The sequence below is a fragment of the Streptococcus sanguinis SK355 genome (assembly GCF_000212855.1).
Classification (GTDB): domain Bacteria; phylum Bacillota; class Bacilli; order Lactobacillales; family Streptococcaceae; genus Streptococcus; species Streptococcus sanguinis_A.
In genome coordinates, this window is the sequence record NZ_GL890993.1 from 1,038,376 (window position 1) to 1,200,742 (window position 162,367).

Below are 162,367 nucleotides of genomic sequence, written 5' to 3' on the forward strand. Positions count from 1 at the left end.
TTGCAGCAGACTTTTATGGTTAGCAATTCTTCGACGGATAAACAGCAGACTCTGCTGGGACTCGAAGGAATCACACCAGAAACCAAGCTGCCTTATTTTACTACCCTCCTCGTGAAAAAGAAGATTTTTTAATATCAGAGCCCATGTTCGTGGATAAACATTTATCCTTTTGAGCTTAGGTTCTTAGTAAAGGAAAAAAACATGAAACTATTGAAAAATAAAAAAGTAACTTTTGTGGCCTTGCTGGCTATTTTGGCGGTACTGAGTACCCAGTCTGTGTCAGCTATGCATATCATGGAAGGCTATCTTCCACTCTTTTGGTGTATCTTCTGGTTCGCCGTATTCCTGCCTTTCTTTGTCGTAGGCTTGATGCGCATCAAGAAAATCGTTGCAGAGGATCCAAATTCCAAGACCATGCTGGCCTTGTCCGGTGCCTTTATCTTTATCCTGTCTTCTTTGAAGATTCCATCTGTGACAGGATCTAGCTCTCATCCGACAGGGGTTGGTCTGGGAACTGCTATGTTTGGTCCATCCGTTATCAGCGTTTTGGGAACCATCTGCTTGCTCTTCCAAGCTCTTCTTTTGGCTCATGGTGGCTTGACAACTCTGGGTGCCAATGCCTTCTCAATGGCAGTGGTTGGTCCATTCGTTGGTTATTTCGTTTACAAGTTTGCTAAATCGCTTAAGCTGTCTACACCGGTTTCTATCTTTATCTGTGCTGTGATTGCTGACTTGGCGACCTATGCGACAACTTCTATCCAGCTCGGTTTGGTCTTCCCAGATGCTAACAGCGGTTTTGTTGGTTCTGCGTTGAAGTTCATGGGTGTCTTCTTGACCACTCAAATCCCGATCGCTATCGTAGAAGGATTGCTGACAGTTGTCCTCTATAACTTGATCTCAGAAAATATCAAAGAAAGAGCAGGTCTGTTCAAATGAAAAAATATAAGAATCTCATCTTGATCTTGGCTGCAGTAGCCATCACTCTTACTGCCTTTGTCTTTGCCCCTAAGGGTGTTGAATATAGCGGAACAGATGACGCTGCTGAGCAGGCCATCAGCTCTATCCAAAAGGACTACGAGCCTTGGTTTTCACCGATTTTTGAGCCAGCTGGTCCAGAAGTAGAAAGTCTGCTCTTCACCCTGCAAGGCAGTATCGGAGCGGGTATCATCTTCTATGTCATTGGCTACCACAAAGGAAAAAAACAGGGCCAACAAAAGGAAAACTCTGAACATAAATAAAAGTATTCAACAGTAAGAGCGAGCTCTGGTTCTTGATAGCGATTAAGTTGTCTGGAACCGGAGTTGCTCTCTACTGTGGTATTGCAAAACATAGCTAGAAAGGAGAGTCTCCTCTTGTTTGCGATTGATAAATACGCCTATCAAAATCGGCTGAAAAATCTGCCGGTTGCTTATAAATTTGTCATTTATGTGCTCTTGTTAGCTGTTAGTTTTTCTGGTGTCAGGAGTCTGCAGCTAGGGCTTATCGTCTTGGTGGCGCCTTTGACCTGTTATGTGGCACGACTTCCTTGGCTGCGCTATCTCAAGTGGCATCTGCACGCCAGTATCTTTATCCTGATTAGTCTCTTGACCTTTGTCTTGACTTATCAGAATAGTCAGGAGCAGCTCTTGCTGGCCTTGCCTTTGGGTCAGGGCTATCTAGGCATCAGCCAATCCTCTGTTCAGCAGACCATTTTTATCCTCCTGCGCATCTATTCATCCCTGGTTTCGACTTATTTCTTTGTTCTGACGGTACCTTTTGCTCAGATGCTGCGGCTTTTTAAAGCCATGCACGTGCCACGGGTACTACTAGACTTAATCGTCCTCATGTATCGCTTTATTTTCCTGGTCTTCTATGAGTTTGTGACCATTCGGGATACCTTGGACTTGAAATTCTCCTTTTACAATAAAAGGAAGCAACACCAGGCTTGGGGCAGATTAGCCAATACTCTCTTTGTCAAACTGCTGGATGATAATGAACGTTTGAATGAGGTACTGACGCTAAGATTTGATGCAGAGCATAGTGAATAATGAAAGCGCATTTACAATAAGACTGCTTTTATATTATAATGGAAAGTAGATAGGAAACTTAGATGTTACAAGTGAAGAATATTTCTTTTTCGTATGACGAAAATCCAACGCTGCACGATATTTCTATGGACTTCGAAGAAGGCCGGATTACCGGCATTCTAGGAGTTAACGGTTCAGGTAAGTCTACCATCATGAAAATCATCACCCGACTGCTCAAACCGCAGAAGGGCAGCATTTTATATGATGGTCAGCCTGTAGGCGACTCTAAGAAGGCTTTGTTCCAGTATCGGCAGCATGTCAATATGGTCTTTCAGAATCCAGAGCAGCAGCTCTTTTATACCATTGTGAAGGACGATATTGGCATGGCCTTGGAAAATTTAGGCTATGAAGAAGACGAGATAGCAAGCAGAGTAGCGACGGCTTTAGAGATGATGGACATCTCTCATCTGCAGGACAGACCCTTGCAGTATCTGAGCTATGGCCAGAAAAAACGGGTGGCCATTGCAGGTATGCTGGCCCTGCAGCCCAAGTATCTGCTGCTTGATGAGCCGACAGCTGGACTGGATCCAAAAGGGCGGGACCAGATGGCCGCGACCATGAAAAAGCTAGTCCAGGCTGGAACCAACATCATCGTATCCAGCCATGATATGGATCTGATGTATGACTGCTGCGACTATGCCTATCTGCTACAGAAGGGGCATTTGATTGCGGAGGGCAACAAGTTTGATTTCTTCCAGCAGGGAGATCTGCTAGTAAATGCAGGCTTGGCTGTACCTTGGATTGTCAAGCTTCATCAGACTATTCAGACGCCACTGGCAGAAAATGAAGCTGCTTTCTTTGAGCAGCTAGGAGGAAATGGAACATGGTCAAATCATTGATGGTACAGGGAACTGCCTCAGATGCTGGAAAAAGCATTATTGCGGCGGGTCTCTGCCGGATTTTCAAGCAGGACGGCCTAGAAGTGGTGCCTTTTAAGTCGCAGAATATGGCGCTCAATTCCTTTATCACCAAAAAAGGAGATGAAATGGGCCGGGCTCAGGTCGTTCAGGCTGAGGCAGCAGGTAAAGAACCTGATGTCCGCATGAATCCAGTCCTGCTCAAACCCACCTCTGACCGCAAGTCCCAGGTCGTTTTTCTAGGACGGGTGCTGCGGGATATGGATGCTGTCGAATACCATGAATACAAGCAGCAGCTCCTGCCTAAGATTAAGGAAGTCTATGAGGAGCTGGGCGCTGAGAATGATATCATCGTCATTGAGGGCGCAGGCAGTCCAGCTGAAATCAATCTCAATGACCGAGACATTGTCAATATGGGCATGGCCAAGCTGGTAGATGCGCCAGTGATTTTAGTGGCGGATATTGATAAGGGAGGTGTCTTTGCCTCTATCTATGGAACGATTGAGCTCATGCCACCTGAGGATCGCAAGCGGATTAAGGGTGTTATTATCAATAAATTCCGCGGCGATGTAGCCCTGCTGCAGTCTGGTATTGACATGATTGAGGAGCTGACCCAGGTGCCGGTTATCGGAGTCGTGCCTTATGCCCAGCTGGATATTGACAGCGAAGACAGTGTGGCATTGGTGCAGAAAAGCCGGCGCTTTGATAGCAGAAAGAGTCTGGACATCGCAGTTGTCAGCCTCAAGCGCCTGTCTAACTTTACGGATTTTCATAGTTTAGAAATCCAGCCGGATGTTTCTGTCCGCTATGTCCAGCCTGGTGATGCGATTGGTCGGCCGGATCTCTTGATTCTGCCGGGCAGTAAAAATACCATCGAAGACATGAACTACCTGCGAGAGTCTGGTCTTGAAGCCGAGATTCTCGAGTGTCTGGAGCAGGGCGTGCGAATCTTTGGTATCTGTGGCGGCTATCAGCTGCTTGGACAGAAGATTAGCGACCCGCTGCACCTAGAGTCTGACTTAGAAGAGATTAGCGGTCTAGGGATTTTAGAGACAGAGACGGTGCTTCAGCCGGTCAAACGGACGACTCAGGTCAGAGCCCTGCATGAGGGGCAAGAACTAGAGGGCTACGAGATTCACATGGGAGAAACCCAGCTAGCGGATAGTCTGAAGCCATTCTCCATCATCAAGGAGCAAAATGGTGAGGCAACCGAGCGTCCAGATGGGGCAATGGCTTATGATGGCCAGGTCCAAGGGACCTACCTACATGGGGTCTTTGACAATCTAGAATGGACTCGTCGGTACCTGAATGAACTTCGTCTGGCTAAGGGCTTAGAGCCGCTAGAGGACGAGCTTGTCAGTATCAAAGACTTTAAAGACAGAGAGTATGATAAGTTGGCAGACGTCCTGCGCCAGTCTTTGGACATGGAGCAGATTTATCAAATCATCAACAGAGAAGAAAAATGAGAATTTATACGAAATACGGAGACAAGGGCTTCACACGGCTCTACGGTGGGGACCGAGTATCCAAGACCCATATTCGGGTCGAAGCTTATGGAACAATGGATGAGCTATGCTCGCATCTAGGCTATGTCGTATCTGAGATGCGTGACTATCCTATCTTGGATGACCTGCGTCTGGAATGCGAGGAAATCCAGCAGCATCTCTTTGACTGTGGCAGCGACTTGGCTACACCGAGGGAACTGCGTCCCTACAAGCAAGAGCCAGCCAATGTCAGCTGGCTGGAGGAGCGGATGGATGAGTATATGCATATTCCTCCGAAAATCGACCGCTTTATCATTCCGGGTGGCCATAGGATTGCGAGTCTTCTACATGTAGCCCGCACCATGACCAGACGTCTGGAGCGCCGTATGGTAGCTGTTATAGAGGCAGAAGAAGCAGTCAATGAGATCAGCTTGATCTATATCAACCGTCTGTCGGATTACTTTTTTGTACTGGCTCGATTGGTCAATGATCGTCTAGAGGAGCCAGATACAGTCTACAAACGCAGCGCGAAAATCTTTCGGGAAAAGAAATAGGAGAAGCTAGCATGTATCCAGTCATGATTAATATCAGAGAGAAGAAAGTTGTGGTAGTGGGAGGCGGCAAGGTCGCAGCACGGAAGATTAAGACCCTGCTGGCTGAGCAGGCTGCTGTGACAGTGGTCAGTCCGACCCTGCATGCTGATATTCCGCAGGCGGAGATCCAGTGGCTAGCTAGACCCTACCAGACAGGTGATTTGGAAGGCGCGAAACTGGTCTTTGCCTGTACAGATCAGGCAGAAGTTAACTGTCAGATTATGGAGGATGCGGCACCTAGCCAGCTGGTAAACAATACGGGCGACAAGACCTTTTCTGATTTCTATAATGTAGCTATTGCGCGAAAGAAGGACGTATCTGTCATGATCTCGACCAATGGCTTCTCGCCCAGCCGTTCCAAGGAGATTCGCAAGAAGATAGAAGCAATTTTAGACCAACTTTAAAAGAAAGAAAGAAGCATGCACCTATTATATGTGGGTTTGACCCATCGGGAAACACCGCTGACAATTTTGGAAAAAGCGCATTTTTCAGATCAGGAGGGGCTCAAAGCTCTAAAGCTCCTGAAAAGAGAAAAAAGTATCTTGGAAAATATCATCCTGTCTACCTGCAATCGGACCGAGCTCTATCTGGTGGTGGACCAGCTGCACACTGGCCGCTACTATTCCAAGCATTTTTTGGCGGACTGGTTTCAAATTCCTGTCAAGGAGCTGGAAGAGTATTTAGTCTTTCGTGAGGGGGATGAGGCCTTGCGGCATCTGCTGCGGGTTTCCATCGGCCTGGAATCCAAGATTGTCGGTGAAAGTCAGGTCTTGGGCCAGCTCAAGCAGGCTTTCCTGACAGCACAAGATGCTGGTACGACTGGAATTGTCCTCAATCAGGCTTTCAAGCAGGCGCTGACCTTTGCCAAGCGCATGCACGATGTTTATCGAATCAATGATCGCCCCATTTCTATCGGACTGACAGCCATCCAAGAATTGGACCGACTGGGGCTGGATTGCAGCACTAAAAAGGTAGCTGTTATCGGTCTGGGAGAGATTGGTCAGCTAGTGACCAAGTATGCTCTGCAGCGGCCATTCGAATCCGTCATGCTGCTCAATCGGACGGTCAGCAAGGCCCAGCCTTTTCTGACAGAAGACAGGGTATCTGCCCATGGCTGGGATGAATTGGAAGCGGTGCTGGCGGATGCGGATGTGGTCTTTTCAGCTGTTAAAACGGAAGAATACATTATCTTTCCCTCCATGCTTAAGGCGGATGCGGTCGTGTTTGACCTCTGTCTGCCTCGTTCCTGCCATCCGAGCTCGTCTCTGAAGCTCTATAATATTGAAAATCTAACCAATCAACTGGAGCAATACAAAGCGGAGCGGCAGGAGATTGCCGGTCGGATTGCTTTGGAGATTGATGAGGAGCTGGTCAAGTTTGCTGACTGGCGTCAGCAGTTGGGCATTATTCCTCTGATTCAGGAAATCAGGGATAAGGCTTTGGAAGCTCAAGCTTCGGCCATGGAAAGCCTTAATCGCAAGATTCCGGATTTGACCGAGCGGGAGCAAAAGCAGATTTCCAAGCACATGAAGAGTATTATCAACCAAGTCTTGAAGGAGCCAATCTTGCAGCTCAAAGAGCTGTCAGTCGGTGAGCATTCAGACTATGACATTGCCTTGATTGCCAAGATATTTGGCTTGCACAGAGAAAGGGGAAAAGATGAAGGTCATTAAGGTAGGAACCCGCAAGAGTAAGCTGGCCATGACCCAGACCCAACAGTTAGTGGACCAGCTCAAGGCGCTCCATCCAGAGCGGGATTTTGTCCTCGTTCCCTATACCACAAAAGGAGATCGCTTGACCCATGTCAGCCTCCAGGAAATTGGCGGCAAGGGAGTCTTTGTCAAGGAAATTGAGCGGGCTCTCTTGGCTGGTGAGATTGATATGGCGGTTCACAGTCTCAAGGACATGCCGGCTAAGCTAGCTGAAGGCTGTGCGCTCGGTGCGATTAGTCAGCGAGAAGATGTTCGGGATTGCTTGATTTTCCGTCAATCTGGCCAGACGCTAGCTGACCTGCCTGAGGGCGCTCTTATAGGAACCAGCAGCATTCGCCGACAGGTTCAGCTGCAGGCTCAGAGACCGGATTTGGCTTTCAAGCCACTTCGGGGCAATATCGATACCCGCATCAAGAAGCTGGAAGAAGGCGAATACGATGCAATTGTCTTGGCTATGGCCGGTCTTAAACGTTTGGGCTGGCTGGACCAAAGCCGTCTTCACATTCAGCCTTTAGAGACCAGTCTTTGCCTGCCGGCTATTTCTCAGGGAGCTTTGGCGGTGGAATGCCGGGAAGAGGATGAGGAGCTACGGAGTCTCTTGGCGGCTGTTCAGGATGAGAAGACAGCTGCTGAAGTGGCAGTTGAACGGGCAGTTTTGGCTCAGATGAATGCAGACTGCACCTTCCCTATCGCTGCTTTTGCCCAGAAAAACGGTCAAAACTACCAACTAGAGGCCATGCTGGCCAAGGAGGACGGCCAATGCATCTTTGTCAGCCTTCAAGGGCAGGATGGTCAGGAATTAGCAGAGCAGGCTGTGCGTCAGTTAGCCGATAAGGGAGCAGTAGGAATGCCATGGTTAAAAAAATAATCTTTACCAGAGAGCAGGCGCCAGACTCTGCCTGGCTAGAAAAGATCAGACAGTCTGGATTTGAGACGCACCATGTCCCTCTCATTCGCTGCCAGTCTCTGCCCTTGCCAGAAGCTGTCCAAGCAATTCTGTCAGAAGCTGACTGGGTCTTTTTTACCAGTGCTGTCGCAGTGGAGGCTTTCAGTTCCTATCTGAAAGCTGACCACCAGATTGCGACCATTGGGCCTCAGACCAGTCAGGCGCTGGACAAGCTAGGCCGAGCCTGTGATTTTGAGTCTAGCAGCCACTATGGTCTTGACTTTATTCAGGAGTGGCTGGATTTGGCTCTGCCGACGCAGAAGATCTTGCTGCCCCAGAGCAGCCTGTCCAATCCCAGTCTGGCCGAGAAATTAAAAGAAGCAGGTCATGAGGTCTGGGCTTGGCCTATGTACGAAACGACCTCAAATCCTGCTGGTCAAGACCAGCTCGAGACCTATCTGTCCCAGAAGGATGTGATTTGGACCTTTGCCAGTCCGTCGGCTTGGCAGAGTTTTTGTGCTATTAAGCCCCATCTAGCGACCAGCCATCAGATTGCAGTCATTGGCCAGACAACGGCTCAGGCGGTTAAGGGGTCCGGCTATAGGGTAGACTACCAGCCCCAGAGTCCTTCTGTTGAGGAAATGGTAAAGGAAATAATCAAGAAAGAAGAGAAGAAGCATGGAATTTTATAGACATCGCAGGCTGAGAAGAAGCAGCGGTTTGCGGCAGCTGGTTCGAGAAACCAAGCTGTCTGTGGATGACTTTATCCAGCCCTTATTTGTCAAGGAAGGCTTGACTGAAAAGCAAGAAGTTGCCTCCATGCCGGGAGTTTATCAGTTCTCCCTCGAGGATTTGCTGCCAGAAGTTCAGGAATGTGTGGACTTGGGCATTCGGGCTTTTATCGTCTTTGGCATTCCGTCAGAAAAGGACGAAAGAGGCAGTCAGGCTTCAGCTGAAAATGGCATTGTCCAGGGAGCTATCCGTCTGATCAAGAAGCATTTCCCTGAGACGGTCGTCATTGCAGACACCTGTCTCTGTGAGTTTACCAGTCACGGCCATTGCGGTATTTTGCGAGGGGAGGAAGTGGACAATGATCTGTCTCTGACTAGACTGACAGAAGTCGCTGTCAGCCAAGCCAGGGCTGGAGCAGATGTCATTGCGCCTTCCAATGCCATGGACGGTTTTGTGACAGCTATCCGTCAGGGGCTTGATGCGGCTGGCTTTGAAGACATTCCCATCATATCCTATGCGATTAAGTTTGCCTCTAGCTTTTATGGACCTTTCCGAGATGCAGGTGAGAGTGCTCCGGCTTTTGGCGACCGCAAGACCTATCAGATGGATCCGGCCAATCGCTTGGAGGCTCTAAGAGAAGCCAAGAGCGATGAGGAGCAGGGAGCAGACTTTCTCATGGTTAAGCCGGCTCTGGCCTTTCTGGATATCCTCAGAGAGCTGCGCCAGGAAACCCGGCTGCCTCTGGTGACCTATAATGTCAGTGGAGAATACGCCATGGTTAAGGCAGCCGCTCAGCAGGGCTGGATCAATGAAAAAGCTATTGTTATGGAAACTTTGACCAGTATGAAGCGGGCTGGTGCAGACTTGATTATCACCTATTTTGCCAAGGATGCGGCTGGCTATCTGAGAGAAGGATAGAGACTGCGGAAAATCAGCAGTTTTCTAGATAAGGAGGACGAACTTGAAGAGAGAACATTCCAACCAATATTTCGCAGAGGCTCAAAAGCTCTTTCCAGGCGGAGTCAATAGTCCTGTCCGGGCTTTTAAGGCTGTGGGCGGTCATCCGCTTTTTATCGAAAAAGCCAGCGGAGCCTATTTGCATGATGTTGATGGTAACCGCTATATTGACTACGTCCTGTCTTGGGGGCCTATGATTTTGGGACATGCTCCTAAGGATGTTTTGCCGGCAGTTGAGGAAGCTATTTGGGAGGGAACCAGCTTTGGTGCTCCGAGCCCCAGAGAGATTGCCCTCGGCCAGCTGGTGCAGGAGCGTCTGCCTTTCATGGAAAGAATGAGGATGGTCAATTCGGGAACGGAAGCGACCATGAGCGCCATTCGGGTAGCGCGTGGGGTGACCAAGCGTTCTAAAATTGTCAAATTTATCGGCTGCTATCACGGCCACAGCGATTCCTTTTTGGTTCAGGCTGGTTCAGGCTTGGCCAGCTTTGGGATTGCAGATTCTGCTGGAGTCATTGCTCAGGTAGCTGGAGAAACTCTGGCCTTGCCTTACAATGATACAGATGCTCTCAAGGCTTGCTTTGAAAAGCATGGAGACGACATTGCCTGTGTCATTTTAGAAGCAGTTGCTGGCAATATGGGCTTGATACCCGCGGATGCGGATTTCATCAGTACTATTCGCTCCCTCACTCAGGAATACGCCTCTCTCTTCATCGTGGACGAGGTCATGAGTGGTTTCCGAGCTCATTATCAGGGGGCCGTCGGCCTCTATCAGACAGAGCCAGACCTTGTCTGCTTGGGCAAGGTTATCGGTGGCGGCTTCCCAGTCGCAGCCTTTGGCGGCAAGGCCGTCTATATGGATCAGGTAGCGCCTCTAGGCAGCATCTACCAGGCTGGTACCTTGTCGGGCAATCCAGTCGCTATGACGGCTGGTTATGAAACCCTGAAACAGCTAACACCGGAGCTCTTTGCTGAGATTGAAGAGAAAACAAGCTACCTCTGTGATGGCTTGCGAAATCTAGCAGACAAGTACAGTATTGATTTGCAAGTCGTATCAAAAGGGACCATGTTTGGCTTCTTCTTCAGTCAGAAGCCAGTCCGTAACTTTGAGGATTCTAAGGCGGCTGACCATGCTCAGTTTGCAAGACTGCACGGTCTCTTGCTGGAAGAGGGCATTTATCTGGCGCCATCTCAGTATGAAACCAACTTTATGTCCAGTGCCCATACTAGAGCGGATTTAGACCAGACCTTGGCAGCCTTTGAGCGGGCATTTCAAGAAATGAAAGAAGAAGCAAATGGCTAAGATTGTGTTAGTGACAGGCGGGGCCAGAAGCGGTAAGTCGGCATTTGCGGAGGAGCGACTAGCGGACCAAGAGCGAGTTTGCTATATTGCGACCGGCCTGCCCCGAGGAGAAGATCCAGAATGGCAGGAGCGGATTCGGCTGCACCAAGAACGCCGGCCGGCTTCCTGGACGACTCAGGAGCAGTACGCTGGATTGGCAGACTGGCTGCGAGAGCAATCGCATCCAGTTTATCTGCTGGATTGTGCCACCCTTCTGACCAGCAATCGCCTCTTTGATTTAATTGCCCAGCATTATCCAGACAAGCTGGAGCTGACCGAGGAACATTTTCTCAGTCGGCAGGAGCAGTCTTTCCTGCTGCAGCTCCTGGAAGAAGAATGGCAAGAGCTCCTATCTGCAATCCGTCAGACTGATGCTGAGTGCTGGATTGTAACGGACGAGGTTGGCCTGGGTATTGTCCCAGAGACCAGACTAGGACGCTTCTTCCGTGATGTGCAGGGCAAGATCAACCAACTGATTGCAAAGGAGGCGAGTGAGGCCTATTTAGTCATCTGCGGCCTCGCTCAGCAGTTGAAATGATAAAGGCATTGATTATCTATACTCAATTTTTTAGCCGGATTGTGATTCCAAAGGCAGTGGATATTTCCTATCTGCGACGGGGGCTTCCTTTTCTGACCCTCTTTGGCCTCTTGCTGGGGCTGATTTCAGGTGGATTTTATTTCCTGACGAGCCTAGTTCTGCCAGGGATGGTCGCTTGGGTTCTGACCCTTGCTTTCGATGTTCTGCTGACGGGCGGCTTTCACTTAGATGCCCTAGCGGATACGGCAGACGGTCTCTTCTCCTCTCGTAAGAAGGAGCGGATGCTAGAGATTATGAAGGACAGTCGGATTGGCAGCAATGGCGTTCTGGCGCTCATTCTCTACTATGCTCTGATGCTGGTTCTCTACCCTTATTTGCCAGAGCCTCGCTGGTTTATCGTGGCTAGTCTGACCATGATTGGCAAGGCTGGTCTGAGCCTACAGCTTTACCGGATGACCTATGCTAGAGAAGGCGGCGGCTCGGGGAATTTCTTCAGCGGCAGCAAGACTGGTCATATCCTGCTTGCCCAGCTTTTACCTTTGCTCCTATCTCTGCTGGTTTTCAGCTGGAGAGGCCTTCTGGCTTACGGTTTGGTATTTCTGGGAGCAATCGGCTATCGCCGGTTCGTTTATAATAAAATTGACGGTCACACAGGCGATACGCTGGGAGCCTATGTCGAAATTGCCCAGCTCCTCTATCTCTTAGGATTGGTGGTGCTAGGATGAAAAGATGGTATCTGATGCGGCATGGTCAGACAGACTACAACCGCAGGCGCTGTTTCTACGGTAGCCATGATGTCTCTATCAACGGGCAAGGCCAAAAAGATGCCAAGCAGCTGGCGCTACTGATGCAGGAGCACCCAGTTGATGTGATTTACACCAGTTGTCTCAAGCGGACGCAGGAAACAGCTCAGCTGGCTTTTCTAGACAGGCAAATAAAGTTGATAAGTGATTTTGACGAGCGAGGCTTTGGGCAATGGGAAGGCTTGACAGCTGATGAGATTGAAGCGGCGTTTCCAGAAGTCTGGCAGGCTTGGCTGGAGGCCCCCTTTGAGGTCACGCCTCCTGAGGCAGAAGTTTTCGCAGACTTTCAGACCAGAGTCTGGACAGCAACAGACCGCCTGCTAGATAGTACTGATGAGTCAATCGCTCTAGTCGCTCATTTGGGAGTGCTGCGCCTGATTTACCAACATTTGGTTGACCTAAAGGCGGTTTTTTGGAACATTGATGTCCCCCAAGGACGAGTGCTGCTCTTGGAAGAGCGCGACCAGAATTGGCAGGCTACTTTACTCTAAGGATTTATTATTTAAAAACAAACAACAGGATTTATCTTGGGAGAGAGGTGACCAGATGAATACACAGATTCAGGATAAATTTACTTTTAAAAATGGTCAGACCATGCGCAATCGCGTTGTCTTGGCGCCTATGACCATCTGCGCTAGTGAGCCCGGTGGCTATGTATCTCAGGCAGATATTGACTTTTTTGCCCGCCGGTCGAGGTCGGTTGGCATGGTCATTACTGGCAGTACCTATGTCCATCCTCTAGGCAAGTCCTTTGCGGAGAGCTTCAGCGGCGCTGAGGACGATAAGATTGAGGGGCTTAGCCGTCTAGCCAAGGCCATCAAGGATCAAGGTGCTCTGGCTATTGTCCAGCTCTATCATGGTGGTCGTATGGTTCTGCCTGATTTGATTGACGGTCAGCCAGTAGCACCCAGCGCTGTCAAGGCTCCGCGCGACTATCTGGCAGAGCCAAGGGCGCTCAAGAACGCTGAAGTGGAGCAGGTGATAGAGGACTTTCTATCAGCTATCAGACGGGCGATTCAGGCTGGCTTTGACGGAGTCGAGCTTCATGGCGCCAATACCTACCTGATCCAGCAGTTTGTCTCTCCTCATTCAAATATCCGTCAGGACAAGTGGGGCGGCAGCCTTAACAACCGCCTGCGCTTTCCAAAGACCTTGCTGAAAAGAGCCAAGCAACTAGTCAAAGAAGAGGCCGACCGCCCCTTCCTGATTGGCTACCGCTTTTCTCCGGAAGAGATTGAAGAGCCAGGTATCCAGCTTTATGATACCCTGCAGTTACTGGAGCAGCTTATCTATCATCAGGTGGACTATCTGCATATTTCGACCTCAGATGTCTGGCGCTCGTCTATAAGAGATTCTCAGGACTCGGAGCCAGTGATTCAGAAAATTATCAGAAAAATTAATGATAGAGTGCCTCTCATTGGTGTCGGTCAGATAGAGACCAAGCAGGATGCCCAGCGAGTATTGGATGCGGGGATTCCGCTCTTTGCTCTCGGAAAGGCCCTGCTCCTAGACCCAGACTGGGCTGAAAAAGTTGTCTCCGGCCGAGAGGCAGAAGTTATCCGAGCTTATCGCGATGAGTTGCAGGCTGATTTGGCTCTGCCAACTGCCTTTGTCGAAGATGCCCGAAGCTATCTGGAAGGAAAAGATTAAGACATACCAGCCAGAAGGAGGAAAAATAATGAGCAATCATTTGTTTTTCACTCGTTTGCTCTCTCATCTTCAGGACATAGAACCACCTTAGACAGAGAGCGAAGCGTATTTAGATTTGACTAGGACAGACCGTCTTAAAGTAGTTTACAAAATAGAAAAGGAATTTGAATACTTTATGAAACATTTAAAAAAAATAATGGTTTTAGCCTTGGCAGGCCTAGCCCTAGCCTCCTGTGTAAACCCTAGCAAAACCAGCGAGCCTGCTGGTGAGACAGACAGTAAGACTGTAACCATCGGTTATACGCAATTTCCAGCAAATGTGGATCCAGCAGCGGAATACAATGGCTGGTTCACGGTCCGTTACGGAGTGGGAGAAACCCTCTTTAAGATGGACGACAAACTTGAAGTAAAACCTTGGCTGGCTGAGAAAATCGAAGCAGTCTCAGACCTAGAGTGGAAAATTACCCTCAAGGATAAGGTGACTTTCCAAAATGGTGAAAAAATGACCGGTGAAAAGGTCAAAGCTTCTCTGGAACGCTTGATTAAGACCAGCGAACGGGCAGCATCAGATATGGGCATTGACAGTATCTCTGCGGAGGGTCAAACCGTGACCATCAAGACAAAGGCTGTGCAACCTATCATGGCGAATCTCTTGGCAGAGCCATACTCCGCCATTGTCGATACGACTGGCAAGAGTGCATCTGACAAGGCTCCTGTCGGAACTGGCCCTTACATGGTGACCAAGTACACTCCTGAGAGCGGAGCAGAGCTCAAGGCTTATGATGACTACTGGGATGGCAAGCCAAAAGTTGCTAATCTGAAGATTAAATACTTCTCTGATCCGACAGCTATTTCTGCAGCCCTCAAGTCTAAGGAAGTGGATGCCGTCTATGGTCTGCCTTACGCAAATCTAAGTACCTATGCTTCCGATAAGAACTACAAAATCTCTGAGGTAGAAGGTTCCCGCTACCTAGCTTATTACTATAACTTTGAAAATCCTTATGTAGCAGATGATAAGTTCCGTCAGGCTTTGGATACCTTGGTAGACAAGAAAACCTACTCAGAATCCCTCTTTAAAGGATCAGCTGTGCCAGCCGTTGGACCTTTCCCTACAGGTTTCGCCTTTGCCCTGCAAAAGAGCGTTCATGAATTTAACGTAGAAAAAGCTAAGAAACTCTTGGACGAAGCGGGTTACAAGGATACTGACGGCGATGGCTACCGTGAAAAAGACGGTCAAAAAGTCAGCATTGAGCTGCTGTCCTTTACCCGTCTGCCTGAAATACCGCTGGCTGTAGAAGCAAGCCAACAACAGCTCAAGGAAGTTGGAATCGAAGCGACCATTAAGAAAGTTGAAGTCAGTGCCGTTGCCAGTGAAAAGGACTATGCCTTCACACCTTACGCGGTGGTGGCAGCTCCTATCGGTGATCCATATGCCTTCTTCAACAGTGCCGTTAAGACCAATGGTACAGCCAATATCGGTCACTACAGCAACCCAGAAGCAGACAAGAAAATCGAAGAGTTAGCGACTGAAACTGATCCAGCTAAGCGCAATCAGCTCAGCAAGGAAATCCAAGAAATCATGGATAAGGACTACGGCTTTACCATCATCGGCTTCTTCAAGGTCGCTCTGGTAATGGACAAGTCCGTCTCTGGTTTGGAATCCCATCCAACAGACTACTATCACGTCAGCAACAAACTTTCAAAGGAATAAAACATGCTGGAAATGAAAGATCTGCTGGTGCAGTCAGCAGATAAAGTCATTCTCGATCGGGTCTCCCTCTCTCTTGCTGAGGGGGAGTCCCTTTCGATTGTGGGCGAGAGTGGCAGTGGCAAGTCTACCCTGCTCAAGATGCTGCTAGGTCTCCCTCTTAGGGGGCTGACAGTAACAGAGGGCAGTATTACCTTTGAGGGGCAGGAAATTCAGCCCCAGGACCACCGTATTTATCTGCCTTTTGTGGGCCGAGAAGTGGCCTGGATTAGCCAGCATGCCAGTCTCAGCTTTAACAACCGCCGTAAGATCAAAAAGCATTATCAGGACTTGGTGAAGAATCAGGGCCAGCAAGCAGCAAATTTCCGCCCCTTGGAAGAATGCCTAGAGATGGTGGGACTGCTGCCTGAAAAAGTCGTCAATAAGTATCCTTTCGAGCTCAGCGGTGGTATGATGCAGCTAGTCGGCGTGGCGCTGGCTCTAGCCAGCAGGCCCAAACTATTGCTGGCTGATGAGCCGACCAGCGCTCTGGATGTCCTGTCTAAAATGAAGCTGCTTGATCTCTTGAGCAAGCTTCATCAAGAGGAAAACATGGCTATTCTCTTTGTCACACATGATATCAGCGTAGCTGAGCATCTAGCGCAAAAAGTAGTTGTCATGAAAGAAGGGCAGATTGTCGAAAGTGGTCCAGCCCATCAAGTTCTCCGCCATCCTGAGCAGGCCTATACCCAGAAATTGCTGAAGGCTGTGCCTAAGCTGGCAGAGTTTAGAGAAGGGGAGCAGCTATGAATCAAGTATTGATCGGTCGCCAGTTGACCTACGAGTACAGTCAGATAGGCGAGCGGAGAATCGGTGTCTTTGATATTGACATTAGCTTGGAAAAGGGACAGGCTTTGGGTCTGGTCGGTGAATCAGGTTCAGGTAAGAGTACCATTGCCAAACTCATCTGCCGCTTTTTAAAGCCAGACCAAGGGGAGCTGACTCTACTGGGCCAGCCAGTCTCTGCCTACAAGGATAGGGACTACTATGCTCGGGTCCAGTATATCGCCCAGCAGCCCCAGTCGACCTTTCATCCTAAGCGCAGCATTCAGCAGAGCCTAGAAGAGGTCTGTCGAAACTTCTCTCTCTATCAGCAGCCGTCAGATAGAAAGCAGGCCATCCATGACTTGCTGAGATCGGTTGGTCTGACACCTGAGCTTGCTCGGCGGCTGCCGCACCAGCTGAGCGGAGGAGAATGCCAGCGGGCGGCTATTGCCCGTGCCCTGCTGATTAATCCCGATGTGCTCATCTGCGATGAAATCACCAGTGCTCTGGATGTGACCGTTCAGTATGAGGTCATGCAGCTGCTGGCAGATATCAAGGAGCGCTCGCAGACCTCCTTTCTCTTCATCTCTCATGACATCGCTCTGGTCAGCAATTTTGCGGAAGATTTGGTCGTCCTCAAGGACGGAATCGTGCAAGAAAAGGGCAGCATGCGAGAGGTCGTCTCTGCTCCCAAGAGTGACTATACCAAGCTCTTGCTCAGTCAGTACAGGGAGGATGAAGATGAGGATTAAGCAACAACTAGCTTCTATGGCTCCATGCAGCAGCTATCAAGGAAGTCTGCCTATCACGGATGAGCTGGCTATCCAGTACACTCTGCTTAAAGGACAGGCCTCCCAGCCCTTGCTGACCATCAGTGCTGCAGTCCATGGCTGCGAGTATGTCGGTGTCAAGGCGCTGATGGACTTGGCGCATGAGTGGGACTTTAGCTTTCAAGGCTCTGTCCTCCTCCTGCATGCAGTCAATGTCAGCGGCTTCTGGGCTCGGGAGACGACGCTTGTACCTGAGGACGGTCTCAATCTAAACAGGATCTTTCAAGACCAAGGGCCAGCTTCCAGTCTTAGCTATCAGATTCGGTCTGTGATTGAGAGCCAGGTCTTTAGCGTCAGTGATTTCTTGATTGACCTGCATAGTGGCAATCGGGAAGAACTGCTGACACCGCATGGTTACTACTCTCTGCGGGCGAATCCAGAGGTGGTCGAAAAATCCTATCAGATGCTGCAGGCTTCTGGGACACCGATTATCTATCAATCTCAGGACCGCGGCAACCTTTATCACGCTGCCTCGGTGGACTATGGTTTGCCTAGCATCCTGCTGGAGCAGGGAGAAAATGGTACCTGTCTGCCAGAAGATGTATTGGCTATGAAGGAGTCAGTCAAGCAAGTCGCCCGCTATCTTTTTGAAGGGGTTATGCCCTATTATAAGCAGGCGCCACTGATCTTTGATGACAGCTACTATCTGACCTGTCAGAGGTCGGGCTGCTGGATGTGCTTTGTCCGTCCTAATCAAACAGTACAGGCTGGTCAGGTCATCGGCGAAATCTGTGATATTTATGGCAATATTTTAGAAAAGGTGACTGCCAAGGAAGACGGTCTGGTCCTCTACCAGAAAGCGACCTTGGTCGTCCACCAAGGCGAAGTGCTGTTGGCTGTAGCTAGCAAGAAGCCTGGAAGCTACCAGACATCTGAAAGGGAGGCGCATGATTAAATTTATTATCAAAACTATTCTGCAATTCGTCCTCATCCTGCTCTGCGTCAGCTTTATCTCCTTTTTACTGGTTTATCTAGCACCGGGAGATCCGGCTGAGAGCATCCTCAACGCTCAGGGTATTCCTTATACCAAGGAACTGTTGGAAATCAAACGAGCAGAGATGGGCCTGAATGGCAGCTTTATGGAGCAATATCTGGCCTGGCTGGGCAGGATTGTCCATGGCGACTTTGGTGTGACCTATAATTCTGGAGCTTCGGTCTGGGAGCAGCTGATTTTCTATTTTCCCAACTCAGTCTATCTAGCTTTCTATACCCTGCTAGCGACTCTGGGGATTTCCCTGCCGACAGCTCTCTACACGTCCTACCATGCTGGGAAGCCAGTTGACCGCTTCCTGATGGCTGGTCTGGCTTTCCTGAATGCCATTCCTAGCTTTGTTATGGGCATTATCCTGATTCTGATCTTTTCCGTTCAGCTGCACTGGTTTCCCATTCAGGCAACGGCCAATGAGCTGGGCCTAGTCTTGCCAGTTCTGACACTGGCCATGATTATGTCTACTCGCTATATCCCGCAGTTGCGGACAGCTTTGATAGAAGTCCTGCATTCGCCAGAAGTCGAAGGTGCGCGAGGTCGAGGGATTCGAGAAGGACATATCCTATTGCACGATGTGATTTACAATGTCCTGCCCTTTCTCCTGACCCTAGTCAGCCTTTCTCTGGGCTCGCTCTTAGGCGGTGTGGCTATTATCGAGCACCTCTTTTCCTGGCCGGGCGTTGGTAAGATGCTGATTGGAGTCGTCGCCAATCGGGATTATCCTCTTGTTCAGGGGGCGGTCCTCTTTATCACAGCTGGGGTCTTGACTGTAAATTTAGTCTTTCAACTGCTCATGGTTTGGCTCAATCCTCGCGTCCGACTGGCTCAGGGAAATCCCAAACTGCTGCCGCGCCTGAAGAAACTAAAAGCAAGCAAGGAGGGTTCGTATGGATAAAAAAATCAATCGAAAACTCTTGGTTTTGGGCGGTCTTATCGTCCTGGCCCTGCTCCTATCTTCCTTGGCCCCTCGTCTCTTGGGTGACAGTTTGACCAAGGTCAATCTGGGACAAGCCCTGCAAGGACCGAGCAGCAGTGAGTGGTTCGGAACGGACGCTCTGGGTCGGTCTGTCTTTGCGCGTGCAGTAAGCGGAGGTGCGGAAACAGCCCTACCAGCCCTGATGATTCTAATGCTGATTGCGGCGGTGGGCTCCTTTATCGGGGTGACTAGCGCCTTCATCGGCGGGAAATTCGACCAGTTCATCTTGCTGGTTATCACGGCCTTTCAGGCTTTTCCATCCATCATTCTGGTCATTGCCATCGTCAGTATCTTGGGCATCGGCCTCCAGCAAACCCTCATCGCTATCTGCTTGACAGCCTGGACCAAGTATGCCTATCTGATGCGCTCTATGACCCTGCAGCTGAAAAATGAACCCTATATCCAGTCCTCTAAAATGTATGGCAATAGTTTTTGGACAACTCTGAAAAACTATTATTTCCCCAGCCTTTTTCCTCAGATTCTGACAACCATGAGCTTTGACATCAGCACCATTATCATGGAAATCGCTGGTCTCAGCTTTGTCGGACTAGGAGCTCAGGCGCCGTCGCCTGAGTGGGGAGCCATGATTAATGACGGCCGGATTTATATCCAGGAAGCCCCTTGGATTGTGGTCTTCCCTTGTATCTTGCTGATTTTGACCATTCTCCTCTTCACCAAGTTCGGAGATGCGCTCAACAGCAAGTACAATCGCATGAGTTAATCATCAAAAATCACCAGCTAAACTGTAGCTCCTATCTCTTGGGACTGCAAACAAAAAAATATGAATACAAGAAAGTGATTCAATAAAAATGAGAAAAAAATTATTTTTATTAGTTGTCCTCTTGCTGCCTTTATTCTTGGTAGCCTGCCAGCAAAACTCAAACTCTTCCCAACAGGTCAATGAGAAAGACAAACTCACCATGGTTTGGGGCGAAGACTTTGGGGATGTCAACCCTCACCGCTACAATCCAGACCAATTTGTCATTCAGGATATGGTCTATGAAGGCCTGGTCCGCTACGGTGACAATGGTAAAATCGAGCCAGCCTTGGCAGAAAGCTGGGATATCAGCGAAGATGGTAAAACCTATACCTTCAAGCTGAGAAAGGCAAAATTCTCAGACGACTCTGACTTTAACGCGGAGAATGTCAAACGGAATTTCGATACCGTCTTTTCAGAGGAAAATAAGAAAAACCACACTTGGTTTGACTTCACCAACCAACTGGAAAGCTACCGGGTTGTTGACGAGCATACCTTTGAGATTAAACTCAAACAAGCCTACAGCGCGACACTCTATGATCTCTCCATGATTCGTCCGATCCGTTTCGTAGCTGATGCTGCCTTCCCTGACGGAGATGACACGACTAAGGACAACCTCAAAAAACCAATCGGAACCGGTCAATGGGTTGTTAAAGACAAGAAGCCAAACGAGTACATCACCTTTACCCGTAACGAAAATTACTGGGGTGAAAAACCTAAACTGAAAGAAGTGACTGTCAAGATTATTCCAGATCCGCAAACCCGTGCTCTTGAGTTTGAGTCTGGTAATGTTGACTTGATCTATGGAAATGGCGTTATCGGTCTGGATAACTTTGCTAAATATGCCAAAGATGACAAGTACACGACAGACGTATCTCAGCCAATGTCTAGCCGCCTCATGCTCTTGAATGCCAAGCAAGAAATCTTCAAAGACAAGACTGTCCGTCAGGCGATGAACCATGCGGTTGATAAGAAGTCTATCGCGAAAGACATTTTCCGCGGAACAGAAACACCAGCTGATACTATCTTCTCTAAGTCTACCCCTCACTCTGATGCCAATCTGACTCCCTATGAATACGATATCGAGCTGGCTGAAAAGATGCTGGATCAAGCAGGCTGGAAGAAAGGAGCTGACGGTATCCGCGAAAAAGATGGCAAGAAAATGAGTCTGAATGTTCCTTATATTTCTTCTAAGGCGACAGACAAGGACTTGGTTGAGTACTTCCAAGGAGAATGGAAGAAAATCGGAATCGATGTTCAGCTCAAAGCTATGGAAGAAGATGACTACTGGGAAAATGCCAAGACAGGAAACTTTGACCTGATGTTGACTTATTCTTGGGGAGCACCGTGGGATCCGCATGCTTGGATGACTGCCTTGACTTCACCAGCAGACCATGGTCACCCAGAAAATGTTTCCCTAGAAGCTCTGCCATCTAAGCCAGAAATTGATAAAATTATCAAGGCGACTCTGGTCGAACCAGACGAAGCAAAAGTTGATGAAGGTTATAAGAAAGTTCTCACTATGCTCCATGATGAAGCTATCTATATCCCAATCACTTACCAATCCGTTGTTTCTGTCTACCGCAAGGGAGAACTTGATGGCATGCGCTTTGCTCCAGAAGAAAATGCCTTCCCACTGCGCTATATTGAGAAAAAATAAAAGCTAACTTCATACATAAAAATTTGCATATAAAGGGAGTAGTGCTGCCAAGGTTAAAAGCTTATCAGCCGCCCCTTTTCTTTTAAGAAATATGAAAAAAGATTTATTTAAAACAATAGTTTCTCTCTTTGCTGCCCTCTTGATGATTTCAGTCTTGACCTTTCTCTTGGCCAAGCTGTCCTCGGCGGATCAAGCAGAAAACTATTTAAGAATATCGAAGATTCAAGTGACTCCTCAATCCTTGGAAAAAGCCAGAGAATATCTGGGACTCAATCAACCCTGGCCCCAGCAGTATCTAGGCTGGCTGACTAAAGCTCTTCGTGGGGATTTTGGGACATCTTATCTATTAAAGGTTCCTGTCCTGCCCTTGGTGCTGGAGCGTTTCCAGTCAACCCTTTCTCTGGGCTTGACTTCCTTTGCCCTCATTTTGCTTACGTCTATTCCTTTGGGAATTTTTAGTGCAGTCTACAAGGGTTCTCTCTTTGATAAGGTCACTCGCTTTCTATCCTTTTCCAGCGTTTCCATGCCCAGCTTTTGGTTAGGCTACATGCTGATTGTGATTTTTGCTGTTCAGCTCAGATGGCTGCCAGTTTCGGGCAAGCAGGACCTTAGCAGCTTGATTCTTCCTAGTCTGACCCTTAGTATGTCTTTGATTGGCCAATATACCGCTTTGATCCGCAAGGCCGTGATTGAGCAGATGAACAGTGTCCATGTCGAAAATGCCCTCTTGCGTGGAGTCAGCAAGTTCTTCCTAGTCAAGAATCATCTCTTGAGAAATTCCCTGCCAGCCATTGCGACAGGCCTGAGTCTGACCTTGGTCTATCTCCTGACAGGCTCCTTGATTGTCGAGGAAGTCTTCTCTTGGAACGGTGTCGGCTCTCTCTTTGTAGATGCGCTGCAGGCTGTGGATCTGCCCATCATCCAGTGCTGCATGCTTTTATTTGGCCTATTATTCTTGGGAAATAATATTCTAACCCAGCAGTTGCCGCTCTGGATAGACCCTAGAGTCAGAAAAAGGAGGAGCAATGTCTAAACGATTTATTTTTTCAAGTGTCATTTTACTGGCCCTCCTCATCTGTGCTCTCTTTGCTCCCTATCTATCCTCTTTTGATCCCCAGCATGTGGAGATCTCAAATAAACTAATGCCGCCTGATGCAGTTCATCTGCTGGGAACGGATCAGCTAGGCAGAGACGTCTTGTCTCGTCTGCTGCATGGGGCTCGTTACTCCCTCTTTTTATCCTTGACCATCAGTCTACTGGAGGTGGTCATCGGTGTGACAGTCGGCTTACTGATTGGATGGTACCAAGGCAAGGCTGAAGCGACCTTTTTATGGTTTGTAAATGTTATTTCTGCCTTTCCAAGCTTCCTGCTATCGCTAGCTACCGTTGGGATATTGGGACAGGGAATGACCAATATGATTTTAGCCATTGTCATCATAGAGTGGGTCTACTATGCTCGGGTGACGGCCAATCTGGTCAAGAGTGCCAAGGAGGAAGCCTATGTCATTTCTGCCCAGACCATGGGACTCTCCCAGTTCCATATCCTCAAAACCCATATCCTGCCCTTTATCTACAAGCCCATTTTGATTATTGTGCTCATGAATATCGGGAATATCATTCTCATGATTTCTGGCTTTTCCTTCTTGGGAATCGGTGTCCAGCCCAACATTACCGAGTGGGGCATGATGCTGCATGATGCTAGAAGCCATTTTCAAACGGCAACTTGGATGATGCTGGCGCCTGGACTAGCTATCTTTCTGACAGTGGTCGCCTTTAATCTATTTGCCGAATGCTTTGAAGAGAAAGGCTGGAAACAGATATGGAAAAAATAGCAGTAAAGAAACTGACAGCCCAAATCGAGCAAAAGACCATTCTGCAGAACATCAGCTTTGAAGTGGAGGCAGGGCAGTCGCTGCTCATTATCGGGGAAAGTGGGTCTGGCAAAACCCTCTTAACCAAGATATTGATTGGTCAGCTGCCTTCATCCTTGAGCATGCAAGGAGAAGTTCACTACGGATCCCTGGCTTTGGAGCGAAATTCTCTCAAAGCTTGGCAGCAGCTACGAGGCAGTCAAGTAGCCTATATGTCTCAAAATCCGATGGCTATGTTCAATCCCTTTCAGACCATTCAAAGCCATTTTTGGGAAACTCTACGCAGCCATAGCAAGATTTCAAAAAGCGCTTGTCTGGCTAAGGCAGTAGCTTCCATGAAAGAGGTGCGACTGGGAGAGCCGGAAGAGCTTTTGAAGAAATATCCTTTTGAGCTCAGCGGCGGTATGCTGCAGCGGGTCATGTTGGCTATCTTGCTCTGCCTAGAGCCAGAAACCATCATTTTGGATGAGCCAACTTCAGCTCTAGATATCCACAATCGCGAGCAGATTATTCTCATCTTAAAGGAGCAGCTGGCTAAGGGAAAGACTCTCATCACAGTGACCCATGATTATCATTTAGCGCGAGAGCTAGGAGGCAAGATGCTTGTCATGTATCAGGGGGCTATCATGGAGGAAGGGCCAGTGTCCAAGCTCCTCGAAAGTCCTTCGCAATCCTATAGTCAAGACCTTATCTTAGGAAATCCATACGAACGGTTGGTGAGACAAGATGCTGGAATGTAGACATGTTTTTAAAAAATTCGATGGGAAAATGGTTGTCAAAGACTGTAACTTCTCCGTCCATAAGGGTGAAATGATCGGCCTGATGGGCGAGAGCGGCAGTGGTAAGAGCACGCTGGCTAAATTGCTACTTGGTTTAGAAAAGCCCAGTCAGGGTGAGATCCTGCTGGATGGCCAGCCCTACTCAGTCAAAAAATCTGGGGTGAGAATCCTGCTGGTTTTTCAGGACTCGCTTCACTCAGTCAATCCGAACTTTACAGTCGAGCAGGTCTTGACAGAGGCGCTGCCAAAAGATGTGGCTAGAGAAGAGATAGAAGCCATTCTAGAAGACGTCGGTCTAGATAAAAGCTATCTGAATCAGCCAGCGCGCCAGCTCAGTGGCGGTCAGCTCCAGAGGATTTGCATCGCCCGCGGCCTGCTCTTAAAGCCAGATATTCTTATCTTTGATGAGGCTCTGAGCGGTCTGGATCCCATTGTTCAAGGCAGGTTGTTACGCCTCCTATATGATTTGTGGGAGAAATACCAGCTGACCTATGTCTTCATCTCTCATGACTTCAAGCTGAGCTACGCTCTCTGCCATCGGATTTTAGTCATGGCAGATGGGGAAATCGTTGACGAGATAAAGGACTTTGAACTTCCTATTCAGGCTCATCACCCTGTGACAAAAAAATTGATAGGCGACAAGGGACATTTCAGTTGATGCATGCCCCAGCTAGCTAATCTATTTTAAAATTAAAAATAAAGGAACATATATGAAACGTACTTTTGAAACGAGAAAACTTTACTTCGGCTTTCCAGTCTTCTTTTTAGGCTATAAGGACGATGTGCACGGCTATAATATTTCGACTTCTAGCTCAGTTTATTCCTTGGGCAGCATGATGGTTATTGCCATGCGTACCAAGGGGAATGCCATTACAGAGATTACTAAGCACCAGCAATTCACAGTCAATGTCCCAGAGAAGGATTTGACCAAAGAGTCTGAAATTGCCGGCTTCAACAGCCGCAAGGACAAGTTTGCCCTGACCGGTCTTAGCTACACAATCGGAGAGACGGTGGATGCTCCGCTGGTAGACCAATGCCCTGTTTCCATTGAGTGTCAGGTGCTGGATATGGTCGAATGCGGTGCCCTGACCAATGTCATCGCCCGTGTTACTCGGCGCGTGGTGGATGAGGATTTGATTGATGAGAATGACGCTTTCCGCAGCGACCGCTTTTCTCCTATCAGCTATATGGGAGACGGCGATGGACGGCTTTACCGCTATTTCAGCGACGAGTCAGTCAAGATGGGCTCCATTATCAAAGAAATCCGCAAACAAGAAGAAAAATAAAGAAACCGCTGAGATATTTAAGTCTCAGCGGTTTAGTTTTTTATTATAAGTCTTTCTTCTAGGCCAAATTTCTCTAGGAAACGGCCTTGCTCTTCTTGGATTTGCGGTGTCGGATTTTTGACACTCATGACTAGCTCCACCATCTCTGGATGGACTTCACGTACCAGCTGACTCAGAGCCCAGATAGCTGTAGCGACATGAATCGGATTTTGCCCCTTGTCGATAATTTCCAGCAGTTTGGGAATGGCAGAGCGGTCGTTGGCATTTGCCAGAGCGATAATGGCATTGCGCTGCAGGATATTTTTCCCCCGCCAGCTGCCGGCCACATGACCGAATTTCTCCTTAAACTGACCGTTGGAAAGCTCCAAGAAAGGCAGGAGCTCCGGATGAGAAAGGTCGGGGTCAATTTCTGTCGCCAGAGGATTGTCCAAGCCTTTATTATAGGGACAGCAGATTTGGCAGATATCGCAGCCATAGATGACAGTCTTAATCTTCTTGCGAAATTCCAGATCCATGACGCCCTTGTCCTGAGTCTGAAAGGACAGACAGCGCTTGGCATTCATAGTACCGTCGCCAATCAGGCAGGAAGTAGGGCAGGCTGTTACACAGCGGTTGCAGTCTCCACAGCCGTAGTCGACGGGCTGATCAGGCTCGATGTCCAGATTGGTGATGAGTTCGCCCAGAAACATATAGGAGCCAAATTCCTTGGAGATGACCAAGCCGTTCTTGCCGATAAAGCCGATTCCTGCTCTCTGGGCTACAGCAGTATCGACCAAGGCGCCCGTGTCCACCATGCCCTTGTATTCAAAGTCAGCGGTCAGCTCTTCGATTCCCTTGGCAAGCCGGTCCAGCTTGTCTTGCAGGACATAGTGGTAGTCCAATCCCCAGCTGTTGGGGGTAAATTTCCCCCGCTTGTAGGCCGTTTTCTGAGGCTGCTGCTTGAGCTTGTGGGGGTAGGCGACTGCGATAGAGATAATGGTCTTGGCTGAGGATAGACTCAGTTTAGGCTTGATCCGCTCCTCGATGTTCTTGTGCTCAAATCCTGAATTTCGCCCTTCTTCTACAGCCAAGCGCAGCGATTTCTCCAGATAGTCAAAATCATCCGCTGTCGTAAAGCCAATCTTAGAAATCCCAATGTCTTTTGCTAAGTTAATAATTTCTTCTTTGATGTTCATTGTTTCTATTATAGCGGAAAAATGCCAACTTGGCGAATGATTGAGAAAGGGCCGCCTCCTATATAGATATACCAATATTTTATAAGACTTCCTAATCCTATAGCCTATATGATATAATGAAATGTAGAACTTTTTTATAGAAAATTCTGCAAAGTTTAGGGAATTTTTTTAATAAATGGGAGTTATAATATGAAAAAGAGATATTATGAGTTTTTGAATGTTCTTGTTACGGATTGTAATCCAATCAGAAACTTAGATTTTTATAAGGCTGGTTTAATTGAGTTATTTTTTATCTCACTGGTATCTATAGTTTCTATTTTCTTACGCGGTGAGATGCATCACCTGAGCATGATGGTCATGAATTTTACTATCGTTCACGCGCTTATTTTGTTCCTGGCCTTTTTACTCTTCCAAAAGTTTTTTGATACCAAAGCCCTGCAGCTCATTCCGACCAGCTCTTACCTATTTCTTCATTTTGAATTGCTTTTTTGGGGCTCCATCTTTTTTGGTGAGAACTACTTGGCATTTTTTATGATTTTTATCATACTCAGCTTGTCTTATCAGCTGATCAATTTGCTCTATCAGATGGTGATCGTTTCAAAATTGAGATATTTTGAACAGAAGCAAAAGATTAATATTTTGCAGATTCATGCCATCGTTTTGTGCTGCCTGTCAGCAGGAGTAGCAGTCATCACTCGCTTGTTTATGCTGTCAGGAATCTATATGATTATTGCCTTGGTAGGCTTGAGTATCGCATTGACGCCCTTGTATCTACTGGGCTATGCACAAGTTTTCACAGGCTGGAGAAATCAAGTGCCTGAAAAATGGTAGAATTGAAGGGGGATTGTCTGTCTAGTCTTGAATACGTTTGGTTTCCTCTAACACGTTGATTGAGAAGATTAGAGTAAATGCATTTTAATCAGTAAGGTAGAGAAATAATTTTTCTCTGCCTTTATTTTTTCACAAATTTGAAAGCGCTTCATTGACAAAGTCAATCAGATAGTTTATAATATAATAACAGTATAGAAAATGGCAAGGAAGCCTGATTTGATCGCAATGAAGCGAGTGTTTCAGAATCAAAGGGTTTTTCTATGCCATTTTTTTGCGCACTATTATTTTTTATGGAGGATTGTTTCTATGCGGACAAAAGGAATTGTGCTGCTTTGTGGCTTGGCTTTGCTTCTGGGAGCCTGTCAAGCGGGGAATAATAAGACGACGACTGAGTCATCCTCGGCTAAGACGGAGACAACAGATAAGGACAAGGCTAAGACTTTGGATAAAGGTGTCTGGGAAGACAAGCTTTATGCCCGTCTGACCAAGCTCATCAAGGAGAATGGGAACACTAGTTCTACCTACGATAAAAATAAAAAACCTTATGCCGTCTTTGACTGGGACAATACGACAGTCATTAATGACATTGGCGAAGCAACCTTTACCTATCAAATTGAAAATCTGGCCTTTAAGATGACGCCGGAAGAATTTGACCAAGCAGTGCGGACCAATATACCGAGCGACGATTTTGTTGAGGATTACCATAACAAAGATGGTGAGCCAGTGAATATTGACAAGATTGCGGCTGACTTGCTTTCTGACTACACAGCTATTTACAATAGCTATAAGGGAATGCAAGGGGACAAGTCTCTGGAAGAAGTCAAAAAGACTGATGAATATCAAGACTTTGCTGCTAAACTCCGGTATCTTTACGAAGCGATTGGTGACACCTTCAGCTCAGACATCAGCTATCCATGGGTGACCTACCTCTACGCAGGTATGACTTCTGAAGAAGTTCAAGCCCTATCTGAAAAGTCTATTGACCAGGCTCTTGAGGACAAGCTGACTTCTGAAACCTGGGAAAGTCCGGAAGGCTTGAAAGGCGAGTCAGGCCAAATCAGTGTAACTTTCAAGCGGGGGGTTCGCTCCGTTAAGGAAATGCAAAATCTCTACAAGACTCTGATGGCTAACGGCATTGATGTCTATATCTGTTCAGCGTCTTATATTGATGTGATTATCCCTTATGCTAGCAATTCTAAGTATAGCTACAATATTCCTAAAGAAAATGTCACTGCTATGCGCCTGAAAAAGGATGACAAGGGTGTGATTCAGCCGGAATACGATACCAACTATGCTCAGACTCAGGGTGAGGGCAAGACAGAGACTATCAAGAAGCTGATTGCTGTCAATCATGACAATCAAGAACCAATCCTGATTGCCGGCGATAGTAATGGTGACTATGCTATGCTCAAGGACTTCCCTAAAATGCAAATGGGTATCATCTTCAATCTTTTGAGAGATCCTAGCAAGGGAATCGGTCTTTTGCAAACAAAGGCAATTGAAACTTACGGCCAGAAAGATGCCCTTTACTACCTGCAAGGCCGCGATGAAAATAAAGGTGTACTGCTCAATGGCAGGGAAACTATCAAACTAGATAGTAAGGAAGCCCAGCTCAGCAAATAGCGGGCAGTCCCCTGTCATAGAGAGGAATGGATGCAATATATGAAAAAAATCATGTTTGTCGGTCCGGTCGGAGTGGGTAAGACCACTCTGACCCAGCGACTAAAGGGTTTGGAGCTGACCTACTATAAGACTCAGGCGGTTGAGTTTCATGATACCATCATTGATACTCCGGGAGAATTTCTCCAACATCGTAGGTATTATAATGCCTTGAACGTGACGGGTGCAGAGGCTGATGTGATCGGTCTCTTGGTAGCAGCTTCCAATCAGATGCAGACCTTTCCTCAGGGCTTTTCCTCCCTTTTCAATCAAGAAGTGATTGGTATTGTCACCAAGATCGATATGGCTGATAAGGAAGAGCAGATCGAAAAAGCACGGCGGCAGCTGAAAGCGGCTGGAGCCAAGGAAATTTTTGAAATATCAGCGACGGAAAACGAAGGAATTGACCGTCTTCAGGCTTATCTGGAGTCAGACTAGGGACGAGAAGTCGAATATGGTATACTAGATTCTAACAAGGAAACGAGGAAGGAATGTCTATTTATGAAAGTAGAGCACGGGGGAAATGCAGCAGCTTTGGCTGAGGAATTGGGTTTTTCTCTAGAAGACTGTCTGGATTTCAGTGCCAATATCAATCCTCTGGGGATTTCTCAAAAGCTGAGGGCTTGTCTGACCGAGTCCATTGATTGGCTGGTTCATTATCCAGACATCAGCTACAGTCACTCCAGAGAGCTTTTGGCCCGGCATCATGGGCTGGACAAGGACAATGTCCTGCTGGCAAATGGTGCGGTAGAAGTCTTCTATGAGCTGGCCCGCTTCCTGCGTCCAAAGACAGTCCTGACTCTGAGCCCTACTTTCATGGAATATGAAAAAGCTTTCTCGCAAGTGCAGGCCAAGGTGGAGCGCTTTAGCCTCCCTTCCCCATCCTATGAGTGGAATCTAGCTGACATGATGCCAGCCTTGGATTCACTGACTGCAGGGGACGCTGTACTCATCTGCAATCCTAATAATCCGACGGGTAGCTTGATTCGGCGTACTGAGCTAGAAAAGCTAGCTGAGGACCTGCAGGAGCGGCAAATCTTTTTGATACTGGATGAGGCTTTTATGGACTTTCTGGACGATGAGGAGGACTATAGTTTCGTCTCACGTCTGGCCACCTATCCAAATGCAGTAGTGGTACGGTCTCTGACCAAGTTTTATGCTATTCCTGGTCTGAGATTGGGCTATGCTCTTAGCTGCCATCCAACTTGCTTTGATGAGATAGAGGGGAGTCGCGCTCCTTGGTCGGTCAATGCTATGGCTGATCACGCCCTGCCTGTCCTTTTGGAAGATCAGGCCTATCAGGAAGCTACCAAGCAGTGGCTTCGAGTAGAAAGAGATTTCCTTTTTCAAGGGCTGGCTGCATTTTCACAGATTCGGCCGATCAAGCCTAGTGTCAACTATATCTTCTTTGAATATTTAGGTCGGCTGGATCTGCGTCAGGAGCTTCGGCAGAGAAAGATTTTTATCCGTTCCTGTCAAAATTATCATGATCTGACAGAACGTCATTACCGCATAGCCATTCGCAGCCATCAGGAGAATGAACAGCTTCTGACTTGTCTGACAGAGGTCTTGGCGAAAGAGGGTCCTTATGACTAAGACAATCGTTTCCTGTCCAGGTTCCTGCGGTGAATTATTTCAAGGTTTAGTAGGAGAGCAGGAAGTCCTGCTCTCCTATGGGATTGAGAAGCGAAGTCAAGTTAGATTGGACGGGGCTTCGTCTCTCGCAAGTCAACCCCAAGGTGAAAAGGTAAGGCGAGCTTTGGAGCTCCTGCCTGAGTCCAATGTTTTCTCTTTTGTTCATAAGTCAGACCTGCCTATCAGCAAGGGCTATTCTAGCAGCACAGCTGATATGATTAGCTGCCTGCAGGCAGTTAATCTGGGACAAAAGCAGCCTCTAACAGCAGCAGATTTGACGCGTCTCTGTGCCAAGATTGAGCCTACTGACTCTGTGGCTTTTGCGGACTGGACGGTCATTGAGCCCCTAACTGGTCAAGTGGTCTGGCAGACAGACTGGCGACCGGAGCTCTATGTCTATATCTTGGAGCCTGTGGAGATGGTGACTACTCTTGACTTGGTTCGGATGAAGGACAGTCCTAGCTATCCAGCTGAGGAGTCTAAGTGTTTGCTTCCTCTCTTTCAGGAGGCTTGTCAGGAGAAGAGTTTGGAAAAACTTGGTCATTTAGCGAGCTATAGTGCTTTGTTGAACAACCAACGGCTACCCAAACCCTATCTGAAAGAATTACTGAATTTGGTAAAAGAACACCAGTGTTTAGGCCTCAATGTTGCCCATAGTGGTACATTGGTTGGTCTGTTGCTGAGCAGGGAGCAGCTAGAAGTCTTGCCTAAGCTAGAGGCTGAACTAGCTCGCTCAGCCAGTGGGGCTTATTATCAGACTCGGACCTTGAGCAGGATTATTTTTGAAGGGGTGCAGCCGGTCAGGGAGGAGATAGACTAGTTTGAAAGACTTAGAAAAAATTATTGAGCAGATTCTTCCGATAGATAAAGACAAGCTTCAAGAAGGCCAGCGCTATTGTGATCAATTAGGTAAACCCCCGGGCTCCTTGGGAAAGCTCGAGACTATCTATGCGCGCTTGCATGCCATGTTTTCTGGACCTATTGACCTAGAGAAGAAGATTGTCCTCGTCTATGTAGCCGATAATGGCATTGTGGCTGAAGGCGTTTCTGCCAACCCTCAAGAAACGACCTATACTGTTGCTTGTAATATTCTAGCAGGGAAATCAGGCTTGTGTGCTATTTCCAAACATGCAGGTTCAGACATCTGCCTGGTAGACATTGGCTGCAAGAAGGATATCTTTGAGGAGAGTGAGGACAAGGTCTGTCATGGGACGCGTAATATGCTCAAGGAGCCGGCCATGACTCGTGAGCAGGCTATAGCGGCAATTCTAGTCGGCTACAAGAAGACAGAGGTCTTGATTAAAGATGGATATCGTCTCTTTGGAACAGGAGAAATGGGGATTGGCAACACCACCACCTCGGCTGCTGTCATTGCTGCAGTTCTCGGTCTCAAAGCAGAGGACGTCACAGGCTATGGAGCTGGTCTGACTCAGAATATGAAGGCTCATAAAACTGCCGTTATCCAGCGGTGTTTGGATCGTCATGCTCCTTATGGAGATATTCTGGATCTGACCGCTAAGCTTGGTGGGCTAGATATGCTGGCGATGGCAGGCACTCATCTCGCCTGTGCCCGCTATCAGCTGCCATGTGTAGTGGACGGTCTTATCTCTCTAACGGGGCTTCTGCTTGCCCATCAGCTGACTCCTCATGTCTTGGACTATGCCTTTGCTTCCCATGCTTCGACGGAGCCTGCTTACAGACTGGTCAGTGACTTTCTAGGACTGGAGCCCATGCTTTTGCTGGACATGCGACTGGGTGAAGGCTCAGGCTGTCCTTTGGCTTTCTTTCTGTTGGAAAATGCTGTTTATACCATGGAGCACATGCCGACCTTTGCTGAAGGCAGCTTGAAAGAAGAAGATTATGTTGATATTCGCAAAAATGTGACTTAAAGGAGGAAAAATATGCAACTCTATACAAAAACAGGTGACAAGGGCTTGACCAAGCTAGTTGGCGGCCAAAGTGTCGCCAAGGATGCAGAACGAGTGAATGCTTACGGAACCATTGATGAGCTGAACTCTTGGATTGGTTATACCATTACCAAGTTGGACAAGGGTGATAAGCTGAGAGATGAGCTACTCCAGCTGCAGCATTATCTCTTTGACTGTGGTTCAGACCTCTCTACTCCTCAGGGAGTTTACCCTTATAAGGTCGATCAGCAGCTGATTGACTGGATTGAGGAGAGGATTGATACCTACGCAGAAATTCCACCAGCTTTGGAAAGGTTTATCCTGCCGGGTGGTGACGAGATTGCTTCCATGATTCATGTAGCTCGGACCATTGCAAGACGGGCAGAGCGTCACATCGTAGGAACGATGTGGACTACAGAAATTAACAATAATGTCCTGATTTTTGTCAACCGTCTGTCAGATTACTTCTTTGCCTTGGCTCGAGTAATCAACTTTACCAAACATCAAGAAGACGTGGCCTATGAAAGAGGTGCCAAGGTCTTCCACAATATCACCAAGGCGGATGTTGAGCGTTGGGCAAGCAAGCGCCAGTGATAAAAAGAAACAGAAAAAGTTCTGTCTTTCCAAATTGACTTTTACCAAGTCTTGGAAGGACAGAACTTATTTTGATATTCTAAAAAAGAAAGCCGCCTATACATCATTGTATCTTCATGCTAAGCTTCGTTGATTAGCACTAGCTTTCCAATTATTGACTCTGCTCCTTTGCAGAAAGACAAGTGAAACCTCATCTTTAGAAAATTAACGTACTTAAACGTAGAGTCAATAATGGAAACTAAGCTAAAATGTTTGTTCCAAACTGACATCACTACCTTACATCGAGGCATGAAATCTACTAAAATTTAAGAATAAAGACCTGACTTAAAGCTGAAAAGCTTATCACAGTGGCGGGACCGCGCTGGATTTGCACCAGACTTCCATACCCTTAAAAGTACTAAAATCAATTTCCTAGTAACTAGATTGTAACACCTTTCACAGGGAATTACAAGGAAAATGAACTAAATTTTAATAAAAATTTAATCCTTCAAATAAGCTTGGCTTTGCAAGGAGAAGCGGCACTAAAAATTTCTTATATTAACGACTTTTTCATTGCCATGAAAGCGCTTTTGTGTTATAATTCAATATAGTACAAAGGGGTACTGAAGATAAATAAGCAATGAAGCTATATGAAAATGCTGTGACGTGTGTAGGGGAGCAGTCTTATTTTCATATAGTTTCTTTTTGTTTAAAAACAGATACAACAGAAAGGAGAAAAGATGTATAAGATTTCCTATAAGACTGAATTGCATGTGGGCAAGGGCGCTCTGCAGCAATTAAGCCATTATAAAAACGAGCATATTTTAGTCGTTGCCGATCCTTTTTTGAAGACATCTGGCACGCTGGATGCTATTTTAGCCAACTTTGATGACAGCAATGATATTGTTGTTTTCACAGATATTGTGCCTGATCCGCCAATCGAAACTGTTGTGGCTGGTATCAAGAGTGCAGGAGACAAGCCAATCAGCATTGTGCTTTCTATTGGCGGAGGCTCTGCCATTGATGCTTCCAAGGCTATGTATTATTTTGCCAAGAAGCAGGGTGCCTTCTCAGAAGCCATTCTCATTGCCATTCCGACGACCAGCGGAACTGGATCTGAAGTGACCGACTTTTCTGTTATCACAGATGCAGACAAAGGCACCAAGTATCCTTTGGTGACCAGTGAAATTCTGCCAGATGTTGCTATCTTGGATGCGGATTTAGTTCTATCTCTTCCTAGCAACATCACAGCAGATACAGGAATGGATGTGCTGACACATGCTATTGAAGCCTATGTATCCACTGAGGCGACCGACTTCTCCGATGCCTTGGCTGAAAAGGCAATTAAGCTAGTCTTTGAATATCTGCCTAAAGCCTACAAAAATGGTCAGGATGTAGAAGCGCGTGAAAAAATGCACGCAGCATCCACTCTGGCAGGGATGGCCTTCAATACGGCTTACTTGGGTATCAACCACAGTCTGGCTCATGCGGCAGGTGCCAAGTTCCATGTTCCTCATGGTCGTTTAAACAGTATTTTAATGCCCCATGTCATTCAGTATAATGCTGGTATCGATCTCAATAATAGGGGCCGGCAGGCAGCGGACAAGACTGTAGCCAGCCGCTATCAGGATATTGCTAAACTACTGGGATGCAGTGCTTCAAGCCCTGTGTCAGGAGTAAGACAGCTGGTTGAAGCTATCAAGAGGCTGCAGAGAAAGCTGGAGATGCCAACTTCTCTGAGAGAATATGGTGTGAAGGCAGATGTCTTTGCCCAGTACAAGGTAGAAATTTCAGAAGCTGCCCTGCATGATGGCTGTACTCCGACTAACCCTCGTGTCCCTACGGCAGAAGAACTGCTTAAAGTATTAGAGAAAGCGTTTTAATCCTCTGAATTGCTGTTATGCCAAAATTATTGTATAATGATTAAGAGCATGCAGTACACTTCTGAACGTTTAAAATCATGAAGAAGGTTTACTAAATTGGAAGAAAAACAAAGAATGATACAGGAATACGTTCCTGGGAAACAAGTGACCTTGGCGCACCTTATCGCCAATCCTGATGAAGTCATTTTTGAAAAATTAGGGTTGCAGGCAGAAATCAAGGATGCGATTGGAATCTTGACGATCACTCCGAGTGAAGCGGCTATCATTGCAGTTGATATTGCGACCAAGGCTGCGGATGTTCAAGTTGGTTTTGTGGATCGTTTCAGCGGCTCTGTCGTGATGACAGGTGATGTTTCTTCTGTTGAGGCAGCTCTCATTGCCGTTTTACAAGGTCTGGAAGAGATTTTGGGCTTCTCCAGCACTGTCGTAACACGGACATAAAAAATCAAACTGTCGAGGGGAAGTATGAAGGGCAGAATACTAATTGTTGATGATGATCCAATTGTAAGATTAGATATCCGAAATATATTAGAAGCAGCTGATTATGAAGTGGTGGCTGAGGCATCCGATGGCTTTGAGGCTATTGATTTGTGTCAGAAATATCGTTGTGACTTGGTCATAATGGACATCAAGCTTCCGCTTTTGGATGGCCTGACAGCGGGTAAGAAAATACTCGAAGATGCTTTAGCTTACAGTGTGATTCTACTGTCAGCCTACAGTGATGAACACTATGTTCAAAAAGCTAAAACCAATGGGATTAGTGCTTACTTGGTTAAACCTTTGGATGCCAAGTCCTTGATTCCAATGGTAGAGGTCTGCATTGAGAAAGGCCGCCAGCTTCAGCAGATGTCCAATGAAATGGTCAAGCTGTCGAAAAAGATAGACGATCGGATTGTGATTGAAAAGGCCAAAGGCTTACTGATGGCTCGTGATCATTTGTCAGAGCCAGAGGCTTTCAAGCGCATTCGGACAATTAGTATGCAAAAGAGAGTGCCGATGATTGAGATTGCTAAATTGCTGGTGCTCCAAGATGATGTGTAATGATGTATAAAGATAAGATAAAGCAGCTTTGTCAGGAACAGACAAATTTGGATGCGGCTGATATCGAGCATCTTGTCCAACAGGCTGACGAATTATTGAAAAACTCAGCTTATGCCAATGAAGATGTCTTCATTGACGTAAAGAATATCTTTTCGGAACATGCCATTGTCATCTTTCACAAAAAACCGGAAAGCAAGCTCAGCTTGTACGAAAACTCGGTTGTAGGTGCTATGGCCTACCTGGAAAATGAGCCAGGTGTTATCCGCACCTTGGAGACGGGCGCTCCCTCGATTGGGCTTTCGGCCAGATCGCAGGAGGGCTTAGCCATCCATCAGACAGTCTTTCCGATAGTGAGAGAAGAGCGCGTCATTGGAACGCTGATTATCGAAAGAAATGCTCCCCAGACTTTACCGGACCACTTTTCTTTAGATAAAGAGAACGACGGTTTTGAATTACGGAGCAGTCCTGAGATTTCAGCCCAAGAGCAGTTTGTTTTATTTGATTATATAGATGAAGCTTGTCTGGTCTTTGACCGGCAGGGCTATCTCAAGTACTTCAATCAGGCAGCCGCTGACTCTTATCGTCATAAGCTAGGCTATATGGACTCGATTGAGGGAATGCACTATAGCAATCTGGTCTTAGACAGTCTGCCTTTTGAAGAAATACAGCAACTGGGACCGCAAGCCCCTCAAGAAAAACCTCACCAAGTTGAGGTACATTATGGCACTTATTGCTTTTTGGTCAAGCGCTACCTGCTGGCTGAGAGTGAAAATGTGGTCATGATTTGTAAGGATATTACAGACATCAAGGAAAAGGAAGCGCAGCTCTTAACCCATACAACTACCATTCGTGAAATGAATCATCGGGTAAAGAATCACTTGCAAACCGTTGTTTCCTTGCTGCGACTACAAGCTCAGCAAAGTCCAGGAGCAGACACCAAAAAAGCTCTTAATGACAGTATGAATCGTGTGCTCTCCATAGCAGCGACTCACGAACTCTTGTCTTCTCAGCAGGATGACAGCATTCAGATTGAGCATCTGCTGAAGGAAGTTATCGAAAATGTCCAGCACTGTTTTTCTGGGCATAGGGAAATAGCCCTGACCTACAGCTTGGAACCGGAACTCTGTCTTGACAGCAGCCGGGCTACTTCACTGGCGCTAATCGTCAATGAATTACTGCAGAACAGCTATGAACATGCTTTTAAGGACAAAAAATATCCAGAAAAGCCGCAAATCCATTTGCAGGTTGGACTTAAAAATGATATAATAACTTTAAAAGCACTGGATAATGGTAGCGGTTACAATCAAGAGCATTCCTTTGAGAATCATCTGGGTCTACTCTTGGTGGAGCGCTTTGTCCAAGGAAAATTGTTTGGAACCTTGTCTATCCACTCAGACCATGAGGGAACGACAACGACCATTCGTTTTAAAAAATAAATACTACCAAGACTAACAATGATGTCAGTCGAAAAAAGCAATGACGCTTGAAGAATGTAAATGAACTCTGTTTGTTTGCATTGCTTTGAGCGTCTTTTTTTGGAGGTTTTTAGTATGTCAGATAAAATTTTGAGTGTGGGGCTTGATATCGGGACAGCCACTACACAGCTGATCCTTTCAGAGCTTACCATCGAGAATATTGCTTCTGTGTTTACTATTCCTCGTGTCTATATTACAGATAAAAAAGTTCTTTATAAAAGTGAAATTATCTTCACACCAATTTCGGATCAACTTTTGATCGAGGTGGATAAGATTAAAAACTTTGTTCTGAATGAGTATGCGAAAGCAGGCATTCAGAAAAAAGATATTCAGATGGGGGCAGTCATCATTACTGGTGAGACGGCTCGCAAGGAAAATGCCAGTCAGGTGCTCCAAGCACTGAGTGGCTACGCTGGTGACTTTGTCGTTGCGACGGCCGGTCCAGACCTTGAGAGTATCATCGCTGGTAAAGGGGCCTGCAGCCATCAGTATTCTCAAGAGCATCATACATCAGTCGTCAATATTGATATTGGTGGGGGGACTTCCAATCTGGCAGTCTTCCGAGAAGGAGATGTTATTGATACAGGGTGTTTTGATATCGGAGGTCGGCTGATAAAGATGGATCCGCAGACCCAGCGGATTAGCTATATTGCTCCAAAACTGCAGACTATCATTGCAGAGCAGGGGCTTCAGCTGGCAGTTGGTGAAACGGTCCATCGGGCTGATTTGGATCGGCTGATTCAAGAAATGGTCTCCGTATTAGAACAGTCTGTAGGAATTGACAATCACAGTCCTTACTATGAGCTCTTACAGACCAACCACGGTCTCAAGTTGAACTATGATCTCCACTGTGTATCTTTCTCTGGTGGTGTAGCTGATGGAATATACTTGGAAACGACCTCGGCGGATGATTTCCGCTATGGGGATATCGGTATCCTGCTTGGCAGGGCGTTGAGCAAATCCAAGATTTTTGATCAAAAGAAAGTCATCCAGTCAGCTGAGACCATTCGGGCAACCGTTGTTGGAGCGGGCAGCCATACGACCGATGTCAGTGGCAGTACCATTACCTACATCTCTGATATCCTCCCTATTAAGAACATTCCAGTTCTCAAACTGGCAGCTTCTGATGAGCATGAGGATAAGGAGGGACTGCAGCAGATTATCAGGGACAAGGTAGCCTGGTTCACACTGGAAAATGAAGTCCAGCAGGTGGCTTTGGCAATCAATGGAGAAAAAAGCCCAAGCTTCGCCCGAGTTTTGGAATACGCAGAGGCTATTGTCAGCGGAATGAGCGAAAGTATTGAAAAGAAAATTCCGCTGCTAGTGGTAGTCAGAGAAGATATGGCCAAGGTTTTAGGTCAATGTCTCTTTGCTCAGTTGCCAAAGGATTATCCATTTGTCTGTATTGACTCAGTGGATGTTCAAAATGGCGACTATATCGATATTGGTAATCCAGTTATTGAAGGCTCGGTCTTACCGATTGTTGTGAAAACATTGGTGTTTAATTAAACTTTTATTTACACAAAGGAGGAAGTAATCCATGATTTTGAAAACAAAATTGTTTGGTCGGCTTTACGAATTTAAATCCGTAAAAGAAGTGCTGGCCAAAGCCAATGAGTACAAATCCGGAGATCAGCTAGCCGGAGTAGCAGCAGAATCTGCTGAAGAGCGTGTCGCTGCTAAGGTTGTACTAGCCCAGCTGAAACTGTCTGATTTGTTCAATAATCCAGTAGTGCCTTATGAAGAAGATGAGGTAACACGGATTATCATTGACGACGTCAATCTTCGTACTTACGAAAAGATTAAGAACTGGACAGTAGAAGAGCTGCGTGAATGGATCTTGGATAACAAGACTAAGAACGTGGACATTCAATGGCTGTCTCGTGGGTTGACTTCTGAAATGGTAGCAGCGGTTGCTAAGTTGATGACCAACTTGGACTTGATTGTAGCTGCCAATAAGATTGTCATTACCAAACATGCGAATACAACGATTGGTATGCCGGGAACATTCTCTTCTCGTCTTCAACCAAACCATACCACAGACGATCCAGACGGTATCATGGCTTCTACTATGGAAGGTTTTGCTTATGGATGTGGGGATGCTCTTTTGGGATTGAACCCAGTAGACGATTCTGTGGAAAGTACCAAACGCATCTTGCATAAATTTAACGACTTCATCGAGGAGTACAAGATTCCGACTCAGCACTGTGTACTGGCTCACGTTACTACTCAGATTGAAGCCATGAATCAAGGTGCTCCGACAGGATTAGTCTTCCAGTCTATCGCTGGATCTGAAAAAGGAAATGAAGCCTTTGGTTTTGATGCTAAAATCATTCAAGAAGCTTGGGATACAGCTCTGAAAGTGGGAACAGCTGCTGGACCGAATGTCATGTACTTTGAAACAGGTCAAGGTTCTGAACTTTCATCTGATGCTCACCATGGAGCAGACCAAGTGACTATGGAAGCACGTTGTTATGGTTTCGCTAAACGCTTCGATCCATTCTTGGTAAATACCGTTGTTGGATTTATCGGGCCTGAGTATCTTTACGATTCTAAGCAGGTTATCCGTGCTGGTTTGGAAGACCACTTCATGGGCAAACTGACTGGTATCTCAATGGGTTGTGATATCTGCTACACTAACCACATGAAAGCTGACCAAAACGATGCTGAAAATCTCTTGGTTCTTCTCGGAGCAGCTAATGTTAACTACATTATGGCGATTCCTCATGGTGACGATATCATGCTTAACTATCAAACAACTGGTTACCATGAAACAGCAACCATGCGTTCACTTCTCAATAAACGTCCGATTAAGGAATTTGAAGAGTGGATGGAAAAAATGGGCTTGATGGAAGATGGCCACCTGACAGAAATCGGCGGAGACGGCTCCATCTTTATGAAATCAAATTAGCAAGGAGGAAATCATTGTGGATGAATTGCAATTAAAAGAAATGATTCGCTCATTGTTAAATGAGATGGGCGGCGACTCAGCTGTTAAAGAAACAGCAGCGACTGACCAGAACAAAGCTGACAAACCTGCGGTTTCTCTGCAGGAAGAAGTCAAACAAGACACTTCGGTGATTGAAGATGGCATTATTCCGGATATAACAGAAGTAGATATCCAGGAACAGTTCTTGGTGCCTAATGCCATCAATGAAGAAGCCTACCGGAAGATTAAGAAATTTACTCCGGCACGTCTGGGCTTGTGGCGGGCAGGTGATCGCTACAAGACACAAACTGTTCTGCGTTTCCGAGCAGACCATGCGGCAGCTCAGGATGCGGTCTTCTCCTATGTTTCAGATGACTTTATCAAGGAAATGGGCTTCATTCCTGTACAGACAAAGGCAGTTACTAAGGATGAGTACCTGACACGTCCAGATTTTGGCCGCATCTTCCCAGAAGATCAGCAGGCGATTATCAAGGAAAAATGCAAACCTAATGCCAAAGTTCAGATTGTCGTTGGTGATGGTCTTAGCTCATCAGCTATCGAGGCTAACGTCAAAGACTTCCTGCCAGCTCTGAAGCAAGGTCTGAAAATGTTCGGACTGGACTTTGGCGAAGTACTCTTTATCAAGCATGCTCGGGTTGCAGCTATGGACCAAATCGCAGAACTGACTGGTGCAGAAGTTATCTGTATGCTGGTTGGTGAGCGTCCAGGTCTGGTAACAGCTGAGTCCATGAGTGCTTATCTGGCTTACAAGCCAACAGTTGGTATGCCAGAAGCGAAACGGACCGTTGTTTCCAATATTCATAAAGGCGGAACACCAGCCGTTGAAGCTGGAGCCTATGTAGCAGAAATCATTAAGAAGATTCTTGATAATAAGAAATCAGGAATTGATTTGAAATAATAGGAGGTAGTGGCTTTGAAAAATGATCGATTAGGTGCAAATGTATTAAGTGCCCTTCTGATTTCAAACGTGGATGCAGGTTTGGCAGCTTCTTTGGAGCTTAAACCACATCACAGAAGCCTAGGCATTATCACTTCTGACTGTGATGATGTCACTTATGTGGCCTTGGATGAAGCAACCAAGGCAGCAGATGTAGAAGTAGTCTATGCTCGCAGTATGTACGCTGGTGCAGGCAACGCTTCAACTAAGCTGGCTGGTGAAGTCATCGGTATCTTGGCTGGTCCAAACCCAGAAGAAGTTCGCAGCGGTCTGGATGTAGCAGTCTATGAAATCGAAAATGGGGCTAGCTTCTACAGTGCCAATGATGATGACAGCATTCCTTATTTTGCACATTGTATCTCTCGTGCGGGTTCTTACTTGTCAGAGGGAGCTAATGCAGAAGAGGGAACAGCGATTGCTTACTTGATTGCTCCACCGGGTGAAGCTATGGTGGCACTGGATGCAGCTTTGAAAGCGGCAGATGTGCAAGTTGGGGCCTTCTATGGACCGCCGAGCGAAACCAACTTTGCCGGCGGACTTCTGGTCGGATCACAGTCAGCCTGCCGAGCTGCCTGCGACGCATTTGCGAATGCAGTCATCGCAGTAGCAAATGATCCTAAAAGTTATTGATTAGGAGTTGATTAAATGGCAGATAGAGCACTAGGTTTAATTGAAGTAAAAGGTTATCTAGGTGCTGTAGTTGCGGCAGATGCGGCTTTGAAGGCTGCCAATGTATCATTGCTTAATATTGAAACGGTCAAAGCTGGTTTGAACACAGTTCAATTAATAGGCGATGTCAGTGCAGTCCGCTCAGCGGTTGATGCGGCAGTTGAGTTGGTACAGGATAAACCTTACTATCTGGCCAGCCATGTAATTTCTAGGTTGGATAACCAGACAGATATTCTCTTTGTACCAAAGAGAAACAGTAAAACAGCTAAAAAAGAGATTGCTTCTACGGCGGAAACAATCCCTTCAGAAAAAATCGAAGAAAAGCCTCAGCCTGTAAAGGAAACTAAGGCTAAGCCAGCAGAGAAGCTTGAAGGAGAGACAAGGATCTACACCAGAGAAGAACTGGAAAAACTAAAAGTCGTCGAACTACGCAGCCTTGCCTATCATCAAGAAGGTATCCGTCTCAGCAAGAAAGAAATCAAATTTGCTAACAAAAAACTTCTCGTTGAGACTTTGATGGAAACAATAGGAGAGGAGTAATTGCGGATGTTTTTAGAAGATAAAGATTTGGTATCGATTCAGGAAGTAAGGAATTTGATTCGGGATGCAAAGAAAGCCCAACAAGAACTTGCTAAAATGAGCCAGGAGCAAATTGATACCATTGTAAAAGTAGTAGCGAAAGCTTGTTATGATGAGCGTGAACGCCTAGCAAAAATGGCGGCTCAGGAAACTGGCTTTGGCCGCTGGGAAGACAAGGTATTGAAAAATGCTCTTGCTTCCAAAGGTATTCTTGAAGAAATCAAGGATATGAAAACTGTTGGGGTTCTCCGCGAAGACAAGGAAAAGAAAGTCTTGGAAGTTGGAGTTCCAGTCGGTGTCATTGCTGGCTTGATTCCATCAACCAACCCGACATCAACAGTTATGTATAAGGCTTTGATCGCTTTGAAGGCAGGAAACAGTATCGTCTTCTCTCCTCACCCAAATGCTCTTAAGAGTATTGAGGAAACGGTGGAAATCATCAAGAAAGCTGCTAAATCAGCTGGCTGTCCAGATGGAGCCATCAGTGCGATTCATCGGGTATCCATCGCAGCTACCAATGAGTTGATGCGACACAAGGATACAAATCTCATTTTGGCGACTGGCGGAAATGCCATGGTCAAAGCAGCATACTCATCTGGTACACCAGCAATCGGTGTAGGTCCTGGTAATGGTCCAGCCTTCATCGAAAGAACAGCAGATGTGCCAAAAGCAGTTCGTCAGATTTTGGATTCTAAAACCTTTGACAATGGTGTAATTTGTGCATCTGAACAGTCTATCATCGTCGAAGAAGATATGAAGGAAAAGGTTGTAGCAGAGTTCAAGAAACAAGGTGCTTACTTTGTTCCAGCAGATGATGCTAAGAAACTGGGTGCCTTCATTATCCAGCCGAGTGGTGCGATGAATCCGAAGATGGTTGGTAAAACACCTCAGGTGATTGCTGAGTTAGCTGGTATTTCAGTTCCAGCAGATGCTCGGGTCTTGATTGCAGAAGAAACAGGTGTCGGCAAGCAGTATCCATATTCTATGGAAAAACTGGCTCCAGTCTTAGGCTTCTACACTGTCAAGGACTGGTTGGAAGCTTGTGAGCTGAGCATTAAGATCTTGCATCACGAAGGTGCTGGCCACACTCTTGCTATCCACAGTCAAAACGAAGAAATTATTCGTGAATTTGCACTGAAAAAACCAGTATCTCGCCTGCTGATCAATACGCCAGCAGCTCTGGGTGGTGTCGGTGCAACGACTGGTCTCTTCCCAGCCTTTACTTTGGGTTGTGGAGCAGTGGGTGGCAGCGCGACATCTGATAATGTCAGCCCGCTCAATCTCTTCAATATCCGTCGTGTAGCTTACGGAACAGCTGAACTGTCAGACCTGCGACAAGCAGAAAATATGGCAGTGGAAGAACCAAAAGCAGTAGCAGTTGACGGATCAAACGAAGAAGAACTGGTAACCTTGTTGGTTCAACGCGTATTGGAAAAACTAAAATAGTCAATATTAAACATTAAAATTGGAGGATACAATCATGGCAATCACAAATGCATTAGGAATGGTAGAAACAAAAGGACTCGTCGGCGCAATCGAAGCAGCTGATGCAATGGTCAAAGCCGCTAACGTAACTTTGATTGGTAAAGAACAAGTCGGTGCTGGATTGGTAACTGTAATGGTTCGTGGTGATGTCGGCGCAGTCAAAGCAGCGACAGATGCTGGAGCAGCTGCAGCTGAAAACGTTGGTGAATTGATTTCAGTTCATGTAATCCCACGTCCACACGCAGAAGTAGAAGTAATCTTGCCTCATCAAGAATAAGATTACAGACTTTCGGATAAAATTAAAAACAAGAAAATAATTGGAGGAAATAAACATGGCAAACGCAAATGCATTAGGAATGGTAGAAACAAAAGGACTCGTCGGCGCAATTGAAGCAGCTGATGCAATGGTCAAAGCCGCTAACGTAACTTTGATTGGTAAAGAACAAGTCGGCGCTGGATTGGTAACAGTTTTAGTTCGTGGTGATGTAGGCGCAGTCAAAGCAGCGACAGATGCTGGAGCAGCTGCAGCTGAAAACGTTGGTGAATTGATTTCAGTTCACGTAATTCCACGTCCACATGCTGAAGTGGAAGTTATTCTGCCCAAATAATCTGGGACAGATAAATATTTGCTGAAAGAGCCTGTATTGTAGCGTTTAGGCCAGATACAGGCCCCTGAGGCAAATAGAATACTCAGTGAAAATGAAGCTTATGGGCAGTAGCTCTATACTTAAAAGGAAATATTGGTTTTCGAAGAGTATCAGATTGATTTTCACAGAGTATCAACGGAGTAGAAGGATGTGAATACATGTCAGTTTTTACAGAAGCTAAGATCAGAAAGCTTTATAGAGAATCCGTTCTCGCTGATAACGGTGTCTTTGAATTAAACAAAGATGAAAAACTGACGCCAGCAGCCAGAGGTTTTCTCAATGATCACCATATTCGAATTATCTGTTCAGGTCAGACCAAAGGGAAAACAGACTCAGCTGCTGATGCTATCAGGGTGCCGATTGCAAACCTTGAGGACTCTGCTGTGTATCCACGACTATTTAGACTGACTAAACTTTATACTTGCTTTTTGAAGAACCAGAGAGAATTGCATCAGGCTTTTCAGGATGAAAAGTGTGAGCAAGTTGGCCAACTATTGAATATAGTAGAACAAATCGTTGGCCAGCATATTCTGGATGATATTTCTGATTACCAGACAGACCTGCCTAGCAATGCAGAATTGCAGGCTATTCGGGTCAGTCGACAGCTAGATCAAGAAACGGTTATGATGAGTTATCAAGAACCGGCTTGGCAGCTGAATTGCTATGAAACATATATCGAAACGACCCTCCTGCGCAAAGAATTGGAGCAGGCTGCTGATGGTGACAGAGATCAATTTGCTTGTAAGGTTTCTCAATTATTAAAATCAATTGAAGTCTTGCTCTGGTTGATAGCAAGCTAATAACAAGAGAAAGAAGAACAGCAATGACTTTAGAAAATTTGGTAAATAAAGTAATTGATAAAGTTCAGGAAGAATTGCAGGGGTCATTTGAGGTAGAAGCGAGCGGACGTCATGTCCATTTGAGTCAGAAAGATTTGGAAGCCTTGTTTGGTCCCAACTATCAATTAACAAAAGCAAAAGACCTATCACAGCCAGGCCAGTTCGCTAGTCAAGAAAGGCTGACGGTTGTCGGTCCAAAAGGCGCTTTTCACAATGTAGTTATTCTGGGACCTGTTCGCAAACATTCTCAGGTAGAAGTTTCCCTGACAGACTGTTTGCAGCTAGGCACCAAGGCTCCTATTCGCGAAAGTGGCGATATCGAAGGAACACCAGGTGTCATCTTGGCTCATGGAGACAAGGCAGTTTGTCTGGATAAGGGCCTGATTGTAGCTAAGCGTCATGTTCATATGACACCGGAAGATGCCGAACGTCTGAATGTAAAAAATCACGAGATTGTACAAGTCAGAGTAGAAGGAGCTCGTCCGCTGATATTTGATGATGTGGTTATCCGTGTTAGTCCTAAATTTGCAACCTATATGCATATTGACTACGATGAAGCCAATGCTTGTGGTTTCAAAAAAGGAACACGCGGACGGATTATTAAAAAATAAGTCCTATGAGCAAATAAAAGGTAGGTAAAGAATGGAAAATCTAGATCATTTGGTAGATTTGATTACAGACCGCCTGATGGAAAAGTTGAAGAAAAAGCCTCAGAAACCCTCAGTATACGTCATTGGAGGCGATAAGATTCCTGACTTATTAGAAGGGGAAGGCTTTCAAGTCGTAAAAGATTCTTGCACAGCAGAGATTGTTGTTGTTGAGTCGCTTGGTTTTGATGCTTTTCTAAGACTCTCATCCCTTTGCCCTTTAGCGGTGGAGGAAGCAGTCATTTTAAAGAGTCTTTTGAAAGGCAAAAAAGTCCTCGTATCAGACAGCGCCTTTGCTATTCAGCAGTACAAGCAATCTTCTAAAGTGTACTTGTATCAGGAACTGCAGGGACAGCGAGAAAAGCTGATTCGCTACGGTCTGCAATTTTATAAAGAAGGCCAACTCTTAGCACTCCTAGAAAGCGATCAGGCTGAAGAGCCTCGCCCGGAAGTGAAACGGGCGGTGGCAGAAGAAGTCAGCCAGAAGATTAAGGCTCCGAGCAAGCCGGTTTTGCTTACAGAGAAGAGGCTGAGAGAAATGGGCTTACCTGAAAATGGAAACTTTAAAATAGAAAAAGGAATGATTGTGACAGCCTTGGCGAGAGATTATCTAAAACGTCAAAAAATAGAAATCATAGAATAAAGGAGTGGGTAGAGATGTTTGTTGGTAAAGTAAAAGGAAGCCTTTGGGCGACTAGAAAAGACGAAAATTTAAATGGTTTGAAATTTTTAGTGGTCGAACGGCAGCTAAATGAACATCAAAGTGACCCAGCTCTGCTTATTGTGGCCGACTGCATCGGTGCAGGCGAAGGAGACCAAGTAATGGTAACCACTGGCAGTTCTGCCCGGATGAGCCTAAATAAGACGAATATCCCTGTGGATATGGTCGTTGTGGCTATCATTGACAAGGTTGACTATCACAGTGATGAAGAATATTAGAAACTAAGGTAATGTTATGAGTATCAATGAAATTATCATTTATATCATGGTTCTATTCATGCTGATCGGTGCAGTGGATAAATGTATCGGTGGCAAACTAGGACTAAGTGAAAAATTTGAAGAAGGTATCATGGCTATGGGAGCTTTGGCTCTGTCTATGGCTGGGATTATGGTAATCGCGCCCCTCTTGGCGGATGTCTTGAAACCGATTGTCGTGCCTTTGTATGGCTTGGTGGGCGCTGACCCGTCAATCTTTGCGACAACCTTCATTGCCAATGATATGGGAGGAGCTCCTCTGGCTCTCAGTCTGGCTCAGGATCCAGCAGTAGGAAATTTCGCTGCCTTTGTACTGGGCTCTATGATGGGGCCAACCATCGTCTTTACGATTCCAGTTGCCTTGGGTATTATCGAAAAAGATGATCGTCCGTTTTTGGCTCGCGGAATCTTATACGGTTTGGTAACTGTTCCGATTGGCTGTCTTCTCGGAGGATTTTTCGTACCAGGTCTGCCTTTTGGAACCTTGATTGTCAATCTTATTCCGATTATCATTGTATCTGCTCTGATTTTCGTAGGATTGCTTTTGGCACCTAATGCCATGATCAAAGGTTTTGAAGTGTTTGGTCAGATTATTGTTATCTTGGCAACGCTTGGCTTGGCCTTTGGTGCAGCTCAGCTTCTGACTGGCAATGAGTGGCTTATTAGCATCTATCCAAAAGGTGCTGAAACACTGAAGGAAGCCTTTGAAGTTGTCGGAACGATTGCTGTAACCTTGGCTGGAGCCTTTGGTCTGGTAGCTGTCTTTACCAAGGTAGCCAACAAACCGCTTTCTGCTATCGGAAAATCCCTAGGAATGAACGAAGTTGGTGCAGCTGGTTTGGTAGCTTCTCTGGCTAATAACATTGCCATGTTCCAAATGATGAAGGATATGGACAAACGCGGTAAGATTATCAACGTAGCCTTTGCCGTATCTGCTTCCTTTGTTATCGGAGATCACCTAGGCTTCACAGCTGGTCAAAAACCGGAAATGATTGTGCCGATGATGATTGGTAAATTTGTCGGCGGTATCACAGCGGTATTACTGGCTTTCTTCTTAACCAAGAAGGAAGCTTAGACTTGGAGGTATGAAGTATGGCAGATATTAATCGTTCTGACCTAGAAACATTGGTTCGTAAGATTTTATTGGAAGAATTAGCCACTAAAGATGGTGGCAAAAAAGTCAGCAAGGCAGGTGTAGCTTCTATTGCCCTGCCTGGTCTGGATGTTCGTCCAGAAGATCGCTTGGATACAGGTGATGCGAGCCATCAAGTTTATACACGAGACTTGCTGACTTTAGATGAAAGCCCAAGATTGGGCTTGGGTCTGATGACCATGGAAAAGACAACTTTCCCTTGGCATCTGGACTATGATGAAGTGGACTATGTTATTGAAGGGCGTCTTGATATTATCGTTGGTGACGAAGTCATGACAGCTGGCCCTGGCGAAGTACTCTTTATCCCTAAAGGCAGCGACATTCAGTTCTCTGTCAGAGATAAGGCCCGCTTTATCTATGTGACCTATCCGGCTGACTGGCAAGGCTAGTTTGTTGGAGATTTGAACTATCGGATTTACTAGAATGGCAGGACAGCGGCCTGCTGTCCTGCCATTCTGTAATGATGGAAAATAAAAAACAGATAAAAGATGAGCAACCCTGCGAAAAGTTTATCATCTGTTATCTGTCTCTGCGATTGTTATTTTTGAAGGGAAAGGCCTGTCAAGTATATTTCTTGTAGGCTTAGCTTGGCATTCTTAAAAAAGTTGGTTAGGCTCTTTTTGAGAATGCAGAATTTTTTCCTTTTTAAAAACAACCATACTCATTTTAACAGAAAACCTTAGAATAATCTATTCTTTTGACCCCAAAAAAGTAAAAAAAAAGAAATCAGAAAGATGCGTATGCCTACAGTGCTCCTCTTATCTGATTTTCCTATCCCTTAAAATTGTAAGCGCTTCAAAATATATATCAGCGAAAGGAGCTGTCTTATGGAAAACAAATGCAATATTACAGAATTTGTCGGTGTTAATCCGATAGGCGATACAATTGGACTTGTCATTGCCAATGTGGATCAGCAGGTGCTGGATGCTATGAAGCTAGAAAAGAGCTATCGCTCAATTGGTGTAGTCGGTGCTCGTACCGGTGCGGGTCCTCATATCATGGCTGCTGATGAAGCGGTTAAAGCAACCAATACAGAAATTGTTAAAATCGAACTGCCTCGTGATACTAAGGGTGGTGCTGGGCACGGAAGTTTGATTATCTTCGGTGGTGAAGATGTATCAGATGTCAGACGAGCTGTGGAAGTAACCTTGAAGGAAGTGGATCGAACCTTCGGTGATGTTTATGCTAATGATGCAGGCCATATTGAACTCCAGTATACTGCGCGTGCTAGCTATGCTTGTCAGACTGCCTTTGGTGCTGAATACGGTCGTGCATTTGGCTTGATTGTCGGAGCACCTGCAGCTATTGGTGTTGTTATGGCGGATACAGCTGTTAAGGCTGCTAATGTTACTGTTGTCGGCTATGCTTCTCCAGGAAATGGTGGTACCAGCCACTCAAACGAAGCCATTCTCTTTATCAGTGGAGATTCTGGAGCAGTTAGACAATCAGTTATCTCAGCGCGTGAAGTTGGACTGGCACTTTTAGGCAGTATGGGTGACGAGCCAACCAACTCACAGCCATCTTACATTTAAGAGTGAGAGGGAGGAAACGGTATGAGATCCAAACGTTTTGAAGTATTAAGCGAACGCCCTATCAACCAAGATGGATTTGTAAAAGAATGGGTTGAAGAAGGTTTAGTGGCTATGGAAAGCCCCAATGATCCTAAACCCAGTATCAAGATTCAAAATGGGAAAGTGGTTGAGTTAGACGGCAAACCAAAAGAAGAATTTGACCTGATTGACCAGTTCATTGCCAACTACGGGATTGATCTGAGCCGAGCTGAAGAAGTTATTCAGATGGACTCAAGAGAGATTGCCAATAAAATATTGACACCGAATGTACCTCGTACAGAAATTATCAAGCTGACCAAGGCCATGACTCCAGCTAAAATCATTGAAGTAGTCAATCAGATGAATGTCGTGGAAATCATGATGTGTCTGCAAAAGATGCGGACCCGTAAGCAAACAGCTACTCAAGCCCACGTCACTAATGTCAATGATAATCCAGTGCAGATTGCAGCAGATGCAGCTGAAGGAGCTCTGCGTGGTTTTGCAGAGCAGGAAACAACGGTTGCCGTAGTGCGTTACGCTCCATTCAATGCCCTATCTTTGATGATTGGTTCCCAAGTGGGCCGTCCTGGGGTACTGACTCAGTGCTCTTTGGAAGAAGCGACAGAACTAGAATTTGGTATGCGTGGCTTTACAGCCTATGCTGAGACCATCTCTGTTTATGGTACAGAAGATGTCTTCACCGATGGAGATGATACACCTTGGTCCAAGGCCTTTCTGGCTTCCGCCTATGCCTCTCGTGGACTCAAGATGCGCTTCACTTCCGGTACAGGGTCTGAAGTGCAGATGGGACAAGCCGAAGGCAAGTCCATGCTCTATCTGGAAGCTCGCTGTCTCTATGTCACGAAAGCGGCTGGAGTTCAAGGAACTCAGAATGGATCAGTTAGCTGTATCGGTATTCCAGCAGCTGTTCCGAGTGGTATTCGGGCAGTCGTTGCTGAAAACTTGATTGCCAGCATGCTGGACTTGGAATGTGCTTCATCAAACGACCAAACCTTTACTCACTCAGACTTACGTCGCTCTGTTCGGACTTTGATGCAGTTTGCACCAGGTACAGACTTTATCAACTCTGGCTACTCTGCTACGCCAAACTATGACAATATGTTTGCCGGCTCTAACTGGGATGCGGAAGACTTTGATGACTACAATGTCCTACAACGTGACCTGCGGGTAGACGGTGGTCTTCGTCCTGTACGTGAAGAAGAAGTTGTGAAGGTTCGGAACAAGGCAGCACGCGTTATGCAAGCTCTTTTCAAAGGCTTAGGCCTGCCGCCGATTACCGACGAAGAAGTCGAAGCAGCGACCTATGCTCATGGCTCTAAAGATATGCCAGAGCGGGATAAGGTTGAAGACATCAAGGCTGCTCAGGGTATTCTGGAACGCGGAGTTCAAGGGGCTGATTTGATCAAAGCCTTGGCTAATAATGGCTTCCCTGAAGTTGCCAATGAGCTGCTCAATTTGTTCAAGCAACGTGTAGCAGGGGATTTCCTACAAACATCTGCTATCTTTGATCGGGATTGGAATGTTATTTCAGCGGTGAATTCACCGAATGACTATGTTGGTGTCGGTACAGGCCATCGTCTGGTCGGCGAAGAATGGGAAAAAGTCAAAGACATTCCTAAAGCGATTGACCCGCGTGATGTATAGGAGGAGCTAAGATGACAGAGATAAATGAAACTTTACTGCGCTCCATTATTGCAGAAGTGATGAAAGAGATGAGCGCCAATACCAACGAAACAGCTGCTGAAACAAACGAAAAGCCTGTGTCCAATGAAAAAGCTGTCATCCGTACAGTTGGTGTGGCTAAGCCTAGCCAGTCAACGGATGAAGTCGTTATTGCAGTTGGACCTGCCTTTGGGGAGCAGCAAGTGAAGACAATGGTGGACATTCCTCATACGGAGGTGCTGCGTCAGCTGGTAGCTGGTATCGAAGAAGAGGGGCTCAAGGCTCGCATTGTCAAGGTCTATCGTTCTTCTGACGTTGCCTTTGTAGCGGTAGAAGGAGACCACTTGTCTGGTTCTGGCATTTCTATCGGTGTTCAGTCTAAGGGAACAACGGTTATTCACCAACGTGATTTGCCACCGCTCAGTAATCTGGAACTTTTCCCGCAGGCACCTTTGTTAACTCCTGAAACCTATCGTTTGATTGGTAAAAATGCTGCTAAGTATGCCAAGGGTGAAACACCAAATCCGGTGCCAACCCTTAATGACCAAATGGCTCGTCCTAAGTACCAGGCCTACTCAGCCTTGCTGCATATCAAGGAAACGAAACTGGTTAAAAGAGGAAAACCAGCTGATGAATGTCAGGTGATTTAATGCATATGATGTCTACAAGGAGAAATCAGAATGAGTGAATCAGTAGAAACATTAGTAAAACAAATATTAGCCGAGCTAAGCGACAGCGGCTCAACTAATCAAGGAGCAGCCAATCGTCCTGTCAGTTCTGATGAAGCGACAGCGGCTGATTATCCTATTTCTAAAAAACACCCAGACTGGATAAAGGTTGGTCAGGATAAGAAATTCGAAGATATTACACTGGAAAATATCTTGTCTGGCTATGTAAAAGCAGAGGATTTGCGGATTAAGCCGGAGATTTTGATCAAACAAGGTGAAATTGCTAAGAATGCCGGCCGCGAAGCAATCCAGTATAACTTTTCTCGGGCTGCGGAACTGACCAAGGTTCCGGATGCGCGTGTGCTGGAAATCTACAATGCCCTGCGCCCTTACCGGTCTTCCAAACAGGAATTATTGGACATTGCCAATGAATTGGAAAACCAATATGGAGCTGTTATCTGTGCGGGCTTTGTCAGAGAAGCCGCTGAAAATTATGAGCGCCGCAAGAAGTTGAAAGGCGACAACTAATCCGGTTTTATCGAGGCTATTTTGGGTTTGAAAAAAGATTATTGTCGCTACTTTTATAAATGCTACTCAAAATAGCCTAATCTTGGTGGAGGTGAAAATGTGAAACGAATCATTGGAGTAGACATAGGAAATTCTTCGACCGAGTCTGCCTTAGCTGAAGTGCAAGATGATGGAAGCATTCACTTTCTTGCCTCAGCCATTGCGGATACAACAGGTATCAAAGGAACCAAGGAAAATGTCCACGGGATTTATCAATCTCTGAGAAAATTGATGGATCAAACATCCTTTGAACTGGGACATGTTGATTTGATTCGGATCAATGAAGCGACGCCTGTTATCGGTGATGTTGCCATGGAAACCATCACAGAGACAGTCATTACTGAGTCTACTATGATTGGTCATAATCCTCGTACCCCAGGCGGTCTGGGTCTGGGGATTGGACTGACAGTGGATATTCTCGACTTGGTTCATCATCCGATTGACGGTAAATACATCGTGGTAGTGCCGAAGATCATTGATTTTGACTTGGTTGCCCAGCTGATTAATGCCTATCTAGCCAAGGGCTATCAGATTACCGCTGCCATTTTGCAGGCGGATGATGGGGTTCTGGTCAATAACCGCATTAGCCAGAAGATTCCAATCGTGGATGAGATTCTCTTTATTGACAAGGTTCCTTTGGGAATGCAAGCTGCTGTTGAAGTGGTAGAGCAAGGGAAGGTGATTTCTCAATTATCCAATCCCTATGGTATTGCGACGGTCTTCGGCTTGAGTGCAGAAGAGACGAAAAGCATTGTCCCCATTGCCCGTGCCCTCATTGGCAACCGCTCGGCTGTCGTGATTAAGACACCGGCAGGTGACGTTCAGGCTCGGACGATTCCAGCAGGTAGTATCCAAATTATCGGCAAGGAGCATACCTTAAAGGTGGATATTTCCAAGGGTGCCGATGAGATTATGGAGAAAATCGTCTATGCTGGCGAGATTAGCAATGTTGTCGGAGAAGCGGGAACCAATGTTGGAGGCATGCTGGAGAAGGTGCGCCAAACCATGGCTGACTTGACCGAGAAAGAGCCTTCCGACATTTATATCCGTGACTTACTGGCCGTCAATACTTTTGCTCCGATTTCTGTGCGCGGTGGTGTGGCTGGAGAATTTTCTATGGAGCAGGCTGTCGGCATTGCCTCTATGGTAAATTCTGACAAGCTGCAAATGTCCATCATTGCCCAAGAAGTCGAACGTGAGCTGGGGATTAGCGTGGAAATCGGTGGAGCAGAAGCTGAATCAGCTATCCTCGGAGCCCTGACTACACCAGGGACGGATCGCCCCTTGGCTATTTTGGACTTAGGAGCAGGCTCGACAGATGCTTCCATTATTGATAGCAGAGGGGAAATCCTGGCTGTCCATCTAGCCGGTGCCGGTGATATGGTAACCATGCTGATCAATTCGGAGTTGGGACTGGAAAATCATCATCTGGCAGAGGACATCAAACGATATCCTCTGGCCAAGGTGGAAAGTCTTTTCCATATCCGGCATGAAGACGGCACTGTTCAGTTTTTTGACAAGCCGCTGTCTGGAGATTTGTTTGCCAGAGTCGTCATCGTCAAGGAAAATGATGAATTTGTTCCTATTGATGACGGAGACTACTCTATTGAGAAAATCAAACTCGTTCGGCAGTCTGCCAAGGAAAGAGTCTTTGTTACCAATGCAATGCGGGCTCTCAAGCGTGTCAGTCCTACTCAGAATATTCGAGACATTCCTTTCGTTGTCATCGTAGGTGGCTCAGCTTTGGACTTCGAAATACCTCAGCTAGTGACCGAAGCCCTTTCTCAGCATGCCATTGTAGCTGGTCGAGGCAATGTGCGTGGATTGGTGGGACCTCGAAATGCAGTAGCGACCGGACTGATTTTGACCTATGTCAGAGAGAAATGGGGGGCCGGCTATGGAATTAGCTTATACTAGAAAGCCTACCATTAGGCTGATAGCTACGGACAATGCTCCTGCGGATAAGGTGGCACAAATCGGCTACGGTATCGAAGAGGAAGGTATCCCTTTTAGTCTGGTCAGCCCAGATGAAGTTAGCGATCCTGTATCACTAGCGCATGTGGCTGCAACTCAATCCCAGCTTTTAGTCGGGATTGCCTGTGATGAGCGAGATGCAGTCCTCCATTATCGTAACTTGCCGCTTGAACAATTTATCTATCGTATCAAAGATTATTCCGCTATACCGGACCATGTCTTGCGCCTATTTGGTTCAAATGCAGCGCGTTTGGTTAAGGGTATCCCGTTTAAAAAATCTGACCTGTTAGAAGCATCTTTTTGACTTGTTCCGATCGATTCAAAAAGATGTCCGTATCAACTACTGAAAAGAGGTGAAATGGATGGCTAGAGATAGAGAGAAAGACGAGCTCAGCAGTCCAGAACTATCAAGCTGGGGAGGAAACTCAGAATTGCAGGACAGCATTATCCAAAAAGTCCTTGCCAGATGCCAAACCTTACTGGATAAAGAGCCTGTTCTTTTCACAAATATCTATCAGGATGCCTGGGAATTGGTAACAAGGGCCAGACGCAAGGCTGAAGAGCTGGGACTAGCTGTCGTGATAACGGTGGTTGATCCAGCAGCACAAGTTGTGATGACCTATCGTATGGAAAATGCCTTGTTAGTGAGTAACGATATGGCTTATAAGAAAGCTTATACAGCTGTTGGCATGAGGATGCAGTCCAAGAATTTAGCACCTTTAACTCAGCCTGGCCAGTGGCTCTACCAGCTGGAAACGATGACTGACAATAAGGTCGTTAGTTTGGCAGGCGGTATTCCTATTTATTGCCAGTCAGAGATGATTGGTGGTATCGGCGTCAGCGGAGGAAGTTCTGAAGAAGACCAGTCCATTGCTGAGTATGCTGTGGGACTGTAGAGAAGCAAGCTAGCTAACTAAATAATATCAGAGGAGAGAATACCACTTGCAATCCATGCTTTGGAGCTAGGGATTTTCTCCTATTTTACGAGCACATTTCTCTTATGCTTTCTTATAATCTATATTGCGCCTTAGAAGCAATATAGAGGAGAGAGTATAAAGTATTTCGAAATGAAGGAGTATGGAGTATGGAAAAATATCTAGGTGAATTTTTAGGCACCATGGTTCTGATGGTTTTTGGGAATGGAATCGGAGCGTCTATCAGTCTTAATAAGAGTCTCGCAAAAGGTTTCTCTCCCAACTGGTTTACCGTTGTATTTGGCTGGGGCTTGGCAGTAACCTTGGGTGTCTATACGGCAGGATTTTATAATACTGGCGGTCACCTTAACCCAGCTGTCACTATTGCCTTTGCGGTGGGTGGCATCTTCCCTTGGGAGCAAGTGGTGGGCTATATCATCGCTCAGATTCTAGGGGCCTTTGTCGGAGCCGCTATTGTGGTGCTCTTCTATTATCCCCATTTCAAAGAAACCAAGGCAGAAGAAGGCAACTCAGTTGGCGTATTTGCTACTGGACCAGCCATCCAGAATCCAGCATTTAATCTGCTCAGCGAAATCGTTGCGACTTTCTTCTTCATCTTTGCACTTTTGATGATAACGTACGGTGAAATCACGCCCGGACTCACTCCACTCTTAGTTGGCTTCCTCATTATGGCGGTCGGCTTGTCTTTGGGTTCGACGACAGGTTTTGCCCTCAACCCAGCTCGGGACTTCGGTCCGCGCCTTGCTTATGCTCTCTTGCCAGTTCCGAATAAAGGAGATGCAAACTGGGCTTATGCTTGGGTGCCAATTGTAGGACCGACTATCGGCGCTGTCTTGGCTGTCTTGGCAGTCAATGCTATGTAATATATAAAATAGTAAATAAGCTAGCCGACCATTTGAAGCTAGCTTATTTATCTAACAAGTAGCAATGGAAAGTTTCAGTTTTCAAAAAAACGTTATTTAGAAAAATCACTGTTTTCATTGCTCAGGAGAAAAATATGTCTAAAAAAATTTTTGCGATTAATGCGGGCAGTTCGTCATTAAAATTTCAACTGCTCAGTATGCCCGATGAAAGCCTTTTGGTGAAAGGAATTTTTGAAAAGATTGGCTTAAAGGAAGGTATTTTTAAGATTGAATTTGAAGGTCAAAAAGAGAAGGAGCTGTTGGCTATTCCTTCGCATCAATTTGCTGTGGATTATCTGCTGAACTTTCTTTTGGAGCGGAAGTTGATTGCTTCTCTGGACGAGATAGATGGAATCGGTCATCGCGTAGCCCATGGCGGAGAATCCTTTGATGATTCTGCTTTGATAGACGAGCAAGTGCTATCCACCATTGAGAAGCTGTCCTTCCTAGCTCCTAGCCATAACCCTGTCAACTTGGTAGGGATTCGAGCTTTCCAAAAGGCGCTGCCAGAAACAGGACAAGTGGCTGTGTTTGATACATCCTTCCATCAAAGCCTTTCAGAAGCCTATTATCTCTATCCTCTTTCCTGGGATTACTATCATAAATACGGTTTGAGAAAGTATGGTTTCCATGGAACGAGTCACAAGTATATTGCTCAAAAGGTAAAGGAGATTTGGGAGGGGCAAGGAGAAGCTGCGGAGCATTTGAAGATTATCAACTGCCATTTAGGCAATGGTGCTAGTATCTGCGCCATTAAAAATGGTCAGTCTGTCAATACTTCGATGGGATTCACCCCTTTAGCTGGCCTGATGATGGGCTCCCGCTCAGGTGATATTGACCCTATGATTCTTCCTTTTTTGCTGGAACAGGAAAAATTATCAGCCCAGCAATTAAGCGATGTCCTCAATAAAGAATCCGGTCTGCTGGCTATCTCCCAGCTCAGCAATGATTTAAGAGATGTTCTGGAAGCTTGTGACAGAGGCGATGAAAAAGCTAGTCTAGCAGTCAATATGTTTGTCAACCGTATCGCTCAGACAATTGCAAGCTACATCACAGATTTAGATGGTCTGGATGCCTTGGTTTTCACTGCTGGAATCGGTGAGAATTCAGCCTTGGTCCGCAGCTTAGTTGTTCAAAAGCTCAATTGCTTAGGACTTTCTTTGAATCAGGCAGCTAACGAGCAAGGACAGCTCTTTATCCAAAATTCCCAGTCTCAGGCTAAAATTCTCATTCTTCCAACCAATGAAGAATTGATGATTGCCCAAGATACCATGCGTTTGCTGGATTTTAAGTAGCCAAAAGAGAGGTAGAGTGTTCAAGGAGTGCAGGAATAACTTTATTAATGAGAAAAAACCAGTTTATCCTTGTGTTGTTTAGACTCGAAAAGACAGAGCAAGACCTCTGCCTTTTCTTTTTTAGCTTAGATATCTTGCCATCTTCCAGTTCTGTAAGCACAGTCTGATGGAGCTTTTTTGCTTTTTTCATTCTTGAAAGATATAGGAAAACATGCTATAATGAAAAGAACATTCTAAAAATCAGAAAGATTATTATATAGTAAGGAAAAAAATGGCGAATATTTTAAAGACTATCATTGAAAATGATAAAGGTGAATTAAGAAAATTAGAAAAAATGGCTGACAAGGTCTTGGCTTATGAAGACGAAATGGCGGCCTTATCTGATGAAGAACTTCAGGCAAAAACAGAAGAATTCAAGAAACGCTATGCTGATGGCGAAACTTTAGATCAGCTCTTATTTGAAGCTTTTGCGGTTGTCCGTGAGGGAGCTAAGCGGGTGTTGGGACTCTTCCCTTATAAGGTACAGGTTATGGGAGGGATCGTTCTCCATCATGGTGACGTTCCAGAGATGCGTACCGGTGAAGGAAAAACCTTGACAGCGACAATGCCAGTTTACTTAAATGCCCTTGCAGGCAAAGGTGTGCACGTTGTCACAGTCAATGAATACCTGACTGAGCGTGACGCGACCGAAATGGGTGAACTCTACTCTTGGCTGGGCCTCTCTGTCGGTATCAATCTGGCAGCTAAGTCTCCATCTGAGAAGAAAGAAGCATACGCTTGCGACATTACCTATTCAACCAATGCTGAAATCGGCTTTGACTACCTGCGTGATAACATGGTAGTCCGCGCTGAAAACATGGTACAGCGTCCACTCAACTATGCCTTGGTCGATGAGGTGGATTCAATCCTGATTGACGAAGCTCGGACACCATTGATTGTATCCGGACCAGTTTCTTCAGATACCAACCAGCTTTATCATATGGCTGACCACTATGTCAAATCTCTGGATAAGGACGACTACATCATCGATGTTCAGTCTAAGACGATTGGTCTGTCTGACTCAGGGATTGATAAGGCAGAAAGTTACTTCAAGCTGGACAATCTCTACGATATTGAAAATGTTGCCCTGACTCACTTTATCGACAATGCTCTGCGAGCTAACTACATCATGCTCCTTGACATTGACTATGTGGTCAGTGAAGATCAGGAAATTCTGATTGTCGATCAGTTTACTGGTCGGACAATGGAAGGACGTCGTTACTCTGACGGTCTCCACCAAGCGATTGAAGCCAAAGAAGGTGTGCCGATTCAGGAAGAAACAAAGACCTCTGCTTCTATTACTTATCAGAACCTCTTCCGTATGTATAAGAAGCTGTCCGGCATGACAGGTACAGCCAAGACAGAGGAAGAAGAGTTCCGCGAAACATACAACATTCGTGTTATTCCGATTCCAACCAACCGTCCGGTAGCACGTATTGACCATTCTGACCTGCTCTACCCAAGTATTGATTCTAAGTTCAAGGCAGTTGTTCAGGATGTTAAAGAGCGTCATGAAAAAGGCCAGCCAGTTCTGGTCGGTACCGTTGCGGTTGAAACCAGTGATTATATTTCTAAGAAATTGGTGGAAGCTGAGGTTCCTCATGAAGTTCTTAATGCGAAAAACCACTATAAAGAAGCACAAATTATCATGAACGCCGGCCAACGTGGTGCGGTTACTATTGCGACCAATATGGCCGGACGGGGAACCGACATCAAGTTGGGTGAAGGTGTTCGCGAACTGGGCGGTCTCTGCGTTATCGGTACAGAGCGCCATGAAAGCCGCCGGATTGACAATCAGCTGCGCGGACGTTCAGGCCGTCAGGGTGATCCAGGTGAGTCACAGTTCTACCTGTCACTGGAAGATGAGCTTATGCGCCGCTTTGGCTCAGAGCGCATTAAAGCCCTCTTGGATCGAATGAACCTTAGTGACGAAGATTCTGTTATCAAGTCTGGCATGCTGACCCGTCAGGTAGAGGCGGCTCAGAAGCGTGTCGAAGGAAATAACTACGATACGCGGAAACAAGTCTTGCAGTATGACGATGTGATGCGTGAGCAACGGGAAATTATCTATGCCGAGCGCCACGATGTCATTACTGCTGACCGTGACCTCAGTCCTGAAATCCAGGCTATGATTAAACGGACTATCAACCGCATCGTTGATGGCAGCAGCCACTCTGATCAGGATGATAAGATTGAAGCGATTTTAAACTTTGCTAAGTATAACTTGGTTTCAGAAGATTCTATTTCAGATAGCGATTTGGAAGGCAAATCTGACCAAGAAATCAAAGATTATCTGTTTGAACGTGCACTGGAAGTCTATGACAGTCAGATTGCTAAGCTGCGAGACGAAGAAGCAGTGCGTGAATTCCAGAAGGTCTTGATCCTGCGCGTAGTGGACAGCAAGTGGACTGACCATATCGACGCCCTTGACCAGCTGCGCAATGCTGTTGGACTGCGTGGTTATGCACAAAATAACCCAGTTGTCGAATACCAAGCAGAGAGTTTCCGTATGTTCAACGACATGATTGGCTCCATTGAATTTGATGTGACTCGTCTGATGATGAAAGCGCAGATTCATGAGCAAGAGCGTCCGCGGACAGAGCGTGCTATCAGTACGACTGCTACCCGCAATATCTCTGCTAAGGCGCCAAATATACCTGATAATATAGACCTGTCTAACGTAAAGAGAAACGACCCTTGTCCATGTGGCTCTGGCAAGAAGTTCAAGAACTGTCACGGCCGTAAAAAGTAAGCGTAAAAGAAGGAGAATAGATGACCTTTAAAGCAACCAGTCAACCCATTGATGTGGCAGAAGTTCGCCAACTTGCTAAGTTAGAAGGCGACATGCTCGCTCGCAAGGAAAAGCGTGACCGAGAGTTAGAAGCAATTCTGCGTGGTCAGGATGACCGCATTCTCTTGGTCATTGGTCCCTGCTCTTCAGATAATGAAGAAGCGGTGCTGGAGTATGCCAAGCGTCTATCTGCTCTCCAAGAAGAAGTAAAAGACCGTATTTTCATGGTCATGCGTGTTTATACTGCCAAGCCTCGGACGAATGGAGATGGCTACAAAGGGCTTATTCATCAGCCTAATGCGACGGCCGCTCCAAGTCTGATTAACGGCATCAAGGCAGTCCGCAATCTGCACTATCGGGTTATTTCTGAGACAGGTATGACCACGGCTGATGAGATGCTCTATCCAGAAAATCTGCCTCTGGTAGATGATTTGATTTCTTACATGGCTGTAGGAGCTCGCTCGGTCGAAGACCAGCAGCACCGCTTTGTAGCTAGTGGAGCAGATCTGCCGACTGGCTTGAAAAATCCGACTTCTGGCAATCTCAATGTCATGTTTAACGGAATCTATGCAGCCCAGAACAAGCAGAGTTTCCTATTCGCGGGTAAGGAAGTCGAAACATCTGGCAATCCTTTGGCGCATGCCATCTTGCGCGGTGCCCTGAACGAATACGGCAAGAATATTCCTAACTACTATTATGATAACCTGCTGGATACCATTGCCCAGTATGAAAAAATGGGCTTAGAAAATCCCTTTATCATCATTGATACCAATCATGATAACTCTGGTAAGCAGTATCTGGAGCAGGTTCGTATCGTTCGCCAGACTCTGATTAACCGGGACTGGAATGAAAAGATTAAGGCTACAGTACGGGGCTTTATGATCGAGTCTTATCTGGAAGACGGCCGTCAGGACGAACCAGAAGTCTTTGGCAAGTCCATTACAGACCCTTGTCTGGGCTGGGCAAATACAGAACAGCTGGTTCGTGAAATTTATGATACATTAGGAAAATAGTATGGCATTTATTGAAAAAGGTCAGAAGATTGACATTGAGCAGATTAAGTCCAGAACCAGACTGACTGGTCAGGCCTTGGCTCATAAAAACAAGCGAGATCAAGAACTAGCTGAGATTCTCAGTGGCGAAGACGAGCGCATTCTCTTGGTGATTGGCCCTTGCTCATCGGACAATGAAGAGGCTGTGCTGGAGTATGCCCACCGTTTGTCAGAGCTGCAGAAGAAGGTCGCAGATAAGATTTTTATCGTCATGCGGGTCTATACTGCTAAGCCGCGGACCAATGGGGATGGCTATAAGGGCTTAGTTCACCAGCCAGATACTTCTAAAGCACCTAGTCTTATCAATGGTTTGCAGGCAGTTCGTCAGTTGCACTATCGTGTCATTACAGAGACTGGTCTGACGACGGCTGATGAGATGCTCTATCCGTCCAATCTTGTGCTGGTAGACGACTTGGTCAGCTATCATGCTGTGGGTGCCCGCTCAGTTGAAGACCAGGAGCACCGCTTTGTGGCGTCAGGGATTGACGCTCCGGTCGGCATGAAAAATCCAACTTCTGGCAATCTGGGGGTTATGTTTAACGCTGTCTATGCGGCACAAAATAAGCAGACTTTCCTTTTTCATGGCCAGGAAGTAGAAACATCTGGGAATCCTTTGGCTCATGTTATTCTGCGTGGGGCAACCAATGAATATGGTAAAAATATCCCAAATTTCTACTATGAGAATATGCTGGATGCCATTTCCTACTACGAAAAGATGGGCTTGGAGAATCCTTTCATCGTCATTGATACCAATCACGATAACTCTGGCAAGCAGTATCTGGAACAGATTAGGATTGTGCGTCAGACCTTGCTGAATCGGGATTGGAACGAAAAGATTAAGAGAGCGGTTCGTGGTTTTATGATTGAGTCTTATCTGGAGGATGGCCGGCAAAATGAGCCGGAAGTCTTTGGTAAATCCATTACAGACCCTTGTCTAGGCTGGGACAATACTGTTCAGCTCATTGAAGAAATTTACAACACTTTAGATAAATAAGGAAAATTGAAAGGGACAGTCTTGACCTGTAAAGAGGACTAACTGTCGGGTGAAGATGAACTCAGCTGGCGGCCCAGCTGAGTTTTGTCGCCTTTCCAGAGAATGATATGATAAAAGGACACGGAATTGACATAGAAGAGTTAGCTGCCATTGAGCGAGCCTATCTGAAAAATGCCCGCTTTGCAAAGAAGGTCTTGACCGAGGCGGAACTTACTCGTTTTGAGGAGTTATCCGGCAAACGGAAAATCGAATTTCTGGCTGGCCGTTGGGCTGCCAAGGAGGCATTTTCTAAAGCTTGGGGAACCGGTATTGGTAAGCTCAGGTTTCAGGACTTGGAGATTTTAAATGATCGCCAGGGAGCGCCTTATTTCAGCCGGTCACCTTTTACTGGCAAGGTTTGGATTTCGCTCAGCCATGCTGCTGGCCTAGTTACAGCCAGCGTTATTTTGGAGGAAAATGATGAAAGCTAGTCTGCATAGACCCAGCAAGGCAGTGATTGATTTAGCTGCTATTGCTTTTAATATTAGACAACTGAGTGCCCATCTGCCTCAGACGACAGAGAAGTGGGCTGTCGTTAAAGCCAATGCTTATGGTCATGGAGCTATTGAGGTTTCTAAGCATATTGAGCCCCTCGTAGATGGTTTTTGTGTGTCTAATATCGATGAAGCCTTGGAGCTGCGCTCAGCTGGTATTGGCAAAAGAATTCTGGTGCTAGGAGTGTCAGATCTGGCTGCGCTTCCGCTGGCTAGAAAGGGAAAGGTGTCTCTGACCGTAGCCAGTCTGGAGTGGTTGGACCTAGCTTTAGCTGCGGAAAAAGACTTAACAGGATTGAATTTTCATATCAAGATTGACTCTGGTATGGGGCGGATTGGATTTCGAGATAGTCAGGAAGCTCAGGAGGCAATCCATCGCTTGCAGGCTGCTGGGGCTGTCGCGGAGGGAATTTTTACCCACTTTGCAACGGCAGATGAAGCGGAGCACCATAAGTTTGAAGCCCAGCTGGCTCGTTTTCATCAGATCTTATCTGAGCTGGACAGTGTTCCCCCTCTCGTTCACGCTAGTAATTCCGCCACATCTCTCTGGCACAGCGAGACCGTTCTAAATGCAGTTCGGCTGGGGGATATCATCTATGGTCTCAACCCTAGCGGAAGAGTCTTGGAACTTCCTTATGAATTCAAGCCTGCCTTGACTCTGGTCTCAGAATTGGTGCATGTCAAGGAAGTAGATGCTGGAGCAGATGTTGGCTATGGAGCCACCTACACCAGCGAGTCTCAAGAGTGGATTGGCACCATTCCTTTGGGTTATGCGGATGGCTGGACACGCGATATGCAGGGGTTTGATGTCTTGATTGATGGTAAGCGCTGCCCGCTTGTCGGCCGGGTTTCCATGGACCAGATTACAGTGCGCCTGCCTCAGGCTTATCCCCTTGGCACGCCGGTTGTGTTGATTGGAAATAGCGGAGCGGAGACCATTACGGCGACAGATGTGGCAGAAAAGCGTGGCACCATTAACTATGAGGTGGTTTGCTTGATTAGCGACCGTGTACCGAGGGTCTATAAAGACTAGGAAGATTAATGCAGGGAACCGCTTGAAGTATTTGATAATGTTCTAGCTTGGCCCCCTGTCTGTGGTTTTAGATCCGCAGCAGTATCAGAACTGAAAGAGGAATTATGAATTTACACCAACCTTTGACGGTTCTGCCTGGTGTGGGACCGAAATCAGCAGAAAAATTTGCTAAGCTGGGTCTAGAGACCTTGCAGGATTTACTGCTTTATTTTCCTTTTCGTTATGAGGATTTTAAGAGTAAGAACGTCCTAGACTTGGAGGATGGAGAAAAGGCGGTTATTTCTGGTCAGGTCGTGACCCCAGCCAATGTCCAGTATTATGGCTACAAACGCAATCGCCTGCGCTTCACTATCAAGCAGGGAGAAGTCGCTCTAGCAGTTAATTTCTTTAACCAGCCTTATCTAGCGGACAAGATTGAAGTGGGAGCTAATATAGCTGTCTTTGGCAAGTGGGACAAAGCCAAGGCTAGTCTTACTGGAATGAAACTGTTGGCTCAGGTAGAGGACGACTTGCAGCCTGTCTATCGGCTGGCTCAGGGAATTAGTCAGGCCAGTCTGGTCAAGCTGATTAAGACTGCCTTTGACCAAGGTTTGGACTTGCTCTTAGAGGAAAATCTACCCCATCCCCTGCTGGAACTCTACCAACTAGTGAGCAGAGTTGAGGCTGTGCGGGCTATGCATTTTCCAAAGGACTTTGCGGACTACAAGCAGGCTCTTCGGCGGGTCAAGTTTGAAGAACTCTTTTATTTTCAAATGCAACTGCAGGTGCTAAAGAGAGAAACCAAGGCTGTCAGCAATGGATTAAAGATTGATTGGCGGTCGGATACTGTAGCCGAGAAAAAGCAGAGCTTGCCTTTTGAGCTGACTTCAGCTCAGGAGCGCAGTCTGACAGAGATTTTGCAGGATTTGCGGTCGCCTGGACACATGAATCGCCTGCTACAGGGCGATGTGGGAAGCGGAAAGACAGTAGTCGCTGGTCTGGCTATGTATGCTGTTTATACAGCTGGCTTTCAGTCAGCTCTGATGGTTCCAACAGAAATTTTGGCTGAGCAGCATTTTGACAGCCTAGCTCAGCTATTTCCAGAACTGAAATTGGCCCTACTTACTGGGGGAATGAAAGCAGCTGAACGCCGAAAGACCTTGGAAGCGATTGAAAAAGGTCAGATGGACATGATTGTCGGAACCCATGCCCTGATTCAGGAAGGAGTCCGTTACCATGCATTGGGTTTGGTCATTATTGACGAGCAGCATCGCTTTGGGGTGGAGCAGCGCCGGATTTTACGGGAAAAGGGAGACAATCCTGATGTCCTCATGATGACGGCGACGCCTATCCCCAGAACCCTTGCTATCACAGCATTTGGTGATATGGATGTGTCCATTATTGACCAGATGCCGGCGGGACGCAAACCTATCATCACCCGCTGGGTCAAGCATGAGCAGCTGGAAGTCGTCCTCGACTGGCTGAAAAAAGAGCTCCACAAGGGGGCTCAGGTCTACTTTATTTCTCCCTTGATTGAGGAATCTGAGGCGCTGGATCTTAAGAATGCCATTGCCTTAGAAGAAGAACTGACAGCCTATTTTGGTCAGCAGGCCCAAGTGGCTCTGCTTCATGGCAAGATGAAGAGCGAGGAAAAAGATGCGATTATGCAGGACTTCAAGGAAGGACGGACTGATATTCTGGTCTCTACCACGGTCATTGAGGTCGGAGTCAACGTCCCCAATGCTACAGTGATGGTCATCATGGATGCGGATCGCTTCGGACTCAGCCAGCTTCATCAGCTGAGAGGCCGCGTTGGCCGGGGGAGCAAGCAGTCTTATGCCGTCCTTGTTGCCAATCCTAAGACGGAGTCGGGCAAGCGCCGCATGAAAATCATGACTGAGACGATTGATGGATTCCTGCTAGCTGAAGAGGATTTGAAAATGCGAGGTTCCGGAGAAATCTTTGGCACTCGGCAGTCTGGTATTCCTGAGTTTCAAGTGGCAGACATCGTAGAAGATTATCCGATTTTAGAAGAAGCCAGAAAGGTTGCCAGCCAGATTACAGCTGATCCGAACTGGCGGACAGATCCTAATTGGCACTTGATTGCTCTTCATTTGGACAAGCGAGATTACCTAGATTAAGAGTTCTTTGGATTAAGTTTCCTGCAAGTTATTTATAAGTAGGCTTTAAGTTTGAGGGATTATACTATTGTCAAATCAAAGAAAGAGGTAGGACCAATGACAATGTAAACATCCCTTAAAATCCTGTAACCAAAGCTTGAAGACTAGAAGACTTGCGAGGTATGAGCCACTCAAAGAAATAGAATAATTTAGAATTTTTTCATCAACAATCTCCTAATAAATCACAAGCTTCATCCAATCGGTGAAGTTTTTTTTGTATATAATTGAAAAGACTTGTTCATTTCAATTAGTAGATAGAGATTGCTGGACTTCTTTGACTATAAGCTTTCCCTAAGAAATCTATAAGAGATTCTTAAGTTTAGGGCTGTATCCTTATATCCAAGTAAGAACAAAAAGATTAGGGATCAAACTTGAGGTCAAACGCCCCAAGAGTTTCGTTTTTGCTCTTAAAGAATTCATGATAAGCGAGGTAAAAGCTATGAAAGTTACAATCAAAGTCCACTATCCGAAGACATTTAAGCAAGCTCAGAAAATGGAGATGACCTATGGTAAGTGATTATATTTTTGAAATTCTAGAGTCTCTGTTTGAGGTTATCTTCTAAGACCAGCGATTCAATGAAGTTTTCCCAGTGTTAGAATATGAAAGAGTCAAAAAAGTGCTAAGCAAACTTAGCACTTCTTGATTTAAAGAAAATAAATAGGGGCTTTTTCTCTCAGCCTTCCATATAATTCCGGAGTTCTTGGTCTTTGAGTCCAGCATTCAGGGCGATGAGCAGTTTGATTCTGGCTTTTTGGGCATTGAGCTCTTTGACGAAGAAGATACCAGCCTGGTGCAGCTGAACGCCGCCACCTTCATAAGCATAGACTGGCTCAGCGATCCCGTTAAAGCAGCGAGAGACCAGAGCAATTGGCAGTCCGGCTGCTATCATATCAGCTAGCTTGTCAGCTACTTCCTTGGGGAGGTTGCCAGCACCGAATGCCTCTATGATGAGGCCGTCTATCTTGTCTAAATCCAGCATATCCAGAAGTTCTGTCTTCATACCCGCATAAGCTGGAATAATGGGCACCAGACCAGAGATGCTGTTCAAGTCAAAGCGGACTCGAGGCTCCGCTGTCTTAAAATAGAGAATCTCCTGTTTCATAATCAAGCCAAGCGGTCCGTGAGTCGGTGTCTGGAAGGTGCTGACATTGGTCGTATGGGTCTTGGTTACATACTTGGCAGCATGTGCCTCGTCATTCATAACGACAAGAACGCCTTTATCGCTGGCTTTTTCATCACTAGCCACCCGCAGGGCTGTCAGGTAGTTATAGACTCCATCGCTCCCCAGCTCATTGGAACTGCGCATAGCTCCGGTCAGAACGACTGGAATCTTTGGCAACTGCATAGTATCCAGAAAGTAAGCCGTCTCTTCTAAAGTGTCCGTTCCATGAGTAATGACCACTCCGTCAAATTGGTCAGCGCTGGCTTTGATTTTCTGATAAAGTTTGAGCATATGCTGGGGTGTGATATGAGGACTGGGAATATTAAAAAAGTCAATGACTTCCGTCTCAATCCCTTCAAGCGGAACTGTCACATGGTTCATAGGGTTATCAGCATTGGTAACGACAGCCCCAGAGCCGTCAGCCTGCATGGAAATGGTTCCTCCTGTGTGCAGGACCAAGATTTTCTTTGTCATAAATTCTTTCTCTCCTTGTAGTCATGATGCAGATTCAAAAACTTACATTCTGTTTTCATAGAGTTTTCAATCCTGTTGCATAGATATTACTCCAGCTTTTCTTTTCTGCAATTCATGTGATTGTATGCCATTTTTGTGTTATAATTTATTGTATCATAAAAGGAAAGAATGAGAAAATCAATGGAAGTAAAGGCCGTCTTTTTTGATATTGATGGGACACTGGTCAATGACAGTCGAACGGTTTTGAAATCTACAGAAAAGGCTATTCAGAGTTTAAAGGAGCAAGGAATATTGGTCGGTTTGGCAACTGGCCGCGGTCCTTTCTTTGTCAAACCTTTTATGGAGCAATTGGACTTAGACTTTGCTGTGACCTATAATGGCCAGTATATTTTTTCAAGAGACAGGGTGATTTCTGCCAGTCCCATTGACAAGCAGAGTTTGCGGGATTTAATCGCCTATGCTAAGAAACACCGAAAAGAAATTTCCTTGGGAACGGCTGAAGCTATGCTGGGCTCAAAGATTATGTCCTTTGGCATGAGCCCGTTCTCCCAGTGGACTAGCCGCTTCATCCCTAAGCGAATGGCGCGAACGGTCAGTCACGGTTTTAATAAAGTCATCAGCAAGGCCCTGCCCCAGCATGAAAAGGATCTCCTGCAGCTGATTCAGGAGCCGATTTATCAAGCTTTGATTTTGGCCAGCCCAGAAGAAAGCCGTAAGATTGAAGCAGACTTCCCTGATTTGAAATTTACCCGTAGCAGCCCCTATGCGGTCGATATTATCAATAAAGACACATCTAAGCTAGAGGGGATTCGCCGAGTCGGCAAGGAATATGGTTTTGACATTCATCAGGTCATGGCCTTCGGTGACTCTGACAATGACTTGGAAATGCTATCGGGAGTTGGCCTGTCCATTGCTATGGGAAATGGAACTAGCTCGGTCAAGGAAGTGGCCAAGCACACAACCACCAGCAATAGTCAGGATGGGATCCACAAGGCTCTGGAGCATTTTGGTATCCTAGCTAGGGAAAAGGTCTTTACCAGCAGCGACCATCACTTTAATAAGGTTAAAGAGTTTCATAGTGTCATGGATGAAAGCACTCAGGAAGAACCGATTGCTTGGTCGCCTGAGGACGCTCGCTATCGGGCAGGCTTCAAACTGGAAGAGCTGGTCGAGTTTCTGCGAGCAGCTAGTAAGTCTGAGGAAGACTTTGACAGCTCTGTAGCCTATCTCCATCAAGCGCTTGACAAGGCTGCCGACAAGGTTCGCTCCAAGAGTCAGGCTGAGGTTTCTCTAGTCGGTCAGGTAGATGCCTTGATTGATACTCTATACTTCACTTATGGCAGTTTTGTCCTGATGGGAGTGGATCCAGAGCAGCTGTTCGATATTGTCCATCGGGCTAATATGGGCAAAATTTTCCCAGACGGGAAGGCTCACTTTGACCCCATCACTCATAAAATCCTCAAACCAGATGACTGGGAAGAAAAATACGCTCCCGAAGGAGCTATCAAAGAAGAACTGGAACGACAGATTCAGGCCTACCAACGTACCATAGAGCAGAAAGAAGAAAACAAAGAATAAATGTTTGAAGAGCAGAAAATTTTTGCTCTTTTTTTATTTTATGGTACAATAAGAAAAAAATGTAAAGGAGAGGACTGATGGATCAATACCAAGTTAAGAGCGACCTATCAACAGCAGCCCGTCATGCAACAGCAATCGGGGATGCAAACTTCCTACAGATGATGGCTATTACTCGTGATTCGCAGACAACTGTTGCTGGAAATTCTAATGCAAATGCAGGGATTTCACATGTTGAAAGCTTACAAGGGCAGCTCGGGGCACACATTACAAGTATTATTCAGAATGTTCATAGTGTAGCAGCAGAGTTTGAGGATAAGGATGCTATGATTCGTCAAAGTCTGACTACTAACTATTTACCGCCTAAAAAGGAACCGACAGTCACTAAAAAAGATTTAGGTCTGAATACCTTGACTGCTTTGGAGGAATAATCCATGCAGGAAGATAAGCGGTGGACTGCCTTGTTGGCCAAGGAGCGGAGGCTTGCTGATCATGAATGGGAACTCTATCAAAAGTTGGGACAGGCAAAAGCTCAAGAAGAAGATGTATTATGTCAGTTGGATTCTATGGGGGCATGGTTTCGTGATCTGTCTTATGATTTCGAAGGAAGCCGATATTACAGTAAGATAGCAGACTGTCAGCTAGATTTTTCTCATCAAAGCAGACAGCTAAAGCTTGATATAGAGGATCAGATACAAAAATTGCGGAAAGACCATCAAAATGCAGAAAATCAGCTAGAGGAAGTCTACAAAGAGAAGCGTGCCTTAGCTGTCGAGGAGTAAAGATGAGTATTGATATGTATTTAGAAGCTGCTCGAACGCAGGCAGAAAGCCTTGGGCGAGCGGTTGAACAATGTTTGGGGCAGAATCTTAAATTAATAAGCGTTTTATCAGCTTTTCATAATGAGGATGAACTAACAGGTAAAGCCTATGATTCTGCCAAAAATCATGTTGTTGGAACTGTCATCCCGATTGTTCAGGGAGTCATTCTCTATCAGGAAGCGATAGCCTTAGCTTGTCAAAATTTTGTTAGTAATTACACAGCAGAAGTAGATGGTAAGAGCTGGCGCCAATCAGAACTGGAAGAGAAAATTCGTTTTGCAGAACAGCAACTGGCAGAGTTGGAACGCAAATCGCAACTCTATTCAAATAATAAGGGTATGTCTATTGTGGATTTCAGTGCTTCCATCACTGTTGCAGAAAGTGCTAAGGAAGTCTTCCAAGAAATTTTGGACAATTTGCTTGCCTTCAATGACAGTTCACCAACTATCTTCGCGGAGGCTGAGTCTTACTTGGCAGCCGCATCTACGGGTCTATCTCAGGCAGGTCAGAGCTGGGATGCGTCGACTCAGACTTATCTCTCTCCGCGCCGAGATGCTGATCTCAGCTGGAAAGGTACCATCAATACTGGATGGACTAAGCGGCAGGAGATGATTGAGGAAGTAAAAAGACAAAATGCCTCAATGACGTTAGAGGAGAAGATAGCCAGCCTTTCGCGAGAACAGATTGAAAAAGAGTATCCTAGGATTGTAGAGGCATATTGGAATAATGAGATTTTTGACTATCGCTGGCGTGGGAAATTCACTCAAAAGGAGATAAAAGAAGTAGACCTGGTTATTGAGCGCTATAAAAAATCCTTGGAAGAAAATCCGGGCTTAAGAAAAGATATTTTAGCCAAGGTAGATCCCTTTTTCAAAGCAAAGATTGACCGAATGAACCAGAAGGAGCTGGAAGAATATTATCCTGGATTAAAATTTAGTCCTATAGCTCCGCTTCTAGATCATAACTATTATTCATCTGAAACAGATCAAGCAAATGATATATATTTGGTTGCTCGCTATCAAGAATTGGATAGCCAAAATCCTATCAGCAAACACGATCCTAACTTCGAGCAAAAACGTTTTGAATATATCTCTAGAACGGGCCTTGATCCAGTCACAGGCAAAGAGGCTGATAAGGAGCTCCTGAATTATGCCACAAACTATACCAAGTACGCACCTGGTATAAAAGCGGGTTATGACTTCCTAATGGTAGGGGCAGCAGCTTGGAGTACTCGGGCTTATAATAAGGATTTACAAACACAAAGGGCTGACACCCAGATTAATAAGTATTATCAGATTAAGGATGCGGTAAGGACTCAGAGCGTGGGGAGTCAGCCAGTGGTTGAGATTAAAACCTACAGTATGGATGATTTAGCGAATCTTAAACACACAGAGAACTTTACTGAGAAGTCTAAGATTCACATTTTTGAAGGTGATATAAATAAAAAAGGTCAATCAGGAGGTTATCATTATGATATGGTTGAAGGGACGTCTGGAAATATTATCGAGGGTACGAAAGGCTCTGTTTTAAATGATGCTGGGGTTTATGAAGCGAAAGTTGAAGTAAATGGCATTCCTAAAAAAGCAAATGGAGGCTATTCAACTTTCTTTCCTGACCATATGAGCCCGCAGGAGGTTGTGGATGCTATTAATGAGGCGTATTCTAATAAAGTTTTAGCTCATGGTAATAAGTACATTGGAAAAAGTAGTAATGGATTAAAGATTGGAATGTATATAAGAGAATCTGATGGAAAGATTATCTCAGCATTCCCAATGGAATAAAATGAATTTAGAGGTAAGGTTAATGGAGAGAACATATTCAGTTTTGGTTTTTGGAAATGAAGAAAATGACATAATGTTAGTTTTGAAGTTTACAGATCAAAAATTTCAATCGTTGTCAGACTTTTTAAATTCTGAGGTTCATAATTTTTACCCTCATATTTATAAAGAATTGAAAGCAGTTGTTACTGGTCAAAAAGAAGAATCAGACTTTGGCGGTAATATGCTAAATATTGATATAGGTAAAGAAGAAACAGAAGTATACTATCAAATGGATGATGAGAGCCTTGGGGAACCTTGCTTTATTTCAACTGATCAACTATATAAATTAGTTATTGAGTGGAAAGAAATGGAAGAAAAAATGTACAGAGGGGAAGATATTTTTCCAGTGATCTTAGAAGATTGATATAGTATAAAGAATTTAGGGTAGGATGCTTTCCTTGCCCTTTTCGTATCATAGATTTTTTAAGCAAACACGATCCTAACTTTGAGCAAAAACGTTTTGACTATATCGCTGAAATGGGCCTTGATCCAGTCACAAACAAAGAGGCTGATAAGGAACTCCTGAATTATGCAACAAACTATACCAAGTATGCACCGAGTATAAAAGCGGGTTATGACTTCCTAATGGTAGGAACAGCAGCTTGGAGTACTCGGGCTTATAATAAGGATATACAAATACAAAGGGCCGATGCCCAGATTAATGAGTATTATAAGATTAAGGATGAGGTGAGAAATTCGAGTGTGGGGAGTCAGCCGGTGGTTGGTCCTCAACTTCCATCAAAGAATTGGACACTAGAATTGCCGGAAGTTGAAACTAAGACAATTATGGGAAGTCAGTCGATGGTGTCGGAGATTAATCTAGGAGGGAATACTGATGCTCCTGCTATAAACACTGGAGGCGTAGAAGTTTCCAATAATTTGAAGTTTAATTTGAATGATATAGATAGCTTTGATAACGCGAATATTAAAAGTGTTGAGGCTTTTTTAGACAATGAACTTCAAGGTTATAGGAAAGCGCCTTTGAAAAGGGGCGATGGAGCGAGATATTATGACGGTAAAGGAAATTCATGGCAATTAAATTATGGATATGAGAATGCGACAGATAATATACATGGAAAGCCATATTTGAAGACTACCTATAATGGGGAAATTGTTAGAATTCCATTACAAAAATAAAGGAAATTAAGATGGATAAAATAGATTTAATTGAATTACTACAATCATTTTTAGAAGAAGATGCAATAGTGAGTAGAATATTTTCATACTTTTGCCTAAAGAAAAATTATAACATTACTTTATTGAATGATATTATCTCAATTGGATTGAGAGAGAATATACTTATTATTATTAATTCTAGCGATGAGCAAATTGAATACGACCGTATTGAATGGAAAAAAGATAATACTTATCAGGAAGTGGTTTTTAGAAATCCAGAAAAATATGTTCCAGTTTTGTTTTCAGAAGCTATTTTAATTCCTGAGCCTTTCTCACAATTTTTAAAGTCTTGTTGAGTGAATTGTATTTATGAAAGATAAGGGTGTCTTAGATACTTACTAATAAAGAGGTAAATTATGAACAAAACAGAATTTAAAAAGATTGTTGGCGAAATTTTGAAATCACAAGTTTTTGCTTATGAAAATAAATATTATACATTTGAAAATACTGATTTAAAGGTATTTGTTGGCTTTCAAAAATCTAACTTTGAGAACTCTTTTTATATCAATTACGGCTTTTTGATCAAAGGCATTTATGATGGGAAATTACCTCCATATAAACAAGGTTTGGAAGACTTTGGTGGCAGATTTATTTATCAGGACCTAGATAGCTATAATCTAGAGAAGATAACCTCAGAAAGTTTGGTGGCTTCTATTAATAGTAATATCAAAATGTTGATTCAGCCTGCTTTTGATGATGGATTAGCAAATTATTTTGAGTTGTACCCTCACTTCAAGTTTCTTTGTAAAAAACGTGTGAAAGAATATCTAGGCTTCTAATTTTTAATGAATAATACAGAATTCAAAAAAATTGTTGGCGAAACTTTGAAATCACAATGTTTTGCTTATGAAAATAAATATTATACATTTGAAAATACTGATTTAGAGGGGAAGATATTTTTCCCGTAATCTTAGAAGATTGAACTAGTATAAAGAAATTGGGGTAAGAGTGATTTCCTTGCCCTTTTCGCATCATAAATTTGTTAAGCAAACACGATCCTAACTTCGAGTAAAAACGTTTTGACTATATCGCTGAAACGGGTCTTGATCCAGTCACAGGCAAAGAGGCTGATGAGGAACTCCTGAATTATGCCACAAACTATACTAAGTACGCACCAAGTATAAAAGCGGGTTATGACTTCCTCATGGTAGGGACAGCAGCTTGGAGTACTCGGGCTTATAATAAGGATATACAAACACAAAGAGCTGATGCCCAGATTAATGAGTATTATCAGATTAAGGATGCGGTGAGGAATTCAAGTGTGGGGAGTCAGCCGGTGGTTGGTCCTCAACTTCTATCAAAGAATTGGACTCCAAATTACCTAAAATTAATGTTGGTGGCTTAGATAACCCTATTGTAGATGAGATGTCAACTGTAGGACGCTGGATGTCAAGGGAAGAATATACAAAGAAGATTGATTCTGGTAAAGTTCAAATGTCACCGAATGGAAATACAACATATGTTGCTACTCCTTCTAATATTGAAGCATTTCCAGCTGCTAAACCAGGAAGCGTTTTTACAGAATTTGATGTTAATTCCCAAAGTCTTTATCCAGCTGGAAAAGAAGGATGGGGACAAATCCCAGGTCCAGGCTCTCTAATTGATAGGTTAAATCAAAAGAAGAGCTTGCCAGCCATAACAGACATGCCGGATGCTCGTAATATAAATATCAGAGGAGAAAAGTAATGAGTCGACTTCAAGAAGTAAAAAAAGTGACTAAAGAGTGGCTATCAGAAAACATTAATATTCTAAAACAAAAAAATATTAGTCTAGAAATTTTAATTGATAATGAAAATTGCTTGAGAATATTATTAGAAACAAAAGATAAAATGGGAGAAATACTAGTTGAAGAGCCAAGCTTTGCTCCTTATAAAAATTTCAAATTTGAAATTGCTCAAATAATTGATAATCAAGCTCAGATAGTAAATGCATGGTACGACAATGAAAATACAAATATTGAAGACTATAAAGTTATATTAGATAATGGAATGATTCTTATGTAAGAACTGTTGTCACAGAATATGTTGATATTTAAATTATATAGATTACGATATATTTAGACTCTGAGAAAAAGATTATTTCAGCTTTTCCTAGTAGTAAATAATAGGATGTAACAAATGTTAAAAAGACAATATCTCGCATAAACAAAAAACTAGAGCAGTCAGTGAACTGCTCTAGTTTTTATAAAGTTTTTTCTGGGTCTCTGACCACCAGCAAGTCAACCTTGGCGTGGCGCAGGATATATTCAGATGAAGAACCGACTAGCAGCCGTTCAAAGGCATTGAGGCCGGTAGCACCGACCATAATCAGATCTACCTTGTGCTCTTCTGGGATATCTGTAGCCAAGAGAGTTTTGGGATTGCCCATCTCAATGACAATATCAACATACTTGATACCAGATTTTTGAGCCTTTTCTTTCAGCTCTGCTGTCAGCTTTTTGGCATCTTCCTGTAAGTCCTCGTAGACATCTGCATCAAAGGTTGAGACACTTTGCAAAGCCCGGGTGTCAATGACGTGGGCGATGGTGAGACGAGAGCCGTTTCGGAGAGCCACGTTAACACCTTTTTCAAAGGCTAGTTCGGATTCGTGAGAACCGTCCACAGCAACCATAATGTTTTCATATTTCTGAGTCATAGAGCTACCTCCTCTAAAATGGTCAGCAAAGGACGTCGCATCATTCACAGAATGATTGGGCTGACCAAAAATCAATCAGTCCATAACGTCCGAGTGATTTGCAACTATTTTCTTGTTTCTATTGTAACCCTTTTCAGAAAAAAAGTAAAGATAAAATGGAAATGCTGTCAGAAAATTGCAAGCTGAGAAAAAGTCCTTTACTTTGAGGAATTAGAAGAAGAATAGCGTTTTGTATCCTATGATTCTCTTTTTAATTACATGAAAAGCGAGTTTATTTTTTGTTGTCAATCGCTTTTTCTGGTGGTATAATGATAACATTCTGATGAATAGAGGAAAAATAAGAATGAAAGAATTTGACAAGTCCAGCAAGCTGGAACATGTTGCCTATGATATTCGCGGTCCGGTTTTGGATGAAGCTATGCGCATGCGGGCCAATGGCGAAAAGATTCTCCGCCTTAATACTGGGAATCCGGCTGAATTTGGTTTTACCGCTCCGGATGAGGTCATTCATGATTTGATTATGAATGCGCGTGACAGTGAAGGTTACTCTGACTCCAAGGGAATTTTTTCAGCCCGCAAGGCCATTATGCAATATTGCCAGCTTAAGAATTTTCCTAATGTAGATATTGATGACATTTATCTGGGAAATGGTGTCAGCGAGCTGATTGTCATGTCCATGCAGGGATTGCTGGATGACGGGGATGAGGTGCTGGTGCCAATGCCAGACTACCCACTCTGGACGGCTGCAGTCAGTCTGGCTGGTGGGAATGCTGTTCACTATGTCTGTGATGAGCAGGCAGAATGGTATCCAGATATTGACGACATCAAGTCAAAAATTACCTCTAATACCAAGGCTATCATTATCATCAACCCTAACAATCCAACGGGAGCACTTTATCCTAAGGAACTTCTGCTGGAAATTGTGGAAATTGCTCGCCAGAACAATCTCATTATCTTTGCGGATGAAATTTATGACCGCATGGTGATGGACGGCAATGTCCATACCTCTGTGGCTAGTCTAGCACCCGACCTTTTCTGCGTCAGCATGAATGGTCTTTCCAAGTCGCACCGCATTGCAGGCTTCCGGGTTGGCTGGATGGTGCTATCTGGGCCTAAGCATCATGTTAAGGGCTATATTGAAGGATTAAATATGCTCTCCAACATGCGCCTGTGCTCCAATGTCTTGGCTCAGCAGGTTGTTCAAACCTCGCTCGGAGGGCATCAATCCGTAGATGAACTGCTCTTGCCAGGTGGCCGTATCTATGAGCAGCGTAATTTCATCTATCAGGCTATTCAGGATATTCCGGGGCTATCAGCTGTAAAACCTAAAGCCGGTCTCTATATTTTCCCGAAAATTGACCGTAACATGTATCGCATCGACGATGATGAGCAGTTTGTGCTCAATTTTCTCAAACAGGAGAAAGTCCTTCTCGTCCATGGACGAGGCTTTAACTGGCAGGAACCAGATCATTTCCGAATTGTTTATCTGCCTCGAGTAGATGAACTAGCTCAAATCCAAGAAAAAATGACGCGCTTCTTGCGCCAATATCGCCGTTAATAAGCGGATGTTATAAAAAGGCTGGAAAATATTCCGGTCTTTTTCTTATCTATCTTACATATTTTTTAGTTTGATGGCTATCTTTGAATTGCAAAAATAAAAAAATTAAGATGCTCTGAAAACCGAATTTGAGATCGATTGGTAAAAATTATAGGCGGTTTTACCGACATTTTTTAGGATTTTGTCCAACATTTTTTATGCATCTGTCCAAAAATGCTTAAAAAAATGTGTTAGCGTCTTCCTTCTTGAAGACAAACGTGATAGAATGTGTTTGTCAATGTTTTAAACAATGATGAAAAAGTGGAGGAGATTATATTGACAATGAAAAAGACACTTAGTGCTTTTTCTGTCAGTGCAGCGGCATTGTCTTTGGTGCTCGCAGAAGGAGTTCAGGCTGATCAATTAGTTGATAATCAGTCTTATTCTGATGCGCCCGTTAGTCAAAGCCAACCACAGGCAGAAAACACACAGAAGGATGAATCTGTTTCGAAAGAACAGGTAGACGCTGCTCAGGCTCTTGTACAAGAAGCCGACAGCAATGTTGCACAAGGGAAAGCTGATTTGGCTCAAGCTCAGGCAAATACTGCTGCGGCTCAAAGTCAGGTCGAGCAAGCACAAGCTGAAGCTAACTGGGCACAGGAGGCAGCTGATAAAGCTGGTCCGGAAGCTATTGAAACAGCTAAGCAAGAAGAGAGCAATCAAAAAGCTCAAGTGGACAGCAACAAGTCAGAACTGGCTAAAGCTGACCAAGCAACCAAGACGGCTCAAGCTGAGCGCGATGCTCAGGCAGCTAAGACTAAAGAAGCTCAAGAGCAAGCGAAAACTCAAGAAGGACGCCTTGCTAAAGCTCAAAATGACGTGAAGGAAGCTCAGGCTAACCTAAGCGGTGAAGCTACAGCTAAGGCAGAAAAGAATGTGAAAGCAGCCCAAGATAAGGTGGCAGCTGACCAGTCTGCTGTTGAAACAGCTCAATCAAAAGTAGCTACAGCTCGCCAGACTGACAGTCAGAAGCAGGCTGAGGTAACAAAATCTCAGACTAACCAGACTCAGGCTAAGACGGCTCGTGATGCTGCTCAGAAGAACTTGCAGGATAAAACTGCTGCAGCTGAGAAGACCCAGTCAGACTTGAATCAAGCTCAACAAGCTTTGAAAAAGGCTCAAGCTGGAACGATTACTACTGAAGCTTCTAGCAATAAAAACCGTGTGTCTATGACTCCGGAATACATTGCAGCCTTGAGAGAGCTAATTGCACCAAATTTATCAGAGCAAAAAACTAAAGAGATTCAAAATAGACTGGCTGCACTTAATGCCAGTGCTAAGGCTCTCAACCGTTATGTAGCTGATCCTACAGATAGCAAAGCTTTGATTGATACCAACAATATTCCACAGAATGTTCGTCAGGAACTTTCACAGTTTGCTTCAGAACTCATCAACCAGTTGCGTGCTCAGATGGGAACAGGTGAAGTAGTTGTGACACCATCTTCGGTTGATTTCGCTGATAAAGTGGCAACAGAATACCGCAAAGACAACTGGAACTGGGACTTGATGGAGAAATACCATCACGACGCTCGAGGAATTAACCGCGTAGCGCGTGAATATGGTTTGATGACCACAAGTGCTGAGCAGGAGAGTAAAGGTCTCCAGTACTATGAAAACGCCTACATCTGGAGAGAAAATGCTAATCAGATGAGTGTGGCTGAAATGAAGCGACGGGTCTATGATTCTGTTGTTGAATTCATGTTCAATGGCTACGAATGGCTGCATGCTACATCAATCTCTGGTCTCAATACTGGTCGCCAGAAAAACTATCTAGGAGTTGATTTCTCAATGGAAGGCGACATCACTATGGCTCATTTCACCATGGTGTCAGAAGATCAAGTCAAATATGCTAGCAAAAAGAACTTCAATGCCAGCCCTATTACAGGAAAAGCTCCAACAGCAAAAGTAGATCCGCAGGAAGTAGCCAAGGCTCAAACAGCCTATGATGCCGCCTTCAAGGCCAATCAACTGGCTCTGGCATCTAAGGGAGTTGCCCAGTCTACTTATAATCGGAGAGCTGCAGCTTTAGAGCAAGCCAACCAGCAACTGGCTCAGGCGCAAGCTCAAGCAGGTGAGTCAGCAACTGCTCAGGCTCAAGCAGCTCTTGCCGCAGCTCAAGAGAAGTTGGCCGCTGATCAAGCAGCTTTGGCAGCAGCACAGGAGGCTCTGAAAAACTCAAACTTGGATGACAAGACTAAAGCGGAAAAATTAACTCAGGCTCAAGCAGCTCTGACTGCTGTTCAAGCAACAGTTGCTGCAGCTCAAGCAGCTCTAAAAACTGAATCAGATAAGTTGGCTCAGCTAGAAGCAGCTTTGAATGCAGCAAAAGAAAGAAAGACTAACCTTGAAAAAGCTGTTACAGATGCTGAAGCAGCCTTGCAAACAGCTAAAGAGTCATTGTCAAATCTTGAAAATGCAGAAGAAAACTTGGAACAAGCTAAAAGCAAGCTAGCCGCAGCTCAGGCAGCTTACCAAACAGCTCTTACAGCTCAAACAGATCAAGAAGCAAAAGTAGCAGTTTTAACTGCAGTTCAAGCACAAGCTAAGGCTACATACGACTTGCTAGCTCAAACTTATGCTGAACAAAATAAGGAAGAAGATATTCGCTATTACCAGTCTGTTTTGGCTCATACAGAGGAGCACTTCGCTCGCTCATCGCTTACTGGACAAGCAAGAGCTCCTCAGCATACAGCTCTTGGAACTACTGGTGCTGCTGGAAGTGCTAGCCCTGTAAACCATAAACAGGCGGCCGCTTCAGGTCATGTCTTACCTAAGACAGGAGAAAACTCTTCTTGGCTTCTTCTAGCAGGCCAAATGCTTCTCCTCATGGCTATGAAATTATTCTACAAGAAACGTTCTCTTGATTAGAAAGAACAAAATCAATCAAAAACAGTCAAAATTTTGACTGTTTTTTGTTTAATATGGCTTGATATATCAAGTCATATACTTGAAAAATTCTTTATTTTATCGAATTGTATGTAATTGTTTTTCAATAAAAAATTTTCAGATAATTATTGAAATTTCACTGCTTTTATGTTACAATGAAGCTAATAAATATGAGGTAAAAACATGGCCAATTTACTAGAAAAAACACGAAAAATTACGTCAATTTTGAAGCGCTCAGAGGAGCAGATGCAGGAAGAGCTACCCTACAATGCTATTACGCGCCAGTTGGCTGATATTATCCACTGCAATGCCTGCATTATCAATAGCAAGGGCCGTCTTTTAGGTTATTTCATGCGCTACAAGACCAATAATGACCGAGTGGAAGCTTTTTTCCAGGATAAGAATTTCCCAGAGGAATACGTTCACGAAGCCAATCTGGTCTATGAAACAGAGGCTAATCTGCCAGTTGCACATGATTTGACGATTTTCCCAGTGGAGACCAAGGATGAGTTTCCGGATGGGTTGACAACCATTGCCCCTATCCATGTTTCAGGGATTCGTCTAGGCTCACTGATTATCTGGCGCAATGACAAGGAATTTGCGGACGATGATCTGATTTTGATTGAGATTGCCAGCACAGTGGTTGGTATCCAGCTGCTTAACTTCCAGCGGGAAGAGGATGAGAAAAATATCCGCCGCCGGACGGCAGTGACCATGGCAGTCAATACCCTGTCTTATTCAGAACTGAGGGCTGTTTCAGCTATTCTGGGCGAGCTCAATGGCAATGAAGGCCAGCTGACAGCGTCTGTCATTGCTGATCGCATTGGGATTACCCGCTCAGTGATTGTCAATGCCTTGCGTAAGTTGGAAAGTGCTGGGATTATTGAAAGCCGTTCGCTGGGGATGAAAGGAACTTATCTAAAAGTCCTGATTCCCGATGTCTTTGATGAAATTAAAAAGAGGGACTACTAATGCCAAAAGCACTGATTTCCATTGATTATACAGTTGATTTTGTCGCAGATGAGGGCAAGTTGACAGCTGGAGAGCCAGCTCAGGCGATTTCTGAAGCCATTGCTCAAGTGACGGAGGCAGCTTTTGACCGAGGAGATTATATCTTCTTTGCTATTGATGCCCATGATGAGAATGATGCCTTTCATCCTGAAAGCAAGCTGTTCCCGCCTCACAATATCAAAGGGACCAGCGGTCGCAACCTTTACGGCCCTTTGGCTGATTTTTATGACAAGCATAAAGCGGATTCTCAGGTCTTTTGGATGGATAAGCGCCATTATTCTGCTTTTTCCGGCACGGATTTAGATATCCGCCTGCGAGAAAGAAAGATAGATACAGTCATTTTGACTGGAGTCTTGACGGATATTTGCGTCTTGCATACAGCGATTGATGCCTATAATCTTGGTTATCAGATTCAGGTGGTAGAGCCGGCAGTGGCTTCTCTGTCAGAGGAAAATCACAAATTTGCCTTAAACCACTTGCAAAATGTCCTGGGTTCGACTATAATAGATACAATTTAAGAGTAAAAGAGAAGCAGAGTAGGCTTGCTGACTTGCACAGAGAGTGCTGATAGCTGAGAGCAGCACCAAGAAAGCAAAAACCGAAGAACATGTTTCGTAATCTTTTGTGTGATTAAGCACAAACGTCGCTCACGTTACGAGCTCAGAGGCTGCCTTTTAGGGCGGCGAATAACAGTGGTACCACGGCTTTCGTCTGTTTTAGAGACGGAAGCTTTTTATTTTGTAGTAGATCCAGTGAAGATGATAAAAGAATGCTTCAAATATCCTTGACAGCAGGGCGGGGCTACAAATTGATTTGAGAGGGAAAGAACATGAAAGAAATCTTTATCGGAAACTATGGTTTAGAGCAAGTCGGACAGACCATGACCGCGACTGGCTGGGTGGCCAATATCCGCAATCACGGCAAACTAGCCTTTATTGAGTTGCGGGACCGCGAGGGCTTGCTTCAGGTCTTCGTTGGCGGTGAGATTGAAGATTTTGCTAAGCTGGAAGACATTGGCAAAGAGGATATCATTGCAGTGACGGGGCAAGTGGTTCAGCGGGAAGAGCGTTTTGTCAATAAGTCCATCAAGTCTGGTCAGATTGAGCTGAGGGCAGAGAAGATTGAGGTTATTGCTAGCAGCAAGGCCCTGCCTTTTGAGCTGGACCAGCATGCCCATACAGGGGAAGACCTGCGTCAGAAATACCGCTACCTGGACTTGCGCCGTGAGAAGATGACACAGAACCTCAAACTTCGTCATCAGGTCACCTCAACCATTCGGGAATATTTAAACGGTTTGGACTTTTTGGAAGTGGAGACGCCTTATCTGACCAAGTCGACTCCTGAAGGGGCTAGAGATTTCTTGGTTCCTAGTCGGATTTTTAAAAACCAATTCTACGCGCTGCCGCAGAGCCCGCAGATGCTCAAGCAGTTACTGATGGGGGCTGGACTCGAGCGCTATTATCAGATTGTTCGTTGTTTCCGTGACGAAGACTTGCGAGGCGATCGTCAGCCAGAGTTTACCCAGGTGGACTTAGAGCTGAGTTTTGCCAGCGAGGAAGAAATCCGAGCTCTGGTTGAAGCTATGCTCAAGGCTGTTGTCAAGAAAACTCATGGTTTAGAGCTGACGGAAGATTTTCCAACTATCAGCTATGAAGAGGCTATGAGCCGCTTCGGCTCTGATAAGCCAGATACACGCTTTGGTTTAGAGCTAAAGAGTTTGACGGATTTGTGTCAGTCCAATGATTCTCTTCTCATCAAGAAAGCCTTGGATAACCAAGAGGAAGTGATGGGAATCTGTGTGCCAGGTGCGACTAGTGCTTTTAGCAAGAAACAGCTGAGTCACTACTATCAGGAAATGAAGGAATTTGGCTGCAGTCGTTTTGCCAGTCTCAAGGTTGAAGGTGGCCAGTTGATTGGTGATTTGGCTAGTACCCTTGAAGCTGAAAGTCAGGATTTACTAGCACGTTTTGAGGCCAAGGATGGAGACCTCATCCTGCTAGTCATGGCCAAGAAGCGTCGGGCTCAGGAAGCTTTGGGACATCTGCGTATAGAACTCGCAAAAGCTTTGGATTTGATTGACCCGAGTCTGCTTCATTTCCTTTGGGTTGTGGATTGGCCTCTGCTGGAGTGGAATGAAGACCAAAACCGCTATCAAGCCATGCACCATCCTTTCACACAGGGAATCTTTGAAGATGGACAGGAGCCAGGCCAATTCCGCAGCCACGCTTACGACATCGCCTTAAACGGCTATGAGATTGGCGGAGGGAGCCTGCGGATTCATGAACGGAAGGCTCAGGAAGCGATGTTTGAGCTATTGGGCATGAGCCGAGAAGACTATGAGCGGGACTTTGGTTTCTTCCTAGAGGCCTTAGAGTACGGCTTCCCACCGCACGGTGGCTTGGCTCTAGGCTTAGATCGCTTGGTTATGATTTTGGCTGGGGAAGAAAATATCCGCCAAGTCATCGCTTTTCCGAAAAATGGTACTGGCTTTGATCCTATGCTGGAAAGTCCAAGTTTGGTGGACCAAAGACAGCTCAAAGAACTGCATTTGGAATTGAAGAATTAGCCTGAAATATGGTAAAATGAAATGATGCGAATTCCTGAAGAATAGCAGGAAGAAGCTAAAGAAAAGAGCTAGCGGATGGCAAATAAATCAGCATCCCTAGCTTGTCAAAGTAAAGGTGAGCTGAAGCTTGGAAATAAAGATGTCATCTAGAAATTGTTATTTTCAGTCGCTAAAGTTCACATATCTTATGAAAGGAATCAGAGATGAAGATTACTCAAGAAGAAGTAAGTCACGTTGCTAAGCTGTCAAAACTGGCTTTTTCACCAGAAGAAACAGCTGAGTTTGCGACGACCTTAACCAAGATTGTCGACATGGTCGAATTGCTCAATGAAGTGGACACGGAAGGGGTGCCTTTCACTTCTAATGTAGCTGCCAATATCAACTATATGCGAGAAGATGTGGCTCAGCCTGGCTGGAATCGGGAAGAGCTTTTCCAAAATGTACCTGAAAAAGAGCGGGGCTACATCAAAGTGCCTGCCATCCTAGATGACGGAGGAGATGCCTAATGACTTTTAATCACAAGACTATTGAAGAGCTGCACGATTTGCTGGTCAAGAAAGAAATTTCTGCGGTAGAGTTAACTCAGGCAACTTTGGCAGACATCAAAGAACGTGAAGCGGCTGTGGACAGCTTCATTACTGTCAGCGAAGAGGAGGCTTTGGCTCAGGCTGCGGCTCTGGATGCCAAGGGCATTGATGCTGACAATCTTATGAGCGGAATTCCGCTGGCAGTCAAGGACAATATCTCCACCAAGGGAATTTTGACGACGGCTGCTTCCAAAATACTCTACAATTACAAGCCGATTTTCGATGCTACCAGCGTGGAGAAGCTCTACGGTAAGGACATGATTATCGTCGGGAAGACCAACATGGACGAGTTTGCCATGGGGGGATCCAGCGAAAACTCTTACTTTAAGACGACTAAGAATGCTTGGGACAGCAGCAAGGTTCCAGGTGGATCATCTGGTGGATCAGCGACAGCTGTTGCCTCTGGTCAGGTTCGTCTGTCACTGGGGTCAGATACGGGTGGTTCTATTCGTCAGCCGGCTTCCTTTAACGGTGTAGTCGGCCTCAAGCCAACCTACGGACGGGTTTCTCGTTTTGGTCTCATTGCTTTTGGTTCTTCTTTAGACCAGATAGGGCCTTTCTCACAGACTGTTAAAGAAAATGCTCAGCTCTTGAATGTTATTTCTGGTAATGATCCTAAGGACTCTACATCATCACAAGAGGCAGTGCCAGACTTTACCAGCAAGATTGGCCAAGACATTAAGGGTATGAAGATTGCCTTGCCTAAGGAATACATGGGTGAGGGAATTGACAGCAAGGTTAAGGAAACGATTTTAGCAGCAGCGAAGCATTTGGAAAGCCTAGGTGCTATCGTTGAAGAAGTCAGCCTGCCTCACAGCAAGTACGGTGTAGCTGTTTACTATATCATTGCTTCCTCTGAGGCTAGCTCTAACCTGCAGCGTTTTGACGGTATTCGCTATGGCTACCGCGCAGAAGGCATTGAAAATCTAGAAGATGTCTATGTCAAATCTCGCAGCGAAGGCTTTGGTGAAGAAGTGAAACGCCGCATCATGCTGGGAACTTTCAGCCTGTCATCTGGTTACTACGATGCCTACTTCAAGAAAGCTGGTCAGGTTCGGACCTTGATTATGCAAGATTTTGCTAAGGTTTTTGAAAAATATGATTTGATCTTAGGTCCAACTGCACCGACGGTAGCTTATGACTTGGGCAGCCAAAACCAAGATCCTGTGGCCATGTATTTGGCTGACCTTTTGACCATTCCAGTCAATCTGGCTGGCCTGCCGGGCATTTCAATCCCAGCTGGCTTTGCAGATGGTCTTCCTGTCGGCTTGCAGCTGATTGGGAACCACTTTGATGAAGCAACCATCTATCAGGCAGCCGCAGCATTTGAAGCGACGACTGACTACCACAAACAGCAGCCAGTTATCTTTGGAGGTGAAAAATAATGAACTTTGAAACAGTTATCGGACTGGAAGTCCATGTTGAATTGAAGACCAATTCAAAAATTTTCTCACCGGCTCCAGCTCACTTCGGTGAGGATCCCAATGCCAACACCAATATCATTGACTGGTCCTTCCCAGGTGTCCTGCCTGTTATGAACAAGGGTGTCATTGACTATGGTATCAAGGCTGCTCTGGCCTTGAACATGGATATTCACCAGAAGATGCACTTTGACCGCAAGAACTACTTCTATCCGGACAATCCAAAAGCCTATCAAATTTCTCAGTTTGATGAGCCGATTGGCTACAATGGCTGGATTGAGATTGAGCTAGAAGATGGCACGACCAAGAAAATCCGTATCGAGCGGGCCCACTTGGAAGAAGATGCTGGAAAGAATACCCACGGCAGCGATGGCTACTCTTATGTGGACCTCAACCGCCAAGGTGTGCCACTGATTGAGATTGTATCGGAAGCAGATATGCGCAGTCCAGAAGAAGCTTATGCCTATCTGACTGCCCTCAAGGAAATCATCCAGTACACGGGCATTTCTGATGTCAAGATGGAAGAGGGCTCCATGCGTGTTGACGCCAATATTTCTATCCGTCCTTACGGTCAGGAAGAATTTGGTACCAAGACTGAGCTGAAAAACCTTAACTCTTTCAACTTTGTCCGTAAGGGTCTGGCGTTTGAGGAAAAACGCCAAGCAGAAATCCTACGCAGTGGTGGCCAAATCCGTCAGGAAACCCGTCGTTACGATGAAGCAACTGGCGAAACCCTGCTCATGCGGGTTAAGGAAGGTTCAGCGGATTACCGTTACTTCCCAGAGCCTGATCTGCCGATCTTTGAGATTGAAGATACTTGGATTGAGCAAATTCGCAGTAGCCTGCCAGCCTTTCCAAAAGAACGTCGAGCTAAGTATGTGGGCGACTACGGTCTGTCTGACTACGATGCCAAGCAGTTGACAGCTACGAAGGCTGTGTCAGACTTCTTTGAAGCAGCTGTTGCGGCAGGCGCTGACGCCAAGGCTGTCTCTAACTGGCTCCAAGGAGAAGTAGCTCAATACCTCAATGCCGAAGGCAAGACTATCTCTGAGATTGAGCTGACACCTGAGAATCTGACTGAGATGATTGCTCTGATTGCAGACGGAACGATTTCCTCTAAGATTGCTAAGAAGGTCTTTGTCTATCTAGCCAAAAATGGAGGCTCTGCTAAAGAGTATGTGCAGAAAGCAGGCCTGATTCAAATCTCAGACCCTGACCAACTTCTTCCTATTATCCAGCAAGTCTTTGCGGATAATGAAAAAGCTATCAATGATTATAAAGCCGGCAACAAGAATGCAGCTAAATCCCTGATCGGTCAATTGATGAAGGCCACCAAGGGGCAAGCCAACCCGCAAGTAGCACAAAAACTGCTCAATGAAGAGTTGGAGAAATTGTAGAAATAAGTAGAAAACCAGTCGTGAGGCTGGTTTTTGTTGTGGATAATAAAATATGTAAAAAGCATAGGAGCTATAGATATGAAACGACCCTCAAAAATAATTATTCTCCTACTAGGTGGATTATTAATAATGATAGGATTGAGTGCCTGCGGAGAGAAAATACCAGAAAATCGCACAAAAGAACAGTACGAGTTGGAGAAAGAGTTTCAGCCACTTTTTGACTTTTTAGCAGAAGAAGAAAAAGATTTGTCAAATGTGAAATTATATAGCAGTAAAATTTTTATGATGGATGAAAATGCTAATAGTAAGATATCAAGCAGTGTTTATTTAAAACCTGATAATACAGGAGAATATGCAATTGAGCAAGGGGGACAAACTACGGAGTTTCTTGTTCATTATAATAACAGAAAATTACAATATAATAAGGAGGTTCCTCAAGAGTATGATTTAGAAGTTTTTAATCTGAAATTAGAGCCTAAATTTTTCCAAGAATTATCTATTTTTGATTACATGACTAAATATTCTGGTACAGGTATGAAACGGATTGATTATAATATTGTAGATGCAAGTAAATATTTTAATAATTTAAAAGAAAAGTATGGATTAAAAAAAGATTGCTCAACCTCTGTTGATGTGATAATTAATAGCGAGGGTCATTTTGAGCTTATACTAGAATTCTCTGACGAAGAACGATTACTTGTAATTACGAATTCAATTGTGATAGATATGGAGTGATTAGTGAATAAAAAAGTAATTATAGACGGGTGTGAGAATGTTTCAGCAAATATTCCTTATTATGTTTATATATTTGAAAATAGTAAAAGTCATATATCAAGCAGTCAAATTAAGAGATAAGGAATAAAGGCGACCATATGTTTCTTATGTTATAGACAACTAATAGCCTAGTTTTTTAATATAACAGCCTTTTATTTAGCCATTAGTTATGTTAAAATAATTAAAAAAACAAAGGAGTCTTTTATGTCGGAAATCAAAGTGAAACGTGGGACAGGTTTTGTTGGAATTATTGGAAAGTTTCCAATCTTTATTAATGATCAGAAAGTGGGCGCAATTAAGAATGGTGATGAGGCTGTCTTCCCTATTGAGGGGGAAGAAGCTGTTGTTCGTGTAGGAGCAGCTCCTATGAAAACCAAGCCAGTGACAGTTAAAGCAGGACAAACCTTGCTGATTGAAACAAATTTTACTAATGTTTCTATTTGTTTAGGAACTTTAGTGATTGCTTTTCTATTTGGCGGATTGCTCCGTGCGATTCTCTTGATTCTTTATATTGTTTTAATGTTTCTTTTTCCGTTTTACTCGGCTAGAATTGCAGAATAAGTCTAAGACCAGCTGATGCTGGTTTTTTGTATGCTATTTTTTGAAAATGTAGCTAATCTTTTGACAAGATTTCTGAAAGGGTTTACAATAAAACTAACAAATTATAAAGCGAGGTATGTTTATGGCAAAAATGAATGCTGCGCGTTGGTATGGCGCTAAAGATGTCCGTATTGAAGAAGTGGATGTACCGGAAGTCCAACCGCATCAGGTCAAAATTGCGGTCAAGTATACAGGAATCTGTGGAACTGACTTGCATGAATATCTGGATGGACCGATTTTTATTCCGACAGAAACAGAGCATGTCTACTCTGGTCAGAAAGCGCCTGTAACTTTAGGACATGAGTTTGCTGGGGAAATTGTTGAGGTCGGCAGTGCTGTGACACGGGTCAAAGTTGGCGATCGAGTGACAGTTGAACCTATTTTAGCTAAGCATAATCTTGTCGGTGATTATAATCTGGATCCTAATCTAAACTTTGTCGGTTTGGCGGCTGACGGTGGTTTTGCCAAATACTGTGTTTTGGATGGAGACATTGTTCACAAAGTTCCAGACAGCCTTAGCTATGAGCAGGCAGCCTTGACAGAACCTGCTGCTGTGGCTGTTTACGCAGTCCGTCAGTCAGCTCTTAAGACGGGCGATACAGCGGTTGTCTTCGGTTTGGGGCCAATCGGGCTCTTGATTATTGAGGCTTTGCGGGCAGCCGGTGCCTCTAAGATTTATGGAGTTGAATTATCTCCAGAACGCCAAGCCAAGGCAGAGGAGCTTGGGGCCATCATTGTGCGACCAGAAGAAGGAGAAGATGTGGTAGCTGCTATTCAGCGTTTAACTGGTGGTGGGGCAGATGTGTCTTATGAAGTGACTGGGGTGCCGGTTGTGCTGGGACAAGCTTTAGCTGCTGTCCACAAGGCCGGAGAATGTATGGTGGTTTCTATCTGGGAACGAGAAGCTAGCATCAACCCTAATGAATTTGCCATTCAAGAAAAATCGCTTAAGGGTATTATCGCCTATCGGCATATTTTCCCTAAGGTGCTGGAACTGATGGAGCAGGGCTATTTCTCTGCTGACAAGCTTGTGACCAAGAAGATTAAGCTAGAGGATATTGTGCAAGAAGGCTTTATCGAGCTGACTCAGGACAAGGCGCAGATCAAGATTTTGGTATCGCCAGAATAAAATCTTTGCTTAATCATGAGACGAAAATCAGTCAAAACTGGCTGATTTTTCTTTATGGTTTGTGCTGTAATAAGTAAAGATTTAGAAAGAGGTTGGATGTCAAAAGTTTTGAAAGGTTCATTTCATATTTTTCTGAAAGTCGCTTTAAGCTGATTCCTTGTTTTCTTAGTTCATAGATTCGAACTTTATCCTCATAAGTTAGTTTCATTTAAAAACACCCCAAAAGTTAGATTTTTTCTGTCTAACTTTTGGGGTGCGGTTCAATTCAACTTCTTTTTTATTTGGAGACCATTTTCCAGAAAAAATCAATGATATAAGTCAGTCCGTAGGTATAGATGACGAGAGTGATGGGCTTGCAGAGAAGGATAATCAGCATGTACTTTTTGAAAGTCATCTTGGTCAGGGCCGCCAGCATGCAGAGAAAATCTGCTGGACTGATGGGCCAAATCATCATGAAGATAAAGAAGCGCTCAAAGCGATTACCCTTATCCAGCCATCCGATATATTTATCATAGGTGCGCTTGCTGACGACAGACTGGACAAAGGCCGGACCATAGGTGCGCGCCAGATAAAATATCAGGGCGCAGCCAATGACAATGCCGATATAGTTATAAATGGTGCCAACGATATGGCCGTAGATGAAAACACCAGCGACAGAGGTCAGGGCGCCAGGGATAATGGGCACGACCGTCTGTAGAATCTGCAGGAAGATAAAGAGAGGTGGTCCCCAGATGCCAGCCTGCTGGATAAAGGCTGAGAGAGTTTCCTTGGAATGGAGGATGCCAGCGAAATAGGCCCAAAGACAAAAGGCCACCGTTCCTAGAGCGCCAATGGCGGACGACCAGTTGATAATCTTTTGCAAAAGAGGGGAAACAGCCTGCATCTGTCTGTTTTTTTCTGCCATACAAACCTCCAGGACATTTATACTATCACCACTATAATATCATCTTTTGTCCTTTTTGTAACCTTTGAGACTGAAGGTGCCAAAAAGCCCATTTTATGCTATAATAATGAAAATACGAATTTTTGGAGAGAGATGTGGCGATTGAAGATTATATGCCAGACTTTGCGGTCGAGGCAGTTTACGATTTGACAGTAGAGAGTTTGAAAAAACAGGGGATCAAAGCGGTTTTGGTGGATTTGGACAACACCCTGATTGCTTGGAATAATCCTGACGGAACCCCAGAGATGAAGAAGTGGCTTCATGATTTGCGGGACGCAGGCATTCGGATTATCCTGGTGTCCAATAATAACCAAAAACGGGTCAAGCGGGCTGTTGAAAAGTTTGAAATTGACTATATCTACTGGGCCATGAAACCCTTCACTTGGGGAATTGATCGGGCGCTCAAGCTTTTTCATTTTGAAAAAAAGGAAGTGGTCATGGTGGGCGACCAGCTTATGACGGATATTCGGGCTGCTCATCGGGCCGGGATTCGTTCCATTTTGGTTAAGCCACTGGTTGAGCACGACTCTATCAAGACTCAGATCAATCGGGCGCGTGAACGCCGTGTGCTCAAAAAAATAACTGAAAAATACGGCCCAATTCAATACAAAAAAGGAATTTAAGCATGGAAGAACTTCTCTGTATCGGCTGCGGAGCCACTATTCAGACAGAAGATAAGGGTAAGCTGGGCTACACGCCCCAATCAGCTCTAGAAAAAGGCTTGGAGACAGGTGAACTCTATTGTCAGCGCTGTTTCCGCCTGCGCCATTATAATGAAATCAGCGATGTCCAGCTGACGGATGATGACTTTCTGCGGCTTCTGCATGAGGTTGGAGATAGTGACGCCTTGGTCGTCAATGTTGTTGATATTTTTGACTTTAATGGATCGGTTATTCCTGGTCTGCCTCGTTTTATCGCAGGAAATGATGTTCTCTTGGTCGGGAATAAAAAGGACATTCTGCCTAAGTCGGTCAAGGATAGCAAGGTGACCCAATGGCTGACGGAGCGGGCTCATGAGGAAGGTTTGCGACCAGTCGATGTGGTCCTGACCTCTGCTCAGAACAAGCAGGCAATAAAGGACTTGATTGACAAGATTGAGCATTGCCGCAAGGGACGTGACGTTTATGTGGTCGGCGTGACCAATGTCGGCAAATCCACTTTGATTAACGCCATTATTCAGGAAATCACGGGTGATAAGGATATTATTACGACTTCGCGTTTCCCGGGTACAACTCTGGACAAAATCGAGATTCCTTTAGCGGACGGCAGTCATATCTATGATACGCCGGGCATTATCCATCGTCACCAGATGGCTCACTATCTTTCTGCTAATAATCTCAAATACATCAGTCCCAAAAAGGAAATCAAACCCAAAACCTACCAGCTCAATCCTGAGCAAACCCTCTTTTTGGGTGGCCTAGGCCGCTTTGACTTTGTGGCAGGTGACAAGCAGGGCTTCACGGCTTATTTTGACAATGAGCTCAAGCTCCACCGGACCAAGTTGGAAGGCGCCAGCGGCTTTTATGACAAGCATGTCGGTAGTCTCTTAGTGCCACCGGTTGGCAAGGAAAAGGAAGAGTTTCCAGCCTTGGTCAAGCATGAATTTACCATCAAGGACAAGACAGATATCGTCTTCTCGGGTCTGGGTTGGATTCGCGTCAGTGGTCCTGCTCGAGTAGCTGGCTGGGCGCCAGAGGGTGTGACGGTTGTCACTCGGAAAGCTATTATATAATACTCAAGAAACCAAGGGGAATAAATCTCCTTAAAATAAGGAAGGAAAAGGCTATGAGCAGTGGGAAAAGCAGGTCCCAACTGTCTCAAGCCTTATAGAAGAACATGACACTAACATCAAAACAACGCGCCTTTCTCAACAGTCAGGCACATAGTCTCAAACCTATCATTCAGATTGGGAAAAATGGACTCAACGACCAAATCAAAACCAGTGTCCGTCAGGCACTAGATGCGCGAGAACTGATCAAGGTTACGCTCTTGCAGAATACAGATGAGAATATCCATGAAGTTGCTGAGATTTTGGAAGAAGAAATCGGAGTGGATACAGTGCAGAAGATTGGCCGGATCTTGATTCTCTACAAGCAGTCCAGCAAGAAGGAAAATCGCAAACTCTCTGTCAAAGTCAAGCAAATTTAAGGAAAGATTTCTGTGGAGATATCAGCCTATGGCTATTGAATTACTGACCCCCTTTACCAAGGTGGAATTAGAACCAGAAGTTAAAGATAAAAAACGCAAGCAGATTGGCATTTTAGGTGGGAATTTCAACCCTGTCCACAATGCTCATTTGGTCGTGGCGGATCAGGTCCGTCAACAGTTGGGCTTGGATCAGGTCCTGCTCATGCCAGAGTACGAGCCGCCGCATGTGGATAAGAAAGAGACCATCGATGAACAGCATCGGCTGAAAATGCTGGAGCTGGCTATTGAGGGTATTGAAGGCTTAGGAATTGAAACCATTGAGCTGGAACGCAAGGGAATTTCCTATACATATGACACTATGAAGCTGCTGACAGAGCAACATCCAGATACGGACTATTACTTTATCATCGGTGCTGATATGGTGGACTACCTGCCTAAATGGTACCGGATTGATGAACTGGTTGAGCTGGTTCAGTTTGTAGGAGTTCAGCGGCCGCGTTACAAGGCGGGGACTTCTTACCCTGTCATCTGGGTGGATGTGCCGCTTATGGATATTTCCTCCAGTATAGTGCGGGATTTTCTGGCTCAGGGACGGACTCCTAATTTCCTGTTGCCGCAGCCAGTGCTAGACTATATCAAGAAAGAAGGGCTTTATCTATGACCTATGAAAGTTATATCAGTATGGGCCGTGAGGCCTTGCTGGCTAAGATGGAAACAGTCATGTCTGAGAAACGCTTGCGGCATTGCCTAGGCGTGGAAAAGGCTGCCCGTGAATTAGCGGAGCGCTTTGGTCTTGACGTCGAAAAAGCGGGTCTTGCAGGCCTTCTACACGATTATGCCAAAAAGGTCTCGGATGAGGATTTCCTATCCTTGATTGACAAATACAAACTGAATCCTGACCTGAAAAACTGGGGCAATAATGTCTGGCATGGTATGGTGGGCATTTACAAGATTCAGGAAGATTTAGGCATCAAAGATGCTGAGATTCTGCGAGCCATCGAGGTTCATACAGTGGGGAGTAGCACCATGTCTGAGCTGGACAAGGTCGTCTATGTCGCCGACTACATTGAGCATAATCGGAACTTTCCAGGAGTGGACAAGGCTAGAGAGCTGGCCCAGCAGTCGCTCAACCAAGCTGTGGCCTATGAAACAGCAAGGACGGTGGAGCATTTGGCTCACAAAGGAATGCCCATCTATCCGCGGACCTTGGAGACTTACAATGCCTTTGTAGGATATTTAAAGGAAATAGAAGAATGAAAACAGCTTTAATCATTATAGATGTACAAAATATCTTAGTGGAGACAGGTTTTCAGTTTGCTAAAATGATGGATAAAATTTCCTTTCTGCAACATCAGGCTAGGAGTAAAGGTGTCGAAATTATCTATATTCAGCATATTGAAAATCCAGAAGATAGTGAATTGGAAGATTGGCAGCTGTCTCCTCTCTTGAATCGAAAATCAGACGAAAAGGTCTTTCAGAAGAAGTATAATAGTATATTTAAAGAGACTGGTTTAAAAGATTACTTGGATAAAGAAGATATTGGTCGTCTAGTTTTATGTGGAATGCAGACGGAATATTGTGTAGATGCATCGGTTAAAGTTGGATTTGAATTTGATTATAAACTTGTCATTCCAGAGGGTGCTTTTACAACTTTTGATGGGGAAGATGCTTCGGCAGAAAAAATAAATACTTTTTATCAAAAAATTTGGGACGGACGTTTTGCGGATGTTCGAGATTACAAAAACATTTTTAATTAAAGAGGAACTATGAAAGAACAAGAATTATTGGAACTGGTCGTGAAGGCGGCCGATGAAAAACGTGCAGAAGATATTGTGGCATTGGACTTGCAGGGTCTGACTACTGTGACAGATTACTTTGTCATCGTCAGCTCTATGAACAGCCGTCAGCTGGATGCAGTAGCTGAAAATATCCGTGAGAAAGCTGCTGAGGCTGGTGTTTCTGCTGGCCATGTTGAGGGAGACGCAGCTGGTGGCTGGGTGCTCTTAGACTTGGGCGGCATCGTTGTCCATGTCTTTTCTGAGGAAATGCGGGCGCACTACAATCTGGAAAAGTTGTGGCACGAAGCAACCGGTGTGGATGTTGCAGCCCTATTGGAAGAAAAGAATAAGTGATTTTTTGCCTTTAGGCAAGAAATCAGAATTCGGCTCAGTCAGCCTGCTGGTTGGGCTATTTTTGAAAGGAAAAGTATGGCAACTTATGAAACCTTCGCGTCGGTTTACGATGCGATTATGGATGATTCTTTGTATGAGAAGTGGACGGATTTCAGCCTGCGTCATTTTCCCAAGGATAAGAAAAAGCTGCTGGAGCTTGCTTGTGGTACGGGGATTCAGTCTATTTATTTTAAGCAGGCTGGTTTTGATGTGACGGGGTTGGATCTTAGTCAGGAAATGCTGGATTTGGCAGAAAAGCGTAGCAGAGAGGCCGGTTTGGACATACCCTTTATACAAGGTAATATGCTGGATTTGAGTGGCATCGGTCAGTTTGATTTGGTGACTTGTTATTCAGACTCGGTTTGCTATATGGAGGACGAAGTCGATGTCGGTCAGGTTTTCACTCAAGTCTACCAGCATCTAAATGACGGCGGTCGCTTTATCTTTGATGTGCACTCGATTTACCAGATTGATGAGGTTTTTCCAGGCTATTCTTATCATGAAAATGCTGAAACTTTTGCCATGGTGTGGGATTCTTATGCGGACGAACCGCCTTATTCTATCGTACATGAGTTGACCTTCTTTGTCCAAGATGAGGATGGGCGTTTCACGCGCCATGATGAGGTGCATGAGGAGCGGACCTATGAGATTCTGACCTATGATATCTTGCTGGAGCAGGCTGGCTTTAAGAATGTCAAGGTCTACGCGGACTTTGAGGACAAGGAGCCAACTGACAAGAGCGCTCGCTGGTTTTTTGTGGCGGAGAAATGAGATGACAGTTACCGGTATTATCGCAGAGTTTAATCCTTTTCATAATGGACACAAATATCTGCTGGAGCAGGCTTCTGGTCTGAAAATTATCGCTATGAGCGGCAATTTTGTTCAGCGAGGAGAGCCGGCTATCGTGGACAAGTGGACTCGTGCACAGATGGCTTTGGAAGCTGGAGCGGATTTGGTCCTTGAGTTGCCTTTCTTGGTCAGCGTTCAGGCGGCAGACTTTTTCGCTAAGGGGGCAGTAGACATCTTAGAGAGACTGGGCATTGAGCATCTGACTTTTGGGACCGAGGAAGTGCTGGATTATGAGAGTATTTCTAGGGTCTATGGTCAAAAGGCAGAGCAGATGGAGGCTTATCTGGCTGGCCTGCCTGATTCCCTATCCTATCCCCAGAAGACTCAGGCCATGTGGCAGGAGTTTGCTGGGCTCAACTTCTCAGGCTCTACTCCCAATCATATTCTAGGATTGGCTTATGCCAAGGCCGTGGCGGGAAAAGATATAAAGCTGTGCCCGATTCAACGTCAGGGGGCTGGCTACCATTCCTTATCAGCTAATCAGGAATTCGCCTCTGCAACTGCCCTCCGTCAGAAGTTGGATCAGCTAGACTTTCTCAAAAAATATACTCCAGCCTATCACTTGCTTGAAACGGCTCCCAAGGTGACCTGGTCGGACCTCTTTCCTTATCTCCGTTACCAGATAGTGACCTGTCCGGATTTAACAGACTTTTATCAGGTCAATCAGGAGTTGGCCGTCAGGATTAGAGTGGCCTTGAAAAGCAGTGAGACCATAGAAGAGCTAGTTGAACAGGTGGCGACCAAACGCTATACCAAGGCTCGGGTCCGGCGTCTGCTGACCTATATCCTAGTCGGAGCTAGGCAAGAAGAGCTTCCGTCAGGTGTTCATATTTTAGGCTTTTCCGAGCAGGGGCGCCAGCATTTGTCCAGCCTTAAAGGTAAGGTCGAATTGGTCAGCCGAATCGGCAAGGAACCCTGGGATAGTCTCACCCAGCAGGCTGATAAGGTCTATCAGCTAGGCGATCTCGCACTGACGGAACAGAATTTTGGACGGGTTCCGATTATGAAAGACAAGCAAGGCTGAATGTTCAGCCTTTTTGCTTTATTTGTGGTGGAAAATAAAAAATGGTATAATAAATGAATAAACTTGTTTTAACTAAGGAGCATGATTTGCTTTTTAGCGGTTTGACTGTTGGTATGAAAGCTAATATTCGGTCAATAAAACTTTGCTAGGCTTGATTGGATGATAATCTTTCATATCCATGTCTCAAAGGAGGAAGACTCATGAAAATTCAAAAGATTACCTTTATGGCACTTACAGCCTTGCTTACGCTTAGTTTAGGTGCTTGTAGCTTGATTGGGCAGAAGCATTCTCAAAAGAATCATGGTGGGACTGAGAATAGCTCCCGTGAGAGCCAAAAGAATACTTCTTCTGACGATATTGAAGAACTCTTGGAGAAAGCAGAAACTGCGAATGAAGATCTAACTTCAATGAAAATGAAGGTGAAATTATCTATCACTGTAGATGGTTCCAATAAAACTCAAACGATGAGCGGAGATCTTCTGTATGATAAAAGCACAGATGAGCTGGCCAAGGGGCATTTAGTCATAGATGGAAAAGAGAGCGGTCAGGAGAGTTATCAAGAAGCGATTATGCCAGGCGGAGAGGATAAACTTTTGTATACTCGTTCTTCTAAAAATGGAACATGGTCTAAGCAAGAAATGGAAAGCGGGGCAGATTATTATGTTCAGCCCGATTATTTCAAACTCATGGATGGCTTTTATCAAATGGCTGATGATGTCACTGTAAAGGAAAGCGGAGATGAATATGTCTTTAAATTAAGCAGTAAAAATGCTGATTTGCTAGGGCTTTTTGGTGAAGAATTCAAACTAGAGCTGTCAGGTGTTACTCAGGCAGATATGGATAAGAAGTTAGAAGTACGCTTGGATAAAAAGACCTTATTCTTAAAAGACTTTAAGCTAGGTTTATCTTATAAAGGTGAAAAAGGTAGTATGGATGTTCAAACAGATACTCATTATTCTGACTGGAACACTATAGATGAAGATGAGTTTAAGGCACCTCAGTAAAGCATTGACAGAATAGCTTCAAAACTATTAGCTGAGAAAGAAAGGAAAAGTCATGCCTTTATTGTTTGCTTTTCGCTACCGTAGAGGACTCTATTTGACCATAGTAATCTTAGCCTCTGTCTTTTTAGTCTCAGGCATCATTTTCGGCGCTTTAGCTTGCCTGCTCTTGTTTTCAATTGATAAAGCTATGCCTGGAGCAGGAATTATTTCATTCGGTTTGCCTTCTTTCCTTACCTTTCTCTTAGCTAGTCTACTTGAAATTTTTATAATAGTCCATGCGGGACGCAAGCTGAGTAAAAAGTGCTTTGTTCTCGCGGGAACAGAATGGGGCTTGACCGTGAGAGGAGCTTTTTTGAAAGAGCATAGCTTTGCTTGGAATCAGCTGGAAAGTGTCTTTTACCGGCCGGCTTGGGGAAGAACTTCTGATGGGCAGGCTTCTTTTCGACTGGGAGTCAGGTACTATCGGAGAGACTACCTATATGTCAAGCCTTATCATGGCAAGTCCGTTCGAGTAGATGTCACTTTTTTAGATGGCAGAATAGAGGATGTTTTTGCCTACTTAAGCAGATGCAAACCGGATTTGCCTATTGTGAAAAATTATCAGTGAACTTTTTTGATGAATTTCGGTAAAGGTCCGTTATGACAGACCCGCCGGTTTCGGGAAATAGAATGTATCGTCCAGTTGCTCTTTTAGCGACTGGATTTTTTATGGAATTGAAAACAGAAATCAAATTTGTCTCGATTTCAGCCCAGCAGAAGTTGAAGAATACAACCAGAATCTTCTAGAAGCTATCATTTTTTCTTAGTGATTTTTCTGATTCCCTGTGTTATAATAAGAAAGATTAAAAATGTAATTTATCAAAAGGAGAATCTCCAATGGGACGTAAATGGGCCAATATTGTGGCAAAGAAAACGGCCAAAGACGGCGCGAACTCAAAAGTATATGCTAAGTTTGGTGTGGAAATCTATGTAGCAGCTAAAAAGGGTGATCCAGATCCAGAGTCTAACACAGCTTTGAAATTCGTTATCGACCGAGCTAAACAAGCTCAGGTGCCGAAGCATGTCATTGACAAGGCTATCGATAAGGCAAAAGGAAACACTGACGAAACATTTACTGAAGGCCGCTATGAAGGATTTGGGCCAAGCGGTTCTATGCTGATTGTCGATACCCTGACTTCAAATGTCAATCGGACTGCAGCCAATGTCCGTGCTGCTTTTGGTAAAAATGGCGGCAATATGGGAGCTAGCGGCTCGGTATCTTATCTTTTTGATAATAAAGGTGTGATTGTCTTTGCGGGTGACGACGCTGACAGCGTCTTTGAACAGCTGCTGGAAGCAGATGTAGATGTAGATGATGTTGAAGCAGAAGAAGGCAGCATCACTGTCTATACAGCGCCAACGGACCTTCACAAGGCCATCGTGGCTCTGCGCGAGTCTGGCATCCAAGAGTTCCAAGTAACTGAGCTTGAAATGATTCCTCAGTCTGAAGTAGAGTTGACCGGCGAAGACCTCGCAACCTTTGAAAAACTTTATAGTGTTTTAGAAGACGACGAAGATGTTCAAAAAATCTATACGAATGTAGATGGATTCTAAAGATACTTGACCTGTAGTTGGAGCTACAGGTTTTTCTGTAATGAGAAGTATCAAACTGTATTTACCAGTGCAGCCAAGTATGGTAAAGTACAAAAGTCATAGTATTAACTTATTAAAGAGAAGCACTTGGCTTCCTGTGCCTTGCTTCCAAACCAGAACGAGATTATCAGTTGAAATTTGTCAAAACTGATGGCAAATGGGTCTTGGAGCGTGATTTTTCTTATGAATCTATTGTCATCTCTTTTGAAGGCGATATCTCATAATTGCAAAATTAGAGGGCTGATTATTGATTATTAGCTTTCTATTTTTGTGCCCTCGTCCAGCTTTGTGCTATACTGGATGGTAGATAGGTGTATTCGAGTAAAGGAGTCTGCCATGAAAAAATTTTATGATAAACTGATGCAAATGCGGCATTATCTTCATCAGCATCCAGAGCTGTCTGGGCAGGAATTTGAAACCACGGCTTTTCTAAAAGGCTATTTGGAAGATTTGGAGATTAGGATTTTAGAATCCGGTCTGACAACTGGCCTAGTTGCCGAGGTTGGCTCTGGCAAGCCGGTTATTGCCCTGAGGGCTGATATTGATGCTCTGCCCATTTTGGAGCAGACAGGTCTGCCGTACGCCAGTCAGAATTCAGGCGTCATGCACGCTTGCGGCCATGATTTTCATCAGACCAGCCTTTTGGGGGCAGCGGAGCTGCTCAAGGCTATGGAAGGTGATTTGAGAGGAACGGTTCGTTTGATTTTTCAGCCAGCTGAGGAAACTTCTCAGGGAGCCAGCCAGGTTCTTGCGACTGGCCTGTTGGACGATGTGTCTGCTATTATCGGCTTTCACAATATGCCCCAGCTTAAGGCGGGACAGCTAGCACTTAAAGCGGGAACCATGATGGCTGGGGTTGAGAAATTCAAAGTGGAGGTAGAAGGAGTCAGCAGCCATGCGGCTAGACCGGATTTGGGTGTTGATACAGTATTGACCTTAACTAGTATGATTCAAAATCTGCAGCCTCTAGTGGCCCGCACAGTGTCTCCTTTTGAAGCAGCTGTCTTGTCTGTAACTCATATAGAAGCGGGGGCAACTTGGAATGTACTGCCGCAGTCGGGCTTTTTTGAAGGAACGATTCGTAGCTTCAATCCGACCTTGCAGCAGCGTCTTAGGGAAGACTTTATCCGAATTGTAGAGAATACAGCGGAGAATTTTGGAGCTCAGGTCAGGATTTCTTGGGACCATACACCGCCAGTGACCTATAATGATCCTGAATTGGCCGATCTGCTTTATGAGCACTCCCAGAATCTGGCTGAGGTCCTGCCTGTCAGTCCATCCTCGGCTGGAGAAGATTTTGCCTTTTATCAGGAGAAGCTTCCAGGAGTCTTTGCCTTTATCGGTTCAAATGGTGCGGAAAATGCTCCTGACCTCCATCATGACAGCATGGTCATTGACGACGAAGCCTTCAAAGTTTCTGTTCCTTACTATGTGGAAAGTGCTCTCTTTCTCCTGCAGCACTACAGGCAGAAAGTCGAGTAAATGACTGTCTCAGAGCTGATAAAGAAAAGCTATCACCTCCATAAAAAATATATAATGGTCAAGCTTCTTCTTATTTGATATGATAAAGAAAGATTTTTTAGGAGGAATTCGAAATATGAACCTGAAGAAAACCTTGAAATACTTCTCTCTGGCAGCCGTCAGTGTCTTGGCCATTGGTGCCTTGGTGGCTTGCTCATCATCAAGTGAGAAGAAAACAGAGAAAACAAAGGTAGAAGTCGGAACAGTGGGAACTACCAAACCATTTTCATACGAGGATAAAGACGGTAAACTGACTGGTTACGATATCGAAGTCCTTCGTGCTATCTTTAAGGATTCAGACAAGTATGAAGTCAATTTCAATAAGACCAAGTGGGCTTCTATATTCTCAGGTCTGGACAGTGATCGCTACCAGATCGGTGCCAATAATATCAGCTATTCCGAAGAGCGGGCTAACAAATATCTCTATGCTAGTCCATATGCGAAAAATCCAACAGTTTTAGTTGTCCGTAAGGGTGAGGGCATCAAATCGCTGGATGACATTGGTGGCAAGTCTACTGAGGTTGTTCAGGGGACTTCAACAGCTCAGCAGCTAGAGGACTACAACAAGGAACATAGCGATAAACCGACAAAAATCAATTATACGGACGGAACCATTCAGCAAATCTTGGCCAATCTGAATGACGGCCGTACGGACTATAAGATTTTTGAGCGCATAACTGTAGAGTCTATTATCAAGGACCAAGGCTTGGATAATCTGGAAGTAATTGAGCTTCCAAGCGACCAGCAGCCTTATGTTTATCCGATTATTGCAAGCGGTCAGGAAGAACTGCAAAAATTTGTCAACAAGCGAATCAAAGAACTCTATGAGGATGGTACGCTTGAAAAACTGTCACAAGAATTCTTTGGCGGCTCTTACCTGCCAGATGCAAAAGATATCAAGTAAGAAATCCCATCAAGTCTGAACTGCAATTTGGCTGACTAGACTTTGATACAAGAAATACGATAAGGGCGGGGAAGCTTATTTCCCCAGCCCTTTATCTGCTGTTAATAGGAGTAACTCATGCCTTTCTCAACTGAGACTGAACAAATCAAAAAATTTGAAAACGACGAGGTAGCCCAGCACTATTTTGAAGTGCTGCGGACCTTGATCTCTAAAAAATCGATCTTTGCCCAGCAGGTTGGCCTGCAGGAAGTAGCCAACTATTTGGGAGAGATTTTTACAGCTGCAGGTGCCAAGGTCATGATTGACGACAGCTATACTGCTCCATTTCTTTTGGCGGAGTTTCCGTCTTCAAATCCTGCTGCTAAGACCATTATTTTCTACAACCACTACGATACAGTGCCGGCAGACGATGACCAGCCCTGGACCAATGATCCTTTTACACTATCAGTTCATTACGGGGTTATGTATGGGCGAGGAGTGGATGATGACAAGGGGCATATTACTGCTCGTCTGACGGCTGTTCGCAAGTATATTCGAGAGCACGGTGATTTGCCAGTCAATATCATCTTTATGATGGAAGGGGCAGAAGAGTCCGCTTCGACAGACTTAGATAAATATCTGACCAAGCATCGCAAACGCCTGCGAGGAGCGGATTTGCTGGTCTGGGAGCAAGGCAGCCGCAACAATCTAGGGCAGCTGGAAATCTCAGGCGGTAACAAGGGAATTGTTACCTTTGACGTGACGGTCAAAAGTGCAGATGTTGACATTCATTCCAGCTTCGGTGGCGTTATCAATTCCGCTTCCTGGTATTTGCTCAATGCTTTATCCAGCTTGCGCAGTCCAGACGGCCGCATCTTAGTTGAAGGAATCTATGAGCAGGTTCAAGAGCCCAATGAACGGGAGCTGACTCTGATTGAGGAATATGCCCTGCGGACTCCTGCAGAGCTGAGTCAAGTCTATGGCTTGAAATTACCAGTTTTGCTGGACGAGCGGAAGGAATTTCTCCGTCGCTTTTACTTTGAACCTTCGCTGAATATTGAAGGCTTCGGATCAGGCTATCAAGGCCAAGGGGTTAAAACCATTTTACCTTCAGATGCCCAGGCCAAGATGGAGGTTCGTCTGGTGCCGGGTCTGGAACCTCAGGATGTCTTGGACAAGATTCGTCAGCAGCTGGATAAAAATGGCTATCCAGCGGTTGAGCTGGCCTATACCTTGGGAGAGATGAGTTATCGCAGCGACATGAGTGCGCCTTCCATTCTCAATCTTATCGAGCTGGCTAAAGATTACTACCAAGAGGGCATCTCTGTTCTGCCGACCTCAGCTGGAACTGGTCCGATGCACACGGTCTATGAAGCCTTGGAGGTTCCTATGGCGGCTTTTGGACTTGGCAATGCTAATAGCCGAGATCATGGCGGAGATGAGAATGTGAAAATTGCTGACTACTATACGCATATTGAGCTCATTCAGGAGCTGATTGGCAGTTACAGTAAAGCTGACTAGCGGGAAAGGAAGTCTTATGCTATACTCTATAAGAAAAGACAAACTGAAGCAGGCTGGCTTCTTTTACCTCTTTTATTTCCTAGCCATGCTCTTAGGCGTCTTGGTTGGGCTTCTATTTGACCGCTCAGGCAATATGTTTTACGCTCCAGCTTTTACAGCTTTCTTTGGCGGAGTTCTGTTCATCTTCTATACAGAGAAAATAAAGACCTTCGGTCTAATCAGCGGCCTAGGCTGTCTGCTAGGTCTCTTCTTTCTGCTTAGTCGACATGGTTTTGGAGCTTTTCTACCAGGTTTGATTAGCGGTGTTTTAGCGGATCTTATAGCTCGGTCAGGCAGCTATCAAAGGACTGTTAGAAGCTTGCTGTCTTTTATGGTTTTCAGCTTTAGCACAGCGGGTCCTATTTTCCTAATGTGGCTGGCACCCAAGCAGTATGAAGCTAGTCTTCTTGCCAGAGGAAAGACTCAGGCTTATATCGAGCAAGTCATGCTTAAGCCAGAACCCAGCTTAGTCCTTTGGTTTGTAGCCAGCATTTTACTGGGCGCTTTACTTGGAGCCCTGTTAGGGAGGAAAATCCTTAAAGCGAGACTTTCCAAGTCAGCTTCGGTCTAAATACCATTGAAAATATAACTAAGGAGAAAATATGAACAATTTACTCGTACTCCAGTCGGACTTTGGTCTGGTAGATGGAGCTGTGTCAGCCATGATCGGAGTGGCGCTAGAAGAGTCGCCCACTCTGAAAATTCATCATCTGACTCACGATATCACCCCTTACAACATCTTTGAGGGAAGCTATCGTCTCTTTCAGACAGTTAATTACTGGCCAGCAGGAACGACTTTTGTGTCGGTAGTGGATCCGGGCGTTGGCTCCAAGCGGAAGAGTGTGGTGGCTAAGACGAAAAAGGGCCAGTATATCGTTACGCCTGATAACGGCACCCTGTCTTTCATCAAGAAGCATGTCGGCATTGAGGCTATTCGGGAAATTTCTGAGGTGGAAAATCGTCGCAAGGATACGGAGCATTCCTACACTTTCCACGGTCGTGATGTCTATGCCTATACGGGTGCTAAGCTGGCCAGCGGCCATATCAGCTTTGAAGAGGTTGGGCCAGAGCTCAAGGTCGAAGACATTGTCGAAATTCAGGTAGTAGAGACCACGCTTGCGGATAATTATGTTAGCGGAGCTATTGATATCCTGGATGTCCGCTTCGGCTCTCTCTGGACCTCTATCACCCGCGAGGAATTCTGTACCTTAAAACCAGAATTTGGCGACCGCTTTGAAGTTACTATTTACAATAATGACATGCTGGTTTATCAAAACCAAGTAACCTATGGCAAGTCCTTTGCGGATGTCCGCATCGGTCAGCCTATCCTCTATATTAACTCCCTCTATCGGGTCGGCTTAGCGATTAACCAAGGTTCCTTTGCTAAGGCCTACAATGTTGGCGTCGGTGCCCAATGGCATATTGAAATCAAGAGAATTGAAAATTAAGGAAGAAGAAAATGAAAAATAATACAATCAGAAACGTAGTCGCAACAGGAATTGGAGCAGCCCTATTCGTGGTCATCGGAATGATCAATATTCCAACGCCTGTACCCAATACCAGCATCCAGCTCCAATACCCCCTGCAAGCTCTTTTTAGCGTCATCTTTGGTCCAATCGTCGGTTTCCTGATGGGCTTCATTGGCCACGCCATTAAAGACGCTATGAGCGGTGGAGGACTCTGGTGGTTCTGGATTGCCGGCAGTGGAGTCTTCGGTCTATTAGTTGGCTTCTTTAGAAAATTCTTCCAAGTGGAAGAAGGAAAATTTGAAGTCAAGGACATTATCCGCTTTAACTTGATTCAGTTTGGAGCCAATGCCATCGCTTGGTTAATCGGCCCGATTGGTGATGTGATTGTATCTGGTGAGCCGGTCAATAAGGTTATTGCTCAAAGTATTGTAGCAATTCTGGTGAATTCTGCGACAGTAGCTGTCATCGGAACTGTCTTGCTGACTGCTTACGCTCGCACCCGCACCCGCGCAGGAAGCCTTAAAAAAGATTAATCATAGTAGTTTCTATCTAAGAATAGCTGCCTTTATGTACTGGGCGGCTTTTTTTGCTAGTGGCGAATCATACAGTTGTCCATTAGAAACTGGAAAATTTAAGTAATTCACGACTTCCTAAAACTACTTACAATCTAAGACGATATATTTAGACGAGCTAAAAAACAAGAGCAAATTTTAGAACAGCTCTTGCTGATTTGAATTTTGTAGATTTTTCTAGTCTTTTTTTGAAAACGCTTTAAAATTGTACTATAATAGGGAATAGGAGTCGGTAAGTTCGTTGCCAACGAATTAAGATCAACCAAAGATTTGAATAGTTAAAAGTCTCTTTGGTTCTTATGTGACTCAGCTAGTTCCAACGTGTTATTGATGATTGTGCCTACATTGTTTTAGCAGCAGAATCAGGTGCCCTGACGGCTGTATGTCTAAACCTCTAAGACATAGAGATATGGTTTGGGTAGAAAGTGTTTCAGTTGAGTTGGCTGTGACTTGCATTTTTTCACTTTTTGATTCGTAAAAGAGAGCCCTTTTAATCTTTAAGCTCAGGGATTATCGAATTTCAATGTATATTTTAGGTTAAATTGGTCAGTTTGGCTGGATGGCCTTCATGATGACCATTGTTGTATTTGTTCTACTTGTTGTAATGACAAGTGCTATTTGTAATAAAGGCTTAAATGAAGAAGCCTAGGAGGACATGAGGTATGAAATTTTTCTTAGATACAGCTGATGCGGCGGCTATCAAAGCGATTAATGAATTAGGTGTTGTGGATGGCGTAACAACTAACCCAACAATTATTTCACGTGAAGGACGCGATTTTAAAACGGTTATTCAAGAAATCTGTGAGATTGTAAGTGGTCCTGTTAGTGCAGAGGTTACTGGCTTGACAGCACCTGAAATGATTGCGGAAGCACGGGATATTGCTAAGTGGGCTGATAACGTTGTTGTCAAAATTCCAATGACAACGGAAGGCTTAAAAGCTGTCTCTGTCCTTTCAAAAGAGGGAATTAAAACGAATGTTACTTTGATTTTTACAGTTTCTCAAGGACTCATGGCTATGAAAGCCGGAGCTACCTTCATCAGTCCTTTTGTTGGACGTTTGGAAGATATTGGAACAGATGCCTATCAACTGATTGCAGATTTGCGCACGATTATTGATATTTATGATTTTGAAGCTGAAATCATCGCAGCTAGTATTCGTAATTCAGCGCATGTTGAAGCTGTTGCAAAACTTGGTGCTCACATTGCGACCATTCCGGATAATTTATTTGAAAAAATGACGCAGCATCCACTTACTACCAATGGGATAGCCCAATTTATGAAGGATTGGGAAGCATTTAAAAAATAAGTTTTAGGGTAGGTATGGGAAATAGAAGTCTCTGCCTCTGACTATATTTTAAGCAGGCCATAGCGACTTAGAAGACTTTGACTCTTTGTCAACAGATCTAGGTTGCGGGTAAGATAAGATTTGGAGAGTGGGACAGAAATCGGTAATTCGTTAGAATTCGATTTCGTCGTCCCACCTCTGCACAGTTGAGTAGGGCTGTAAAAGCTGATGAAATCAGCGTAGTAGAGTCCACTCAACCACTGCGTCTTGCTCGACAATCCAAAGACAATTGAGAGGCTAGGACTTTTGTCCCAGCCTCTTTTTGATGTTTAGATTTGTGGAAATTGCTTCTGAAATAATGTAAAAAATAAAAGATAAAATGTAAATTATATATTGCATTATAGAGATTTATAAAGTGAAAGGGGAATCTGTAAGAGAATGGCAGAAAAAGCGCTTTGAGAAGTATTTGGATCAATTGGAAGAAGAGCGATAAGTTGTCCTTCTCGCTTAAACTTTCCAGCTCTGCTATTTTTCAAACAAATATTTTGCTCAGCTTTTCTTCTCGCGTTATAATAAATAGATGAATTAAAAAATTCAGAAAATTTTATAGAGAAAAGAGAGTTGAAATCTTATGGCAAAAGATATTCGCGTCCTACTTTACTACAAATATGTTCCGATTGAGAATGCTGAGAAATTTGCAGCTGATCATCTAGCTTTCTGTAAATCTATTGGTCTTAAAGGCCGTATCTTGGTGGCAGATGAGGGAATCAATGGAACGGTTTCTGGTGATTATGAAACCACTCAAAAATACATGGATTATGTGCACAGCCTTCCGGGCATGGAAGACCTTTGGTTCAAGATTGACGAAGAAAACGAGCAAGCTTTCAAGAAAATGTTTGTTCGCTACAAGAAAGAAATTGTTCACTTGGGCTTGGAAGACAATGATTTTGATAATGACATCAACCCGCTGGAGACGACAGGAGCTTACCTATCACCTAAGGAATTTAAGGAAGCTCTCTTGGACGAAGACACTGTTGTCTTAGACACTCGTAACGACTATGAGTACGATCTGGGTCACTTCCGCGGAGCCATCCGTCCAGACATCCGCAACTTCCGCGAATTGCCGCAATGGGTCCGTGATAACAAAGAGAAGTTCATGGACAAGCGCGTGGTTGTTTACTGTACAGGTGGTGTTCGCTGTGAGAAATTCTCAGGCTGGATGGTGCGTGAAGGATACAAGGATGTCGGTCAGCTTCATGGCGGTATCGCGACTTACGGCAAGGATCCAGAAGTTCAAGGTGAGCTTTGGGACGGCAAGATGTATGTCTTTGATGAGCGTATCTCGGTTGATATCAACCATGTTGATCCAGTTGTGATTGGGAAAGACTGGTTTGACGGTACTCCTTGCGAGCGCTATGTCAACTGTGGCAATCCAGAGTGTAACCGCCGTATCTTGACTTCAGAAGAAAATGAAGACAAGTACCTCCGTGGCTGTTCTCATGAATGCCGTGTTCACCCTCGCAATCGCTATGTGGCTGAAAACGGCTTGAGCCAGGCAGAAGTGGTGGAGCGTTTGGCTGCGATTGGGGAAAGCTTGGAAACACTAGTGGCTCAGTAATTTAATCGTGAAGATAAAAAACTTTAGATGTTTCAAGTGTCTAAAGTTTTTTCATTATTTATTTGCAGCTTAGCTTTTCTTTATTCAGGTTTCGATGTTTTGTCCTTTCTTTTTGATGTGATATAATGAGCTTAAATAAATGGGAAAGGAGCAAGTCTATGTCTAAAGCTATCATGGAAGAAGTGGCAGCCTATCTGCGTCAGCATGCAGATGAAGAGCTGAGTCTGACCGATTTGGCTCAGCATTTCCATTATAGTCCTTCCCATCTATCCAGAACTTTCAAGAAAAAGATGGGCTTTTCTATCAAGCAATATATGGAAGCTCTTAAGATGGAAAAAGGAATTCAGGAGATTGTGGAAGGTCGGCAAAATGTGACCGAGACCTCTATGGAAGCTGGTTATGATAGTCTAGGCAGTTTTTCCAATACTTTTAAGCGACATACTGGACTTTCGCCTAAAAAATATTATCAGGAATCAACCAAGGCTTATGATTTTATGGTCAAACAACTGGATGAGAAGGGAGCTTTGTTGCATCAGGATCCCGACTGTAAAAGTGGCAATCGGCTGACAGTGGCGCTATCTTATCCCGAGGGGTATGAACCACGCATTAGCTGTGTCGGGCTTTTTAAAACCCGCATACCCAAAGAAGAGCCGATTATCGGAGTAGCACTGAGTCAGGAGAGACGGTTTACTTTTGAACATGTACCCGATGGTCGCTACTATCTTTTGGCCTGTGAATTGCTGGAGGATTTACGCCTAACTAAAAACTATGTCTTGAAGCATAACTTTCGCTGGGGCAGCGATGAGCCTCTCACTTTTTCAGGCGATAGCATCTATCAAGAGGAAATCAGCATGCGCAGGCCCTTGCCCAGCGATCCCCCTATTACAGTTAATCTTCCAGCTTTAATCATGCGTTCCCTAGCCAAACAAGCGCAATTGAGAATAAGAAAATTTTTATCCTAATTGATAAACTGATACTAGAGAGCTATTCTCAGATATAAAAAATTGGAGGAACAATAATGAAATTAGATGTGTTTTTAAGTTTTAATGGTCAGGCCGAAGAAGCTTTTCATTTTTATGCGGACCTTTTTCAGACAGAGATAAAGGGACTTGTTAGAGCTAGTGATATGATGGATCCAGCTGACCTTCCTGCAGAAAAACGGGATAAGATTGCCTGGATTGCTTTGGATACTGAAAATCTAACCCTCCATGGTGAGGATGTAGGCATTTTTAACGACCTATCTATTCCTAGCAATTACCAACCCAATCAATGGTTAGTTCTGAGCCCAGACAGTAGAGAAGAAGCCGATGAGCTCTTTGCCAAGCTTGCTGAAGGTGGGCAAATTCTCTATCCTTTAGAGGAACAAGCCTTCGCAGAGTTTTATGGCCGCTTGATTGACCGTTTTGGTATCGGCTGGGATGTGATGAAATGAGGTAGAAGGATGGCTTATAGTGAATCTTTAGCTCAACAGATTCGTACCATTTTAGCTACTGAACTTCCCCCTCATGTTTTTGAAGAAGAGGTAGAAGAGAAGAAGATGTTTGGTGGTTTGGCCTTTATGGTCCGAGGTAAGATGACCGTTACTGTGAGTTCGAGAAGTCAAGAGCTTGTCATGGTACGCATCGGTAAGGAAATGGAAAAGCAGGCCCTGCCTAAAAATGGTGCTAGTGTGACGTTAATGAAGGGCAGGCTTTATCATGGCTATATTGATTTAGATGCCGAAGGACAAAAAGAACTGTCTTACTGGATCCAGCTAGCCTTGTCCTACAATCAGGAGCTGACGCAGCAGGATAAAAAGTAAGAAGTGCTCAGAATGAGTTTTGCTTTCTTAGAAGTTTATTTCTTGCTTTTTTATGAAGTTTAAATATATTCTTAGAATCTGTATTGATGAAGTTTTCAGTCGGAAAGTCTCTTCATGGATACAGGTTTTTTCGTCTTTTTCTTCCAAAAATGTTATACTAATATCGGAGTTCGTTTTAAGAATGGAGTTTATCCCTAAAAGCCTTGGAGAAAAGTGAGTTTGTACTAGTAGTGAGTGTTGATTTTGCGTTTTCTCGCTTTCAGAAAGGCTTTTGTCGTTAGAAAGGAGCATGGTATGAGTATTTCTTTTTACATTCAGAACCGAAAGGGCTTGTTTAGCTATAAGGCGGTCGAAACACCCCTGTCTTTGGTTTCCTTGGTAGAAGGGCTGGAGGTCGTAGGCCTCGAGGGCGATAAGGCTTATCAATCCTTGGATCAGATCGGAACTTTTCTTGCTGTCTATTGGGAAGGGGCCGGCCGAGGGTTTGAAGTTTATTATCTGCCAGACCGGGAAACCTATCAGGTTCGTGTCTTGACACCATCGACGGTTGGCGACTGGAAAGGGGCTATTCTCTTTATGAGTCGTTTGGCTCAGAAGATGAAGCAGGATATCGTCGATGAATACGGCACCACTTACACCGCTGACGGGATTTTTAATATTGATTTTGAAGCGGATATTCTCTATGGCCTCAACGATGCCAGAGTTGCAGCTGCGCCTATGCATGTTTTCGAAGGCTATGCTCATGATTTGTATATGTCGCAGGAAAAACTTCTGGAACTATTCAAAGCTGAAGATCCTGTGGAGGAGTTTGGCAGGCAGATGGCCGAGATGCAGCAGGTTCAGAGTCAATTTTCTACCCCTAAGTATTATAGGGATCAGGGTGGGAAATACCTGGGCTCGTATGTCCTGGCAGAAGGAGTGGATACAGTACTTCCGACTCAGCCCATGCCCAAGGGCTACTTGGTTAAAGAGATGATTGAGAGCGGTGCTAGTCAAGACATTGAATGGCATCTTCATATCCTGATAGAGGATGCCAGCAGTCCGCAGGGCTATAAATATCTGACAACAAAGGATTTAAAAGCTTTTTTGGAGAAGATTCCAGAGACTCACCGTAGCTATCTGGATTCCAGTCAGATCCGGATTCAGCCACTCAATCGGCTGGAACTGGAAGCCATTTTGGATCAACTTCCCGATGGAGAACCGAAGTTTTAGCGCTAGGAAAATTTACTTTTTGAATCTTAACAGAGCTGCCAAAAGGCGGCTTTTTAAGGTCTGTCAGCAGTTCTCACAATTTTGTGACTCTTTTCGTTTTGATAACATTATTGAAAATATCTTGAAAATTTCAAGAAGAAGCTATAGAATAGAGGTCAGTTTTATAAAAAGGAGAACGAAATGAAAGAAAAACACATGCTAATCTTGGGCTGGGTGGCCACGTTTATGTCTGTTATGATGTATGTTTCCTATATCCCACAGATTATGAATAATCTAGCTGGAAACAAGGGTGACTTTATCCAGCCTTCAGTAGCTGCTCTAAACTGTACTCTCTGGGTCATTTATGGTCTATTTAAAGAGAAGCGGGACATTCCTTTGGCAGCGGCTAATATGCCGGGTATCGTATTTGGCTTGATTACTGCTGCTACAGCCCTTATGTAAGATAAGATTGGGAGTTGTTCCCAGTCTTTTTTTGTTGGAAAAACATTGGACAAAGTGCTCACTTCACTTGAGCTATAGAGCCTGCCTATGGCTTTTGCTATGTAGAAAATATGCAGGCAGCGTTCAGCAGACCGTCTTTTTATGATACAATGGTAAGATGAAGTCAGCAGAGTTGTGCTGGCTGTTTCATCAGGAAGAAAGGGATAAGAGAGCAAGCCTATGATACTTGAAGAATTTGACCAAAGTCGCAAGGCCATCATCAACCCAGAAGACTTGAATAAATCTATAGAAGGCTTTCCGGAGACGGCTGTTTCCTGCTTTGCTAGAGAGACCTTTGCGCGGATGCTAGCGGATTTTGATCATGAACTGATTACGACGACTAGCATGGCAAATATTGAAATTCCTATCTATCGTGTTTTCGCAGATGGACGGGAACTGGCTCTCTTTAATGCACCGGTTGGAGCTTCGGCCTGTGTGGCTATTCTGGAAGACCTGATTGCTTTTGGCATGAAGAAGTTGGTGCTTTTCGGTACTTGTGGCATCTTGGATGAGGAGATTAAGGAAACGTCCGTCATTATCCCGACGGAGGCCCTGCGAGATGAGGGGACTAGCTATCACTACCAGCCAACTAGCCGTGAGCAGGAAGTCAATCTTGGCCTGAAAGATTTTTTGACGGCTTTTCTGGATGAGCGCGGTATTTCCCATCGCAAGGGCAAGGTCTGGACGACAGACGGCATTTACCGTGAGACGGTAGCTAAACTCCGCCAGAGAAAGGCTGAGGGAGCTATCTGTGTGGATATGGAATGCTCAGCTGTAGCGGCTTTAGCAGCTTTTCGAGAGATAACCGTCTGCCAGTTCTTCTATGCAGCTGACCACTTATCTGAGGAAGCTTGGGATATGCGTAACCTAGCCAATCATGCAGACTTGGACGAAAAAGATAAGATTGCCAATCTAGCGATTCAGATCGCTCTGGCACTATAGAGAAATAAGATGAAAAAACCAATTATCCAATTTGAAGACTTTAGCTTTCAATATCAGGCCCAGTCTGAGCCGACCCTGAAGCAGATTAATCTGACTATTTACGAGGGGGAGAAGGTTCTGATTGTCGGGCCGTCTGGCTCTGGAAAGTCAACGCTGGGCCAGTGCCTCAATGGGATTATCCCCAACATTTATAAAGGAGAGACCAGCGGTCAACTCTTGATTAAGGGGCAGCCAGCTTTTGAGGCCAGCATTTATGATAAGTCCAATCTTGTCAGCACGGTCTTGCAGGACACGGATGGCCAGTTTATCGGGCTTAGCGTAGCAGAAGATTTGGCCTTTGCGCTGGAAAATGATGTCATGGGGCTGTCGCTTATGCGCGAAAAAGTCCAAGCCTGGTCAGAGAAGCTGGATTTATCAGAGCTTTTACAGCATCGGCCCCAGGATCTATCAGGCGGTCAAAAGCAGCGCGTCAGTCTGGCTGGAGTTTTGATTGACGAGAGTCCTATTCTGCTTTTTGACGAGCCCTTGGCCAATCTGGATCCAAAGTCGGGTCAGGATACCATTGATTTGATTGACCAGCTTCATCGGGAGACGGAAACGACAACTCTGATTATCGAGCATCGTTTGGAAGATGTCCTCTACAGACCGGTAGACCGCTTAGTGCTTGTCAATGACGGATGCATTCTCTTTAATGGACAGCCGGATGACCTGCTCAGAACCCAACTGCTAGCTGAAAATGGCATCCGCGAACCGCTCTACATTACCACCTTGCGCCAGCTAGGAGTTGAAGTGGAAAAGACTGAGGGATTGTCCCGCTTGGATCAGCTGCAGCTGGCAGATGTGACCTTTGAGGGAATAGACTGGTCTGACTCTGCCAAAGAGCCTCAGGAGCCCTTACTGGAACTGGAGCATGTGTCCTTTGCCTACCAGAGCGGTGGCAAGCCTATTTTGCAGGATATTAGTCTGAAGATTTTCAAAGGTGAGCGGATAGCCATCGTTGGTAAAAATGGAGCTGGCAAATCCACTTTGGCTAAGGCTCTCTGTCAATTCATCGAGACGGAGGGAAGTTATCGCTGGCAAGGCCAGGACATCAAGGGAGATTCTATCAAGGAGCGGGCTGAGCGGATTGGCTATGTCCTGCAGAATCCCAATCAGATGATTTCGGCAGCCATGATTTTTGATGAAGTGGCTTTAGGCTTGCGCTTGCGCGGACTGGAAGAATCTGAAATCGAAGAGCGAGTCCATGCGGCTCTCAAGACCTGTGGACTCTATGAATTCCGTAGTTGGCCGATTTCGGCCCTGTCTTTCGGCCAGAAGAAGCGGGTGACCATTGCTTCTATCTTAGTGCTGAATCCGGAGATTATCCTCTTGGATGAACCGACAGCTGGTCAGGACCAGCGCCATTATACAGAGATGATGGACTTTCTGGATGAGCTTAATCAGCAGGGACATACGATTATCATGATTACGCACGATATGCAGCTGATGCTGGATTACTCAGATCGGGCAGTGGTTGTGGTGGATGGTCAGATTTTAGCCGATAAGGCGCCTGCGCAGGTGCTGACAGATCAAGAGTTGATTGCAGCAGCTCATCTAAAGGAAACGTCAATCTTTGCTCTGGCTGAGAAGATTGGTGCCGACCCTCTGGCTTTGACCGAGTTTTATATGAGAGAAAAGGAGGACAAGCATGCTTAATCAGCGAAAATTAATCGGCTACCATGCGGGCGAGACGTTTCTTCATGGCCTGTCCGGTGCCAGCAAGATGCTCTTCTTCGTTCTGGTATCAGTAGCAGCCATGATCAGCTATGATACTCGCTTTTTGCTGGGGCTAGCCCTGCTGTCCCTCTGCCTCTTTCGGCTGTCCCACATCCGCATCCGAGACATTTCATTTGTTTTAGTCTTTGCGGCATCCTTTGCTGCTCTTAATTTAGTGATGGTCTATCTTTTCGCCCCTCAGTATGGTGTCGATATCTACGGAGCCAAAGATGTCCTCTGGACTGGATGGGGAGCCTATAATCTAACAGCTCAGGAGCTGTTCTACCTCTTTAATCTCCTGCTCAAGTATGTTTCGACCATACCTCTGGCAGTGATTTTCCTCATGACAACCCATCCCAGTCAGTTTGCTTCCAGCCTACATCAGCTTGGTATTTCCTATAAAATTGCTTACGCGGTCAGTCTGACGCTCCGCTATATTCCAGATTTGCAGGAAGAATTTTTCCTGATTAGGATGTCCCAGGAAGCGCGTGGGCAGGAATTATCCAAGAAAGCTAAACTGTCTCAGCGCGTAAAGGGAAATCTGCAGATTATCATTCCGTTGATTTTCAGCTCACTAGAGCGTATCAACATCATTGCCACCGCCATGGAACTGCGCCGATTTGGGAAAAATAAAAAACGAACCTGGTACACCTATCAGGCTCTAAGCAGGAGAGATATGCTGGTGCTGACACTGGCAGTAGTCTTTCTATTCCTCTGCTTTGCTCTCTTCGCAGTCAATCACGGCCGCTTTTATAATCCGTGGAGGTAGGATAAAGTGTGTGGACTTCGTTTAATATATATTAGGAGGATAACTACTAGATGGAAGAAAGAATAAAGAGTAGATTCCGTAAGGACTTATTATTTCCTGTTTTATATGGTTTAGGAGGTATAATTTTTCTCTTCTATATGCCACATGCGGACGAATTTGGCTTTTGGGCATCCTTGATTTTTGCTGCTTTGCTACTACTGATGAGTGCACTCTTTACCTGGCTTGCTTGGATTACTAGGCAAAAGAGCTTGCAGAGCTATCAGAAGCTTTATTCTCATTATCCGGAGCTGGAGAAGAAGTTTTACAAGATTTATAGCCAGTCCCGCTATTCACGTGAAAAACTATCTCTTTATCTTTATAAGGATGCAATCATACGAGATGATACCTATTTTCAGTTTCTTATGCTTTCTGATTTAACTGATTTGACTATTAAGATTGAGAAAGTTCAAGAGAACAAGTACGTTAAGTATCCTCATCTATATTTGTATTATAGTCCCATGAGTGCTAACAAAGATATTCGTCTGCATCTGGGACGCTATACTAATCAAAATTATATTGAACTATTACAGTTTTTAGATGTGGTTAATCAAGTCGCCCCTCAGATTAGAATCTATAATGAAGCAAATAAAAAATAATATTCTCTAATGGCGAAGAAAAATCAGGCAATTTTTGACTGATTTTTTTCTTATAACGGTCTTTTGTTTGGCATGCCGGCTTTGCGGGGGTATTTATTGGGGGTTTCTTTCTTCTTTTCCACCACCGTAATAAAGCGAGGGTCACCGTTTGGTAGGGCATAGCTGAGGTTGTCTTGGACCTTGCTAAAGAGTAAGTTGAGGGCATTTTTGGCTTCTTCCAACTCTTCTGGAGCATTAGAAGCCTTGAGCGCTAGGAGCTTGCCACCCACTTTTAGATAGGGAATGGTCAGTTCAGATAGGACCTGCATGCGAGCAACCGCGCGGGCGGTGACGAGGTCAAATTGAGCTCGAAAGGCCTTGTCCTGAGCAAAGTCTTCTGCGCGGCCGTGGTAGAAGTGAACCTTGTCCAGCTCCAGCTCCTCTGCCAGCAGTTTGAGGAAGTTGATTCGTTTGTTGAGCGAGTCAATGATAGTCACATCCAGCTGAGGACAGATGATTTTCATAGGGAGACTGGGAAAGCCAGCACCGGCTCCGATATCTAGCAGCTTAAGCTCTTGATTATCAATCAGGCCTTGCAAAACGGGCGCTATTGAATCATAGAAATGTTTGAGATAGACTTCATTTTTCTCGGTGATAGCTGTCAGATTGATTTTTTCATTCCATGCGACCAGAAGTTCAAAATAACGCTCAAACTGCTCTTTCTGACGGTCGGTCAGTTCGATTCCCTGCTGGCTCAATAGCTGGTAAAATTCTTGCGGTGTCATAATTTTATCCTTGTTTATCAGTATTTATCCTATTATATCACAAAAAGAAGTCCCCGGCATTCTGCCAAAGGGCTTCTTTTTTATATGCCAATCTGATTGAGCTCCGCCAAGAGCAGCCGGCGACGCTCATTTTGATGGGCAGTTGGGTCAAAGAGAACTTCTTTTTTGATCTTGCCATCTAAAATGAGTAGGACCTTGTCGGCGTAGGTAGCCACACTGACATCGTGGGTTACCAGAAGGATACTTGCGCCCTGCTGGTGGAAGTGCTGCATGAGCTCCATAGCCTGACGGCCGGCTTGAGAGTTGAGCGCTCCTGTCGGCTCGTCAGCAAAAATGATTCGAGGCTGGTTCATGAGAGCCCGGCAGATGCCAGCTCGCTGGAGTTGGCCACCTGATACCTGATGGATGCTGCGGTGGGCGATATCCTCGATTCCAGTCAGGGCCATTAGTTCCCTCGCTCGCTCATAGGCTCCCTTTCGCTCGTTTCCTTTCTTGCCAATGAGACTCGGCAAGCAAATATTGTCTAGGATATTGAGATTTTTCAGGAAGGTGGCCTGCTGGAAGACGAAGCCAAAAGCCTCTCTGCGAAGGCGGTCTAAGTCTTTATCTTTCATGGCCAGCAAGTCCTGTTCCTCATAAAGAATCTGTCCTTGGTCAGGTTTGTCAATGGTGGATAGAAGATTGAGCAGGGTGGATTTCCCGCAGCCAGAAGGCCCCATGATGGCGATGAATTGACAGCTTTCAATCTCCAGCGACAAATCACGGAGAATGGGCTCCTGATTTTCCTGATAGCTTTTGCTGAGGTTATGTGCTTCTAATAACATAGGCTTCTCCTCGGATGTAGAATAAATGCTAATTGCTCAGAAGTTGTCTGCTTAAGGTCAATGTTCCTTGAGATAGCGACCAATTTCCAGCTTGTTCAGCGCTCGGAGACTAATGTGTGCTGCTGTGAGTCCGCTGAGAAGCAGAGCCAGCGGTGTCCATAGAAAAGTAAGGGACTTATTGATGATGAGCTGGAGTTTGCTGATACCGAAGCTGCTGAGCAGCAGACTGCAGACTTCTTGCCCCAGACTAAGGAGTAGCAGGTCGGCTATTGCCAAAGCTAGCATCAAGATGAAGCAGACAGCGAGCAGGTAGTGGCTCCTGAGTCGTTCACTGCCAAATCCCAGCATCCGATAAAGTGCCAAGTCAGCTTGGTCCTTGGTGAAAATCATATAGACAAAGAGAGTCATTAGGATGAAGACAATGATGAGTCCTGTCCAGAAAACGCTGGTCTGAATCAGGCGGAGCATGGCTAGAGTGTCATCAAAGGTCTGATGGAAAAAGTCTTCTACGTCGGTTAATTTATAGTTGGAATAGTGTTTTTTCCAATCGTTGATTTTTTTAGCTTTGTTGCTAGCATCTTTAAGACGGATGGTCGTCAGACTATTGAGCGTTTGGGCTTGCTTTGTCACAAAGACAGCCTTGGCAGTCTTGCCGCCGTAGGTCAGATCCGAGTAGATACCGACTACTTTTAGTTTTCTGGATTGACCGTCTACCGTCAAGGTCAAGCTGTCTCCTACTTTTAGCTTGAGTTCTTCTGCCTGCAGCTTAGAGAGGGCAATTTCATGCTCGTTTTTAGGATAGCGGCCTTGGCTGTATTTGACTGGAAATCCTGCGTGGTTTCCCAGAGTTACCCGCAATTTCTGTGTCTGACCTTGCTGGTCTTGATAGTAGAAATTCTGGTTCTGGTACTGATTAATTTCTGCGATATCCTTGTCTGCCTGCAGTTCTTTCAGAAGCTGGGCAGCCTTGGTATCGATATCTTCAGTCTGAGAAATATCAACCAACACATCTGCCTGACCAGCTCCCAGATACTGAATGAAGTTCTTGTCCATCACAGTACTGTAGAGACTGGCTGGCAGCAGGATAAGCAGACTAATCAAACTGACAATGAACAAGATAGTCAAATAGAGTTTTTTATGATTGAGAATTATTTTCAGAGCGAAATAGGATCTGTCTAAGAAGGGGATAGTCGGTAAGCCCATTTTCGAAGTAAACCTAGTTTGAGTTAGATTATTGGAAGAAGCTAATCTTAAAGCTTGGCCGGGAGTCAGTTTCTTAAAAGAGCTGAGAGGCCGGGCAGTCAGCCAGAAGACTAAGAGACAGAGCAACAGAGCTACTAGCATTTCCAAAAGATAGCTATAGAATGGCGTCGAGTTTTGCCCCATAGACAGTGCCATCTGCTTTTTAAAAGGAGTACTCAGGAGAAAGGATAGTCCCCATCCTATGATGGTTGCCAGAGCTAGACAGAAATAATATTTGGTCAGGTAGACTCTGCTGATAAAGCTTTGGGGCAGTCCCATCACCTTCATAACGGCAATCTGCTGCAGTTCTTCTTGAATCTTGGTCAAGAGGGCAAAGCGCATGCAGAGAAAGGTGATGCCAATGATAGCCAAAACCAGCAGCCCCATGACTAGGATGACTAGAGCATCATTGAAGCCGTTAATCATCTTGATGGTCGGATAGGTAATCATTGGCGGTCCATTGGACTCAAGCTCTGCATTTTTATAGGCTTGCTCGATAGTAGAGATCTGGCTAAGCTTATGCACTCGAAAGGCAATCAGATTTTCATTAGATGCAACTGCTTCTTTTTTCAGAGTTTGCAAATCAGTCTGTGAGATGAGGAAGCGCTTGGAGGAGACTAGACCCGCATTCATCTGGGCATCGCGGATAAAGCCCTGAACAGTTAGCTGGAGACTGCCGACTCTTATTATGTCGCTGATTTTGATTTTACCGCTGTTGTAGTAGTAGAGGGGAATGTAGACTTGCCCAGGCTGAGGCTGGGCTGGCTGGTTATATTGATCCAGTAAGAAGTCGAAGTTTTGGTTTTGACTGGAAAAGCCATTATCCTGAGAGCTGTCCTGAAGCGAGTCTTGCCCATTGATGCGGATGGCTGACCCTTCCACGTTGACAAAGTCAGTCAGCTGCCAAGAGGCAATTTCTGGATGCTGCTGGACAAAGTTTTGCAGTCGTTCTCGGTTAATGCTTCCGCTGTGCATTTGTAAGAGATGAGGGCTTTTGGCTGTCTCTACAAAGCGCTCAATCGAGTTGCTAAGACTGACGGTCAAGCGCGTGGCTGCAAAGCTTAGGGTCAGAGTCAGAAGCAGGAAAAGCCCGATGACCAGCATACTGACTTTATTTCTTTTAAATCATTTTTTATCAAGCGTTGAAACATATTCCAGCTCCTTTACTGAACGTGCTCGGGAGAGCAGATAAGCACCGATGCTGATAGAGATACCGGATAGGATAAAGAGCAGACCGTAGCCTCTGCCTCCTCCAACACCGATGATTTTTCCGACAGAATTTGCCAGCCAGCCAAAGTAAGTCAGTGAGGGCTTGAAAAGAGTGTCTGCGACCCAACCCATGCCAGCATAAGCTAGCACATAGCCCAGCTGAGAAATAATGCCGATGGTCCCCCAGACCTTGCCTTGATCGGCTTTGTTAATATTGATGCGGACCAGATAGTCAATGGCTGTATTGGCGAAAGGCAGGGCAGCAAAGAGGAGGAAGCCAAAGCTGCAAATCCAGATGAAGCTTTCCTTCATTCCTAGCCCAACCATGAAGAGTCCCAGTAGAAATAGTGAGAGACAGAGCATACGATGGAAGTGTCTTTTAATAGCAAATATCCCCAGAACCAAGCCTCCTATCAGCATGCCACTGCTGGAGATGGTCATGACCCAACCGGCTGTTTTGGCGTCTGCAAAAGCCAGTACCAAGGGAGAAAGCAGGATTTGGACTGTTCCTAGAAAGAAGGAAAAGCCTGTTCCAGCTAAGACTAAAATCCAGATGCCTTTTTTTCCATAGACGATTTGAAAACCTTTAAGGAAATCAGTCCAGAAACGACTGTCGCTGCTATAAACTTGTGTGTGAATGGCCCTACGAGCGAGCAAGGTGCAGGCTACTGTCACGAAAATAGTTGAAAAATCCAGCAACAGAATCGTGCTGATGTGTCCACTCGCCAAAATCATTCCAGCCAAGGCTGGTGAAATCAGATAGCGGGCAATGCCATTAATCTGGGACAAACCGGTTGCTTTTGATAACTGTTCCTCAGGCAGCAAGTCGGAAATCGTAGCTCGAAAGGCTGGATTGACCAAGGCTGAAAAGAGCGAACTAATGGCAGCTCCGATACAGATAAAAATCAAAGCAGGATTCTTCAGACTAAAGTAAATCCAGAGAACGCCTAAGCCTGACAGGCCATCTCCCAGGGCCATCAGCAATCTTCGGTCATAGCGATCTGCCAGAATTCCAGCAAGAGGAGTAACCAAAAGACCAGGCAGAAATGCACAAAGCGTAACAAAAGAAGAGACAGAAACCAAACCGGTCAGCTGGAAGATATAAACACCTAAAGCGAAAGAAGTCATACCAGAGCCGATTTCCGAGATGAGACTCCCAATCCAAATCAATAAAAATAGTCTAAAGCCTGATTGTTTCATAGTTACCTCCTTATGCTTGTAATGGCAAGTAAGTGTAAATAGTAAATCTAATGCTTAGCTGTCTAGCTGCTTTGAGTCTGAATCAAAGATAGAAAGGTATTGAAGTAGCCTTGCCGGCTGTGGAAAAGAGTTTCTAAAAGATAGAGAAAAGCCTGAAGTTTTTGCTGCTGTTTTTCTGGGGGTAGAGCTTGAAAGCTGCTGCCAAAAACTTGAAGCGAATAAGTAAGAATCATTTCCAGGCTTTCGTAGGGATAGTCGGTCCTCATATCTCCAGCAGTGATACCGTCTTGGATGATGGGAAGTAGAATCTGGGGTGCTCGTTCAAGAAGAATTTGATTGGTCTTTTCGTGCAGGAGCGCATTTTGTGGCTGATTGAGATGCAGCAGTACTCCCTCTCCCTCTTGGTGATTGAGATTCAGAGCAGCCATACTGCCAACCAAGCGCTCTATGATAGTCAGTCCACGATTATCAGCAAAGGCTTGGGAAGCTGTAAATGCTCTTTCAATGGTTCGCTCAATGATGGCATCCATTATCTCTTCCTTAGAAGAAAAGTAATAGTAGAGAGTACCGCGGGCAATTTGAGTCGCTTCTAAAATCTGGGAGATAGAGGTTTGGTCAAAGCCTTGCTCCATAAAAAGCTTCTGAGCAGTATCTAAGATAAAGTCTTTTTTATTGGCCATATTTGCATCCTTTTTGGTAGTAAAATTTTATTCGACCGACGGTCGGTCTATTCTTTCCTTTATCGTACATCTTTTCTAAATCCATGTCAAGAATAAAGACAGTTCCACTATTTTTTGATATAATAAGTCTAATCAAAATTGAAGGAGTATATCATGACTTTTATTATTATTCTTATTATTGTCGCGGTTTTAGCGTTCTTTGTCGTTGGTGCATACAATACCTTGGTTAAAAGCCGCATGCAGACTCAGGAAGCTTGGAGTCAGATCGATGTGCAGCTCAAACGCCGTAATGACTTGATTCCTAACCTCTTGGAAACTGTCAAAGGCTATGGCAAGTATGAGCAGGCAACCTTGGAAAAGGTAACCCAACTGCGCAACCAGGTAGCTTCAGCTGCTTCACCAGCCGAAGCTATGCAAGCCAGCGACGCCCTTTCTCGTCAGATTTCTGGAATCTTTGCAGTAGCTGAAAGCTATCCAGATCTGAAAGCAAATACCAACTACTTGAAGTTGCAGGAAGAGCTGACCAATACTGAAAATAAAATTGCTTATTCTCGTCAGCTTTATAATTCAGTTACTAGCAACTACAATGTCAAGCTGGAAACTTTCCCAAGCAATATTGTTGCAGGAATCTTTGGCTTTAAAGCTGCGGACTTCCTCAAGACACCAGAAGAAGAAAAGGCTGTGCCAAAAGTTGACTTTGGCAGCACTGGACTAGGTGACTAAGATGTTATTTGATCAAATTGCCAGCAATAAAAGGAGGACTTGGCTCCTCCTTATCGCTTTTTTCGGACTCTTGGCTCTTGTTGGAGCAGCTATTGGCTATCTCTGGCTGCGGTCTGCTGTTGGTGGTATCTTGTTAGCTTTAATTATCGGCGCGATTTATTCCGGAGTGATGATTTTTCAGTCTACAGAGGTTGTCATGGCGATGAACGGAGCTCGCGAGGTCTCTGAGCAGGAGGCGCCTGAGCTTTATCATATTGTTCAAGATATGGCCATGGTCGCACAGATTCCTATGCCACGTGTCTATATCGTAGAAGATCCCTCTCCCAATGCTTTTGCGACCGGCTCTAAGCCTGAAAATGCAGCTGTTGCAGCAACGACAGGTATCTTGCAAATCATGAATCGTGAGGAGCTTGAGGGAGTGATTGGCCATGAAGTCAGCCATATTCGCAATTACGATATCCGAATTTCAACGATTGCTGTGGCTTTGGCCAGTGCTATTACCATGTTGTCTAGCCTAGCTGGCCGGATGATGTGGTTTGGTGGCGGACGTCGGAGTAGTAATGATCGAGATAACGATAGTGGATTAGGAATTATTCTACTTATCGTATCATTGATTGCTATCGTTTTAGCTCCTCTGGCAGCTACCTTGGTGCAGTTGGCCATTTCTCGTCAGCGGGAGTTTCTGGCTGATGCTTCCAGTGTAGAGCTGACCCGCAATCCGCAAGGGATGATCAATGCTCTACTTAAGCTGGATCGCAGCGAGCCTATGGAGCATCATGTCGATGATGCCAGTGCAGCTCTCTATATCAGCGATCCTAAAAAAGAAGGCGGTCTGAAGAAACTTTTCTATACGCACCCTCCTATCTCAGAGCGGGTGGAGCGCTTGAGACAGATGTAAAACCAGGGAAACTTAAATTATTCCCAAAAGTTAGATAAACAACTAGTAAAAGGATTTAGTTCTGCATTGGACAGGACTAAGTCCTTTTCATTTTACTTCCTTTCATTCATGTCTAAAAAATATTCGTTTAGATTTTGTTACAGTTTTATTTCAGTCATCTATAAACCTTGGATTATCCAAGTTTATTTTTGTATAAGTAAGGAGGCTAGATTTAAAAAAGCCAGTGTTTTCAAGTTGTCAGGTTGAACCCTCCTGACTTTCTTATAAAATTAGCATTTTCTTGAAAACCATAAAATTTTCAGAAAAAATCACTATATTGAGTTATTTTATTGTTCAAGTTAATCTATTTGTATCATTTAGAAATACAAAGTAGTTTTTTTTGTAACAAAACAGAAATATATTACTAGTATATTAAATTTAGTAAAAAATTTTATTGCATATATGAAACCGGGGGTTCGGTATGTTGAAAACATTTGGAAAAATTTTCAAAGTCATTAGAGAATCAAAAAACATGCCTCTTAAAGAAGCGGCAGCCGGAGATATTTCAGTGGCGCAATTGTCCCGTTTTGAGCGGGGAGTCAGCGGTATCACGCTTGATTCTTTCTATTGCTGCTTGAAGAATATGGCTGTTTCTCTAGACGAGTTCCAGTATGTTTACCATAACTATATTGAAGCAGATGATGCGCTTTTCTCAAAAAAAGTGGCTGATGCTTATCAGGAAAACAATGTCGTCAAGCTCCAAAGTATTTTGGCTAGCTCAGAAGCTTTGGCTGAAAAGTTCCCTGAGAAGAAGAACTATAGGCTCAATACAATTGTTGTCAGGGCGGTTCTGTCTTCCTGCAGTCCAGATTTTCAGATTAGCAAGAAGGATATAGAATTTCTGACCGATTATCTCTTTTCTGTTGAGGAGTGGGGACGCTACGAGCTTTGGCTCTTTACTAATAGTGTGGATCTCTTGACCTTGGAAACACTGGAAACCTTTGCTAGTGAGATGATTAATCGCACCCAGTTTTATAATGACCTACCAGAGAACCGCCGGCGTATTATTAAGATGCTGCTTAATGTTATCAGCGTCTGCATAGAGGGAAACCATTTGCAGGTTGCTATGAGATTCCTAAATTATCTTGATCATTCTAAAATCCCTGAGACAGATCTCTATGAACGGATGCTGATTAAGTATCATAGGGCCCTTTATTCCTACAAGGTTGGGAATAGCCATGCTCTAAGCGATATTGAGCAATGCCTATCTTTTTTGGAATTCTTAGATTCCTTCGGTGTTGCTCAGAAGCTCAAAGCCCAGTTTGAAAGAATTTGCCTTTCGCAGTTGCAGATGTGCAAATAAAATAGGCCCTCCTCTGGAAAAAGGATAAAATAAAGGTAAAACTTTATACCAATTTCAGAAGGAGGGTTTATGATGGAGAAAAAAATTCATTATAAAATGCATAAAGTTAAGAAAAACTGGGTAGCCATCGGTGTGACTACCTTAGCGCTTATTGTAGCACCAAAAGTACTTGGTCTCGAAGCAGGTCTTGTCCATGCCGATGATGTTAAGCAGGTGGCAGTTCAAGAGTCAACTACAGTCCAGACTGGTAGCCCGGATCAAGCTACCCAAGCACAAGCTAGCTCAGCTTCTCAACTAGAAGCAGAAAAACCAACTTCTGCAGACAAGGAGACTGATGCTAAAACGGATGCTCAAGAGCCAGCTAAGCCGGCAGTAGCAGAAGCAGCAGCTACAGAAAAGGCAGCCGTTGCTGAAGAAGCAAAAGCAGCTAACGCAGCATCAGAAACTGCTAAAACGGAAGCAGCTAATCAGGATAGACAAGCAAGTCCAGCAACTGTTCAAAAGCAGGCTGTTGACAAACAAGCAAAAAAGACTGTTTCAGACAAGATTGTTGCAAATCCAAAGGTTGCAAAGAAAGATCGCTTGCCAGAACCGGCTCAAAGACAGGGAGCGATAGCTGAAAGAATGCGTGCTGCTCAAGCTCAAGCGGCGCCGGTTAATACTGAGCATGATGATGATGTGCTAGCTCACATCAAGACTATTGATGGCAAGAAATACTATGTTCAGGATGACGGCACAGTTAAAAAGAATTTTGCAGTTGAACTCAATGGAAAAATTCTTTATTTCGATGCAGAGACCGGAGCTTTGGTTGATTCAGCTGAGTATCAATTCCAGCAAGGTACTAGCAGCCTCAACAATGAATTTACCAGAATGAATGCCTTCCATGGTACAACGGACAAGGACATCGAAACAGTTGATGGCTATTTGACAGCAGATAGCTGGTATCGTCCAAAAGCTATCCTCAAGGATGGAAAAACATGGACTCAGTCTACAGAGACTGACTTGCGTCCGCTTTTAATGGCTTGGTGGCCTGATAAGCAAACGCAGGTTAGCTATCTCAACTATATGAACCAGCAAGGTTTGGGAGCAGGAGCTTTTGAAAACAAAGTGGAACAAGCTATCCTGACAGGTGCTTCTCAGCAGGTTCAGCGCAAAATTGAAGAAAGAATCGGTAAAGAAGGCGATACTAAATGGCTGAGAACACTGATGGGCGCATTTGTCAAAACTCAGCCAAACTGGAACATCAAGACTGAGTCTGAAACAACCGGTACTAATAAGGACCACTTGCAAGGTGGAGCTCTGCTTTATACCAATAATGAGAAGACCTCTTATGCTAATTCTAAGTACCGCATCCTGAACCGCACACCAACCAACCAAACTGGTACACCTAAGTACTTCATTGACAAGTCAACCGGTGGTTATGAGTTCCTCCTAGCTAACGACTTTGACAACTCTAATCCAGCTGTTCAGGCTGAGCAACTCAACTGGCTGCACTTTATGATGAACTTCGGTAGCATTGTAGCCAATGATCCGACTGCTAACTTTGACGGGGTTCGTGTCGATGCGGTAGATAATGTCAATGCGGACTTGCTCCAGATTGCCTCTGACTACTTCAAGTCTCGCTACAAGGTTGGAGAAAGTGAAGAGCAGGCTATTAAGCACCTGTCTATCTTGGAAGCTTGGTCTGACAACGACCCTGACTACAACAAGGACACCAAGGGTGCTCAATTGCCGATTGATAACAAGCTTCGTCTGTCCTTGCTTTATTCGTTCATGCGTAAGCTTTCTGTCCGTAGCGGAGTAGAGCCAACGATTACGAATAGTCTGAATGACCGCTCTGCTGAAAAGAAAAATGGCGAACGGATGGCCAACTATATCTTTGTCCGGGCTCATGACAGTGAGGTACAAACTGTTATTGCTGACATCATTCGGGAAAATATCAATCCAAATACTGATGGTTTGACCTTTACCATGGATGAGCTCAAGCAAGCCTTCAAGATTTACAACGAAGATATGCGCAAGGCGGACAAGAAGTATACGCAGTTCAATATCCCAACTGCTCATGCTCTCATGCTCTCCAACAAAGACTCCATCACTCGGGTCTACTATGGGGATCTCTATACTGATGATGGCCAATATATGGAGACGAAATCTCCTTACCACGACGCTATCGATGCCTTGTTGCGGGCTCGGATTAAGTATGTAGCTGGTGGTCAGGACATGAAAGTCACCTATATGGGTGTGCCTCGTGAGGCGGATAAATGGTCTTACAATGGTATTTTGACCTCTGTTCGTTACGGTACTGGTGCCAATGAAGCAACGGATGAAGGAACAGCAGAGACCCGTACTCAAGGGATGGCAGTTATTGCTTCTAACAACCCGAATCTCAAGCTGAACGAATGGGATAAACTGCAAGTCAATATGGGAGCAGCCCATAAGAATCAATACTACCGTCCTGTGCTCTTGACGACCAAAGATGGTATTTCCCGCTATCTAACTGACGAAGAAGTGCCGCAATCGCTCTGGAAGAAGACAGATGCTAATGGTATTTTGACCTTTGATATGAATGATATCACAGGCTACAGCAATGTCCAAGTTTCTGGTTATCTGGCTGTTTGGGTACCAGTTGGTGCTAAGGCAGATCAGGATGCTCGTGTAGCAGCCAGCAAGAAGAAAAATGCTAGCGGTCAGGTTTACGAGTCTAGCGCAGCCCTTGATTCTCAGCTGATTTATGAAGGTTTCTCTAACTTCCAAGACTTTGCAACCCGTGATGATCAGTATACTAATAAAGTCATTGCTAAAAATGTCAACCTCTTCAAAGAATGGGGAGTGACTTCATTTGAGCTGCCGCCGCAGTATGTATCTAGCCAGGACGGGACTTTCCTAGACTCTATCATCCAGAATGGTTATGCCTTTGAAGACCGCTATGATATGGCAATGAGCAAAAACAATAAATATGGTTCTTTAAATGACCTGCTTAATGCTCTCCGTGCACTTCACAGTGTCAATATCCAAGCCATTGCGGACTGGGTGCCAGACCAAATCTATAACCTGCCAGGCAAGGAAGTGGTAACAGCAACTCGTGTCAACAACTACGGAACCTACCGTGAAGGCGCAGAAATCAAGGAAAAACTTTACGTTGCCAATACTAGAACGAATGGTACAGACTATCAAGGCAAGTATGGTGGAGCCTTCTTGGATGAACTCAAAGCTAAATACCCAGAAATCTTTGAACGAGTACAGATTTCCAACGGTCAAAAGATGACGACTGATGAGAAGATTACCAAGTGGTCAGCCAAATACTTCAACGGTACCAATATCTTGGGTCGTGGTGCTTACTATGTTCTTAAAGACTGGGCTAGCAACGAATATCTCAACAACAAGAATGGTGAGATGGTACTGCCTAAGCAATTAGTTAATAAGGATGCTTATACAGGATTTGTCAAAGATACTACTGGATTCAAGTACTATTCAACTAGTGGCTATCAAGCTAGAAATTCCTTTATCCAAGATGAAAATGGAAATTGGTATTACTTCGATAAACGAGGTTATCTAGCAACAGGTGCTCAAGAAATTGATGGCAAGCAAGTTTATTTCCTCAAGAATGGTATTCAGCTGCGAAACTCTCTCCGTGAAGATGAAAACGGCAATCAGTACTACTATGATAAGACTGGTGCCCAAGTTCTCAACCGTTACTACACTACTGATGGCCAAAACTGGCGTTACTTTGATGCCAAGGGTGTCATGGCTAGAGGTCTGGTAACCATGGGCGGCAATCAGCAATTCTTCGACCAAAACGGCTACCAAGTCAAGGGCAAGATTGCGCGTGCCAAGGATGGTAAACTTCGTTACTTTGACAAGGATTCAGGTAACGCTGCTACTAATCGCTTTGCCCAAGGAGATAATCCAAGTGACTGGTACTATTTCGGAGCAGATGGCGTTGCTGTAACAGGTCTTCAAAAGCTTGGTCAGCAAACCCTTTACTTCGATCAAGATGGCAAGCAAGTCAAAGGTAAAATCGTGACACTTGCAGACAAGAGTATCCGTTACTTCGATGCTAACTCTGGAGAAATGGCAGTCAGCAAGTTTGCAGAAGGATCTAAGAACGAATGGTATTACTTCGATCAGACTGGTAAAGCAGTGACAGGTCTTCAAAAACTTGGCCAGCAAACCCTTTACTTCGACCAAGATGGCAAGCAAGTCAAAGGTAAAATCGTGACACTTGCAGACAAGAGTATCCGTTACTTTGATGCTAACTCCGGAGAAATGGCAGTCGGCAAGTTTGCAGAAGGTGCCAAGAATGAATGGTATTACTTCGATCAGACTGGTAAAGCAGTAACAGGTCTTCAAAAGATTGGTCAACAAACACTTTACTTTGACCAGGATGGCAAGCAAGTCAAAGGTAAATTAGTAACTCTGGCTGATAAAACGATCCGTTACTTCGATGCTAACTCTGGTGAAATGGCGGTTAATAAATTTGTTGAAGGTGCTAAGAACGAATGGTATTACTTCGATCAGACTGGTAAAGCAGTGACTGGTTTGCAGCAGATTGGTCAACAAACCCTTTACTTCGACCAAAATGGCAAGCAAGTCAAAGGTAAGATTGTCTATGTCAATGGTGCTAACCGTTACTTTGATGCCAATTCAGGTGAAATGGCGCGCAATAAATGGATTCAGCTGGAAGATGGAAGCTGGATGTACTTTGACCGCAATGGTAGAGGCAGACGCTTCGGCTGGAACTAATAGTAATAGAGTAGGCTAAATGAAACTTAATCTTTAGCTTTCTAATACACAAAAAACGATAACTTCTTATTTGGAAGTTATCGTTTTTTGCTGTCTTCTGGGAGAATAAACATAAAAACAAAATTAAATCTATCAAATTTCTTTAATATCTTTCTTTTTTTCAATAGATAGGAGCAGAGCAATTACACCGATAATGCTGAAGATGAGCCAGCTAGCGTTCATATTCCAGAGGGCTAGGCTGCTGAAGACCATAGTACCAAAGGGAACAGAGAAAGAAAAGAGCAGACTCAGAAAGCTGGAAGTCTGAGCGAGAACATCAGAAGGCAATTTGCTCAGTAAGAGGGTGTTGATTTTGGGATTGATCTTGCCGGAGATATAAGCTAGTAAAAATCCAAAAACAATGCCGACGAAAACAGGCAAATGCAAGAAGTTGCTGACAGCAAGCAGAATCATGGTAAGAGCAGCCCAGAGGGTTAGTTGATTTAGAGAGAGACGGCTAAAGTAATCGTTGGGAGTCAGGCTGGCGATGACCATGGCTAGGACAAGAGTCGTCTGAAGAACCAAGAGCGACTGGCTAAAGGATAGCTGGAAGATGGGATTGTCCAGCAAGTAGAGATTATAAAGAGCTATAAGAGAGCCTGCCATAGCGTTGACGACTAGGATTTGAGCCAGCAGTTTGAGAAAATTGTTAGAACCTTCCTGTTCGAAGATGAGCTTGGACGATGTGTACATTTTCTTCAACTCTTCCTTCAGAGGAGCTTTTTTCTCAGAAATTGCGACGGGATCATGGGTCAATCGGCGGCGGACTAGGTAGAGGATGGTGGAGGATAGAAGAAAGGTCAAAGCGTTAACCAAAGCAACTAGGAAAAAGTCTTTCTGGCTGACGGTTAGGAGCCAAACTCCCAAAGCTTGTCCGGCCAGGCTGCAAAGAAAGCTGATAAGCTGGGTAAAAGAGAAAGCTTCCATAAGGTCTTTCTCTGAAACATTCTTTTTTAAAATCGGCATTTGGAGACCGCTCCGATAATCGCTGATGATATCTGAAAGAATATTCATCAAGCAGACGGCTGAAAAGGCTAGATAAGAGCTGGAGCGAGTCATGAAGGCAACAAGGACAAAGAGCAGGGCTTGAAGATAACCCAAATAAATCAGCCAGCGAGCCTTATGGACGGTCTTGTCAGCTTTGATGCCGGCAAAGATAGTAAAGAAAGTCGGAACTAGGACGATAAAATTAGCCACAGCAATGGCAAACTTGGGATTGGGCATGCTAGAAGCAAATACCACAAAAACAATATTGAAAATAGAAGCTCCCAAGGTGTTGAAGATCCGGGAAAGACTGAGTGAGGCATAGACCCCATTTTTAAAGAATAATTTCATCGTTGACTCCTTTTTCTAAACTGCAAGATTGTATAAAAGGTGATTGGGCACATCTGTAATCTAGCTTTTGTTTTTTCTCTTTCTGATGACCATTATAGACCGTTTAAAGCCAAAAACAAGGGCTTTTCGGCAACTGGTTAGGTCTCATAAGTAAGTGGTAAAATTCTGAAAGTGACTTGCGATAGCTCTTTCTGTTTTTAGTATAAAAGAAAAAATTCAAGCAGCAGAAAACGTTGCATATATTCGACGGATTTTTGAGTGAAAGTGTTAAACTTAGTGAGTTAGAGCGTATTTTGCATCAAAAAACTCCACTTCCCAACTCAAAATCGCTGAGCTTAAAAGTGGAGATTTACATTATTTACTATATTTTTGAAAAGCATTATCAAGGGCTTCTTGATAGTAGTTGGCGCTATATTGGCATTTCAAGATTCGGAAAATGTCGACAGCTTGCTTCATTTGAGTGAGTCCCTCTTCTGTTTGCCCTTTCAAACAGATCAACTCTCCCTGAGCAAAGAGATAGACAATTCGGAAGTAAGTCTCATTTTCTTCGTAAAAGTGTCGCTCAATGACTTGTTGGAAATAGTCTGCCTGGGTGATATTTTCCTGACCGATGGCCAGAAGATAGCCATTAAGAAAGATGGTGTGCAGGGTGTTGCGATTGTTGGCAAATAAGGCTACGAAATCCTTTCTTGAGAGGATTTCTTTCGTATACTGAGAAAACAAATCTAGAGATAAAACTGGAGTGCAGATAGAGAAGAGATTGAGCTCGTAGCGGCCCCAAATATCAACTGAAAAGAGGTAATCATGTAGGTAATCGAGTTCTTTTGGGCTGGCCTTTTCAGACTCTTTGAGGGCACAGAGATAGGCCTTTATAATCAGGCGCTCAACCCAATCGTTAGCGCTCTTACTTTTTCGCGTGATTTTTTCTTTTTCCAGATAAAGTTCCTCTAAGAGGTTAAGCTGATTGGCTTGCAACAGGTCTTGGATTTGGCTTAAGAGTTCCTTGTGAGAGTGATGGTTCTGGATGCCGGCTGCAACAGTAAATTCTTCCGTTTCCGTGTGGATAGCACTGAGTGCGCTAAAAAGTTTCTGTGCCGAAAGTTCGCTCTGCCCATTTTCAAAGCGAGAGAGCATAGATTTTGAAAATTCTCCACCGGTCGCCTCGGATAAAGAGATGTGCCTAGCCTCTCGAAAAAATCTAAAAACCTGTCCCAGATGTTCCATTGTCTTCCCTCCTTGCTATTTATTATAACAAAATAATTTTCAATAACAGCGGAGCGCCCAAACATGATATAATAAAAGAAAAAAACAAAGAGGAACTTATGTTGCATATTCAAGAAATTCGGAAGAATCCAGATGGACTAGCCTTTGAGAAAAAGCTGGACTTGGCAGAGGAGTTAAAAGAGCGCAATCCTGAAATTTTAGATGTTCAGGATATTGTAGCCAGTGGAAAGGTTCAATATGAAGACGGCCTTTATTTTCTAGATTATGACTTGTCTTATACCATTACTCTGACGTCCAGTCGTAGCATGGAGCCAGTGGAACTCAAGGAGTCTTATCTAGTCAACGAAATTTTCATGGAAGAAGGACAGGCTGCATCGCAGGATATGATTGATCAGGATTTGGTGCTGCCGATTGAAAATGGCGAGATTAATGTATCCGAGAGTGTGGCTGATAATATCTTGCTGAATATCCCGTTGAAAATCCTGACAGCTGAGGAAGAAGCCGGCCAAGGCTTTCTGTCAGGCCAAGACTGGCAGGTTATGACGGAAGAGGAATTCGCCGCTGCTCAAGAAGCTCAAAAAGAGAAGAACAATCCTTTCGCCGGTTTGCAAGGACTTTTTGATGAATGATTCTTGTAAAAATCTTGAAAATAATTTGAGAATTTGAAATAATTTGTTATACTAAGTATAAAAAGAAAATAGACAATGAAAATTGTCTTATAGAAGGAGATTTAATGGATACATTTTTCTTTCCAACCTGGTTGATTCCAGTAATTATTGGTTTGGTTGTCCTTGTTGTACTTTTAGTGAAAGGCTATGTTAACGCACGCCCTAACGAAGTAGTTGTAATTACGGGACTACGTAAACAGCGTCACCTTCGTGGTAAGGCTGGCTTTATGATTCCTTTTGTAGAGCAGCGCTCTTATTTGGATATTGAGCAGTTCTCGACAGATGTTCGCACTTCTGAAGCGGTACCGACTCTGGACTTTATCAATGTTCGTGCCGATGCAGCTGTTAAGCTAAAAATCGGAACGACTGATGAAATGATTGCCCGTGCAGCAGAAAACTTTCTTAATTGGAATACAACAGATATTTCCAACTCTGTTCAAGATGTCTTGGAAGGAAATCTCCGGGAAGTGATTGGTCAGATGGAACTTCGTAAGATGGTCAATGACCGTCAGGAATTTGCCTCAAAAGTGCAGGACAACGTAGCTCCTGATCTGGCTAAAATGGGATTGGAAGTCATTGCCTTTACCGTTCAGTCTTTCTCTGATGAAGGTGGTGTGATTGATAATCTCGGTATCGAAAATGTCGAAACCATCAAAAAAGATGCCTTAATTGCAAAGGCTAAAGCTGAACGTGAGCGCAAGGAAGTAGAAGCTGAGCAGGACAAGTTGGCAAACGACAAGCGCGTAGCTGCTGACTTAGAAATCGCTCAAAAGCAAAATGAACTGAAACTGAAGCAAGCAGCCCTCAAGCAGGAAGCGGATATTGCGCAAGCTAAGGCAGATGCAGCTAAAGGGATTGAGGCGGAAGTGCAGCGTCGGGAGCAAGAACGTGTGGCTGCCGAAGCTAATATCATGAAGCAAGAGAAAGAAGCTGAAGTCAAGGAACGCGAAGTTAAGGTTCGGGAGCAAGAACTGGATGCTAACATCCGCAAACAGGCTGAAGCGGAGAAATACTCTCGTCAACAAGCAGCAGAAGCGCAATTGATTGAGCGTCAACGTCAAGCCGAGGCGGAACTCTTTGAAACACAAAAAGAAGCCGAAGCTCGCAAGGCTCAAGCCGAGGCTGAGAAATTTGCGCAACTGCAAGAAGCTGAAGCCATTGAAGCCAAGGGACGTGCTGAAGCCGAGGCTATTCGTCTTAAGCTAGAAGCCGAAGCTGAAGGTTTGGATAAAAAAGCCGAAGCCATGAAGAAGATGCAGGAAGCTGCGATTACTGAGATGATTGTAGACAAACTGCCAGAAATTGCCCGTGCTGTAGCAGAGCCGCTTACTAAAGTGGACAAAATTACTATGTATGGTGAAGGCAATGCTTCTAAGATGGTTGGTGATATCATGCAGAGTATTGACCAAGTGTCGCAAGGTGCAGGCTTCGACATCCGCCAACTCCTAGCAGGAGCTCTTGGTGTTAATATGACTGTTAACAAGCTAAAACAAGATGAGCAGCCAGTTATTGAAGCTGCAAATCTTGACACCGACAAAAAATAAAATAAAAGATAAATCGCTATGACTTGCACCCCAAAAGTTAGACAGAAAATCTAACGATTGGGGTGTTTTTAATCTGAAATTAGGTTATACAAATAAACTAGGTATATAACCTAAAAGTAATGACGTTTCTCGGGTTCAGATATAGCTGGCTCAAATCTTTAATATTATTCCCTGGTTTAAAGCAAGAAAAAATTGAGAAGATTCTAGTAGATGTCCAACTCCATACAACAAGCTCCCAGACTTAGTTTGGGAGCTTATTGCTTTATATCTTCTGTTTGGCCTTGATAGTGGTAAATGCAGAGTCGGTTTGCTTGGTCTGGGCGACTGACGGTAAAGTGGAAGTAATGGTCCTTCTTGTCCAAACTTTTGGTCTTGGAAAGTTTGAAATAAGTGACCCGGCGGCTGGCCATGTGGAGTAGGATGTCATCTTCCATGACCATCAGAGGCTGGGGAAGATTGGAAAATTGATAAAAATCCTCTTGAAATTGATAGTAATTCTGGGAAAAATAGTCAAATTGAAGTTCCTCATGTAGATTCTGAGTAGTCATCTGCACCTCCTGAAGCTTGTATCGAAAGAATCTGATGGATAGCAAGGACTTTGTAATGGTCACCTTCCTGCAAGAGGACCTGCTTGCAGTCCAGATGGAAGACGGTAGCAGTAATGTCGGTCAGCTTTCCCTGATTAAGAAAGGTGATTCGGATGGGAACTTGCTGACTGTAGGCTTGACTGAGCAAGTGGAATTTTTCCTGTCTGTCAAGCTGGGTCAGACGACTGATATCTAGTTCTGTCTTGGCCAGAGCAGTGCTGTGCTCAGAGAGGAAAAAGCCAGCCCACTTAGCCATGCCCCGATCCTGAAAGTCACGTGCTGACTGATAGGGGAGATAAGAGCGGTCGGTCATGATAAGCCCTCCAAACCTCCAGCAGAATGGCCACCAGTTAACTTGCTTCGAGCAATAGCACGGGAGGAGTCCAGCAAGGCATTTCCCTTAAGCAGAGAGGTAAAGCCGAAGCGATCTCTGATGAGGTCAATCGTCAGCTGGAGCTCCTCTTCTTTTTGAATTTGCAGGGGATCATCAAAGAGAGAAATCTGACCATAGCCTTGATCGACAAAGTCACTGTAAAAAACACCAATCTGTCGGATAGCCCCGCCCTGATATTTGGAACGAAAAAGCTGAACTACGATTTGAGCCAGTCGATCGCTGTTATTGATAGGCTCAATTTTTTTCTGTGTATGAATGGAAGGAAGGCGCTCCTGTTTAGAATAGCGGGCATAGATGGAGACACGCTGGCATTTCTTACCAGAACGTCTGAGCCGAATGGCGACCTGCTCAGCCATTTCTCGGAAAACCAGCTCAATCTCTGCCTGTCGTCTATAATCTCGGGGGAGAATTTGCGAATTCCCTAGGCCATGTGACTTGACCTGATAAGGCTTGTGAACATTGCTTTCATCAATGCCATGAGCGTGAAACCAAAGCTGCAGGCCCATGACCCCCATTTCTTTTTTGAGAATATCGGGGTTAAAGTGAACCAAATCATAAATGGAGTGGATACCTAGCTTCTTAAGACGGATGGCCGTTCGGTGGCCGATACCCCAAAAATCTGTCATTGTCGGAATAGTCCAGACCTTGTTGGGAACATCCTCGTAGGACCAGTTGACCCGCATCTTTTTTGTATGTTTTGCTTCAATGTCCAAGGCCAGCTTAGCGAGAAGAGGATTGGCATTGCTCAGGCCGATAGAGGCATAAATCCCAGTCTTCTTCCAGATAGCCTGTTGAATGCGGGCAGCCAGCAGGTCTAGTTTAGTCCTGCGGTCCAGCGTCTGATCGGGAATGAAGTAGTTGATAGAGCTTGTCAAATCTAAGAAGCCCTCATCGATTGAGTAGGGGAAAATATCATCGGGAGCCGCAAAATCCTGGAAAATCTTTTGGATTTCCATATTTTTCTGGATATAGTAGTTCATCCGGGGTGGGATCAATAAGGTCTTTTGGGCCGCGTCTTCGATAAAGCGCACATAATCTGCTGTAATTGGCAGTCCCTGCTTGCGGGCAGCAGCAAAGTTGAACTTACGGGTGTGGACATCAAAAGGAAGATTATAGCTTCGGCTGACATTTTGGCTGCCGAAATTCTTTTTAAAGAGAGGGGTGGCAGCTAGGATTAGTCCGGCAGAATTTTCAATTCGGCTCATGACACAGAGCGAGGTTTTTAAAGGGTCAAGACCAAGAGCGATGCATTCACAAGAGGCGTAAAAACTTTTCATATCCACAAAAGCAATGTCTGAATGGGGCTCGCGTGAATAATCAAATAGGACCATAACTTACACCTCAATCGGCAGAAAATGTCCGACTACGATACCAACAATGCTAGGCTGATCTTCATAGGGAGCAAAGAGATCCCCGTAGTCAGGATTGATAGACTCTAGGCGTAGACCTTCAGCTTCACGGTAGACTTTTTTGATATAGGTCTTGCCATTCCACATGAGAGCATAGACCGCCCCATCGTAGTCAAATCCTGTCTGTTTCATAAGGGCAACAGAGCCATTGGGATACTTGGGCTCCATAGAATCCCCAGAGACCCAGGATGCAAAGTCGTGCTGGATATCTTGATCAAAGTAGACAGTTTCGTAGTCTGTTTCATTGTCATAGTAACTGTGACCGCGACCTGCAGCCAGCTCAACGGATAGAACCTTATAGGCTGTAAGGGAGCTAACCTTGCGCTGTCTCTCTAAGAGCCGACTAGCGAGCTTGTCTACTTCTTTTTTATGCGGTGGGGTTAGTAAAGGGTAGGTGTAGAGCGCACTGGTCTCATCCACAAAGTAGTTCTCTTGGACTTTGAGACAGGTGGCCAACCTCCTGAGGTTTTTTGCGTGGGGTTCTGCTAGGCCATTTTCCCAAGCAGAGTAAGTCTTTCGAGAGATTCCCAGCTCTTGGTAAATAGAGGATTGAGTCAAATTAAGCTCCAGCCGACGTTTTTTTAATTTTTCATGAGAAAACATACTACACCTCCTATGTAACGTTTTAAAAGTTACATATAGTATACCAGATGAAATTGAGAAAAGCAAGTTCTTTATTGAATATTGTTATTTCCAGCAAGAATGTGGTAAACTGTAGAAAGAATCTAGCTTGGAGGTAGAGAGATGTTTCCTATGACAGCAAAGACGATCATGACAGAAGAAGCTTACCGCCGTTTCGCTTGGGCCAACTTTTGGTATAAAAAGAATGGCATCTTCTCACTGATTCTCCCTGAGATAGTGGTGCTGATATGCGGTGCAATCTGTTTTTTTATCGGAGAACCTTTGGCAGGCGTAGCTTTTCTTGTTATTGTGGCTATACTTCCTTTTCTTTACTACCTGTCTATGAATCGACATATTAAAAAGTTTTATAGAGGCAACCCTCTCTGGCATGATTTGGAGCAGGAATTTAACTTTTACGAGACGGATTTTCAGGTCTTTAATCGTAATCATACCTCTCGATATGACTATCAAGATATTGTGGCGATTATAGACAAGCCAGAAACTTTTTATATCATGGTTGGCCGGTCATTGGGACTGATCTTGGATAAGGCAGACTGTCAGCCTGAATTAATTGATTTTTTACTAAAACTAAAAGAAAGCAGAAGTCTCTAATTTGGGGCACTTCTGTTTTTTGTCTGTCAAGTTTTCAAAAAATTGGCCTCCTGTGCGATGTGTGTTATAATGTTTTTTATGAGAGTTGTGGCAGGTAAATACGGAGGCAGGCCCCTCAAGACTTTGGACGGCAAGACGACCAGGCCTACGACCGATAAGGTCAAGGGGGCAATTTTTAATATGATTGGTCCCTATTTTGACGGCGGTCGGGTGCTGGATCTTTATGCTGGGAGCGGGAGTTTGGCCATTGAAGCTATTTCGCGAGGTATGGAGACAGCTGTCTTAGTCGAAAAGGATCGCAGAGCTCAGGCTATTATTTCAGAAAATATTCAGATGACCAAGGAGCCGGAACGTTTTGACTTGCTCAAGATGGAGTCTGGTCGAGCCTTGGAAATGTTGACAGGGTCTTTTGACTTAGTTCTCTTGGATCCGCCTTATGCCAAGGAGCAGATTGTGGAGGACATTGAGAAGCTGGAGGAGCGTCGGCTCTTGAGTCAAGATGTCCTAGTAGTCTGTGAGACAGATAAGGACGTTGAATTGCCAGAAGAAATTGCAGGGCTGGGCATTTGGAAGCAGAAGATATATGGAATTTCAAAGGTGACGGTATATGTCAGATAAGATAGGATTATTCACAGGGTCTTTTGACCCGATGACCACAGGGCATGTGGACCTGATTGAGCGGGCTAGCAGGCTTTTTGATAAGCTTTATGTAGGGATTTTCTATAATCGGGAAAAGTCTGGCTTTTTCACAATTGAAGCCAGAGAGCGCATGGTCAAAGAAGCTCTGCAGCATTTGGATAATGTCGAGGTCATCACTTCTCAGAATGAGCTAGCAGTGACAGTGGCCAGAAGACTGGGGGCCAAGGCCTTTGTACGTGGTCTCCGAAATAGTCAAGATCTAGACTATGAAGCCAATATGAACTTTTTCAATCAGGAATTGGCAGGAGAGTTGGAGACGATTTTCTTGCTCAGCAAGCCAGTCTATCAGCATATCAGTTCATCACGTATTCGTGAGCTGATTGCTTTTCAGCAGGATATCGCAGCCTATGTGCCCCAAAGTGTAATCAAAGAATTAGAAAGAATCAACAATGAAAAGAATTAAGAAGTTTATATTGCCGACGGTCATTGGCGTCACTATTGCCTTTTTTATAGCAGCTCTTTGGGTTCGTCTGCCTTATTATATAGAAGTTCCTGGTGGTGCCGAGGATGTTCGTCAGGTCCTGCTGGTTGATAATAAGGCTGACAAGGAAGCGGGCTCCTATAACTTTGTGACGGTCGGAGTAGAGCAGGCAACCTTTGCGCATTTGGTCTATGCTTGGCTAACCCCTTTTACAGATATTTATTCCGCCAAGGATATGACAGGTGGCTCCACGGACGATGAGTTTAATCGGATCAACCAATTTTACATGGAAACTTCGCAAAATATGGCCAAATATCAGGGGTTGACGACGGCTGGTAAAGAGATCAAGATGGATTATCTGGGAGTTTATGTCCTGCAGGTAGCTGATAACTCAACCTTCAAAGGAGTTCTCAATATTGCTGATACGGTAACTGGTGTCAATGACAAGACATTTGAAAGCTCTGAGGAGCTGGTCAAGTATGTCAACTCGCAGAAGCTTGGGGATAAGGTCAAGGTGACTTTCCAAGAGGATGGTCAGGAGAAATCAGCAACCGGAAAGATTATCAAGCTAGAGAACGGTAAGAATGGGATTGGGATCAGTCTGATAGACCGGACGGAAGTCAGCAGTAATATTCCGATTACATTTTCAACTGAGGGTATCGGCGGTCCTAGTGCTGGCCTTATGTTCAGTCTAGCCATTTATACCCAGTTGGCTGATCCGACCCTTCGTGATGGCCGCGATATTGCAGGGACCGGTAGCATCAGCCGTGAAGGCGAAGTTGGAGAAATCGGCGGAATTGATAAGAAAGTTGTTTCAGCAGCCCAAAGCGGAGCAGATATCTTCTTTGCGCCGAACAATGAACTTACAGAGGAAGAGAAGAAGCTTTCTCCTAATGGGAAAAACAACTACCAAACGGCTCTGGAGACAGCCAAGAAGATTAAAACGGATATGAAAATTGTTCCAGTTAAAACACTGCAGGACGCTATTGACTATCTGAAAAAGAACAAGTAAGGAGTCTGGGCAAAAAGTCCAGACTTTTGAGTCTAAATTAGAAAAAATAGATGACGCAGTGGTTGATTGGCATCTTACTTCGCTTTTTAAGCTCCAAAGATGACCTAATCAACTGTGCGGGGGTGGGAAGACGAACTTTTTAACTTGTTTGAAGTTCTTTCCCACTCCCTTTTCTTGTGAGACAGACAAAATCAGTTGGTCTTCTTTGCTTTAAATCGTCTGACTTTTTTCAGAAAGATATTTTTGATGAAAAGTCCGCGAAATACTGGCTGATTTATGATAGAATAAAGTATTGTAGATAAACTATCCAAGATCGTTAAAGGAAGAGTATGCGTAAAGATATTTCACCTGAATTGTATAATTATAATAAATTCCCAGGACCGGAGTTTAAACAGATTGACAGCAAGATTGTTGCAGAAAAATTCGAGTTTGAATTGATTGAGAACTATAAGGAAGGCTTTGACTTGACGGCCTTTCATCAGCGTTTTTCAGAAATTCTCACCAAGTTTGACTATATTGTCGGTGACTGGGGCAATGAGCAGCTGCGCCTGCGTGGTTTTTACAAGGACGAGCGGGCTAATGAAAGCGATGAGAAGATTAGCCGTTTAGAAGACTATTTGCTGGAGTACTGCAGCTACGGCTGTGCTTATTTTGTCTTGGAAAATCCAAATCCCCAGCGCGCTTCCTTTGATAAGAAATCGCATGGCAAGAAAGAGTCAGAAGGTCGGTCGAAACGTTCTCGCAATAGTCGCTCAGGCGGTGGCCGCAATCGCAGAAGCGAGCGAGACCGAGACAGTCGTTCTAAAAGGGACAATAAGCGCTCCCGCAACAATTCCCAGCAAGATAGGCAGAAAAAGCAAAAAGACAGCAATCGCCATTTTGTGATTCGCCAGAATAAAGGAGAAAAATGAAACCATCTATTTATAGCTTAACGCGTCAGGAAATGATTGAATGGGCGGAAGCTCAGGGAGAAAAGAAATTCCGTGCTGCCCAGATTTGGGAGTGGCTCTATCGCAAGCGGGTCCAGTCTTTTGAGGAAATGACCAATCTATCCAAGGACTTAATTGCCAAACTAAATGATCAGTTTGTCGTCAATCCGCTTGAGCAGCGCATTGTTCAGGAGTCGGCTGATGGTACGGTCAAGTACCTCTTTGAACTGCCGGATGGTATGCTGATTGAGACGGTACTCATGCGCCAGCACTATGGACTTTCTGTCTGTGTGACCACCCAAGTTGGCTGTAATATCGGCTGTACCTTCTGTGCTTCTGGCTTAATTAAAAAGCAACGCGATCTCAATAACGGTGAGATTGTTGCTCAGATTATGCTGGTTCAGAAGTATTTTGACGAGCGTGGTCAGGATGAGCGGGTCAGTCACATCGTGGTTATGGGAATCGGTGAGCCTTTTGACAACTATGACAATGTGCTCAAGTTTGTCCGGACGGTCAATGATGACAAAGGTTTGGCTATCGGTGCCCGCCATATCACGGTTTCAACTTCAGGGCTGGCTCATAAGATTCGTGACTTTGCCAATGAAGGTGTGCAGGTCAATCTAGCTGTATCCCTCCATGCCCCAAATAATGATCTGCGGACCAGTATCATGCGGATTAACCGGTCCTTCCCTATCGAAAAGCTTTTTGCAGCTATTGAATACTATATTGAGACGACGAATCGCCGGGTGACCTTTGAGTACATCATGCTCAATGAAGTCAATGACGGGGTAGAGCAGGCCAAGGAGTTGGCTGAGCTGCTCAAGAACATTAAGAAGCTGTCTTATGTCAATCTCATTCCTTACAACCCAGTTAGCGAGCACGATCAATACAGCCGCAGTCCCAAAGAGCGCGTGATGGCTTTCTACGATACCCTCAAGAAAAATGGAGTCAACTGTGTGGTTCGTCAGGAACATGGTACAGATATTGATGCAGCCTGCGGTCAGCTGCGTTCTAATACTATGAAGCGTGATCGCGAGAAAGCATTGGTAGAAAATGTTCAGCCTTAAGAACTACCTGACTTCAGACGGTGAACTGACTGCTAAGGGGCGGAAATTGCTGGTAGGGGGAAGCTGGCTCTATTTCTTGATGCTTTGCATTCTCTGCTTTATTCCTCAGGTTCCAGAGCCGGGAATGGAGACGCCGGGAATCCAGTACTTTGGCCGAATAGTGGTTTTGTTAATCCCTTTTAATTCCTTTGTCAATATTGGCGAGATTACTTCTTGGATCCAGCTGGTCAAGGTCTTTATCCAAAATTTAGCTAATATCTTTCTGCTGTCCCCCTTAATCTTTCAATTGCTTTGTCTCTTTCCGAAATTGCGGAAGACAAAGAAGGTTGTATGGCTGAGCTTTGGGATGAGTCTGTCTATCGAAATGACTCAAATTCTGCTGGACCTTCTTATCAATGCTAATCGAGTTTTTGAGATTGATGATCTCTGGACCAATACTTTGGGTGGTTATCTGGCTTGGCGGGCATTTCAGCTTGGTCAGAAAATCTGGAAAAATCGTTAAGACGACGCTTTCAAAAGAGATTAGCGAGAGAAAGGTTCGGATTTAGGAGAAAAAATTTAATTTTTTCTTGACAAGAAAAAGGGAAAGGCCTATAATAAAATAAATCATCAGAAAAGTAATAATTTTTTCTACTTTCAGGGAGCCTGTGGTTGGTGGAAACAGGCAGTGGAGGATTATGAAGTGGGCTGATGCAAAAGATGAATTTGAAGCAATAAAAATTCGGTGAGCACACCTTACAGTGCAGCTTGTTGTTAGACAAGACAGAGATATGGAGGCAGTCTATACTTTGCTCCATAATTGAGGTGGCACCGCGATTTTACGCCCTCACACAGAGTTTTTTCTGTGTGTGGGCTTTTGTTTTGTTTGAAAATAAAGAAAAGAGGCAATTAAGATGACAGAAACTAAAGGATATTTTGGACAATTCGGCGGCTCCTTTGTACCGGAGCCTATCCAGGCCTTGCTGGATGAATTGGAAGTGACTTTTGAGAAGTATAAGGATGATCCAGAATTTTTAAATGAATACCGACATTATTTGGCGGATTATTCAGGTCGGGAAACCCCGCTCTACTTTGCAGAAAGTCTGACCCAGCATCTGGGCGGAGCTAAGATTTATCTGAAGCGGGAAGATCTCAATCATCTGGGCTCTCATAAGCTCAATAATGTTTTGGGGCAGATTTTACTAGCTAAGCGCATGGGCAAGACCCGAGTCATCGCTGAAACTGGAGCTGGTCAGCATGGTGTGGCAACTGCGGCAGCCGCAGCTAAGTTTGGTATGAAGTGCGATGTCTACATGGGTGCAGAGGATGTAGAGCGCCAGCGCCTCAATGTCTTCCGCATGGAAATGATGGGAGCGACTGTTCACGCTGTGGAAACAGGAACCAAAACCCTCAAAGATGCTGTAGATGCAGCTTTTGGAGCTTGGATGAGCGATTTGGAAGCCTTCTATGTTTTGGGTTCGGCTGTCGGACCTCACCCCTATCCGACCATTGTCCATGAATTCCAAAAGGTGATCAGTGAAGAATCACGCCGTCAGATTTTGGACAAAGAAGGCCGCTTGCCGGACTATGTTATTGCCTGTGTAGGCGGTGGTTCCAATGCTATCGGCGCCTTCTCCCAATATGTGGCGGATGAAGAAGTCAAGTTAGTGGGAGTTGAAGCAGCTGGACGGGGTCTTGACACAGACCAGCATGCAGCGACTATGACCAAGGGAAGTGTCGGAGTAGTGGACGGTATGAAGACCTACGCTGTCTTTGCAGAAGATGGTCAGGTGGCACCTGTTTACTCAATTTCAGCAGGTTTGGACTATCCTGGAGTTGGTCCCGAACATGCTTTCTTTAAAGATTCTGGTCGAGTAGAATACGTAGCCGCGACAGATGATGAAGCTGTGGATGCCTTGCTTCTCTTGACACAAAAGGAAGGAATTTTGCCGGCAATCGAAAGCTCCCATGCCATTGCTGAAGCTATCAAGCGAGCTCCGCAACTGTCATCTGACCAAATCATCATTATCAATGTATCTGGTCGTGGAGACAAGGATGTGGCAGCCATTGCCGACTATCTAGAAAAACGAAAATAAAATACCCAGCAGAAGAGTAGTAACATTCCTCCTTTAAGAGAGTCTGTGGTTGCTGTAAACAGGCAGGAGAAGTTATGAAATGGGCTGTTGGAGTCAAAATTTAGTCCTTTAGTTGATCTTTTATCGTTTTGTTAGCATACTTTGACATGACTCGGTATGCTGCCTTCTACTAAAAGGGATCTAAAAGGCTGCAAATAGGTAAATGAGATGTGGAGCCCGAAAACTCCATAACTGAGGTGGCACCGCGATCACACGCCCTCACAGGATGAACTGTGCGGGCGTTTTTCTGTAGTTCTGGAGCAAGTTATGACAATGAATAGGTGCTATCTGTTCTTGCGAATGCAGTCATAACTAGCAGATTGCTCCTCCTTAAACGCTTCTGATTAAATAGAAAGAAACATTATGCAAAAGATTTTACCAGCTGATATTTTATCACCGATTCTGGCTTATATGCGGATTAAAGGCGACCACAAGGTGATTTTGGAAAGTATTCCAAGAGATAGCGAGACAGCTCGCTTTTCTATCCTAGCTTATAAGCCAGTCTTTGAAGTTCGCTATGAAAACGGCCAGTTAACAAAGAACGGGCAAGCAATCGAGGCAGATCCCTTGGACTATCTGCATGAGTTGGCAGTGAAAAAAATCATCATTCAGACCTGCCTTTTGGTGGTGGAGCCATCGGCTTTGTCGGCTATGATATGATTTCCCTCTATGAGGAGATTGGCCAGATTCCAGCTGATGTGATTGGAACGCCGGATATGCACTTTTTCGTCTATGAGAGTTACATGGTTTTTGACCATAAAAAAGACAAGGTTTATATCGTTGAGGAGGCGCTCTACAGTGATAGAAGCGAAGCTGATTTGGCTGCTAGTCTGGAGCTTATCATGACTGAGCTGGCGCAGCCTGCGACAGATGAATTTTCACCACTGGAACTGTCCAGTTTGAACTTCCAGAGTCACATCGAGCAGACAGCTTTTGAAAAAATGGTGGAAGAAGCGCGCAGCTTGATTCGGCAGGGAGATATGTTCCAATGTGTGCTCAGTCAGCGGTTTTCAGCAGAGTATTCTGGTAAGCCACTGGATTACTATCGCAATCTGCGTGTGACCAACCCTTCCAACTATCTCTACTTTTATGACTTCGGGAATTATCAGATTATCGGAGCCAGCCCAGAAAGTCTGGTGTCTGTCAAGCAAGATCAGGTTACGACCAATCCTATTGCTGGAACCAGGCCGCGCGGGAAGGGTGAGAGAGAGGATAAAGCCTTGGCGAAGGAGCTGCTGGCTGATGAGAAGGAAGTGGCGGAGCACCGCATGTTAGTTGATTTGGGGCGTAATGATATTGGTAAAATTGCTCAGAATAACAGCGTGGAAGTCACTAAGTACATGGAAGTAGAGTATTTCCGCTATGTCATGCATCTGACCAGTGTGGTTCGTGGTCAGCTTTTGCCCCAACTGACAGCTATGGATGCACTCAAGTCCACCCTACCGGCTGGCACCGTCTCGGGTGCGCCTAAGATTCGAGCTATGAAGCGAATTTATGAGCTGGAGCAGGAAAAACGTGGTGTTTATGCGGGGGCTATCGGCTATCTATCTGCGACAGGGGATATGGATGTTGCCATTGCTATTCGGACCATGATTTTGAAAAATGGCAGAGCTTACGTTCAAGCTGGAGCGGGTATTGTTTATGACTCGATCCCTACTAATGAATACCAAGAAACCATCAACAAGGCCAAATCAATGACCAAGATAGGAGAGATGCAATGATTTTATTGATTGATAATTATGATTCTTTTACTTACAATCTAGCCCAGTATATCGGCAATTTCGCAGAAGTTAGGGTCTTGCGAAATGATGATGCAGGCCTTTATCAAGCAGCAGAAGAAGCTGATGCTGTGGTCCTGTCTCCTGGCCCAGGCTGGCCGGCAGATGCAGGACGGATGGAAGAACTTATCCGCGATTTTGCTGGCAAAAAGCCGATTTTAGGGATTTGCTTGGGACATCAAGCCATTGCAGAGGTATTTGGCGGAAAGCTAGGATTGGCTCCCAAAGTCATGCATGGCAAGCAAAGTATTCTGCGCTTTGAGGGGGAATCTCCTATCTATCAGGGAATAGAGGATGGGCAGCCGGTCATGCGCTATCATTCGATTTTGATTGAGGAGATGCCAGAGGACTTTGAAGTGACAGCTCGAGCGGTTGATGACAACTCTATCATGGCTATCCAGCACAAGAGTCTGCCCATTTATGGTTTTCAGTATCATCCAGAAAGCATCGGCACGCCGGACGGCTTGTCGTCTATCAAGAACTTCATCGACTTAGTAAAGTAAAGGAGAATGTATGAAAGAGATTATTGCAAAACTAGCTGATTTTAAGGATTTAAGCAGCGCTGAGATGACAGATGTGATTGAGCGAATTGTCACCGGACGGGTGACAGAGTCTCAAATTGTAGCCTTCTTGCTGGGGCTTAAGATGAAGGGGGAGACGATTGAGGAACGAACGGCTTTGGCTCAGGTAATGCGAGGCCATGCTAAGCAGATTTCGACCACTATTCGCACTGCTATGGACAATTGCGGTACGGGCGGAGACAAGTCTTTCAGCTTCAATGTTTCGACTACAGCAGCTTTTGTACTGGCAGGTGGCGGGATTAAGATGGCCAAGCACGGCAATCGCTCCATTTCTTCTAAGTCAGGCTCAGCTGATGTGTTAGAAGCTCTGGGGATCAATCTAGACTTGGATGCTGCTAGCTTGGGTAAGGTTTTTGAGCAGACAGGTATCGTCTTTCTCTTTGCGAAAAATATGCATCCGGCTATGAAATACATCATGCCAGCCCGGCTTAGCCTCGGCATTCCCACAATCATGAATCTAACTGGTCCGCTCATCCATCCTATGTCGCTAGAAACCCAGCTTTTAGGAACCAGTCGGCCGGATATGTTAGAGAGCACGGCAGAAGTTTTGAAAAATATGGGCCGCAAACGTGCAGTAGTTGTGTCGGGTCCAGATGGTTTGGACGAGGCTGGTCTTCATGGTCGTACCCAGTATGCTCTGCTGGAAGATGGACAAATCAGCCTGCACAGCTTTCTGCCGTCAGATATTGGCATGGAAGAGATACCTCTTGAAGCGATTCGTGGAGGCAATGCCAAAGAAAATGCAGAAATTCTGCTATCTGTCCTGCAAAATCAAACCAGTCCCTATCTAGAAACGACAGTTCTAAATGCGGGATTGGGCTTCTATGCTAATGGAAAATCAGACAGCATAGAAGAAGGAATAGCTTTGGCCCGTCAAGTGATTGCCAGCGGTGCAGCCTATGAAAAACTCAAGCAACTACAGGAGTATCAAAAATGAGTAAAGAATTTCTCCCGACCATTCTAAAGCAAAAAGAGCAGGAAGTGGCGGCCATGTCCTATGAAGAGCTGCAACCTCTGCGTTCGACCTATTCCCTCTATGAGTATCTCAAGAGCCATCCTCAAGAGCTGCAGCTGATTGCTGAGGTTAAAAAAGCCAGTCCAAGTCTGGGAGATATTAATCTCGGTGTGGATATTGTGGAGCAGGCTTGCGCCTATGAACAATGCGGTGCAGCTATGATTTCGGTCCTGACAGATGAGATTTTCTTCAAAGGACATCTGGATTACCTGAGAGAGATTTCCAGTCAAGTGACCATTCCAACCCTCAATAAGGACTTTATCATTGATGAAAAACAGATTGTTCGCGCCCGCAATGCCGGAGCGACAGTTATTCTCCTGATTGTGGCTGCCTTGCCTGAAAAGCGTCTGCAAGAACTCTATGATTTTGCGACGGGTTTAGGCTTGGAAGTTCTGGTCGAAACCCATAATCTGGCGGAGCTGGAAATTGCCCATAGAATAGGAGCTCGGATTATCGGTGTTAATAACCGCAATCTAGTGACTTTTGAGACAGATATCAATACCAGTCTCCAGCTGTCTGCCCATTTCAAAGATGACAGGGTTTACGTATCAGAATCCGCTATTTTCAGCAAGGAAGATGCTGAGCTAGTAGCTCCTTATTTCCATGCGGTTTTAGTCGGAACAGCCCTGATGCAGGCTGAGGATGTGGCAGAAAAAATCAAGGAGCTAAAAATTGACAAAGGTTAAGATTTGCGGCTTATCAACGGCCAGTGCTGTGGAGACGGCATGCCGAGCTGGTGCTGACTACATTGGATTTGTCTTTGCTGAGAGCCGTCGGAGGGTTAGTTTGGAGCAAGCTCAGAAGCTAACTGCCTTGGTGCCGCCTACTGTCCGAAAGGTAGGAGTTTTCGTCTCTCCGAGCTTGTCGGAGCTACAGGAAGCTATTTCGGTGGCAAATCTGGATTTGGTGCAGATTCATGGCGATTTTGATGAAGAGCTCCTGACTCAGATTGGCCGGCCGGTTATTCGAGCTTATCAGGTCAAGGGAGCGTTAAAAGGAGTCAGCCAACAAGCGGACTACCTGCTCTTTGATGCCCCTCTTGCCGGTAGTGGTCAGACCTTTGACTGGCAAGCTTTTGATAAGAGTCAAATCCACCAGCCCTTCTTTATCGCCGGTGGTTTGAATGCAGGAAATGTCCGAGAAGCTATTCAGCACTTCGCTCCTTACGCAGTTGATGTATCCAGCGGGGTCGAGACTGACGGACAGAAGGATTTAGAAAAGATAACAGAATTTATAGAAAGAGTGAAAGATGGCATATAATCAACCCAATCAAGAAGGATTTTACGGTGAGTTTGGCGGGCGATTTGTTCCGGAAACGCTGATGACAGCAGTTTTGGAGCTGGACAAAGCCTACCGTGAGAGTAAAAAAGACCCAGCCTTTCAGGCTGAGCTGGACGAGTTGCTGAAGCAGTATGTAGGGCGGGAAAATCCTCTCTATTTTGCAAAAAATCTGACAGCCTATGCTGGCGGTGCTAAGATTTATCTGAAGCGGGAAGACCTCAATCATACCGGGGCCCATAAAATTAATAATGCCCTAGGCCAGGTCCTGCTAGCCAAGCGAATGGGCAAGAAGAAAATCATTGCAGAGACTGGTGCAGGTCAGCATGGAGTAGCTACAGCCACAGCTGCAGCCCTTTTCAACATGGACTGTACTATCTACATGGGCGAAGAAGATGTCAAGCGCCAAGCCCTCAATGTCTTTCGGATGGAACTTTTAGGAGCCAAGGTAGAGTCTGTGACCGATGGCTCTCGAGTCCTCAAGGATGCAGTCAACGCTGCCTTGCGAGCTTGGGTGGCTCAGGTCGATGATACTCACTATATTATGGGCTCAGCCTTGGGACCCCATCCTTTCCCGGAGATTGTCCGCGACTATCAGAGCGTGATTGGGCGTGAGGCTAAGCGCCAGTTTGCTGAGCAAAATGCAGGTGCCTTACCCGATGCTTTAGTGGCCTGCGTTGGCGGTGGCTCCAATGCTATTGGGCTCTTTTATCCCTTTGTAGACGATAGCTCAGTTGCTATGTATGGAACAGAAGCGGCTGGGCGAGGCGTGGATACAGATGAACATGCTGCGACCTTAACCAAAGGCCGGCCAGGTGTTTTGCACGGTGCCTTGATGGATGTCTTGCAGGATGAGCAAGGTCAGATTCTGGAAGCTTTCTCTATCTCTGCTGGGCTGGACTATCCAGGCATCGGTCCTGAACATTCTCATTTTAATGCTATCCAGCGCGCAACTTATGTTCCAGTCACGGATGAAGAAGCCTTGGAAGCCTTCCAGCTCCTGTCTCGTATCGAAGGGATTATTCCTGCTCTAGAGTCTAGTCACGCTATTGCTTACGCAGTTAAGCTGGCTAAGGAGTTGGGACCAGATAAATCAATGATCGTCTGCCTATCCGGTCGTGGTGACAAGGATGTCGTTCAGGTAAAGGAACGCTTGGAAAGTGAAGCTGCTCAAAAAGGAGGTGCCCATGACTAAAACACTCACTCAGCATTTAGAGGCCATCAAAAAAGCAGGTAAGGGAATTTTCCTTCCTTATATCATGGCTGGTGATCACGAGAAAGGTTTAGCAGGATTACCAGAAACCATCTCATTTTTGGAAAACTTGGGTGTATCAGCCATTGAAATCGGTCTGCCATTTTCAGATCCTGTTGCAGATGGACCTGTTATTGAAGAAGCCGGTCTGAGAAGTCTTGGCCACCATACTTCAACCAAGTCTTTAGTCGCAAGCTTGCAGAATTTGGACACTCAGCTGCCTCTCATTATCATGACCTACTTCAATCCTATTTTCCAATACGGTCTCAAAGATTTTGTCAAGGACTTAGCTACAACACCGGTTAAAGGATTGATTATTCCGGATCTGCCCTACGAGCACAGGAATTTTATTCTGCCCCTGCTGGAAGATTCAGATATCGCTCTAGTTCCTTTAGTGAGCCTGACAACTGGTCTAGAACGTCAGCAGGAGCTGATCAAGGAAGCTGAAGGTTTTATCTACGCTGTAGCCATCAACGGTGTGACGGGTAAGAGCGGAAGCTACCGCGATGATTTGGACCAGCATCTGAGCAAGCTTCGTGATATTGCAGAGATTCCAGTACTGACGGGCTTTGGCGTTTCGACTTTAGAGGATATTGACCGCTTCAATCAAGTCTCAGATGGAGTCATTGTCGGATCTAAGATTGTCAAAGCTCTTCATGAAAAGGATACTGGTATAGCAGCCTTTATCAAAGAAGCAGCAGCTTATAAGAAATAAAGAAAATGAGGTTCTATAGAAAGAACCTCATTTTCTTTATTTGATATCAATAATTGTACCGTCTCCTATGTTAATTCCTTTAGAAGTAAAGGTTTTTAAAGCATTTTTCGCAATGATTTGAGTTGATGCGGTATCCACAACTCCGCCTATAAGAGCGCCAGCAATAGGAACCATTTTTCCTAAATTCACAGCTCCTTTAGTCCCAAATTTGGTTACCAATCTAAAACCAACCGCCTGATTAATTTTTGTTAGTACTTTCCCAGGGATTTTTTTAATTACTCCAGTTGCCATTTTATTTGCAATAATAATTCCAGCTTTCTTTGCAATATCAGCAACAGATGTTCCAGTTAATGAAGCATAAACAAACGTTTGAACTTGATCACTCTTTAAATCGTATCCTCTCATATAAGCTATAGTAGCAATCATCCTCATTTGAACTAAAATAACAGAAGTTATATTAGCTGGAATAGTTACCGGCATTGTTAATATTCCCCCAAATCCAGTAACGAAACCAGATATTCCGGCTTTTGAAGTTTGATAAGTAATCATCTTTGAAATTGCAGTTTCTATATCATCATGCTTCAAATAATCAGCAGCTAGTTCTTCTATAGTCTTTTGACCAGGGATACCATTAATTGTAGTTTCATAAGTCCAGTCAAGAACTTTTAACATCGATTTTTCATCAATGTTAGGCATTTTTAATTTTGATTTTGGTAATTCTAATTTCATAATAAAATCCTCTTAATAAATAATCTGATTTCATTATATAGTACTTTTACGAATTACACAATACATTTAAAAATTAAAACAGCAAATACACCAAACAGAAGACAGGGTACAAATGCTAGCCTGTCTTTTTTCTTTTTAAAGCAAAAACAGGCGAGACCGGAGAAGCTAGCGATTTGGATAAGAATGAGAATTTCTGTTAGGCTGAAAATGGCTGAGCAGGACGCCAGGAAGAGAAAGTCTCCAGCGCCAATACGAAGATTATAAAAGAAGGCTAGAAGTCCTAGGGCTAAAAAGAAGAGCATGAGAAGATTGACGCCTGCTGTCATCATCAGCAAGAACTGAAAAACCAGCCAGACCATCAGGGGATATTGCTGCTCTCTTTGATCGTAGATGGCTAGGTTTAAGCCCATGGTGAGTAGTAGGAGTTGACTGAGGGAAATCGTGCCAAGTGAGGTTGCCAGAAAAAGACCGCCCAAGATACATTCAAAAAATAAATAGCGTAAGGGAATCTTGTCTCCACAGAAGCGGCAACGAAGAAGATTTAAGATTTGAGAAAAAATAGGAATCAAATCACGCGGTGCCAATCTTTTCCCGCAGGTATTGCAATGACTAGCTGGAGTGATGATAGAATGCTCTGGGAAGCGGTCGATGACCAAGCCTAGGAAGGAGGCAAAGACGGTGCCAAGGAGAAAAAAGTATAGATGAATCATACTTATTTATTCGTAATTTTAAACAGAAAAATTCTGAAATTTTGCAACTTTTCTAATAAAGTCTTTTTTTGAATCTTTTGTCTTGACTTTCTTATTTAGAAGCATTATAATTAAACCATAATCTAAAAAGATTAGAATCATTATAAATAAAAACGAGGTAAATACAATGACACAAGTAAAAAATGGTGCAGCAACTGACGTAGCAACTTTCAGCAATCAAAAGTCTTTGCCAAAGACTAAGGCTATTCTTAATCAAGTAGTGGCAGACCTTTATACAGCTCATATCGCTCTTCACCAAGTTCACTGGTATATGCGTGGAGCAGGCTTCATGGTTTGGCATCCAAAAATGGATGAATACATGGAAACTTTGGATACAACTTTGGATGAAGTTAGCGAGCGCTTGATTACATTGGGAGGCAAGCCTTATTCTACCTTGACCGAGTTTATCCAACACAGCAAGATTGAAGAAAAAGCTGGTGAATTCAGCAAGGATGTAGAAGAAAGTCTGGCGCGTGTGATTGAGATTTTCCGTTATCTGACAGGTCTTTACCAAGAAGCTTTGGATGTAACAGACGAAGAAGGGGACGATGTAACCAATGATATCTTTGTCGGCGCTAAGGCTGAACTTGAAAAGACAATCTGGATGTTGACAGCTGAAATCGGTCAAGCACCAGGTTTGTAAAAAGTTATCCATGCCAAGCAGAAAGGAAACAGGCTTTCCTTTCTGCTTTTTTCATCTTGAAAAGCGCTGGAAAATCTGATAAAATATAGCTCATGAAAAACCTGTATGATGTTCAGCAATTTCTTAAAAGTTTCGGAATCATTATCTATATGGGCAAACGCCTTTACGATATTGAGATGATGAAAATTGAGCTGAAGAGAATTTACGATGCCGGCCTAATGGATAAGCTAGCTTATTTTGAGGCAGAGGCTGTCTTGCACCGAGAACATCGATTAGAGTTAGAATATTTAGAAAAGAAAAAGGAGACTTGAGATGACAATTTGGATTTTATGGGCGGTACTTTTGGGAATACTTGGCTGGATGGGCTTTAATTATCTGCGCCTTCGTCAGGCAGCAAAAATCGTGGATAACGGGGAATTTGAAGACTTGATTCGCCAAGGGCAGTTGGTTGATCTGCGGGATCCATCTGATTTTCACCGGAAGCATATCTTAGGTGCTCGCAATATTCCATCTCAGCAGCTCAAGGATAGTGTCGGTGCACTTCGTAAGGACAAGGCTGTTCTCCTCTATGAAAATAGTCGTGGTCAGCGCGTAACCAATGCGGCTCTGTATCTGAAAAAACAAGGATTTAAAGAAATCTATATTCTTTCTTATGGGTTGGATTCTTGGAATGGCAAGGTGAAGGCTAGCTGATAAAACGATTCATGAACGGATTGGTGAAATAACAAAAAAGCTTTATTTTTTAAAGCTTTTTTGTTTTACCAACTTTTCTCCAAATATTTTTTAATAATCGCTAATTCTTCTTGGTTCAAAGGACGGTAATCACCTGTTGCTAATTCTGGGTCTAATGTAAAATCCCCAAACTGAATTCTCTTGAGATAAGTAACCTTAACACCAACTGCCAGAAACATCTTTTTGATCTGGTGGAATTTCCCCTCGGAAATCTTGACGGTAGCACAGCTCAGACTGGAGCTGGTAGAGAGGATAGAGAGCTGGGCAGGTTGGCAGGTGGTGCCGTCTAAAAAGCGAATGCCTTCCTGAAAGGAAGATTTGTCCTTAGGAGTTAAAGGTCCATTGACTTCTACATAGTAAGTTTTTTCGACATGATATTGAGGGTGCAGCAGCTGAAATCCCAAAGGACCATTGTCGGTAATTAGAAGGAGTCCTTCGGTATCTCTATCCAGGCGTCCGATAGAGTAAAGATTTTCTTTCTCTACCTCCTCGTCCAGTAAATCCAGAACAGTCAATTTTTCAGCGTCGCGATTGGCAGTGACTGCACCTGCGGGTTTATTCAGCATGTAGTAACGGTGTGCAGGGCCGCTGACATGTTTGCCTTGAAAAGTAATCTGCTGCAGGCTGGTATCAACATTTTGGCTGAGTTTGCAGGCGGGCTTATCGTCCACTAAAATCTGTTTTTGTAAAAGGCTTTGTTTCATCTTTTTTCGGCTGATATGATTGGCAGCCAGCAGTTGGTCGAGGCGCATCTGTTTTCCTTGTTTTTTCTAAATCATATCATAAATTTTCAGGATGGGAAATGCAAATCCTCATGCAGCTCCCATATTTTTCAATGAAAACATTTACACTTATCAAAGCCGTGTTTTTTGCCTGCGTCTGTGGTATAATTGTTCAGTTAGAAATAAAATTTAAAAATTCAGAGGAAATCATGACAAAATTAAGAGAAGATATTCGCAATATCGCCATTATTGCTCACGTTGACCACGGGAAAACAACCTTGGTCGATGAGTTGCTGAAGCAATCTCATACATTAGATGAGCGTAAAGAGCTGCAAGAGCGGGCAATGGACTCAAACGATATTGAAAAGGAGCGCGGTATCACCATCTTGGCTAAAAATACAGCCGTGGCTTACGAAGGTACTCGTATCAATATCATGGATACACCAGGGCACGCGGACTTCGGTGGTGAAGTAGAGCGGATTATGAAGATGGTGGACGGGGTTGTTCTGGTTGTGGACGCCTACGAAGGAACTATGCCTCAGACTCGCTTTGTATTGAAAAAAGCCTTGGAGCAAGACCTTGTTCCTATCGTAGTTGTGAACAAAATCGACAAGCCGTCTGCTCGTCCAGCAGAAGTAGTGGATGAAGTATTGGAACTCTTTATTGAGCTTGGAGCGGATGATGACCAGCTGGACTTCCCAGTGGTTTATGCTTCCGCTATCAATGGAACCTCATCTATGTCTGATGATCCAGCTGATCAAGAGCACACCATGGCACCGATTTTTGATACCATCATTGACCATATCCCAGCACCAGTGGATAATTCTGACGAACCTTTCCAATTCCAAGTGTCACTCTTGGACTACAATGACTTCGTTGGCCGGATCGGTATCGGCCGTGTCTTCCGTGGTACTGTTAAGGTTGGTGATCAAGTAACCCTTTCTAAACTAGACGGAACAACGAAAAACTTCCGTGTTACAAAACTATTTGGTTTCTTTGGTTTGGAGCGTCGTGAAATCAACGAAGCAAAAGCAGGTGACCTGATTGCCGTTTCAGGTATGGAAGATATCTTTGTCGGAGAGACGATTACACCGACAGATGCCGTTGAAGCCCTGCCAATTTTGCATATCGATGAGCCGACTCTGCAGATGACCTTCTTGGTTAACAACTCACCTTTTGCTGGCCGCGAAGGGAAATGGGTAACTTCTCGTAAGGTTGAAGAACGTCTGCAGGCTGAACTGCAAACAGATGTATCTCTACGTGTTGAACCAACTGATTCACCAGACAAGTGGATCGTTTCAGGTCGTGGTGAATTGCACTTGTCAATCCTGATTGAAACAATGCGTCGTGAAGGTTATGAGCTGCAAGTATCTCGTCCAGAAGTTATCGTGAAAGAAATCGATGGTGTCAAATGTGAGCCATTTGAGCGCGTCCAAATCGATACACCTGAAGAATATCAAGGCTCGGTCATCCAAAGTCTTTCTGAACGTAAGGGTGAAATGCTGGATATGGTAGCTACTGGTAATGGTCAAACTCGTTTGGTCTTCCTAGTTCCAGCCCGTGGTTTGATTGGTTACTCAACTGAGTTCTTATCCATGACTCGTGGTTACGGGATTATGAACCATACCTTTGATCAATACCTACCACTTATTCCAGGTGAAATCGGTGGCCGCCACCGCGGTGCTCTGGTATCCATCGATGCTGGTAAGGCTACAACCTACTCTATTATGTCTATCGAAGAGCGCGGAACCATCTTTGTCAACCCAGGTACTGAGGTTTACGAAGGAATGATCATCGGTGAAAACTCTCGTGAAAATGACTTGACTGTTAATATCACCAAAGCTAAGCAAATGACCAACGTTCGTTCTGCAACCAAGGACCAGACAGCAGTCATCAAGACACCGCGCATTTTGACCTTAGAAGAATCTTTGGAATTCTTGAATGACGACGAATACATGGAAGTAACGCCAGAATCTATTCGTCTGCGCAAGCAAATTTTAAATAAACAAGAACGCGAAAAAGCCAATAAAAAGAAAAAATCAGCTGCAGCTGAATAATTAAAAAGGAAAGGAGCAGCAATATGGTTTATCTTATCATTGGGATTTTAATCCTCTTTTTCTACATTTTTGCTGTTCCATCCAGTATTAAAGGCACTGTTAATGCTGTGACCATGGTTTTACTGATTGTGGCCTTGATTATCTTATTCGGCTTAGGCATTTTTCAGATTTTCCAATTGCCAGCTGAATATTTTGTAGGATTTGGCCTATCCGTAGTGACCGTCTTGGCTTTGCGGGATATTAATCGTCTCAAGCCGCCTAAGAAATCAAAAAAGAATTTTGATGAAGAATAATAAATGAGCAAGAACTTAGGAAGTCGGATAGACGTTTTGAGTTTTTGCTCTTTTTTTACAAAAACAATAGGTTTATGTTTTATTTGATTGTGGGAATTCTCATTCTCTTATTTTACATTTTTGCTGCTCCGCCTAGCATTCGCGGAACACTCAATGTAGTGACGCTGGTGCTTATCTTGGTTGTCTTGCTCATCCTCTTAACTCTAGCAGCTTTCCGAATTTTCCAGCTGCCTAGCGAAATCTTCGTCAGCATTGGCGTGACCTTTCTTGCTTATTTTGCCTTGCGGGATTTAGCGAGAATGCCCGTCAAGAAAAAAGAAAAGAAAAACCTATAAAAGCGGTCTTGCTTTTATAGGTTCTTTTTATGCTCCAAAATGCTGGTGCAAGATAGCAAAGTAGTCTTCTGGATTGTGGAGAAATGGGAAGTGGCCGCTGTTTTTAATGGTGAACACCTGAGCGCTGGGATAGCGGCTGATGACAAAGTGCATGCTGGCACCAAAAATATCATTGTCACCGAAAGTCACGGTAATAGGAAAAGCAGGATCTTCTAGTCGGGGCAAGAGAGGATAGGCCATAATTTCCTTTCTTGTCTGATTGCCTGCTTGGACTGAAACATTGCTCATGTCTAGTTTCACATCATGAAAGGCTGGATAGTCGGCATTGTAATTACGGACAACTTGGCGAAAGAGAGCTTGCGAAGCCTTGGAACTGCCAAGACCTCCCAGCAGAGAATAGATTCCCATTTTCAGCCATTCGATAGTCGTGCAGTGATTTTTATTGTAATTCATCATTTCCTTTTCCATTTGTTTCCACTGCTTGCCCGTGCCTGTTCCCGGCGAGGAAAGAAAGAGACTAAGGAGCCGCTCAGGGATTTTGCTGGCGTAGATTTGCGCGTACAATCCACCCCAGGAATGCCCCAAAAGGTGAAATTTATCTACATTGAAGTGGTCGGCGATTGTGTTGATGTCTGCAATGTAGGCCTCCATGCTGTAGTCGCCACTCGGACAGGGCGATTTCCTCGTTCCCCGCTGGTGAAAGACAATCAGTTGATAATCTTTTTCGAGCTTAGGGATAAAGAGCTTGAAGTCATCAGGCGTTCCCGGTCCACCGTGCAGCAGGATAATCGTTTCCTTGTCAGGATTGGGATAGCAAACGGTGTAGAGTTGGTCGGAGCCGTTTTGAATCATTGTTTCGATTTTTTGAGAATGGGTCATAACTTTCCTTTCTTTTAGTAGAGCGTCCACCACTGATATAGGCTCCAGTAGAGGAGATTGAGAACGACGATAAGTGAAGCACTGCTGGTCAAGTAGGTCAAGATTTTTCGACCCTTGCTCACTTGGAATTTTGAGCGCAGGAAGAATGAGGCAATAAGGCTAACCAGGAGGCTAACTCCCACAGCTGCAAAGCCCATAGAAAGCCAAACACGGCTGTTTGGTGAGGAATGTAGACTCAGGACGCTTTGGATAAAGAAGTAAAGCAGGAGCATGGTAGATAGAATGAACCCGCAAGTCAGGTATTGCCAGAGCGACCAAGCAAGCGGTGTAAGTTTGTGATTTTTCCGCTTGAAAAGAAGCCGATAGAGTTTGACCAGTAAAGCAGATACAGGGATGAGGAGGGCATAGAAAGCAGCGAGGCACCACAAGACGAGACTGCCGTAATCCTTGACTACATCCCATGTGGAAAGTTTAAGGTAGTCTGCGATAGGCAATTTCAGCCGTTCTTGCTTGCCGTTTTTCTCCAATTCCCAGTATTTTTGAGTGACAAATTTACTATTTTTCTCAAGATAGTTAGTTATTGGCGGAGCAATGCGCGTGATTGATAAGGCATTGGTGAAAACGCGACTTGAGCGATAAACGCCCGGTTTAAACTCTGCTTTTATCTTCTCTGAAGTAGTTGCCTTGTTTCCATAAATCAGCTCAGGAATTTTTTTAAGATAGTTACTTTCGTATTGTTGATTGGTTAAAATGACGGTAGCGATACCTGATTTGAAATCCAAAGTTAATATGGATGAAAAGCCAGCCGTATTACCACCGTGACCGAGGATAACGCGGTCTTGATAAAGGTCACTCCAAAATCCGTGAGCATTGATTGGGAGTTTGCTATCAGGAAAAGTCGAAGTCGCCGTATAAAGGGTGTCCCAAGTTTCCGCGCGCCTAAAAAGTGTCTTCTTTTGCAGGAGTGCTTGGGCAAAGGTCTTAAAGTCTTTCAAAGTTCCTGTTGCTCGCCCGCTCGGATAGTAAGGATTAGGCTTGTTTGCCTCGCCAATCAGCTGACCGTCTGAGGTGTAGCCCTTGATTTCCTTGCGTTTTTCGACCACATAGTCATTATCCGAAAAATCGGGCAAAATAGCGGTGTGCTTCATACCTAAGGGCTGAAAAATATGCTCGTGCACATAGTCAGCGTAAGATTGTCCGCTAATCCGCTCGACGATGTAGCCAGCAAGCACCGTTCCAAAATTGGAATAAGCAGTTATTGTCCCCGGCTCATAGGCTTGAATAATCGGCGCCTTTTGTAGCGTATGGGCTAGGTCTTTGTCTTCATTTTTGGCCAAGTCAACATCTGCGAAGCCTGCTTGGTGGTTCATGAGGTCAAGCATGGTAATGGGTTTGTCAAATTTGAGCTTGCTTTTGAGAAAATCCTTGGGCAGATACTCTTTGATGTCGGTTTTTAGGTCAATTTTCCCCTCTTCCCAGAGCTGCATGACGCTGACCCAGACGGTTAATTTCGTTACAGAGCCCCACTCGAAAACTGAGTTGTCATCCACCGCCCACTTTTTTTCCTTGTCTACATAGCCAAAATTATTTTGGTAAATGGTTTGACCGTCCTTGTCAAAAATAGATGTTGCCAGTCCTGCGCTGGTTTTCTCGTTTTTCTGATAATAATCCTCAATCTTCTGTCCGATTTGGTCGTAAGATGTCCCCGACGGCAATTTTTGCTCATCGGCTCGAACTTGCGCTACTCCAAAAGCGAGCAAGCCGCAAGTCAGCAGCGCCACAGTGCTCTTCAAAAATGATGTTTTCATGATACTTACCTTTCTATTAAAGTGCCCACCATTGGTACAGGCCCCAATAAAGGATATTGAGAACGACGATAAGTGAAGCGCTGCTGGTCAAGTAGGTCAAGATTTTTCTGCCTTTGCTGACTTGGAATTTTGAACGCAGAAGAATTGGCAAAACAGAACTAGCAAGAAGCAGCAGACCCGTTATTGCAAAGATGACATAGAGCCAAGCACTGTTATTTGGCGAGCCGCTGATGTTCATATTATATTGCACGATGAGAATGGTTATGAGTACAGTGGACAAAACAAGTCCGCAAGTCAGATAATGCCAGAGCGACCAAGCAAGTGTCACAGGTTTGCGGTTTGTCCGCTTGGCAAGGAGCCGGTAGAGCTTGACCAGTAAAGCAGATACCAAACTAAGAAGAGCATAGAAGATTGCTAACCCCCATAGGATGACACTGCCGAATTCTTTGGCAACTTCCCAGTTAGATAGTTTAAAGTAATCAGAAACTGGGCGCTTGATAAATTCTCGCTTACCGACTTTCTCCAAGCTCCAGTAAAATCGATTTTCACTATTTTTATCAATATAGAAGGTCGCCATATTTAGTCGCGCAATGGATAAAGGCCCAAAGAATTGACTAGCGTCACGATAAAAGCCGGGTTTGAGTTCTTCTTTCTTTTTGTTGGGAACATCTTTCTTTTGCCCATAGACCAGCTCGGGAATTTTCTCAACATAATTTTTCTCGCCCAGTTGGTTCGTTAAAATGACAGCAGCGATACCTGATTTTAAGTCTAAGGTCAAACTTGATGAAAAACCAGCTGTATTACCACCGTGCCCGAGGATAACTTGGTCTTGATAAAGGTCACTCCAAAAACCATGAGCATTGGTAGGAAGATCGCTATCAGGATAGTTAGAGGTTGCTGTATAAAGGGTGTCCCAAGTCTCTGAACGCTTAAAAAGTGTCTTCTTTTGCAGGAGTGCCTGAGCGAATGCCTTGAAATCTTCCAAGGTTCCTGTTGCTCGCCCAGCAGGGTACATTTCTATTAGATATGGAGCTTCGCCAATCAACCGACCGTCTCTAGTGTAACCTTTGACTTCCTTACGTTTTTCTACTACATAGGGATTATCTGATAAATCGGGTAAGAGAGCGGTGTGCCTCATATCTAAAGGTTCAAAGATATGCTCGTGGACATAGTCAGCATAAGATTGTCTGCTAATCCGCTCGACGATATATCCTGCCAGAGCCGTCCCAAAGTTAGAGTAGGCTGTCACTGTTCCCGGCTCATAGGCTTGATAGATATGTACTTTTTTGAGCGTATCTCCCAAGTTCTTACTAGTTCCCTTGGCAAGCCCCGTGTCTCCAAAGCCTGCTTGGTGGTTCATCAGATCCAGCATGGTGATTGGCTTGTCGTATGTGAGCTTGCCTTTGAGAAAATCCTTGGGCAGATACTCTTTTATATCTGTTTTAAGGTCAATCTTGCCTTCTTCCCAAAGCTGCATGACGCTGACCCAGACGGTCAACTTGGTGGCAGAGCCCCACTCGAAAACTGAGTTGTCATCCACCGCCAACTTTTTTTCCTTGTCTACATAGCCAAAATTATTTTGGTAAATGGTTTGTCCGTCCTTGTCAAAAACAGATGTCGCCAGTCCCGCACTGGTTTTTTCGTGTTCCTTGTAGTAATCCTCAATTTTCTGACCAATTTGGTCGTAAGGCGTGCCTGACGGCAACTTCTGCTGGTCAGCGTAAGCGTGACCAGCTCCCAGAGCGAGCAAGCCGCAAGTCAGCACAGTTAAGCAATGTTTAAAAAATGATGTTTTCATGATACTTACCTTTCTATTAAAGTGCCCACCACTGGTAAAGGCTCCAATAAAGGATATTGAGAACGACGATAAGTGAAGCGCTGCTGGTCAAGTAGGTCAAGATTTTTCGACCCTTGCTCACTTGGAATTTTGAACGCAGAAAGATTGGCAACCCAGCATTGACCAGAAAAATCAGTGCTAAGAAAGCAAAGAGAATGGCTTGCCAGCGATAATCGGGCATGTACTTGCCCGAAACGGCAACGATGACGAGACCTGCTAGATTGACTAGGCTAACCAAAATCAGT

At 44.8% G+C, this 162,367-nt stretch carries 164 protein-coding genes, 5 pseudogenes, 1 riboswitch and 1 other annotated feature (1 of these 171 cut by a window edge); of the genes and pseudogenes, 146 read left to right on the forward strand and 23 right to left on the reverse strand.

The features are described from left to right. The 29 genes from HMPREF9389_RS06235 to HMPREF9389_RS06095 all read left to right on the forward strand — a co-directional run. On the forward strand, positions 1–132 hold the final stretch of the coding sequence (locus tag HMPREF9389_RS06235; RefSeq protein ID WP_002929341.1) for a cobalt-factor II C(20)-methyltransferase. Its footprint begins 570 nt before the window's first position; only the last 132 of its 702 coding nucleotides appear in the window; its start codon lies off the left edge, out of view; it ends in the stop codon at positions 130–132. A 69-nt stretch (positions 133–201) separates the two neighbouring features. Continuing rightward, entirely contained in the window at positions 202–936 is a 735-nt protein-coding gene (locus HMPREF9389_RS06230) for an energy-coupling factor ABC transporter permease (RefSeq protein ID WP_002929343.1), read from the forward strand. Beyond that, positions 933–1,238, forward strand: a complete 306-nt coding sequence (locus tag HMPREF9389_RS06225; RefSeq protein WP_002929345.1) for an energy-coupling factor ABC transporter substrate-binding protein — start codon at positions 933–935, stop codon at positions 1,236–1,238. The genes HMPREF9389_RS06230 and HMPREF9389_RS06225 overlap by 4 nt, the downstream gene beginning before the upstream one ends. A gap of 114 nt (positions 1,239–1,352) precedes the next feature. Continuing rightward, entirely contained in the window at positions 1,353–2,027 is a 675-nt protein-coding gene (locus tag HMPREF9389_RS06220; RefSeq protein WP_032906386.1) for a CbiQ family ECF transporter T component, read from the forward strand. Positions 2,028–2,089: 62 nt separating this feature from the next. Next, on the forward strand, positions 2,090–2,905 hold the full coding sequence (locus HMPREF9389_RS06215; protein WP_002929349.1) for an energy-coupling factor ABC transporter ATP-binding protein: 816 nt from the start codon (positions 2,090–2,092) through the stop codon (positions 2,903–2,905). Next, entirely contained in the window at positions 2,890–4,389 is a 1,500-nt protein-coding gene (locus tag HMPREF9389_RS06210) for a cobyric acid synthase (protein WP_002929350.1), read from the forward strand. Before HMPREF9389_RS06215 ends, HMPREF9389_RS06210 begins: the two co-directional genes overlap by 16 nt. Then, positions 4,386–4,961: a cob(I)yrinic acid a,c-diamide adenosyltransferase gene (locus HMPREF9389_RS06205; protein ID WP_002929351.1), complete on the forward strand. Its 576-nt coding sequence runs from the start codon at positions 4,386–4,388 to the stop codon at positions 4,959–4,961. Before HMPREF9389_RS06210 ends, HMPREF9389_RS06205 begins: the two co-directional genes overlap by 4 nt. A gap of 11 nt (positions 4,962–4,972) precedes the next feature. Next, on the forward strand, positions 4,973–5,404 hold the full coding sequence (locus HMPREF9389_RS06200; protein WP_002929352.1) for a precorrin-2 dehydrogenase/sirohydrochlorin ferrochelatase family protein: 432 nt from the start codon (positions 4,973–4,975) through the stop codon (positions 5,402–5,404). Between the two features lie 15 nt (positions 5,405–5,419). Further along, complete coding sequence (gene hemA / locus HMPREF9389_RS06195; RefSeq protein WP_002929353.1) at positions 5,420–6,673, forward strand: glutamyl-tRNA reductase; 1,254 nt, start codon at positions 5,420–5,422, stop codon at positions 6,671–6,673. Next, positions 6,660–7,580, forward strand: coding sequence for a hydroxymethylbilane synthase (gene hemC, locus HMPREF9389_RS06190; protein ID WP_002929356.1), 921 nt, complete (start codon positions 6,660–6,662; stop codon positions 7,578–7,580). Before hemA ends, hemC begins: the two co-directional genes overlap by 14 nt. After that, positions 7,565–8,290 (forward strand): uroporphyrinogen-III synthase, encoded by a 726-nt coding sequence (locus HMPREF9389_RS06185; RefSeq protein WP_002929359.1) that lies wholly within the window; start codon positions 7,565–7,567, stop codon positions 8,288–8,290. Before hemC ends, HMPREF9389_RS06185 begins: the two co-directional genes overlap by 16 nt. Then, positions 8,277–9,248, forward strand: coding sequence for a porphobilinogen synthase (hemB, locus tag HMPREF9389_RS06180; RefSeq protein WP_002929362.1), 972 nt, complete (start codon positions 8,277–8,279; stop codon positions 9,246–9,248). The genes HMPREF9389_RS06185 and hemB overlap by 14 nt, the downstream gene beginning before the upstream one ends. Positions 9,249–9,291: 43 nt before the next feature. Continuing rightward, positions 9,292–10,590 carry a glutamate-1-semialdehyde 2,1-aminomutase gene (gene hemL, locus HMPREF9389_RS06175; protein ID WP_002929365.1) on the forward strand — a complete coding sequence of 433 codons (1,299 nt, stop codon included), beginning with the start codon at positions 9,292–9,294 and terminating at the stop codon, positions 10,588–10,590. Next, positions 10,583–11,167, forward strand: a complete 585-nt coding sequence (cobU, locus tag HMPREF9389_RS06170; RefSeq protein ID WP_002929367.1) for a bifunctional adenosylcobinamide kinase/adenosylcobinamide-phosphate guanylyltransferase — start codon at positions 10,583–10,585, stop codon at positions 11,165–11,167. Before hemL ends, cobU begins: the two co-directional genes overlap by 8 nt. After that, positions 11,164–11,892 (forward strand): adenosylcobinamide-GDP ribazoletransferase, encoded by a 729-nt coding sequence (cobS, locus tag HMPREF9389_RS06165; protein ID WP_002929382.1) that lies wholly within the window; start codon positions 11,164–11,166, stop codon positions 11,890–11,892. The genes cobU and cobS overlap by 4 nt, the downstream gene beginning before the upstream one ends. Beyond that, on the forward strand, positions 11,889–12,461 hold the full coding sequence (locus HMPREF9389_RS06160; RefSeq protein WP_002929383.1) for a histidine phosphatase family protein: 573 nt from the start codon (positions 11,889–11,891) through the stop codon (positions 12,459–12,461). Before cobS ends, HMPREF9389_RS06160 begins: the two co-directional genes overlap by 4 nt. Positions 12,462–12,516: 55 nt before the next feature. Further along, complete coding sequence (locus HMPREF9389_RS06155; protein WP_002929385.1) at positions 12,517–13,620, forward strand: NADH-dependent flavin oxidoreductase; 1,104 nt, start codon at positions 12,517–12,519, stop codon at positions 13,618–13,620. 115 nt (positions 13,621–13,735) lie between these two features. Further along, on the forward strand, positions 13,736–15,331 hold the full coding sequence (locus HMPREF9389_RS06150) for an ABC transporter substrate-binding protein (protein ID WP_002929387.1): 1,596 nt from the start codon (positions 13,736–13,738) through the stop codon (positions 15,329–15,331). Between the two features lie 3 nt (positions 15,332–15,334). Then, entirely contained in the window at positions 15,335–16,117 is a 783-nt protein-coding gene (locus HMPREF9389_RS06145; protein ID WP_002929390.1) for an ABC transporter ATP-binding protein, read from the forward strand. Beyond that, a complete protein-coding gene (locus HMPREF9389_RS06140) occupies positions 16,114–16,884 on the forward strand; it encodes an ABC transporter ATP-binding protein (RefSeq protein WP_002929392.1) in 771 nt (256 codons plus the stop codon). The genes HMPREF9389_RS06145 and HMPREF9389_RS06140 overlap by 4 nt, the downstream gene beginning before the upstream one ends. After that, the gene (locus HMPREF9389_RS06135) at positions 16,874–17,857 is read left to right on the forward strand and encodes a M14 family metallopeptidase (RefSeq protein ID WP_032906389.1); all 984 of its coding nucleotides are present in this window, start codon (positions 16,874–16,876) and stop codon (positions 17,855–17,857) included. Before HMPREF9389_RS06140 ends, HMPREF9389_RS06135 begins: the two co-directional genes overlap by 11 nt. Continuing rightward, on the forward strand, positions 17,850–18,845 hold the full coding sequence (locus tag HMPREF9389_RS06130) for an ABC transporter permease (protein ID WP_002929399.1): 996 nt from the start codon (positions 17,850–17,852) through the stop codon (positions 18,843–18,845). Before HMPREF9389_RS06135 ends, HMPREF9389_RS06130 begins: the two co-directional genes overlap by 8 nt. After that, a complete protein-coding gene (locus HMPREF9389_RS06125) occupies positions 18,838–19,647 on the forward strand; it encodes an ABC transporter permease (protein WP_002929402.1) in 810 nt (269 codons plus the stop codon). Before HMPREF9389_RS06130 ends, HMPREF9389_RS06125 begins: the two co-directional genes overlap by 8 nt. 88 nt (positions 19,648–19,735) lie before the next feature. Then, entirely contained in the window at positions 19,736–21,343 is a 1,608-nt protein-coding gene (gene nikA / locus HMPREF9389_RS06120) for a nickel ABC transporter substrate-binding protein (protein ID WP_002929412.1), read from the forward strand. Between the two features lie 91 nt (positions 21,344–21,434). After that, on the forward strand, positions 21,435–22,376 hold the full coding sequence (locus tag HMPREF9389_RS06115; protein ID WP_002929414.1) for an ABC transporter permease: 942 nt from the start codon (positions 21,435–21,437) through the stop codon (positions 22,374–22,376). Continuing rightward, positions 22,369–23,175 (forward strand): ABC transporter permease, encoded by an 807-nt coding sequence (locus tag HMPREF9389_RS06110; protein WP_002929419.1) that lies wholly within the window; start codon positions 22,369–22,371, stop codon positions 23,173–23,175. The genes HMPREF9389_RS06115 and HMPREF9389_RS06110 overlap by 8 nt, the downstream gene beginning before the upstream one ends. Then, entirely contained in the window at positions 23,163–23,954 is a 792-nt protein-coding gene (locus tag HMPREF9389_RS06105) for an ABC transporter ATP-binding protein (RefSeq protein WP_002929426.1), read from the forward strand. The genes HMPREF9389_RS06110 and HMPREF9389_RS06105 overlap by 13 nt, the downstream gene beginning before the upstream one ends. Next, positions 23,941–24,651 carry an ABC transporter ATP-binding protein gene (locus tag HMPREF9389_RS06100; RefSeq protein WP_002929428.1) on the forward strand — a complete coding sequence of 237 codons (711 nt, stop codon included), beginning with the start codon at positions 23,941–23,943 and terminating at the stop codon, positions 24,649–24,651. The genes HMPREF9389_RS06105 and HMPREF9389_RS06100 overlap by 14 nt, the downstream gene beginning before the upstream one ends. 52 nt (positions 24,652–24,703) lie before the next feature. Continuing rightward, positions 24,704–25,279: a flavin reductase family protein gene (locus HMPREF9389_RS06095; protein WP_002901082.1), complete on the forward strand. Its 576-nt coding sequence runs from the start codon at positions 24,704–24,706 to the stop codon at positions 25,277–25,279. 32 nt (positions 25,280–25,311) lie between these two features. Here the strand turns inward: HMPREF9389_RS06095 and queG are convergent, their stop codons facing one another. Further along, positions 25,312–26,454 (reverse strand): tRNA epoxyqueuosine(34) reductase QueG, encoded by a 1,143-nt coding sequence (gene queG, locus HMPREF9389_RS06090; RefSeq protein WP_002929433.1) that lies wholly within the window; start codon positions 26,452–26,454, stop codon positions 25,312–25,314. 189 nt (positions 26,455–26,643) lie between these two features. On the opposite strand from queG, the gene HMPREF9389_RS06085 reads away from it, so the two are divergent. The 40 genes from HMPREF9389_RS06085 to recG all read left to right on the forward strand — a co-directional run bounded on the left by HMPREF9389_RS06085 (position 26,644) and on the right by recG (position 66,475). Further along, complete coding sequence (locus HMPREF9389_RS06085) at positions 26,644–27,285, forward strand: hypothetical protein (protein WP_002929435.1); 642 nt, start codon at positions 26,644–26,646, stop codon at positions 27,283–27,285. A gap of 306 nt (positions 27,286–27,591) precedes the next feature. Continuing rightward, positions 27,592–28,908 carry a phosphoserine phosphatase gene (locus HMPREF9389_RS06080; protein ID WP_032906391.1) on the forward strand — a complete coding sequence of 439 codons (1,317 nt, stop codon included), beginning with the start codon at positions 27,592–27,594 and terminating at the stop codon, positions 28,906–28,908. 39 nt (positions 28,909–28,947) lie between these two features. Then, positions 28,948–29,382, forward strand: coding sequence for a EutP/PduV family microcompartment system protein (locus HMPREF9389_RS06075; protein ID WP_080560814.1), 435 nt, complete (start codon positions 28,948–28,950; stop codon positions 29,380–29,382). A gap of 63 nt (positions 29,383–29,445) precedes the next feature. Beyond that, entirely contained in the window at positions 29,446–30,540 is a 1,095-nt protein-coding gene (cobD, locus tag HMPREF9389_RS06070; protein WP_002929438.1) for a threonine-phosphate decarboxylase CobD, read from the forward strand. Then, the gene (locus tag HMPREF9389_RS06065) at positions 30,533–31,399 is read left to right on the forward strand and encodes a hypothetical protein (protein WP_002929439.1); all 867 of its coding nucleotides are present in this window, start codon (positions 30,533–30,535) and stop codon (positions 31,397–31,399) included. The genes cobD and HMPREF9389_RS06065 overlap by 8 nt, the downstream gene beginning before the upstream one ends. Position 31,400: 1 nt before the next feature. Beyond that, a complete protein-coding gene (gene cobT / locus HMPREF9389_RS06060; RefSeq protein ID WP_002929441.1) occupies positions 31,401–32,468 on the forward strand; it encodes a nicotinate-nucleotide--dimethylbenzimidazole phosphoribosyltransferase in 1,068 nt (355 codons plus the stop codon). Positions 32,469–32,480: 12 nt separating this feature from the next. Continuing rightward, entirely contained in the window at positions 32,481–33,080 is a 600-nt protein-coding gene (locus tag HMPREF9389_RS06055; protein WP_002929442.1) for a cob(I)yrinic acid a,c-diamide adenosyltransferase, read from the forward strand. A 260-nt stretch (positions 33,081–33,340) separates the two neighbouring features. After that, positions 33,341–33,489, reverse strand: a riboswitch (adenosylcobalamin (AdoCbl) riboswitch). 310 nt (positions 33,490–33,799) lie between these two features. Continuing rightward, on the forward strand, positions 33,800–34,942 hold the full coding sequence (locus HMPREF9389_RS06050; protein ID WP_002929448.1) for a 1-propanol dehydrogenase PduQ: 1,143 nt from the start codon (positions 33,800–33,802) through the stop codon (positions 34,940–34,942). A gap of 96 nt (positions 34,943–35,038) precedes the next feature. Next, positions 35,039–35,383: a BMC domain-containing protein gene (locus HMPREF9389_RS06045; RefSeq protein WP_002898216.1), complete on the forward strand. Its 345-nt coding sequence runs from the start codon at positions 35,039–35,041 to the stop codon at positions 35,381–35,383. Between the two features lie 24 nt (positions 35,384–35,407). Continuing rightward, positions 35,408–35,983 carry an ANTAR domain-containing response regulator gene (locus HMPREF9389_RS06040; protein WP_002929449.1) on the forward strand — a complete coding sequence of 192 codons (576 nt, stop codon included), beginning with the start codon at positions 35,408–35,410 and terminating at the stop codon, positions 35,981–35,983. Next, on the forward strand, positions 35,983–37,419 hold the full coding sequence (locus HMPREF9389_RS06035) for a sensor histidine kinase (RefSeq protein ID WP_002929451.1): 1,437 nt from the start codon (positions 35,983–35,985) through the stop codon (positions 37,417–37,419). Before HMPREF9389_RS06040 ends, HMPREF9389_RS06035 begins: the two co-directional genes overlap by 1 nt. Positions 37,420–37,533: 114 nt before the next feature. Then, a complete protein-coding gene (gene eutA, locus HMPREF9389_RS06030) occupies positions 37,534–38,967 on the forward strand; it encodes an ethanolamine ammonia-lyase reactivating factor EutA (protein ID WP_002915830.1) in 1,434 nt (477 codons plus the stop codon). A 31-nt stretch (positions 38,968–38,998) separates the two neighbouring features. Further along, positions 38,999–40,369 carry an ethanolamine ammonia-lyase subunit EutB gene (locus HMPREF9389_RS06025; RefSeq protein WP_002929454.1) on the forward strand — a complete coding sequence of 457 codons (1,371 nt, stop codon included), beginning with the start codon at positions 38,999–39,001 and terminating at the stop codon, positions 40,367–40,369. Positions 40,370–40,385: 16 nt separating this feature from the next. Continuing rightward, a complete protein-coding gene (gene eutC / locus HMPREF9389_RS06020; RefSeq protein WP_002929457.1) occupies positions 40,386–41,306 on the forward strand; it encodes an ethanolamine ammonia-lyase subunit EutC in 921 nt (306 codons plus the stop codon). Between the two features lie 15 nt (positions 41,307–41,321). Next, positions 41,322–41,975 (forward strand): ethanolamine utilization microcompartment protein EutL, encoded by a 654-nt coding sequence (gene eutL, locus HMPREF9389_RS06015; protein WP_009659835.1) that lies wholly within the window; start codon positions 41,322–41,324, stop codon positions 41,973–41,975. A 15-nt stretch (positions 41,976–41,990) separates the two neighbouring features. Then, entirely contained in the window at positions 41,991–42,554 is a 564-nt protein-coding gene (locus tag HMPREF9389_RS06010; RefSeq protein WP_002929459.1) for a BMC domain-containing protein, read from the forward strand. Between the two features lie 6 nt (positions 42,555–42,560). After that, positions 42,561–44,039, forward strand: a complete 1,479-nt coding sequence (locus HMPREF9389_RS06005; RefSeq protein ID WP_002929460.1) for an acetaldehyde dehydrogenase (acetylating) — start codon at positions 42,561–42,563, stop codon at positions 44,037–44,039. A gap of 34 nt (positions 44,040–44,073) precedes the next feature. Continuing rightward, positions 44,074–44,355 (forward strand): propanediol utilization microcompartment protein PduA, encoded by a 282-nt coding sequence (gene pduA, locus HMPREF9389_RS06000; protein ID WP_002915825.1) that lies wholly within the window; start codon positions 44,074–44,076, stop codon positions 44,353–44,355. Between the two features lie 55 nt (positions 44,356–44,410). After that, complete coding sequence (gene pduA, locus HMPREF9389_RS05995) at positions 44,411–44,686, forward strand: propanediol utilization microcompartment protein PduA (RefSeq protein ID WP_002929465.1); 276 nt, start codon at positions 44,411–44,413, stop codon at positions 44,684–44,686. Between the two features lie 197 nt (positions 44,687–44,883). Beyond that, on the forward strand, positions 44,884–45,525 hold the full coding sequence (locus tag HMPREF9389_RS05990; protein ID WP_002929467.1) for a hypothetical protein: 642 nt from the start codon (positions 44,884–44,886) through the stop codon (positions 45,523–45,525). 23 nt (positions 45,526–45,548) lie between these two features. Continuing rightward, positions 45,549–46,175, forward strand: a complete 627-nt coding sequence (gene eutD, locus HMPREF9389_RS05985; protein ID WP_002929476.1) for an ethanolamine utilization phosphate acetyltransferase EutD — start codon at positions 45,549–45,551, stop codon at positions 46,173–46,175. Between the two features lie 31 nt (positions 46,176–46,206). After that, positions 46,207–46,854 (forward strand): hypothetical protein, encoded by a 648-nt coding sequence (locus HMPREF9389_RS05980; RefSeq protein ID WP_002929477.1) that lies wholly within the window; start codon positions 46,207–46,209, stop codon positions 46,852–46,854. A gap of 14 nt (positions 46,855–46,868) precedes the next feature. Next, complete coding sequence (locus HMPREF9389_RS05975) at positions 46,869–47,150, forward strand: EutN/CcmL family microcompartment protein (RefSeq protein WP_002896356.1); 282 nt, start codon at positions 46,869–46,871, stop codon at positions 47,148–47,150. Between the two features lie 16 nt (positions 47,151–47,166). Next, positions 47,167–48,261: an ethanolamine utilization protein EutH gene (locus tag HMPREF9389_RS05970; protein WP_002929479.1), complete on the forward strand. Its 1,095-nt coding sequence runs from the start codon at positions 47,167–47,169 to the stop codon at positions 48,259–48,261. Between the two features lie 17 nt (positions 48,262–48,278). Then, complete coding sequence (locus HMPREF9389_RS05965; protein WP_002896350.1) at positions 48,279–48,728, forward strand: cupin domain-containing protein; 450 nt, start codon at positions 48,279–48,281, stop codon at positions 48,726–48,728. A 438-nt stretch (positions 48,729–49,166) separates the two neighbouring features. Further along, a complete protein-coding gene (gene pduB, locus HMPREF9389_RS05960) occupies positions 49,167–49,871 on the forward strand; it encodes a propanediol utilization microcompartment protein PduB (protein WP_002898194.1) in 705 nt (234 codons plus the stop codon). Positions 49,872–49,892: 21 nt separating this feature from the next. Beyond that, positions 49,893–51,554, forward strand: a complete 1,662-nt coding sequence (locus HMPREF9389_RS05955) for a propanediol/glycerol family dehydratase large subunit (RefSeq protein WP_002896348.1) — start codon at positions 49,893–49,895, stop codon at positions 51,552–51,554. An 11-nt stretch (positions 51,555–51,565) separates the two neighbouring features. Next, positions 51,566–52,222 (forward strand): propanediol/glycerol family dehydratase medium subunit, encoded by a 657-nt coding sequence (locus HMPREF9389_RS05950; RefSeq protein ID WP_002929483.1) that lies wholly within the window; start codon positions 51,566–51,568, stop codon positions 52,220–52,222. A 30-nt stretch (positions 52,223–52,252) separates the two neighbouring features. Continuing rightward, positions 52,253–52,768, forward strand: coding sequence for a diol dehydratase small subunit (locus HMPREF9389_RS05945; protein ID WP_002929484.1), 516 nt, complete (start codon positions 52,253–52,255; stop codon positions 52,766–52,768). A gap of 99 nt (positions 52,769–52,867) precedes the next feature. After that, entirely contained in the window at positions 52,868–54,724 is a 1,857-nt protein-coding gene (locus tag HMPREF9389_RS05940) for a diol dehydratase reactivase subunit alpha (RefSeq protein ID WP_002929493.1), read from the forward strand. Next, the gene (locus tag HMPREF9389_RS05935; protein WP_002929496.1) at positions 54,705–55,085 is read left to right on the forward strand and encodes a glycerol dehydratase reactivase beta/small subunit family protein; all 381 of its coding nucleotides are present in this window, start codon (positions 54,705–54,707) and stop codon (positions 55,083–55,085) included. The genes HMPREF9389_RS05940 and HMPREF9389_RS05935 overlap by 20 nt, the downstream gene beginning before the upstream one ends. A gap of 58 nt (positions 55,086–55,143) precedes the next feature. Next, positions 55,144–55,677, forward strand: a complete 534-nt coding sequence (locus HMPREF9389_RS05930; protein ID WP_002929497.1) for a GlcG/HbpS family heme-binding protein — start codon at positions 55,144–55,146, stop codon at positions 55,675–55,677. Positions 55,678–55,865: 188 nt separating this feature from the next. Then, positions 55,866–56,579 (forward strand): MIP/aquaporin family protein, encoded by a 714-nt coding sequence (locus HMPREF9389_RS05925; protein WP_002929498.1) that lies wholly within the window; start codon positions 55,866–55,868, stop codon positions 56,577–56,579. A 134-nt stretch (positions 56,580–56,713) separates the two neighbouring features. Then, positions 56,714–57,913: an acetate/propionate family kinase gene (locus HMPREF9389_RS05920; protein ID WP_002929501.1), complete on the forward strand. Its 1,200-nt coding sequence runs from the start codon at positions 56,714–56,716 to the stop codon at positions 57,911–57,913. Positions 57,914–58,184: 271 nt separating this feature from the next. Further along, positions 58,185–60,704, forward strand: a complete 2,520-nt coding sequence (gene secA / locus HMPREF9389_RS05915; protein WP_002929503.1) for a preprotein translocase subunit SecA — start codon at positions 58,185–58,187, stop codon at positions 60,702–60,704. A gap of 20 nt (positions 60,705–60,724) precedes the next feature. Beyond that, complete coding sequence (locus HMPREF9389_RS05910; protein WP_002901054.1) at positions 60,725–61,756, forward strand: 3-deoxy-7-phosphoheptulonate synthase; 1,032 nt, start codon at positions 60,725–60,727, stop codon at positions 61,754–61,756. Position 61,757: 1 nt separating this feature from the next. Then, positions 61,758–62,789 carry a 3-deoxy-7-phosphoheptulonate synthase gene (locus tag HMPREF9389_RS05905; RefSeq protein ID WP_002929505.1) on the forward strand — a complete coding sequence of 344 codons (1,032 nt, stop codon included), beginning with the start codon at positions 61,758–61,760 and terminating at the stop codon, positions 62,787–62,789. 107 nt (positions 62,790–62,896) lie between these two features. Beyond that, complete coding sequence (acpS, locus tag HMPREF9389_RS05900; protein WP_002929506.1) at positions 62,897–63,259, forward strand: holo-ACP synthase; 363 nt, start codon at positions 62,897–62,899, stop codon at positions 63,257–63,259. Further along, entirely contained in the window at positions 63,249–64,355 is a 1,107-nt protein-coding gene (alr, locus tag HMPREF9389_RS05895) for an alanine racemase (RefSeq protein ID WP_032906398.1), read from the forward strand. Before acpS ends, alr begins: the two co-directional genes overlap by 11 nt. Positions 64,356–64,459: 104 nt before the next feature. Then, entirely contained in the window at positions 64,460–66,475 is a 2,016-nt protein-coding gene (gene recG, locus HMPREF9389_RS05890) for an ATP-dependent DNA helicase RecG (protein ID WP_002929509.1), read from the forward strand. A 713-nt stretch (positions 66,476–67,188) separates the two neighbouring features. On the opposite strand, the gene HMPREF9389_RS05885 is transcribed toward recG, so the two are convergent. Continuing rightward, entirely contained in the window at positions 67,189–68,151 is a 963-nt protein-coding gene (locus HMPREF9389_RS05885) for an asparaginase (RefSeq protein ID WP_002929510.1), read from the reverse strand. A 180-nt stretch (positions 68,152–68,331) separates the two neighbouring features. On the opposite strand from HMPREF9389_RS05885, the gene HMPREF9389_RS05880 reads away from it, so the two are divergent. From HMPREF9389_RS05880 to HMPREF9389_RS05830, 10 genes and pseudogenes are all read left to right on the forward strand, one after another. Continuing rightward, positions 68,332–69,729 (forward strand): Cof-type HAD-IIB family hydrolase, encoded by a 1,398-nt coding sequence (locus HMPREF9389_RS05880; RefSeq protein WP_032906401.1) that lies wholly within the window; start codon positions 68,332–68,334, stop codon positions 69,727–69,729. A 77-nt stretch (positions 69,730–69,806) separates the two neighbouring features. Continuing rightward, complete coding sequence (locus HMPREF9389_RS05875; protein WP_002929514.1) at positions 69,807–70,157, forward strand: TIGR04197 family type VII secretion effector; 351 nt, start codon at positions 69,807–69,809, stop codon at positions 70,155–70,157. 3 nt (positions 70,158–70,160) lie between these two features. Beyond that, on the forward strand, positions 70,161–70,508 hold the full coding sequence (locus tag HMPREF9389_RS05870; protein WP_002929515.1) for a DUF3958 family protein: 348 nt from the start codon (positions 70,161–70,163) through the stop codon (positions 70,506–70,508). 2 nt (positions 70,509–70,510) lie between these two features. Beyond that, positions 70,511–72,328, forward strand: a complete 1,818-nt coding sequence (locus HMPREF9389_RS05865) for an EndoU domain-containing protein (RefSeq protein ID WP_002929516.1) — start codon at positions 70,511–70,513, stop codon at positions 72,326–72,328. Between the two features lie 22 nt (positions 72,329–72,350). Then, positions 72,351–72,731 carry a hypothetical protein gene (locus HMPREF9389_RS05860; RefSeq protein ID WP_155114688.1) on the forward strand — a complete coding sequence of 127 codons (381 nt, stop codon included), beginning with the start codon at positions 72,351–72,353 and terminating at the stop codon, positions 72,729–72,731. 59 nt (positions 72,732–72,790) lie between these two features. Continuing rightward, a pseudogene (locus tag HMPREF9389_RS05855) lies at positions 72,791–73,504 on the forward strand (hypothetical protein); the annotation flags it as partial. Positions 73,505–73,515: 11 nt separating this feature from the next. After that, entirely contained in the window at positions 73,516–73,839 is a 324-nt protein-coding gene (locus HMPREF9389_RS05850) for a hypothetical protein (protein WP_002929519.1), read from the forward strand. 60 nt (positions 73,840–73,899) lie between these two features. Further along, entirely contained in the window at positions 73,900–74,322 is a 423-nt protein-coding gene (locus HMPREF9389_RS05845; protein WP_002929520.1) for a DUF4304 domain-containing protein, read from the forward strand. A 526-nt stretch (positions 74,323–74,848) separates the two neighbouring features. Then, complete coding sequence (locus HMPREF9389_RS05835) at positions 74,849–75,229, forward strand: hypothetical protein (RefSeq protein ID WP_216725491.1); 381 nt, start codon at positions 74,849–74,851, stop codon at positions 75,227–75,229. Beyond that, on the forward strand, positions 75,229–75,546 hold the full coding sequence (locus HMPREF9389_RS05830; RefSeq protein ID WP_002929525.1) for a hypothetical protein: 318 nt from the start codon (positions 75,229–75,231) through the stop codon (positions 75,544–75,546). The genes HMPREF9389_RS05835 and HMPREF9389_RS05830 overlap by 1 nt, the downstream gene beginning before the upstream one ends. Positions 75,547–75,724: 178 nt before the next feature. Here the strand turns inward: HMPREF9389_RS05830 and HMPREF9389_RS05825 are convergent, their stop codons facing one another. After that, complete coding sequence (locus tag HMPREF9389_RS05825) at positions 75,725–76,177, reverse strand: universal stress protein (protein ID WP_002896311.1); 453 nt, start codon at positions 76,175–76,177, stop codon at positions 75,725–75,727. 343 nt (positions 76,178–76,520) lie between these two features. On the opposite strand from HMPREF9389_RS05825, the gene HMPREF9389_RS05820 reads away from it, so the two are divergent. The 11 genes from HMPREF9389_RS05820 to HMPREF9389_RS05770 all read left to right on the forward strand — a co-directional run bounded on the left by HMPREF9389_RS05820 (position 76,521) and on the right by HMPREF9389_RS05770 (position 90,145). Further along, entirely contained in the window at positions 76,521–77,735 is a 1,215-nt protein-coding gene (locus HMPREF9389_RS05820; RefSeq protein WP_032906403.1) for a pyridoxal phosphate-dependent aminotransferase, read from the forward strand. 321 nt (positions 77,736–78,056) lie between these two features. Further along, on the forward strand, positions 78,057–80,642 hold the full coding sequence (locus HMPREF9389_RS05815; protein WP_080560757.1) for an SEC10/PgrA surface exclusion domain-containing protein: 2,586 nt from the start codon (positions 78,057–78,059) through the stop codon (positions 80,640–80,642). A gap of 201 nt (positions 80,643–80,843) precedes the next feature. Then, a complete protein-coding gene (codY, locus tag HMPREF9389_RS05810) occupies positions 80,844–81,632 on the forward strand; it encodes a GTP-sensing pleiotropic transcriptional regulator CodY (RefSeq protein WP_002903941.1) in 789 nt (262 codons plus the stop codon). Then, positions 81,632–82,189, forward strand: a complete 558-nt coding sequence (locus HMPREF9389_RS05805; protein ID WP_002929533.1) for a cysteine hydrolase family protein — start codon at positions 81,632–81,634, stop codon at positions 82,187–82,189. Before codY ends, HMPREF9389_RS05805 begins: the two co-directional genes overlap by 1 nt. A gap of 311 nt (positions 82,190–82,500) precedes the next feature. Next, positions 82,501–84,237, forward strand: a complete 1,737-nt coding sequence (gene aspS / locus HMPREF9389_RS05800) for an aspartate--tRNA ligase (protein WP_002929534.1) — start codon at positions 82,501–82,503, stop codon at positions 84,235–84,237. 203 nt (positions 84,238–84,440) lie between these two features. Continuing rightward, complete coding sequence (gene gatC, locus HMPREF9389_RS05795) at positions 84,441–84,743, forward strand: Asp-tRNA(Asn)/Glu-tRNA(Gln) amidotransferase subunit GatC (RefSeq protein WP_002896305.1); 303 nt, start codon at positions 84,441–84,443, stop codon at positions 84,741–84,743. Further along, positions 84,743–86,209: an Asp-tRNA(Asn)/Glu-tRNA(Gln) amidotransferase subunit GatA gene (gene gatA, locus HMPREF9389_RS05790; protein ID WP_002929536.1), complete on the forward strand. Its 1,467-nt coding sequence runs from the start codon at positions 84,743–84,745 to the stop codon at positions 86,207–86,209. Before gatC ends, gatA begins: the two co-directional genes overlap by 1 nt. Then, positions 86,209–87,642, forward strand: coding sequence for an Asp-tRNA(Asn)/Glu-tRNA(Gln) amidotransferase subunit GatB (gatB, locus tag HMPREF9389_RS05785; protein ID WP_002929537.1), 1,434 nt, complete (start codon positions 86,209–86,211; stop codon positions 87,640–87,642). The genes gatA and gatB overlap by 1 nt, the downstream gene beginning before the upstream one ends. A 78-nt stretch (positions 87,643–87,720) precedes the next feature. Next, positions 87,721–88,377, forward strand: coding sequence for a hypothetical protein (locus tag HMPREF9389_RS05780; protein ID WP_216725492.1), 657 nt, complete (start codon positions 87,721–87,723; stop codon positions 88,375–88,377). A 243-nt stretch (positions 88,378–88,620) separates the two neighbouring features. Continuing rightward, entirely contained in the window at positions 88,621–88,977 is a 357-nt protein-coding gene (locus tag HMPREF9389_RS05775) for a hypothetical protein (RefSeq protein ID WP_002929539.1), read from the forward strand. Positions 88,978–89,098: 121 nt separating this feature from the next. After that, on the forward strand, positions 89,099–90,145 hold the full coding sequence (locus HMPREF9389_RS05770; RefSeq protein ID WP_032906405.1) for a 2,3-butanediol dehydrogenase: 1,047 nt from the start codon (positions 89,099–89,101) through the stop codon (positions 90,143–90,145). Positions 90,146–90,248: 103 nt separating this feature from the next. On the opposite strand, the pseudogene HMPREF9389_RS12375 reads toward HMPREF9389_RS05770, so the two are convergent. Together HMPREF9389_RS12375 and HMPREF9389_RS05765 are read right to left on the reverse strand one after the other, a co-directional pair. Next, positions 90,249–90,353: pseudogene (locus tag HMPREF9389_RS12375) on the reverse strand (transposase); the annotation flags it as partial. A 69-nt stretch (positions 90,354–90,422) separates the two neighbouring features. After that, positions 90,423–91,049 (reverse strand): TVP38/TMEM64 family protein, encoded by a 627-nt coding sequence (locus HMPREF9389_RS05765; RefSeq protein WP_002929544.1) that lies wholly within the window; start codon positions 91,047–91,049, stop codon positions 90,423–90,425. A 134-nt stretch (positions 91,050–91,183) separates the two neighbouring features. On the opposite strand from HMPREF9389_RS05765, the gene HMPREF9389_RS05760 reads away from it, so the two are divergent. From HMPREF9389_RS05760 to HMPREF9389_RS05615, 29 genes are all read left to right on the forward strand, one after another. After that, positions 91,184–91,711: a YqeG family HAD IIIA-type phosphatase gene (locus tag HMPREF9389_RS05760; protein ID WP_032906406.1), complete on the forward strand. Its 528-nt coding sequence runs from the start codon at positions 91,184–91,186 to the stop codon at positions 91,709–91,711. A 2-nt stretch (positions 91,712–91,713) separates the two neighbouring features. Beyond that, on the forward strand, positions 91,714–92,820 hold the full coding sequence (gene yqeH, locus HMPREF9389_RS05755; protein ID WP_002929547.1) for a ribosome biogenesis GTPase YqeH: 1,107 nt from the start codon (positions 91,714–91,716) through the stop codon (positions 92,818–92,820). A 104-nt stretch (positions 92,821–92,924) separates the two neighbouring features. Continuing rightward, the gene (gene yhbY, locus HMPREF9389_RS05750; RefSeq protein ID WP_002896287.1) at positions 92,925–93,236 is read left to right on the forward strand and encodes a ribosome assembly RNA-binding protein YhbY; all 312 of its coding nucleotides are present in this window, start codon (positions 92,925–92,927) and stop codon (positions 93,234–93,236) included. Positions 93,237–93,264: 28 nt separating this feature from the next. Beyond that, positions 93,265–93,897 (forward strand): nicotinate-nucleotide adenylyltransferase, encoded by a 633-nt coding sequence (locus HMPREF9389_RS05745; RefSeq protein ID WP_002929550.1) that lies wholly within the window; start codon positions 93,265–93,267, stop codon positions 93,895–93,897. Next, the gene (yqeK, locus tag HMPREF9389_RS05740) at positions 93,894–94,493 is read left to right on the forward strand and encodes a bis(5'-nucleosyl)-tetraphosphatase (symmetrical) YqeK (RefSeq protein WP_002929552.1); all 600 of its coding nucleotides are present in this window, start codon (positions 93,894–93,896) and stop codon (positions 94,491–94,493) included. Before HMPREF9389_RS05745 ends, yqeK begins: the two co-directional genes overlap by 4 nt. Further along, positions 94,490–94,993, forward strand: a complete 504-nt coding sequence (locus HMPREF9389_RS05735; protein WP_002929554.1) for a cysteine hydrolase family protein — start codon at positions 94,490–94,492, stop codon at positions 94,991–94,993. The genes yqeK and HMPREF9389_RS05735 overlap by 4 nt, the downstream gene beginning before the upstream one ends. Before the next feature lie 9 nt (positions 94,994–95,002). Further along, positions 95,003–95,368 carry a ribosome silencing factor gene (rsfS, locus tag HMPREF9389_RS05730; RefSeq protein WP_002903960.1) on the forward strand — a complete coding sequence of 122 codons (366 nt, stop codon included), beginning with the start codon at positions 95,003–95,005 and terminating at the stop codon, positions 95,366–95,368. A 75-nt stretch (positions 95,369–95,443) separates the two neighbouring features. Then, positions 95,444–96,178: a class I SAM-dependent DNA methyltransferase gene (locus tag HMPREF9389_RS05725; RefSeq protein ID WP_002929556.1), complete on the forward strand. Its 735-nt coding sequence runs from the start codon at positions 95,444–95,446 to the stop codon at positions 96,176–96,178. A 1-nt stretch (position 96,179) separates the two neighbouring features. Beyond that, on the forward strand, positions 96,180–97,280 hold the full coding sequence (locus HMPREF9389_RS05720; RefSeq protein WP_002929558.1) for a nucleotidyltransferase: 1,101 nt from the start codon (positions 96,180–96,182) through the stop codon (positions 97,278–97,280). A 200-nt stretch (positions 97,281–97,480) separates the two neighbouring features. Beyond that, the gene (locus HMPREF9389_RS05715) at positions 97,481–98,284 is read left to right on the forward strand and encodes a DUF6612 family protein (RefSeq protein WP_002929560.1); all 804 of its coding nucleotides are present in this window, start codon (positions 97,481–97,483) and stop codon (positions 98,282–98,284) included. Between the two features lie 187 nt (positions 98,285–98,471). Next, complete coding sequence (locus HMPREF9389_RS12090; RefSeq protein WP_328262171.1) at positions 98,472–98,891, forward strand: hypothetical protein; 420 nt, start codon at positions 98,472–98,474, stop codon at positions 98,889–98,891. Positions 98,892–99,160: 269 nt separating this feature from the next. Next, complete coding sequence (locus tag HMPREF9389_RS05705; protein ID WP_002929563.1) at positions 99,161–99,877, forward strand: YebC/PmpR family DNA-binding transcriptional regulator; 717 nt, start codon at positions 99,161–99,163, stop codon at positions 99,875–99,877. 375 nt (positions 99,878–100,252) lie between these two features. Further along, positions 100,253–101,398 carry a M20 peptidase aminoacylase family protein gene (locus tag HMPREF9389_RS05700; RefSeq protein ID WP_032906409.1) on the forward strand — a complete coding sequence of 382 codons (1,146 nt, stop codon included), beginning with the start codon at positions 100,253–100,255 and terminating at the stop codon, positions 101,396–101,398. 115 nt (positions 101,399–101,513) lie between these two features. Next, positions 101,514–102,341, forward strand: coding sequence for an amino acid ABC transporter substrate-binding protein (locus HMPREF9389_RS05695; protein WP_032906412.1), 828 nt, complete (start codon positions 101,514–101,516; stop codon positions 102,339–102,341). 117 nt (positions 102,342–102,458) lie between these two features. Further along, positions 102,459–103,841: a M20/M25/M40 family metallo-hydrolase gene (locus tag HMPREF9389_RS05690; protein WP_002929572.1), complete on the forward strand. Its 1,383-nt coding sequence runs from the start codon at positions 102,459–102,461 to the stop codon at positions 103,839–103,841. Positions 103,842–103,857: 16 nt separating this feature from the next. Continuing rightward, positions 103,858–104,451, forward strand: coding sequence for an MptD family putative ECF transporter S component (locus tag HMPREF9389_RS05685; RefSeq protein ID WP_002929575.1), 594 nt, complete (start codon positions 103,858–103,860; stop codon positions 104,449–104,451). A 31-nt stretch (positions 104,452–104,482) separates the two neighbouring features. Then, positions 104,483–105,328: an SAM hydrolase/SAM-dependent halogenase family protein gene (locus HMPREF9389_RS05680; RefSeq protein ID WP_002911906.1), complete on the forward strand. Its 846-nt coding sequence runs from the start codon at positions 104,483–104,485 to the stop codon at positions 105,326–105,328. An 11-nt stretch (positions 105,329–105,339) separates the two neighbouring features. Beyond that, entirely contained in the window at positions 105,340–105,882 is a 543-nt protein-coding gene (locus tag HMPREF9389_RS05675; RefSeq protein WP_002900998.1) for an ECF-type riboflavin transporter substrate-binding protein, read from the forward strand. 701 nt (positions 105,883–106,583) lie between these two features. After that, the gene (fsa, locus tag HMPREF9389_RS05670) at positions 106,584–107,228 is read left to right on the forward strand and encodes a fructose-6-phosphate aldolase (RefSeq protein ID WP_002929577.1); all 645 of its coding nucleotides are present in this window, start codon (positions 106,584–106,586) and stop codon (positions 107,226–107,228) included. 610 nt (positions 107,229–107,838) lie between these two features. After that, complete coding sequence (locus tag HMPREF9389_RS05665) at positions 107,839–108,825, forward strand: rhodanese-related sulfurtransferase (protein ID WP_002898096.1); 987 nt, start codon at positions 107,839–107,841, stop codon at positions 108,823–108,825. Between the two features lie 158 nt (positions 108,826–108,983). Further along, positions 108,984–109,787, forward strand: coding sequence for a helix-turn-helix transcriptional regulator (locus HMPREF9389_RS05660; protein ID WP_032906415.1), 804 nt, complete (start codon positions 108,984–108,986; stop codon positions 109,785–109,787). Positions 109,788–109,843: 56 nt separating this feature from the next. Next, complete coding sequence (locus tag HMPREF9389_RS05655) at positions 109,844–110,257, forward strand: VOC family protein (protein ID WP_002929580.1); 414 nt, start codon at positions 109,844–109,846, stop codon at positions 110,255–110,257. 9 nt (positions 110,258–110,266) lie between these two features. Next, the gene (locus HMPREF9389_RS05650; protein WP_002929581.1) at positions 110,267–110,626 is read left to right on the forward strand and encodes a TfoX/Sxy family protein; all 360 of its coding nucleotides are present in this window, start codon (positions 110,267–110,269) and stop codon (positions 110,624–110,626) included. Positions 110,627–110,920: 294 nt separating this feature from the next. Further along, complete coding sequence (locus tag HMPREF9389_RS05640; RefSeq protein ID WP_032906418.1) at positions 110,921–111,838, forward strand: DUF4299 family protein; 918 nt, start codon at positions 110,921–110,923, stop codon at positions 111,836–111,838. Between the two features lie 180 nt (positions 111,839–112,018). Further along, the gene (locus HMPREF9389_RS05635) at positions 112,019–112,279 is read left to right on the forward strand and encodes a SemiSWEET family transporter (RefSeq protein ID WP_002898091.1); all 261 of its coding nucleotides are present in this window, start codon (positions 112,019–112,021) and stop codon (positions 112,277–112,279) included. A 219-nt stretch (positions 112,280–112,498) separates the two neighbouring features. Further along, positions 112,499–113,260, forward strand: coding sequence for a nucleoside phosphorylase (locus tag HMPREF9389_RS05630; protein ID WP_002929589.1), 762 nt, complete (start codon positions 112,499–112,501; stop codon positions 113,258–113,260). Positions 113,261–113,269: 9 nt separating this feature from the next. After that, positions 113,270–114,955 (forward strand): ABC transporter ATP-binding protein, encoded by a 1,686-nt coding sequence (locus tag HMPREF9389_RS05625; protein WP_002929590.1) that lies wholly within the window; start codon positions 113,270–113,272, stop codon positions 114,953–114,955. Then, positions 114,948–115,784, forward strand: coding sequence for an energy-coupling factor transporter transmembrane component T family protein (locus tag HMPREF9389_RS05620; protein WP_002929592.1), 837 nt, complete (start codon positions 114,948–114,950; stop codon positions 115,782–115,784). Before HMPREF9389_RS05625 ends, HMPREF9389_RS05620 begins: the two co-directional genes overlap by 8 nt. A 50-nt stretch (positions 115,785–115,834) precedes the next feature. After that, complete coding sequence (locus tag HMPREF9389_RS05615) at positions 115,835–116,419, forward strand: hypothetical protein (RefSeq protein WP_002929596.1); 585 nt, start codon at positions 115,835–115,837, stop codon at positions 116,417–116,419. 50 nt (positions 116,420–116,469) lie between these two features. Here the strand turns inward: HMPREF9389_RS05615 and rsmG are convergent, their stop codons facing one another. The 5 genes and pseudogenes from rsmG to HMPREF9389_RS05590 all read right to left on the reverse strand — a co-directional run bounded on the left by rsmG (position 116,470) and on the right by HMPREF9389_RS05590 (position 122,338). Further along, positions 116,470–117,183 carry a 16S rRNA (guanine(527)-N(7))-methyltransferase RsmG gene (gene rsmG, locus HMPREF9389_RS05610; protein WP_002929599.1) on the reverse strand — a complete coding sequence of 238 codons (714 nt, stop codon included), beginning with the start codon at positions 117,181–117,183 and terminating at the stop codon, positions 116,470–116,472. 80 nt (positions 117,184–117,263) lie between these two features. Next, positions 117,264–118,007 (reverse strand): ABC transporter ATP-binding protein, encoded by a 744-nt coding sequence (locus HMPREF9389_RS05605; RefSeq protein WP_002929601.1) that lies wholly within the window; start codon positions 118,005–118,007, stop codon positions 117,264–117,266. A 57-nt stretch (positions 118,008–118,064) separates the two neighbouring features. Further along, positions 118,065–120,400: pseudogene (locus HMPREF9389_RS05600) on the reverse strand (FtsX-like permease family protein). After that, positions 120,375–121,658: an MFS transporter gene (locus tag HMPREF9389_RS05595; RefSeq protein ID WP_002929604.1), complete on the reverse strand. Its 1,284-nt coding sequence runs from the start codon at positions 121,656–121,658 to the stop codon at positions 120,375–120,377. The pseudogene HMPREF9389_RS05600 and the gene HMPREF9389_RS05595 overlap by 26 nt, the downstream one beginning before the upstream one ends. A gap of 62 nt (positions 121,659–121,720) precedes the next feature. Continuing rightward, on the reverse strand, positions 121,721–122,338 hold the full coding sequence (locus HMPREF9389_RS05590) for a TetR/AcrR family transcriptional regulator (RefSeq protein WP_002929605.1): 618 nt from the start codon (positions 122,336–122,338) through the stop codon (positions 121,721–121,723). Positions 122,339–122,491: 153 nt separating this feature from the next. Between HMPREF9389_RS05590 and HMPREF9389_RS05585 the strand changes: the two genes are divergently transcribed. From HMPREF9389_RS05585 to HMPREF9389_RS05570, 4 genes are all read left to right on the forward strand, one after another. Further along, a complete protein-coding gene (locus HMPREF9389_RS05585; protein ID WP_002898080.1) occupies positions 122,492–123,061 on the forward strand; it encodes a LemA family protein in 570 nt (189 codons plus the stop codon). 1 nt (position 123,062) lies between these two features. Further along, positions 123,063–123,959, forward strand: coding sequence for a zinc metalloprotease HtpX (gene htpX, locus HMPREF9389_RS05580; protein ID WP_032906420.1), 897 nt, complete (start codon positions 123,063–123,065; stop codon positions 123,957–123,959). Between the two features lie 460 nt (positions 123,960–124,419). Continuing rightward, positions 124,420–125,301: an XRE/MutR family transcriptional regulator gene (locus HMPREF9389_RS05575; protein ID WP_002929607.1), complete on the forward strand. Its 882-nt coding sequence runs from the start codon at positions 124,420–124,422 to the stop codon at positions 125,299–125,301. A gap of 69 nt (positions 125,302–125,370) precedes the next feature. After that, entirely contained in the window at positions 125,371–130,044 is a 4,674-nt protein-coding gene (locus HMPREF9389_RS05570; RefSeq protein WP_002929608.1) for a glycoside hydrolase family 70 protein, read from the forward strand. Positions 130,045–130,176: 132 nt separating this feature from the next. Here HMPREF9389_RS05570 and HMPREF9389_RS05565 read toward each other — a convergent pair whose 3' ends face one another. Continuing rightward, on the reverse strand, positions 130,177–131,418 hold the full coding sequence (locus HMPREF9389_RS05565) for a hypothetical protein (protein WP_002929610.1): 1,242 nt from the start codon (positions 131,416–131,418) through the stop codon (positions 130,177–130,179). A gap of 354 nt (positions 131,419–131,772) precedes the next feature. Beyond that, on the reverse strand, positions 131,773–132,642 hold the full coding sequence (locus tag HMPREF9389_RS05560; RefSeq protein WP_002929613.1) for an Rgg/GadR/MutR family transcriptional regulator: 870 nt from the start codon (positions 132,640–132,642) through the stop codon (positions 131,773–131,775). Between the two features lie 98 nt (positions 132,643–132,740). On the opposite strand from HMPREF9389_RS05560, the gene HMPREF9389_RS05555 reads away from it, so the two are divergent. Continuing rightward, positions 132,741–133,271 (forward strand): YceD family protein, encoded by a 531-nt coding sequence (locus HMPREF9389_RS05555; protein ID WP_032906422.1) that lies wholly within the window; start codon positions 132,741–132,743, stop codon positions 133,269–133,271. A 104-nt stretch (positions 133,272–133,375) separates the two neighbouring features. After that, a complete protein-coding gene (locus tag HMPREF9389_RS05550; RefSeq protein ID WP_002896230.1) occupies positions 133,376–134,854 on the forward strand; it encodes a flotillin family protein in 1,479 nt (492 codons plus the stop codon). Positions 134,855–135,108: 254 nt separating this feature from the next. Here HMPREF9389_RS05550 and HMPREF9389_RS05545 read toward each other — a convergent pair whose 3' ends face one another. Genes HMPREF9389_RS05545 through HMPREF9389_RS05530 form a run of 4 tightly spaced genes read right to left on the reverse strand, consistent with a single transcriptional unit; the run spans position 135,109 to position 137,847 of the window. Further along, positions 135,109–135,402: a DUF5960 family protein gene (locus HMPREF9389_RS05545; protein ID WP_002929615.1), complete on the reverse strand. Its 294-nt coding sequence runs from the start codon at positions 135,400–135,402 to the stop codon at positions 135,109–135,111. Continuing rightward, positions 135,380–135,754 carry a hypothetical protein gene (locus HMPREF9389_RS05540; RefSeq protein WP_002929616.1) on the reverse strand — a complete coding sequence of 125 codons (375 nt, stop codon included), beginning with the start codon at positions 135,752–135,754 and terminating at the stop codon, positions 135,380–135,382. The genes HMPREF9389_RS05545 and HMPREF9389_RS05540 overlap by 23 nt, the downstream gene beginning before the upstream one ends. After that, a complete protein-coding gene (locus HMPREF9389_RS05535; protein ID WP_002929617.1) occupies positions 135,751–137,166 on the reverse strand; it encodes a Y-family DNA polymerase in 1,416 nt (471 codons plus the stop codon). Before HMPREF9389_RS05535 ends, HMPREF9389_RS05540 begins: the two co-directional genes overlap by 4 nt. A 3-nt stretch (positions 137,167–137,169) precedes the next feature. Further along, positions 137,170–137,847, reverse strand: a complete 678-nt coding sequence (locus HMPREF9389_RS05530) for a helix-turn-helix domain-containing protein (protein WP_002929619.1) — start codon at positions 137,845–137,847, stop codon at positions 137,170–137,172. Positions 137,848–137,988: 141 nt separating this feature from the next. On the opposite strand from HMPREF9389_RS05530, the gene HMPREF9389_RS05525 reads away from it, so the two are divergent. The 15 genes and pseudogenes from HMPREF9389_RS05525 (at position 137,989) to trpA (ending at position 151,338) form a co-directional block, all read left to right on the forward strand. Next, complete coding sequence (locus HMPREF9389_RS05525; RefSeq protein ID WP_002929621.1) at positions 137,989–138,477, forward strand: YcxB family protein; 489 nt, start codon at positions 137,989–137,991, stop codon at positions 138,475–138,477. 69 nt (positions 138,478–138,546) lie between these two features. Continuing rightward, positions 138,547–139,095 carry a 16S rRNA (guanine(966)-N(2))-methyltransferase RsmD gene (gene rsmD / locus HMPREF9389_RS05520; RefSeq protein ID WP_002929625.1) on the forward strand — a complete coding sequence of 183 codons (549 nt, stop codon included), beginning with the start codon at positions 138,547–138,549 and terminating at the stop codon, positions 139,093–139,095. Beyond that, positions 139,085–139,579, forward strand: a complete 495-nt coding sequence (coaD, locus tag HMPREF9389_RS05515; RefSeq protein WP_002929636.1) for a pantetheine-phosphate adenylyltransferase — start codon at positions 139,085–139,087, stop codon at positions 139,577–139,579. Before rsmD ends, coaD begins: the two co-directional genes overlap by 11 nt. Then, entirely contained in the window at positions 139,566–140,609 is a 1,044-nt protein-coding gene (locus HMPREF9389_RS05510) for a SepM family pheromone-processing serine protease (RefSeq protein WP_002929638.1), read from the forward strand. Before coaD ends, HMPREF9389_RS05510 begins: the two co-directional genes overlap by 14 nt. 329 nt (positions 140,610–140,938) lie before the next feature. Then, positions 140,939–141,520 carry a YutD family protein gene (locus HMPREF9389_RS05505; protein ID WP_002929639.1) on the forward strand — a complete coding sequence of 194 codons (582 nt, stop codon included), beginning with the start codon at positions 140,939–140,941 and terminating at the stop codon, positions 141,518–141,520. Beyond that, complete coding sequence (gene rlmN, locus HMPREF9389_RS05500) at positions 141,517–142,605, forward strand: 23S rRNA (adenine(2503)-C(2))-methyltransferase RlmN (RefSeq protein ID WP_002929640.1); 1,089 nt, start codon at positions 141,517–141,519, stop codon at positions 142,603–142,605. Before HMPREF9389_RS05505 ends, rlmN begins: the two co-directional genes overlap by 4 nt. Continuing rightward, the gene (locus tag HMPREF9389_RS05495) at positions 142,592–143,107 is read left to right on the forward strand and encodes a VanZ family protein (RefSeq protein WP_002929641.1); all 516 of its coding nucleotides are present in this window, start codon (positions 142,592–142,594) and stop codon (positions 143,105–143,107) included. Before rlmN ends, HMPREF9389_RS05495 begins: the two co-directional genes overlap by 14 nt. Positions 143,108–143,200: 93 nt before the next feature. Next, positions 143,201–143,436: a binding site (T-box leader), on the forward strand. A gap of 62 nt (positions 143,437–143,498) precedes the next feature. Beyond that, on the forward strand, positions 143,499–144,680 hold the full coding sequence (trpB, locus tag HMPREF9389_RS05490; RefSeq protein ID WP_002929642.1) for a tryptophan synthase subunit beta: 1,182 nt from the start codon (positions 143,499–143,501) through the stop codon (positions 144,678–144,680). Positions 144,681–145,082: 402 nt separating this feature from the next. Next, positions 145,083–146,440, forward strand: a pseudogene (gene trpE / locus HMPREF9389_RS0111285) (anthranilate synthase component I). Next, positions 146,437–147,000 (forward strand): aminodeoxychorismate/anthranilate synthase component II, encoded by a 564-nt coding sequence (locus HMPREF9389_RS05485; protein WP_002929645.1) that lies wholly within the window; start codon positions 146,437–146,439, stop codon positions 146,998–147,000. Before trpE ends, HMPREF9389_RS05485 begins: the two are co-directional and overlap by 4 nt. 10 nt (positions 147,001–147,010) lie before the next feature. Next, positions 147,011–148,015, forward strand: a complete 1,005-nt coding sequence (trpD, locus tag HMPREF9389_RS05480) for an anthranilate phosphoribosyltransferase (protein ID WP_002929646.1) — start codon at positions 147,011–147,013, stop codon at positions 148,013–148,015. Next, on the forward strand, positions 148,012–148,779 hold the full coding sequence (gene trpC, locus HMPREF9389_RS05475) for an indole-3-glycerol phosphate synthase TrpC (protein ID WP_002929648.1): 768 nt from the start codon (positions 148,012–148,014) through the stop codon (positions 148,777–148,779). The genes trpD and trpC overlap by 4 nt, the downstream gene beginning before the upstream one ends. After that, positions 148,766–149,353, forward strand: a complete 588-nt coding sequence (locus HMPREF9389_RS05470) for a phosphoribosylanthranilate isomerase (protein WP_002929649.1) — start codon at positions 148,766–148,768, stop codon at positions 149,351–149,353. Before trpC ends, HMPREF9389_RS05470 begins: the two co-directional genes overlap by 14 nt. Further along, a complete protein-coding gene (trpB, locus tag HMPREF9389_RS05465; RefSeq protein ID WP_002929650.1) occupies positions 149,343–150,566 on the forward strand; it encodes a tryptophan synthase subunit beta in 1,224 nt (407 codons plus the stop codon). The genes HMPREF9389_RS05470 and trpB (HMPREF9389_RS05465) overlap by 11 nt, the downstream gene beginning before the upstream one ends. Next, positions 150,559–151,338: a tryptophan synthase subunit alpha gene (gene trpA / locus HMPREF9389_RS05460; protein ID WP_002929651.1), complete on the forward strand. Its 780-nt coding sequence runs from the start codon at positions 150,559–150,561 to the stop codon at positions 151,336–151,338. The genes trpB (HMPREF9389_RS05465) and trpA overlap by 8 nt, the downstream gene beginning before the upstream one ends. 36 nt (positions 151,339–151,374) lie before the next feature. Here trpA and HMPREF9389_RS05455 read toward each other — a convergent pair whose 3' ends face one another. After that, entirely contained in the window at positions 151,375–152,067 is a 693-nt protein-coding gene (locus HMPREF9389_RS05455; RefSeq protein WP_002907054.1) for an EcsC family protein, read from the reverse strand. A 53-nt stretch (positions 152,068–152,120) separates the two neighbouring features. Further along, entirely contained in the window at positions 152,121–152,777 is a 657-nt protein-coding gene (locus HMPREF9389_RS05450; RefSeq protein ID WP_002929665.1) for a prepilin peptidase, read from the reverse strand. 166 nt (positions 152,778–152,943) lie between these two features. Here HMPREF9389_RS05450 and HMPREF9389_RS05445 point away from each other — a divergent pair, with 166 nt between their 5' ends. The 3 genes from HMPREF9389_RS05445 (at position 152,944) to HMPREF9389_RS05435 (ending at position 154,152) form a co-directional block, all read left to right on the forward strand. Next, complete coding sequence (locus HMPREF9389_RS05445; RefSeq protein ID WP_002929669.1) at positions 152,944–153,459, forward strand: Dps family protein; 516 nt, start codon at positions 152,944–152,946, stop codon at positions 153,457–153,459. Between the two features lie 92 nt (positions 153,460–153,551). Then, positions 153,552–153,770, forward strand: a complete 219-nt coding sequence (locus HMPREF9389_RS05440; protein WP_002929671.1) for a YqgQ family protein — start codon at positions 153,552–153,554, stop codon at positions 153,768–153,770. 1 nt (position 153,771) lies between these two features. Continuing rightward, entirely contained in the window at positions 153,772–154,152 is a 381-nt protein-coding gene (locus HMPREF9389_RS05435; protein ID WP_002896183.1) for a rhodanese-like domain-containing protein, read from the forward strand. A 65-nt stretch (positions 154,153–154,217) separates the two neighbouring features. Here the strand turns inward: HMPREF9389_RS05435 and HMPREF9389_RS05430 are convergent, their stop codons facing one another. Beyond that, positions 154,218–154,943, reverse strand: a complete 726-nt coding sequence (locus HMPREF9389_RS05430; RefSeq protein WP_002929672.1) for a pseudouridine synthase — start codon at positions 154,941–154,943, stop codon at positions 154,218–154,220. A 179-nt stretch (positions 154,944–155,122) separates the two neighbouring features. Between HMPREF9389_RS05430 and typA the strand changes: the two genes are divergently transcribed. The 3 genes from typA to HMPREF9389_RS05415 all read left to right on the forward strand — a co-directional run bounded on the left by typA (position 155,123) and on the right by HMPREF9389_RS05415 (position 157,598). Next, positions 155,123–156,970 carry a translational GTPase TypA gene (typA, locus tag HMPREF9389_RS05425; protein ID WP_032906425.1) on the forward strand — a complete coding sequence of 616 codons (1,848 nt, stop codon included), beginning with the start codon at positions 155,123–155,125 and terminating at the stop codon, positions 156,968–156,970. Between the two features lie 23 nt (positions 156,971–156,993). Continuing rightward, positions 156,994–157,263 (forward strand): DUF3165 family protein, encoded by a 270-nt coding sequence (locus HMPREF9389_RS05420; protein WP_002929675.1) that lies wholly within the window; start codon positions 156,994–156,996, stop codon positions 157,261–157,263. Between the two features lie 74 nt (positions 157,264–157,337). Continuing rightward, positions 157,338–157,598 (forward strand): DUF3165 family protein, encoded by a 261-nt coding sequence (locus HMPREF9389_RS05415; protein WP_002929676.1) that lies wholly within the window; start codon positions 157,338–157,340, stop codon positions 157,596–157,598. Between the two features lie 27 nt (positions 157,599–157,625). Here HMPREF9389_RS05415 and HMPREF9389_RS05410 read toward each other — a convergent pair whose 3' ends face one another. From HMPREF9389_RS05410 to HMPREF9389_RS05395, 4 genes and pseudogenes are all read right to left on the reverse strand, one after another. Next, positions 157,626–158,477, reverse strand: coding sequence for an alpha/beta fold hydrolase (locus HMPREF9389_RS05410; RefSeq protein WP_032906426.1), 852 nt, complete (start codon positions 158,475–158,477; stop codon positions 157,626–157,628). A 14-nt stretch (positions 158,478–158,491) separates the two neighbouring features. Next, positions 158,492–160,285, reverse strand: a complete 1,794-nt coding sequence (locus HMPREF9389_RS05405) for a serine hydrolase domain-containing protein (protein ID WP_002920811.1) — start codon at positions 160,283–160,285, stop codon at positions 158,492–158,494. A 16-nt stretch (positions 160,286–160,301) separates the two neighbouring features. Continuing rightward, complete coding sequence (locus HMPREF9389_RS05400) at positions 160,302–162,083, reverse strand: serine hydrolase domain-containing protein (RefSeq protein WP_002906173.1); 1,782 nt, start codon at positions 162,081–162,083, stop codon at positions 160,302–160,304. Between the two features lie 16 nt (positions 162,084–162,099). Then, positions 162,100–162,367 (reverse strand): annotated as a pseudogene (locus tag HMPREF9389_RS05395) (methicillin resistance protein FmtA); the annotation flags it as partial.

Coding starts and splice junctions, on each gene's coding strand:
- HMPREF9389_RS05450 (WP_002929665.1), bottom strand. CDS start 152,777: ATGATTCATCTATACTTTTTTCTCCTTGGCACCGTCTTTGCCTCCTTC.
- HMPREF9389_RS05980 (WP_002929477.1), top strand. CDS start 46,207: ATGGAAAATCTAGATCATTTGGTAGATTTGATTACAGACCGCCTGATG.
- HMPREF9389_RS05715 (WP_002929560.1), top strand. CDS start 97,481: ATGAAAATTCAAAAGATTACCTTTATGGCACTTACAGCCTTGCTTACG.
- HMPREF9389_RS06140 (WP_002929392.1), top strand. CDS start 16,114: ATGAATCAAGTATTGATCGGTCGCCAGTTGACCTACGAGTACAGTCAG.
- HMPREF9389_RS05495 (WP_002929641.1), top strand. CDS start 142,592: ATGTTCAGCCTTAAGAACTACCTGACTTCAGACGGTGAACTGACTGCT.
- HMPREF9389_RS05850 (WP_002929519.1), top strand. CDS start 73,516: ATGGATAAAATAGATTTAATTGAATTACTACAATCATTTTTAGAAGAA.
- recG (WP_002929509.1), top strand. CDS start 64,460: ATGAATTTACACCAACCTTTGACGGTTCTGCCTGGTGTGGGACCGAAA.
- HMPREF9389_RS05680 (WP_002911906.1), top strand. CDS start 104,483: ATGAACAATTTACTCGTACTCCAGTCGGACTTTGGTCTGGTAGATGGA.
- HMPREF9389_RS05655 (WP_002929580.1), top strand. CDS start 109,844: ATGAAATTAGATGTGTTTTTAAGTTTTAATGGTCAGGCCGAAGAAGCT.
- HMPREF9389_RS05625 (WP_002929590.1), top strand. CDS start 113,270: ATGAAAAAACCAATTATCCAATTTGAAGACTTTAGCTTTCAATATCAG.
- cobD (WP_002929438.1), top strand. CDS start 29,446: ATGAAAGTAGAGCACGGGGGAAATGCAGCAGCTTTGGCTGAGGAATTG.
- queG (WP_002929433.1), bottom strand. CDS start 26,454: ATGAACATCAAAGAAGAAATTATTAACTTAGCAAAAGACATTGGGATT.
- HMPREF9389_RS05845 (WP_002929520.1), top strand. CDS start 73,900: ATGAACAAAACAGAATTTAAAAAGATTGTTGGCGAAATTTTGAAATCA.
- HMPREF9389_RS05705 (WP_002929563.1), top strand. CDS start 99,161: ATGGGACGTAAATGGGCCAATATTGTGGCAAAGAAAACGGCCAAAGAC.
- HMPREF9389_RS05780 (WP_216725492.1), top strand. CDS start 87,721: ATGAAACGACCCTCAAAAATAATTATTCTCCTACTAGGTGGATTATTA.
- HMPREF9389_RS05990 (WP_002929467.1), top strand. CDS start 44,884: ATGTCAGTTTTTACAGAAGCTAAGATCAGAAAGCTTTATAGAGAATCC.
- HMPREF9389_RS05870 (WP_002929515.1), top strand. CDS start 70,161: ATGCAGGAAGATAAGCGGTGGACTGCCTTGTTGGCCAAGGAGCGGAGG.
- HMPREF9389_RS05435 (WP_002896183.1), top strand. CDS start 153,772: ATGACAATTTGGATTTTATGGGCGGTACTTTTGGGAATACTTGGCTGG.
- HMPREF9389_RS06115 (WP_002929414.1), top strand. CDS start 21,435: ATGAAAAAAGATTTATTTAAAACAATAGTTTCTCTCTTTGCTGCCCTC.
- HMPREF9389_RS05445 (WP_002929669.1), top strand. CDS start 152,944: ATGACACAAGTAAAAAATGGTGCAGCAACTGACGTAGCAACTTTCAGC.
- HMPREF9389_RS05405 (WP_002920811.1), bottom strand. CDS start 160,285: ATGAAAACATCATTTTTGAAGAGCACTGTGGCGCTGCTGACTTGCGGC.
- HMPREF9389_RS05565 (WP_002929610.1), bottom strand. CDS start 131,418: ATGAAATTATTCTTTAAAAATGGGGTCTATGCCTCACTCAGTCTTTCC.
- HMPREF9389_RS05605 (WP_002929601.1), bottom strand. CDS start 118,007: ATGTTATTAGAAGCACATAACCTCAGCAAAAGCTATCAGGAAAATCAG.
- HMPREF9389_RS05440 (WP_002929671.1), top strand. CDS start 153,552: ATGAAAAACCTGTATGATGTTCAGCAATTTCTTAAAAGTTTCGGAATC.
- HMPREF9389_RS06185 (WP_002929359.1), top strand. CDS start 7,565: ATGGTTAAAAAAATAATCTTTACCAGAGAGCAGGCGCCAGACTCTGCC.
- HMPREF9389_RS05925 (WP_002929498.1), top strand. CDS start 55,866: ATGGAAAAATATCTAGGTGAATTTTTAGGCACCATGGTTCTGATGGTT.
- HMPREF9389_RS05950 (WP_002929483.1), top strand. CDS start 51,566: ATGACAGAGATAAATGAAACTTTACTGCGCTCCATTATTGCAGAAGTG.
- pduA (WP_002915825.1), top strand. CDS start 44,074: ATGGCAATCACAAATGCATTAGGAATGGTAGAAACAAAAGGACTCGTC.
- eutA (WP_002915830.1), top strand. CDS start 37,534: ATGTCAGATAAAATTTTGAGTGTGGGGCTTGATATCGGGACAGCCACT.
- HMPREF9389_RS06230 (WP_002929343.1), top strand. CDS start 202: ATGAAACTATTGAAAAATAAAAAAGTAACTTTTGTGGCCTTGCTGGCT.
- HMPREF9389_RS05630 (WP_002929589.1), top strand. CDS start 112,499: ATGATACTTGAAGAATTTGACCAAAGTCGCAAGGCCATCATCAACCCA.
- HMPREF9389_RS06130 (WP_002929399.1), top strand. CDS start 17,850: ATGATTAAATTTATTATCAAAACTATTCTGCAATTCGTCCTCATCCTG.
- rlmN (WP_002929640.1), top strand. CDS start 141,517: ATGAAACCATCTATTTATAGCTTAACGCGTCAGGAAATGATTGAATGG.
- HMPREF9389_RS06125 (WP_002929402.1), top strand. CDS start 18,838: ATGGATAAAAAAATCAATCGAAAACTCTTGGTTTTGGGCGGTCTTATC.
- rsfS (WP_002903960.1), top strand. CDS start 95,003: ATGAAAGAACAAGAATTATTGGAACTGGTCGTGAAGGCGGCCGATGAA.
- HMPREF9389_RS05640 (WP_032906418.1), top strand. CDS start 110,921: ATGAGTATTTCTTTTTACATTCAGAACCGAAAGGGCTTGTTTAGCTAT.
- HMPREF9389_RS05590 (WP_002929605.1), bottom strand. CDS start 122,338: ATGGCCAATAAAAAAGACTTTATCTTAGATACTGCTCAGAAGCTTTTT.
- HMPREF9389_RS05825 (WP_002896311.1), bottom strand. CDS start 76,177: ATGACTCAGAAATATGAAAACATTATGGTTGCTGTGGACGGTTCTCAC.
- HMPREF9389_RS05860 (WP_155114688.1), top strand. CDS start 72,351: ATGGAGAGAACATATTCAGTTTTGGTTTTTGGAAATGAAGAAAATGAC.
- hemA (WP_002929353.1), top strand. CDS start 5,420: ATGCACCTATTATATGTGGGTTTGACCCATCGGGAAACACCGCTGACA.
- HMPREF9389_RS05455 (WP_002907054.1), bottom strand. CDS start 152,067: ATGAAATTAGAATTACCAAAATCAAAATTAAAAATGCCTAACATTGAT.
- rsmD (WP_002929625.1), top strand. CDS start 138,547: ATGTTTTTTATGAGAGTTGTGGCAGGTAAATACGGAGGCAGGCCCCTC.
- HMPREF9389_RS06055 (WP_002929442.1), top strand. CDS start 32,481: ATGCAACTCTATACAAAAACAGGTGACAAGGGCTTGACCAAGCTAGTT.
- HMPREF9389_RS06100 (WP_002929428.1), top strand. CDS start 23,941: ATGCTGGAATGTAGACATGTTTTTAAAAAATTCGATGGGAAAATGGTT.
- HMPREF9389_RS05415 (WP_002929676.1), top strand. CDS start 157,338: ATGTTTTATTTGATTGTGGGAATTCTCATTCTCTTATTTTACATTTTT.
- HMPREF9389_RS05905 (WP_002929505.1), top strand. CDS start 61,758: ATGGCATTTATTGAAAAAGGTCAGAAGATTGACATTGAGCAGATTAAG.
- HMPREF9389_RS06105 (WP_002929426.1), top strand. CDS start 23,163: ATGGAAAAAATAGCAGTAAAGAAACTGACAGCCCAAATCGAGCAAAAG.
- nikA (WP_002929412.1), top strand. CDS start 19,736: ATGAGAAAAAAATTATTTTTATTAGTTGTCCTCTTGCTGCCTTTATTC.
- HMPREF9389_RS05820 (WP_032906403.1), top strand. CDS start 76,521: ATGAAAGAATTTGACAAGTCCAGCAAGCTGGAACATGTTGCCTATGAT.
- trpD (WP_002929646.1), top strand. CDS start 147,011: ATGAAAGAGATTATTGCAAAACTAGCTGATTTTAAGGATTTAAGCAGC.
- acpS (WP_002929506.1), top strand. CDS start 62,897: ATGATAAAAGGACACGGAATTGACATAGAAGAGTTAGCTGCCATTGAG.
- HMPREF9389_RS05410 (WP_032906426.1), bottom strand. CDS start 158,477: ATGACCCATTCTCAAAAAATCGAAACAATGATTCAAAACGGCTCCGAC.
- HMPREF9389_RS05910 (WP_002901054.1), top strand. CDS start 60,725: ATGACCTTTAAAGCAACCAGTCAACCCATTGATGTGGCAGAAGTTCGC.
- yqeK (WP_002929552.1), top strand. CDS start 93,894: ATGACCTATGAAAGTTATATCAGTATGGGCCGTGAGGCCTTGCTGGCT.
- alr (WP_032906398.1), top strand. CDS start 63,249: ATGAAAGCTAGTCTGCATAGACCCAGCAAGGCAGTGATTGATTTAGCT.
- HMPREF9389_RS05510 (WP_002929638.1), top strand. CDS start 139,566: ATGAAAAGAATTAAGAAGTTTATATTGCCGACGGTCATTGGCGTCACT.
- HMPREF9389_RS06205 (WP_002929351.1), top strand. CDS start 4,386: ATGAGAATTTATACGAAATACGGAGACAAGGGCTTCACACGGCTCTAC.
- fsa (WP_002929577.1), top strand. CDS start 106,584: ATGAAATTTTTCTTAGATACAGCTGATGCGGCGGCTATCAAAGCGATT.
- HMPREF9389_RS05505 (WP_002929639.1), top strand. CDS start 140,939: ATGCGTAAAGATATTTCACCTGAATTGTATAATTATAATAAATTCCCA.
- typA (WP_032906425.1), top strand. CDS start 155,123: ATGACAAAATTAAGAGAAGATATTCGCAATATCGCCATTATTGCTCAC.
- HMPREF9389_RS06095 (WP_002901082.1), top strand. CDS start 24,704: ATGAAACGTACTTTTGAAACGAGAAAACTTTACTTCGGCTTTCCAGTC.
- HMPREF9389_RS05525 (WP_002929621.1), top strand. CDS start 137,989: ATGTTTCCTATGACAGCAAAGACGATCATGACAGAAGAAGCTTACCGC.
- HMPREF9389_RS05935 (WP_002929496.1), top strand. CDS start 54,705: ATGGAATTAGCTTATACTAGAAAGCCTACCATTAGGCTGATAGCTACG.
- HMPREF9389_RS06025 (WP_002929454.1), top strand. CDS start 38,999: ATGATTTTGAAAACAAAATTGTTTGGTCGGCTTTACGAATTTAAATCC.
- HMPREF9389_RS05400 (WP_002906173.1), bottom strand. CDS start 162,083: ATGAAAACATCATTTTTTAAACATTGCTTAACTGTGCTGACTTGCGGC.
- HMPREF9389_RS05830 (WP_002929525.1), top strand. CDS start 75,229: ATGAGTCGACTTCAAGAAGTAAAAAAAGTGACTAAAGAGTGGCTATCA.
- HMPREF9389_RS05685 (WP_002929575.1), top strand. CDS start 103,858: ATGCTATACTCTATAAGAAAAGACAAACTGAAGCAGGCTGGCTTCTTT.
- HMPREF9389_RS05920 (WP_002929501.1), top strand. CDS start 56,714: ATGTCTAAAAAAATTTTTGCGATTAATGCGGGCAGTTCGTCATTAAAA.
- HMPREF9389_RS05585 (WP_002898080.1), top strand. CDS start 122,492: ATGACTTTTATTATTATTCTTATTATTGTCGCGGTTTTAGCGTTCTTT.
- HMPREF9389_RS06085 (WP_002929435.1), top strand. CDS start 26,644: ATGAAAAAGAGATATTATGAGTTTTTGAATGTTCTTGTTACGGATTGT.
- HMPREF9389_RS05945 (WP_002929484.1), top strand. CDS start 52,253: ATGAGTGAATCAGTAGAAACATTAGTAAAACAAATATTAGCCGAGCTA.
- HMPREF9389_RS05955 (WP_002896348.1), top strand. CDS start 49,893: ATGAGATCCAAACGTTTTGAAGTATTAAGCGAACGCCCTATCAACCAA.
- HMPREF9389_RS05635 (WP_002898091.1), top strand. CDS start 112,019: ATGAAAGAAAAACACATGCTAATCTTGGGCTGGGTGGCCACGTTTATG.
- HMPREF9389_RS05765 (WP_002929544.1), bottom strand. CDS start 91,049: ATGGCAGAAAAAAACAGACAGATGCAGGCTGTTTCCCCTCTTTTGCAA.
- HMPREF9389_RS06225 (WP_002929345.1), top strand. CDS start 933: ATGAAAAAATATAAGAATCTCATCTTGATCTTGGCTGCAGTAGCCATC.
- aspS (WP_002929534.1), top strand. CDS start 82,501: ATGAAAGAAATCTTTATCGGAAACTATGGTTTAGAGCAAGTCGGACAG.
- HMPREF9389_RS06110 (WP_002929419.1), top strand. CDS start 22,369: ATGTCTAAACGATTTATTTTTTCAAGTGTCATTTTACTGGCCCTCCTC.
- HMPREF9389_RS05695 (WP_032906412.1), top strand. CDS start 101,514: ATGAACCTGAAGAAAACCTTGAAATACTTCTCTCTGGCAGCCGTCAGT.
- HMPREF9389_RS06215 (WP_002929349.1), top strand. CDS start 2,090: ATGTTACAAGTGAAGAATATTTCTTTTTCGTATGACGAAAATCCAACG.
- HMPREF9389_RS05930 (WP_002929497.1), top strand. CDS start 55,144: ATGGCTAGAGATAGAGAGAAAGACGAGCTCAGCAGTCCAGAACTATCA.
- HMPREF9389_RS05970 (WP_002929479.1), top strand. CDS start 47,167: ATGAGTATCAATGAAATTATCATTTATATCATGGTTCTATTCATGCTG.
- cobU (WP_002929367.1), top strand. CDS start 10,583: ATGGCTAAGATTGTGTTAGTGACAGGCGGGGCCAGAAGCGGTAAGTCG.
- HMPREF9389_RS05885 (WP_002929510.1), bottom strand. CDS start 68,151: ATGACAAAGAAAATCTTGGTCCTGCACACAGGAGGAACCATTTCCATG.
- hemB (WP_002929362.1), top strand. CDS start 8,277: ATGGAATTTTATAGACATCGCAGGCTGAGAAGAAGCAGCGGTTTGCGG.
- HMPREF9389_RS06080 (WP_032906391.1), top strand. CDS start 27,592: ATGCGGACAAAAGGAATTGTGCTGCTTTGTGGCTTGGCTTTGCTTCTG.
- pduB (WP_002898194.1), top strand. CDS start 49,167: ATGGAAAACAAATGCAATATTACAGAATTTGTCGGTGTTAATCCGATA.
- HMPREF9389_RS05535 (WP_002929617.1), bottom strand. CDS start 137,166: ATGGTCCTATTTGATTATTCACGCGAGCCCCATTCAGACATTGCTTTT.
- trpB (WP_002929642.1), top strand. CDS start 143,499: ATGACAGAAACTAAAGGATATTTTGGACAATTCGGCGGCTCCTTTGTA.
- HMPREF9389_RS05615 (WP_002929596.1), top strand. CDS start 115,835: ATGGAAGAAAGAATAAAGAGTAGATTCCGTAAGGACTTATTATTTCCT.
- HMPREF9389_RS05775 (WP_002929539.1), top strand. CDS start 88,621: ATGTCGGAAATCAAAGTGAAACGTGGGACAGGTTTTGTTGGAATTATT.
- trpB (WP_002929650.1), top strand. CDS start 149,343: ATGGCATATAATCAACCCAATCAAGAAGGATTTTACGGTGAGTTTGGC.
- HMPREF9389_RS05675 (WP_002900998.1), top strand. CDS start 105,340: ATGAAAAATAATACAATCAGAAACGTAGTCGCAACAGGAATTGGAGCA.
- HMPREF9389_RS06010 (WP_002929459.1), top strand. CDS start 41,991: ATGGCAGATAGAGCACTAGGTTTAATTGAAGTAAAAGGTTATCTAGGT.
- HMPREF9389_RS05880 (WP_032906401.1), top strand. CDS start 68,332: ATGGAAGTAAAGGCCGTCTTTTTTGATATTGATGGGACACTGGTCAAT.
- HMPREF9389_RS05420 (WP_002929675.1), top strand. CDS start 156,994: ATGGTTTATCTTATCATTGGGATTTTAATCCTCTTTTTCTACATTTTT.
- HMPREF9389_RS05560 (WP_002929613.1), bottom strand. CDS start 132,642: ATGGAACATCTGGGACAGGTTTTTAGATTTTTTCGAGAGGCTAGGCAC.
- yqeH (WP_002929547.1), top strand. CDS start 91,714: ATGGAAGAACTTCTCTGTATCGGCTGCGGAGCCACTATTCAGACAGAA.
- HMPREF9389_RS05430 (WP_002929672.1), bottom strand. CDS start 154,943: ATGCGCCTCGACCAACTGCTGGCTGCCAATCATATCAGCCGAAAAAAG.
- HMPREF9389_RS05865 (WP_002929516.1), top strand. CDS start 70,511: ATGAGTATTGATATGTATTTAGAAGCTGCTCGAACGCAGGCAGAAAGC.
- HMPREF9389_RS05965 (WP_002896350.1), top strand. CDS start 48,279: ATGGCAGATATTAATCGTTCTGACCTAGAAACATTGGTTCGTAAGATT.
- HMPREF9389_RS06040 (WP_002929449.1), top strand. CDS start 35,408: ATGAAGGGCAGAATACTAATTGTTGATGATGATCCAATTGTAAGATTA.
- HMPREF9389_RS05745 (WP_002929550.1), top strand. CDS start 93,265: ATGGCTATTGAATTACTGACCCCCTTTACCAAGGTGGAATTAGAACCA.
- HMPREF9389_RS06135 (WP_032906389.1), top strand. CDS start 16,874: ATGAGGATTAAGCAACAACTAGCTTCTATGGCTCCATGCAGCAGCTAT.
- eutD (WP_002929476.1), top strand. CDS start 45,549: ATGACTTTAGAAAATTTGGTAAATAAAGTAATTGATAAAGTTCAGGAA.
- HMPREF9389_RS05700 (WP_032906409.1), top strand. CDS start 100,253: ATGAAAAAATTTTATGATAAACTGATGCAAATGCGGCATTATCTTCAT.
- coaD (WP_002929636.1), top strand. CDS start 139,085: ATGTCAGATAAGATAGGATTATTCACAGGGTCTTTTGACCCGATGACC.
- HMPREF9389_RS05540 (WP_002929616.1), bottom strand. CDS start 135,754: ATGACCGACCGCTCTTATCTCCCCTATCAGTCAGCACGTGACTTTCAG.
- HMPREF9389_RS12090 (WP_328262171.1), top strand. CDS start 98,472: ATGCCTGGAGCAGGAATTATTTCATTCGGTTTGCCTTCTTTCCTTACC.
- HMPREF9389_RS05805 (WP_002929533.1), top strand. CDS start 81,632: ATGCCAAAAGCACTGATTTCCATTGATTATACAGTTGATTTTGTCGCA.
- HMPREF9389_RS05545 (WP_002929615.1), bottom strand. CDS start 135,402: ATGACTACTCAGAATCTACATGAGGAACTTCAATTTGACTATTTTTCC.
- HMPREF9389_RS06210 (WP_002929350.1), top strand. CDS start 2,890: ATGGTCAAATCATTGATGGTACAGGGAACTGCCTCAGATGCTGGAAAA.
- codY (WP_002903941.1), top strand. CDS start 80,844: ATGGCCAATTTACTAGAAAAAACACGAAAAATTACGTCAATTTTGAAG.
- gatB (WP_002929537.1), top strand. CDS start 86,209: ATGAACTTTGAAACAGTTATCGGACTGGAAGTCCATGTTGAATTGAAG.
- HMPREF9389_RS05650 (WP_002929581.1), top strand. CDS start 110,267: ATGGCTTATAGTGAATCTTTAGCTCAACAGATTCGTACCATTTTAGCT.
- HMPREF9389_RS05725 (WP_002929556.1), top strand. CDS start 95,444: ATGGCAACTTATGAAACCTTCGCGTCGGTTTACGATGCGATTATGGAT.
- HMPREF9389_RS05720 (WP_002929558.1), top strand. CDS start 96,180: ATGACAGTTACCGGTATTATCGCAGAGTTTAATCCTTTTCATAATGGA.
- cobS (WP_002929382.1), top strand. CDS start 11,164: ATGATAAAGGCATTGATTATCTATACTCAATTTTTTAGCCGGATTGTG.
- HMPREF9389_RS05875 (WP_002929514.1), top strand. CDS start 69,807: ATGGATCAATACCAAGTTAAGAGCGACCTATCAACAGCAGCCCGTCAT.
- HMPREF9389_RS06035 (WP_002929451.1), top strand. CDS start 35,983: ATGATGTATAAAGATAAGATAAAGCAGCTTTGTCAGGAACAGACAAAT.
- HMPREF9389_RS06075 (WP_080560814.1), top strand. CDS start 28,948: ATGAAAAAAATCATGTTTGTCGGTCCGGTCGGAGTGGGTAAGACCACT.
- HMPREF9389_RS06160 (WP_002929383.1), top strand. CDS start 11,889: ATGAAAAGATGGTATCTGATGCGGCATGGTCAGACAGACTACAACCGC.
- secA (WP_002929503.1), top strand. CDS start 58,185: ATGGCGAATATTTTAAAGACTATCATTGAAAATGATAAAGGTGAATTA.
- HMPREF9389_RS05660 (WP_032906415.1), top strand. CDS start 108,984: ATGTCTAAAGCTATCATGGAAGAAGTGGCAGCCTATCTGCGTCAGCAT.
- HMPREF9389_RS06065 (WP_002929439.1), top strand. CDS start 30,533: ATGACTAAGACAATCGTTTCCTGTCCAGGTTCCTGCGGTGAATTATTT.
- htpX (WP_032906420.1), top strand. CDS start 123,063: ATGTTATTTGATCAAATTGCCAGCAATAAAAGGAGGACTTGGCTCCTC.
- HMPREF9389_RS06145 (WP_002929390.1), top strand. CDS start 15,335: ATGCTGGAAATGAAAGATCTGCTGGTGCAGTCAGCAGATAAAGTCATT.
- HMPREF9389_RS05735 (WP_002929554.1), top strand. CDS start 94,490: ATGAAAACAGCTTTAATCATTATAGATGTACAAAATATCTTAGTGGAG.
- HMPREF9389_RS06200 (WP_002929352.1), top strand. CDS start 4,973: ATGTATCCAGTCATGATTAATATCAGAGAGAAGAAAGTTGTGGTAGTG.
- hemC (WP_002929356.1), top strand. CDS start 6,660: ATGAAGGTCATTAAGGTAGGAACCCGCAAGAGTAAGCTGGCCATGACC.
- gatA (WP_002929536.1), top strand. CDS start 84,743: ATGACTTTTAATCACAAGACTATTGAAGAGCTGCACGATTTGCTGGTC.
- trpC (WP_002929648.1), top strand. CDS start 148,012: ATGAGTAAAGAATTTCTCCCGACCATTCTAAAGCAAAAAGAGCAGGAA.
- HMPREF9389_RS05815 (WP_080560757.1), top strand. CDS start 78,057: ATGAAAAAGACACTTAGTGCTTTTTCTGTCAGTGCAGCGGCATTGTCT.
- HMPREF9389_RS05530 (WP_002929619.1), bottom strand. CDS start 137,847: ATGTTTTCTCATGAAAAATTAAAAAAACGTCGGCTGGAGCTTAATTTG.
- HMPREF9389_RS06005 (WP_002929460.1), top strand. CDS start 42,561: ATGTTTTTAGAAGATAAAGATTTGGTATCGATTCAGGAAGTAAGGAAT.
- yhbY (WP_002896287.1), top strand. CDS start 92,925: ATGACACTAACATCAAAACAACGCGCCTTTCTCAACAGTCAGGCACAT.
- HMPREF9389_RS06050 (WP_002929448.1), top strand. CDS start 33,800: ATGTATAAGATTTCCTATAAGACTGAATTGCATGTGGGCAAGGGCGCT.
- trpA (WP_002929651.1), top strand. CDS start 150,559: ATGACTAAAACACTCACTCAGCATTTAGAGGCCATCAAAAAAGCAGGT.
- HMPREF9389_RS05690 (WP_002929572.1), top strand. CDS start 102,459: ATGCCTTTCTCAACTGAGACTGAACAAATCAAAAAATTTGAAAACGAC.
- HMPREF9389_RS05595 (WP_002929604.1), bottom strand. CDS start 121,658: ATGAAACAATCAGGCTTTAGACTATTTTTATTGATTTGGATTGGGAGT.
- rsmG (WP_002929599.1), bottom strand. CDS start 117,183: ATGACACCGCAAGAATTTTACCAGCTATTGAGCCAGCAGGGAATCGAA.
- HMPREF9389_RS05575 (WP_002929607.1), top strand. CDS start 124,420: ATGTTGAAAACATTTGGAAAAATTTTCAAAGTCATTAGAGAATCAAAA.
- HMPREF9389_RS05550 (WP_002896230.1), top strand. CDS start 133,376: ATGGATACATTTTTCTTTCCAACCTGGTTGATTCCAGTAATTATTGGT.
- HMPREF9389_RS05975 (WP_002896356.1), top strand. CDS start 46,869: ATGTTTGTTGGTAAAGTAAAAGGAAGCCTTTGGGCGACTAGAAAAGAC.
- gatC (WP_002896305.1), top strand. CDS start 84,441: ATGAAGATTACTCAAGAAGAAGTAAGTCACGTTGCTAAGCTGTCAAAA.
- HMPREF9389_RS05555 (WP_032906422.1), top strand. CDS start 132,741: ATGTTGCATATTCAAGAAATTCGGAAGAATCCAGATGGACTAGCCTTT.
- HMPREF9389_RS05570 (WP_002929608.1), top strand. CDS start 125,371: ATGATGGAGAAAAAAATTCATTATAAAATGCATAAAGTTAAGAAAAAC.
- HMPREF9389_RS06155 (WP_002929385.1), top strand. CDS start 12,517: ATGAATACACAGATTCAGGATAAATTTACTTTTAAAAATGGTCAGACC.
- HMPREF9389_RS05485 (WP_002929645.1), top strand. CDS start 146,437: ATGATTTTATTGATTGATAATTATGATTCTTTTACTTACAATCTAGCC.
- pduA (WP_002929465.1), top strand. CDS start 44,411: ATGGCAAACGCAAATGCATTAGGAATGGTAGAAACAAAAGGACTCGTC.
- HMPREF9389_RS05770 (WP_032906405.1), top strand. CDS start 89,099: ATGGCAAAAATGAATGCTGCGCGTTGGTATGGCGCTAAAGATGTCCGT.
- HMPREF9389_RS05665 (WP_002898096.1), top strand. CDS start 107,839: ATGGCAAAAGATATTCGCGTCCTACTTTACTACAAATATGTTCCGATT.
- HMPREF9389_RS05620 (WP_002929592.1), top strand. CDS start 114,948: ATGCTTAATCAGCGAAAATTAATCGGCTACCATGCGGGCGAGACGTTT.